Raw genomic sequence first — 230,686 nt, 5'->3', positions numbered from 1 at the left:
GCACCGGAGCCTGGGTATACAAGCGCGACTACGCGATGGGCGCCAAGCTCGGCCTTGCCGACGCGATCAAGCGCATCGCCGTGCCGGCCATGCGCGAACTGACGACCGTCGATTGGCGCGATGGGCAACTGCATATCCAGAACAGCCCGATCTGCTCGCCTGGCGGTCATTCGGGCTGCCGCTTCTTCAGCGGCTATCTCGAAGGCGTGCTCGGCGGTTCGGTGGCGCCGCAGACTGTATTCGTGCGCAGCCTCTACTGCCGCAGCACCGGCGCAGGGAGCTGCATTCTGGAAATCTCGCACTAAGCATCGATCTGCGTGAACGGTTTACGCCCGTTGCGGAGTTCGAACTTAAGAGCCTGTACCCGGCCAGGCTTGCACGAGGGCACGACCGGCGCTCGCGCCGGCAACAAGACGTTCGTCCGACTTACTCACTAGTGATTCCTTGAGGAGGAGTGCCATGCCTGAGCATCAGAGCTACAACCTGTTGCTGGTCGTCCTTTCGTACGTAATTTCCGTGCTCGGCTCGTTTACCGCGCTGCAGTTGGCCGTGGTCATTCCGCTGGCGCAAAACAGCCGCCAGCGCACGGCGGCGGTGCTGGCCGCCGGCGCGGCGATGGGTGTGGGCGCCATCTGGGCCATGCATTTCATCGCCATGCTGGCTTGCGACATGGGCATGCCGGTGACCTATGACGTGACGCTTACCGCGTTATCAGCCGTACTCGCCTTCGGCGCCTGTTCGCTCGGTCTGGCCATCGCCAGCAGCGGCACCTTCGCCTGGTCCAAGCTGGTGCTCGCCGGCATCTGCATGGGCCTGGGGGTGACCGGCATGCATTACCTCGGCATGGCCGCGGTGATGATGGGCGCCTTCATCAGCTACAACATGAACCTGGTGGTGGCATCGTTGGCGATCGCCATTGTCGCGTCCATCGTCGCGCTGTGGCTGGCCTTCAACCTGCGCGGCCCGCTGCAGATGATCGGCAGCGCGCTGGTTATGGGTGTGGCCGTATGCGGCATGCACTACACCGGCATGGCCGCGGTGAGCATCGACGACAACGGCGGCCAGCTACCGGCGAACTACGCCAACGGCATGCGTGGCGACAACCTGGGCATGAGCATCTTCGTGGTGGCCCTGGTACTGCTGGTGGTGGTGCTGGTGCTCAACCATCTGCGCCAGCGCCGGCGCGCGATGATCAGCATCTGACCGCCCTGCCTCTCCCCGCATCCGGCAGGGGAGAGGCGCAACGGTTGGCGCTATGCTGCGGCTCTCACACTAGGAACCGCGCTCGATGAAGCCACTTACCCGATGCAGTTGGGCCAACAGCAGCGACATCGAACGCGACTACCACGACACCGAGTGGGGTGTGCCGCTACACGATGACCGCGGCCTGTTCGAATTTCTTGTGCTGGAAGGCGCGCAGGCGGGACTATCCTGGCGCACTGTGCTGGCCAAGCGCGAACGCTATCGCGACGTGTTCCATCAGTTCGACATCGCCCGCGTTGCCGCGATGAAGGACCGCGAGCTGGCAAAGCTGCTGCTGGACCCCGGCATCATCCGCAACCGGCTCAAGATCAGCGCCGCGCGCGACAACGCACTCGCCTCGCTCAAGGTCATCGAGGAATTCGGAAGCCTCGATGCCTACCTGTGGTCCTTCGTCGACGGCAAGCCGGTGATCAACCACTGGCGTGACCGTGGCAGGGTGCCGGCCAGTACGCCCGTGTCCGATCGCATGAGCAAGGATCTGCGGAAGCGCGGGTTCCGCTTCGTCGGCAGCACCATCTGCTACGCCTTCATGCAGGCCACTGGCATGGTCGACGACCACGTCGTCACCTGTTTCCGTCACCAGGCCGGTGCGGGCAAGTAACGACGGGAACTAATTCGGCGCCGTTTGCAGCACCCGCAGCCGCTCTTTGGCGTGCTCGTTCGAAGGTTTGAGCTGCAGCGAATGCTGGTAGTTGGCTATGGCCTGCCGCTTGTCACCAAGCGCTTCATAACTCTCGGCCAGACTGTCGTAGACATTGGCGCTCGCAGGGTGCAGCTCGACGCTGAGTTTGAAAACATCGATGGCGCGCTGCTTCTCTCCTCGCGCCATCAACTGGTAGCCCCAGTCGTTCAAGTCGTCTTCCGAGTGGCGATACTCGGCCTGTTGTTTCCTGGCCTGATTGGCAGCGTCGAGGTTGTACCCAAGCGCGCGATCGAGCAGGGCAAGCCGTTCGCGATCCGGTAGCGTGGCGGCGTAGATCTTGGCGATGGCGTTGATGACCAACGCGGGATTGGCCTTGTAGACGTAGTGCCCCGCATCGTTGGCGACGATGCCTTGCCGGTTGTTGGCCTCATCGGCGAACTGCCGATGGCAGCTCTTCCAGAGCTGGATGTCGGCGTCGTTCCGGAAGGGCGTTTTGTCCGAAACGATATCGATCAGCGGAATGCGCGTGGGGAATGGCGTTTGTCGCATCAGCGCGACGGTCGACGTGATTTCGCCATACAGATAGGAGAGGCCAGGGCGGCTGTCTTTGAATTTCATCCGTAGCGCCTCGTTCGGTTGCTCGTTGGCGGCCACGTGCTCCGGTGTGAAGAAGCAGACGAGATTGGCATCGACCAGCACCGCACCCTGTACCGCATCCGGATGCCGGGCGGCATACAGCGTGGCGTAGAAGCCGCCCAGCGAATGCGCGACCAGGATCAACTTGCCGTCATAGCCCAGCGCCTTGAGCCCCTTTTCCAGATCGTCGAGATTGTCTTTGATGCTATGCCGGTTCGTATCCAGACCGCTCTTGCCGAAGCCCGGTCGGTCATAGGCGATCAGGGTGGTTTGCGTGAGGTCCGCCAGTGGCGGCAGCAGGTCGTGCCATACCGTCTCGTCATCGCCGCCGCCGGATTCGAACAGGATCGGCGTGCCATGGCCCTTGATCACGTGGAAGTGCAGCTTGTAACTGCCGACATCCACCATCGTGTCGGTGGCCGGTTCCGCCGCGAAAGCCGCGCCTAGCCAGGGCAGCATCAGGATGACCTGGAACAGCTTCTTCATGAGCATATGCCCCCCACGACGATCAGCCGGACAAAGGTGATGGCTTGGATGCAGCGGGGGCGCCAAGGGTTTAACCGGGGTCGCATCGGCGCAGCCGCGGCGAGTGCGCGGAGAATGAATGCTTAGCGCTTGCTCGGCCCGCAATAGGCGTCGTGCAGCGCTTGCAGCACACCGATAGCCGGGCCGGGCTGCAAGGAGTAAAACACCGCCAGGGCCTGGCGCCGTGCAGTGACCAGCCCGGCTTCGCGGAGTACGGCGAGGTGCTGGGACAGCGCCGACATCGACAGCGCCGACAAGGTTTGCAGTTCGGATACCGGGGCTTCGCCCTCAACGAGGCGGCAAAGCACTAGCAGGCGCGCGGGGTGGGCCAATGACTTCAGCAGGCCGGCGGCGTCATCCGCATGCTTGGCCATCGCCGTCATGTCCCCGCGAAGGGCGGTCATGCGTGTCCGGGAACGGGTAGCCACAGGATTGACTTCTAGTTTAGATAAAACTAATTTAGCAATATCTAAAATACGATGCAAGGGCTGGCCCATGTCACTGCCAAACCGTTCGCACCCTGAGGTCAAGGCGTTCTTTCACGCCGACACGAGCACCTTTACCTACGTCGTCCACGAAGGGCGAGCCGCCGTGGTGATCGATCCGGTGCTGGACTACGACGCCACCACCGCGCGTACCGCGACTACCTCGGCGGATGCGGTCATCGCCTATGTGCACGAGCATCGCCTGACGGTGGAATGGATTCTGGAAACCCATGCACACGCGGACCACCTGAGTGCCGGCGATCATCTGCGCGACGTGTTCCGCGCGCGGCTGGCCATCGGCAAGGGCATTACCCAGGTGCAGGCGCGCTTCAAGGCGCTGTTCGGTCTGGGCGAGGATTTCGTACCCGATGGCCGCCAGTTCGACCAACTGCTGCAAGACGGCGATGAACTGCATGCGGGCGTGCTGGACATCCGCGTGATGGCTACGCCGGGTCACACCGATGACGGCCTGACCTATCTGATCGGCGACACCGCCTTCGTCGGCGATACCGTGTTCGCACCGGAGACCGGCACAGCGCGTTGCGATTTCCCCGGTGGCGATGCGGCGCGCTTATACAGCTCTATCCAGAAGATTCTGGCGCTTCCCGCCGATACCCGCCTGTTTCTCTGCCACGACTATCCGCCCGCGATACGCACACCGGCCGCCGAAAGCAGCATCGAGACGCAACTTAGGGACAACGTGCACGTAAAGCGGGGCGGCAGCGAAGCATCGTTCGTCGCCATGCGCACCGCGCGCGATGCCACACTGGCGCCGCCTCGGCTGTTGCTGCCAGCGCTGCAGGTAAATATCCGCGCAGGCCGCCTGCCGCCGGTGGAGGAGGATGGGGTGCGCTATCTGCGTTTGCCGCTCAACCGTTTCGGCGGCAAGCCGTGACCGCCATGCTTTATGGCCTGCTCGGAGGCGGCATGATCGGCCTGGCGGCCACCTTGCTGCTGTGGTTGAACGGCCGCATCGCAGGCATCAGCGGCATCGCTTTTGGTCTTGCCGATCGAGCGCGAAGCGACACAGCTTGGCGCGTCGCTTTTCTTCTGGGTCTTATCGCGGCGGGTGGGCTTGCGCTGCAGCTGTGGCCGCATGCGCCGCCGCGAGAGGAGTTTCCGCGGCTGCTGCTGATCGTGGCCGGCTGCCTGGTGGGCGTGGGCACCAGCATGGGTGCTGGTTGCACCAGCGGGCATGGCGTCTGCGGCCTGGGGCGACTTTCGCGGCGTTCGCTGGCGGCGGTGGTGACCTTCATGATCACGGCTTTCATCACCGTGTTCGTGGTGCGCCATCTGGTGGGGGCGTCCGCATGATGTCCCGCTTGCTTGCCGCGCTGGTTGCAGGCGCCCTATTTGGTTTCGGCTTGGTCGTGTCGCAGATGAGCGATCCACGTGTCGTGCTCGGTTTTCTCGATCTGGCCGGCGCGTGGAATCCGGCCCTGATTTTCGTGCTCTGTGGTGCGGTGGGCGTTACCGTGATCGCATTCCGTTTTGTGCTCCGGCGATCAAGGCCAGTGCTGGACGACACTTTTCATCTGCCGCGCACGCAACACATCGATCGCCGGCTGATCCTGGGCGCAGCGATTTTCGGTGTGGGCTGGGGCCTGGCCGGTTATTGCCCAGGCCCCGCGCTGGTCACGCTCGGTGCCGGCCTGCGCGAAGCGTGGTATTTCGTGCCGGCCATGCTGGTCGGCGGTATCGGTTATCGCCTTCTGGCGCGCCGTTGGAGCTGATCAATAGGCCAGCTTCGGCCGCCAGTCCGCGCCGCGCCCTTCCGGCGTGTAGTCGAGCAAGTTCCATAGCGGCCAAGCCATATCCACATGGCGGGGATCCTGCCCCGGATCCGCCGGCACGAACATCAGCTCGGTAGCGTAGGTGTGATACACGCGCCCATCGCGGCGCGTAAACACATTGAGTATCGGCATCTGGCCGCCATCCGGGCGCTCGCCGTGATAGTCGGTGTTGTAGCTGTTGTTGGCGGACGAAAGCAGCGGCAGATTCACCCAGCCGCGTCCGCGCGCGAACTCCTGGATGCGTGCGACAGGCGACTTGGCGACCACCGCCAGATTGACGCGCTGAAGCGCATGATGCGCCGCGCCGTTCCAGCCTTCGAGAATAGAGGTACAGGACGGGCAGGCGTTCTGCATCGCCGGCCCATACATGAAGCTGTAAACCACCAGGCTGTCCTTGCCATCGCGGAATAGCTCCGACAAACGCACCGTCGGCGCGGCATCCTGATCCTGCGGACCGATGCCGGCCCGCTCGAATACATAGTCCTCTTTCACCTCGCCGCCCAAGGGTAGATGGCGCCGCATCGCTGCGACGGCTTCGATCTGGCGACGCAGGTCGATCTCGGCTTGCAGCAATTGGTCGCGGGCAGTGCGGTAGGCGGCGCTTTCTTGCGGAAAGCGGGTGGCATGCAGTGGCTGGTTCATGGGTGCCTCCGGCAGTTCGACGAAGGTGAAGTGGCGACACGATAGTCGCCCGACCATGAAAAACCCGTATCGGAAAACGCGTCAGCGCCGCCGCGAGCCGCGCAGGCTCTCCACCGAGAAACTGGCGATTTCGCCACCGTCTTTGGCGCGGCGAGATTGCCCCGGCGGCGGACCCCAGGCGTGCGCGGTCACCACTTCCCAGGTTGCGGGAATGCGTCCATCGAGGCGCATGGTTTCGTAGGCCGCAAGCATCTGCTGGTAGTGGCGCTTGCCGGTGAGGCCGCGTTCGCGGGTGGTGTCGGCGTTGGTCGCACCCAGGCCCTGCAGCTCCTTCAACAGCATTCGCGGTTCGCTGTAGGTCAGCGTGTAGCGATCTACGTCGAGCACCGGATCGCGCAGGCCCGCGGCAATCATCGCGTCGCCCAGATCGTGCATGTCCAGAAAGCGGCTGACGTGCGGCTGCTGATCCGCGCTGGCCCAGGCCGCGCGCAATTCCTTCAGCGTATCGGGACCGAAGGTGGAGAAAGTGAGCAGACCACCTGGCTTGAGCACGCGCGCGCATTCGCCGAACAAGGCTTGCAAGTCGTCGACCCACTGAAAGCACAAATTGGAGTGCAGCACGTCGACACTGTGATCGGGCAGCGGCAGCGCGGTGGCTTCGGCGCACACGCGCTGGAACGGCTTCAGCCAGCTGGCGTGCTGTTTCGCGGCGCGCAGCATGGGCAGCGCCAGATCCATCGCGATCACCTGTGCCTTGGCGTAGCGTTTCTTCAGCAGCGCGCTACCGCGGCCAGTGCCGGCGCCGACGTCCACCACGCGCTCTGGAGTTTCCAGATAGAAGTCCAGACGCTCCAGCAGCACGTTCTGCACCTCGCGCTGCAACGCGTCGTGCTGTTCGTAGGTGCGCGCGGCGCGACTGAAATTGCGCCGCACTTGCCGGCGGTCGACGTGAAACTCGCTCATCGGTAAGCGTCCAGCAATGGGGTGAGCGCCTGCACCACGGCATCGACATGGCCAAAGAAGGGCGCATGTCCGGCGCGATCAATCTCATGATAGGCACCACCGCATTGCGAGGCCGACCATTGCATGGCCTGCGGCGGCACGAGCCGATCGCGGTGTCCGGCGATCCAGGTGCTGGGCACGGCCAGATCGGGCAGTGCTGCGCGACGGTCGCTGGTTTCCAGGATGCGGATACCTTCCTGCAACACGCGCAGATCCGGCTCGCCGCGAGCGAACACCAGGGTGCGCAGATGGCGCAGCTCGGCGCGCGGATCGACGCTGCCCATCGCTTCCAAGGTCAGGAAACGCTCCAGCGTGGCGTGATAGTCCGTTTCCAGATCGGTCGCGAGTTCATGCACCAGGTCGGCGCTGTTGCCATAAGGCCAGCCGGCATCGCGTACGAACTTCGGCGTTGCGCACAACATGGCCAGCCCGCGCGCATGCGCGGGACGTTCCAGCGCTGCGGTCAGTGCAATCAGTCCGCCGAGGGACCAGCCCAGCCATAGCGCCGGCGGCGTGGCTTTGGCAATGGCGGCGGCGCAAGCGGAAGGCTCCAGCGGCAAGCCGCAGTCGCGGGAATAGCCATGCCCCGGCAGATCGACCACATACATCGTGCAGCGATCTTTCAGCGCCTGTACCAGCGGCTCCAGCACGCCACCGTGCATCGCCCACCCGTGAAGCATCACCAACGGCACCGCACCGGTGCCGTGAACGTCGACATGCAAGCTCATGCGTCCGTTTCCTTCTTCTTGTCGGAGAGGACGCTGTCCGCCGGAGCAAGTTGCCTGTCCACTGCGCCGCGGTCGTCGAACACGAAACAGTCGCCGCGCCAGTGCGCGCCATCCGTTTCCTCGAAATACTTCAGGATGCCGCCTTCGAGCTGGAACACGCATGTCATGCCGATGTCCTGCATGTGCAGCACGGCCTTTTCGCAGCGGATGCCGCCGGTGCAGTACGACACTACCGTCTTGCCATCGTATCGCTCGCGATCAGCGGCAATGGCGGCGGGGAACTCAGTGAAGCTCGCGATGCGATAGTCCACGGCCTGTTCGAACAGGCCCACATCGGTTTCGTAATCGTTGCGCGTATCCAGCAGCACCACTTCGCGGCCGTCGTCATCGCGGCCCTGGTCCAGCCAGCGACGCAAGGTGGCTGGCGTCACGGAAGGGGCGCGCGCGCCTTCCGGACGGATCGCCGGCATGCGCATGGTGATGATTTCTTTCTTGAGGCGTACCCGCATGCGGCCGAACGGTGCGTCGTCGGAGATCGATTCTTTCGGCACGATGTCCGCAAAGCGCGTGTCTTCATGCAGCCATGCCATGAACGCATCGGTCGCTTCGCGCGGCCCGGCCAGAAACAGGTTGATGCCTTCCGGCGCAAGCAGGATGGTGCCCTTCAGCGCCAGCGCGTGGCAGCGTTCGAGCACGCGCTCGCGCAGCGCTGGCAGGTCATCCAGGCTGACAAATTTATAGGCGGAGAGATTGACGGTCGGCATGGGAGGGTACGGCAGCAAGCCCCGTATTATACGGGCGCGGCCAAAGCGAGGCCGGACAAGGCCTCCAGCAGCCGGTCGATGTGCTCTTCCTCATGCGCGGCAGACAGGGTGATGCGCAGCCGCGCCTTGCCCTGCGGTATCGTCGGCGGGCGGATGGCACCGACCAGGAAACCCTGTGCTTCCAGTGCCTGCGCCGCATCGAGCGCGGCTTGCGCCTCGCCCAGCAATAGCGGCTGGATCGCGGTGGGTGAAGGCATCAGCGGCAGGCTGAGTTGTCTTGCGCCATCGCGAAAACGGGCGATCGACGCCGCCAGTTTCTCGCGCCGCCAGTCTTCCTCGCGTGCCACGCGCACCGCGGTGAGTGCGGCGGCGGCCAGGGCCGGCGGCATCGCCGTGGTGTAGATATAGGTACGCGCGGACTGCAGCAGGCCATCGATCAACGCCGACGAGCCGGCGATAAACGCGCCATGGCAACCCAGCGCCTTGCCTAGCGTCGCCATTAGCACCGGCACTTCGCGTTGACCCAGTGCCAGTGCGCTGAGGCTGCCGGCGCCGTCGTCGCCCAGCACGCCCAGACCATGCGCGTCATCGACCATGAAGGTGGCGCCTTCGCGGCGGCATAGCGACGCTAGCTCGCGCAGCGGTGCGATATCGCCATCCATACTGAATACGCCATCGGTCGCCAGCAGGGCGGCGGCCTCGCTGCGGCTGGCGAGCTGGCGCGCGGCGCCGGCCACGTCGGCGTGGGGGTAGCGCTTCAGTTCCGCACCCGCGAGTTGCGTGCCGTCGAGCAGGCAGGCGTGGTTGAGCTTGTCCTGCACGCACACATCGCCATCCTGCAGCAGCGCCTGCATCACGCCGAGGTTGGCCATGTAGCCGGTGGAGAACAGCAGCGCGCGTTCGCGCCCGGTCCATTCGGCCAGCGCTTCTTCCAGCGCGGCGTGTTCGGCGCGATGGCCGCAAATCAAATGTGCCGAACCGCTGCCTACGCCTTCGTCGTCCGCAACACGCTTGAGCGCGGCGATCAGCTGCGGATGTTGGGCAAGGCCGAGATAGTCGTTGCTGCAGAACGACAGCAGCCGGCGTCCATCGCTCTCCAGCCACGGCCCTTCCGCATGCTCGACCGTGCGCAGGCGGCGCAGCAGTTGAGCCTGTGCGCGTTCGGCGGTGCGCTGGGCGAGGCGGTCAATGAGTGCCGGACGATGGCTCATGCGGTTTCCCTGTAGGAGCGCACCCTGTGCGCGATAGCTTTTGGCAGCGACCTGCAAGAGCATCGCGCACAGGGTGCGCTCCTACATCGATCATCAGGCGTGGCAGGTTTCCAGAATGTCGGCATGCACGGTGCCGGCCTCTTCCACGACCTGCAACGGATGCAGATCCAGTCGCTCAAACAGGCGGCGATCGTGCTCCACGTCCGGGTTGCCGGTGGTCAGCAGCTTCTCGCCGTAGAAAATCGAGTTGGCGCCAGCGAAGAAGCACAGCGCCTGCACGGCGTCGTCCATCTGCTGGCGGCCGGCCGACAAACGCACCATGGAAGCCGGCATCAACAGGCGCGCGACCGCAATCGTGCGCACGAACTCGAACGGATCGAGTGCGTCAGTACCCGCCAGCGGCGTGCCTTCCACCTGCACCAATTGATTGATCGGCACCGACTGCGGATGCTCGGGCAGATTGGCCAGCGTCTGCAGCAGGCCGGCGCGCTGCGCGCGTGACTCGCCCATGCCGACAATGCCGCCGCAGCAGGTTTTCAGGCCGGCTTCGCGCACGTGTTCCAGCGTATCCAGGCGATCCTGGTACTGGCGCGTGTGGATGATCTCGCCGTAGAACTCTGGCGCGGTGTCCAGGTTGTGGTTGTAGTAGTCCAGGCCGGCGCTCTTCAGTGTCTGCGCCTGTTCGCCATTGAGCATGCCCAGTGTGGCGCAGGTTTCCAGGCCCAGTGCTTTCACCGCGGAAACGATCTCGGCGACCTTGACCACGTCGCGGTCCTTCGGGCTGCGCCAAGCCGCGCCCATGCAGAAACGGCTGGCGCCGGCAGCCTTGGCCGCCTGTGCGCGTGCCACCACCGCGTCCACGCTCATCAGCTTCTGCGCCTGCACGCCGGTGTCGTAACGCGCGGCCTGCGGGCAGTATGCGCAATCCTCCGGGCAGCCACCGGTTTTGATCGACAGCAGAGTGGATACCTGCACGGCGTTCGGATCGTGATGTTCGCGGTGCACCGAGTGCGCGCGATGCAGCAGTTCGTTGAACGGCAGCGCAAACAGCGCGGCGACTTCGTCGCGGGTCCAGTCGTGGCGGATGGCGTGGGCCATGGGGCTAGCTCTGGGGTGTGGGGAGCCGACAGTGTGGCAGCGGCTTTTTGTCTGTCAACTTCCAAAGGTCATTTCTTGTTGACGATGCGCCGGGGTATGGCTGCGTTACCATCGGCCCCAATCCTTTCGGAGTGATTGATATGAGTGCAGGACAAGGCAGCAGCGGCAACGTACTCGCAGCGATCTGCAGCTTCTTCATCCCCGGCCTCGGCCAGCTGGTGCAGGGACGCCTGCTGATCGCCATCGTGATGTTCGTGCTGGCCGGCATCCTGTGGATCGTATGGCTGGGCTGGATCATCCATCTGTGGTCGATCCTCGACGCCGCGATGTTCAAGCCGCGCGGCTGAGCCGCCCGCCATGCGCACGGATGCGCTGACCCAAACGTTTCGAGCCGGCCTCGCCAGGCTACAGGCCGCCTTGCTGCCGTGGCGCTGCCAGCTCTGCGGCGCGCCCGGCCAGGACGGCTTCGACCTCTGTCACGCCTGCGATGCGGAGCTACCGCGCAACCGCAGTTGCTGCGCCCGTTGCGCCCTGCCGCTGCCGCATGCTGCCGAGCTTTGTGGTGAATGCCAGCGCCGCATGCCGCCATGGGATGCGGCCTGGGCTCCGTTTCGTTATGGCTGGCCACTGGATCGATTGGAGTCGCGCTTCAAGTTTGGCGCAGACCTCGCGGCGGGGCGCACGCTCGCCATGCTGTGGCAGCGCGAATCGATGCCGGTCGGGAGGCCCGAGCTGATCGTGCCCGTGCCGCTGCACCGTGGGCGGTTGCGCCAGCGTGGATACAACCAAGCTCTGGAGCTGGCGCGTCCGCTGGCCGTCGCATTCGGTATCCCCATGGGCCACGATGTTCTGCACCGCGGGCGGGATACCGCTGCGCAGACCGAGCTCGATCGCCTGGCACGCCGCCGTAATGTGCGCAATGCCTTCAGCGTGCGTAAAAACGCCGTCCTGCCCGCGCATGTCGTCCTGCTCGACGATGTGATGACGACAGGCGCCACGCTTTCAGCGTGCACGCGCGAGCTCAGGCGAGCCGGCGTGCAACAAGTAGACGTATGGGCGCTGGCTCGCGCGCCATCCCGTTAACGCGCCGGATTCAGATAGACCGGATTACCGATCAGCAGCGGCTTGCCGGATGCATCGCGTACTTCAACACGCAGCCAGTGAGGCTTGCCATCACTGGTCCATTCAAAGCGATGACGCAGGTCATCGCTATCGATCGCCATGCCAGCGGTTGCGGCGAAAGGCTTGCCATCCAGCAGCACGACCAGCGTCGCGCCCTTGCCGTGAGCAACATGCGCTCCGAAAGCTACCTTCTCGCCGGCCGCGGCACGCAGCGCGTCGCCCATCTCAGCCTGCCGGTCGCTGGCTTCGGCACTCAGCTCCAACAGCCGATCGCGACTGCCTTCCGTATCGATAAACACGTGTCCCGCGCGGATGCCTTCGAGAATCGCCGGCATCGACAGTTCGTCCGCATGCACCACGGTGGTGGGCACGCCGGTGGGATTGGAGCCGATGCGCGGCTCGTTCTGGAACGCCTCGTGGTTGTCGCTGCCACCGATGGCGGTGAGGCGATAGCCCTTGGCCAGTTGCTGCTCCCAGAACGGGACACCGGAGATGGGCGTGCCGGCATCGCTGCCGTTGACCACTTCGATGGCCTGTACCAGCGCCATGTCGGCCGGCGGTTGAGCCGTCCAGCCGCAACCCATGCAGGCTTCGCCGCTGGGGCGGATGGCGTGGTTGATCGAGATCACGCCGTGCAGCGGCGCGATGGCGCGTAACAAGGCGTTCCAGTCCGGCACGTCTTTGCTGCCCACGCGAAAATCCACCGGTGCCGTGGTGCCGAACAAGTTCGCGTGACCAGTGAAAGTGGTGACCTCGCGACCCGGAATCAGCAACAGGCGATCGAAGTACGGTTGCAGTTCGCGCATGGCGTTGGCATGCGACACCGTGTTGTGGTCGGTGATCGCGATGAAATCGAGTCCGCGTTGCGCCGCGCCCTGCACCGTGAAGAACAGCGGGCACGGTATGCGCTGGCCGCTCTGGCTTTTGCAGCTGCCGTCGCTGTGCGCGGTGTGCATGTGCAGATCGCCGCGATACCAGCCGGCCTCTTTGCGCAGCGGCGGGTTTAGTATCGCTGGCTCCCACGCGGGATCGCCGGGACGGCCGAACCAGATGTTGGCGGTATAGCTGGAGTGACTGTCTTTGCGGATGTTCGGAATGCCCAGCAACAGCTGCCAGCGTCCCGCGCGGATCGGTCCTGGCAGATAGGACGGCGTAGCATCCGTGGCGGCAACGGTGAACAGCTTCTTGCTGCCGCCGCTCCAGCCGCGAAAACCATCCTGCCCACGGAAACCGTCCGGTCCAAGCAGGCCGAGATCGATGGTGGTGTGTTCTTCGCGTCCGCTGTAGTCGAACTGCACGGTAATGCGACTCACCCCGGCCGGTACGTCGAAGGGCAGACTGCGGTAGGTCTGGTTGTCCTTGCCGCTCAGTTCGCCGCGCAACACCAGATCGGGTGCCGTTTCCACGGCTCGCGCGGTGGCGACGGCGCCGAGCAGCAGCACGAGGCAGGCGAGCGTGTTGATGAGCAGATGACGAAAGCGAAGATTCATGGCGTAGCGCCGGATTCGGTTGAGGGGCAGTGGGAGGCGCGCACCGGATTGCAGCGCGCCGCCGCTGCTCGCGGCAGCTGCACGCGGTAATCGCTGAAACGCGGGTCGGCTTGCAGGTAATCGGTGGAAACGTACTGGGCACCGCTGGCGAAGGCGGCTTCGCGCCGGCGCGTATCGTTGCGGCGCGCCTCGGCAGTGTCGGCGTCAGCGCGTGTGCGCACCATGAAGCCGGCGGCGACATCGCGCGCGATGCGCTCGCCTTCACGGACCGGATCGTTCAAGGTCAGATAGGCTGCGGCGGGCGAGCGCTCGTCCGTGTTGACGAACATCGCGCGTCCTTCCAGCGACGATCGGTGCCCGCGATAAGCGGCTACTTTGCGCGCATCCTCGTCCAGCACGAAGAAGACTTTGCCGCGCGCCTCGCCGAGAGCTGGCCATTGTCCGGCCAGCACCGCATCGCGAAGGGTGGGGTAGTGGCCCCGTACGTCGTCGGGCGTGACCAGCTCGCCGCGCCGGAATACGGACAGCACTTCAGCATCCAGCGCATCGAAAGCCTTCTCATCGAAACGCAGCGGCGCGACGGCACCTGGTCCGCCTCCGCCGTCCTTGGCATTGAGCAGAAGCATGATCGGTACATGCCGTGGATGCGCGCGCGACCAGTCACGGATCAGCGTGAGGCAGGCCACGAAAGTTTGGCAGTTGCTGCGAAAATCGATATCGGCCAGATGCATCACCTTGAAACCGGGGCGCAGCATCTGCGCCGCCGCTTCCGGCGTCCAGGGCGAGGTTGCGTAGCCCTTGCGCAGTGCGCCGGGCGGATGCGCATAGCGTCCGCCGGCGGGGTCGTAGTACACGTCGATCTCGATGGTGCGCGCACCGCGATCCAGTTGCTGCGGAATCGGCGGATGACCGTAGTCGATGCCATCGGCACCTTTCGGATCGCGCGCGCGATGCGCCGCCAATTCTTCCGGCGGCATGGCCTGCTTGTAGCTGTTGTGGGTGCCGACGGTCTGCAGATCATTCATTCGCAGCTGCCGGTCGAAGGTTGCGAGATCGCAATGAGGGCTCGCGGTTTCAAGATCGCAGGCAACCACGGCATGACTCCAAGCAAGCAGCAGCGATACGAGCGAGAGCTTCGCCACTGCCCTAGCTCCTCCCCCTGCTAGCAGGGGGAGGCTGGGAGGGGGTAAGCCCTTGAGACGGCGTCGTGGACCTGGAGGCTTGACCCCACCCCAGCCCTCCCCTGCTGCACGCAGGGGAGGGAGCCGGTTGTCCCGGTGCAAGCCGCGAATGGATGTCGAAGCGGTTTTCTTTTTCATCGGCAAAGAGCCGGCAAGCTCCTCAGAACCGATACATGATCGCCGCGCGATAGGCGCGACCAAGGATCGGGCGGGCGATAAAGGTATTCGCACCCGCGTCCGCACTCTGCAACTCACCGGCACGCGGATTGCCCTCGGTCAGACCCAGCGAGTTGGTGATGTTGTCGGCGTAGAAGAACAGCGAACACATCTGAGAGATGTCGTAGCGCGCGCTGGCGTTCCACACGTCATAGGCCGGCAGCTTCACCGAATTGGCCGTGTCGACATAGCGCTTGCCTTCATGCTCGTAAGCCACCTGCAGGCGGAGCTTGCCGCCCAGCAAATTCAGGCCCGGCACCACGCGATAGCTTTCCTTCGGCACGCGGATCAACTGATTGCCTTCGTAGTCGCGCAGCACCGGCGCACCGGCGACCAGCTCGGTATAGCGCAGGCCCTTGTACTGCGGGTCTTGCCAAGTGGCGGTGATCTGCACGTCGAACCAGTTCACCGGGAACCAGGTGCCTTCCAGTTCCAGGCCCTTGGTCTTGGTATCGGCATAGCCCTGCTGCACGGTGGAGCTATTGCCCTGGGCGTTGAACACGTAGTTGCTGAAGCCGACGTTGTTGTACTTGGTGTAGAACGCGGTGGCGTACAGATCGACCTGGCGGTCGGTGTATTTGTAGCCGACCTCGCCCAGCTTCATGGTCTGGATCACCGGCGTCGCGGAGGGGTTGGTGATGTAACTGCTCAGGTTGGGCAGGCGGAAAGTCGGTGTCCAGCGCGCGAACACACCGGAGCGGTCCGAGAACTGCCAGTTGGCGCCCAGGGTCCAGCCCAGTTTGCTGAAGGTGTGATCGAACGGCACGAACTGGCCGGTGCCGGTCCAGATCTGTGATGTCGCCAGGGTGCCCAGATTGAGCTGCTGCTTCAGTTCGGTCTTGCCAGTGGTGTTCACCTGTTCCCAGCGTGCGCCTGCATCGATGCGCAGCTGGTCAGTTACCTGCCACTCGTCGGAGAGATACACCGCATTGGTGGTGGACGTGCCAGTAGCGTTCTCCCACTCGTAACCGTAGCGGTAGATGCCGTGGTCCGTCAGCGAACTGATCGGCTGGCCCGCGGCACTCACCGCCACCAGGTCGAGCAGACGGGCGTTGTCCTGTACGTCGAGCAGCGCCGTGGACGAGTAGCGGCTGAAATCCTGGTCGAAGCGCGCGTAGTAATAGCCCAGCGTCACGTCATGGGTCTGGCCACCCAGCTCGAACTTGCGCATCAGGCGCGTGTCGTTGATGAACTCCTTCACTGGCATCGTTACGCCGCGCAGGCCGCCGACCACCACCAGGCCGTTGCCGTTTTGCCCGGCGGTGTCGAACACCTGCGACGGGTTATCCACGTAGCGCAGCTGCAGGCCAGCCGCACCCGCTGGCAGATACTTTTTGTTCTGCGAGAGGAATGAAGTGGCGCTCTGCAAGGTATTCGGGAACATGCCGTTGCGCTGCGTATGCGTGTCGTCATAACGCATCGACTCCGCCAGCTTCCAGTCGGCGCCCAGGTCGTAGTCGAACTTCAAGGTCAGCTGATCGCGCTTGACGTGCGTCCCCTCGCTGTTGTCGAAGTTGTACAAGCCGCCGTTGGCCTGCTTCATCAACACATGCTCAGTTTCAGGGCCGGCCAGCGTGCCGTAGTTGCCGTCGAAACCCGGCACTGCCTTGATATCGCCGTTGGGGTAGGTGCGCATGGGAATGCCCAGGTACAACGCCACCTTATCGTCCAGGTGCTTCACGTCAGCGCTGAAGCTGCCGTGCTCGAACTCGCGCGACAGGTTCAGGCGGATCTGGCCGCCATCGTTGGCATTGAAGCCGGGGTCGCGGATGCCGCTGTCGGTGCGATAGAAACCGCCAATACCCAGCTTCCAGCCGCCGCCCACTGGCGTGCCCAGCCAGAAGTCGCCGCGGGTCAGGCCGTAGTCGCCCACGGTGAACTTGGCGATGCCTTCCGCCTTATCGCCGACCTTGCGCGGAATGAAGTTGATCGCACCTGCCGGCGCGTTGGAATAGAACACCGACGACGGACCGCCGCGTACCACCTCAATGCGCTCGATGGTTTCATCCAGACGGAACGCCTGGTCGGCATTGAGGTAACCCAGCGCTGGGTCGTGCTGCACCGGCACGCCGTCTTCCAGCAAATTGACCGAGCCGAAGCCATCCACCGGAATGCCACGCGCGCGGATGTTGCCGCTGGCTTCGCCACCCGAGGCCTCCACCCAGAAACCCGGCACCGATTTCATCGCCTCGGTCACTGAGGTCGGCGCCTGCATGCGCAGTCGGTCTTCATCGATGGTGGTGATGGAGTAGCTGGTCTCGGCCTTGGTGCGGGTCTCCACACCGGAGCGCGCGGTGACCACGATGCCATCGAGGTTCTTCGCTTTGTCGGCGGCCGGTTTGCTGGCGTCGCTTGCGTTATTGGAGGTGTTGTCCTGTGCGAAGGCGTGCGGCGCGAAGGTGGAAAGCAGGCCGCCCAGCAGGGCCAGGCCGATAGCGTGGCTGATCGGTGAGGTACGCAAGGTTGTGACTCCGGGGAAGAGGGAATGACGGAGCCATGCGTTCAGTGCAACCAAAACACAGCTGACACCGTGCGCAGTGATTCCCGAGGAATCGCGCTAGTGTCCGCGTAGAGGCTTCCCTGGCCCTGACACAGGCTCTGACCCGCGCAGACTAGGTCAGAGCTGTGACGGTGGCGTGCAGGAAGCATGACGGCTTATCGACAATCTCGATTTAGACGTCTAAATCTGTCACATGAATCGCAACTTCCCGGCAGCGGAGCGTTGCGCTTCCGCTGCCGGAGAGTGCTTCACGTCGCCGGGCAGGAGCGGGATGGCTCGGGCGTTGTTCGGAGTGCGGGAGTGGTCTGCGGATGCGGTTTGCGCAGCAGCACAAACGAAAGTACCGCCAGTCCAGCGGTGAGCCAGGCGAGGCCAATGAGCAGGCTGCCGAATGCGTCGACGTAGGTATGCAGCAAGGTGGCACGACCGATGGCTGGCGCCTGTGACGCGGCGCGCAGCAAGTTGCCTGTCGCCAGATTGCTGGCCGCGGCCGCTGCTTGCGCAACAGGTTGTCCGGTCAGGCGCAGCTCGATCACGGTGGCAAGCGCGGCACCCGTCGCCGCCATCGCCAATGCTTCACCTGCCACGCGCGTGGTGGTGAAGAAACCGGTGGCCATGCCCGCGCGCTCCTTCGGCACTACGCTCACGGCGAGATCGTCCATCAGGCCCCAGGGCAGGCCTGCGCCGGTGCCGATCACCAGCAGCGGCCATGCAAGGGTGCCCCACGTCGCGGCAGGGTCGGCCATCGCCACGCGCAACCAGGCCAGGCCGATCGCGGCGACCACGAGGCCTATCGCGGTAAGCGTGGCGGGACTCAGCCAGCGGGTGAGCAGGGCGCCGGCCAGTGGCACCACCAGCATGGGTGCCGAGAGCGGAATCATCAGCAGGCCGGCCGTCACTTCCCCGCGGCCTTCTACGCCCACGAAGCGTAATGGCAGGAAGATCAGCAGCACCACATAGCAAAGCGCCGTGGCGATCGGCAGCACCTGCGCACCCAGGAAGCGTGGGTTGCGGAACAGCGAGAGGTCGAGCATCGGACGCCGTACGCGCTGCTCCACCAGCACGAACAACACAAACATCGCGAGCGACGCGGCGAACAGTGTGATGGTCATGCCGCTGGCCCAGCCGCGCTGCGGTGCCTCGATGATCGCGAAGGTAAGCAAGGCCAGCGCGCCGGTGAAACTCAACGTACCCGGCAGGTCCAGCCCTTGCGCCTCCGGGTCACGGGTTTCGCGCATGCGAGGTACGCCGAGCACCAGCACCGATACACCCATGCCCGCAATCGCGACGAAGACCGAGCGCCAACCGAACGCATCGATCAGATAAGCCGACAATAACGGGCCGAAGGCGAGGCCCAGTCCAAACGTGGTGCCCAGCAGACTATAGGCGCGCGTGCGCGCACGCCCTTCGAACTCCTGCGCCAGCGAAGCCGCGCCAGACGACATGGTGAGCGCGGCGGCCACGCCCTGCAGCGCCCGCAATACATCGAGCGCGAGCAGGTTGGGCGATAGCGCGAGCAGCAGCGAGACGGCGGTAAACAGCGCGATGCCCAGTGTGAAGATGCGCTTGCGGCCGTATTGATCGGCCAGCGTGCCGCTCGCCATGACGAAACCGCCGAAGGCGAGAATGAAGGCGTTCACCACCCACGACAGCATGATCGGCTCCGAACCCAGCGCACGGCCGATGGCCGGCAGCGCGATGGCCGGCCCCGTGAAACAGAGCGGCATCGCCAATCCCGCCAGGCAGACCGATGCGAGTACCAGCAGCCGGTCGGCCAGCGTGTGAGGTTTGTCGATGGGGAGAGCGTCAGGCATTGGCGCCACCGTCCACGGTGAATGCCGCGCCGTTGGCGAAGCGGCCTTCCTCGCTGGCCAGCCAGGCCACGATGCTGGCGATGTTGGAGGCGTCGCCGTAGCGCTGGATCGCCATGCGGGCGCGTTGACCTTCGGCGCGCGAGCCGTCGGCGGGATTCATGTCAGTGTCGGTGGAACCCGGCTGAACCAGATTTACCGTGATGCCGCGCGCACCGAGATCGCGGGCCAGACCCTGGGTGAAGGCGGTGAGCGCCGATTTGCTCATCGCGTACAGCGTCATGCCCGGCGCCGGCACGCGCTCGCCCAGGTTGCTGCCGATGCTGATGATGCGGCTGCCTTCGCCCATATGCCGCGCGGCCGCCTGCGACGCCACGAACACCGCACGCACATTGATCGCCATGGTGCGGTCGTAGTCTTCCAGCGTGACCTCCTCGAACGGCCCGCCGACGTAGATGCCAGCGTTGTTGACCAGGATGTCGAGCCGCCCGAGGTCCACGGCCGCCTGATCGATCGCGGCGCGCAAGGCGGCAGGGTCGGCGCCGTCCGCGCGATAGGCGCGCGCGTTGCCGCCTCCGGTCACGATGTCCGCCGCCAGCGCCTCGGCCTTGTCGGGTGCGCTGACATAGGTGAAGGCCACGGCCGCACCTTCCTTTGCCAGCCGTCGCACGATCGCCGCGCCGATGCCGCGCGAACCACCCGTCACCAGCGCCACCTTGCCTGTCAGGTTACCCATGTCGTTCATCCTTTATGTAGTGATCGATACATAATTAAGGACGGACTTGACGCGGGCTGTCAAGGACTTTATGTATTGACCACTACAGAAAGGTGCGCCGATGACGGCTACAGCGAAGGAGCGGGGACGCCCGCGCAAATTCGACCGCGACCATGCCCTGCATCAGGCCATGGAGGTATTTCTCGACCGCGGTTACGACGGCGCGTCGCTGGGTGACCTCACCACGGCGATGGGCATCAACGCGCCCAGCCTGTATGCCGCCTTCGGCTGCAAGGAGGCGCTGTTCCGCGAGGCGCTCGATCTTTACGTGGATACCGCCGGTCCGCGGACGCTCGATGCGCTGGGCGTGCGGGATGTCACCGCCCGCGCCGCGGTGGAGGCCATGCTGCGCGAGGCGGCGCGCCGTTTCGGCAACGGGCGCGGCTGTCTGGTGGTATTGGGCGCCACGCATCGCACGGCCGACAACGAGGCGGTGTTCCACGATCTCACCGAACGCCGTGGGCAGACCCAGGTGCTGATCCGGCAGCGCCTCAAGCAGGGCATCGCCGCCGGCGACCTTCCCGCGGGAACGGACATCGGCGCCGTGGCGGCCTTCTACACCACCGTATTGCATGGCCTCTCGCTGCAGGCGCGCGACGGCGCGCCGCGCAAGCAGCTCATGGGCATCGTGGATTGCGCGATGAAAGCATGGGATGGCCTGGTGCCGGCGTAGGCTCCGCGGGAATCACGCGCAGGCGTTCCGATTTACTTGACCGCTAGGGCCAGCACGATACCTACCCAGAGCACCATACCCAGCCAGTTGTTGTTGCGGAATGCCCACAGGCAGGCGGCGCGCTCGCGATTGCGGATGCGCCAGAGCTGCCAGCCGAACAGGCCTGCGGCGCCGACCAGACTCAGCCAGTAAGGCCAGCCGAGCGTGGCGCGCTGGCCCACGAACAGCATGGCCAGCAGGAAGGTGGCAATCAGAATGCCGAGGATCGGCAGATCGGCATCGCCGAACAGAATGGCGGTGGACTTGGCGCCGGCCTTGATGTCGTCGTCACGATCCACCATGGCGTACTGCGTGTCGTAGATCACCGACCACAAAATATTGCCGATGAACAGCAGCCAGCCCACTGGCGGCACGGTGTTGCTCACCGCAGCGAACGCCATCGGGATCGACCAGCCGAACGCTGCGCCCAGCACCACCTGCGGCATATAGGTATAGCGCTTGGTGAACGGGTAGATCGCCGCCAGCGCCGCACCGGCGAACGAGAGCTTGATGGTCAGCGCATTGGTGAACAGCACCAGGATGAACGCGAACGCCAGCAAGGTACCAAACACGATCAGCGCTTCGCGCGGCGTAACGCGGCCGGCGGCGATGGGACGCCCCGCCGTGCGTTCCACTTGCGGATCCAGCTTGCGATCGGCGTAGTCGTTGATAGCGCAACCGGCCGCGCGCATCGCGAACACGCCGAGCGTAAAGATCACCAACGGCTTCGCTGGCGGGAAATCGCCCGCGGCCAGCCACAACGCCCACCAGGTCGGCCACAGCAGCAGTAGCGCGCCAATCGGGCGATCCATGCGGGTCAGTACCAGATAGTCGCGCGCCTTCTCCTGGATATGCGGCGGCAACTTCTGCAGCAGGAAGTCAAGCACGCGCATGGCGCGCGTCGAACTATCTGCAGGTCGTACCGCTGCCTTGGGCGCGGCCGGCCGCGGTCGCGGGGTGCCGATGGAAGAGGGAACGCGCCGCTGGCGCTTGCGGGAAGGAGAGGCCATGCACCGAAGTTTAGCGTGGGACAGCCCCGTAAGCGGCGTGACCCAGCGCCGCAAACCGCGACGCCCGTGTTGTTGCCGCATTGTTACGACGGCGCATTCGATGGAACGGAGACTTGCATGAAGAAGGATCGATGGCCTGCCGCCACCCTGTGCCTCGTAGCGGACAGCTTCTCCGCCGGCGCGCCGAACTCCAGCGCGCCGGCGGTCGCCGCTAGAACTTGAAGTCGAGCCGCGCGTAGTAATAGCCGCCGTTCACACCGAACGGCAGGGTCTCCCAGCCATAGGTGAAACCCAATTGCGGAAAGGGAGCGCCGGTCTTCGGATCCCACTTGTCCGGATAGGTATCGAACACGTTGTCCGCTCCCACCGTCAGCTTCACGTTGTTGGAGAAGCGGTAACCCACGGCCACGTCCGCTAGCCATTTGCCGCTCCAGGTCTGCTTGATCCCCGGTGTGAAGCCCTGTCCGGTGACCGGGCCGAAGTAGTTGCCGCGCAGGGTGAAGTCCCATGGGCCGGTGCGATAAATGCCCTGCAGCACGTCATGCACGCGGGGCTGGCCTTGTTCGATCAGGGTCACCTGGGTGTCGTCGAACAGTTTGTCCGGCGGCAGAATCGCGGACTGCGACTTGCGCTTGGTGACCTTGGTCTTGTTGTAGTTGAGCAGCGCGGTGAGATCGAGCGTGGAACTGTCGGCGAAGCGGAAGCCCTTCTCGGCCACTACATCGACACCCTGCGTCTTGGTGTTGATTGCGTTGGTGAAGAACAGCACCTGACCCACGCCGAACGGCGCCAGGATCGCGCGGATCGGACAGTTGGCGTTGTTCGCAGCGCACGGATTGCCGTCGGTACCCACACTCTCCGGCACGATGTTGCTGGAGAAGATGATGCGGTTCCTGATGTCGATGCGGAACACGTCGACGGTCAAGGTGAAATCATTGCCCGGTTTGTAGACGATGCCCGCGGTACCGCTTTGTGAGGTTTCCTGTTTCAGCGGCTGAATGCCGAAGGCGCGGGTTACCGCGCTGTCCTGTCGGGCGGTCAGCGTATCGGTGAGCTTGCCGCTGGGGTCGAGATTGGTGGAGCGCTGGCTGTAGAACAACTGCTGCACACCCGGTGCGCGGAAGCCCGTAGCGAGTGTGCCACGCACGGCGAATTCGTCGCTGGCGTCGAAGCGCGCCGACAGTTTGCCGGTGGTGGTGCCACCGAAGTCGGAGTAGTGCTCGTAGCGCACCGCCGCGCCCAGCAGCAGGCGCTGGGTCATCTGCGATTCGGCGTCGACATACAAGGCGTAGTTGTGGCGCCCCATGTTGACTGCCTCGGTGGGCGAGAAGCCCGGGAAACCCTGGATGCCGGGCTGTGCGATATCGCCCGTCTGGCCGACGATCGGAATGTTTCGGTTATTGGTGCGACCGTAGGCGTAGGACACCGGGTCGCCTGGCAGGATCTGGTAATTGTCTCGGCGCCATTCGACGCCGGTGGCGAAGTTCAGCGCATCATGGCCCACGCCCCAGTCGATCGGGCCACGCACGTCGACGTTGAAGGTGGTTTCGTTGAGGCGCAGGGTGCCGGTGTTCGCCGAGGTTGGCGAGGAACCATAGATACCGGCCGCCGGATTGGCCGGGTCGCGCGGCTCATACCACCAGCTCACGTTGGCGGACTGGTGCTCGTTGAAACCGAACTGGCTGCGGCCGTGGATCAGCGAGATGTCGTAGTCCCACTTGTCGCCCAGCGGCCCGCGATAACCGACCGCCAGCGAAGCATCTTTGACGTTGGTGGAAATGTTCGGCAGGAAGCCATTCGGATACAGCGCGGGAATCGTGCGGTTGTCGCCGGCCGAGCGGAAGAAGCCGAACGAGTCGCCCTTGCGCTGCGAGATACCGCCGAACCAGTACAGTTCACCGCGCGCGATCGGTAGGCCGCCGTTGAGCCAAAAGTATGCGTCCTTGGTATCGGAGTCGCCGAGCCTCTGGGTAACGCGCGGCGGATTGACGCGCAGCATGTCGGGGCCGGCGCGATTGGTGGGATCGCGATGCCGGTACTCCGCCGTCAGATCGAGATAGCCGTCGTGGCCGAGACGCAGGCCGGTGTTGATGCCGCCTTGCCGCGTGAAACCGTCGCCCTTGTAAGTCTTGCCGCCGGTCAGCGAGACATTGGTGTCGCCCACCTGCTTCTTCAGCACGATATTGATCACGCCAGAGATCGCGTCCGAGCCGTACTGCGCGGCGGCGCCATCGCGCAGTACTTCAATGCGTTCGATCGCCGAAATCGGGATCGCGTTGATGTCGGTACCCGCGGAGCCGCGGCCGATGGTCTGCTGCACATTGACCAGCGCCTGCTGATGCCGGCGCTTGCCGTTGACCAGCACCAGCACCTGGTCGGGTCCCAATCCGCGCAAGGTCGCCGGGCGGATGGTGTCGGTGCCGTCGCTGACAAAGGTGCGCGAGAAATTGAAGCTGGGCTCGAGCATCTGCAGCGCCTGGCCCACTTCGACTACACCGGCGCTTTCCAGCTGCTCCCGTCCAATCACGTCGACCGGTGCCGGCGTCTCCGCCGCCGTGCGGTCTTTGGCGCGCGAACCGACCACCTGCACGCCTTCGAGCGTCTTTGCCTTCTGTTGATCGGATGGCGCGGTGTCCTGCGCCCAGACGGTAAGGGTCATCGACAAACCCAGGGTGGCCGCCCCCCAGCGGCACGCACGAGCCAACACGCGTCCTCGCGGACGCGACACAAACCGACATGACATGAGCTTCTCCCGTCCAGCCGTACAAAAACGACGACCCGGGACGCTGCAAATTTCGCAACGTCCGCCTCCCGCGCTGGAAGCTGCGCCGCAGGGAAAGTCATGTCAACACGAATATCGGAAAAGCGCGAACGCGTTCATCAAATGAGCACGGCGTTCACAAGAACATCGCGTTATCTGCAGCAACGTTGTTACGAAAAACTTGCTTCAGCCTGTCGTGCTTTCGTGTCGAACAGAGGTATGCGCGCTAGCTCTGCGCCATCTCGCGCAATTTTTGTGCTGTGGCTTCGTCCGCCGGCACAAAGGATTCCAGCGCGAGTTCGGCGAGGGTGATATCCACCGGTGTGCCGAACACGGTGGTGGTGCTGATCATCGACAGCACGCTGCCGCCGACTTCCAGCAACATGGGCACGGCGATATCCGTGCCGGGACCTTCGATAGCATCGGCTTCATCGAGTGCCGGCGGACTCAGCGCACGCAGTTCGCGCAAAAGCTCGATGAGCTGTGGGTCGTGGCTGGCGTCGATCTGCCGCCGCAGACGATCGAGCAGATGCGCGCGCCACTGTGCCAGGTTGCGGATGCGCGGTGCGAGGCCGGCAGGATGCAGGCTGAGTCGCAGCACATTGATGGGCGGCGTCAGCAACGCTTCGGGAATGCCGGCCATCAGGCGCAGGGTGGCCTGATTGCAGGTGACCAGGTTCCAGTGTCTATCGATCGCCAGCGCGGGATAGGGCTCAAATCCCTTCAACAATAGATCGATCATGCGGCGCGCTGCGTTCAGCGCGGGATCGTCCATGGGGCGCTCGCGAAACGCGGGTGCGAAGCCGGCGGCAACCAGCAGGGCATTGCGCTCGCGAAGAGGTACATCGAGATATTCGGCGAGATGCAGAATCATGTCGCGGCTCGGTTGTGAGCGCCCGGATTCCACGAAGCTCAGGTGCCGTGTGGAGATCTCCGCCTCGGCGGCGAGTTCGAGCTGGCTGAGGCGGCGATGCCGCCGCCATTCGCGGAGCAGGTCGCCAACGGGACGGTGGGAGTGTGGGAGCGCTGCGTTCATTGAGTGATCTTAGCGATTGGCGAAGTGTTGCTCCTCCCCCTGCGAGCAGGGGGAGGAGCAGGTCGTTTCATCCTGGACACTCAGGCCGCCATCGGCACCTTGTCCAGAAAGCCATACACCTGGCGGATGCGGCCGTTGTCCAGCGCCGCGACATCGAAGCCGATCACCAGCGGCTCGTCTGCGCCCGGCGCGGTGAGATGCCAGTGGAAGCGCAGCGTGTCGTGATGCGCATCCACCTGGCCACCCAGCTTAAACACATGGCCGGGGAACATGCCCTGCACCGCGGCGATGGTGGCGTCGATGGCTTCCCAACCTTTGGCCTGGATCATCGGATCGGTATAGCCGGCCTGTTCGGCGTAGATGTCTTCGATCAGTACGCGGCGACGCAGCGGATCGGTCTCGTTCCAGCTCTGGATGTAACGGTCAACGAGTTGATGAGCGTGAGTCATGGCGGTTCTCCTTGGTGGTCGTTGTGTGCGACCAGAGTGCGCGACCAGGCGCAGCCAGGCGATTACCTCGGAGGTAATGAGATGCCGGCCTGCATCGCGCGCGCCCATGACTGGTGGGACTGCATGTCCCGATGCGGGCCAGCTAGGCTGCGTCGTGAACTCGACGACCTGTCGGGAACCCGGAGGCCAGGTATGCGTTGGCGGTTCCTTGTGGTTCTGTTCGCTGCCACGTTTCCGCTGGGAGGCGCGGTGGCCGCGTCACCGTCGGATGCAGCTATTTCCCGCCAGGTAGAGGCCGTACTGGAACAGGCGGCGATGCCGGATGGCCCGGGCGTGGCGATACTGGTCGCAAGAGGCGACATCGTGCTGTTCCGCGGGGCGCGAGGACGTGCCGACATTGAACTCGGCGTTCCGCTTTCGCCGGACCAGGTGTTCCGGATTGCTTCCGTCACCAAGATGTTCACGGCGGCGACCGTCGTGAAACTTGCCGGACAAGGCAAGCTGTCGCTCGACGATCCGTTGGCGAAGTACTTTCCCGCCATTCCCGGAGCGGCGCAGATCACCTTGCGGCAGTTGTTGAATCACACGGCGGGCATCTCCGATAAGAGCGTCATGCCCCAGCCCGGTGTATTCCGACGCGAGGTGAATACTGCCAGCCATCTCGCCGAGATCGGCAAACGCCAGCCCGACTTTCCGTCCGGCACACGCTGGGCTTACTCCAATGCCGGCTACATAGTGCTTGGCGCTGTCATCGAGAAGGTGACGGGCGAAGCCTGGTACGCCACGCTGCAAAAGCAGCTGCTCGATCCGCTCGGCCTGCAACACACCCGTTATGGCGACACCGCTGCGCTCATTGCCGGGAGGGTGCACGGCTATACCACCGACAATCCCGGGCGCCAGGTCAACCATGCCGCGTTCATCAGCGCCAGCGTGCCGGCCGCGGCGGGCGCGCTGGTATCCACCCTGGACGATCTGCGACTCTGGATGCGTGCGCTGGCCAGTGGCCGCGCCATCGGTCGTGACGGTTTTCAGAGCATGATCGCGATGACATCCGATTTGCCCGGCGCATCACCGGCTCGTCGCTATGGCCTGGGCATGTATCTGTGGCGCGTAAGGGGCAGCGCCATGGTCGGCCACACGGGTCAGATCGATGGCTTCGCGTCGGCCGTGGGCTATCTGCCGAAAGAAGACCTCACCGTGGTGGTTCTCGCCAACGACGATGACTTCGACGCGCGCACCATGAGCCGCCGTCTTGCCGCCATCGCGCTGGGCAAGCCGTACCCCGATGTCGTCGCCGTGGTTTCGCCGGAGGAGACATTGCAGGCGCTGGCGGGCAAGTATCAGGACAACGAGACGACCCTTTTCACACTATCTGTCAAAGAGCACGCACTCTACTTCCAACGCGGCGAGCGGACGCCCATCCGTCTGCAGGTGACCGCCGATCAGCGGCTGTATTTCATCCCCGACGAGCTCAGCTATTTTCAGCCGGTACGCGATGCTTCGGGCAAGATCGTTCGGCTGGATTACTTTGAAGGCGGTGACGATCCGCCCAAGGCGATGCCGCGCATGGCGGGGTCGTAGTCGCAGCGTTGCCGTAGCGGTTACGCGCCGAGCAGCAAGCGATAGGCGGGACTCTCGCTCTCGTCCCAATGCGGATAACCCAGCGTGCGCAGGAAGGATTGGAACATCGCGCGTTCGTCGGAGGGCACCTGGATGCCGACCAGGATGCGGCCGTAGTCGGCGCCGTGGTTGCGGTAGTGGAACAGGCTGATGTTCCAGTCCGGGTGCATGTGGCCGAGGAAGCGGGTGAGGGCGCCGGGGCGCTCGGGGAATTCGAAGCGATAGAGCAGTTCGTCATGCGCCAGCGGCGAGCGGCCGCCAATCATGTGGCGCAGGTGCAGCTTGGCCAGTTCGTCGTCGGTGAGATCGAGCACGCCGAAGCCTTGCGCGTGAAACGCGGCGGTCAGCGCTTCGCGTTCGTCGCGGCTGCGGATCTGGATGCCGACGAAGATATGCGCTTGCGCGGCATCGCCGATGCGGTAGTTGAATTCGGTGATGGCACGTTGGCCGAGTGCGGTGCAGAAGCGCAGGAAGCTGCCGCGTTCTTCCGGGATGGTGACGGCGAACACGGCTTCGCGCTGCTCGCCCACTTCCGCGCGCTCGGCGACGAAGCGCAGGCGGTCGAAATTCATGTTGGCGCCGGAGACGATGGCCACGAGCGTTTCGTCGCGCAGGCCATGTTCGGCTGCGTACTGCTTGAGGCCGGCGAGGGCCAGTGCGCCGGAAGGTTCGGGGACGCTGCGGGTGTCCTGGAACACATCGCGGATCGCGGCGCAGATCGCATCGGTGTCAACACGCAGCATCGCGTCCACATGACGCTGGCATAGCGCGAAGGTCTCCGTGCCAACTTGCTTGACTGCCGTGCCGTCGGCGAACAGGCCGACCTCGTCCAGCGTGACACGCGTGCCGGTTTCCAGCGAGCGTGCCATCGCGTCCGAATCGACGGTCTGTACGCCGATGACCTTGATCTCCGGCCGCAAGGCTTTGACATAGGCGGCGACACCCGCAAGCAGGCCGCCGCCGCCGACCGGCACGAAGATCGCGTGCAGCGGGCCCGGATGCTGGCGCAGGATTTCCATGCCTACCGTGGCCTGGCCGGCGATCACGTCCGGATCGTCGAACGGATGCACGAAGCTGTAGCCATGCTCCGCCTGCAAGCGCGCGGCTTCTGCCTGGGCGTCACTGTAGGAGTCGCCGGCGAGCACCACCTCGACCCAGGCACCACCGAGGCGTCGCACGGCGTCGATCTTCACTTGTGGCGCGGTCACCGGCATCACGATGACGGCGCGCATGCCGAGTTTCGCGGCCGCCAGCGCCACGCCCTGCGCATGATTGCCGGCGGATGCGGCGATCACGCCACGCGCACGCTGGGCCGCATCGAGACTCACCATCTTGTTGTAGGCGCCGCGCAGCTTGAATGAGAACACCGGCTGCTGGTCTTCGCGCTTGAGCAGTACCTGTTGGCCCAGGCGGGCGGACAGCAACGGCGCGGGTTCCAGCGGCGATTCGCGCGCTACGTCATAGACGCGTGCGCCCAGTGTGCGGCGCAGAAGGTCGTGGTCCGCGTTGTCGGCACTCTCCGGCCGGCTGGTGACTACAGCGCTCACCGCATCTCGTCCGCAGCCGGATGGTTCACCTCGATCACATCGACCAGTTTGCGGGTCTGCTTGATGAGCTGGTCGACGGAGGCATCGGCACCATGCATCACCAGCGTAAGCTGCGAGACTGCCGGATCTTCCGTCGCCGCGACGGTCAGCGAATCGATGTTGTAGCCGCGGGCCGAGAACAGGCCCGCGACCCGGACCAGCGCGCCGGCTTCGTTCTGCAGAAGAATGGAAAGCGTGTGTTTCATGGCGGTCTCGGGTGTCAAAACATGTCGCTCGCGGTGTCGCCCGTCTTCGCCGGCGCTTGCCGTGAAGCGATGTGGTCGCCCGTGATCATCTGTGCGTAGGTCGCGCCGGGACCCACCATGGGATACACGCCCGCGTCGGGATCGATCATCACTTCAAGGAAGGCGGGGCCAGGGTGTGCGAGGAAGGCGGCAATGGTGTGTGCCAGGTCTTCGTTGCGCTCGAGCCGCTCGGCCCACTCGAAACCGTCGGCCTGCGCGGCCTTGATGAAGTCTTTCCGGTGCAGGCTCTTGTCGGAGGAAGCGAAGCGGCCGCGGAAGAACAGCTTCTGCCACTGCCGCACCATGCCGTCGCCGATGTTGTTGAGCACGACCACCTTTACCGGCAGGCCGTAAGTGGTGACGGTTTCCAGCTCGCCCAGGTTCATGCGGATGCTGGCATCGCCGTCGATGTCGATCACCACCGCGTCACGGCGTGCGAACTGCGCGCCGATCGCCGCCGGCAGGCCGAAGCCCATCGTGCCCATCGAGCCGGAGCTCAACCAATGGCGTGGCTCGCGGAAATCGAAATACTGCGCTGCCCACATCTGATGCTGACCCACGCCGGTGCTGATGATGGCGCGGCCCTGGGTGTGGCGGTTGATCTCCTGGATCACTGCATAGGGCTGGATCAGCGAACTGGTGCGGTCGTAATCCAAGGCATGCGTGCGCTTGAGTGCTGCGATGTGCTGGTGCCATGCCGTGTACTGCTGCGCCAGCTTTTGACGAAAGCCATGGCGCTCGCCCCAGTGGCGCAACTGCTCGAGCGTGCGCGTGAGGTCGCCGGTATGGTGCCAATTCACCGCCTTCACCTTGCCGATCTCGGCCGGATCGATGTCGACCTGTGCGATGAATTTGGCTCCGGGCGCAAACTTGTCCGGCACACCTGCGACGCGGTCGTCGAAGCGCGCGCCGAGTGCGAACATGAAATCGCAATCTTCAACGGCATAGTTGGCATACGCCGTGCCGTGCATGCCCAGCATGTGCAGCGCCAGGGGCTCGGTGGTGTCGTAGGCGCCCAAGCCCATCAGCGTCGTGGTGACTGGCAAGCCAAAATCGGCGACGAAGGCGCGCAGCTGATCCGCCGCACCGGAAGCGATCACGCCGCCGCCCGCGTAGATCAACGGCCGGCGTGATTGCGCCAGGGCTTCGAAGAACGCTGCGCAATCGCCTTCGGCCAACGTGGCCTGTTCCAGTTTTTGCAGACGCGCACGGTAGCCCGGCATCGGCAGCAGGCCTTCGCCGCGGAATTCCAGCGGCGTGTTCTGCACATCCTTGGGAATATCAACCACCACCGGACCGGGACGACCGCTGCGCGCGATTTCGAATGCGGTGCGTAAGGTGTCTTCCAGCTTTTCGGCATCGGTGACCAGGAACACATGCTTGGCGCAGGCGCTCATGATGTTGCTGATCGGCGCTTCCTGGAATGCATCGCTGCCGATCGCCGTGGTGGGCACCTGGCCGCAGATCACCACCATCGGAATGGAGTCGGCCATCGAATCGCGTACCGGCGTCACCATGTTGGTGGCGCCTGGGCCGGAGGTGACGATGGCGACGCCGACCTTGCCCGATGCGCGCGCATAACCCGCCGCCATGAAACCTGCGCCCTGCTCGTTGGCCGGCACGATCAGTGGCATCGGCTCGCCGCCGTTCGGCGCGAGGTGCGTGGCGTTGTAGCGGAACACCGCGTCGTACACCGGCAGGATGGCGCCGCCCGAATAGCCGAACAGTACGTCGACGCCTTCATCGGCAAGCACCTGCACCACCACCTCGGCACCGCTCATGCGCAGCGCGTTGAGGGGGTGGGTGGCGTCGCTTTCCGTGGCGGCGTCGATGATGTCCGGCAGAAGCGCATTCATGGTGGAGCGGGTCCTTTGATTAGTCGTTTCGTGCGGTGAGAGAGGGATGGGTTGTCGCAAGGGCTTTACCCCTCCCCAAACCCTCCCCTGCATGCAGGGGAGGGAGCACGGTGTCGCAAGCTTTAAGCTCCTCCCCCCTGCTTGCGACGCGAAGCTAGTCCCGTGGGACAGGGGGAGGCTGGGAGGGGGTAAGCCCTTGCGATAACACCGCAAGGCTCGCGAGCTTCACCCCACCTTCTTCAACGGCTCTGCAGCCGGCTTCGCGGCGCCCGCCTGCAACCACGGCATGCGCGCACGCAGCTTCGCGCCGACCTGCTCGATCGGATGCTCAAGATCCGCCTGCTTGAAGCGCTTGTAGTTCGGCAGACCGGCCTTGTGCTCGGCGATCCAGTTGCGCGCGAAGGTGCCGTCCTGGATATCGGTGAGCACGGCCTTCATGCGCTCCTTGGTGCCGGCGTCGATCACACGCGGGCCGCTCACGTAGTCGCCGTACTGCGCGGTCTCGGAGACGAACTCCAGCATGCGGGCGATGCCGCCTTCGTAGAACAGGTCCACGATCAGCTTCAGTTCGTGCAGCACTTCGTAATAGGCGATTTCCGGCTGGTAACCCGCTTCCACCAGCGTCTCGAAACCGGCTTGCACCAGCGAGCTGGCGCCACCGCACAGCACGGCCTGTTCGCCGAACAGATCGGTCTCGGTCTCCTCCTTGAAGTCGGTCTTGATCAGCAGCGCGCGACCGCCGCCGATGCCGTCGGCATACGCCTTGGCCTTGGCTTCGGCGTGGCCGCTGACGTCCTGATGCACCGCCCAGATGCACGGCACGCCGCGGCCGATTTCATACTCGCGGCGCACCAGCGCGCCCGGGCCCTTCGGCGCGACCAGGATCACGTCGATGTCGGCGCGCGGCTCGATCTGCTTGAAATGCACATTGAAGCCATGCGCAAACAGCAACGCGGCACCCGGCTTGATGTTGGGTTCGATCGACTCGTGATACAGCGCCGGCTGCACCATGTCGGGCGTGAGCACGGCGACCAGGTCGGCGCCGCGCACCGCTTCGGCCGGCTCGGCCACGTTGAAGCCTTCGGCGCGAGCTTTCTCCCACGACGGGCCGCCCTTGCGCAGGCCGACCACGACATCCAGGCCGGAGTCGCGCAGGTTGAGAGCGTGGGCGCGGCCCTGGCTGCCAAAGCCCAGTACAGCGATGCGGGCCTGAGCCAGAGTGTTGTTGGAAGTGGTGCTCATGCGGTGACTCCTTCGGTAGCGGTGACTTGGACGTGTTTGGGTGTAGAGACAGCAGTGTCGGGATGCGTGGTGGCGCCGTCGGAGGCGGAGCCGACCAGGCGCGCGTATTTGGCGAGCGCGCCGGTAGTGACCTTGGGTGCGGGTGGTTTCCAGTGCTTGCGGCGCTCGATCAGGTCGGCGTCCGTTTCGATCTCGCGCAGGCCCGCGTCGATGCGGATGAGGTCGCCGTCATGCAGCAAGGCGATGGGACCGCCGCGCGCCGCTTCCGGAGCGATGTGGCCGACCATGAAACCGTGCGTGGCGCCGGAGAAGCGGCCGTCAGTGATCAGCGCGACGTCGTCGCCCAAGCCACGACCGATCAGCGCGGCGGTGACGCCGAGCATCTCGCGCATGCCGGGGCCGCCGGCCGGACCTTCGTTGCGGATGACGATCACGTCGCCCTTGGCGATGCCGCCCGACTGCACGGCGGCGAAAGCCTGCTCTTCGCTTTCGAACACGCGTGCGGTGCCTTCGAAATGACTGGCGCCCTTGCCGGCGAGCTTCAGGATGCAGCCTTCCGGCGCGAGGTTGCCGTACAGAATCGAGTAACCGCCGCGCGGCTTCAGCGGCTGGCTAACCGGATGCACGACATCCTGTTGTTCCGCACGTGGCGCAGCGGCCGCTTCTTCGAACAGGCTGCGGCCGGTGACGGTGGGTGCGTCGTCGAGCATGTCGGCGGCGATCAGTTCCTGCGCCACGCGCGCGCTGCCACCAGCGCCGAACATCTCGACCGCGGTGTAGCGGCCGCCCGGAAGCAGGTCGGCGATCACCGGCGTGTGCTTCGATGCGGGTTCGAAATCCTCCAGCGTCCACGGCGCGCCGGCTTCGCGCGCGATGGCCAGCAGATGCAGCACCGCATTGGTGGAGCCGGCCGTGGAGGCGACCATGCGGGCGGCATTGCGCAGCGAGGTGCGGTTGATCAGGGCGCGCGGCGTGCGCTGCTCGCGCAGGCAATCCATCACCAGCTCGCCGCAGCGGCGAGCAGCGGCGGCCTTGGCCGGATGCGTGGCCGGAATGTCGTTGAAGCCCATTGGCGACAGGCCCAGCGTGGTCAGCACCATCGCCATGGTGTTGGCGGTGAACTGGCCACCGCAGGCGCCGGCGCCGGGGCAGGCGTCGCGTTCCACCGAAGCGAGTTCGGCATCGTCGATCTTGCCCGCGCCGTGCGCACCGACCGCTTCGAACACCTGCTGGATGGTGATCGGATGGTTGTCGTGCGTGCCGTGCGCGATGGTGCCGCCGTAGAGCGCGACAGCGGGAATATCCAGGCGCGCCATCGCCATCGCGGCGGCAGGAATCGTTTTGTCGCAGCCACACAGCACCACCATCGCGTCGAGGCAATGGCCATCCACGGCGAGTTCGATTGAATCGGTGATCACCTCGCGGCTGATCAGCGAGGCGCGCATGCCCGGCGTGCCCATGGCGATGCCGTCGGTGACGGCGATGGTGTTGAACTCGATCGGCGTGCCGCCCGCGGCGCGGATGCCTTCGGCCACGTGTTCGGCCAGTTCGCGCAGGTTGAGGTTGCACGGGCTGACGTTGGACCAGGTGTGCACCACGGCCACCAGCGGTTTGCCGATGGCGTCGTCGTCCAGCCCGGTGGCGCGCAGCATCGCGCGCGCGGGCGCACGGTCGGCGCCGGTCTTGATGAGATCACTGCGCATGAAAAGTCTCGTTGGCGGAACAGTGGAAGGTGCTCTCCCTGCGTGCAGGGGTTTCGCGGGACAGGGCGCGGGGAGTGGCGGACACCCGGGGCAAGGTGTGCGGCGCCCTCGTTGCCTGCTGCACGCAGGGAGAAGCAGAGGTTGCGAAGGCCGTATGGCCTTCGCGTGGATTCATGGCGGCCGAACTTAGCCGCATGCGCGCGCTCCGGCGAAGAAGGCTTCGGAGGCGGCGGCATGCACTTCGAACGCCACCAGCACGGCGTCGCGGACGGCATCGGTGCCGGCCTGGCCGCCGATGTCGCGCGTGTGCGGGCCGCGTTCCAGCACGTCCGCCACCGCGGCTTCGATAGCGACGGCTTCATGTTCGAGGCCCAGCGAATGACGCAGCAACATGGCGGCCGACAGGATCGCGCCCACCGGATTGGCGACGCCCTTGCCGGCGATATCCGGCGCGGAACCATGGATCGGCTCGTACAGGCCGGCTTTGCCTTCACCCAGTGAAGCGGAGGGCAGCAGGCCCAGCGAACCGGCCAGCGCAGCGGCTTCGTCGGTGAGGATGTCGCCGAACAGGTTCTCGGTGACCACCACGTCGTAGTGCGACGGCTGGGTCAGCAGCAGCATCGCCATCGAATCGACCAGCTGATGTTCCAGCTTCACGTCCGGATAGTCGGCAGCGACGCGCTGCACGGTGCTGCGCCACAGGCGCGAGGTTTCCAGCACGTTCGCCTTGTCCACCGAGGTGACCTTGTGGCGGCGGCCGCGCGCAAGCTCGAAGGCGCGACGGGTCACGCGCTCCACTTCGGCGACGGTGTACTTGCACTCGTCGGTGGCGGTGTCGGTGGTGCGCGTCTTCGCGCCGAAGTAGGCGCCGCCGGTCAATTCGCGTACGAAAAGCACGTCGACGTGCTTCAGCTTCTCGTTCTTCAGTGGCGACAACGCAGCCAGCGCGGGATGCACCTGCAGCGGGCGCAGATTGGCGTACACACCCAACGCCGCACGCAAGGCGAGCAGGCCCTGTTCCGGGCGCACCGGTGCGTGCGGATCGGACCACTTCGGGCCGCCCACGGCACCCAGCAGCACCGCATCGGCGCTCTTGCAGGCTTCCAGCGATGCGGCCGGCAGCGGTTCGCCGGTGGCATCGATGGCGCAGCCACCGATCAGATGTTCCTCGTAGCTGAACTCGTGGCCGAAGTGTTCGGCGACGGCGTCGAGTACGGCAACAGCGGCGGCGGTGACTTCCGGGCCAACGCCGTCGCCGGGCAGGGTGACGATGCGAGCTTTCATGCGGCGTGCTCCAGTTTCTTCTCGTAGGTGGTGATGGCGTCGGCGTGTTGCAGCAGGTAGCCAAGCTGGTCGACGCCGTTGAGCAGACAGTGGCGGGCGAAGGCTTCGAGCTTGAACGGCACATGGCCGCCGTCGGCCAGCGCGATGAATTGCCCGCGCACGTCGATGGTCAGCTCGATACCAGGATGCGAAAGCAGCCAGTTGTGCTCCGCCTCGGAAATCACGATGGCGAGCAGGCCGTTCTTCAGCGCGTTGTTGCGGAAGATGTCTGCGATCTCGCTGCAGATAACGGCCTTGATGCCGTAATCCAGCAATGCCCAAGGCGCGTGTTCACGCGAGGAGCCGCAGCCGAAATTGCGGCCGGCGACGAGGATCGAGCAACCCTTGGCCTCCGGCTTGTTCAGCGGGAACGCCGGGTTGTCGCTGCCGTCCGGCTGATAACGCCAGTCGTGGAAGCACAGCTTGCCCAGGCCAGCGCGCTCAGTGGTGGTGAGGAAGCGCGCGGGGATGATGCGGTCGGTGTCGATGTTCTCGTCCGCCAGCACGGCGGTGCGCGAGTGGATGCGGGTTACCGGATTCATGCTGCGGCCTCCGTCAGGTATTCGCGCGGATCGGCGATCACGCCGGCCAGCGCGGAAGCAGCAGCGGTGGCCGGGCTTGCCAGCACCGTGCGTGCGCCCTTGCCCTGGCGGCCTTCGAAGTTGCGATTGGAAGTGCTCACCACCAGTTGACCCGGCTGTGCCAGGTCGCCGTTCATGGCGATGCACATTGAGCAACCTGGCACGCGCCACTCGGCGCCGGCTTCGGTGAATACCTGGTGCAGGCCTTCGCGTTCCGCATCGCGGCGCACCGCTTCGGAACCCGGCACCACCAGCATGCGCACGCCGTTGGCAACGCGACGGCCGCGCAGGATGTTGGCCGCCTCGCGCAGATCGGACAGGCGCGAGTTGGTGCAGCTGCCGACGAACACCACGTCCACCGGCGTGCCCTGCATCGGTTTGCCCGGCTCGCTGTGCATATAGGCGAGTGCGCGGGTTTCCTGCGCGGAGCGCGCGGCGGGCACGGGCTTGTCCATCGCGATGGCCATGCCCGGATGGGTACCGTAGGTGACGGTGGGTTTGACCTTGCTGGCGTCGATGCGCACTTCGCGGTCGTACTGGGCGCCGGCATCGGTGCGCAGTGCGCGCCACTTCGCCACGGCGGCATCCCAGGCGGCGCCCTGCGGCACGCGCGGACGGCCTTTCAGCCAGTTGAAGGTGGTGTCGTCCGGTGCGATCAGGCCGGCGCGCGCGCCGGCTTCGATCGACATGTTGCAGACGGTCATACGCTCGTCCATCGACAGCGCTTCGATGGCGTCGCCGCGGTATTCGATGACGTAGCCGGTGCCTCCGTCCACGCCGATCTCGCCGATGATGTGCAGGATCAGGTCTTTCGCGCCGACGCCTTTCGGCAGATGGCCGTCCACATGGATCGCCAGTGTCTTTGGCTTGCGTTGCAGCAGGCATTGCGTGGCCATCACGTGACCGACTTCGGTAGTGCCGATGCCGAAGGCCAGCGCGCCGAACGCACCGTGGGTGGATGTGTGACTGTCGCCGCAGACGATGGTCATGCCGGGCTGGGTGGCACCCAGTTCGGGGCCGATCACATGCACGATGCCGCGGTCGTCGCTATCCCAACCATGCAGCTCCACACCGAACTCGCGGCAGTTCGCTTCCAGTTGGGCGACCTGCGCTTTCGCTTCGTCGTTCGCGTAGGGACGCTCGCCATTCGCGGCGGCGGGCAGGGTGGGTGTGGAGTGATCCAGCGTAGCCAGCATGCGATCCGGACGGCGCAGTTTCAGGCCGCGCTCGCGCAGTTCGGTGAAGGCCTGTGGCGAGGTGACTTCATGCACCAGATGCAGGTCGACGTAGAGGATGGCCGGTGTGTCGTCCGTTTCCGCTGCGACGACGTGCGTGTCCCACACCTTCTCGAAAAGGGTCCGCGGACTCATGCAGAAGCCTCCATCGGAGAGTGCTGTTGGTGAGAAGTGCGGCCATGGATGGCCGCTTTTTGATCTTCGCGGTCAGGGACGACCGCATCAGATACCGGTGTGAGCCAACCCCAGCGGTCTTCCGTGCTGCCGTCGAACAGCCCGAAGAAGGCCTTCTGGAGGGCGCGCGTGACCTGACCTGGTTTGCCGGTGCCGACCGGCTTGCGATCGACCGAACGCACCGGCGTGATCTCGGCGGCGGTGCCGGTCATGAACACTTCGTCGGCGGTGTACAGCGCTTCGCGCGGCAGGTCGCGTTCTTCGACCTTGATGCCCAGGTCTTCGGCCAAGGTCATCACCGTGTCGCGGGTGATGCCGGCGAGGATGCCGGCGCTGGTCGGCGGGGTGAGCAGCTTGCCGTTCTTCACCACGAACACGTTCTCGCCCGCACCTTCGCTCAGCAGGCCGTTGTGGCCCAGCGCGATGCCTTCGGCGTAACCGCCGCGGCGCGCTTCCAGGCCGATCAGCTGGCTGCTCAGGTAATTGCCGCCGGCCTTGGCCCAGCTCGGCACGGTGTTCGGCGCGGGACGCTGCCATGAAGACACGCACACATCGGCACCGTTCTCGCGCGCATCGCCGAGATAGGCGCCCCATTCCAGCGCCATGATCGCCACGTCCACCGGTGCGCCGTCCTTCGGCAGCACGCCCAGGCCACCGGCGCCACGGAACACGATCGGGCGCACATAGGCCGAGCCCATGCGGTTCGCGCGGATCACTTCCATGCAGGCGGCGTTGATCTGGTCTTCGGTGTAGCCGATCTCGATCTCGTACACGCGAGCCGACTCAAACAAACGGCGCGTGTGATCGGCGAGGCGGAAATAAGCCGGCCCTTGCGGCGTGGCATACACGCGTTCGCCCTCGAACACCGAGGAACCGTAGTGCAGCGCGTGGGTGCTGACGTGGACGGTGGCTTCCGTCCACGGCTTGATGTGGCCGTTGTGCCAGAGAAATGGCGTGGTCATGCGGAGGCTCCTTGGACTTGCGGTGCGGCGACAGTGGCTTGCGGCGCCTGTCGCTCGATGCGGTTGACGATGGCGAGCGCGGCCAGCGCGGTCGCTTCGACGATGTCGGTGCTGACGCCGTTGCCGCGCCAGTCGCGCGCGGCGTGGCGCGCGGTTAGCTGGGCCTGGCCCTGGGCATCGCCGCCTTCGCTCACGGCGCGCACCTGGAACTGGGTGAGTTCGAGTGCGGTACCGGTAGCGCGCTGGAAGGCGCGCAGCACGGCGTCGACCGGGCCGTCGCCGATGGCGGCTTCGCCGATCTCGCGGCCGTCGTCATGGGACAGCCGCACCGAGGCCGACGCGCTGCCGCCCAGATGCGAGGCGGTGTTGAGGTGCACCAGATGCCATGGGCCGGCAGCGTCCGGATCCTGGCCCAGGGCCAGCGCTTCCAGATCCTCGTCGTGGATTTCCTGCTTCTTGTCGGCCAGTGCCTTGAAGCGGGCGAACACGCCGTCCATCAAGCTGTCGTCCAGCTCATGGCCCAGTGCCTGCAGGCGCTGACGCAGCGCGTGGCGGCCGGAGTGCTTGCCCAGCACCAGTTTGGTTTCGGCGATGCCGACGTCCTGCGGGCGCATGATTTCGTAGGTGCCGCGGTGCTTGAGCATGCCGTGCTGGTGGATGCCCGATTCGTGCGCGAATGCGTTATCGCCCACGATGGCCTTGTTGCGCGGCACAGCCTGGCCGGTCAGCTGCGTCAGCAGGCGCGAAGTGGGATACAGCTTGCGGCTGTCGATGCGCGTGCCCACGCCGAAGTGCGGTGCGCGTACGCGCAGCGCCATCACGATTTCTTCCAGTGACGCATTGCCGGCGCGTTCGCCGATGCCGTTGATGGTGCATTCCACCTGACGTGCACCGGCGCTCACCGCGGCCAGGCTGTTGGCGACCGCCATGCCCAGGTCGTCGTGGCAATGCGTGGAGAACACCACGCGCTCGGCGCCTTTCACGTGCTGGCGCAGGTAAGCGAACAGCTCGGCCATCTCGGCCGGCGTGGTATAGCCGACGGTGTCGGGAGCGTTGAGCGTGGTGGCGCCGGCGGCGATGGCGGCGCTGAAGACTTCGGCCAGGTATTCGGGTTCGGTGCGCAGCGCGTCTTCGGCGGAGAATTCGACTTCGTGGCACAGCCCGCGTGCGCGTTCGATGGCGGCGACGGCGGTATCGATCACTTGCGACTTGCTCATACCCAGCTTGTGTTCGCGATGCAGTGGGCTGGTGGAGAGGAACACGTGGATGCGGGAGTGGTGTGCCGCTTCCAGCGCGCGGCCGGTGGTGTCGATATCGCCGGGCTGGCATCGCGCCAGGCCGCAGATGGTGGAGTTGCGCACGACCCTGGCGATCTCCGCGACAGCGGCGAAATCGTCCGGCGACGCCTGCGGAAAGCCCGCTTCGATGATGTCCACGCCAAGCGCTTCGAGCGCATGCGCCATGCGCAATTTGGCGCGCCGATCCATGGCGAAACCAGGCGCCTGCTCGCCATCGCGCAAGGTGGTATCGAAGATACGCACGCGGTCGGCAGCTACGTCACTCACGTCGCTGCTCTCGCTGTTGGGTTGATCCTGGGTCTTCATCATTGGCTCCGCTGAGGCGTCGCGGAGGGCAATAAAAAACCCCGCATCCGTTTCCGGGTGCGGGGTTCTTCGGGGTATCTAGGTCAGTTTTGCTTTACCTGGACACAAGCCCTCAGCCCGCACCTCCGTTGGTAATAAGGAGTACGAGTACGAGGGTAAGAAGGAGGTTGCCGCGCAGTCGCAGCAGGCCGTAGAGCGTCGGAGGACGACTCTTTTCGGCGGTGCTGAGGTGGTTGTTGCGCTGCGACATGTGATCGAACGTAACGGCCCCCGCCGGGGCTGTCAACAGTTTCTTGTGAAATAGTTTGAAAAAGTTTGCTCGATCACATTTAGACGTCCAGATGGCTGGATGGAAATGCGCATATGTGGCGCATGGCCCGCTGTGGCGTACGTCGGCGTATTGAAAAGCGGCGTTGGTTGCTTCTGAAACCAGGGCCGGCCGTTGCCGGGTTGCCGGCAACGGCCGAAGACTCAGGCGGTCTTTCGCGCGTCGGTGCGGGTATTCGATGCAAGCAGCCACTGCTTCAACGCTTCGTCGCTGGCCTCCAGCGGCTCCGCCTGCGCCGACCGGTCCAGCATCGCCGCCAGAGCCGGTGGCACCGGCACGGCACGGCCGATCAGTGGCTCGACCACGCTTTCGAACTTGGCCGGATGCGCGGTGGCGACGACGGCCCAGCCTTCCTGTTCGCTACGCTGGTCGAGTCGGTGCATTGCGGTGGCGGTGTGCGGGCAGAACACGTCGTCATGTTCCGCGGCGTGGCGAAGCACGGTATCGCGGATGGTGGCGTCGCTGACACTGTGTGCGTTGATCAGGCCACGCAATTCGTCGTCGTGCGGGAAGGTCCAGCGCAACCGCTCGAAATTGCTGGGGGCGCCCACGTCCATGGCGTTGGCCAGGGTGGCGACGGCTGGGCGCGCTGTGTACGGCGCACCGGCGAAGAAGTCGCTGAGTGTCTCGTTGGCATTGCAGGCCAGTTCGACCTCGCCGATGGGTAGACCCATCTCGCGCGCCCAGAGGCAGGCGAGCGCATTGCCTAGGTTGCCGGTGGGTACGATGAAGTTGAGCGGGCGGCCATGCTCGTGATGCCAGCGCAGCGCGGCGTGCGCGTAGTAAGCCATCTGCGGCAGCAGGCGGCCGAGGCTGATGCTGTTGGCAGAAGACAGCGGGCGCTGCGCCTGCAGCGACGCGTCGTTGAGCGCGGCCTTCACCATGCGCTGGCAGTCGTCAAAGCGGCCGGCTACGCGCAACGCCTGCACGTTATTGCCGAAGCAGCCGAGCTGGTGTGCCTGGCGCGGCGAGACCAGGCCGTCGGGGTAGAGGATTACTACCTGTACGCCGGGCTGCCGATGGAACGCCGCTGCCACGGCGGCGCCGGTGTCGCCGGAGGTCGCGACCAGGATAGTCAGCGGCGGCTCGCCCGCCTTGCGCAGACGGCGGAAACAGCTGGCGAGGAACCGTGCCCCGAAGTCCTTGAACGCCGCGCTGGGTCCGTGGAACAGCTCCAGCATCGAGGCGCCGGGATGGGATCGCAGCGGCCGCAGCGGCGCCTCGAAATCAAATGCCTCGGCGCAGATCGCCGGCAAGGCATCGGCCAGTGCGTGGCCCGCGAAGAACGGCATCAACAGGCGTGTGGCGGTATCGGCCAGGCTGCCATCGGGATCGAACGCAGCGGGATCGAGCCGCGGCAAAGCCTCCGGCACATACAGGCCACCATCCGGCGCGAGGCCGGCGGCGATCACTTCGTCGATGCGTGCGCCGGACCGGGCACCGCGCGTGCTGTGATAAAGCAGGGGCTCGCTCATGCCTTCCTCGTGGCGTCGATAAGCGTGGCGGCGGGGCCGTTGATGGGCGAGACGAGCACGTCGCTGTCGAGGCCGGCTTCCGCGAACGCGGCGGACATCGCCGCGGATGCTTTCAGGGCGTCGTCGCGCTGTTCGAACCAGCCAAACACGCTGGGGCCGGCGCCGGAGATGCTGGCGCCGAGTGCGCGGTGGTCCATCGCCGCCTGCTTTACGCGGTTGAAGCCGGGGATCAGTGGCGCGCGGCGCGGTTCGACCAGCACGTCTTTGAGACCGTCGCGCACCAGCGCCGCTTCGCCGCGATAGCAGCCGGCCAGCACCAGCGCGAGGTTGGCGCTTTGCGCGACGAATTCGCCGAGTTGGTAATCGCCGGCCAGGGCCGCGCGTGCCTTGCGTGTCTCGAGCACCATGTGGGGATGGACCAGCGCGCAGTGCCAATGTTCCGGCACCGGTACGCGCACCAGGCGATCACGCGTGGCGAGCACCAGGCCACCCAGCAGCATCGGGCCCACGTTGTCGCCGTGACGGCCGCCGCTGGCGACCGCTTCGCCTTCCAGCGCGAAACCGTAGAGCGATTCGGCGGGAAGCGGGCGTTCCAGCAAGGCGTTGGCGGCGACCAGCGCGGCCACGCAGGAAGCGGCCGAGCCGCCCATGCCGGAGCCGAGCGCGATGCCCTTGTGCAGCACGATCTCGAAACCGTGCCGCAGACCCAGCGCCTTGCGCAGTGCCATCAGCGCCATGCCGGCGGTGTTTTTCGCGGCGTCCATCGGCAGCGCATCGACGCAGCCATGGATGGCCGCAATGCGCACGACGGGTTCGTCGATGCGGCGCACTTCGGCGCGATCGCCGGCGCCGGCCACGCTATGGCCGAGGATGTCGAAACCGATACCGACATTGCCGACGCTGGCAGGCGATTCGGCGTGAGCGGAGAGGGCGCGTTGCGGCAAGACAGACATCGATTCCACCAGTTGAGCGTTCATGCGCGGGCCTCCAGCGACTCGGCGATGCGCAGCAAATCGCCGAACACCCCGGCCGCCGTCACTTCCGGCCCGGCGCCCGGTCCCTGCACCAACAGCGGATTGTCGTGGTAACGACGCGTGGTGAATTGGACCACGTTGTCGGTCAATCGCGTATGGGCGAACGCATGAGATGAGGGCAGTGCGGCCAATTTCACGCTGGCGCGGCCATCGCGATCGAGGCTGGCTACATGGCGCAGCACACCGTTCTGCGCACGGGCCATCGCGAGTTGCGCGGCCATCGGGGCATCAAGTTCATCGAGCCGCGCCATGAAGTCGTCAACTGAAAGCGCGGCGAGTTCGGCCGGTACCAGGCTTTGCACTTCCACGTCGTCCAGCGAAAGCGCCCAGCCGGCCTCGCGGGCCAGGATCACCAGCTTGCGCGCCACGTCCATGCCGGAGAGGTCGTCGCGCGGATCGGGTTCGGTATAGCCCAGCGCATGCGCCTCGCGCACCAGCGCGGAGAATGGCTGGCTTCCGTCGTGGCGATTGCATAGCCAGGCCAGCGTGCCGGAGAACATGCCATCGACGGCGAGCAGTTCGTCACCGGTATCGAGCAGGTCGCGCAGCGTCTGCACCACTGGCAGACCCGCACACACCGTGGCTTCATAACGGAAACGCATGCCGGCGCGACAGGCGGCGCGAATGGCTTCCCAGCGCGACAGCGGACCGCTGCCGGCGAGCTTGTTCGGGGTGACTACATGGACGCCTTCGGCCAGCCAGTCGGCGTAGTGCGAGGCGACGAAGTCATTGGCGCTGCAGTCGATCAGCAAGGCATGGCGGTTGTCGTCACCGCGGATATGTGCCGCGAACTGATGCAGATCGGTGGGGCGCCAGATCTGGGCGCGGTCGCAGCGATAGTTGAGGTCCGGGTCGTCGCAGTCCAGCCACATGCGCTTGCTGGCGGCCACGCCGCAGAGTTTCAGCTCGAGTCCCGCTTCGGACAAACGTCCCTGCGCCGCACGCAGTTGGGTGAGCAGGGCGCTGCCGACACGACCGGGGCCGATCAGACCCACGGCCAGCGTGCGGCGTCGTGGAGTGGTCGTCGGCAGCGCACGTTGGAGCAGCGGTTGTTTAGGTGGCTCTTGATGAGCCTGGTCGAGTTGCGGTGCGAGGGCGTTCACGGTGGTCTCCTGGGTGGAGCCCCGTCTCGCTGGCGGTTCGGTGTGTGCCGGCCCGCCTCATCGAGGGCGGGGCCGTTGCGTGTGAGAGATTACTCGCGCGCTGACACCCACCCGTAGCCGGTGGTACCGGTACCGGTGGTAATAGTCGTGGCGGAGATAGCTGCTGCGATGACGCCGCTGCACAACGGCATGCGCCCGGCGGAAACCGGGTTGAGGTGCATGCGTGCTGGCGCGGATAGCGGCGACATGGCGTTGACCATACGAGCCATGCTGCACCGCAGTCAACAGGTTCATCTGAAACTTTAGGGCGCGGGATCCCCGGCCCCGGCCGCCTGTGGCGGGCTTCGACGGCGGCATGGAAATAAGGGCGAATTCCGTCCTGTTACACGCCTAGCTTGATGCGGGTGGCGTCCTTGATGCGGCGCCGGCACCCCATCCACCCAGGAACCCGCCATGACCATCAAGCCAGGATTCGCTGTTGCCGTTGCCATGCTTCTGCTGTCCACCGCGGCTCCGCAAGCGAGCCACGCGGCCCAGACCGGTATGCCGGCGACGCGCGACGGCTCCCACGATCTGGACTTCCTCCGCGGCGGCCCCTGGCAGGTGCACAACCGGCAGTTGCCCAAGCGCCTGGTGGGTTCGCATGACTGGATCGAATTCGATGCCACCGACGAGTTCATCGCGCTGCCCGGCAATCTCGGCAACGAGGAGCACTACCGCACCGACCATTGGAAGGATTTCGTCAGCGTCGCGCTCCAGCTCTACAACCCGAAGACCCAGCAATGGAATGAGTACTTCGTGGAAAACCGCAGCGCGCCCGGCGTGCTGCAGCCGCCGGTCACGGGTGGCTTCACCGGCGATGTCGGCCATTTCGAAGGGCAGGACACCTATGCCGGCAAGCCGATCACCGTGCGCACCACCTGGAAGCGGCTCGGCCAGAACCACGTGACCTGGGAGCAGGCGTTCTCGCCGGACGGCGGCAAGTCCTGGGAAACCAACTGGATCATGGACTTCACCCGCTGATCCATCGCGCTATTTACTCAAGGACCATCCATGAATCGCTTCGAACGTCTTCTGGCCGGCACGTTGGCCTCCGTCATCACTTGCGCCGCCGCTGCGCAGGCAGCACCGGCCCATAACGCATCGGCACAGGCCGAAAGCGTGAAACACCTGTCCAGCTTCCAGACCATTGAGCTGCGCCGCTACACCACGACCGATGGTGCACGCGAGCGCTTCGCCAAATACTTCGACACTTACTTTCCGGAAGCCTTCGAGCAACTTGGTGCGATGGTGTTCGGGCAGTTTCTCGAGCGCGGCAACCCCAATCACTTCACCTGGCTGCGCGGCTACAAAGATCTGTCGGCGCGTCCGGTGGTTTGCGCGGAGTTTTATTACGGCCCGCTATGGAAGGAGCACCGCAGCAAGGTCAACGCCATTCTGCCCGACAGCGACAACGTGATCCTGCTGCAGCCACTGCATCCCGAACACGGCCTGCTGGTACTGCCCGCCGTCGATCCCGTCGAGGAAACCAAGGGTGCGCAGGGTGTGGTGGTGATGCAGATTTTCCCGGTGAAGAAAGGCAGCGAAGAGGCCTTCGCGAAACAGAGCGAAGCGGCGTTTGCGCACTATCGCATCGACGGCGTGCACGAAGCGGGCGTGCTTATCTCGCTCGATGTACCCAACAACTTTCCGCAGTTGCCGATACGCACGGACGGTCCGTGGTTGGTCTGGGTTGGCGTAGTGAAAGACAACGCGATGCTGGACGCGAAAGTTGCCCCGGCGATGAAGGCCGCCGAGCAATCGCTCGCCGCTACTGGCCTGCTGCGTGGCGAGATCGAACGTGTAGTGATGGACCCGACGCCGCGCTCACGACTGCGCTGGCTGGAAGGTGGCCATCCGTCGCCGTGAATTGATGGCGTTCGATGGGCGCTATGCGTGGAGTGGCGAAGCGCCTACTTGCCCCAGCGCCAATGAGGCGGCTCGCCTTTCCACCAGCAGACGGCGACCAGGAGAGCGGTCCACAGGGCCACGCTCCCAAGGAAGGCGGCGTGGCGTAGGGGAAGCAACCTGGCGGCCGACACCGCTATCAGCCCGGCATACCCCAGCAGTACGACCCAGCCCTGCCAGGTGACAGGCAGTCCCCATCCCCACCCGTAGCGCTTGGCGGGAAACCAGTAATTTGGTTGTCGCGACATGGCTCGGCTTCCTTGAGGTGGCTGAGCGGTGAGCCCGGAAACCGAGCATCGCAGAAGGCTCAGGTGTTGGAACCCCCGGCCCCGGAATCCATATCCATTCACACAGGATGGCCCAAAGTAATCTGGCTGGGCCGCCTTCGTACGGTGACGCCGGCATAACCAGGCGCAGTGTTGAATGCGCTCACCTGACGGACGGAGGGACGCACATGAAGAAGCGTATCGGCGGTATCGCAACAACCGGCCTGGCCATCGTGCTTGGCCTCGCATGCAGCACCAGTGGCGCGCAGGATCTGGGCAAGCTTGGCGGCCTGCTTTCCGGTGGCGGTGGCTCGATGAGCTCGGGCAGCATGGGTAATGTGGCCGGCCTGCTGCAGTACTGCGTGAAGAACAATTACCTGGGCGGCGATTCGGGCGCGTCCGGCATCAAAGATCAGTTGCTCGGCAAGCTGGGTGGTGGTTCCTCCGGCTCAAGCAGCAGCAGCGACAAATCATCGGGCACCAGCGACATGCTGGGCGGCTTGCTGGGCGGCAAGAAAAAGAAGGCCGCCGCAACCAGCGGCGACCCGACCAGCGATCCGGGCTACCTGAGCGGCGCCAAGGGCATCCTGCAGACCGGCAGCGGCAAGAGCATGGATCTGTCCAGCCTCGGTGGCGGTAGCAGTGGCGGCGCGGGCGACCTCAAGTCGCAGCTCACCCACAAGGTTTGCGACACCGTGCTGAAGCAGGGCAAATCCTTCATCGGCATGTAACCGGCGAAGGGGCGGGGCATCGCCGTGAGCGATGCCCCGCGCGCGACATTCATCGCGACAGATCGATGGCGTAAGTCGCCGTGCCGTCGCCATGATCTTTCACCTGGCGCACGTTCTTGACACCCGCCGCCTGCGCCACCGCCTGCTTGCCGGCCGCGCCCTTGAAGACCACCGGGCCGCGCGTTTTCAGCGGTGCGAAATGCCATGACGTCGCCGGCAGATCCTTCGCGGCGATGTTGCGATGGCGTTCGATCCAACTGGCGAGAATCTCGCGCGTGCCATCGGGTGCGCTAAGCACAATGTTGCTGCCGTCGAGGCCGGGGAAGTTACCGCCGCCGCTGGCGCGGTAGTTGTTGGTGACCACGATGAAAGCCTGCTTCGCATCCACCGGTTTGCCCTTCCAGCGCAGGCTGGTGATGCGTTCGCCCACGGGCTTTGAGATATCGATGACGTAGGCGATATCGCCCTGGATCTGGTCGAAATTGAAGCCGGGCTGGCGCTCGTTGATCAGCGGCTGTTCCGTGGTCTGCGCCGGATCGATGCGATTGAAGCGCTCGGCGGACTTTTCCAGCCAGGCCTTGAGGCCCGCGCCATCGATCTTCACCGCGGTCAGCGTGTTCGGATAGATGTAGAGATCGGCGGCGCTACGCAGGCTCAGCGAGCCGGCGGCAACGTCGGTGTAGTCGTCCGGGCCGCCGAAGCCGGTGCGGAACGCGGCGGCGGAGGCGAGCACCGGCACGTTCGCCAGCTCCGGGTGCGTCTTGGGCAGTTCCGTCATCACATAGTCGAGCTGCGCGGCGTTCACCGCGGCCAGTGCGGTCATGTTGCCGACGTCGGCGAAGTAGCTGCTCATATGCACGCGGCTCTCGCTGATCGGCGTGTTCACATGCGCGAGCGCGGCCTGGTGCGCCTTCGCCACCAGTGGCGCAATGGCCGAATCGGCGGGCACGCAATCGTTTTTCTGCGGGCAGATCGGGCGCACTTCGCTATGCGTCTGCTGCTTGTCGATCACCCACTTGCCGTCCTTGCGGGTCAGCGCCAGCTTGACCACGCCAAGGTCCTTGCCGAAGAAGCCGCCCATCACGGCGGGTGTGCCGCGCACAAAGCCGCGTTCGGCATCCACTTCATTCATGCCTTTGTAGTGCGGGCCGGGGAACTCGGTGTGCGAGTGGCCGAGCAACAGCACATCGACGCCCGGCACGGCGGCGAGATACCAGCCACCGTTCTCCATCTCGTGGGTATAGGTGTTGGTGTCGAGGCCGCCATGCAGCACGGCGACGATGAGGTCGGGGTGCTGCGCCTGCAGTTCCGGCAGGTATTTCTTTGCCGCCTCGATCACGCCGGTGACGGTGACCTTGCCTTCCAGGTTCTGCTTGTCCCACTCCATGATCGGCGGCGGGGTGAAACCGATGATGCCGACCTTGAGCGGCACACTCATCTTGCTGCCGTCCGGTGTATAGGCCTCGACGTTTTTCTCCACCACGGTCCATGGCTTGAAGATCGGCGCACCGTCGCGCGCGCTGAACACGTTGGCCAGCACCAGCGGGAAGTGCGGGCCGGCGCAACGGTCGCTGCGGCCGCCTTCCACGTTCATCGGCGTGCCGGTGACCTGCGACAGGAAGGACAGGCCGTAATTGAATTCGTGGTTGCCGGCGGTACCGCCGTCGTAGCCGAGGGCATCCATGGCGGTGTAGATCGCCAGCTCCTCATCGCAGGCCACCGGCTTCACCTGGGCCTGGTAGTCGGCCAGCACGCTGCCCTGGATGGTGTCGCCACTGTCGAACAGGAAGCTGTTGGGAAACTCCTGCCGGGCGCGGCGGATCAGGGTGGCGGTGCGCTCGTAGCCCAGCGAGCTGTCGGGCTTGAGCTTGTAGTAGTCGTAGCTCAGCACGTTGGCGTGGATGTCGGTGGTTTCCAGGATCGCCACATCGGCGCGCGCCCCCTCGGGCAGCTTGCCGGGCTTGAAGCTCTGGCTGGCGCAACCGGCCAGCAGTGCGGCGGTAAGGGCGGCGAAGGGGAGCAGGCGAGGTGTCATGGGATTCCCTAAGAACTTGCGAGCCATAAAAGCTAGCAGATCGCCGTGACGCTTCGCGGGAAGAAAACGGGCCAACGCCGGCTGAATCCTTTTCTGGCGCCATTTGGCCGTTACCTCCGGTTCTGTCTGTGACCGTGGCAAGACCGTAAGATGGCGCCCCGATGACACACCGGCCGGACAGGGGGCCTTGCGCAACATGCAGGAAAAACCGTTTCGCATTACGCGGAACAGCGGCGTGTGGCTGTGTGCCCTGCTTTTCTTCGTCGGTTGCGTGCGCGCCACCGCCGGACAGGAGCCAGTGCTGCAGCAACAAGGTTTCGTACTGGCCCTGATGCTGTGCACCTTCGGGGTGCTGCTGTTCGCCTTTGCCCGTGTGGCCACCGCCCTGGTGGTTACCGGTGCGCTGTTCCTCGGCCTCAGCTTTCTGTCCGTGCTTAAGCAGCGCTATCTCGATTCGCCGCTGATGCCGTCGGACTTCGTGTACTACATGCGTTCCAGCTTGCTGGAGACGCTGGGGCATTACCCGCATCTGTGGGAGCTGAGCCTGGGCGTGGTGGTGCTGGTGCCGCTGGGTCTGTGGCTGGTGTGGCGCGGCGACCGCCGTCTGCTGTCCAGGCTGGCGCCAGCCAAGGCGCTCGCCGTGCGCGTGGGTGGTGCTGTCCTGTGCGCGCTGGCGTTCTGGTGGTGCCTGTTGCCGGTGGGGCCGTTCGCCCAGGTACATGCCAAGGATGTGTGGCAGAAGCTGTCGGATGACGCGCAGCTCACCAACTTCTTCATCAACTTCCGCGACTCCGACGTCACCCTGCCGGCGATGACCAGCGACACGCTGGCCGAGCAGGAATGGAGCGCCACTGCGCAAGGCGGCCCTGGCTCGGTGCAGCCGCCGTATCCCGACATCGTGCAGGTGCTGGAAGAAAGCACCTTCGACCCCTCCAACTTCACCGCGTGCAACATTCCGCAGTGCAAGGTGCAGATGTTCAAGCCGGACGAGCACACGCTCTCCCACGGCCCGCTGCGCGTGCACACGTTCGGCGGCGGCACCTGGGTGAGCGAGTTCGCTGTGCTCACCGGCATGCCGCAGGACATCTTCGGCCCCGGCGGCATGTACGCGCCCTATGTGCTGGCGCCGCACGTGCGCGATTCACTGCCGCAACAGTTGCAGCGCCTGGGCTATCTGACGATCGCGATCTATCCGACCAATGGCGCCTTCCTCAATGGCCGCAATGCCTACAAGGCCTACGGTTTTGACCATCTCTACGACGCCAAAGAACTGGGGCTGGACGAGTGGGAAGAGACCGACGCGCAGATGTTCGATGCGGCCAAGCGCGTCTACGACAAGGTGAAGAAACCGGGCCAGCCCGTCTTCATGATGATCCTGACCCTGGCGCAGCACGGCCCGCACGATATGGATCCGCTGTCCACGCTGCCGGCACCGTTCAACCGCGGCCTGATCAAGGGCGTGCCGGAAAAGCAGGCACTGAACCTCAACACCTATCTATCCAACCTGCACAACTCCGACGTGGCGATGAGTGGGCTGGAGAAAGACTTCCTGGATCGCCCGGAGCCGACGGTGATCGTGCATTTCGGCGACCACCAGCCCTCGTTCGGCGGCCTGATCCGCGATATGCCGCGCACTTGGCCGGCCGCCCTGCAGCCGTACAAGCACTACCTGACCTACTACATGATCAAGAGCAACGTGCCCGGCCGCAGCATGCCGAGCTATCCGATGCTCGACATCGCGCACCTGCCCAACATGGTGCTGCAGGCGGCGGGCGTACCGGTGGACCCGTACTTCTCCGCCGCCACCGTGTTACGCACGCGCTGCAATGGTCTGTACAGCGACTGCATCGACCAGGATCTGGTGAAGTCCTACCACGCGTGGACCTTCAACCATCTGCACGTCTACGAGGAATGATCACTTCCGCTCGGGGCGTGCCAGATCGAAATAGGTATACGTCTTGCCGTCGGTCTGCAGCTGCTTGAGCTGCACCACGAAGCTGTAGCTGCTGCCTCGTGACGCGCTGCCGTCCACACGCTGCATGGTCAGGCCGCTGGCCGGCTGTGCGGGGCGAAGCTCGGCTGGCTTGAGCTGGTAGGCGTCGAGCGGACGCGTGAGCGTGCCACTCAGCGCTTCGTGCAGCACGCGGCCTTGCGCCTGCGGCAACTTCAGATCGAGCAAGGCGGCGATAGTCGGCGCCACATCCACATTGCCGCTGGGCAGCGCGTCGCGGAAGCCGTTGCGGAAGTTGGGACCGGCCGCGAGCAAGGTGTTATGCACATCGATCGGGCTGAAGCTGCCGTGCTCACCGCGTTCGCTGGGGAGATCGGGGAAGACGGTGGAGTACTCGGTGCCGCGGAAACCCTGGATCACCGCATCGGCATCCCAGGCGTAGCTGACGATGATGTCCGGGCCACGCTTGGCGTTTTCCAGATGCACATTCTCTGCCGGCAACGTACCCGGCAGGTTGCCGTAACGCTTCGCCACGAACACCGCCGCCACGTACTCGCGCGATTGCAGGAATCGCACGGCGCGCTTCACCACGTCCGCATTGTGTTCCGGCTGATAGAAGTATTCGGTGCCGCCGTTGGGCGCCGTGACCAGCGCGCCCTTGGGCAGCTGCTCCGGCACCACATAGCTGGGCGTGGTGTACGCGCCGGGCTTGCCGCACAGGTGACCATCGTCGTCGTAGCGCGTCGGCATCAACTGCGTTCCGTCGGCGCGGAGGCCGCTCATCACCGGTGCGTAGACGCAGCCAAGACCATCGAAGGTGGGAATGTGGGCGCGGGTAGTCAACTCATGCGCCATGCGGATGCCGCCGGAGACGGAGTAACCCCAGTCGTTGTCGATACCGGCCACGCGACCGTCATTGATCTGGCGCAGCGGAAACAGGTCGCGCGCACCGGCGATATTGCTGTGGCCGTGATCGGAGACCACGATGACGTCCGTGTCCTGCGCCATGCCCAGCTCCTGCAGCTTCGCTTCGAGCTGGCCAAGCAACGCATCCTGCGCCTGCAGCGCGAGATGGAATTCCGGTGAGCCGACGCCGTAGATGTGCTGCGTGGTGTCCGGATTACGCATCCACACCACGCTCAAGTCGGGGCGATGCTTGGGCAGCACTTCTTCCAGATACACCTTCATCATCCACGCGTTCGCCGCAGTGGGTGGCGTGTCGTTGCCGGCGGTGGCATCGCTGGTGGCGCCATCCTTGAGTAGGGCCGCCTTGCCGCGGTCGGTGGGGCTGTCGTTGTCTTCGCGCAGCGCCAGTTCGCCGTCGCCATAGGTGTTGGGAGTGGTCTTGGGCAGCGGATAGCCGGCCTTCTGCAGTTCCTGCGCGAAAGACAGCGGCAACGCGGTCTTCTCATCCAGCAGCAGGCCGACGCGGTCCGGATCGCCGTGATTGGGCAGACGGTAGTTCTGCAGAAAGGCCGCGCCGGATTTGCCGATGGCGGCCGTTTTCAAACCGGCCTTTTGTGCGGCGGCGAACAGCGTGGGCAACTCAAGCAAGCCATCGCCATCGCTGGCCTTGTCGATGCCGCGCAGGACCAGATCGTCCTCGACATAAACCGCATTGCGGAAATTCACATCCTCGCCGCTGGTGCTGCGCGCCTTGGGCAGCGTTTTCAGTCCCGCCTGCGGGGTGGCCCAGAAGCGGTTGCCGTAAAAGCCGATCGTGCCCGGGAACGCGCCGGTGGCGAAGCTCGACGCATTCGCCATGGTGAAGGTGGGATAGGTCGAGTGGTTGTCCTCGAAGAAGCTGCCGCGCTGAGCCAGCGCCAGCAGATTCGGTGTGTCCTCCGCGCTGATCGCATCGGGGCGCATGCCGTCCCACACAAACAGGATTACGCGGTGCGGTGCCGCCAGAGCGGGGCTCACGGAAACGGCGGCCAACAGGGCAGCGGCCACGGCCTTCAGGGCGCAGCGATGGAGCGGGGACATCGGAACCTCGGCGAATGGGGTGAACCAAACCGGTCATGCTGGGTGAGGCGTGTTGCAGTTTGGTGTCGGCGCAAGAAGTCCTCACTTGACGCCGGTCGGGTGCGGCAACTACCAATGGCCCTGGCCCGATGGATTGCCACGGCTCGCCCTGGACCGATCCAGGCACACTCACGGAAATGGATACCAAGACCATGACGCGGACATGCGGTTATCGATATGCGTGGTTGTTCATCGGATGCCTGCTGGCTTCCGTGGCGCAGGCGGCGGAGCCCGCGGCAACGCTTCGCGTCGTGGTGGATGGCAAGCCGGTCGTGTTCGACCAGGCTGCGCTGGCGGGTCTGCCGCATACCCGCGTGACGGCCGCGGCGCACGACGACAAGCCCGCGCTCTGGAGCGGCGTCGGTCTCGATGAGCTGCTTCGCCGTGCCGGCGCGCCGCTCGACAAGCCGCTGCGTGGGCGCGGCCTGGCGCGGTTCGTGCGCGTCACGGCTGGGGATCACTATCAGGCGGTGTTCGGGTTGGCTGAGCTGGATCCTTCCATATCGCGCACGACGGTGCTGTTGGCCGATGCACGCGATGGCCAGCCGCTGACGAGTGATGGTCCGTTCCGGCTGGTGGTGCCGGGCGATAAGCGTCCTGCACGCTGGGTGCGTGGCGTCATCGCGATTGAGGTGGTGGATGCGGGTACTTCAGGCGGGCCCTGAGAGCCTGTTCTGCTCCATCCCTTTGCGCGCGGGGTGGGCCTTTAATGTTGGGCTATCGCGACCTGGCCGCTTACGCAGCGGGCGTTCCGACTCGCTGCCGCGAGCCGGGTCACTTTCTCTTTGCTGGCCCAACCCCCCGAGGGGGGGCCTAGAGAGAAAGTAACCAAAGAGAAATGGCCTGAAGAGCAGGCGGTGGGCTTTTAGCTGCGCATCTTCCAGTGCCAGACATCCGGATGGCTTCGTTTCTTGCTCCGCTCTCCTCTGGAACTGATTGGCGTCGTCAGACCCGCGCTTTTCTCCTCCCCCTGCTCGCAGGGGGAGGCCGGGAGGGGGTAAGCACTTGAGAAAACCTATCCCGAAACGCTTTCTCAAGTACTCACCCCTCCCCAACCCTCCCCTGCGAGCAGGGGAGGGGGCAGGAGCAAACCCGACGTCTGATACTGGGATAAGTGTTGCTACGAAGCTCGCCGCGCTCTTCTAGACCATTTCTCTTTGGTTACTTTCTCTTTGGGTCAGCAAAGAGAAAGTGACTCGGGCGCCGGCAGGCGTCCGAAATGCCCGCTGCATAAGCGGCCAGGTCGCGATAGCGCAACGATTGTCGCAACCACAAAGGACAAGGCATCTGCTTAATCAGGCAGCGTAATGGACGCCGCCGACCCAGGTCTCTCGCACATAAAGATCATCATCGAGCACAGCGAAGTCCGCACGCTGCCCGGCAACGATGCGCCCCTGCTCGCGATCCAGCCCCAGCCACGCGGCGGGATAGCTGCTCGCCATGCGCGACGCCTCGGCCAACGGCAGCCCCACCATGTTCACCAGGTTGCGCACACCGGTCGCCATATCCAGCGCGGAGCCGGCGAGTACGCCCTCATCGCTCTGGCAGATGCCGTCGCGCGCAACGATGGTCTGACCGTTGAGCACATAGCTGGGATCATCGGAGCCCACCGGCGGCATCGCGTCGGTGACCAGTACGCTCTTGCCGCGTGCCTTCGCCGCGATGGCGATGCGCAGGCTGACGGGATTCACGTGATGGCCATCGACGATCAGCCCGCACCAGCTGTGCGGATCGTCCAGCGCTGCGCCGACGACGCCAGGGTCGCGGCTGCCGAGCGGTGTCATCGCGTTATAGAGATGGGTGAAGCCGCGCACGCCGGCGTCGAGTGCGGCGCGCGTGGTGTCGTAGTCGGCAGCGGTGTGGCCGGCGACGACGATCACACCGGCTTCGGCGAGCTGGCTGATGGTTTCCAGTTCGACGCGCTCGGGTGCCAGGGTCATCATCACCACGCCGCGATGTTTGGCGGCGAGCGCAGCGATGTCGCGGGCATCGGGTGCGCGGAACAGGTTCATGTCGTGGATGCCCTTGCGCGCGGGTGCGAGGAAGGGGCCTTCCAGGTGGATGCCGAGGATGCCGGGCACGCCTTCGGCGATGGCCGCATCGACAGCGGCGAGCGCGGCGTACATCACGTCGGCGGTGTCGGTGATCAGCGTGGGCAACAGGCCGGTCGTGCCGAACTTGCGATGCGCGGCGGCGATGCCGCGCAGGGTATCGACGGTAGGTGCGGCGTTGAACAGCAAGCCGCCGCCACCGTTGACCTGTACATCGATAAAGCCCGGCAGCAGCAGCTTGCCTTGCAGGTCGTGCTGCTGCGCTGTGGCGACGCGCTTGTCGGCGGCGAGGGCGACGGCTTCGATGCGCTCGCCGCGCACCAGCACCGCCAGGTCGTCCAGTACACCGTGATCGGTGAGGACGCGGCCGTTGACCAGGGCAAGCAAGGGCTGTTCGGCATTCATCACATGGTCTCCGTCACCTTGCGCAGATGCGGCGGTACGTCCGGATCGTAGCCGCGTGCGAGCGCGAGCGCACTGGCGGCACGATAGAAACTTTGCACAGCAAGCAGCGGCGTCACGATCGGATCGATACCCGCCGGCAGCGGCAAGGTATCCGGTACGTCGACGCCCGGTGCCGCCACGAATACGCGTGCGCCGCGAGCGCGAAATTCATTGGCGACGGCGATGGTGTTGTCGAGGGTGCCGTCGTCCTGGGCGAAGAACAGCACCGGGAAACCGTCGCCGACCAGCGCCATCGGACCGTGCTTCACTTCCGCCGCGCTGAACGCTTCGGCGTGCAGGCCGCAGGTTTCCTTGAGCTTGAGCGCGACTTCCAGCGCCGCGCCGAAACCGTAGCCACGGCCCACCACAAACAGGTTCTGCGTGTCGTAGAGACCGTCGACCAAGGCGCTCCAGTCACCGCTCCAGCTCTTGCGCAGATCGGCTGGCAGGCGCGCCACGATGGCGTGCAGCGAGGCGTCATTGCTCCAGTGCGCAGTGAGCTGCAGGATCGCCGCGAGCGTAGCGAGGTAGCTCTTGGTGGCGGCCACGCTCATTTCCGGGCCGGCCTTCAGCGGGATCACCGTATCGGCCAGTGCGGCCAGCGGCGAGTCCTCCACATTGACCATCGCCAGCACCAGTGCGCCGGCATCCTTCGCGGCCTGCGCGCTGCGCAACAGGTCGGGGCTCTTGCCGGATTGCGAGATGGCGATGAACAGCGCGCCGTCGAGCTTGAGGTCGGCGTCGTAGATCGACGAGATCGACGGCGAGGCCGATGCGGTGATCAAACCCAGCCGGGTTTCAAACACATACTTGGCGTAGGCCGCCGCATGATCGGAACTGCCGCGCGCACAAGTGACGATGAACCGCGGCGGGTTGGCGCGTAGCCGTTCGCCGAGCGCTTTCAGCACGGCGTCATTGTCGCGGAGCTGGCGTTCGATGACGTCGGCGGCCTCGTGGGCCTCGCGGAACATCAGGGTGTCACTGGCTTGCTTCATGTGTAGCGTTCTCGATGCATGTGTGCCGCGGGGCGTATGCCCTCAAGTTTTGCGCGGCGGGGTGTTGTTTTGCGGTGGGGCGGTGGAACCGCGTACCACCAGTTCGGGGATGAAACATTCATTGGACGGCGCGCCATTCGACTCGCCGGTCTCGCGCTGCAGGTCGGCCATCAGATGCAGAGCGGCATGGCGGCCGATCTCGCTGGTGGACTGGCGCGCAGTGGTCAGCGCCGGCCAGGCCTGCTTGGAGAACGGGCTGTCCTCGAAGCCGGCGATGGACAGATCCCACGGCACGTCCAGTCCGCTGGAGCGCGCCGCGGCAAGCACGCCGGCGGCAATCTCGTCGTTGCTGCCGAAGATCGCGGTGGGCGGATCCTTCAGCGCGAGCAGTTTGCGCGCGCCGCGGAAGCCGTCGTCGAAGGCATAGCGGCCCGGCAACACCAGCTTCTTGTCGAGCGCGATGCCGTAATCCTTCAGCGCATTGGCATAACCCTGATAGCGCTCGGGACTCGAACGGTGATGCGGTTCGCCCCACAGGAAACCGATGCGCTTGTGGCCGAGCTGGATCAGGTGTTCGGTGATCGCATAGGCCGCGCTGCGGTCGTCCACGTAGACGCAGGGCGAACCGTCATGCGGATCCTCGCGCGAGGAAATGATGCGCACGAAGCTGATGCCCTGTTCCATCAAGGTGGCGACCAAGTCGGCCTGCTCCGACATCGGCGGCGCCAGCACGAGACCGGCGAGCCGGTTGCGTTCCACCAGCGAGCACAACTCGTCGGCGAGGCCGGGCGAAGTGGAATCGCATGGGTGGATCTGCAGGCCGAAGCCGCGCTCGCGGCACGCCGACAGCACGCCGTCCTGCATGCTGATCACGTAGTGCGCGTTCGGGTTGTCGTAGACCAGGCCGATGGCATAGGCGTGCGTGCTGCGCAGGCCGCGTGCGGAGGGGTTGGGCTGATAGCCCAGCGCCTCGATCGCACGCTCCACTTTTTCGCGCGTGTCGGTACGCACCGAGGCTTCCCGGTTGATCACGCGGGAGACCGTTTTCAGCGAGACGCCGGACCACTTGGCGACGTCCTTGATGGTGGGGTTGCGCAACGCGGGAAACTCCGGAGAAACGGTAGACCATCGTAGCCCAGCGGATCGGGCGGGTGGTTGCGGGGCCATGACGCGGGGCCATGACGATCAGGCCCCGCCAAAGCGTCTATCAGTGGGCGTGCTGGCCCACCCGATGGCCGCGCAGTCCGTAAAAGAGGATGTACAGGTAACAAGGCACCATCAGCGCCATGAAGACCAGCTGGAAATCGAAGTACTGCTTCAGGTGCACGAAGGCTTGCGGAATCAGCGCACCGCCGGCGATACCCATGATCAGCAAAGCCGAGCCGGCTTCGGTGTGACGGCCCAGGCCCTTGATCGCGAGCGGGAAGATCGCCGGCCACATCATGGCGTTGGCGAAACCGAGCGCCGCCACAAAGGCCACCGAGGCGTAGCCGTGGGTGAGATAGGCGCCGAGCGTAAACAGCACACCGAGCACCGCCGACACCGCCAGGTAAGCCTGCTGCGAAACGATTTTCGGGATCAGCACCAGGCCGGCCACATAACCGGCGAGCATGGCGATCAGCGTGTACGAGGTGAAGTGTTTGGTCGCGTCCAGCGGCAGGTCGAAGCCGCGGCCGTAAGTGCCGATCGCATCGCCCGCCATCACTTCGACGCCGACGTAAACGAACAGGCACACCACGCCCAGCCACAGATGCGGAAAGCTGAAGATGCTGCCTTCGCCATGACCGATCTCGGCCTCGGCATTGGCGCCGGACGGTTTCACTTCCGGCAGCGCGGAGCGCACGACCCACACGGCCAACAGCACCAGCAGGCCGGCCATCACCATGTATGGCATGTGCACCTTGGCGGCGAAGGTATTGAGCAGCGCTTCGCGCGCTTCAGGACTTGGCGCTGCCTTCACCTGTTGGTCGAAGGTGTCGATGCCGTTCAACACCAGCCAGCCGAACACCACCGGAGCCAGCGCACCGGCCACCTTGTTGCAGATGCCCATGAAAGCGATGCGCTGCGCCGCGCTGTCGATCGGGCCAAGAATGCTGATGTACGGATTCGATGCGGTCTGCAGCAGCGAAAGGCCGGCGCCGATCACGAACAGCCCGGTGAGCGCGCCCGGATACACGCGCATGGTCACGAACTGCCCGAACAGCACCGCGCCCAGCGCCATCACGAACAACCCGAGCGCCATGCCCTTCTTCATGCCAGTGCGGCGCAGCACCCATGACGAGGGCAGGGCCAGGAAGAAATAGGAGAGATAGAACGCCATCGGCACCAGGAAGGCGTTGACGTCGTCCAGGTCGAAAGCCAGCTTGACGAAGGTGATCAGCGGCCCGTTGAGCCAGGTGACAAAACCGAAAATGAAAAACAGCACGCCGATGATCAGCATCGGCAGCATGCTGCTCGACGTTGGTTGCTCGCCGGCGGCAAGCGTTGTGGACGACATACCTAAACTCCCCGAGTGTTCTGTGGGCTGCCACGAAGGGCCATTCTGGCGCTGTTTTCGTGTTGCCTGTTGTCGACGGACGGCTCGCTGGCCGCGTCGCCCCCGGATCGATTTATCCGCGCTAACTAGCAACGTTGTCAATTGCCATGACCCATTGGACATTCCGGGGGCCATGCTTTTCGGCACAGTCCGGCCCGTCCCGCCAGCACCCGTGGCGCAGCGCGGCAAACCCGCATCGAAGCTGGCAAAAACCGTGCTAACCGGCTTTCCTGCTGGCTTTGACGGGCTTTTCACAAACGCAGTTTCTTGCCCTTCCAAGGGGCTTTGCTGCGTCGCGAAAAGTCCGGGCGGTGACTAGGAAATTTGACCAGTTGACAACGTTGTCATCCGTTACCAGACTCCGGCCGAAATCGGGGGCTGTTTGACAACAGCATGACGTCCGCATGACGGCGTCCACATTGAGAGGGGAGAGGTTGTGGCGGAACTGGCCAACCACGGCAGCGTGCAGAGGGGCGCATTAGAGCCTGTTCATGGTCTCCCCGTGGCCCGCGCCGGGATCTGTTTGCGCGCAGGGCAAGGAAGAGTGAGGGAGTGTACGTCCGTACACGACCGAGCGATGACGCCGCCATGCGGGCAAACAGACCCGGCCCTTCGGGTTGTCGTTGAATGGCCGCCATGCGGCAGCGCGCGGCTTGGCCTGGCAGCCAGCCAGGCGCTGCGCCACGCGCTACCACCTGACAGCCATTCAACGACAACGCGGGCTACGGGGAGACCATGAACAGGCTCTTTCAGGGCATGCCTTTCCTGGCGGCGGACGTCGGCGGCACGCACGCGCGCATCGGTCTGGTAAGCCAGCACCCGGACGGTACGCGTCCGGTCACGGTGCTGCAGTACCACCGCTATGCCTGCGCGGAATGGCCCAGCCTGACCGCTGTCCTCAAGGATTTCGTCAGCCATCTCGGCAACTCGGTGCACGTGGATCGCTGCGCCGTCGCCAGCGCCGGTTACGTGCTGGGCGACGCCATCGTCAACGACAACCTGCCCTGGCCGGTGTCGATCCGCGATATCCGCGACAGCCTCGGCATCCGCCAGCTCGCGGTGATCAACGACTTTGAAGCGGTGGCTTACGCCACCCAGTTCCTGGCCCAGGCCGACACCACGCCGGTGATCGAAGCCGAAGGCCCACCCGCGAACGGTCCGGTGCTGGTGATGGGTCCTGGCACCGGCCTTGGTTCGGCGGTGCTGTTGCCGGGCAAGCCGCACGCCACCGTGCTGGCGACCGAAGCAGGGCAGATCGCGCTGTCGCCGGGCAACGAGCGCGAGATCGCAATCCTGCGCGAGCTGGCGAAAGAGCGTCCCTATGTCTCCTTCGAGCACGCGCTGTCCGGCCCGGGCCTGCTCAATCTCTATCGCGCCATCAGCACGCTGCGCAATAGCGCGGCGACGCTGGTGCGCCCGAGCGACGTGACGCGCGCCGCGCTGGAGCGCAGCGACGAGGCCGCGGTCGAGGCGCTCGATGTCTTCTGCGGTCTGCTCGGCAGTTTCGTCGGCGATCTCACGCTGCTCTACGGCGCGCGCGGCGGCGTGTTTCTCGCCGGCGGCATCCTGCCGCAGATCCGCGACGTGCTGGCCACCAGTTCGTTCAAGCAGCGCTTCTTCAACAAGGGGGTGATGCGTGCCTTCTTGCAGCAGGTTCCCGTTCGCCTGATGGAACACGGCCAGCTCGGCGTGATCGGCGCGGCCGGCATGTACCTGGATGGGTACAGCACCCAGCCAGGAGACAGCACCACGCAGTAGTCATCGCAGCATCCAGGAGCAGGGCTCCCCGCCCCGCCAGTCACACCGTCATGGATACCCCACAAGGATCTCCGGCGGTCAAGCCTTTGAGGGAGTAAGCACATGTCACACCGCAGAACTTTGCTCGCCGCGAGCATCATCGCCAGCCTCTGTATGGCCGGGGCATTGCACGCGCAGGACAGCACACAGACCAGCACCAAGCCGAAGAGCGCGGAAGAGGCCAAGGCCACCGAGCTGCAGGCCGTCACCGTTACCGGCATCCGTGCCAGCCTGCAGCAGTCGCTGGATACCAAGCGCAATGCAGACGCGGTGATCGAAGCGGTCACCGCCGAAGACATCGGCAAGTTTCCGAACACCAACGTCGCCGAAGCGATGGCGCTGATCCCGGGCGTGACCATCGACCGTCAGTTCGGCCAGGGTGACCGCGTCAGCATCGACGGCACCGATCCCAGCCTCAACCTGACCTTCCTCAACGGCCAGCCGATTTCGCAGACGCCGTGGCAGTACGGCGCACAGCCGAACCGTGGCTTCGACTTCACCATGCTGGCGCCGGAAGTGGTCGGCCGCCTCGAGGTGTACAAGAGCCCCGAAGCCCGCCTGCCGGAAGGCAGCCTGGGCGGCACCATCCTGCTGCATACCCTGCAGCCGCTCGACCTGCCGGCCAACACGCTGCGCGGTTCGTTCGGCGTGAACTACAACGACCAGGCCAGCAAGCAGCGGCCGTCCGCCTCGGTGCTGTACAGCTGGAAGAACGACGCCAAGACCTTCGGCATCATCGCTTCGGCGCAGCACTTCGAAGAGAAGATCGACCGCCAGGGCATCGAGATCTTCGGTTACCACCCGGTCTCCGACTACGCCAGCAGCCCGGCTGTCGCCGCCGGCATCGCCAACGGTTCGCTCAACCCGAACGCGAAGGTGCCGGACGAAATCAACTCGGCCTTCTTCCAGCAGACCCGCAAGCGCGACACCGTCACGCTGGGCGCGCAGTTCAAGCCGAACGAGCACTGGGACATCGACTTCAACAGCCTGTTCGTTCGCGAGAACTTCAACAACTGGAATCAGTCGCTGTATCCGTTCACCCACGCCACACCGGGCCAGATCACCGGCTTCAACCAGGGTGGCAACGGCGTGGTGACCAGCGGCCATGTCTGCGGCAAGTTCGATGACCCGACCTGCCCCGACATCGCCCAGGGCACGCTCGACAGCAACATCCGCAAGTCAGTGGTGAAGACCACCGCGTTCGATCTCAAGTCCACCTATCACGGTGACGGCTGGAGCATCGGCGGTGCGGCCGGCTACAGCAAGGCCGACAACAACGACATGTCGCAGGTGGCGATGGAGCCGGTGTACGGCGGTGGCTACACCTGGGATATCCGCAAGGGCTTCTCGTTCGATAGCCCGGCGGCAGCCGCCAATCCGGCCAACTGGCACATGGGCGACGCTCCGGGACTCGGCGGCTGGCCGGGCAACTACGGTGTGTTCAAGGCCAGTGCGAAGGATCAGTACGCGCAGCTTGATTTCACCAAGGACTTCGACGGTTTCGTCAATACCTTGCTCGTCGGCGCGCGTTACAACCGCCACGAAGAGAGCATGGAACAGCATGTCTACGGACCCAATGGCGCCATCTCGCTCGCCAATCTCGGCACGCTGGGCCTCTCCGATACGCTGAGCGACTTCTCCGGCATGATGGATGGCGCCAAGCACCACGTGCAGCCCGATCCGGCCAAGGAGTGGGCATGGGTGCGTGCCACCAACGGCGGCAACAACGACCCGGGTTCGTTCGTCAACGGCACCTGGAAGATCGTCGAGAAGACCTGGGCGGGCTACGCGCAGATCGATTTCGGTTCCGGCCCGTTCCGCGGCAACCTCGGCGGCCGTTACGTGCACACCGTGGACGACGCCAGCGGCTACAACTACAGCGGCGTGCCGATCTACCCGCCGCCGTCCAGCTGGTACCAGACGGTGTCCACCACGCACAACGACTTCCTGCCGTCGCTGAACCTGTCGTATGACGTGACGGATTCGATCGTGCTGCGCTTCGCCGCCGCCAAGGTCATCGCCCGCGCGCCGTACAACATGCAGGTGAACAACCTGTTCCTCAACGACTCGGTGCTGACGGGTTCGGGCGGCAACGCCAAGCTCAATCCGTACAAGTCGAACAACTACTCGGTGTCCGCGGAGTGGTACTTCGCGCCGCAGTCGGTGCTGGCCCTGACCGGCTTCTACAAGGACATCAGCAACTACATCTTCATCAACTCCGCGATCGAGCAGCACTACAACTCGGCCAAGGACAACGATCCGGCCACCTTCGCCAAGCAGGTCACGCAGGGTCTGTGCACGGCCGACGGTTTCTGCGGCTACTCGGTGAGCCGCCCGCGCGACACCGGTGCGGGCAAGGTGAAGGGCTTCAGCGTCAGCTATCAGCAGCCGCTGTTCGATACCGGTTTCGGCCTGGTGGCCAACTACACCTACGCCGATGCCACGCTCGCCAGCGGCGGCGCGCTGCCGTACAGCTCGAAGAATTCGTACTCGCTGAGTCCGTACTACGAGAAGGGTCCGTTCAGCGCACGCCTCACCTACAACTGGCGCAGCAGCTACCTCGCGGGTGGCTACATCGCCGGTGCGCCGCCGGCCACCACCGGCAGCTACAAGGATCTGGGCGCGTCGCTCGGCTACAAGATCACCGACAACATCTCGCTCTCGCTGGATGCGATGAACCTGCTCAATTCCAAGTACACCCAGTACCTGGCGACCAAGGATCTGCCGGTTGCCGAGTACACGACGGGCCGCCGCTACATGGCCACCGTCCACGTGAATCTGTAAGCGCAGGTGATGAAAAACGCGCGAGGCCAGGGATGGCCTTGCGTGATTCGAACGGGGCGGGCGGTAAGGCTTCCGACGAGTCTGGAGCTATTGCACGGAAGGTTCGGCTAAGCACCACCGCGTTCCGTCGTGCGTCCTTGGGAGGGGAGCGGCGGCAATGCAAAACCCGCCATCGGAACGCGAAGGCGGGCGGCAACACGGTCAGAGCACATCAGGCAGGACGCCCAACCATCCGCCATTCCAAGCGCCTCTGAGGGGGGGACACCATGTCGTATCGCAGAACACTACTTGCAGCCAGCATCATCGCCAGTCTCTGTATCACCGGCACGGCCTATGGCCAGGATGCCGGCACGACCAGTACGACGCAGCAGCAGACCAAGGCGGATCGCGCCAAGGCCAAAGAACTCGGTCAGGTCACCGTCGTCGGCATCCGCGACAGCGAAGCCGAATCGCTGAACCTGAAGAAAGAAGCCAATTCACACGTCGAAGTGATCACGGCCGAAGACATCGGCAAGCTGCCCGCCAAGAACGTGGCCGACACGCTGCAGCGCCTGCCGGGCGTCAACATCAGCTCGTCCAGCGCCACCGAAGGCGGCTTTGACGAAAGCGACCGCGTGAGTCTGCGCGGCACCAACCCCAGCATGACGCAAACCCTGGTCAACGGTCACACCGTGGGCACCGGCGACTGGTTCGTGTTGAGCCAGGTGCAGACCGTGGGCCGCAGCGTGAGCTACAGCCTGCTGCCGTCGGAGATCGTCAGCGAAGTGGTCGTGCACAAATCGTCCGAAGCCAAGCTGCAGGAAGGCGGCAGCGCGGGCACGGTCGACATCATTACCCGCAAGCCGCTGGAGTTCGCCAAGCCGCTGACGGCTGAAGCATCGATCGGCGGCGTCTATGCGGATCTGCCGGGTGACACCAAGCCGCAGTTCAGCGGTCTGGTCAACTGGAAGAACAACGACAACACCTTCGGTGTGATGGCCCAGGCGTTCTACGAGAAGCGCAGCCTGCAGCGCAACGGCCAGGAAATCGTCGGTGGCTACAACCAGATCGGCGCCAAGGATCCGATCGCTGTCGCGCATCCGGACCTCGCCGGCGTCTACTACCCGAACGAAACCGGCCAGACCTTCTTCACCCAGACGCGTGAGCGCAAAGGTGGCGCGATCGATCTGCAGTGGAAACCGCTCGACAACCTGACCCTGAACCTCAACAGCTTCTACTCCAAGCTCAAGGCCGACAACTACAACCGCAACTACATGATGTGGGCGAGCAAGTTCGTGCCGAGCGGTGCCGGTCTGCAATCGGGTTATCAGGTCAAGAATAACGTTCTTACCAATGCGAACTTCGCGGCGCCTGGCCCGACCGATGTTTGCGATGCTGCCAGCGGCACGTTGTGCAAGGACACGCCCTACGGTGTGTACGACATGATCTCGCGTCCGAAAGCCTCTTCATCATCCGCGTACACCACATTGGATGCCGACTGGCGCGCTACTGACCACCTGACCTTCACCGGCCAGATAGGCACCACTCAAGGTAAGGGTGACAGTCCGACTCAGGATGTAAGCGAGCTCGGCTTTGGCGCCGGTGCAGGCGCCAACTGGGCTATGCGTGGTACCGGCTCGCCGACCAACTGGGGCATGGGCGGTGACAACAGTTCCCCATCCGGCATCCTGCCTTCCCAGGGCTGGATCTTCGGTGGCCAGGACATCCACGTGAAGGACAAGGAGAACTTCTACCAGGCCGATGGCTCGTTGGCCTTCGACGATTCCAAGTTCTTTCTGTCGTCGCTGGATTTCGGCGTGCGCTATTCCGACCACACGCGCGAGAGCAAGAGTGAAATCGCCCAGGGTCCGAAGGGAGATTGGACGAATCCGGCCAACTATCCGCAATCGTTCCAGCACTATCCCAGCAGCTTCAACAGCGATCTTGGCGTCAATGCCCCGGGTCCGGTGTGGTTCTACAGCCCGGGTGCGCTGGCCGCATTCAACGCCAAGTATGCCAACCGCGACCCGGTAGCGCGGTTCTACTGGCCGGATCTGTACAAGGTCAACGAGAAAGACACGGCACTGTATCTGCAGGCCAACTTCAGTGGCGATCGCTGGAGCGGCAACTTTGGCGTGCGTTACGTCGACACCAAGGAAAACATCACCTACAACACCCCGGTTGCGACGCAGTACAGCTCGTCGGTTCCGATCACCGGTTCGGCGTTCGGCGACTACTACAAGAACGTGTACAAGCACAGCTACGGCAAAGTGCTGCCCAGCGTGAACTTCAAGTTCAACCTTACCGACGATTTGCTGGCGCGCTTCGCCGCGTCGCAGACGATGACCCGTCCGGATTATTCAGCCCTGGCTGGCTCGGTCTCGTTGGATGACCTGACCCACACCGGCAGCGGCGGCAACCCGCAGTTGAAGCCGCTGATCGCCACCAACTTCGATGCGGGGATGGAGTGGTATTTCGCACCGCGCGGCCTGGTATCGGCCGGCGTGTACACCATGCAGTTGAGCGACTACGTAACCTTCGCCAACCAGAACATCCTGTTCAAGGATCAGCAGGCCAGCAACAACGCCGGGCATGATGTTTTCTCCAACTACCAGGTCAGCGTTCCGTCCAATACCAACGGCAACGTCAAGGGCGTGGAGCTGAACTACATCCAGCCGATCGGCGAGAACTTCGGTGTGCAGACCAACTACACCTACGCCAGCGGCCATGCTGACGGCAACAAGCCGCTGCAGGGCACCTCGAAGCACACCTACAACGTGTCGGGTTACTTCGAGAACAGCCTGTTCAACGCCCGTCTGAGTTACACCTACCGTTCGTCGTTCTTCGATGGCGTGAGCCGTACCGATACCTTCTACCAGGCAGGTATCGGCAACCTCGCATTCTCGCTGGGCTACAACATCAACGAGTGGATGGCGCTCTCGTTCGACGCCATGAACCTCAACAACCCGAAGTTGAAGTACTACACGGTCAATCCGGCATATGGCCGCCAGCCGTCGGCGTTCTACGTCAATGGCCGCCAGTACTACGTGAACCTGCGCTTCAAGCTGTAAGTGGCAAACTGAGCAACAAACCTCCCCAATTGGGCCCGGACTTTGTCCGGGCCCCTCTTTAAGATGGGGCGGTGATTCGATCAAAGGAAGGATGTCCGGTGACTCTTGCAAACCGTTTCAGCAGAACACTGCTGCTCGCCACTCTGGCACTCCTTTCCACCACGGCCCTCGCGGCCGGCGACGGCGCCCAACCGGCGCCACCATCGGCTTCGCTGTCACTCATCCCGATGCCAGCCAAGCTGACAAGGTCGGCGGGATCGCTGACTATCGATGCCGATACCGTCATCGTGGTCGACCGCAACGATGCCGCGGCCAAAAGCATCGCGACCTACCTGGCGGCACAACTCAAACAGAGCCGCGGACTCGATCTGCGTATCGCCGACAGCGCCGGTACGGCGAAAGCGATCGTGCTCAAGCGCGACAGCAAAGCGGGCACGCCGGCCGAAGGCTACACACTCGATGTCAATGCCAAGGGCGTGCGCATTCACGCAGGCGATGACGCGGGACTTTTCCACGGCGCCGTGACGCTGTGGCAGCTGCTGACGCAGAACGAAGCGCACGGTCCGGTCGAACTGACCGCCTTGCATATCGAAGACGCGCCGCGTTTTCGTTGGCGCGGCCTGATGCTGGATTCCGCGCGCCATTTCCAGAGCGTCGACGAGATCCGCGCGCTGCTCGATCAGATGGCGCTGCACAAACTCAACGTGCTGCACTGGCATCTCACCGACGATCAGGGCTGGCGCATCGAGATCAAGCGCTATCCCGAACTCACTCGCATCGGCGCGTGGCGCACGCCACCCGATGCCAGCCGCGACGGCGAGCCGTCACGCTACGGTGGCTATTACACGCAGGACGACATCCGCGCCATCGTGGCCTATGCCGCCGAGCGCCACATCACCGTGGTGCCCGAGCTGGACATGCCCGGCCATGCGCAGGCCGCCGTGGCGGCGTATCCGGAGCTGGGCGTTACCGGCAAGCGTCCGCCTGTCTCGCCGGACTGGGGCGTCAACACCTATCTCTACAACGTCGACGATGCCACGTTCGCCTTCATCGACCATGTGCTCGATGAAGTGATGGCGTTGTTCCCGTCGTGCTACATCCACCTCGGTGGCGACGAAGCAGTGAAGGACCAGTGGCAGGCCTCGCCAGCGGTGCAGGCGAAGATGCACGCGCTGGGGCTGAAGGACGAGAACGCGTTGCAAGGCTGGTTCATCGCCCGCGTCGGCCGCTATCTGCAGGCGCACGGCCGCCGCCTGATCGGCTGGGACGAAATTCTCGAAGGCGGTGTGCCGGCGAGTGCTACGGTGATGTCATGGCGTGGCGTCAAGGGCGCCATCGAGGCAGCGCAGAAGGACCATGACGTGGTCTCCTCGCCCGCGCCGGATCTGTATTTCGATCAGTTGCAGAGCGACCGCGCCGACGAAACCACTGGCCGCATTCCGGTGCGCGATCTCGCCAGCGTCTACGCCTTCGAGCCCGTGCCCAAGGAACTCACCGCGCAGCAGGCCGCGCACGTACTCGGTGCGCAGGCCAATGTGTGGACCGAACACATGCCGAGCGCCACACATGTGCAGCACGCGGTATTCCCGCGCCTTGATGCGTTGTCGGAGGTACTGTGGTCGCCAGCGTCCGCACGCGACTGGTCCGGCTTCCTCACGCGCATGCCGACACAGCTGGCCCGCTACCGTGCGCAAGGCATCGTTTATGCGGATAGCGCATTCGCGCCGTCGATCGAGGTGGACCGCAACGCGGCGCTCGTCAGCGGCAAGGCTAGGGTGACGCTGGCCAACCAGGCCGCTTACGGTGAGCTGCACTACACGCTCGACAACAGCACGCCGACGGCACAATCCCCGCTTTATCAGGGGCCGTTCGAAACCAGCCTGCCGGCGACCGTGCGCGCGGTAGCGCTGGATGGGCAAGGCCGGCCGCTCGCCGCGCCGCGCAGCCGCGTACTCGACGCTGTCAGCCTGCTCAGTCGCGAAAGCGCAGAGTTGCCGAACTGCCCCGGCAGCGATTTCCGCCTCCGCGTGCAGCCCACGCCGGACGCGACCACCCTTGCGCCTGCCTACAGCATCAACGTATTCGATACCTGCCAGTTCTTCCCGCAGGCGCGTCTGGATGGCGTGACCTCGATTCACGTGGAAGCGGCACGTCTGGAGCGCAACTATCAACTGGCCCACGAAGCCAGGCTGGTCGTGTCGCGCCCGGCGAAGACCGAGTTCGGCGAGCTGGTGGTGCATCTCGATACGTGTGACGGGCCGGCCCTCGCCAGCATGCCGCTGCCCGACCCCGCGACCAACCCGCGCCGCTTCACGCTGGCGGCGGGATTGCCGGATCACATCGGTACGCATGATCTCTGCCTGATCTTCACCGCGCCCATCACCGGTCCGCTCTACGGACTGGAGCGTGTCAGCCTGACTCCGAGCACGGTGAAATGAGCGCGACAGGGCGGCTCGCTTCGGTCGACGCTCTGCGCGGCTGCACCGTGGCCGCGATGTTGCTGGTGAACGACCCGGGCGATTGGGGGCACGTCTTCGCACCACTCGAGCATTCGGCATGGAACGGCTGCACACCGACCGATCTGGTGTTTCCGTTCTTTCTGTTTGTGGTCGGTGTGTCGGTGGCGCTGGCGATCGGGCCGCGGTTGGAGCAGGGCGCGGATCGCCCATCGCTGATGCGCGCGGCATGGGTGCGCGCGCTGCGCATCGTGGCGCTCGGCCTGCTGATCAATGTGCTGGCGTGGCTGATCATGCCCGGCACGCATCTGCGCTTCCCCGGCGTACTGCAGCGGATCGGCGTGTGCTTCGCGGCGGTGGCCGCGTTCGAGATCTATACGAGCCCACGTGCGCAATGGGCTTCATTCGCCGCGCTCCTGCTGGGTTACTGGGGATTGTTGGTGCTGGGTGGCTCGCTGGAGCCGTGGAGCAATGTGGTCAGCCGCTTTGATAGCGCGGTGTTCGGTCCCTTTGTGTATCAGATCGATGCGGCGAGCGGGCGTGGCCACGATCCGGAGGGCTTGCTCGGCGTACTGCCTTCCATCGCAACCTGCCTGTTGGGTCTGCGGGCCGGGGACTGGCTGCGCCGGGGGCAGATCAAGGCATTGCTGTTCGGCGGCGTGATGGCTTTGGCGCTGGGTGCGCTGTGGTCGCTGGTGTTTCCGCTCAACAAGAATCTTTGGACGTCGTCGTTCGTGTTGTGGACCGGTGGGTGGGCCATGTTGGCGCTGGTGCTGTTCCATGTGCTGGTTGATCAGCGTGGGTGGCCTGCGTGGGGGCGGCGGTTCGGGGTGAATGCGGTGGCGGCGTATGCGGGGTCGGAGTTGATGCAGATTCTGTTGCCTGGGTTGGGTTTGCAGGAGCCGCTTTATCGGGTGGGGTTTGCTTCGTGGATGGTGCCGGTGGCGGGGCCGTATGTGGCTTCGCTGGCGTTTGCGGTGGTGTTTGTTTTTGTGTGGTGGGTGATTGTTTGGGTGATGGATAGGCGGCGCTGGTACTTGAAGCTCTGACTTCCTCTCTCCTCGGGAGAACGCTCGATCCTTGCGACATCTCTCCCTACTCCGTCATTCCGGCGCAGGCCGGAGGCGCTTTACAACAGCGAAGCTGGTCATCCAGTAGTGGTGCGCTTCGACTTTCGCGTCTGCGTGCCCTGGCTCGTCTGCCGCGGGCTTCCGAACCGCTGCCGCGGTCCGGGTCACTTTCTCTTTGCTGGCCCAAAGAGAAAGTAACCAAAGAGAAATGGCCTGAAGAGCAGGCGGTGCGCTTCGTAGCGGCGCCTTCTCCAGTGTCAGACGTCGGGATGGTTTTCTTCGAGGCCTTCACTGCTCCACTGCGGACTCGAAGATCCAGAACGATGTTGCTCCTGCCCCCTCCCCTGCTCGCAGGGGAGGGTTGGGGAGGGGTGAGTACTTGAGATAGCGTTTCCCCGCTTCCCGCATGAAGTCACGAAGTGACATTTGCCTGGGCTATCATCGCCCGCTTGCTGACATCAAGCTGACGAAAGGGGCTCTCTGATGAATCATCTTCCACGGCTCGCGCGTTGCGGGCTGATGCTCGCTGTGACGGCTTTGCTGAGTGCTTGTGCGAGTCAGGCGGTGACGCCGCCGCAGGGTTCGCGTGCTGCGGCGATCGATGTGCCTGCGATCCAGCGGCCGGATGGCGAAACGCCGCAGTGGTGGTTCCGCAATGGCGCGGCGCAGGCGGTGCAGGCTTCGGCGCAGGCGAATGCGCGGGGGCAGAAGGCGAAGAATGTCATTGTGTTTCTGGGCGATGGCATGAGCATTCCCACGATTGCGGCGGCGCATGTGTATGCGGGGCAGCGCAAGGGTGTGGATGGCGAGAGTTACCGCTTGAGTTTCGAGCAGTTTCCGTTTAGTGCGTTGAGCCGTACGTATGAGACGGATCAGCAGACGCCGGATTCGGCGGGCACGATGACGGCGATCATGACGGGCGTGAAGACGCGCGGCGGTTTCATCGGTGTGTCGCAGGTACCGCGCCGCCAGGATTGCGCGGCGAGCAAGGGACAGGAGCTGGTGACCACGCTGGAGCTGGCGGCGGCGGCGGGCATGAGTACCGGCGCGATCACCACCACGCGTATCACGCACGCTACGCCGGCGGCGACTTACGGCCATCTGCCGGAGCGCAACTGGGAAGTGGATGCGGAGCTGACGCCGGAAGCGAAGGCGCAGGGCTGCAAGGATTTCGCCGCACAGCTGGTGGATTTCCCCGCCATCGACGGCCTCACCGTCGCCATGGGCGGCGGCCGCACCGAGTTCATGCCGGCGGGTGAGACCGATCCGGAATATGCCAACAAGGTGGGTCAGCGCCTCGACGGCCGCGATCTGATCGCGGAGTGGAGGGCGAAGCATCCGGGCGGTGCGTATGTGTGGAACGACAAGCAGCTGAAGGCGCTGGATCTCGCGCATACGCCGCGCCTGCTTGGCCTGTTCGAGCCGTCGCATATGAACTTTGAGCACGAGCGCGCCAAGGACAAGGCCGGCGAGCCGAGCCTGGCGGAGATGACCGCCAGCGCCATCGAAGTGCTGAAGCAGAATCCGAACGGTTTCTTCCTGATGGTGGAAGGCGGCCGCATCGATCACGCCCTGCACGCGGGCAATGCGTATCGTGCGCTGGACGAAACGGCGGCGTTCGCCGATGCCGTGTCGGCGGCGCTGGCACATACCGACCCCGCCGATACGCTGATCGTCGTCACCGCCGATCACTCGCATACGATGACCTTCGCCGGCTATCCCAAGCGTGGCAACGGCATTCTCGATGTGGTCAAGGGCCACACCGACAGCTACGACGAAGAAGGTGGCGCAGGCATGGCGCGCGATGCGGCCGGCAAGCCGTACACCACGCTCGGCTTCGCCAACGGCCCGGGCTACACCGGCGCCAGCAACCGCCAGCCGGAAGGCAGCAAGCGCTATCCGCACAATCCCAGCGAATACGAGCACATCAGCAAGGGACGCCCGGATCTGAGTAAGGTCGATACCACCGATCCTGACTACATGCAGGAATCCATCGTGCCGCTGAAGGCGGAAACGCATGGCGGCGAAGATGTGGCGGTCTTCGCCAATGGCCCGGGTGCTCAGGCCTTCCACGGCGAGATCGAGCAGAACGCGATCTTCCACGTGATCGTGCAGCACTCGCCGCTGATCCGTGCCGAGTTGTGCAAGCTCGGTAGCTGCAATGCCGATGGTGTGCCGGTGGATCGGCCGGCCTATCAGGCATGGCTGAAGCAGGTAAATACGCCTGCGGTGAAGCAGTAGAAGCTCGCGAGGCGCCATGGCGGCCCATCGCTGGCCGTCATGGTGTCTTTAGCAATGTTCTATACCGCGCCGAGCTATCCCAGCAGCAGTTCGGGGTGCGGATTGGCGCCGAAGGGCGCGCGTTCGCCGAGACGCAAGGCCGCGGCGACATATGCCCAGAGTCCATCTGGCGTGGCCGCATCCTCGGGCGGTGAGCCGTCAGGCTGCTGACGTCCCGCGCTACCGGTTTTGACGTACTTGCCGATGACCGTTGCTGTCCCGCCTTTCGCGTGATCCGATCCGGGCAGGGTGCGGCTGAACTCGCCTGTCAGCAGCGTCACCACATTACGCCCGGGCATGGCCATGACGCGGCTGAGGAAGGTGACGAGTGATGGCGTAACCGGAGCCATGATCTCGCGCGCGGCCTTCCCCACGTCATCCTTGTGCGTATCGAACTGGCGATCCTGTCGTCCGGTGTAGGCGGGCTGCGCAAAAATGACGCCGGTCCCCGCGTGGATCAGCGCTTCGACGCTGGCAAAGGTCGAACGTTGGTCGTTGATAGCGATGCTGCCGGCAGGAACGCCGTAGACATGACGAATAGCGTCGAACTCCGGCATGGGAAAGGATCGGCGCGCGTCATTGAGCTTCTCGATGCGTTCGAAGGCGATGGAGCCCTCGGCCGCGGGATTCGCAGAGACGCCCACGGGCAGGCCGAGATTGTTGACGATGGCGCAGGGGGTCGCGCTATCCGGCATGGCTGCCGCCATGCGCAACAGCTGGCTGCGCGAACCTGTCTGCAGTACCGCGGCGCGCGAGTCATTGTGGGAATAGAGCCCGTGCCGGAACGGGATTGCTGCCATATGCGCCAGCGCTGGCGAGGGCAGCATGCCCATTGAGCCGGCGTCGACATAAAGGCCATTGCCCAGGGCGCGAACATTGTTGGGCGTGACGCCGAACGCGCCGTTGGCAAGAAAGGAATCCGCGCTGTTGAACAGGCCGGCCGGCCCGCCATTCAACCAGAACACCACCAGGGTCGGCCGTTCGCCGGCGCGAGATTTCGCCTGGAGACCAAGATCGCCGAGCGCCAGCGCTCCGGCCAGGGCAACGCCGGCCTTGAGTACGGTGCGCCGCGTGATGATGGGTGTGCTCATGGGTGTCTTCGCCGACCGTTGTTGCGGTGACTCCGCAGGTTCAGACTTAGCCTAGCCCTGTCCGTATACAGAGATGGAGTCATCCGATGTCGCGTTTCAGACAGTACGTGCGGCGTGTGTCTTCATGGCCGATGACGGCGCTCGCCAAGGATTACCCGCGGGGCTGCCATATCCCGAAGCATCGGCATCGGCGCGGGCAACTTATCTATGCCGCGTCGGGCGTGATGCAGGTGACGACGCGCGAAGGCATCTGGATCGTGCCGCCGCAGCGCTCGCTATGGGTACCGATCGGCATGGCGCACGAGATCCATATGGAAGGCCAGGTGGCCGTACGCATGCTGTATCTCGATCGTGATACCAGCGCGTTGTTTGGAACGCATTGCAGGGTGCTCGCTGTGTCCGCCCTGCTCAGGGAGCTCATCCTTGCGGCCGTCCAGGCGCATGGGGAGAAAGACGGCGAGCGCATGGAGGTGATGGCACCGCTGTTGCTGCACGAGCTGCAAGAGGCGGACGAAACGGCTTTCCATATTCCCGTGCCGTCCGACCCGCGCCTGAAGAAAGTCTGCCAGCGGCTGCTGGATGAAACATCGCGCGTGGAATCGCTGGAACAACTGGCCCAGCGCGTTGGTGCAAGCAGCCGGACACTGGCGCGGCTATTCGAAAGTGAGTTGAAGATGTCATTCGTGCGCTGGCGGCAGCATGTCCGCCTTGCCCGGGCACTCAGCCAGATGAGCCTGGGCCACCCCATCAAGACGGTCGCACGCGATGCGGGCTATGCGAGCAGCAGTGCGTTCTGCAGCATGTTCCATCGCATCATGGGTGCTACGCCTACCGACTATCTGAGTCAATCGGCCGTCTCTCGCGGAGCGCACTCTGCCTCGTAGTGCGCGGCGCGTCATCGCAGTGTCAAAGAACGTACACGTAACAACTCCACGATAAGCGGTCCCCGCGCTCCACCGGCGCCGCTTCAACTGGAGTCTCCCTACATGCAGAAGAATCTGCTGGCTGCGGCTGTAGCCATCGTCCTTGCCAGTGTCGTTCCCGCTGCTTTTGCGAACGATGTCGATCAGCCCGCCGCTGACGCGGCCACCGCGAAGCCGGATACCGCCAAGAACCTCGAAGGCGTCTCCGTGATCGGCCAGGGCGAAACGCGCCAGGTGCAGCGCGTGACGCCGGCGGATACCACCGTGTTGCCGGCCGGTACCAGCATCCAGAAGGTGCTGAACCGCATGCCGGGTGTGAACGTGCAGTCCAACGATGCGTTCGGCGCGAACGAGGAATCGCAGACCATCAGCCTGCGCGGCTTCAACGGCCAGCGCCTGGGCTACACGCTGGATGGCGTGCCGCTCGGCGACAACGCCTACGGCAACTACAACGGCCTCAACATCAGCCGCGCACTGATCTCCGAGAACGCCGTGGGCGCCGAACTGGCGGAAGGCATCGGTAGTCTCGGCATCGCCTCCACCAGCAATCTCGGCGGTGCGATCCAGTACTTCTCGGCCGATCCGGAAGCCAAGTTCGGTGGCCGCTTCGGGCAGACCTTCGGCAGCGACCAGAACCGCCGCACCTATCTGCGTCTGGATACCGGCGACTATCACGGCTTCTCGATGTACCTCTCCGGCATTCGCGCCACCGCCGACATGTGGGCGCCGCCGAGTTCGCCGACCACCACCAAGCAGTTCAATGCCAAGGCGGTGTATCAGTTCGACGGCGGCCGCATCACTGCATTCGCGGATACCTCGCGCACCTCGCAGGCCGATTACGCCTATCTCTCCAAGAGCGGCATGGGGCGTGGCCTCGGCTGGGACTGGAATCTCTACGCGCCGGACTGGAAGCGTGCGCTGGCCGCGGCGTACTGCTCGCCGGCTTACACCATCAAGGGTGCGAAGGACGCGCGCTGCGGATTTTCCGGTGGCGTCGACAATATCGATGACGCTTACTACCAGAGCCGTGCGCTGCGTCGCGACGATCTGTACTACCTCGCCGGCGACTTCAATCCCAGCGAAAGCGTGACCCTGCATGGCCAGGTCTATCACCATGAGAACGCCGGTCAGGGCCACTGGTGGTCGCCGGGCCAGAAGTCGAATCCGGGTACGGCGCAGGAGCTGCCGATCTCGATCCGCAGCACCAACTACAAGATCAACCGTACCGGCGCCATCGCCTCGCTGGGCTGGGACATCGGCGGGCATCACCTGGAAGGCGGCGTGTGGTACGAGCAGAACCATCACAACGTCGAGCGCAACTTCTACTACATCCCTTATACGATCAGCACCAGTCCGATCAACGACGACACTTACCTCAGCAACCCGAACCGCCGCCTGTTCAGCCAGGCCTACGTGATCACCACGCGACAGGCGTATGTGCAGGACAGCTTCAAGCTGTTTGACGACAAGCTCAGCGTGGATGTGGGCGTAAAGAGCCCGCACACCACCATGACCGCGAAGCAAGCCACCGGCAACTTCGAGGCGCCGGTCGCCAATGGCACCCTGAAGGCGGACAAGAATCTACTGCCCCAGATCGGCCTGGGCTACAAGATCGACGCGAACCAGGAGCTGTTCCTCTCCTACGCGAAGAACATCGCCGCGTTTCAGGGCGGCGGCGCCAGCGGCCCGCTGCTGGTGACGCAGTCCTCGTTCAATGCCACGCAGGGCAACCTCAAGCCGGAGCAGTCGCGCACCATCGAAGGCGGCTACCGCTACGTGGAGCGCGAATTCGAAGCATCGGCGGCGCTGTACGACGTGAAGTTCGACAACCGCCTGCTCTCGCTCAACCCCTGCCCGAGCATCCAGCAGGGCACCACGCCAGCGTGTACCACGCGTTTCTATAACGTGGGCTCGGTAAGCAGCAAGGGCGCGGAGTTCACCTTCATCTGGAAACCGTTCGAGCATTTCCAGTGGTACAACTCGGCGTCCTTCAACCGCTCCACCTACGACAACGACTATGTGCAGAACGGCATCACCGTGCCGACCAAGGGCAAGGTCACGGTCGACACGCCCAAGCGCATGTTCGCCAGCGAAATCAGCTGGGTCTACGGCCCGTGGAACGTGAGCCTGCGCGGCAAGTACACCGGCACGCGCTACTACACCTATACCAATGACCAGGGCTTTGGCGGCTACACCTCGTTCGACTTCGGTGCGGGCTACGACTTCGGCGCGGCATGGTTTGCGCAGGACATTCGCCTGTCCTTGAACGTCACCAACCTCACGGACAAGCGCTACGCTTCCAACCTTACGGCGTTCGCCAACACCGATCCGAACGGGCGGCAGCTGGCATTCCACGCGAGTGCGCCGCGGCAGAGTTTCCTGACGTTGGATGTGAAGTTCTGATCGGGCGTCGCAAGGATTCACCCCCTCCCAACCCCCCCCTGCAAGCAGGGGGAGGAGCTAAAGCTTGCGATGGCCAGCTCCCTCCCCTGCTCGCAGGGGAGGGTTGGGGAGGGGTAAGCCCTAGCGATACCGCCGCATTCCTTGCGCTAACCAATCACCTCGGATCCGCCCATGAAACCGCTATGCTGGATCGCTCTCGCTACCTTGGGCTTGGCCTTGCCTTACGCCGCTCACGCTGTTGAAAAGCCCATCGCCGCCAAAGTCCTGGTGATCGGCCATCGCGGTGCCAGTGCGCTGCGTCCGGAGCACACGCTGGCTTCCTACGGCAAAGCCATCGCCGACGGCGCCGATTTCATCGAGCCGGATCTGGTGATGACCAAGGACGGCGTGCCGGTGGCGCGTCACGAGAACGAGATCAGCGGCACCACCGATGTCGCCAGCCATCCGGAATTCGCCGGGCGCAAGACCACCAAGACCATCGATGGCCATGCGGTCACCGGCTGGTTCACGGAAGACTTCACGCTGGCCGAACTGAAAACCCTGCGTGCGCGCGAACGTCTGCCGGAACTGCGCAGCACCAAGTACGACGGCCAGTTCCAGATTCCCACGCTGGACGAGATCATCGATTTCGTCGCGACGGAATCGGCCACGCGCGAGCGTGTGATCGGCATCATTCCCGAAATCAAGCACGGCACCTACTTCCAGAAGGCCAAGCTGCCGATGGAAGACCGCGTGCTGGCGATTCTCGCCGCGCATGCGTACACGCGCACGGCGCCGGTGGAAATCCAGTCGTTCGAGATCGCCAACTTGCGCTATCTGCGCGACAAGCTCGGCAAGAGCCATCCGAACATCCACCTGCTGCAGTTGCTCGACGACGCCAAAGAGCAGCCCTACGACGTGGTCGCGGCCGGCGGCAAGCTGACCTACGGCGAGATGATGACGCCAGCCGGCCTGCGCGACATCGCTGGCTATGCCGATGCGATCGGTCCCAATATCCGCGCCATCATTCCGCTGGCGAAGGACGGCACGCTCGGGCAGCCGACGTCGCTGGCGCACGATGCGCATGCGGTGAAGCTGGAGCTGCATCCATACACGTTCCGCCCGGAGAACCACTTCCAGGCGAAGAACTTCTGGCAAGGCAGCGATCCGAAGGCGTTCAACGAGGCCGGCTCCATCGCGGAGATCCGTGCTTATCTCGATGCCGGCGTGGATGCGTTCTTCACCGACGATCCGGCCATCGGTCGCAAAGCCGTCGACGGCAGGTAATGGTTTTTGGCGGCGCGGCCGATGCGGGCGGGGCTTGTGTCGGTCCTTGCGATGACGGCACGGGGCTTTTGTCATAGTCATGAAGACGCCGCCCCTTTCTTATCCAAACGGACTGGCGTCCTTTGCGTTGCGCTGACGATTTTCTGTATGGCAGGTACGAGAGCTCTCTGATTGCGCGCGAAGCTTGTTGCTGGACAATCGCGCAGGCGCCAACTATCCAGACAGAATCAGATCGACTACTTGTCACCGCCAATGGTATTCACGTACACGTGAGAGGGCGGCTGCCGCGCTGTTTGAAGTGCGGTACTTTCCGGCAGTCGGGTGCGTTCTTTTCTTCGCTTAGCTTGATTCCTCAGGGTTATGATCAGGTCCGCAATTGGATGCCCTGATAAAAATCATTGAGGAGAAGGAATTGAAAAGACGCGAAATATTAGGATTGCTTCCGGCGGCCATGGCGGCGCCATTCATTGCGCCCTCAACCGCTCATGCTCAATCCGCGGCAAGTACATTCGTCAGTGTAACGACATTCGGTGCCGTGGGTGACGGTGTTGCAGACGATACCCAAGCCATACAAAAGGCGATAGATAATTCCTCTGGATGCACACTTCTCTTTCCCAAAGGTGAATATAAAATCACCTCGCCGATAAAAATAATGCGTCCGATTACCCTCTACTGCACGAGGGGTGCCGCAGAAATTGTGATTTCGTCCCCTGGCATAGATGCTTTTGTCGTTGGTGATGGAACAGCTTCAGGAGCAGCGAGTTCCGCAAATACCGTTATCGACGGCTTCAACTTCGTTCCCGGGTCAGGGGTGGCGCCGTTCACTACGGGATCGTGCATTAACCTGAAATACACCTACTACATCACGATTCAGAACTGCGATTTCTATGGAGAGTCTGTGGGTGGGGCGCCCTTGCTTTTCAACGGCATCACCGTCTCCAACACTACCACTTTTTACATCAAGCGCTCTTGGTTCAATTTCTTGAACGGTGCGGGAGTCTCTTTGTCGGGAGACCCCACAAATATTGCCCTCCGCACCGTGGATGGATACTTGGATGAGCTCGAATTTACGAGTATTGCCGGTCATTGCGTTGACATGGGCTCCGGTTGCGCCGGAATCGTAATTAACAGAGTGACGGCACAGTCGTACAGTCAGTTCGGGATTCACATCAAAACGAACCCGGTTGGCGGTTCAGGGCAAAATATTTTCATAGTACAGCCCGACCTAGAGGCGGATGGAACGTCTGGCGGGATATGGCTCGAATACGCGGAGCGAGTGCAGATCATAGGCGGCTGGATCGGTGTTGCGAACCCGAGTTCCCAGGCGATCATGTTCGATGCGAATGCTGATAGTTGTGTCGCTCATGGGGTTGCCATCGCGTACGGATCGGTGGTGATCAATGGTCCAGCCAATTCTTTGCTTGATTGTGAAATCAGCGGATCTCCAACGGGTACCTTTGCATACGGGGTAACCGTAAACGGGACCGCATCAGATACGAAAATATCGGATTGCCGGATACGGCAGTTTGGGGTCGGCGGAATTAACTTTGTCAACAATCCACCTCGTTGCATGGTGAGCGATTGCCATTTTCGGCAGGTTCACAATGAAATCTCTGGGCAATCGTTTACACCACAGGCGCTGCCACCCGTAATTACCGGTGGGCAGACGGATGCGCCGTTCGATAGGACTGCCGCTGCAAGCATGCAGTTGAGCTCGGGACGCAACTACTACCAGTTTTCCGGTGCCACGGTGATGATTGCTAACCTGTCGAACCTGGGGCAAGGCCAGCGTGTCACCGTGCAAGCAGGTGCCGGCGGCATAACATTTGTTTCAGCGTCTGGTGGGAATTTGCAGCTGAAACATTCGCCACGAGTCGTACCACAGTACGCGACCATCTCCTTCGTGAATGATGGACAGACTTGGTTTGAAGACGGTTCCAGTTTTTTTGACGCATCAGTCGGGTAGCCGATCTCAGCCAACATTAACGACCAGGGGGGCGACCATGTATGTCTATATGGCCGCCCATTCGGGACGATCGAAACAGAGCGTAGTGGTGCACTATTAAGACGGAGACGGGATGGCATTCTGGTCCCGGCTTTGATTCTGCCGCGCCGACTGCGCGGCGCTCGGTCGCCTTTGAGTGCTTCCAGTCGATTGCTTAGCGGAACGCGGAGAAAGTCGGTGTCGCGGTAACGTGCAATTGCGTCAGTTCACCAATCGCAGAATCGACGCGTCATGGGCCAGGGCACTTCAGCACCCAATGCGCAAAAGAAGGCCGAGACGTTACGCGCTCCTGTCATCAGCCTGAAACCGCCGCCTCTTTCACTCGGCAGTTCTTCATCTGCCGGTAAACCCATGCGCACCTTCACTCGCTGCTTCGCCGCCGGTCTGCTCGGCCTGGCCTCCATCGCCACGGCACATGCCGTGCCTGTCCTGCTGATCTCCATCGACGGCCTACGTCCAGCCGATGTGCTCGAAGCGCAGAAGCACGGTCTCAAATTGCCCAATCTGCAGCGCTTCATGAAGCAGGGCAGCTATGCCAGCGAGGTACGCGGCGTGCTGCCTACGCTGACCTATCCCAGCCACACCACCTTGCTCACCGGGGTGTCGCCGGATGTGCATGGCATCGGCGGCAATCTCACCTTCGACCCCAGCAACAAGAACCAGCAGGGCTGGGCCTGGTATGCCAGCGATATCCGCGTGCCGACTTTGTGGGATGCCGCGCATGCGGCGGGTCTCAGCACGGGCAATGTGCACTGGCCGGTGAGCGTCGGTGCGACGGTGGACTGGAATCTGCCGCAGATCTGGCGCACCGGATTGCCGGACGACCGCAAGCTGCTCGCGGCGCTGGCGACACCGGGTCTGTTGCCCGCGCTGGAAAAAGACCTCGGGCCGTATGCCGATGGCATCGACGAAAGCCTGGCTGGCGATGAGAACCGCACACGCTTCGCGGTGAAGCTGCTGGAAGAGCGCAAGCCGGCTTTCATGACGGCCTATCTCGCCTCGCTCGACCACGAGCAGCACGCCAGCGGTCCGGACACGCCGGAAGCGAAGCGCACGCTGGAGCGCATCGATGGTCTTGTCGGCGAGCTGATGAGCGTGGCGCAGCGGGTGCATCCCGATGGCGTGGTCGCGGTGGTTTCCGACCATGGTTTCCTGCCGGTGCAGCAGGATGTGAATCTCTACGCGCCCTTTATCCAGGCCGGACTGATCACGATCAAGGATGGCGCGGTGACGGAGTGGCAGGCGATGCCGTGGAACGACGGCGGCAGTGCGGCGATTGTGTTGCGCGAGCCGGGCAATGCTACGACGTCGGCGAAAGTATCCACCCTGTTGACGCAGCTGCAGGGCAATCCCGCCTACGGCATCGACCGCGTGCTCGACCATGCGCAGTTGGTGAAGCAGGGTGGTACGGCGCAGGCCAACTGGTTCGTGCTGTTCAAGCCGGGCTATGAAATGGCCATCAAGCCCGATGCGCCACTACCCACGTCGAGCCACTATCGCGGCATGCATGGCTACGATCCGTCGCTGTCGGCGATGCGCTCCACCTTTCTCATCGAGGGCAAGGGCGTGCCGGCAGGAACGAATCTTGGCGCGATCGACATGCGCGATATCGCACCGACGCTGGCGCGACTGCTTGGCGTCAGTTTGCCGAAAGCTGAAGGCAAGGCATTGCTCACGCGTTGAGCAACTGCCGGGAACGGCGCACGTATCTGCGAAGTTGTTGCATTTATATGGACGTCCATAGACCGCGTGACTTGAGAATGTAAATTCGCTTTAACAATCACGCTCCATGCTTGTGAGTACGGCTGCTGGGGGTGTGTCGCGCACGGCGCACACCGCTAGGGGGGCAGCTCCCAGTTCCATCCATTCACTCATTTGATGACGTGGCTTCCCGCCAAGGGGGACGGCTGCGCAAAGGAAATGTACGCATGTCAGTTCGCAAGGGTTCCATCCGTATGACCGGCCTCGCGCTTGCGTTGTTCGCGGCGCTGCATGGTGTGGCCGTTGCCGCCGACAACGATGCGACGCCCGCGGCGGCGGATGCCGCTGCCGACAAGGCCAAGACGCTGGATTCGGTGTCGGTGATCGGCCAGGGCGAATCGCGCCAGGTGCAGCGCATTACCGTCGAAGACGTGAAAGTGCTGCCGCCGGGTACCAGCCCGCTGAAGGTGCTGGCGAGCAAGCCGGGCGTGCATTTCGAATCGGCCGATCCGTTCGGTGCGTATGAATGGTCGACGCGCTTCAGCTTGCGCGGCTTCAATCAGAGCCGCCTCGGCTTCACGCTGGACGGCATCCCGCTCGGCGACATGAGCTACGGCAACAACAACGGCCTGCACATCAGCCGCGCGCTGATCGCCGAGAACCTGGGCAGCGCGGAGCTGGCCGAAGGCATCGGCTCACTCGGCACGGCATCGACCAGCGATCTGGGTGGTGCGGTGCAGTTCTATTCTTCCGATCCCACGCCGAACTACGGCCTGACCTTTGCGCAGGGCATCGGCACGGACAGCGCGCGCCGCACCTATGTGCGCCTGGATACGGGCAACAAGGACGGCTTCGCCATGTATCTGTCCGGTGCGTACTCCAATGTGGACAAGTGGAAGGGCGACGGCTCGCAGGAGCAGATGCAGTTCAACGTCAAGGCGACCTATGACTTCGGCGACAGCCGTATCGGTGCGTTGCTGACCACCTCGGATCGCGACGAGACCGACTATCAGGATCTGTCGCTGGACATGCTGCATCGCCTGGGCTGGAACTGGGACAACTACGCGCCGGACTGGAGCCGCGCGGTGAACGCGGCCAAGGGCATCTACACCGGTGGCGTCAACAATCCGGACGATGCGTATTACGCGGGCCGCGGCGTGCGCAAGGACCGCATCGCCAGCGTGTTCGGCGATTTCGCGCTGGCCGAAGGCCTGCGCCTGAAGGCCACCGGTTACTACCATTACGATCGTGGCCAGGGCCACTGGTTCACGCCGTACCAGGCGTCGTTCCCGGGCACGCCGCAGGCGACGCCGATCTCGATCCGCACCACTGAGTACGGCATCGATCGCGCTGGCGCGACCGCCGCGTTGAACTGGGACATCGGCTCGCATCACCTCGAAGCCGGCGTGTGGTACGAGGACAGCAACCACAACGTGCAGCGCAACTTCTACTACATCACCGGCCCGGTGGACGACCGCAAGTTCCTCAAGAACCCGGACCTGCGCCTGTTCTACCAGCACTACGAAACCACCACGCGCCAGTACTACATCCAGGACAGCATGCATCTGCTCGACGACCGCCTGTCGATCGATGTGGGCTTCAAGGCGCCGGACACCAAGGTGGAAGCGCGCAACATGCCGGGCACCATCAAGACCTACGCGACCGGTGACCTGACCGCCAAGAAGAACTTCCTGCCGCAGGTGGGCGCCAGCTACAAGCTGGGCGACGGCTACGAAGTGTTCGCCTCTTACGCGAAGAACATCGCAGCGTTCCAGGCCGGTGTGACCGGCCCGCTGGCGACGACCCAGGTGGCATTCGACACCTTCGGCAAGAAGCTGAAGCCGGAACAGTCGCGCACCATCGAAGGCGGCGTGCGCAGCGTGACGGATTTCTACGAAGCCTCGCTGGCCCTGTATGACGTGAAGTTCGACAACCGCCTGCTGGTGATCTCGCAGTGCAGCGGCATCGTGGGCTGCCCCAGCGGCTATGCCAACGTAGGTTCGGCCACCAGCCGCGGCGCCGAGCTGGCGTTCAACCTCAAGCTGACGCCGGAACTGCGCTGGAACAACTCGCTGTCGTACAACCGCTCGCGTTACGACGACAACTATATGGACGGCAACACGGTGGTGCCGACCAAGGGCAAGACCGTCGTCGACAGCCCCAAGCAGCTGTTCTTCAGCGAACTGGCCTGGGTCCACGGCCCGTGGGACCTGCGCGTGTCGGCCAACTACACCGGCAAGCGCTACTACACCTATACCAATGACGCCTCGGTGCCGTCGTACTGGCTGTTCAACCTGGGCGCCGCGTATGACGTGGGCAAGGTCGGTGTGGTGCAGGACCTGAAGTTCGCCCTCAACGTGACCAACCTGGCCGACAAGAAGTACTTCGGCTCCATCGGCACCAACGGTTTCATTGCCAACGATCCGCAGGGCCAGTTCGCCACCCTGCAGGTGGGCGCCCCGCGCGCCGCCATGCTTACGGCAACCTTGCGCTTCTGAGCGGAAGAGGCCGCCTTCCGGGTTCTGTGAACCCGAAAGGCGGCAGTTTGCTCGCCACTGCAGCCATGCGGTGGCGCCTTGGCTATGATCCGCCGGACCACCTACCGGTTGCATGCATGGCCGTCCTATCTACCGCCGTACCGTCGTACGCAGCACTTCGTTGGCTTAAGGCCACGCTGATGAAGTATCGCCATCGTCACCCGCCCTGTCTGTTCGCAGGCCGCAGGGCCGTCGGCGAAGGCAGACTGGCTGTCTGTCGAGACGGCGGACCGAAGGCATGCGGACAGACAGGGCGGGCCCCACGTATAAAATTTAAGGATGGGGTGATGCCTGGAAGGCTCGCAGGCACCGCCGCGCGGCTTGCCAAGACGGCCAGTCTTCCCTGCGCCACGCAGCGGTGCCTACGAGCCTTCCAGGCATCATGACGATGGCGATACTTCATCAGCGTGGCCTTAATTTCGCCACCCTCTGCCTTGCCCTGGGTGCCATCGCTGGCGGCCTGCTGGCGGAGGACACTTCGGACTGGTTGTGGCTGCATTGGGTATGTAAGCCCTTGGCCACCGCCGTGGTGTTCTGGATCGCATGGCGTGCGCCGGCTCCTATCTCTTCGCGCTATCGCCAATGGGTGCTGGGTGGCATCGGCCTGTCGCTGGTGGGCGACGTGCTTCTGATGCTGCCGCAGGATCTGTTCGTGGAAGGCCTGGTGGCCTTTCTGTTTGCGCACCTGTGTTTCCTGGTGGCGCTGAGCACCGATGTGCGTTTCGGTGTGCGGCCGCTTGCCTTGCTGGGCAGTCTCGCCTATGGCGCGCTCACGCTGTGGTCGCTGTGGCCATCCGTGCCGGAAGAATTGCAGCTGCCCGTAGTGGTCTACACCGTAGTGCTGGCCACCATGGGCGGGCAGGCGATGGGGCGAGCATGGCAGCACGCCTTGCAGCGCGATGCGCTGGCGAACCCGGCATGGCTCGCAGCCTGTGGCGCCGTGCTGTTCATGGCCAGCGATACGCTGCTGGCGTGGAACCGTTTCCGTATCAGCCTGCCGTGGGCGGTGCTGTGGGTGCTGGCGGCCTACTATGGTGCGCTGTGGCTGCTGGCGCGTTCCATCGCCAGCGCTGAACCGGATGAGTTGAACTCGCCTCCTTGAACATGCCGAATTCGAGTACTCAGGAAGTCATCATCACCTGGGCGACGCCGGTGTTCTTCGCCCTGATCGCGCTGGAGCTGCTGGTGGCGCGCTGGCGCGGACGTCGCGTGTATCACGCCAGCGATGCGATCAACAGCCTGGGCCTGGGTGTGATCTCGCAGATCGTGGCGGTGTTTTCCAAGCTGTTGACTCTGGGCATCTACGCCTGGTGCGTGGCCCATCTGGCGCTGTTCGCGCTGCCCGCCGATGCGTGGTGGGTGTGGGTGAGCGCGTTGCTGCTGTACGACTTCTTCTATTACTGGCTGCACCGTGCCGGGCACGAGGTGAACATCCTGTGGGCCGCGCATGTGGTGCATCACCAGAGCGAGGACTACAACCTGAGCACCGCGCTGCGCCAGACCGGCAGTGGCGTGCTGCTGGGCTGGATCTTCTACCTGCCGATGGCGCTGCTCGGTTATCCCTTGCAGGTGTTCGTGGTGGTGGCGCTGATCGATCTGCTTTACCAGTTCTGGGTGCATACCGAACTGGTGGGCCGGCTGGGCTGGTTCGACCGCGTGTTCTGCTCGCCTTCCAACCATCGCGCGCACCACGCCGTGAACGATCGCTACCTGGACAAGAACTACGGCGGCATCCTGATCTTGTGGGATCGCCTGTTCGGCAGTTTCGTGGAAGAGAACGACGACGATCCGCCGATCTACGGCACGCGCGCGCCGCTGCGCAGCTGGAATCCGCTATGGGCGAACGCCGAGGTGTACTGGGCGACGCTGAAGGATGCGTGGCATGCGCGGCGCTGGCGCGACAAGCTGCTGGTGTGGATCAAGCCGCCCGGCTGGCGTCCGGCCGATGTGGCTGCACGCTTTCCCAAGCCGGCTTTCGATATCCAGCGCGAGCGCTACAGCCCGCCGCTGCCTGCCGCCCTCGTTGTCTATGGCGTAGTGCAGTTCGCGCTGCTGCTGGGGATGGGAGTGCATTTCCTGGATCTGGCCAAGCGGTTGCCGGCGTCGGGGTTGCTGGCCTACGCGGGATTCTTGCTGTTGAGCCTCGCCGCGCTCGGCGTGTTGATGGAAGGACGGCGTACCGGGTTCTGGCTGGAGCTGGCGCGCCTGGCGGCCACGGCCATGTTGGCTTTGGCCATGGACGGTTGGTTTGCCATGACGCAACCGACGGTTAGTTTTGCGATAGCGGCAGTTTACGTATTGGGTGCTGCGGTACTGGTAGCTCTTGACCGCTGGCCTGTGCGCAGCACGGACAGTGAGCTCCGAACACTCTAGCTCGTCATTCCGGCGCAGGCCGGAATCCAGTAGAGACAGCGCCCGGGCAGGTGAGAGCGCATAGGTTGCGCTTCACCACTGGATTCCGGCCTGCGCCGGAATGACGGAGTAGGAAGGCCGCTACCGACTGGCCACTTCCGCGCAACCGCAGCATGGCGCCAGTGGACGCATTCGCTATGATCGCCGCTTCGTTGTCCGGGATCTCTGCGATGAGCGTTGCTAGCAAGCTGTTGCGTCACAAGTCGGTCGAACAACTCCAGGCGGAGGCCGGCAAACGCGGGGATTTCCGCCGCGTGCTGGGCTTGTGGCAACTCACCGCGATCGGTATCGGCGGCATTATCGGCGTCGGCGTGTTCGTACTGGCAGGCCAGCAGGCGGCGTTGAACGCCGGTCCGGCCGTGGCGCTTTCGTTCCTGATCGCCGGCATCGCCAGCGCAGCGGCCGCGCTGTGCTACGCCGAGTTCGCCGGCATGATCCCTGTCACCGGCAGCGCCTATACCTACGGCTATGCCGTGCTAGGTGAGCTGGCGGCCTGGTTGATCGGCTGGGATCTGCTGCTGGAATACGCACTGATCGTCGCGGTGGTGGCGATTGGCTGGTCGGGCTATGTGCAATCGGCGCTGGCCAGCATGGGCATGGATCTGCCGGTATGGGCCAAAGGAGCCATCGGCACCGGCGAAGGCCATGTCTTCAATGTGGTCGCCGCCCTGGTGACGCTGGGGGTATCGGCGTTGCTGATCTTCCGCACGGAATGGGGTGCGCGTTTCAACACGCTGGTAGTAGCGATCAAGGTTGCGGCCGTGGCGCTGGTGATTGGCATCGGTGCCTTCTACGTTAATCCGTCCAACTGGGTGCCGTTTATTCCCGCGCGCGTCGTCGGCCCCGACGGCATTGGCCATTTCGGCTTCCAGGGCGTGGCTTCCGCGGCGGCGGTCGTGTTCTTCGCCGTCTTCGGCTACGACACGCTCACCACGGCCGCCGAGGAGTCGAAGAATCCTCAGCGCGACTTGCCGCGAGCGGTGCTGTTGTCGCTGGGCATTTCGATGGCGATGTACCTGGCGGTATCGCTGGTGCTCACCGGCATTGCTCACTACAGCACGCTAAAGACCGACGCACCGGTAGCCGATGCCTTCAAGGGATTGGGTCTGCATTGGGTGGCGCTGACCGTTTCGGTATCGGCGGTGTTCGGACTGATCAGCGTGCTGTTCGCTTTCATGTTGGGCGCGACGCGCATCTGGTTCGCGCTGGCTCGTGATGGCTTGCTGCCGGGCTGGTTCGCCAAGGTGCATCCTCGCTACGGCACGCCGCACCGGCCCACCATTGTGCTGGGTGTGTTCACTGCGCTGGTGGCTGGGCTTCTACCCATCGAGGAAGTGGCGAAGCTGGTGAATATCGGTGTGCTGTCTGCCTTCATTGTGATCTGTTCGTCGGTGCTGCTTCTGCGCAAGCGCAAGCCGGATCTGCATCGCTCGTTCCGCACGCCGCTGGTGCCGTTGATTCCGCTGATCGGTATCGGGTTTTCGATTTGGCTGTTGGCGGAGTTGCCGCTGATCACGTGGAAGGTGTTTTTGATCTGGGTGAGCTTGGGGCTGGTGGTTTACTTTGCTTATGGCATTCGCCATAGCAAGTTGGAGAAGGGCGCTTAAGCGCGCGCTTTAGCCCTCTCCCGCCGGGAGAGGGTTCGGTCTTACGATGTCTTACCTGCTTCGTCATTCCGGCGTAGGCCGGAATCCAGAGTGGTGCGCTTCGGTTGTCGCGTCTGCGTGCCCTGGCTCGCCTGCCGCGGGCTTCCGACTCGCTGCCGCGAGCCGGGTCACTTTCTCTTTGCTGGCCCAAAGAGAAAGTAACCAAAGAGAAATGGCCTCAGAGCAGGCGGCGTGCTCTGTAGCTGCGCCTTTTCCAGTGTCAGACGTCGGGATGGGTTTTCTTCGGGGCTTATCGTCCAACCCTCACCGCTTCGAGATCAAGAGCAAAAGCTGCCTTGGCACATCCGTGTGTGTCGGAGTGATGCGGGTCACGGAAAATTTCTTTGATGCGGACTGACGAGTACATGCTCTTTGCATGCGTGACGAATGGCATGCGGTGTGGCTTGTGCATCGGCCTAGGATCGGGCCGTTGTGTCCACTTGGGAGTTGCCTGTTATGTTCGCTAGGGCTTTGCTGAGTTGGTCGGTGGTGGCGGCGTTGGGTGCTGCGAGTGTGCAGGCGGCGCCTGCGGAAACCGAGGCGATGGATCAGCCTTATCCGGGGACGTTGACGCTCAAGCTGGATCTGACGGACGCGCCGAAGAAGATTTTCCGCGTCACCGAGAGCATTCCGGTGAGGCCGGGGCCGCTCACGCTGTATTACCCGAAATGGATTCCGGGCGAGCATATTCCTTCGGGGCCGGTCAACAACGTCAGTGGGTTGATCATCACCGCCAACGGCAAGCAGCTGCCGTGGCGTCGTGATCTGCGTGATATGTACACGCTGCATCTGGAGGTGCCGGAAGGTACGGATGCTTTGCAGGTCCAGTTCCAGTTCCTGTCGCCGGGCGAGCAGGGTGGCGGTCTCTATGGCGCGGGTGCTTCGGCGACGCCCAAGCTAGCGGACGTGGAATTCAACCAGGTCGTGTTTTATCCGGCCGGTTTCTACGCCAGTCGCATCGAAGTGCAGCCGACCGTCACGTTGCCGAAGGACTGGAAGTTCGCCAGCGCACTGGAGGTGCAGAACCAGGCTGGCGCCGAAGTGGCGTTCAAGCCGGTTAGCCTGGAGAAACTGGTCGATTCGCCGTTGGTGACCGGCGAGTACTTCAAGCGTGTGCAGCTGGGCGCGGACAGCAAGGGGCCGGTCTATCTGGACATGGTGGCCGACGATCCAGCCAGCCTGAAGTTGAGTGACAAGCAGGAAGCGCAGCACAAGGCGCTCGCAACGCAGACCGTCAAACTGTTCGGTGCACGCCACTACGCGCACTACGATTTTCTGCTGACCCTGTCGGACCACAACGGCTCGTTCGGCCTAGAGCACACGCAATCCAGTGACGATCGCCTGCCGGCCAACTTCCTCACCGACGACAACGTTTATCAGTGGGCGGCGTTCGTGTTGCCACACGAGTTCGTGCATTCCTGGAATGGCAAGTTCCGGCGCCCGCACGATCTGTGGACCCCGAACTACAATGTACCGATGCAGAGCGATCTGCTTTGGGTGTATGAGGGTCTCACCAACTATTACGGCGAAGTGCTCACGGCGCGCTCGGGGATGTGGACGCCGGAGCAGTATCGCGAGTGGATCGCCGAAACCCAGGCGGGCATGACCTATCGCACCGGCCGCCAGTGGCGTTCGATGCAGGACACGGCCGACGCTGTGCAGCTCACCGCGTTCCAGGGTTCCAACTGGCTGAATCGTCAGCGCGGCACCGATTACTACCCCGAAGGCACGTTGCTATGGCTGGACGTGGATACGCGCATCCGCGAGCTCAGCCACGATAAGCGTTCGCTCGATGATTTCGTACGCGCTTTCCACGGCATCGAAGACGGCAGCCAGGTGCCGCACACCTACACCTTCGACGATCTGGTGGCGACCTTGAACAAGGTGCAGCCCGACGATTGGGCTGCGTTCCTTCACGAACGCCTGGATTACACCGGCGACCAGCTACCCGAGCATGGCGTCGAGCACGCCGGCTGGAAACTCGGTTTCGAGGAGCAACCCTCGTCGTTGCAGAAGGCGATCGAGGCGGTGCGGCACTCGCTCAACCTGGCCTACTCGATCGGCTTTTCGGTGAACGGCGAAGGCAAGCTCACCGACGTGCAGTGGGGCGGCCCGGCATTCAAGGCGGGGCTGGTGCCAGGTGTGAAGCTGGTGGCGGTGAATGGCCGCGACTATTCAGCCGATGCGCTCAAGGACGCGATCAAGGCGGCCAAGGGCAAGGGCGGGCCGATCCAGTTGCTGGTGAAGAACAACGAGTTCTACAGCACCGTATCGGTCGACTACCACGACGGCATGCGCTATCCGCATCTCGTGCGAGCGACCGGGCAGGATCGCCTGGGACAAATCGCGGCACCGCTGAAGTAGGCCCCGCAGCTACTGCAAAAAAAGAAAGAGGGCGCCGCGAGGCGCCCTCTTTGCTTTGCACTTCACCGCTTGCGCGGCACGCGATGTTCCATGGGAACGGTTCGCGCTTAGAAGCGGTACTCGACCGAAGCGGAGTACGCAGCCACGTTGGCGTTGGTCTGCGACTGGTTGCTGCCGCCGCGGCCGTACTTGACGTGGTAGTTGTCGTAGTTGATCGCTAGGGCGACGTTCTGGGTCACGTTGTAGCCCACGCCCACGCCGCCATACCAGCCGTTATTCCAGCTGCGCTCGGTCTGGCGCACGTCGCCGACGGTGACGCTGCCGACGCTGCGCGAACGCAGGTAGCCGGCGTGGCCGCTGACGAACCACGGGCCGTAGAAGTCGTACTTGGCGTTCACGCCGAGCAGGACGGCCTTCGGCTGCACGCCGATGGTGGCATTGCCGATCTTGTCCTTGGCCTGGCCGAGCGAGGTGAAGCCGGCTTCGGCGCCGACGATGTTGTTCCAGCGCCAGCCGAAGCGAACGCTCTGGAACACGTCCGACTTGTCGGAGATGCCGCCAACGCGGTAGTTGCTCTGACCGAGGTTGCCGGTCACGAAGAAGTTGTTGAGCTGGTTGCTGCTGGCGTCATCGGCCTTGGCAGCAAACGGGGACAGGGCAGCGACGGCCAGCACGGCCGAAAGCAGAGTCTTGTTCATGGAGAACTCCATCTTCTTTTTTGTGGTTGCCCGGCGCGACGCATAGGGGGAGTCGTCGCGGCGGCCCGCGCGGGGTTCGCGGGGACCGGAAGGATAAGGGCGTTTTTACATTTCAAAACCCCTCAGAGGGTTCCGAGATAGGCGAGGTTCAGTCTTGTGAATCCGGCTCCCGGGCCCGAAAAGCCCGCGCCACAGGGGCTAAAGCGGGGTACTTCATGACCTCTGGCATGGGGTGCGGCACGCCGTCGCGGTCTAGCATCGGCCAGTCATATGCCGTTCAACGTCCGGTCACGGACGCGCGGGTTCTGCCACAGGAGATCGTTTTGAAAGCTTCACGCCTCGCTTCCGCCATTGTCGCCACGGCCCTCGGCCTGGGCAGTTTCGCCGCGCTCGCCGACGTTCCGGCACCGCAGGACGTCCCGTTCAACGGCATGCTGAAGATCAGCGTGGACGCCACCGATCTCGCGCGCCGCATTTTCCGCGTGCATGAGGTGATTCCGGCACAGGCGGGCCCGCTGACCCTGCTGTACCCGCAGTGGCTGCCGGGCAATCACTCGCCGACGGGCCCGATCGACAAGCTGGCCGGCCTCAAGATCACGGCCAACGGTAAGACGCTGAAGTGGACGCGCGATCCGCTCAATGTGTACGCCTTCCACGTTGACGTGCCGGAAGGCGCGAGCGATGTGGAGGTGGAGTTCCAGTTCCTCTCCGCGCAGGACCGCAGCCAGGGTCGCGTCACCATGACCCAGGAGATGCTCAACCTGCAGTGGAACACGGTGAGCATGTACCCGGCCGGCTACTACGCCAGCCGCATCAAGGCCGAGGCCAGCGTGAAGTTTCCCGCCGGCTGGCAGTACGGCAGTGCGCTGGAGCTGGCTTCGCGCAATGGCGACACGGTGAACTTCAAGCCGATCGACTACGACGACCTGGTCGACTCGCCGATCTACGCCGGCAAGTACTTCAAGCGCGTGGATCTGGACCCGGGCGCGAAGACGCCGGTGTTCCTCAACATCGTGGCCGACGATCCGAAGTACCTGGAGATCAAGCCGGAGCAGTTGAAGCTGCACCAGAACCTGGTGCAGCAGATGTACAAGATGTACGGCGCGCACCACTACGACCACTACGATTTCCTGTTCTCGCTCAGCGACAAGATGAGCGGCAACGGTCTGGAGCACCACCGCTCCAGCGAGAACGGCTTGCCGCCGGCCTACTTCACCGAGTGGGACAAGGGTGTGCTCGGCCGCGACCTGCTGCCGCATGAGTTCAACCATTCGTGGGACGGCAAGTACCGCCGCGGCGCCGACCTCGCCACGCCGAACTTCAACGTACCGATGCAGGACAGCCTGCTGTGGGTGTACGAAGGCCAGACCCAGTTCTGGGGCTACGTGATGGCCGCGCGCTCGGGCCTGTGGAAGGAAGACGAGGCACGCGACATGCTCGCCATGGTCGCCGCCAACTACGACAAGGGCCGTCCGGGCCTGCAGCAGTGGCGCAACATCCAGGACACCACCAACGACCCGATCATCGCCCAGCGCCGTCCGTTGCCCTACCGCAACTATCAGATGAGCGAGGACTATTACTCGGGCGGCCAGATGATCTGGCTGGACGTGGACGGCAAGCTGCGCGAGCTGTCGGACAACAAGAAGTCCATCGACGATTTCGGCAAATCCTTCTTCGGCATGAAGAACGGCGAGTGGGACGTCAACACCTACACCTTCGAAGATGTGGTGAAGACGCTCAACGACATCCAGCCTTACGACTGGGCCCCGTATCTGCGTGAGCGCCTGGATGGCCACGGTCCGCTGATCGGCGGCATCGAGGCCAGCGGCTGGAAGCTGGTCTACAACGACAAGCCTTCCGCGGCGGCCAAGGCCGCCGAAGCGCGCTTCGGCGGCGCCAATCTGGTGTATTCGCTGGGCATCTCGCTGGGCAAGGGCGGCGACATCTCCGACGTGCTGTGGGACGGCCCCGCCTTCAAGGCTGGCCTGTCGCCGGGCATGAAGCTGATCGCCGTCAATGGCAAGGAGTTCTCCAGCGATGCCATCAAGGACGCCGTGACGGCGGCCGCGAAGGACAAGAACCAGCCGATCGAACTGCTGGTGAAGAACTTCGACCAGTACCAGACCCTGCGCATCGACTACCACGATGGCCTGAAGTACCCGCATCTGGAACGCGTCGCCGGCAAGCCGGATCGCCTGGCGGAGCTGCTCAAGGCGCGTTGATTTACCTGGGCGCCTTCCCTGCGAGGGAAGGCGCCCGTGCGTCCGGGCCCGCTGCATCCGCAGCGGGCTTTTCTTTTGGATGGCGGCCATTTGGGCGCGCGGCGGGGGCCGTCCCATCGGCGTAGCCAAGTCCGCTATACTTCGCGTTCGCCGCGCAACTGCCCAGCATTGCAGCGGTCCTGCCGCATCACGCGCCCGTAGCTCAGCCGGATAGAGTAGTGGCTTCCGAAGCCATTGGTCGGGGGTTCGAATCCCTCCGGGCGCGCCATTTCCCTTGTTCCGATCATGCTTCGCGCGGTCAGTTCGCATCAGCCCATCGTTTAGCGCTGGCCGATTTCCTCGCTGAGCGCCGGCTTCATATCGATGATGGGCGTGCCATCGAGCGCTTCCAGATGGTTAACCCGCACTCGCGTGCCATCGATGGCCATCACCGACGTCTGATGCAGGCCGATCGGGTTCGGGCGATGCGGTGCCCGCGTGCTGAAAACGCCTTCGGGCGCTCTCGTCCGGTCTCCGCGCGGATGCACACTCAACACGTCGCGGTGTGCGCGGTCGAGCCAGGTGATAACGATGACCGAATCGCCGGGCTGGATGTTGCGCAGGCCTTCGAGCATTTCCGGCTCGAACACGAGCCAGGCTTCGGGCGCGCCTTCGTCGGGCTGGCGCGGGGCCGATGCAAGATCGGTGAGTGGCGATTCGACGATGCCGATAGGCTTCATTTCGAAACGCGGCATGCAGCTCTCCCGATCAGTGCAAGGTGCGGATATCGATGAGGCATGCGGTTCCTAGCCACCGGCACCTGCCCGCTGCGCGGCTTCATGCGTAAAGCGTCCGGCGCCATCGTCCATGCGCACTGACACCACGCGATTGCGTCCGTCGCTCTTGGCGCGATAGAGCGCGTGATCGGCGTTGATCAGCAGATCGCGCACTTCGTAGCCGCAGCGAAGGGTGGTGGCCACGCCCAGGCTGGCGGAGATCACGACGTCGCTCTCTTCGTCGATCAACGGCGTGGCGGCGATCGCGGCACGGATTAGTTCGGCGCGTGCCAGCGCCTGGTCGGCGCCGCAGTCATGTAGCAGTACGCCAAATTCCTCGCCGCCGAGCCGGCCGAAAATATCGCGCGGTCGCAGATGCGGCTGGCAGGCTGCCACAGCGCGCCTGAGCACCTGGTCGCCCACGGCATGGCCGTAAGTGTCGTTGACCAGTTTGAAATGATCGAGATCGATAATGATCAGCGCCGCCTTCTGCCCGCTCTTCTGCGCGTGATGCAGTGCATGCTCGGCTTCCTCGAGGAAGTGCTTGCGGTTGCAAATGCCAGTGAGGCTGTCCAGCCGCGATAGCCACATGAAGCGCAGCTGCGAACGCTTCAGGCGATAGATCCACAGCGCAATGAAGGCAAGCACCGTCAACAGAAGAATGATGTAGAGCCGGCTGTTCTCCACCGCCTTGCGGTCGAGCGCCTGCTCCAGATGCAGGATCTGGTTCTGCTTGTTGAGCGTGTCGAACTGCAGCTTGCTCGCCTGCACCTGCTGCTTGACCACCTGATAGGCCAGCGCCTCGGCACTGACGTTGTTCAAGTAGCCCTTGTCAGCGGCCAGGTACTTTTCGTGATACGCGAGCGCGGCGCGGTAATTGCCCTGCTGATTCTCGATCCGGTAGAGCAGATCGTAGGCAATGCTCAGGGGCTCGGTGTACTCGCCCTTGATGGAACTATCGATCGCCGCCAGCGCGAAATTGCGCGACTGCACGGGTTCGTCCACCTGCCAGAAAGCCTGTGCCAGCAGCGCTTCGAACTGGGAAATGAGGCTGGGGTACTGATCGCGTTTGACGCTCGCGTAATTGTTCTGCAGCAAGGCGATGGCATGCGCCGTCTGCCCATGCTGGATCTCGAAGCTGGCGATGTCGGCGCGGATGGCGTTGGCGAACAGCGTCTCGCCAGTGTTGACGCACAGCTCGACGCCTTCCTGGAACGCTTTGTCCAGCGTCTGCATGCCGCCACGGCGGAATTGCGCGTGAAGCTTGTAGGAGGTGGCCTTGCAGGCAGTGTCGCCGGGAGGAATGTTCTCCAGCATCTGCTCGGCATAATTGACCGCGAGATCGTACTGGCCTGCGGAGATCAGCATTTGCGAGGCTTCGCCCAGGCCCTGGAAGCGCGCCCTCTTGTCGCTGATGTTCGGCAGGTCGTCGATCAGATGGCTCAGATGCGTGAAAGCTTCTTCGTAGCGATGTCCGATGCCGAGGATATTGATCAGCGTGGCGGTCGCGCGGAAGCGCAGGACCGGATCGGTGACTTCCCTGATGATGGCGTTGAGCTGCAGTCCGGCGCCTTCATAGCTGCCCTCGTAGGCCACCTGCCATGCATCCAGATAGCGCAGGTACGAACGTTGGTCGGCCGGCAGGCTTGCCGCGCGAGCGTCCAACTGTTTCAGCAGCGACAGGAATTCAACATGGTTGGAGGTCTTGATGCTGTCCGCACGACGGAGCATGTCCAGCGCATCACTGGCTTCGGGCACGGCGGCAGCAGCCGTGCCCGCGAACAGGCCAACAAGCAGGACAAGTCCCGCCAGAGCCGCTCGATGTATGCCGCTGGCCATCGGTCGCCGGTGTTTACGGCGCAGCGGCCGCAAAACGCGAACTGACTTTCTGCGAAGGAGCGTCTTCCTCTTCCCTGCCGGGTTCTTCTTCCTTGCCAGGTGCTTCCTCTTCCTCGCCGGGTTCCATCTGGGTGGCGAACATGGGCTGCAGCTTGAGCAGGTCGTACAGATCCGACATGTCCTGGGCAAGGATGGCCGAACTCAGCGGCGCGTCGATCCGCGCATCCTCCAGCGCAAGCTCCATATCTTCGGGCGAGGCGTGGCGCAGCTGCGCGTCCCGGCCCATCTTTTCCAGAAACTCAATGACGTCCGACATGTTTTCCCCCTAGTTGGTCAGCTGTTCTCAAAATCATTCCGGACCATTGCGATGCGTGGTTTCCCCCTCGGAAACCACATATCGCAAGTGTCCCTGTTTCATCGGTCCGGGCGTTCCCGAGCAGGGAACCTGGAATGCTTCATCCGCCGAACCTACTCGCCCCTCTGCAACGACTCAATCTATCGGCCGGCTGACGCCATGGACTATGCCGAAACGGATACCACGGCCTGGGCCGTCGCCTATGCTCCGAAGAAACCTGCGCCAGAAGGCGCGGTGGCAAGATGGAGCGCGGCGGTTTTCAAGCTGCTGTGGCGAGAGGTTTCGCCGCGCTCCTTTCCGCAGTTTGTTCTACGACTCAATAGCGCCGGGCATCATCAGTGTGGCGAACAGCGGTCCGTCACCGAGCAGGGTACGCAATCGCTCCGGATCGCTGGTGAGCACTGCGGAGCATTGCTGCGGCTCGATCTGTGTGTCTGCCAGGGCCGTCCCGATCGTGTCCTGCGATGCATAACGCAGTTGCGCGTCCTGGCCCATCCTTTCGAGAAAATCGATGACATCCGACATGGGATTTCCCTCCCGAGCTGGTTGTTTCGCCGAAGTATCCGGTTATCCGCACCGCCAGCCCTGAAAAAAGGGCCGACGCTGCGACCGGAATCATAGCCCCCTTCGTCCCGTCAAATCCCGCTGCGTCAAGGAGAGAGCCCCTTAGTAGCAATGCAGCTCACGTGCCAACGGCATCGGCCCGGACCATGTCCAGCGCCGCCAGCCGGGCCCGGGTCACGGGATCGGGTTCCATCGGGGTGGCAGGTGGAATCGCCAGCGTATCCGCCGCATCGAGTGTCAGGTGCGGCATTCGCGCCAGGGTTGTCCGCTCGATGCGGGGCGGATGGATGGGCAGGGTCGCTGCGCGGTAGGCGATCACCTCGTGCTCCAGTGGATAGTCGCGGGCTAGTACATCGACCAGCACCTGCAGGTAAGCCGTATTGGTGGAAAAACGGTTCTGGCCGTGGTCGCCGGTGATCCCGATCTGCCACAGCACCAGCCACGCGCTGGGATCGAGGCGGCGGCGGTAATACATCAGCTGGCTCGCCTCGAAATGCTGGCAGCCCCGCGTGCCGGGGTCGATGCCCAGATCCGCGTAAAGGCAGTCCTCCGCCGAGATGCCCGGTTCCATATGCGCGCGATATCCCTCGGCGCGTGCGGTTTCGATGGCTTTGTGCGGGGCCCAGGCAAAGACGCCGGGGTGGCCGTAGAACACGCCGCAGACACGTTTGCCCGCGCGCACTTCGGTCAGCATGGCGTCCACCATCTGCCGATAGGTCTGCATGCGCGGCTTGCCGGTCTGATAGAACGGCTGCAGGCTGCGCACGTCCGGATGCATGCGCTGCACCCATAGTTCCACCAGACCGTCGGACACGGCGACAAACACCACATCCGCCGTTTCGATGTGGCTGCGCGCCAGCGGGCTGATATGCGAGCCGAGCGTGATGCCGATGCCGACGCACACCAGGCTGCCCGCGGGTGGTTGGGTATTCATGCGGACTCTCTCGGCTGGCCGGGCGCTGTGACCGCCGAGTATCGAACCGGTTTTGACGCGCGGCAACCGCGCGCAACGAAAACGGGGCCGCTTGCGCGGCCCCGTTCTGTTTTGCACGGTTCCGGGCTAGGCCCGGGCTCCGCTGCTTAGTGCACGATCGGATGTGCGATATCGCAACGAACGGTGTCGTTGGACCAGGTGCTCTGCATCGCGTAAGTGCCATTGCCCATCACGACATTGGCGCTGGCGCCCTGGCCGCTGCTGAGCCACGCACACTCGTCGCCATTCTCCTGACCCTTGTAGGTAGAACGGGTGTGGTTGGTCCAGCCGCCGGCCGGGTTCTGGTCGGTGACGGTCTCGGCGTACTCATGGCCTTCCACGATGGAGAAGCCGTCGAGGTTGCCGGCGGCGCCGCTGTTGACGAAATTCTGCCCGCAGCTGGTGCCCATGTCCTTCACGTACGGCATGTTGGTGAAGGCGATATCGCCATACGGCGAGGTCACGCCCGCATCCTTGTTGTAGTCATGCCATGCGCAGAACTGGCCGGTGGAGGTGTTGAAACCATCCGGGTGCGTGCCGGTCGGCGACAGGATCACGTACTGCACGTAGCGGTTGGAGGCGGCCGTGGTGTTGCCGAAATGCGCGGCGGCGTTGATCGCTTCCTGAGCGAGCTGCGCAGCGGTGGCATTGGACGGGGAGGCGACGGAGTTGTCGTACCAGATGCCGGCGAAGGCGCCGCCGGTCGGATAGCCGATGTGCGTCACACCGCTGGTCGGGCAGCTCGTAGCGAGCTTGGCCACGGCGCCATCGCAATACTGGGTCATGACACCCGACCACAGCTCACCGCCGGTGCCCAGGCCCTTGAACAGCTGCTGCAGGTAAGGCACGGCGCCGAAGGCATCGCCCGAAAGCGTCATGTTGCCGTTGGCATCGGTACCGGACGTACCCCACTGGCTGCCGTACACCACCAGATACACCTTGGGCGTGCCGCTGGTGACACCGATACCGTCGATGCCGCCGCCGTAGCTGAGCGTCTTGGTGCTGGTGGTGCCTGCGTGCATGGCGGCGTACTGCTTCATGCGCTCATGCGCCTCGCGCGACGGCACGGCGCCGTGGCGATACGAGTGTGCATAAGACGGAGCAAACGGATTATCCGAACCGGTGTCATCCGACGCGATAGCGGAGCTGGCGCCCAGACCAGTCAGAGCCAGGGCGGTGACAGCTGCAAAAAGACGAACATTCATGCATTAACTCCCCGTTGAGTTATTCCAGAGCGCACGACACCGATGCGGCAGCGTGGCCCCATGCAAAGAACCGCACTCGCGTGCGGCATTGGATTGACGTGCGTAATGCGGATTCCCACTGATCCAGCGCGGAAAGCCTCCCGGGCATTCCCTGTCAGGCCGCGCGGATCAAAAGAAAGGCGATGCATCCTCCCCAGCACACATCGCCCCGGAACCGTCCGTTATGCCCCCCGGTTGATAACGGACGCGCAGACGCTAGGCACTTTCCATTCGTCGGTCAACTGGAAAAAACCTAATTTCGGACACGGGAAATAAAAATAGGAAGCTTGAATCGATTAAACGCAAATTGATGCGGAAAATCGCAAGAAATAAGCCCTAATAAAGGCAAATGAGAATCGATTTTCACGGGATTTAGTCGTGTGGAGCTGACGCGTAACTTGCGTATTTGTTCTGGTAATGAAAAACGTATTGCGGCCGCGCTGCTAAACCGTAGGGCCGAATGCCTACACACCTGCCAAGTAGCAACGCGCTCCCGAGCACCCACCCCTCACCCCAACCCTCTCCCCGGAGGGGAGAGGGAGCTGTTGCTCCGAAAGGCGATGCGTCAGCGAGCCCGTAACGGGTCCCCTGTGGAGCGGTGAGGGTTGGACGAAAAGGCCCGTAGGGGAACCGGCATGGATGCCGGTTCCTTTTCGACAGGACATGGATGTCCCGTCGAAAAGCCCGGCCAACCCTCACGGACCCGTAGGCGAAGCCGGAGGGCGCGCAAGAGGGGTGCCCTTCTCTTTGGTTACTTTCTCTTGGGCAAGCAAGAGAAAGTAACTCGGCTCGCGGCAGCGAGACGAAAGCCCGCGGCAGGCGAGCCCGGTCGCGATAGCGCGAACATCGAAGCGCATCACTACTGGATCCCTGCCTACGCAGGGATGACGAAGTAGAAAAGGGTGTCACTAGACCAAACCCGCACTCCAACCACCCGTCGGCCATCCAGCTACCACCAATGGCCGCGTACAACCCCCACAACAACATCCCCCCACAACCACGCACTTCCCAGCACCACCACAAGCATTCACAGCAAAAAAAACCAACGCGATGTACCGCTCGATATAGGCCTTATGGTCTCGTCAGCCGCGAAAGCCCCCGGTGTATTGTGATTTCGCTCACATTTTCCACGCACCGGATATCCATCCATGAAGATCCACCGCCATCTTCTCGTGTTGTGTTCCGTCCTGTGGCTGACCGCATGCGCCACCGGCGGCGGCGTCTCCACGCCGCCCTCGATCAACCCGCAGGCGCAAGCAGTCAACACCTATCGCATCGGTGTCGACGACCAGCTGCAGATCACCGTCTGGCAGAACCCTGATCTCAGCGTCAGCGTGCCGGTGCGGCCCGACGGCAAGATCACCGTGCCGCTGATCGGCGATGTGATCGCCGGCGGCAAGACACCGGAGGAAGTGGCCGGTGATATCAAGGGCAAGCTCACCGCCTATGTGCGCGATCCGCAGGTGGCAGTGATCCTCACCGCGTTGCGCAGCCATGAATACCTGTCCCGCGTGCGCGTAACTGGCGCGGTGCGCACACCAGTATCCATTCCGTATCGCCAGGGCATGACCGTGCTCGACGCCGTACTCGCGGCCGGCGGCACTACCGAATTCGCCGCACCCGATCGCACCGAGCTGTATCGCGCGGACGCCGGCGTTACCACGCCTTATGCGATCCGCCTGGACAAGGTGCTGCAACAGGGCGATCTGGCGACCAACTATCCGGTACAGCCGGGCGACGTGATCACGGTGCCGCTGCGCGTTTTCTGACGCGGAAGCACGGGAGAAGGGGGGCAAGGGACATCATGAACGGGGAACTCACACCTCTAGGCAGCTTGCTGCCTGCATTGGCCAGCGAAGCACGCCGGCGACGGCTCGCGATGGGCCTGGTGTTCGCCGCCATCGCGCTGGCCGCGCTGGTCACCGGCATGTTGTGGCCGAAGAAGTACGAGGCGTCGACCACCATCCTCGCGCAGGAAAGCATCATCACGCCGCTGATGGAGGGCGTGGCCGCGCCGACCGGCAACAAGAATCGCGCCGGCATTGCGCGCGACGTGATCTTCGGCCGCAAGGTGCTGGACCAGATCCTGGTCGGCGGTGGATGGATGGCCAAAAACCCCACGCCGCTGGAACAGGACCGCATCATCGAGGGGATCAAGGGCCGCACCATCGTCAAGACCGGCAACGGCAACCTGATCACCATCAGCTACTTCGATTCCGATCCGCATCGCGCCTACGACGTCACGCGGCAGTTCGCCCAGCTTTTCATCAGCGAAAGCCTGGCCTCCAAGCAGCGCGAAAGCCGCGAGGCGTACGAGTTCATCAATAGCCAGGTGGAGACGTATCGCAAGAAGCTCACCGACGCCGAGTCCAAGCTCAAGGCGTATCGGGACAGCAATGCCGACGCGCGTCCGGGCAGCGAGGCCGACACCAACGCACGCATCAGCCAGCTGCGCACCCAGATCGAAACCGCGCGCATGGACATGATGGACCGCCGCTCGCAGGCCTCGTCGCTGGCCTCGCAGCTTTCCGGCGAATCCGAAGTCAACGCGGTACAGACCGCCGACGGCATCTACCAGACCCAGCTGGCCGAACTGCAATCGCATCTCGACAAGCTGCTGCTGAGCTACACCGAGGACTACCCCGACGTCGTGCGCACGCGCCACCAGATGCAGGATCTGAAACAGCAACTCGCACAGTCCGAGCAACGCAAGCTGCAAGCGCGCTCGGTCGGCGCGCCGGCAACGGAAAGCGTGGTGAGCTTCAACCCGGTCTATCAGCAGATGCGGAGCCAGCTTGCCACCGTGCGTGGCGATTCCGCCGCCGCCGCGGCACGGCTTGGCGCGAGCGAATCGATGCTGCAGGCCGAGCTGGAGCGCAGCAAGCGCATCGCCAACTCGGAAAACGTCACCGCCGAGCTGACGCGTGACTACAACGTCAATCGCGATGTCTATCAGGACCTGCTCAAGCGCCGCGAGAACGCGCGCGTGTCGATGAACCTCGACGCCGAGCAGCGCGGCCTGACCTTCTTGATCCAGAACCCCGCGATGCTGCCGCTCACACCGTCGGGCCTGCGCTTCATGCACTTCGGCCTGGCTGGCCTGACGCTTGCTGTGGCGATACCGCTCGGCCTGCTGTTCGCCCTGGTGCGTTTCGACCCGCGCGTGCGTTCAGTGCAGCGGCTCGAGCACGACACCGGGCTCGCGGTACTGGCGACCATTCCGTTCTATCCCACGCCACGCGACCGCCGGCGTGAGCGTCTGCACAACAGCATGCTGGCGCTGACCATCACCGGTGTAGCGGTGGTGTATCTGGCGATCCTCTGGCTGCGCTTGAAGGGGTAAGCGATGAACGCCAAAAACAACGAAAAGCTGCTTCCCGACCATGTCGAAGACGTACTTGAGGCAGCGGCCCGGACACTGGAAAAGCGACCTTCGGCCAGCCACGCCATGATCGCGCGCATGCACGATCACGCCGGCATGCTGGCGCCGCTGCAGCTCGAACAGAAGCGGCTGATCCATCGCGATGAATCGGTACGCCGTCAGTCTGATGCTTTCCGCGAAATCCGCACACGCCTGCTTGGCATGGGCGGCCAGCAGAATTTCGTGACGCTGGTGGTGTCGGTGAGTCCGCGCTCGGGCAGCAGCTTCGTCGCGCGCAACCTGGCCGCCGCCTTCGCGTTCGACGAAGCCAAAACCAGCCTGCTGATCGACTGCAACCTGCGCTACCCGGACCAGCATCGCGCGCTGGGCGTGGATCCGGTCACCGGCGGGTTGATCGATTTGCTGGAGCATCCGGCGCTCGGTATCGAACGCATTCTGTATCCCACCGGCATTCCGCGCATGCGCCTGATTCCGGCCGGCCGTGCGCACGAGAACATCGGCGAGTACTACTCCTCGTACCGCATGAGTGCCGTGCTCGACGCACTGCGTTGCCGCTATCCGGACCGCTACCTGTTTCTCGATGGCCCGGCGATCAAGGGTTCGCCGGATGCGCGCATCCTTTCCGATCTGGCCGACTTCGTGGTGGTGGTCGCTGGCTACGGTCGCGACACGCCGGCGGCGATCAGCCAGGCGGTGACGAACTTCGATCCGGCGAAGCTGGCCGGCGTCGTCTTCAACCAGGTCCCATAGCCATGAGCGCGTACCGGGAAAGGAACAAGCCGGCGCACTCGACACTCGCCCGAGCGATCGCGCTGGCACTGCTGGTCACCACCGGTGCTGCTTCGGCCGCGCAGTTCGACTACGCGCTGTACGCCGGCATCGAGCACAGCGACAACATCACGCTGAGCACGAACAACCCGGTGAGCCAGAACGTATTTATTCCGGGCGTCAACTTTACTTATTCGCAGCTCGGTTCGACGGTGCAGGCCAAAGTCGCGGGCAGCCTGGAATACCGCGACTACCTGGGCAACACGTTCGACAACCAGACACAGGGCCAGCTCGCCGCGCAGGCCAATTGGACGGTGATGCCGCAGCGGCTGGACTTGTCCGTCGAAGACTATGCCGGCATCCAGCCCGTTGACTCGCTGGCCAGCAACGCGCCGAACAATCAGCAGCAGACCAACGTGCTGTCGGTGGGCCCGATCCTGCATTTTCGCATGGGCGACGCCATGCGCGGGCAGGCCGAGGTGCGCTACGTGAACAGCTATGCGTCGAAGGTAAAGGACTTCAATTCCTCCCGTGGCGTGGGCGCATTCCGGCTATTCCGCGATCTCAGTCCGACCGCGCAGATATCGGCCAACCTTGAGTACCAGCACGTCGACTTCAATCAGAGCCTGAGCGGACCCAACTACGACCGTATTGAAGGCTATGCGCGCTACACCAGCAAGCTCGCGCACTTCACTACCGATGTCTCGCTGGGTTACTCGCGGCTCAAATTCAAGCAGGGTGCGGGCAGCGATTCCGCGCCGCTGGTGCGGCTGGCCCTGGGTTGGCAGCCGAACCTGCACAATGAAGTGATCCTGTCGGGCTCCTATCAATATGCCGACGCGGCGCAGGACATCGCGCAACAGCCGTACCAGCCGTTCCTCGACCAGAACCAGCCGGTGGCGGCAACCCTGCAGGGTGTGAGCGTGGGTAATGTGGTGGTGAGTTCCCAGGTGTACCTGGAGCGCCGCCTGGATCTGTCGTACGCCTATCGCGGTGAGCGTTTCTCGGCGGGCGTGACACCCGGCTATCGCCGCCTCGGTTACATCAACAACCGCACCTTGAACCAGGCGGGCCGCAGCCTTGGCTTCAACGCCGAATACCGGTTGCGTCCGACACTGACTTTGTCCGGTTTCGCTTATGGCGAGAAGCTGGACTACAGCACGCTCAACCGTACCGACAAAACCTATCGCTACGGTCTCGACCTGGCGCATCAGTGGACGCCGCACTGGAGCTGGCATGCCTCAGTAACGTACCAGCGTCGCAACAGCGACGCGGTGAACCAGAGCTACCACGAGACCGCGTTCTTCCTCGGTGTGGTGTACCGGCGATGAGCGCGCGCATGGATAGCGAGTATCCCTTCTTCTTCGGGCCGGGCAGCGAATTGTTCGGGCTGTATCACCCGGCGTCCGGCCGCGCGAACAAGGCGGCGCTGCTGTGCCCGCCGTGGGGACAGGACCATATCCGTTGTCACCGCCTGTATCGGCAGCTCGCCAACGCGCTGGCCGCCGAAGGCTGCGCGGTGCTGCGTTTCGATTACTACGGCACCGGCGATTCCGCCGGCACCAGCGCGGAAGTGGACTGGGACCGTTGCATCGCCGACACCTGCGCCGCCGCCGATGAGTTGCGCGCGCGTAGCGGCGCCCAACATGTCGTCGCTTTCGGTGCGCGGCTTGGCGGCAGCATCGCGCTGGCCGCGACAACGCGTGCGCGGCTCGCCGACGTGGTGGTGTGGGATCCCGTGGTGGACGGCTGCGCCTATATCAAGCAACTCGATGCGATGCAGGCCGCCTTGCGCCAGGACCCGCACCGCTTTGTAGAGCCGCGCGCGGTGGACGAAACAGCGGCGCAATGGCTCGGCTTCGCGATCAGCCCGCGCTTGCGCCATCAGTTGGCTGATCTGCGGCCCGATACCGCGGGCTCCCCGTCGCTGGTGCTCGACTCGCTGCCGCCGACCCCTGCGCATCGCTGGAAAGGTCTGGTCGCCGCGCATGCCAAGGTGAAGGAGTTGCATCCATTCACGCCGTGGGACGACCTGCGCCGGCTCGAACAGGCGATCCTCTCGCACCCCTTGATCCAGGCCGTCACCCACCACTGGCAGGGAGGCCGCTGATGCAGGAGCAAGCCTTCCGTTTTGGACGTGCACGGCATCTGATCGGCGTCGCCGGCCTGCCGCCGGCGCCGCAGGGCGCGGTAGGTGCCAGCACCATAGGCGTGATCGTGCTCAATGCCGGGCTGGTGCATCGCGTCGGTCCGTTCCGCCTGCATGTAGAGCTGACCCGGCGCCTCAACGCCAGCGGTTATCCCACCCTGCGTTTCGATTTCTCCACTGTGGGTGACAGCGGCGCGAGCGGTGAATCGCAATCGCGCGAGCAACAGATCATTGCCGATGCAAACGACGCGATGACCTTGCTGCGCCGGCAGGCGGGCTGCACGCGCTTTGTATTGATCGGCCTGTGTTCCGGCGCGCAGAACGCGCACACCGTGGCCTGCGTCGATGACAAGGTGGCCGGCGCAGTCTTTCTCGACGGCTATGCGTATCGCACGTTCGGCTATCGCCTTCGCCATTACCTGCCCAGGCTTATCGATCTGGCGCGCTGGCGCCGCCTGTTGAGCCTGCATCGCCGGTCCGCGGAAAAAGTCCGCGGAGAACCTGTCTTCAGCACCGTGCCTTCGCCACAGACCGTGGTGCGCGCCGATCTGGCCGGCATGGTCGAGCGCGGCATGCATCTGTGCCTGATCTACAGCGGCGGCATCAACATGTTCTTCAACCATGCGCGCCAGTTCCGCGAATGCTTCGGTGAGGTCATGGTGCATCCGCGGGTCAGCACCCGCTTCGTGCGCGAAACCGATCACACCTATGTACTGGTCGACGATCGCAAGCGATTGATCGACCAGATCGACGGTTGGCTACTCAGCAACTTTCCCCTTGCACAAGCCGCCGCCGCGCCCGTAATGCGCGCCGAGCTGGAGACGTTGCCATGAATGCTGTACTCGTTACCGGAGGCGCGGGCTATATCGGTAGTCACGTGGTCCAGCAACTCGCCGAGCGCGGCGAGCATGTGGTGGTGATCGACAATCTCTCCACCGGCTTCCGCGAATCCGTGAAGGGTGCCGAACTGATAGTAGGCAATGTGGGCGACCCCGCGCTGGTCTCACGCGTGCTGGCCAAGCATCGTGTCGGCGCCGTGCTGCACTTCGCGGCGCACACGGTAGTACCGGAATCGGTGCGCGATCCGCTCAAGTACTACGGCAACAATACCTGCAGCACGGAGAATCTGCTGGCCTGTTGCGCGGATGCGGGCGTGGACAAGTTCATTTTCTCCTCCACCGCCGCGGTCTATGGCATGACCGACAACGGCGTGGCCGACGAGGAGACGCCGACGCACCCGATCAACCCCTACGGCACCTCCAAACTGATGTCGGAAACCATGCTGCGCGACTACTGCGCCACCGGCGCGATGCGGCATGTGATCCTGCGCTACTTCAACGTCGCCGGCTGCGACCCGGAGGGGCGCATCGGCCATTCCACGCCGCACGCCACGCTGCTGATCAAGGTGGCCTGCGAGCATGCGGTGGGCAAACACCCAAGTCTGTCGATCTACGGCACCGATTACGACACGCCCGATGGCACCGGCATCCGCGACTACATCCATGTGGAAGACCTGGCCGCCGCCCACCTGCGCGCGCTGGATCATCTACGCGACGATGGCGAATCGCTCACCCTCAACTGCGGCTACGGCCACGGTTACAGCGTGCGCCAGGTGATCGACTCAGTGACGCGCGTCAGCGGCCGACACCTCAATGTGATCGAGCAGCCGCGCCGCGCGGGCGATACGCCGATGCTGATCGCGCGCTGCGGTCGCCTGCAGCATCTGCTCGGCTGGCAGCCGCGCTACGACGATCTCGACTTCATCGTGCGCACCGCTTTTCTGTGGGAGCAGAAACTGGCGCAACGCGCCGAGCATGTCTGAGCACATGAAGGTCCGGCAGACATTGCGACTGCTCTGCCACGCCGCCGTCTGGCTCGTCGTTTGCTCCGCATGCCCCGCTCAGGCTTTCAGGCATCACGCCGCGCGCACTGGTGCGAGCGCGGCGGACCGCGAGAAGACCTTGTCGCCAGAGCTGCTGCCCGACCAGCGCATTGTGGTGCACCGTAATGCCGGCCACGGCAACAACGTTGTCGTTTCTGTCGGTATTCCGCTGCCACCAGGCGCGTTGCGCGACGCGCGTCAGTTGCGCGTGCTCGACGAACACGACGAGGAAGTACCGGCCGCCGTGCAGACCCTGCTGCGCTGGCACTTCAAGGACGGCAGCCTGCGCGCGGTGCGTGTGCAGTTCCGCACGGCGCTGAGCGGCGATACGCAGACCTATTACTTTGCATTGGGCAAGCCGCGCCAGCGCGATCTGCCCGGCTGGCCTTACGCGGAAGGCTTGGTCGACGGCGAGCAAGGCCTGCGCGTACCGGCCGCGCTGGCGACATTGAGCCCCGCGTGGCTATGCGCCTCGCTAATTGCCGGGCCGCAGCAGCCGGCCGTGCCCGGCGAACCCTACGCCGAATACGTCGCCGCTCAATTCCAGTGGGCGCGCAAGTTGCCGGTGGATGACGCCTCGGCCTGGCTGTTCGATCGTCCGTCCACACTGTTCAAGGCTTATGTGCGCACCGGCCGTGTCGATTACTTGCAGGCGGCCGACCTGAGCTATCGCTTCTATATGAAGTACATCCGCCGCGATGGTTTCCCGATCAGCCCGTCGTGCGCCGGTGGCTGGCTGCTTGGTGACAAGCCTTGCGACGTGAAATACGTCTACGTGGAACCGATCCTGCTCGCCGTAGCGCTTACCGGCAACGATGGCGATCACGACAAGGCCACCGTGCTCAACATGATGACCTTGTGGGGCAATGGCGGCTGGAACACACGGCCCGGTCCCTACACCAAGCCCTCGCAATACTTCACCGAACGCCTTGCCGGGCTGGGTCTGCTGGAAACCGTGAGCGCCTACGAACTCACTGGCAATCCGGATGATCTGGCGCGCATCAAGGAGCGCATCGGGTGGCTGGACGAGCACCAGCGCAACAACCCCGACCAGCTCGGCAACGACGGCTCCTGGCGCAACAGCTGGAATCTGCACGAGAACGACTCGTGGAATCCCGAGACCGACGTACGCGGTAGCTCACCATGGATGAGCGAAAACATCGTCGATGGCTTGTGGCATGCGTGGCTGGTTACCGGCGACGCACGCATCCCGCCGATGCTCACCGCGTTCGGGCGCTACCTGGAACGCTACGGCTGGATCGATGCCAATTTGTTGGTGTCCCCGCACGACTGGCGCAACTCCTGTTCGGGGCCTGACGGGCAGATCGCCTGGTACTGGTCGTCGGCGCATGCAGGCACCAAGGCATTGAGCGCGATCCAGGAATCCGAGGGCTGGTACAGCGACGCGCATAACGTGGAGCTGACCCTGCCGGTGGCCGCTGCCTGGTACTTCGAGCGTGATCCACAGCAGAGCGCAGCCTTGAAGCGACGCCTGGAGAAACTCACCAACTCCTATAACGTCGCCTGCGCTACAGCGAGCGACACGCTGCGCCGCTTCAACTGGAACAACCGCGGCAGTGGCGTGGTGCAGTGGCTGATTCGCCAGCCGGCCGGCAGCGGCCTGCTGCACGGCCCACCGCAACTGGCCGCGCGGAGCATGCCATGAACCGCCGCCTCGCCGTGTTGCGCAGTGTCACTATCGTCTCGGTATCGAGTTACATCGAGTACGCGCTCGGCCTCGTCGTCAGCATCTGGATCGCACGCGCGCTGGGGCCGGCGGACTTCGGGCGCTATGCCTTCACGGTGTGGCTGTGCAGTTGGTTGATCACCTGCAGCAACCACGCGCTGACGACATCGTCCACCAAGTTCATCGCCGAAGCCGATGGTGCCGGCACGCCGACAGTGTCCTCGCATATCGCGCAGCATCTCAATCGTGTGCAGCACCTCAGCTCGCTCTTCGTTGTTGTGTTGTTCCTGCTGGGCGTGGCGATCCTGCGGCCCGACGAATGGCGCGACTACCTGCTGCCGGTGACGGCATTGGTACTTGTCGCCACGGTGGCCAAAGCCAACTACGGCATGCTGGTGGCGATCGAGAAAGGGCAGGAGCATTTCGAGCCGGAAGCCATCGCCACGGTGCTGGCGGGTGCCATCGGCATCCTTCTGGTGATCGGCGCGACGTTGCTGCACGCCGGGCTACTCGCCTTCGTCGCGATCTTTGCGGTGTCGCAGTTGCTGCTCAATCTGCTCAACCGCCTGGCTTATCGCCGCTACTGCCAGCCGTTCACCGCCGGTGTGATTCCCATCGATATTCGTGCTCGTCTGAACCGCCATCTGCGCTTCACCGCTGTGCTGGTCCTGCTCGGCGCGTTCAAGGCCGGTACCTTCGAAGTATTTCTGCTCAATACGTTCGCCACATCCACCGCGGTCGGCTTCTTCGCCATCGCCGTCACCCTCACGCGTGGCGCGGTGCAGTTGTTCTCGGTGGGGCTTACCAGCACCTTGCTGCCGTACATGGCGAAATCCTTCGGCGAGCATGGACAGGAGCGCACCGCGCATTTCCTTGGTGAAGCAACGCGCTTCTACTGGGCCGTCGGCCTGATGATCGCCGGGCTCGGTCTGGTCACCACACCGCAGATCGTCGCGCTGCTCTACGGCAACCGCTATACCGCCGCGATTCCCGCCATCGAAGCCTTCCTTGTGCTGGCCGGCCTGCTGCTGATCGTCAACGGCATCGTCGCCTTCCAGACGGTGGTGGACCGCCAGGACGACCGCGTGCGCATCAGCGTCACCGCCCTGATCGCCAACGCCACGCTCGGGTTGCTGCTGGTGCCGACGCTGGGTCTGCCCGGCGCCGTGCTCGCTTATGCCGGCACACGCCTGACCGAACTCGCGCTGGCCGTGTTCTACCTGCGACGCGCGACGCGCCAAGGTCTGCCGATTGCGCCGATGGCGCGCTTGTTCGGCGTAGCCGCTATAGCCACGGCGCTGGCGTGGCTGGTCACTGCATGGCTGCCAAGCCACTACGGCTTTATCGCCGGCAGCGCCCTGTTTGTCGCCGTGTTCCTGCCCGCTAGTGTGTGGGTGCGCTACTGGAGCGGCGACGACTATCGCCTGATGGGCAGCATCGCTAACCGCCTCGGCCCACCTGGCCGCGTGCTGATGCGTGGCCTGAATCTGTTGCATCCCCCGAGCGCGCGGAGCCTGTCATGACCCTGCCGCGACCCGCTTGCGTGGTTCTCGACACCGCCGATGCCGTGCGCCATTTGCGCGACGAACTTGCGCGTGTGGCCGAACGGCCCGGCGCAGCTTCAAGCATCGTGCAGCATCCCGACTGGCTGTTGTTCGAACTGGAAAGCCGTAACGGCGCTGCAACGCCGTACGTCGTCGTTGCCAGCGGCGACAACGGCAAGCCCATCGGCTATGCGCCGTTCGTGGTCGAACACCATCACGCGCGCATCGCCGTCGGTGACCGGCGCGTGCCGATCTACCAGGGCCGCGCGCTGCGCCTGCTCGGCGCCGGCGTGGTGGCGTCACTCCATGACAGGCCTGCAGCCGAAGCCGCCATCGCCGAAGCACTCAAGCGCGACCGCAGCATCCATGTCCTGCGCATCCGCGAAACCGAATTGCCCAACACGCTTGCTCATGCCGTATCGACGGGACCGGCGCACTTCACCACCGTGCAGGCGAACCTGCTCGACCAGATCAACTGGACCATCGAGCCACAGGAATCGCTGTCGGCCTATTTAGCGGGCCTCGGCTCCAAACGCCGCAACGACCTCACTCGTCGCCTGCGCAATGTCTACAAGAAACTCGGCGAGCAAGCCCAGCTGCGCATCGTCGATACACCGGAGCAAGTCGACGACTACTGTGCACTGATGAACCAGGTCTACGCACGTAGCTGGCATGCGGACGCCGTAGCGATCGACTGGGCACTGCCCGCACGCCGCGCCCTGTTTCGCCAGCTCGCCAGCGAACGCCGCCTGATCGGCCACCTGCTGATGCTCGGCGAGCAACCCATCGCCTATGTCCACGGCTACCGCCTCGGCGGCCGCTACCTGCTCGACGACACCGGCTACGACGAAGCCTTCGCCGCGCACGGCGTGGGCTCGGCCTTGGTATTCCAGGCCATACAGGATCTGCTGGAGCGTTACCCCGGCGAAGTCATCGACTTCGGCTACGGCGACAACCAGTACAAGCGCGTGCTGGCGAACCGGCACGTGCCGTGCGGGGCTTTATATATGGTGCGCGGGGCAGAGGCGCGGTTGCGGTTTGGGATGATTGCGCCGTTGCGGTGGGTGTATCGCGGGATGCGGCGGGCGATGCGTCGGGAATAGTTTGCTGAGAGACGGAGCGTGGGAGCAGCTCCCTTTGCGATAGCCACTTCGTCGTGGCTGTGTTCCTTTCGCCTTCTAGTATTTCCTGACCTCTGTACGCATTCGCTGACAGGGATTGTCAGCGACAGCTGAACTTCACCTTCATCCCCCAACTTTCCGATTTTTCATCGTACCTCCGTGTGTGTGCATATTCCCATTCTTTCCCAATGGCGCTTCTTCATGTAGCGGCATCACTGGCTGCGCCGCATCGACAAGACATCGCTCGATGATTGGCGGTGGTGCACCGCAAGCCGTACGGGCGGGGTGGCTCCCCGCCCGTACGCGTCGATCAGTGCAGCTCTTCCAGCGAGGGATCGCGAAGAATCTTGAAGACCTGCGCTGGCGGTGTATTGGACTTCATCAGCTTCAGTCTCAGGTTCTTTGCCTGCTGGCAGGCATTGGGGCTGTCGAGGAACACGCCGCCCTGTTCACACTTCCACTCGTAGAAGTTGGCGATGCCGCCGGCGAGCTGCAGGCTGTAGTCCGTACTCTGCGCTCCCGGGCTGAACGGCACGCCGGCCTCCTCGTTCTGGAACCAGCGCATCCATTCCTTCGAGCCTACGGGTGGCACTTTGTCCGGTGCCTGGAAGGTGGGATTCATCGGTGCCAATTGCGGGCTTTCCGCGGTCATGTGGCAGCTCATGCAGGCGCTGATGGGGTTATCCACCGGGCCGTCGAGGCGTCCGTTCCAGCCAAGATGGGTGGGCGGCAACTCTTTGGTGTTGGCGTTGATGGCCGTCTGTTTGAGGTTGGGGTTGATCTTGGTGACGGTGGGTTGCTTGTTGGTATAGCTGTCACCGGTGTCTTCCGGATCGTTGCCCCATTGCACGCCGACCGGCACCAGATTGTCCCAGCCCGATTTGCCGGTTACCGCGCCGTTGTACTGGAAGGTGCCGAAAACCCAGCCGGTGCCAGGAACACGCGAGTCACGCACCGCGAAATCCATCTGGATCAGCGCGACGTTCTTGATCGTGCGGTTGGCGGAGGCGAAGGTGTCGGTGATGTACGCCTGCCACAACACCGGATTCACCAGGAACGGCACCTGCTTGAGATCGACGTCAGCAAACAACGGTTTGCAGACCACCGTGCCGTCATGAAAGCTGTTGGGCTTGGACGTGAACGAGGGATCGGGGTCCTGCGGATTCTTCCAGACCTCACCGAAGGTAAAGCCGCCCACGTCGTTGTAGATGCCGACGGCATACGTCTGGCCAGTGCTGGTCTGCGTCGGCGCCAACTGTTTGACCTGAATCTGCGCTTCCTTGGTAAGGCCGTGAATGCCTTCGCGGCCTAATGGCCCGTAGTGTTGCCACGGCGCGTGATACCAATGGCGAACGGTGTTCTTCTGTACTACCCAATCATTATCGACGTTGCCTTCCAGGCAGTATTTCCTGGCTGCCTCGGTGTAGGGACGCCATTTCTCGAAGTCGTTGCTGAGCGGACTTGGCAACAGCTTGAAGAAGGCCGGCAATGGCGCCTTGGGCAGTTGCTTCGGATAGTCCTGACTAAGCCGGAATAGCGTGCCCTTGTAGCTGGACGGCGGCGCGTAGCCGAAATCCGGAAACGTGCCCGCATTGGCCGCGCCAGTACACAGCATGAGCACCGCGACGGCACCCACGGTCTTCCCTCGTAAGAAACGCATGATCAACCCCCTGTTGAGTACGTTGATTCCCTCACGCTGGCGCGATACCAGCGTGTAACGTGCCGACTGCAGATGCCCCCCTGGGCCAACCGCGCGCTAATCAACCGGCGACATAAGTCGCCAGGATGCATGGCTGATTGACTTGGCTTGCCCCCTTGGTTGCCACTGACGCGGCCGCGGTAAGGTCTCGCGGAGGTCGTGCATGGAATGTGACGGGAGGGTGCAAGCAGAGCTTCACGGCATTTCCGCGAGTTTTTGCGGGTCTTGCCCGCTCCCGAATCGAAGCAAGCCCTGCCTGCGTGTACCGGTTCCACCCTGTCTGTCAGGTCTTGGTGACGTCCGGCAACAACTGTCTGACGGCGTCGTGCACCGATTTCCTGAGGCTCATCGTCCCTCCCAGATTGCTCCACAGGCGAAGCTCCTGGAGGCTCGGATGACCGGCCAGGCAACGGAACGCGTCGACGTCGAGTTGCGGCATGCCCGCGATGGTGAGCTGCCGCAAAGCGGGCGCCGCCGCCAAGGCGGATAGCTCGGTAAGACCCTTCATGGTCTCGAGGGTGACTTCTTCGAGACGCGTCAGTGCGTCGAGGCTCGGCAGGCAGGTGATGTTACGCATCGCATCGAGATCGAGCGTCTTGAGGGAGGTGAGCTTCGCCAGAATGGAGAGCTCGTCGAGCTTGTTGACCCGCAGCACGCTGAGCGCCTCCAGCTTGGGCAGCTCCACGAGATGAGCGAGATCCCGCGTGCCTCCGAACGAGAGGCTGAAGCGGGTGAGCTCGCGTAGCGAGCCCAGCAGGGAGAGATCAGGCAGCGTGATGCGCTTCAGCCCCAGCGAACCCAGCCGCGAGAGGCGACTGACGCTGGCGATGTCTTTGGTGTGGCCTTCCAGGAAAAGCGTCTCAAGCGCAGGCATGTCCTGCAGGAACTTCAACGAGAACCGCTTTTGGGTGCAGCCGAAACTGAGGAGTTCAAGGCTGTTGTGCAGATACGAGAATCCACGGATGTCCTCAATGTTCCACAGATGCACACTCAAGCGCCGCACGAAGGGGAAATGCTTGAGGAACTCCAAGTCCGGGCGAGACGAGGAGTGACAATGCAACGTGACGTAAGGACGCCCATGGAGCAGGCCGGCTACTTTTTCCAGCTCGGCGGGCACCATCGATGGCTTAATTGCGACCCGCGTGCATTCAGGGCCAAGGGGTTCAAATGAATCCCTGCCGTGACCGAAGGAGCGATTGCGTTCGGGTCTTTCAGCTGCCCTGCGGGTGTCGTCCATCAGCGCACCGTCTTGCGGACCATCAGAAGGGTTACGTAGGCCTGTGCTGGGAAAGACGCCACGCGTACCGATCGATACTACAGAATCCCACGTGACAGAAAGTAGCGGCGCGCCTACGACCGCGGCATGGCAGGCAATTTGCCTGCCATATGCTGAGAGATCGGCACTGTCCCATGGCCAGGGATCGAAAGACAGCGCCGAACGGGGCGGTCAGGCCGTCCGTTCGGCGGACGCGGGCGCCATGCGCGATTACTTGAGCCGTGTCAGATAAGCCTTGAACGCGGTTACCCAGGTTTGGCCGCCGTCGCGGGAGTAGAAAATCTCAAAGCGATGGGAATCGGGCTTGATATCCGACCAGACGCCGCGCACCAGAACCGAGCGCCCCTTGTACGTGGTCGTGCCGAACAGCTCGCCGCGACCGTCCTTGAAGCTGCCGATGGTCGGGGCCTCGATCTCGCCCGAGTCGCTGTCGATATAGGTTTGGCTCCATTGCCCGGCCTTGGCGTTATAGACGAAAAGCGTCGCGCCTTCCCAATGCCCATTCGGGCCATCGGCCTCGATTTCCTCGAGCCAGGCCCGGCCGTTCCATATCGGCCGCGCTGTCTTCGTACCATCCATGGTCACCGTATGAGCCCCGCCATCGAACGGGTCCTGTACTTGCGTGGCATGCGTATGCCAGGTCCCTCGAGCGAAGTCGAAATCATGCGAGCCATCCCGGGACGGCTGGGCGCTCGCATTCAACGACACGCATGCAAGAGCACCGGTAATCATGACTCCACGTAACAGCTGCTTCCACATCATTGCGCTCTCCGTATCTCCAGACCCATGGCCAGACTTTAGAGAAAACCTGCTGCGCCAGAGGGGGCAGTCGGAGCAAATTCAGGTGGTCCACTTCGCCGGGCGCGAAACCCGGCCATCTATGACGACACGACCGCAAGCCGCGTCGAAGTGGCGCGCATGTTTTCCCGGAAAGTGGCCTCTATAACCCGGCGTGCAATGGAAATAATGCGGCCCATGATCGATTCACTCACGGCAATACCGCCTGGTTCATTCAACACTTAGGTGCTCCCTATGATTAAGCATGCAAGGACATGGACAATCTCAGTGTTATCCGCGGCGATCTTCTTCGCGGCAGGGCCGATAAAGGCGGCGGAGCGCGATGGCCAGCACGACTTCGACTTCCATTTCGGCACCTGGAAAACCCACGTATCGCGGCTTGTGCATCCACTGACGGGCTCGACAACCTGGACCGAATACGACGGCATGTCGGTGGTTCGCAAAGTCTGGGACGGTCGTGCCAGTCTTTTTGAACTCGAGATAGAGGGGCCGGCCGGGCATATCGAAGGCGTCGGGCTTCGCCTGTACAACCCGCAGTCACGTCAGTGGAATTTGAACTGGACCAATAGCAGCGTCGGCATGCTGGATGGGGCAATGGTCGGTGAGTTCAAGGACGGGCGCGGAGACTTTTATAGCCAGGAGACTTTCAATGGACGACGTATCATGGTGCGAAACGGCTTCTCCGACATCAAGCCAGACTCATCCCGCTTCGAGCAAGCGTTCTCCGCCGACGGAGGCAAAACCTGGGAGACGAACTGGATCATGACGTTCAAGCGCTAGAGCGCGCGCCGTAACGCCTTCAGACCCTGCTCGATATCCTTGAGGTCGACGGCGCCGTAGCCGAAAACCAGGCCTTCTGATGTCGGCGCACCCAAGAAATAGCGCTCGAAGGAATGCAAATGCACGTTTGACTCCAACAACCGTGCGGTGACGCGTTCGAGGTGTCTAGTCAGGGTCGAGAACGCCGCCACATGCATGCCGTAGTGCGACGGTATCGGCGCCAGCTCGCCTGAGAAGTCCGATCGAAGTATCTCATTGATGAGATTTCGTCGCTCCCTATAGATGTCACGGAGCTTCCGCACGTGCCGCGCCAGGTACCCGTCCGCGATGTAACGGGCGACCGCCATTTGCGTCAACGTCGGACAATGCCAATCGAGACAGTTCTTCGCCGTCGTCAGTGTCGGCATGGCCCATTGGGGTGCCACCACGAATCCCAGCCGCAGTGCGGGGAGCATGCACTTGGAGAAGGTGCCGACGTAGAACACGCTATCCGCGGTCGCGGTGGATCGCAGCGCCTGCAGTGGCGTGCCGTCGTAGCGGAACTCGCCGTCGTAATCGTCCTCGACGATGACGGCGCCATGTTTGCGGGCAAAGCTGAGTAGCGCTGTCCGGCGCTGCGCGGACATGGATACGCCAAGCGGGAACTGGTGTGAAGGACATACGCAGATGATCTGCACCGAGGTTGGCAGGGCGTCGACCACCAACCCTTCTGCGTCCACCGGAACAGGCACGACCTTGGCCCCGGCAGCGAGAAAGGCAGCGCGCATCGGCGGGTAGCCCGGATCTTCGATGGCGACCGTCGTCACGCCAGGGGTGACCAATACACGAGCGAGAATGTCGAAAGCCTGCTGCGCACCTGCGGTCACCAGCACGTCCTCGGGCTCGCACACAACGGCGCGTGAGATGCCGATGTGCGTCGCGATAGCGGCCCTCAACGGGTAATGCCCTTGATTGCCTTGCGGACTCTTGAAGGCGGGAGGTTTCAATTCCATCCGCCGGAGTTGCTTGGCACTGATCCGGCGAAAGATGTCGAACGGAAACAATCGTGGATCGACCAGCGCCGGTCGAAAATCCAGGAATGCAGCCGCCCCTGGCGCACTCGTCCGCCGATTGTCGTGCCAGAAATTCAGTGTCTGGGCGAGATCCGGCCGACACCACAACGCATTAAGACGTGGGTCGGGGGTTTGCTGTGCCGGAAAGCGCTCGCGCCGCGGGCGGCTTTGCTTCGGCGCCACATACGTTCCCGACCCTTGCCGGGAAAGCACGAATCCTTCGATCGCCAACTTCGCATAAACCCGGGCGACCGTATTTCTCGATACACCGAAAAAGACCGCCGACTGCCGCTCCCCTGGAAGTTTGGACCCAGAAACCAACCGGCCATCAAGGATCGCGGCGCGCAACTGTGCGTAGACGGATTCCGCGGATCGGCGGCTCCCTTTGGGCGGAGGGGCAAAAGCAATTTCGAAGAGACTACTCACACCCTCCCCATCACTTGCCACAAGCTTTTCCTCCGAAGTGGCTCAATAGCGCGAGGCCGTGAAGAAGCTACCTGCAGTTTCATGCCATGGATCGTACGCGAGCATGACATGCACTCGTGAATTTCCAAGGGCATCTTAACCACCCTCGCTCCTGGCTGCTCAGCGGCCAGGGGTGGGATACCTCATCCTCCACGCCCGGGATGTCCTGCCTGGGGTTCGGAGCCGCAATGCGACGGCCGATCCGATGGAGGCTGCAGCGGCTGTGGTCAACGGTCCGCTTTCAAGTATTCTCCGCCGACTAGCAGAGGCATCTTGGCGTGGAGGTTGGCGCCCAGGCAAAGTCTTTAGTTATTCCTTGGGGGAGGAATGTCATGGCGTTTTCGCCCGGTCCAAACGACTACTACTATCTCGTCGCCCGCCACAGCGGCAAAGTGCTCAGTGTCGCGAACGCTTCGAGTGCGTCCGGTGCGCGTATCCAGCAGGCGGAGCCCGCGGACGAGAAGCACCAGCATTTCAAGTTCGACGCGGTCAGTACGCGGCTGTTCGCGATACGTGTGAAGCACTCGGATCTGGTGATCGACATCGATGGCGCCCATACGGTGGATGGCGCAAACGTGATCCAGGCCGGGTGGCACAACGGTGCCAACCAGCGGTTCCGTCTGGTCGATGCGGGCGATGGGTACTACTTCATCGAAGCCGAGCACAGCGGCAAATGCCTGGATGTCTACGGAGCGACCGCGACGTCCGGCGCGAGCGTGGTGCAACATCAGAATCGCTACGCTGGCGATGCGCATAACCAGCAGTTCAAGCCGGTGCTGGCCACCAGCGAGATCGGCCTGGCCATGCTGCCGACCTTCAAGCGCCCGCTCGACTACCTGCGCGAAATCACCATAGGCGGCATAGGCCTTATTCCCACGGCGGGCGGCGCGATCAAGTTCGTCACCGCCGCACTGTGGCCCGACAACTCGTTGCAGATGGTCTGGGACCAGATCACGGCGTATATCGACAAGCTCGTCGAATCAAAGCTTTCGGCAGAACGCATCACAGCGCTGAAGCTTGCGCTGGATGGCGCCAAAAAGAATCTGGACGAGTACAACGGCCTGCAGCCCGGCACGGAGAAGGCCGGCTACATGAACTCGGTCATCGCCACGCTCAATACGAGCGACCGCGCCTTTTTCCGCAAAGAGGAGCCGGAGAAGACGGCGACCTATCTGATGACGATGGGCACGCTCAAGCTCACCCTATTGCGCGAGCGCGCACTCAACTACGCAACGATCGCCAAGGTGGACAAGGATCCCAATCCCGACGGCCATCTGGCGTCGCTCAAATCCGCCGTCGCGGAGTACACCAAGGCCGCACTGACATTCCGCGCCGGCCTGATGGAGCGCCGGCTGAAATTTCTCTCCGGCGTCACACGCCATGAAGCGACCCGGGCGCAATTCATCGACTATGTGGTGAAAGACGCGGCCGACGAGAGAGAGGGGCGTGCCGCGACCATGTATGTATGGCGGGTCTTTCCGCCCTTCGACAGGGAGCAGCAGCGGACGGCGGAGACCAAGCTGTTGCCGGCCTGCAAGGCGTTGGTTACCGCGCAATACGGTGCGCAGCTCGATGCGATGTTCGCTTCGGCGCGAATCTGGAACTCGTATATCCCTGGCCAGGCTGCACCGACGTCCAGGACGGTGCGCGCCTCCGTCGGACCGTTTGGCGGCGGCATCGGTACGGCGACCGATCTCACCCAGGACAAGCCGATCGAGGGCGTGCGCATTTACTTCGATCGGCGCATTCGTGGCATCCAGGCAAAGCATGCCTCCGGCTGGGGACCGCTGGTCGGCCGCGCGGAAGGCGCCTGCCGCGAACTCCTGCTCAAGAAGGATGAGCGCATCGTGTCCGCGTACGGACAGGCCGATGGCCAGCTTGCCTCCGCCAGCTTCGAAACCAGCTTCGGCGCAAGCATCCGCACGTCCGTCCCTTCTGCCGATGGCAAGGTGTGGAACGCGGACTTGCCGCCGGAACTCAATGCGACGCTGGTACGCATCAGCGCCTCACCCGGAGAGCAGGGCGTCGAAGGAATCACGCTGCATTGGGAGTACGCGGTGCTGGGCGATTATCCGGTGGCTCTGCGTGGCAGCGCGAAGTCGGAAGGCGCAGCGGCAAAGATGGCACGTAAAAAGGGCGGAACACGATCAGTAGGCGACAAGACGAGTCGTTAGTTCGTCTTTAGCCAGATTTTATCTCGCTAGCGTGCGTCTGATTGTCCAGCGCTTCGTGGGTGCACTTGGAGCCTTCCTGATTGTTCGCTTTTGAAGAGGCTTTAACGCAGCGGCGTACCAACGATGCTGCAAACACGTCTTGATTGGCTATGCACACTGAAAGCATTGAATCCTGCTCAACCACAGAAAACCAGACCTGTTGCGCAGGCTGAATAAGGCGCTACCAGGTGACCTCACTCTGAAGGAGCTCTCATGTCAACGTCGACCCAGGTTAATCCTCAAGTTACCGATGCCGTAGTGCAAACCAACCCCTCCACCCCGGGCGGTGCGCCAACGATTTCCCTCAACCAAATCTATATGGCCACGGCGCAGGCCTTGATGAATGCCGCGCACAATGCCGTCAATAGCCAGCAGCAGAGTTTCGTCCTGATGCAAGCGGCGACAACGCAAGCCGTGATGCAACTGTTGTCGATCGATGGCGCAGGCAAAGCCGCGCCACTCGATGCAAGCAATGCTTCTGGCGTGACGGCGGCACAAGTGGCCACAGCCTCGCCTGATGCCTCGGCGCATATCGAGCGGGTGAGCGAGTTGCCGAACAAGCTCGGACTCGACAACGCGGGTCCATGGTCCCATGCGGTGCGGGAGATCATGAACACGCTAGCCAGCGCCTTACGCGAACTGCAGAGCGCGGCACAGGAAACCGATATGGCCATGGTGAAGCAGGCGGCGATAGCAGCTGTGTTGACACGCATGATCAAGGCCCCCGATCAACGGGAGCCATATCAGAAGATCCTGGAGTTGATCGAGGGACTCTAGCGCAGCCGCGCGGAGGCGCTTCTTCAAGAGCAGCGCCCTCCCTGCGAGAGGGGAGGGCGTTGGCAGCTCGGCTGTTCAAATAGCCCGCCTACTTTTCCACGGCGACGACCGAGGCAGGGTGCTCCAGCAACTGTTCCTTAGCGCGAACGAGAAGACATCGATGTGTCGATTGGTGGTCGTGTGGGGACTTGGTATCGCAGCTGCGCTGAGCCCTTTCATTTCCGGGTACGCCGCGTGCTTGCCTGATGATCTTGTCGGCGTTTTGAGCCAGCAGCATCCGGGATGGAAGGTAGTCGGACTCGGTGACCTGAGGGTTGACGATCAGGCGATCCTCAGGCGATTCCGCCTGGACGAATGCCCCGGTGTTGCAAAGGGAAGATTCAATGGCCGGGACGATGCCTATGCAGTGACGCTATTCGATAGGAGGGGTGGCCTGAAACAGGTTCTGCTCGTCTTAACGCCGTCGACTGCCTCGGGAGTGACGCACGTCGATCTAATTTCGCCTCCCGAACGCGTGGATGTTTTATCGGTGGTGTCACGCGCACCGCCGGGAAATTTTTCTGGCGTCGATGGATCGCAAGTACGCATACGTAACGACAGTATTAAATTTGAAACGCTAGAGGCGGGCTCACTGGTCTATTACTTTGATGGACGAAGCTACCGTTCCATGCAGATCAGTGAGTAGCGCTTGGGTCATTCGCAGATCGGTGATTACGGCGCAATGTCTTCTTCCAACCCATAGATGACATCCCGATTGGCTAGTAGCTCCATCCAGGAGAAAAAATGCAAAGCGCCGTCGGTGAGTTCCTCGATGATTGGCTCGTTGTGAACGAGGTGATGGCGGTAAGGGATGGCGATCTTGTCACCGCACGCCTTCTTTCGACCAAGAACGGACATTTTGAGGATAGGGATATGCTTCGAATCGGCGTTTCTTTTTGCCTGGCCTGTTGTGCTGGAGCTGTAGCGGCTTCCACGCCCCCGCCCGCGCCGCCCATTAGCGAGATGACGTGGCCGTCGACGTCTCGCGGCGCACCGGTGGATGGACTCATGCTTGGCCCAATTGCCGTGCATTTTGAGAAGACGACGCTCGGTGACGTCGTTGCTGCCAACCACCTTGGCGTGATTGATCATCGGGGCGATGCGGGTGAGAGCGAGTACTGGCTCTGCTACAGCCTGCCTCAGAAGGGACAGCGGATCTGGATTGTTTCGAGCGGGGAAATGGGTGGGAGGGAACATCTCGTGACGAGCTTGGTCGGCGAACAAACGGATACAGTCAGCGCCAGTAATGACTGCCCAGCGCTACCAGCGACAACAACGGTGGCACTGCTCGACCGCCAGGGGTGGCTTGGAATGACGTCGACCGACGTAAAAAAACAGTTTGGGGCGCCTTCTCACCGATCAGGCGCGTGGCAAGCCTTCAATTTCGACGGAAAGGTCAAGAGTGTCTGCTCCGGAGGAGCCGACAGGAGCAACTGGCTCTGGGTCGAGCTGCTTAATCAGCACGCGAACGTGATCATTGCGGGCCAGGTGACATCCTGCTGATGGACTGCATCACATAACGTAGTGTCCGCTTTCAACTGCGACTTCAGGCCAGGATGACTATGAAGAAGAGGTCTCGCGTATCAGGCATGGTGAAAGCCGGTTGCCTACTTGCGGTGGCGGTTGCTGTTTTCGAGGCTGCGGCGACTAGTGGGCCAGATGAAGTCGCGATTACCTTGGAGCGGTCGGCTTGTTTTGGTTCCTGCCCGGTTTATAAGGTCACGATCCATGGCGATGGGCACGTGCAGTTCACGACAAACACTTCACCTGTTGATGAAGTTGATGGCGTTCATAGGCAATTTTCCCCCTCAGGTGGAGTGCTGCTGCCAGGAGCGCATGAAGATCGCGTTCGACCCGAAGCTGTGAAGGCATTGGTCGCGCAGTTTGAAGCTGCCGATTTCTGGCATCTCAAGGATGAGTATCGAGCTCAGGTAACCGATGTGCCTACCCAAGTCATCACCTTGGTGGTTGGTGGCCGGAAAAAAGCCGTTGTGGACTATATGGGAACGAAGGCCGGGATGCCTCAAGAGGTGAAGGACCTGGAGGTGGCGATCGATCGCGCTGCGGGCACTGATCGCTGGGTATCGGGTGCTCCCGGCCTTGTTTCCTGGCTCGAGCAGACCGGGTTCGATTTTCGATCGGCCCATGCAACTGAACTGGCGGTTTCTGGCGAAGTCGGTGAAGCAGACGAAGTCACCATCCTTTCGCTCATCGACCATGGTGCGCCTTTGGACCAGTCAGTGGCGCCCTCAAGAAGGTTTCCCGGTAAGGTGAATATCGCCGGCATGACCCTGCTCGAGGGCTCGATCTGGCGGGGGCATGCGCGCGTGTTCGAGCGTCTCGTGACATATGGATGGCTCGATCGACTGGGCAAGGCGAAGGCAGCTGAAGTCTTTGCCGAGCACGCGGCGGGTTGCTCGCCTGCAATGGTCGACGCTGCGGCCAATGCCGGCGTGGACATCGATCTTGCCGTCTTTCATAGGGACGATGCCGATGAGGAGTCACAAGGAAAGACAGCGCTTGCGGAACTTGGAGCGTCGTACGCCTGCTACCGCGATGAGGCGGCACGTGTCCTGACGGCCAAAAGCCTGCTTGCGCGGGGGGCAGATCCCAATCATCGGGACCGGCTGGGGAGAACGCCATTGTATGGCGTGGAAAACCTGGAGCTTCTGAACGTTCTTCTAGCGCACGGCGCCGACCCATCCGTAAAGTCCAAGGACGGGAGAAGCATGCTGTTTGGTAGCTGGACCGATGCCATCGTGCTGCGGCTGCTGGAGGCCGGCGCGAGCCCCGTCGGGCGATATGACTACGATGGCAAGACGCTTGCCCAGCAAGCCAAAGCTAGGGACATGCCATTGGTGGCGCAGTGGTTGGTTGCCCATCCGGAGGCGTTTCGTCGCTGATGGGCGTTGCGCCTAACCGTCTGGCCACGGAGTGGCCGGACCTTGCCGTATGGCAAGGTCGATATGTCTGCTTCCGACCCAAAGCGGACACCCTCGGCGAATGTATTTCGCACCCCGCATGTCCAATTCACTTCTATCGATCCGCACCCCAAATTACCCTTCCCGCTCGGATCGTGTCGCGCACACGGGCGAAGGCGGTCGGATCTTTGGCGGGGTCGCCGTTCAACAATACAAGATCGGCATCCATACCCTTTGCAATCCGACCTTTGCGGGAGATGTAGCCGAATCGCTTGGCCGGCGCGGTGGTGAGCGAGGTCAGGACAGCCCGCCAGTCGAGGGCGCCCGACATCAGCTTGTATTCCTCCGTGGGGTCGAAGACATCGATGTAACCCACGTCGGTGCCGAACAATATCTGGCCGCCCGCGCCAGCGTAGTTTTTGACCTCTGCTGTGATGACCGAAATAGCGTTCGCCAGATCGCTCGGGCTTTCGTGGAATTTCTTCGCCTCGACCTCGAACAGCATCATGGTTGGAATGAGAGCCATATCATGTGCGCGCAGTCGGGCGATCAACTCTGGCGACCACCCGCCCGAGTCTCCCCCATCCATGGCTGTGGTATGAGCAAGGATATCGACCCCTGACTCAATCGCCACGTTTATCCCAGCGAGGCTGGCTGGATGAGCGAACGCGGGTTTCTTCCGACGATGTGCCTCGTCGACGATCGCCTTGGCGATGTCAATCGGCATAGGAAGAACGCCGATCTTCCCGCCCACGACCGCACCGGCGAAGATCTTCACGCCATCGGTGCCGTTATCAAGTTGGCGAGCCACGCGAGCAGCAGCTTCTTCGGGTGTTGAAACTTCTTCATCGGGCGCGCCATGTGCCCGCAGATATTCGCGAACATAGATTGGCGTTCCGCCTTTTGGATAGAAGGGGTCGCCAACTGTCAAAATCATGGGGCCCGTGATCTCACCCGTTTCCACGCGGCGCCGAAGTGCGATCGCGTTCTCGGTCGATGAGGCGATGTCAAAAATGGTGGTGAAGCCCCAGCGAGTGAGCATGGTCTCCAAGCCACCTTGCAAGGTTTCGGCTTTCGCTGCAGTTGCGCCGAGAAGGTTCGGTGTCATCAGGTGGACATGGCTGTTCCAGAAACCTGCCGTCAGCACTGAGCCGCGCGCGTCTATTTGACGAACCCCACGGGGAACGGTGATCTGCCGGCGTGAGCCAACACCGACGATCTTCCCTCCACGCACGAGAACGACACCATCGTTGATGGGTTCACTATCGGGTGCTGGGTAGATTCTTGCCCCCACAATGGCAAGATCAGCTGTGTTAGGAGTCGACTCATGCGCGCTCCCATCAGCAATGAGAGGCAGCCCGACGATCAGTCCGATCAACGTGCTGAGAAACAATGCGCCAATTCGATATCGAGGGCTTGATGCTCTTGCCAATAAGCGGGTCATCTTTCTCTCCGAAGCGGTCAGACTGAATAAGATTCAATGCAGTGCCGTAGCGCCGTGCGATAGATCGTTTTGAACTGCGCCTCACTCGAAAACCGGTTGGCGCGATGCATGGAGACCAGGCCTTGGGCGAGAGCCGCGAGTGACAGTGCAACGTCAAGCGCAGGCTTGTTGCCAAACCATCCGTTGGACTTAGCCTGATCAATTCGCAAGATGACCATCGCCATGACGGGTGAGCGCCCGACTGCGAAGTCATCCGGAAATTGGCGTGCGCTGGGCGCTGGGAGCATGAAAGCCGCATCGAAACGGTGCGGCTTGGTCAGTGCGAAATTTAAGTACGCCTCGATCAGCTCCTCCAGCCACGCCATGGGATCCTCGGCTGATATGGACGACACGATCTTGCCCCACGTTGCCAGACCGTCATCCATAAGGGCATCGAGCAAGGCGCTTTTGTCCGCAAAATGCCGATACATGGCCATCGGCGACAACTTGGCTCGCGCGGCGACCTTGCGAACGGTGAGTCCGGGGACGCCCTCGCGATCGAGGACAGCTCTTGCGGCGGTGAGGATGGTGTCTCTTGTCATATGTGTACACTGTACGCGCATAAGTGTACTATGTAAACAGCTTCGCTTTCGAAGCATGTTTGAAGTTGACTCACTCTAGGAATGAGTTTCGGGATGCCATCCCGAGCTAATCGTGTTACCCCGGTTAGAGACACATTGAGATGTCCGCTTCCGACCCGAAGCGGGCATTTTCATCGGCGCGGCAATCAATAAAAGGAGCCGGAGGTAGTTAAGGGTCTCAAGGCGGGCGTATAACTACCTCCGGTCCCTTAAGGCCTGCCCAGAGCGGACACTCAAAATTAGGAAGATAGGCTGATAAGCCTCTCGTTCGTCGTGGTCTCTTATCATGGTGGAAGCAAGGATGAGTACCGATCGAGATACCGTGAGGTCCTATGACATGGTCGCGGCGGAGTACGCTGCCGAGGCCGCGGTCATGCCCAAATGGGTCGCGATAGAGATTGACGCGTTTGTGACCGCGCTGCATGGCTCGGGAAGAGTCCTGGAGATCGGAAGCGGCGGCGGGCGTGATGCGCTTGAGCTTGAGCTGAGAGGCATTAACGTCCGTCGGACCGATGTTTCGAAGGGTTTCGTCGAACTGCTTCGCCAGAATGGCTTTGAAGCCGACCAGTTGGATCCACTGACTGAAGACATGGTCGACCCACAGCGTCCCGACTCGCCGTACGACGGGATCTGGGCCTGCGCCTGCCTGATTCATGTCGCGCGCAAGGATTTCGGCACTGTGCTTGGACGACTTGCAGGCGCAACGCGAGCCGGTGGCCAACTACACGTCTCGGTTAGAGAGGGCGATGGCGAGTGTGTGTCCGCACGCGGCAGCGCTGCGGCAACTCGGCGTTACGTCGAGACCTACTGGCGCGAGCCTGACTTACGATCCGCGATCACAGACGCTGGCTGGATAGTCAGCGAGGTACGTCGTTGCATGGGGAGGCCCGATGATTGGTGGCTGAGCGTTCGGGCGAGTCGGGCATAACGCGTACAGAGTCGTTTGCTACTACTGCTTTGGCGAGTTTGCACCTGATGCCATCAGCGCGTGTGGCCGATAGCGGACACTGAGAGCGGAGTGGGCAACCCATAGTGCTAATGTCCGCTTGCGACCCAAAGCGGACACCCAGGGCGGAATTGCCTGCGTAGCCTTAGTGACAGCGAAGACCGGTTGCCTCCCAAATTGTCAGGGACCTGCGGTAGCCGCCTGATTGGGACGCAAACGTGGTCACCGACTCGTTTGGCGCCTGAATTCAGGGACAATGCGCTGCGCATCGCCCTTTACCTGCCCTTACCAGCTCGATATTTTCACCGGATGATAAATAACGCCAACATTCCGGCCCGGCGCATTCCCAGACAGCACCGTTCACGACAAACTGTGGAGGCTGTCCTTGCTGCCGTCCCCTTGGTGATGAAACGCCACGGGGCCGCATCAATCACGACGAACCGCATTGCCGAGGTTGCGGGAGTCAGTATCGGCTCCCTTTACCAATATTTCCCGGACAAGAGGTCGGTTTTCAATGCTTTGCATGAGCGCCATGTCGGGGACGTTCGAAATATGCTGGAGCGCAGTATTGCAGCCCACAAATCATCGTCTTTCAGCGAATTTGTGGTCGATCTCGTGGAAGATCTTGTCGATCTTCATTCCGTCGAGACAGAATTGCACCAACTAATTTCCACATCGGTCAATGAGGGCCCGGAGCACTTTCGCCACGCCCTGCGAGCGGTATTTGAGAAGGCCATCGCCCAGTATGGTTCGGAAAAAGCGAACCGCATCCTGTTCGTCTTGCCAAGTCTGGTCGAAGGCGTCGTCCACGGGGTGTCATTGTCGCCATTCGCAAACCGCGAGGCCAAGGGCGAGGCAGTGAAGGCGATCCTCGCCTACCTGTCCGCTCATCCCGAACTGGGACGATAACTCGCCTTGAGCAATGTTGAAGCAAGGTGCAAGGTCATCAGGATCGGCCCTTTCTTTTGGCAAAGTAGCTGACGTTCTCGCCAATCCAATCGCCAAAGTTCTTGGGCGTGCGCCCGAGCAGTTGCTGCAGGCCATCACTGACGGTGGCGAGTCGACCCTCGCGAATGGTCCGCCAGATATCGACCAGCGCCTCGGCATAGGCGTGATCGGTCCACGTGAACGCGCCCGCCATTGCATCGGCATCAGACAGGGTTTCATAGCGGACAGATTTGCCTATCGCTTCACCGATAGCCGTGGCCATCTCTCTGTAGCTCAGAGCTTTGGGGCCCGTAATGACTAGCGCGTCATTTGCGGCTGCCCCATGAGACAAAACTGACACTACGACGTCGGCGATGTCGTCAGGGTGTATAAAAGCGATCTTCCCTTCGCCGGTCGATGAAGAAAGCACTCCATCCGTGCGGATCGAATCCGCCCAACTCAACGCGTTTGACATAAACGCTGATGTCTGGATGAACGTGTGGCGCACACCACTCTCTCGAATGGCATCCTCGCCGCGCGCGTGCCAGGGACCGGTTCCCACGCCGGTTTTGACGTCAAGCGTTGAGAGTTTGGTGAGATGGTGGACACCTGCATCGCGCGCCGCCAGCGCGCAGGTGCGGTCCCGCTCTCCCAAGTCGGGACCAGTGTTGACCAGGAAAAGAGCGTCACACCCTTGGAACGCGACCGTCAAATCATTGCGGGAGCTTGCGAGGTCGCCCACCCGGATTTCTACACGGTCGCCAAATAGCTTCCGCGCTTTCTTGGCATCGCGGACAAGCACGCAAGGCGTCTCGCCTGCGTCGAGAAGACGCTGTGTGACCAGTGATCCAATATTCCCAGTCGCCCCAGTGACGAGGTGTTTCATCACGACTCACACCAAGCCCGAACTATCTCGAAAGCGACTCTCTGATGCCCCGCTAGCGTGAAGTGAAGCCCGTCCTCCATCAGCAATTCATTCAACGATGAAGCACCAATCCGTTGAAACAAATCGACAACCGGATCACCGAAGCCGTGCATGGCTGTCGCAACCTGCGCGATGTCTTCGTTGCGAAAGCTCACGCCGAAGCGAGACAACGCCCAATGTTTGGACACCTGGTTCTCATTCACCGCAACTGGTGTGACCCACAAACATCGCGCCCCCGTCTCACTTGTGACACGGGACCGGAGTTCGGCAAGATTTCGGGCAGTCTCTTCGTGATTAACAATCGTCTTGGTGGGTTTTGGGCCCTGCATCCTTGCGTCGTTCAGTCCGAGGAAGAACAAGACCCAATCCGGGCCGCCGGCGAGCACTTCACTGATTCGGACCAGACCGTGCGTAGTCGTATCGCCGCTGACGGCACTTGCCACCACCGAGATGTTGTCGTCAGGCCGCCGCGCCGAGATCAACTCTTGCAAGATGACCGCCCAAGACTGTGGATCCGACGTCCGGCTGTCGCCAAAAGCGAAGACTCGAGCATCTTTGCGCAAGGGGAGCCGATCAATCATTGCTCCAATAGCGGGTTCCGCGAGGAGCGTTCGCGCCGACGCTTTCGCGCCCGCAGTGAGTTTGGCAAGCTCTGCTGAATAGTAGTCCGGGTCAAGCCCCAGCAAAGCGGCACGGGCCTGCACAGTGAGCGATGCCGCTCCCGGAAGAGACGCCACGGTCCTCTCGGGTTGAAAAACTTTCATCATCCAGTGCATTTGTTCTTCTGACATTTTCATCAGGATGGCTCCCCAGGTTTTGACGAGATTCCAGTAGGTTATCGATCAAGCGACCGATGGTCAGCTCGCGTTTGGGTGCCGAAAAAAGCCGTTGAAACAGATGCAGGAAGGAAGCGCTACTCAGATTTTCCTGCGCCGAGCGTCCCGACGAGAATGATGTTGAGCGGTATGGCTGTATGTTCGGCGTGCGGTGAGGGACGAGGCAATCTGTCGACGCTGGATGGTCACGGCGTTCGGTCACTACGTTCTGGCACGTTTGCTCGCAGCAGATGACCTGCTACGGTCGGAACCGTAAGGTCCGCTTGCGACCCATAGCGGACATAACCGGAGCCAGTGTGGTCGGACAGGGGGATTTGATGATCGGTCGGTATGTGCGAGCCGGCCTCCATTGACGAAGCAATCGTCCTTGAGGGCATGGCGGGGACATTCCTCATTTTCTTTGCTGTATCCCCAACTGGGGCAGACCTCGGTGTCGCTGTGTTGGAGTGCGTCGGTTGTTCGGCAACCCGGTTTGGTTTTCCGAACGACGAAGGACGACCGGAGCACGATCTATGGAACGACGGTCTCGGGGCGCTGGATTATCCGGTAGCCGAAGTGTCCGACTCCAACTGGGCGCTTCAGCTATCTAAGCAGGCACTTGCGTCCCGGAGTCGAATTTGGGGAGACCAAAGCGAGGCGGCCTTTCCGAAGCCGCCTCAGCCGAGGCGGCACTTCATCGTTTTGTTGAAAGAACAAACTTTTGAGTGCGTTGCACGGGAGTTGAAGGTGCTTAGCTTCCACTCATCGTTTCCTGCGGCGTGCGGCGTTGCGTTGTCACGTCTGGGAGCGGCAGAGTAGTCGGTGGCGACCGTGGCCTCCTCAGTCTGGCCGAGCTTACGCCAAGAACGGTCGCGAAGATTGCCATCTCAGGATGGCCGCGAGGAGATCGGCCAAGTTATGGGTCAACCGGGTGGCCAGGTTATGGGTAAGTGCACAGCGTACGTGGTGCTACCGGCGATTAGCGGCAGCTTTGACGCTTCTTGCTGGTAGCGGTATTGACAGCTTTTGCTGGTAGCCGTGGTGCATTACACCTCTCTCCTCGACTTCTGATCTTGTCGGGAGTAGCCCCTTTCTTTGGCCGCTCACTGGACCAGTATCGAGCTTGGTCAATTTGGTGCCCTAGCGGAGTTTCGCTCTTAAACGTTTGAAGTAGGGATTATTGTGGCTGTTGACGTCATTGACGAAGAAGATCGGCACCTCAGTGCTTTGGCTTCTTATCCGATCCAGCTTGTTGCGCCACCGCTGCGCGCGCCAGCTCAAGCGCCTTATCTAGAGCAAGTTCCGGCGCCGTAGGTACATCCGGCTTGACTCCCGCACCCTGCCAATCCGTGCCAGTGATGGGATTGATCGAACGCATTTCCGGCAGCTTGATCAGAAAATGATCGGAGAGGCGTCGACGTTCATAGGGATGTGCGCCACCGCCACTTGCTTCGCCCACGACGGTGATGCGCTTCATGGCCTGCAGGTCGTAAGCGAAGGCCTCGGCTGCGGAGAAAGTCTTGTGTGAGATCAGCACATAGACGGGCTTGCTGCCGCCGAAGCGACGGCCGGGCACCCACACTGGCGACATGGTGCGCGTGAGTCGATTGCTGGGGCGGTCGTAGATGGCGCTCATTTCCGCCGGCTGGTCCAGCAGATAGGCGGCCATCAGCAGATCCATGCTGCTGTCGCCGCCGCCGTTATTGCGCAAGTCGATGATCAGGGCCTTGGACTGCGCCAGCAAAGTCATGGCCGACTGCAGCATATCGGCGGCGATGCGTGGCGGTGCGAATACGCGCAGGTCCAGGTAGCCGATATCGCCATCCAGGCGCCGCACACTTTCGAAGCCGTGATTGATCGCCGGGCCGGCCCAGCTGTCGTCGTCTTCTTCGTACTGGGCGGATGCATTTGCATCCGGCAGCGGGATGAGCTGTGCGCTGTAATTGATGCGGAAATGCCCGTCGTCGGAAACGCGGCGCAGCTCGGCGGTCAGCGCCTGGGCGAATGTCTCGGGATCGTGATCATGGGCGAACGCATCGGTACTAGCCTGCCGCCGAATCGCCTGGGCGATTTTGCGTCCCATCGCAGAATCCACGTAGCGATCCTGAATCACCTTGGCGGCCTGTTCGATCACCTCGTGCTGAGTTCCTGCGGTTACCACGGCAGTGTCGAGATCGGCGGCACTGGCGCAGCAGGAGGCGAATGCCAACGCTACGGTCAGCAGGATGCGTTTCATAGTTGGCGTCTTTCCAGAAGTGGCTATGAGGCTTGCGGCAAGTACTTCTTCTCGCTGCTACGCATCGCCGGTCCGTTTCTTCTTGGCGGCGTTCTTGCCTGATTCGGCACGTCGTTTTCCTGCAGCGCTTTTAGCCGAACGAGTTCCCGCACCGGACAGGCTGGCGCGCGCTTTCGTCACCCGGCTACCGAACGATTCCTCGCTCAAGGCCTTGATCGCTTCATCGAGGGATTGCGATAAAGGCCGCGGCAGCGAGGCGTCGAGGCTGTCGGCGGCCATCTGGGTAGCTTTCCAGCAATCGCGCAGCTTGGACAGCATGGCGCGACCGCGTGGCGACAGGCGTATCTGTCGCTGACGACTGTCGTCCGTCCCGGGTTCGGAGACAATCAGTCCTTCCTTGACCATCAACGCGACCGTCTGGGTGGCCGCGGGCTGGCTGATCTTCGCGGACTCCGCAATCTGTCCGATCGTGCTTGGCTCGCACGCCATCAGCGCGCGCATCACCGGTGTGAATCGCGGTCGATAGCGCAGGCCCGCCGAGGCGTAGGCCTCTTCCACGGCTCCGTCGAGCAGTTCGAGCAGATGGCGGAGTTGTGTACCTAGGCCTGGCGTCATGTGGACATATATATAAGCGCTTATGTAACGTGTCAAGCGCAGTGGATGAGAGGTCCGCTGTGAAGAGCATTCTGTCGGCGAAAAGGCTGCATGCCCGGGCGGTTGTCGCCCGGCGCAGGCCCCCACTTTCCATTCCCCAGGAGCAGAACATCATGCATGACACCACATTCATCACCGCCGGCGACGGATGCCGCATCGCTTACCGTCTCGATGGCGCAGACGACAATCCCGTGCTCGTGCTGTCCAATTCCATCGGCACGACGCTGCATATGTGGGATGCCCAGATAGCGGCGCTGACCGAGCACTTCTGCGTGCTGCGCTACGACTTCCGCGGGCATGGTAAGTCGGATGTTCCACCAGGTGCCTACTCGATGGATCGGTTGGGTCGCGACGTCGTCGAGCTGCTCGATGCGCTCAACATCGGCCGTGCGCATTTCCTTGGCTTGTCCCTTGGCGGTTTCGTGGGCCAGTGGCTTGGCATCCACGCCTCGGACCGGATCGATCAGCTTATCCTGAGCAATACGTCGTCCCGCCTGGGGCCGGTCAGCGAGTTCGATGCGCGCATCAAGGCATTGAAGACTTCGCCCGATATGGCCGCCGTGGCGGAGGGCTTCCTGGCCGCCTGGTTCCCGCGGCCCATGCTCGAAGTCATGCACCCGGAGGTGCAGCCATTCCGTGACATGCTGCTCTCTACTCCGCCCCAAGGGTTGGCCGGCCTCTACGCCGCGGTGCGCGACGCCGACATGCGCCGAACGATCGCCCTCATCGACCGGCCCACGCTGGTAATCGCCGGCACGGACGACACCGTCACGCTTGCAAGCCACGGCGAGCACATCGCATCGACGGTGCCGGGTGCGCGACTGGTGATGATGCCGGCTGTCCATCTGCCCAACATCGAACATCCGAAGATGTATGCACGTACGGTGCTGGACTTCCTGCGGGAAACCGAGGTTGCCTGACCGATGGAAATGAAGTCAGATTCACTCCGCGGTATCGCCGGGTGGATCTGGCTTTTGTTCGGAACAGTGAGCTGGGGTTTTGCCATCAACCCATGGCGGGATCTGGTGTCAGTTCGTGAAGGGGCCTGTGGATCTAGAGCAGTTCAAATAATGTCCGCTGTCGACCCAGAGCGGACACGGCTCGCCCATCGCTTTTGTCGAATTTTCGAATCTAAGGATCTCCGCCATCATGCGCAAACCTCTTCTGCCACGATCAGCATTCCTGCCCCGAAGGGACTCACTTTCCTTAAGGGGCGTGACGTGCCTAGATTGATCGCGGTCGCGGTGACTTTCATCGCCTTCGCCGCTGCAGCCGACGAGGTAAAGATCAGTAAAGAGCTTCAGGCTGCCATGAAAGATATAGCCGTCCATTCTCAGGTCGTCACCGTAGATGGAACAGGAGCCACAGTTGACAACTTCCATCAAGACTCCAACCCGACAACACTTCAAATTGTGATGTTGACTAAGCCTTCTGATGGGGTCGCACAAGTTTCCAGTGATGGAGAGGTCATCTTTTTGCAAAAGGATACTTCGGACAAAGAGATGCAATCTTTGTTTGCGACAGCCTTCTATCTGAAAGCAAAAGCGCGCGAGGCCGCTCAGCGGTCGGCTGCCGTGACCGAACCTTCTAGGCACAAGGACCTGTAGGCATCGGCATTTAAGGTCCGCTTTCAACCCGAGGCGGGCATTGCAACAGAGAGGGAAATCTATGGCTGCCCGCGTTACGGTCTGGACATACTGCTTTCTTGCGCTCGTTTGCTTTGGCATCTTCCCCACGAGTGCTCATAGCGAGCAACCTGTTCGAGTCACGGTCTGCCAACTACTCGCAGACCCGGGACGCTACAACCATGCCTTGGTCGAGGTCTCCGGTGACGTGGGGCATGGCTTCGAAGACTTCACCCTAACCTCCGGGCATTGCGATGAATCAAGCCTCGCCATGGGTGTATGGCTCGAGTACGGCGGAAAACAGGCTTCGGGCACTATGTATTGTTGCGGTGTCCAAGCGAACCGCACCAGGCCGGAGGTGCTCGTTGTTGACGGGGTCACGACGCAACTGAGAGACGATGCGGTCTTCCGGGACTTCGACCAAATCATCCAACGTAGACCCTACGCCAAGGCTAATGCCACCTTGGTCGGCCGCTTTTTCTCTGGAGAGCCGCAACAGCTCTGGAAAGGCAAGTGGGCTGGCTATGGGCATATGGGCATGTTCACCTTGTTGGTTATTGAGCAGGTTCTATCCGTCACGGGACAGCACAGTGAGAATTGAGTGCGCTCGCGCCTGATGTCCGCTTCCGACCCAAAGCGGACTTGAGCGAAATCGTAGTTGAGTCAAACGGCATAGGGGAATCAATGGATACGTTCGACCCGGCGGCGCACATAAACGACGCCATGCGAGAGGAAGCGAAGCGCAACCCGAATGGCTGGGTATACGTGATCACCGGATCCTATGGGCCGAGCGACGGCGTGCCACCGGAGGCGATCATGGGGGCGTGGAAAGTCGATGGCGCAGGGGCGATCATCGATGGCAGCTTCGTGAAGAATCCGAAGTACAAGGGCTGATGAAACTGTCCGCTTCCGACCCGAAGCGGACATTTCCAAGAATCGGATTTCGAGAGGTGTTATGGACCTGGTGCGGACGATCACAGGGGACGAACTCTCTTTTATCGCTGGGCTCGACTACGGTCAGGACCAGGATAGGCATGAGTCGGCGCTACACCTGGTCATTGACCAGCAGGGTGGCCAGTTCAATGAAAGCCAGCGCTGGTTTCCCTATGAAGTAGTGGAGCTAGGGGCTCACCACCTACAGATTGGCCACGAAAGGGAGTTTGTAATCTGCACCCTTCTAGTGATCCGCTCAGTCATTGCTGGCTTCGACAAGGCAACCGACCTCGCCGAGAAGAAGATCACAATGGAGTCCCGGTATCGGATGCTACCGGTGGGGCTCCGTGAGGTAGTTGATGCGGAATATGCTGTTGCGGGTCAGGGCTAGACAGTCCGCTTTCGACCCGAAGCGGCCCCTCCGATACCCCATGTGGAGTCTAGGTATGTTCGAGCACCCCTAGAGCAATGGTCACCCGGCCTTCGCCCTGAGGTCTGGAATTTCCCGGCGCACGCGAACCCGGGTTCTGGCCCCTTCCGAAAGCCATTTGGCTATTGCCGCTTGAGTCAATCCACACTCAACGCGGACACCGTTAAATTTTCCCCCCATGCCTTGTCGAATTCCGGTTCGCCCGTTCGTCGACACCGTGAAGGCAGCCAATCAGCGCCTGTCACGGGCTGACTGAAACGTACCCATCGTCAGGAGGAATCCCATGCAAAAAGCAAAGCGCGTCATCGAAGTCATGAGCGTTGTACTGCTTGCGATGTTTGGCGCATCGCAGCAAGCGGTGGCGCAGGATGCGCCGAAACCCGGGGTAGCGCCGTCTTATCCGAAGATGGCCCCGGTTGACCAATACCTCATGGCGAACCGGGAAGACGAAATAGCGCTGGCGCGCAGTGCGGCGCCGGAGTCCATTTCCCGTGACGCTACGGTCCTGGTTCTGGGGCGCAAGGGTTACGAGAAGGCGGTCGAAGGCAAGAACGGGTTTGTCTGCGTGGTGGGTCGAAGCTGGGGAGGGCCGTTCGACTGGCCCGAATTCTGGAACCCGAAAATCAGGGCTGCCGATTGCCTGAATCCCCAAGCCGCACGTTCGATCATCCCCATCTTCAATCTGCGCGCAAAGATGGCGATGGCGGGTAGTTCCAAGGCGGAGATGCTGTCCGCACTCCACGCCGCGTACAAAAACAAACAACTGCCGGAACTGGAAAGCGGCGCCATGGATTACATGCTGTCGAAATCGTCGTATCTGACCGACGAGGGAGACCACAACATGCCTCACCTCATGTTCGACACCCTGGTCAAGGACGGTAAGGATTGGGGCTCCGGCGCAGAGGGCTCACCGGTGATGTCCAGCCCCTATTGGTTCTTCTATCCGGACAAACAACCCCAGATGAAAGGTTTGCCGCCCATTCTCGTGTTCCTGGTCGGGGTCGGAAGCTGGTCCGACGGAACGCCCGCGGGCATGCATAGTCACTGATGCCGGGCGGTTGGCGTCGGGGACATTCTCGCGCGTTAGCGACCTTCTGCAGCCATCTCTGTGCGAAAGCTGCGGAAGGCCGATCGAGCGATATCTAAAAGAGGGACATCACGATGAGCATCACCATTACCGCGTTTGAACGGTCGCCCGACGGCGGCAAGGGGTTGGCGCGCGATACGCGTGTTCGCTGGGCACTGGAAGAGGTGGGCCAGCCCTACGACGTCCGGTATGTGTCGTTCCAGGCGATGAAGGAACCCGCGCATCTGGCGCTTCATCCATTCGGCCAGATTCCAACCTATGAGGAAGGCGATCTGGCCTTGTTTGAAACCGGCGCGATCGTCTTCCATCTCGCCGATCAACATCCGGGCCTGTTGCCGAAGGATGCCCATGCGCGCGCGCGCGCGATCACATGGATGTTTGCCGCGCTGAACTCGGTGGAGCCCAGCATTCTGGAGCTCGTGATCGCCAAGTTCCAGGAAGGCGATAAACCGTGGAGCAAGGAGCGCCTGCCGCTGGTCGTGGACCGTATCCGCCAGCGTTTTGGCCAGCTGTCCACTCGCCTTGGCGATGCCGAGTGGCTGGATGGCGCCTTCAGCGCAGGTGACCTGATGATGGTGTCGGTGCTGCTCAGGACGAGGCCATCAGGCATCCTGGACGAATTTCCAAACCTTGCGGCGTATGTCGCCCGCGGCGAGGCGCGGCCAGCCTATCAGCGCGCTTTTGCGGCGCAGTTGGCGGCTAACACCGGCAAGCCAGCTGCCTGATCGAGCCAGGCGCCGGGCTCAGTACCGCCGTCAGAACCTTGGTTCGCTTTAGTAGGTCTGGCCTGCGACGGCCAGTTCCGAACCCTTGCCCATGACTGAGACGCCGTTCTCTTGCAGCCTAGCGCCGAATCATTAGATTCGGCCCATGGGGAAGGGGCACATGGCTATGCGCAGCATCGCTTCGCGGCTCGCTCTTTGGGTTCTGATCGGTGCCACGCTGGTTGTCGTCGCCGGCGGCACGCTGCTTTTCCAGCTGGTCAGCCGGCAGATTCTCGAGCATGCCCATCGTGAATCCGGAGCGCTGGCGAACGATGTCGGCAACCGCATCCAGGGACGCCTCGACAAAGTCACCGATATCGCTCAGATGCTTGCCGCGCTCATCGGGCCGCGGCCGGACGATGCGCAGTCGCTGATTCACGATGCCATACAGCACAACCCTGACCTGGCGGGTCTGGCGGCGGCATACATTCCCCAATCGAAGGCCGCTCGGGCCTCCGGTCAATCGCCTTTCGTCAGCCGGCTCGACGATGGCTCGCTGGTCAGCCGCGACATGCTGCAGGACCCATCGCCCTATTGGGAGCGCCCCTGGTTCCGCACGGGACTGACCTGCATCGACGGCTGTTGGCAGCCGCCGTTCGTCTCCCAGTCCAGGCATCGCAAGCTGGTCAATTACTCGTCGGCCATTGTGGTCGATGGCCAGGCCATCGGCGTGATCAATGCGGACGTCACGCTCGAATGGCTTCAAGGGGTGCTGAAAGGGTTGAACAAGCCTCCCGGCATGGAGGCTTTCGTCATCGATCAGCAGGGTATCTATCTGGCGGATGACGAACCTGCCCGGGTCGGCCGGCAGGCGACGCCCCGCTTGCTCGATGCGTTGAAACGCGGCGACGTCGAACCTGTGCGCCTGACATCACGGGCCGAAGGGCCGGTGTGGGTCTATCACGCGCCCATCCAAGGCACGCACTGGCAATTCGGACTCGTGGTGCCGGAAGTCCGGATCTATGCCGGCGTCAGACAGGCCTTTCTAGGCGCGCTCGGCGTGGGTGCGTTGGCGCTGCTGATACTGGCGATACTTATGTTTGCGATCACCCGGCGCATCATGAAACCGTTGGGTGTGCTGACGGAGCGGGCCGAGCACGTGGCTCGCGGCGCACTCGGATTCGCCTTGCCTGCCGTGCGCCAGCGTGACGAGATCGGCCGGCTCACGCATGCCTTCGATCGCATGCGCCGCGAACTGGCCGGGCACTTGGCCGAGCTCACGCGGACGGCGCGCGAACAGCAGCGTCTCGCCAGCGAGCTGGAGATCGCCCATCAGATCCAGACCGCGCTGCTTCCCGGCGCGCACTATCTGGACGCGCGCTGCAGCAACTTCGAACTGCATGCGGTGCTGCAGCCGGCGCGAAGCGTCGGCGGCGACCTGTACAGCTATTTCATGCTGGATGACCGGCACTTCTACATCATGGTCGGCGACGTTTCGGACAAGGGCATCCCGGCAGCCTTGTTTATGGCGCGTGCCATCACGCTCGCCAAAGCGTTGGCACCGCGTGCGCGGTCGCCGGAGCGGCTGCTGCAGCTGCTCAACCAGGAGCTTTGCCGCAACAATGACGGCTGTATGTTTGTCAGCCTGCTATGCGGTTTGCTGGATACGGGCAGCGGCAACCTCATCATGGCGAGCGCCGGTCACGAACCTCCCGTTCTGTGGGGAAGCGACGCGCCGCACTTGCTGGAGTTCGATACCGGTCCGGCCCTTGGCCTGGACGATGAAGCGGTCTATCCGGTCCACCGCCTGCAGCTTCGTCCCGGGGAAACTTTGCTGATGTACACCGATGGCATCACCGAGGCGATGGATAGCGCTTTGCAGATGTACGGACAGGAAAGGATGCTCGCCTGTCTGGCCGATCAAGATAAGGCTGGGGATGGAGATCCCGCGAGCCTTCTGCTGGCCGACGTCGAGCGCTTCGCAGCCGGTCATGGCCAGGCCGACGACATCACGGTGCTTGCACTACGCTGGCATCATGCCGGACTGGAAAGGAGCGCGTCCATGCTGGATCTGACCATCACCGCCTCCATCGAGAGCGTGTTCGACACGCTTTCGCGCTGCGATGACGCATTGCGCTCGGCTGGCATCGAGTCCGGTGTCCGCGAGGATGTGCGACTGGTACTCGAAGAATTGATGGTCAATATGGTGCAGCACGGTTACCGCGAACCGAGCGATGGAAAGATCACGCTGCGCCTGACCATGACGGAGGACGCCATCCTGGTCGAACTGCATCATGACGGCCAGCTGTTCGATCCGCTGCAATCGCCGGAACCCCTGCTGTCCGGAGACATCGCGGACTATGACAAGGAAGGCGGCCTCGGCATCCATCTGGTGCGCGTCATGGCCAGCGATTTCAACTACGCACACGATGAGCAGGGCAATCACCTCCAACTTCGCTTCATCTATCCCCCAGCGGCCGGAGCAAGATCATGACGTTCAGCCTGCACATTGATAGCACGTCGCCCCAACGATCCACGCTGCATCTGCACGGCCGGCTCGATGCCATGACCTTCGGTGAATTCGACGAAGCGGCCGCTCCGGTGCTGCACGGCATGGCCGAAGGGGGCACGGTGGTGCTCGACCTCTCCGCGCTCGTATACATAAGCAGTGCCGGGCTAAGGAGTATCGCCAAGATCCGCAAATCGATGCGGGCGCGCCATGGCCATACCCTGCTTCTCCATCCACAACCTCAAGTGCGCAAGGTGTTTGATATCGTGAAGGCCGTGCCGGTCAGCGAAGTCTTCTCCAGCACGGAGGAGCTGGATCAGTATCTGGATCGGATCCAGCGGAAGATCGTGGAGGGGGATGAAGACGGCGATTGAACGGAATGCGCTGTCAGTCGGGCTTTGAGAGAGAACAAGATGATCAGGACGATTTTCTTTGACTACGATGGTGTGCTCACGACGGATAAGAGCGGCTTGCTCACGACGTTCCGATATCTGAGCGAAGCCAGCGGCATCGCGTTATCAACGATCAACGATGCCTTCAACCCACACATCGGTGGCCTGCTCTTGGGTAGAGCGAGTCACGCCGAGATCTGGCGCCATGCCATGGGCGGGGAAATGGATATGGGCCTGCTCGCCAGAGCATTCGAAAGCACGCCGCTGAACAGGCGCATGTTTTCGTTGGCTCAAAAGCTGAAGGTCAACTATTCGATCGGGATCATCACGGACAACAGTAAAGACCGGATGGATCACCTCAGGAAGTACCAGGAACTGGATTCGTTGTTCAGTCCCATTGTTGTCTCTGCGGAAGTGGGTGGCGGGAAGCGCGAAAACGGCATCTTTCTGCACGCGGCATCCTGCGCGGGTGTGGCGCCCGATGAAAGCATCTTCATCGACAACAGCGAAGCCAACCTCGTGGTGGCGCGTGCTGTGGGCATGCATACCGTCTTCCACGATGATGACAGGAACGACATCGGCGCATTGATGAAAGAGCTGGCGCTGCTGGGCGCTCACGTCGGTGACGACATGGACATTCATCCATCGGGTGACGGAAAAGACGTGTTGAGCGGACGGATGCCGGCATCAGCGTGATTCGTCCGTCAGCAGCCATGTGAACCCGACAAGCTGGTCGCGTACGTCACACCGCTTCTCCCGTGTCGAGCAGGATGCATCGCCCGTCTGTCAGGCTTTTTCTCGCATCGATGTGGCAAGGATGTCGGCGCGATGCCATTTGCTTTCCCAACTACGGGGTGCGGGTGGACATCCCGTCCGACCGATTTCAGGTTGGAAGCGCCGTTTGCGGCCCTTGTCGATTTTCCTCATGCTCGCTCGTCGGTAAGGTGCCGCGGTAATCCCGCCGCGGCTACACATCTATAGGTCAAATAATGAGCAAGATGATTTTCGTTAACCTGCCGGTGACCGACCTGAAGCGATCGATGGCGTTCTACGAGGCCGTTGGCGCGGTCAACAATCCCGCATTCACCGACGATACCGCGGCGTGCATGGTGCTCTCCGACACGATCTACGCGATGCTTCTCACCCACGACAAGTGGCGCCAGTTCACGAGCAAGCGGATCGTCGATGCGCACGTGGACGCGCAGGTGCTGCTGTGTCTGTCCGCGGATAATCGCGATGAGGTGTCCAGCCTGGTCGATAAGGCGAGTGGCGCCGGCGGCAAGGCGGACCCCACGCCCGTGCAGGACTTAGGCTTCATGTATGGCCGCAGCTTCGAGGATCCCGATGGCCATATCTGGGAAGTGATGTGGATGGACCCCAGCGCCATCCCGCCGCATGGCTGAGTATGCTTTCAGCGAGCGGGCGTCTCGCGTTTAGTCGCGTCGGCCGGAAAGTCCGCTTCCAACCCGAAGCGGACACGCGCGACCCTGGATTTGAAGGTTGGAGAAGGCATGGTGAAAGTCACGAAGCAGACATCCACGACCCACGCTGATCGCTTGCAGCGGTCCGCCCCGTGAAGCCTGAGGACCTGCAGCGACTGGTCACCATGACCATGCCCTATGGCAAGTACCAGGGTCGCCTCATTGCCGACCTGCCTGGCGCCTACCTGGCATGGTACGCACGCAAAGGCTTCCCGCCTGGCGACCTCGGCAACCTGCTCGCACTGGCGCTCGAACTCGATCACAACGGCTTGAAGCGTCTGCTCGATCCGCTGAGGAAGGGTTAGTGGGCGGACTGGCGCATGCGGGCTTGAGCGATCCGCGAGCAACTCAAGTGTGGTTGCGTCGTGCTCGCGACCCTACACAAACTTACATGGATGTAAGCATGGCGATCAGCGCGCGCAGGCCGCTCGAAACGTGGCGGTGACCCGAGTAGTACAGGCATAACCCTGGAAACGACGGACACCAATCGTCCAGCACGCGCTCGAGACGACCATCATGCAGTGCCTCTGCGGCGAGATGATCGGGTACGAACGCAATGCCGATGCCATCCATGGCGGCGTCGACCATCAAGGGCTGGTCAGTCAGGGTGAGGGGGCCAGACACATCGATTCTCTCGGTATGGCCACGGCGCTCGAACTCCCAGCGATAGAGCGCTCCGCTTTCAAACCGGAAGCGGATGCAGTCGTGCTTGTACAAATCCTGCGGCGCAATCGGCCGACCGCGTCTGCCGAAATAGTCCGGCGATGCGACGGCGGCGAAGCGCACGGACCCATGTAGCGGAACGGCAATCATGTCCTGTGGCACGGCCTCGGCCAGTCGGATGCCCGCATCGAATCCGTCCGCGACAATGTCGCCTAGCCGGCCATCGCTGACGATATCGAGATGAACCCGCGGGTAGGTGCGTAGAAAGCGCGCCAGCACCGGCTGCAGGACCAAGCGGATCGCACCTTCGCTGGCATTGATCCGCACGGTGCCGCTCGGCTCTTGACGGAAGTCGTCGACCTCTTGCATCGCTTCCATGATGGACGTCATGGCGGGCCGGAGCTTCGCGGCGAGTCGCTCGCCAGCATCGGTCAGTGACACGCTGCGCGTCGTTCTATTGAACAGGCGAACAGCAAGACGTTGCTCGAGGCTCTTGATGGAGTGGCTGATGGCTGAGGGCGTCACTTCAAGTTCGACGGCCGCCGCGCGAAAGCTGCGGTGTCTCGCGACCGCCAAAAACAGGGTGAGCGTGAACAAGTCGCCGCTCTGAGATTGGTGAGTAATATTCATCGTGGCATCAAGAATTAGCGAGATTGTTTGAACAGTCAACGATTCCTAGACTGGGACGCGTCGTCCACTGTGGAGATTCAACGTGTCCAAGCACGGTAACTACACCTCAGAGAAGATCACTTTTCCGTCCCATGGGGACGATGTCGTTGGCGTGCTCTATCGCCCCCGGGGCGAAGGCCCGTTTCCCGTGGTCATCGTGCTGGGGCCGTACTCTTTCACGAAAGAACAGGCTCCAACCCAATACGCCACGCGGCTGGCCGATGAGGGATTCCTGGCACTGGCTTTCGATCCACGCACCGTAGGTGAAAGCGGCGGCATGCCGCGTCGGCTCGAAAATCCCAAAATGAAGAATGAGGATGTGGTCTCGGCGCTCGACCATCTCCTGACGCGCGCCGATGTCGATCCTGCCCGGGTCTTTCTGCTTGGCATTTGCCAGGGTGGTCCGGAAATGCTCGACATCGCCTCCTACGAAGATCGCGTCAAAGGAGTGGCCTGCGTGACCGGGTATTACCGCGACCGGGAAACCGATCTGTTTATGATTTCCGCCGGTGTGACCGAGAATCCGTTCGACACGGCAACCGCACCGTCGGCCGAACAACTCGAGGAGCTGCTGCAAGCGCGCCTGGAACGCGCACGCGATGCGAAGGTACGTTATGAATCAACTGGCGAGGTCGTGTACCAGCCTTTGGTTTCGCCCAGCCTCGGCGATCCCATCAAGGGGTCTGACGCAGGCCTGCCCGGCCCGCTGGTGTGGAGCTGGTACGGTCCCTGGACACTCAAGGGCTGGGATAACCGCTACGCGATCATGAGCGACCTGGACCATTTCGATTACACGACCGTGCCCGGTGTCGCCAACCTGAAGAAGCCTGCGCTGATTGTCCATTCGGACATGTGCATGAACCCGGCTGCCGCACGGCGGCACTTCGAGTCGATCCCTACTTCCGACAAGAAGCTGATCTGGGAAAATGGTACGAACCACTTTCAGTATTACGAACAACCGGATGTCGTCGATCGCACAGTAGGCCATGCGACAAGCTGGTTCCGTGATCACATGGCTTGATAGTGCAGTTCAGGGCAGGGCGCGTCAGTAAGCGTCTCGCATGCGCGGCTCGTGCGGCACGCATGGGTGGCCGCCGTGATGGGATGGGCGATGTGCGCCCACCCCAATGCTTTCCTTGGTCTTGCCGATGGGCTTTTGCGTTAGGGATTCACATAGCTCTGGCAACTAACGGGGCCGCCGCCGACGCTCGTGCATGCCATGGTTGCCGATGAGGACGATATGACTGCGGTGCCGCCTGTCAGTATGCCCATTCGCTGAGTCCAGTTCGTCTGATCGCTAGCACTGGTAGCCCATGACTTCGGTCGAAAATCGTAGATATGGATGCCATTGGGTGGAGCAATCTGATCCGCGGTGATCGGAACAGAGTTGCCATTGGAGTCCCTGGTCTGGCCGAACCTTGGGTCGGTTACCCAGCCATTCTGGGTGTACACCAGGCTGAGCCTGCTGCCGTCCATGAATTGGACGACCACATAGAAGCCGGCTTTGAAGCTAGGCGTGACAGACACACTGCCATTCTGGCCTTCGATCGATACCTTGGCGCTAAACAGGTTGCTGAGGCGCGATCCGATGCTCTGGGTATTGCCAACGGTACTGTTTTGCACATAGTTGACGATGGTGTTATGCATCGGCGAGCCATCATCCACGGTGTTCCAGACATTAAGTCCGGGATCGGGGTAGGGTGGGAGCGTAGGACCACTTGCCATGGGTTTGGCGATCCCCATCGGATTCACGATTCTTGCGGAGAGCGAATCCGGGCCAGGCCCAATCGTTTTCTCCCATCCCACGGGGGCCAGGTTGTAGAACTCGATAAGCGGCTGCGTTATGCCATTGGCGCGGCCATCGTCGGCGAAGGGTTCCAGGTAGAACCACTGGTTGCCGCGACGCTGCGTCGGAGTCAGGCTGCCGGGGTCCTCCGGGAAATAATTGACATTGAAGGCAAGGACTTTCTGGTTGATGCCGTCGATGGAGAACCATTTCTGGTCAAGGCCCACTCCGTTCTCATCGAGGATCTTTTGTTTCGCCTGCCTTGCGGTGCATCCATCGCATTGGGACAGATAGACGTTCTTTGTATCGGGCGTTGCGTGGGACGTGCCGGGCACTGAAATCAGTGCGATGAGACCAAGCGCCGCGATGCCATCTGTAAATTTCATGTCCATTCCTTTTTAGACATTCCACGACTACTTCCTCCAACGACACGAGCTGGCAAGGCGCGCGCCTATAGGCTGCGGGAGGTCCATGTACGCCGGACGGGCACAATCCGGGCAACGTTGCTCACGCGCGTTTTCTGCACGGTGCATCGGCTGGCGGACAGCCATCGGATTCGCCGTACGCCAACATTCTTTCTTCTAATGCTTTCCGTATCTATTGGATGGCGTCGCTACGACGTGCGGGCGATCCCTGACAGCACGGAAGCGTTCTACACGGCGTGGCATATGCAGGTCATGCGAGTCGCGGAATTGGAGATGGTTGCCGGTCGTAGCGGCTTCGGGTCGGATCCGCTGATGCAAGTGGATGCAGCCAGGTTCTGTCTACAGTTCACCCTTGACTTACCCACGCCGACGGCGACACTGAGGTGGCGAGACGCTTCAAGGCACAAATGATTGGCTGACACGGGGACACCACCGCGCGGTCAGCGCATTACCGTTGCCACGGCGAGACTTCACCCAGGGCGTGCCAACCCTAAGCAAACGTTCCCGAAAGGTGCCGCCACGTGCCTTGGGCCGGGTGCCTGGAAGCGCGAAAGTAAAACGACCACTGCTGCTTGAGTTCGATATGGATAACGCTAGTCCAGCTTTCTGTGCCATCTACCGTTGGCGCCTGCATCCAGGATCCGAAGCGTCCTTTGTCCGGGCTTGGTCGCGCATAACGGAGCTGCTCCTGACCGAGCGGGGATCGCTGGGCTCACGCTTGCACCGCGGCCCCGACGATATCTGGTACAGCTATACGCAGTGGCCATCCGCGGCGGCGAAAGCGGAAGGTCTCGCTCGTCCGTCGGTTGATCCGGAAGCCTGGCAACAACTGCGGGATGCCATCGCCGAGAGTCTGCCGGAGTTGATCCTCGAGCCCGTATCCGACTTCCTGGCGCCACTTCCACAAGACGGCCTGTCAGGTAGACCGGCGAACTAAGTCCTTCCAGAGCGTGTTCTCGTGTCGCGGGTAGGGTAGAGGCAAGGCTCAGCGATTCGGTGGACATCCGAAACACTCGTGGGCGGCATGGCCATGCGCCTGCAAACAGGTCCCGCTACTGGATCCTTTTCAACCACCAGATAGCGCGCCGCACCCAGGCAACGGCACGGTCCGGGCTCCATACGAAAGTCGCCACGCTTTGCGGCGGCATCGTGTATTCAAAACGGGCCTGACCCTCCGCCACCGAGACGCGGCGCGCCTCCGCATTGGTGTTGACCATCACCAGAACGATCGATCCGTCAGCGGCATTCTGGAAGGCCACATTGGCGATGCCCTTGTCGGCATCGGTGTCGGTGGATGTCACCCGGACGGCACCAGGCAGGACGAATCTACTGAAGTGCGCCAATGCGTAGTATTCGTCGTTGCGAGTCACCGTCCCCGTCTGCGAGTCGATCGTGACCACGCCCTTGCAGGCATCGCAGCCGCCGAAGTGCGGGCCGTGATTCTCGTCGAGCGCCAGGTTCCAGTACACGACGCCGCGAGCCCACTGCCGGGTCCCCGTAACCAGCAGGTTTCGCGTGAACCAGAGCAGCTCGCCGTTGATGCTCGACGCCCAGTCGCCCCCGCTGCACTCGGTGATATAGGTGTCCTTCTGGGGATACGCGCGATGCACGCGGCTCTGCGCGTAGGGGCTGCCTGCGTAGCAATGCCAGGCAACGCCATCGATATAACGCGCCGTATCGGGGTCGGCCAGCACGCTTGATGGCTGCTCCGGGTGGTTCCAGTTGTGGTCCCATTCCAGAATGCCGACTTTGGGTCGACGGCTCGCCAGTTTCGGGCCGAGATATTGCGTGACGATGCGTGCCCGCGTCGTCGCCGTCATTTCCATGCCTGGATAGGTGATCGGTACGAAGTTGGGCTCGTTCTGCAGGGTCAACGCGAAGATGGGGATGCCATAGCTGCGGTACGTATCGAGGTACTTGACGAGATAGTCCACGTACGTGCTTTCGTACTGCTCCAGCAACGCACCGCCAATCAGGTTCTGGCTGCTTTTCATCCACGCGGGCGCGCTCCATGGCGACGCGATGATCTGCAGCCCCGGGTTGATGGACAGGGCCTCGCGCACCATCGGTATCACATCTTGCACATTGGACGCGACGTTGAAATGCAGCAGCTGCGGATCGCTCTCGCCGAAGGCAACATCATCCAGGGTATAGGGCTTCAACGAGAAATCGGAGGCGCCGATGGTCAGGCGCATCATGTTCAAGTTGAGGTTGGGCGGTGGGCCATACAGCTCATGCAGCAAGGCATCGCGCTGCGACTCATTGAGTTTGTTCTGGAGCAGCCACGCCGACGAATCCGTCATCGCCGCTCCGAAACCGACCATGGTTTGGTACTTGCTGTGGACGTCGATAACCACATCGGCGGGCAACGAACCGTCGGCGCTCATTTCAATGTCAGGCTGCGGCGCCAGCTTCAGCCGGCGATCCGCCGTGCTCAGCCATAGTTCGACGATAGGCATCACCGGCCGCGTCGAAGGAACGAACTTGGGCACCGTCGTGGGTGGCTTGAAGCGCGGTGCGTAAAGGGCGGCTAGCGTGAGCAGGGCAATCAAAGCGATGAAGACGGGGACCGCCCGATTGGAATCCGGCCCTCGCTCATCCATGGCGCGCACACAGTCCATTGCTTACGTTGTCGTTCACTTGGATCACGAAGCTCCCGGGTTTCCGCATCAAAACAGGGGGCGGGATCGATTTTCGACACACGATGGGATTCTTTTCCTTCAAACCCCGGAGTAACCCGACACCATGGTTGCAGCATAGCGAAACTGGCGCCGTTTTGACTGAAAGGGGCGCGGTTGCGGCATCTCCCTTGGTCTGTGCTGGGGAGGCCATCCGTTACGGCCCCGATGCGCAACTGGCCGCCGTCCAAGTTCGTCCGGCAACACACATGGTTGTTAGCTGGAACCGGTACCCATAAGCTTCTCGCAAGTAAGGGGCGGCGACGTTGAGCGCAGCAAGGCATGTCAACCGGATCCAGCAATCCGTCTATTCAGCGGATAGATGCGCATGACCGATGAGTTCATCGAGCCGACGTCTCGTGGGCGACGCAATCTGGTCGTGCTCCTGGTGATGGGCGGCATGCTCGCCATCGTGTATCGGCTGTGGCTGCAACCAGCGCTTCTTGGTCATATCCATTCGCTGCCCCTTTGTGACCAGCTCCCCTGGTGGCGCGGTTTACTGATCAGCGTCCTGGCATCGCTTCTCTTCGTGGCGCTTCTCTTGGCCTGGCATGCTCGCCAGCTTCTGCGGCACGGCCAACTGCCTCCGCCCGGCACGTGGGTATTCCGCCGCACCAAAATTCAACGTGGCGTTGCCGTGCGAAGGAGGGCCTACTTACTTCTCGTCTTTTCCACGTTGGCTGTTCTCATGACCTGGTATGGCTGGCAGAACCTCTCCGCCACCCCCTTATTTCACCCGCTGGAAAAATGCGCAACGCGTCAGGCGATTCCGTCGGCGGAAGCGTCTGCGGCGCGCCATCACTGAAGGAGCATTCTCGATGCCTGACTCACCACCTGATGGTCTTCCGTCCTATCGATTGTTGACGGGTAAGGATGATGCAGCGTTTTGCCACCGCGTTTCGGAAGCGTTGAGCCTCGGCTACAGGCTGTACGGCTCTCCAGCGGCGACGTTCAACGGTGAGCATGTGATAGTCGCTCAGGCGCTACTCTGGCCGGAAGAGGACTAGCTTTTCTTGCTGTCGGTGGGCGTTGTGCCTGGGTTGGACCATGGGATATCCCGGATGTCCGCTCTTGATCCCGGTTGACGTTCCGTCCTCGTCTCGCATCGACTTGCTGTGCCGCGTTAGATCACACGCAATGCGAGTGCCTGGCCGGAATGCCGCGCATCGTCGGTAACCTCGTCGCCCACGAAGTCAGGCGGTACATAGCCGGCCGCTTCGCCTTCGGACTCAAACTCGATCTCAAAGATCGCAATGCCTGGGAGCTTCGGGTAGACGTCGATGCTTCCGCCAGCGATGGCGTAGCGGTGCTTGCTGATGCTCTTTCCCTTCAGCACGGAGAGCGTTCGATATTCAACTTCCGAGAGGTAGATATTGGTCATCGGGTTTGCCAACGACGCAACGCGTCCGTATTTCTTGCAGAACTTATAGATCACTTCGCCGCGCGAACTGCTCATCTTGCGCAAGCGAAGCTGCGTCCCTTCGACGTATAGATCCTCCACAACCCAGTGGGGCAGGTTTTCGAGCTCAGTCAGGAAGCCCGGAGAAACGAGCCATCGGCGCTCTATTTCCGCGAGCGAGTACTTGGGATGTGCCATGGCCGGCCGTCCGAATAGAAGGGGTGCCATTTTGACCATCGAAAGCATCCATGAATACCCGAAGCACAGGAATGTCCGCTTTCGACCTGGACCGAACATCTCCGGCTGGCGTTAGACCAACCCTGAGACATGTAGCCATGAGTCCATGAAGCATGGTTGATCCGTCAGTGACGAACGGCCTATGACCTTCGTTCGAACATCGTAAGTCATGTTTTTTGCTTGCATGAGCAGCGGTAGATTCATCCCTCCACTACAGCATACGTGAGCCGGATAGCGCCTCAATTCAGGGCTTGGCGCTCTGCGACGCGTCGACCCTGGAGGACTTATGCAGCACACCCAAAATGCTACTCGCGCAACACCCACCGACAGTCCCGCGCAAGCGGACGCGCTCACGCCAGATCGACTGCTTCAGCTCGGCATGGGTTTCTGGGGCTCCAAGACGATGCTTTCCGCCGTTGAGCTTGGTGTGTTTACGCACCTGGCCGGAGCGGGCCGAACCGCGAAGGAGCTCGAAGCGCTGACGGGTTTGCACCCGAGATCATCGCGCGATTTTCTCGACGCCCTGGTTGCATTGGGTGCCCTGGAGCGGGATGGCGATATCTATCGAAATGCGCCGGATGCCGATCTGTTCCTCGACAAGGCGAAACCGAGCTACGTGGGTGGCCTTCTCGAGATGATGAATTCCCGCCTCTATGCCAACTGGGGTTTGCTTACCGAAGCGCTTCGCACCGGCGAACCGCAAAATGAAGCAAAGCATGGAGCTTCGCCATTCGACGAGCTCTATCGTGATGAAGCCTCGCTACGCAATTTCCTTCACGCAATGACCGGCGTGAGTCTGGGGGCCGCGAAGGCCATCGCACAAAAATTTCCCTGGCAGAACTACCGCACGTTCATCGATATCGGCGCGGCGCAGGGGGCTTGCCCGGCGCAGATCGCCCTTGCGCATCCGCACCTGCGCGGTGGCGGTTTCGACCTGCCGGTGGTCGCCCCCATCTTTGAAGATTACGTGGCGTCGCATGGCCTGCAGGATCGGCTGCGTTTCTATCCGGGCGACTTCTTCAAGGACCCGTGTCCTACCGCGGATGTGCTCGTCATGGGACATATCCTTCATGACTGGGATCTTGAGCAGAAGAAAGCACTTCTCGCGAAATGCTATGAGGCGCTGCCACCCGGCGGCTGCCTGATCGTCTATGACGCGATCATCGACGACGAGCGCAAGAAAAACGCCTTCGGCCTTCTGATGAGCCTGAACATGCTCATCGAAACCCCGGGTGGCTTTGACTATACCGGCGCAGAGTGCCGCGAATGGATGAAGGACGCCGGCTTCCGCGAGACACGCGTGGAGCCGTTGCTTGGTCCCGACTCCATGGTCATCGGCATCAAGTAAGGCTTGGTCGTGCCTCGCCAGAAGGCACATCGGCCCATGTCTATTTCTGTGAGCAGGGATTTTGATCAACAGGCGAAAGGAGCCCGTGTGAACGCCATTCCAAAAGAACAGTTCGATCACATGATCGACCGCCACTTCCGTTTCGAGGCGGAGAACGATGTCGACGGCGTGCTGAGCACGATGGTCGATGATGTGGAGCACGAGGTGGTGGGGTCTCCCGCCGGTCCGCTATGCGGACAAAAGGCAGCGCGTGGCTTCTATGACGCACTGTTCGCCGACCTGTCCGGCGAGAAAGTGACTACGTTGCATCGGTACTACGGGCCGGACTTCGTCGTCGACGAGAGCCTGTGGGAAGGTATGGCGCCAGGCACGCCATTCGGTATCCCCGGCGGCGGCCGGCGACTCGTATTTCGCCTGCTGCATGTGTTCAACATGGCGCCCGACGGCAAGATCAAGCGCGAGAACGTGTGGATCGACCTCGCTTCGATCCTGCAGCAGTTGCAGTCGCCCCCGTCCGCGACGGCTGCCTGACCCCCTTTCCACCGAGGAGAGCGAGATGACCGACAACACCCTTAGCCGCGCGTGGTTCCGCGTGGCCGCCATCTACTTCGTCATTGCCGTCGCACTGGGCATCATCATGGGGGCTTCCGGCGACCACTCGCTATTGGCCGTGCATGCACACATCAACCTGCTCGGTTGGGTGTCGATGTCGCTGTTCGGCCTGATCGGCCTGGCCTACCCGGCCATCACCCAGGGACGCCTGGCCGTGTGGCAGTTCTGGCTGCACAACATCGGCGTACCCGTGATGCTCGCCGCACTGTCCGCACAGCTCAAGGGAGTGGCGGGGATCGAGCCGCTGATCGGCATCGCGTCGATCGTCGTGGGCATCGCCGTCGCCCTGTTCGCCTGGCTGGTGCTCACTCGCATCGCTGCGCGCTCAAACACCGCTGTAGGGCGACGCGTGCCGTAGATGGCACGCGCTTCATTCAGAGCAGGGCGCGGCAGAAGGCGCCCTTGCTGCTCACGGTCGGCAGGGGAAAGCTGAAAAGCGTCCGCTTCCGATCCACGCGATGAGATGGACTCCTCCCCGCCCTCGGCATCGATGATGGCCAGACTGGAGTGGTGAATCACCAGCCAACGGCGAAGAGGCGTCCATCTATGAAGCGTATGCGCATCGGGATCGGAGGCAGATCTATCGATGCGTCGCTCTGTATCCACTACGGGATACAGCCGCCAACTTGATCAAGTGGGTCACCTTGATGCGGCATGGCGGCCACAAGATCTGACCTCGGTCCGCCAACCAACTTGCCCGCGATGTCTTTGCCGCTACTTCAACGTATAAGTCAGCGTGCCATATCCAAGCTGGTCGAATCCGCCGCTATTGGGGCCGTAGTTGCCGCCACCACCCTCGGGGCGCACTTTCTCGGCGGCCGTGCGGAGATAAGGCGCATCCAGTCCCTTGAGCACCACGTAGTGGTTGTAGAACAGCTCCCACACCGGGCGTGTATTGCCGCGCCCGTTACTTGAGATGGTTGGCTGCGTTACATCGCTGTTGCTGTAGCTTGTGTAGGGAACGTCTTGCCCGAGGTTGTATTTGGCGATGTATTCGACGCCCTTGAGTGCGCGATTTTCGTCATAGCCGAACAGGTCGTCGTGTTGATTCCAGGCCATTTGGCAGAACGCACCCAATAGCGCCACGTTGAGGGTGTTGTGCCCCTGGTCGCGCCCGCTTTCCTGGGTCTGCCCAAGGCCATCGGGATAGATCTTCCACACCACGTGTTCGATGGAACCATTGCCTGCGCCGTGCTTGAAGTATTCGACGGCCTCGTCGTAGATATCGTGACGATCCGCCAGAATGCCGATGGCCAGCATGGATGACATGTTGGCGAGATCCCAGTTGGCCCAGTAGTGATCGATCTTCGCGCCGTTGTGATGCACCAGGAACTCGTGGTTCATCGGGTAGAAGACGTTGAGCATCATGGTCTTGAAGCGAGCGAGATCTTGCGCCGGCCAGCGCTTGTAGCTGCGCATGATCTCTGCGGCGTTGGCGAGCTGGTAGCCGTAAATACCTGACGCCAGAAACTTGTCGGATGTACCGTCGATCCCGGTCAACGTCTTGGACCACGCGTCCAGAATGGCGACGGCCTTGTCGGCATAGGCGTCGTCACCACTCACCTTCCAGCGCAGGGCAAGCGCATACGCCGCGGCGGCGTCGTTGAACAGCACCGCATAGTTCTCCCGGTGAGTGCCGTCATAGCCACGGTAGATCATGGCCTGAGGGCGCGGTGTCCAATTCAGTGACGCATGGGAATTCTTGATCAGCACATCCCAGCCATCCGTCCAAGGCTGTGCGTGTTGCGCCACCTGCGTCTTCATGCGATCGAAATCGGTCTGCGTATGCAAGGCACCCGGGTGAACGAAAGAACTTGCCATCACCGACGGCGCCATCAGTGCCAGCGCGACCGATAGGCCGATGGAACGGCCCAGGTTTTTGAATGAAATGCTCAACGTCTTCAACTCCGAACGAAGGGGCTTGTCTCTACAGAACGCACGTCATCAAGGTTCAGCCGACCTTGCGCCGCGGCGATCGCTGCAAGCGTAAATTGAAGCGCGTTTCGGCGCGGAGTCAACGCGATGACATCGTGGCTGACGCCGATGCAGTGTGGCGCGAGTCATGCCTTGGGAAAACATGAAGCGGGTGCGCGATTTCATAATGGCCCGGCATGGCGCGAGATCAGGAGACGCGGCTCACTCACTACAAGCACTTCGTGGCGCCACCATGACCTCGACGCATTGGCATGGTGTCAATGCGCAATAGCGGAGGAGGTCTTGTATGACGCCGGAGGAATTCGAGAGTTCAGTGGGACGCCGAGTGATGAGAGCGTCATTTCATACGTTCCACTATAAGCAGTACGAAATTCGTTCAGTAACCCAAGAGGGAAGTAGCTGGTTTGCAGCGACTGACGTACATGCAGCGGTGGCGCCAAGGACGGGGACAACGCTGGAGATGGACCTGGGTGACATCCCTGATTCGCTAAAAGCGCAGCATTGCTTCCAGGGGTTGGGGGGATCGGAGTGGGTCTGCGCGCTTACCGAGAATGGCGTGCATTTTTTACTCGGTCTCTATTACGGCCACAGTGCTTCGGTTCGAGTGTTTCACCGTTGGTTTGTTCAAGATGTCGCGCCAGTGATTCGCAGGCTTGGCCTGCAGGGACTGCTGGCACGAGCTCATCTCGCCCGGGCACTGGCATGCCATGCCGGTGAACAAGTATCCAGCGATCTATTCCGGGCAGTTCTAGCCGACGAGGCACCACTCCAATCGGCGGGCTATCTCGTGAATCTGGGGCACGATGGCTTACCCATGACGACATTCGTTCCTGATGGCGCACGCCTGATAGAGCCTGGGCGATTACTGGACGCTTTGAAAACAGGATTCATTGATCGCAGGCTTCTTAAAGAACTGGTCGCCGCAGGGAAGCGCGTGTTGGTCAGGCGAAATGACTGGCCCAAGCGGCATCCTGGTTCCGATGTTGCACCAGGAGCTACGCCTGACTGATGGAGTAAAGGAACGGATTCATCTTCTTCCATTTCAAGAACAAAACGGGCGCGATGGTGTGCTCTCCATCGCGCCCGTTGCTTGTCGCTTTACCGAAAACTCAGAGTCCAATAGCCGATATACGTGTCGCCCAGTTGCCTAGGGCACCGCGTGTACCGCCGCATTGGAATAGCGGAGGGGTCAAGTACTGGGCCAGAGTGCACGTGTGTGCGATGTACTCGGATGCGAGCCAGATCGTGTTGCCGTCAGCCGCCGCCGCACCATAGTCGCCCCAGCGCGGCCGGCCACCGCCGAGGTAGGGGATGCCGGTAAAGCCGTCCCAGGGACCTGCGCCTGCCGCGGCAATATGGACGTCGCCCGCACCAACCTTGGCATCCAGGCCGGCGTAGCCAGCGCTTGGATAGTCGTTGGGTCCAACCACGGTGAATGCGATGACGCCGCGTCCACTTTGCGTGACGGCCGCGGCACCGTAGGTCAGATTCGCGTCGGGCAAGGACAGCGTGCCGTTGGCAAAGATGCCGCCGGAGTTCGGATTGATGACGAAGTAGTTGATGCCCGAGCCATGGCTGCCGTCGCCCAGCAGGACGTCGGTATCCAGTGTTCCCCAGAGCTTGCCGTTGGCGTAGCTCACCTGCTGCATGCGCGAATCATTCACCGCCAGGTCGCGCGGTGCGGGGTAGACGATGCTCGGGTAGCCGAGATAAACCGGCGCGCAGCTGGGCAGGGCAAAGCAGTCACGCAAAGGCGTGCTACCCGGCTTCTGGTGCGCCAGGCTGCTCGGCACCGCATAGGGCTGCACGGTCAATGGCGCAACGTTCAGCGCCAAGGCCGACGGCATGGTGTCGATCGCCTGCGTGTTCGACACTGACCAGAGCCAGATGGTGTTCGACGTACCCGAGTCGTAGAACACGGCGTCCGAACTGAGAAGGTATTCGGTACCGCCATGCGCGCCGGCATACTGCCCGCCGGACGAGATGGCCGGCCACACCGTAAACGCGGGCGCCGGGATGCTCGGATCGCCACCATTGAACAGCACGACATTCGCCGTGCCGCCCGACGCCAGTCCCTGCTTGGAGATGGCGTAAATCTGCGCGCCATAGAAGCCAGGGCCGAACAGTGCGAACTCGTTGGTGGTCAGGAAGATCGCGTTCGCGTCAGCGCCGATGTGGGGATAGTCACCCAGGCAGAACCCGCCCGCACAGCCGTGATCCGGGGTGCCCTGCGTACCGTTGTTCTGCACCGGCAAGTGATAGATGTTCCATGCACCGGTGGGGTCGGCGGTCTGACTGACCGCGATGTCGAGGTGATTGGTGCCCGCCAGCGCCGACGTCGTGCCAATACGGTCGAGCGTCAACACCACCTGGAACCAACGCTGCGTGCTCGCATCGTAGTAGCAGGACGGGTCGGTGATGCTGGGGCCGTATGCGCCGGTGCTGCGATTGATCGCTGCGGGGTAGCCGTAGAACGTGTTGAGATCGACCGGTCCGACGAGTTTGTTGCCGGCGCTGCCATAGATCGCCAATACGTCGTTGACGCTTTCCATGACGAATCCATTGCCGGCGCACAGCCCTTGATCGGGCGGCTCCACCGAGAACTGATTGCCGCCATTGGAGTAGCGCTGGTCGTGGAAATTGAGGCCGTCGAAGCCGCCAAGGAGTTCGGGGCTCGACTTGGCGCGCTTGGCATTCCCTATGCTGTTGCTGCCGGCGTGCCCATGGGCAATGCTGCGATTCACTACCGGTGGCGCGCCGAGGTCGCCGCCGTCGCCCGAATCGGCATCGCCGGCCGCCATCGCCGGGTCCAGTTCCAGGCTTGCCAGCGGGGCTCCCCCAACGGGTGTGGTCGTGGGTACTGTGGTGCCCCCTCGTTGCAGTTTGAGGGTCGTTGGAGATGCGCCTAAGGCGCAGGTAGCGAACGCCATGACCGCCACTGCGATGAGCAGTCGAGTCTTCATAACACTGGTCTCCTGTTCGTTTCGTTAGGTGACCGCGCCCCCGGTGGAACGCCGATACCGGTCGTGCCGATAAGCGTCCGCGCAAGTACGCATATGGAATATGCGTTGGAGGACGATAGGCGCATTCGTAAGAGGTCGCCATCGTCCATAAGACCAGGGTCGCCCCTGGCCTGGAGAGGGGGTTATTCCCAGGCTTTCCGGACCCGGATGGCTCGCCACGCTCGACTGGAAATCCGGCGAAACCCGCCGTAAACCGCCATCACCCCGCCCTGATGAAATCGACGAATGCCCGCAGCGGCGCGGGCAGGTGGCGGCGCCCGGAGTAGTAGAGGAACGGACCGGTGAACGTTTGCCACCATGGTTCCAGCACCGGTTCGAGTGCGCCGCTGTCGAGGTGAGGGCGCAGCCATTCCTCAAACAGGTGGATCACACCCAGGCCACCCACAGCGGCTTCAATGGCCAGATCCACCGCGGCGCCCAGGCGGACCATCAGCGGACCGGTGGGATCGACGCGCACGATCTCTCCACGGCGTTCGAATTCCCACGTGGGAATCGCGCCGCTGGCGAATTGCCCGCGCAGGCAGGCATGACTCAGTAGATCGCGCGGGTGTTCGGGGCGGCCCCTTGCACGGAGATAGTCCGGTGACGCCGCGGTGGCGAAGCGCTGAACGCGCGGGCCGATGGGTACGGCGATCATGTCCTGCTCCAGCCGCTCGTCGTAGCGGATGCCGGCGTCGCAGCCCGCCGCCAGCACGTCGACGAAGCTGTCCTCCACGATCACTTCCAGCTTGATCTCGGGGTAGGTCTTGAGAAACGGCGTGACGATCGAAGGAAGCACGAGACGCGCAACAGTGGCGGGCACGTTGAGCCGCAGCGTTCCCTTGGGGCGGTCGCGGAAGCTGTTGACCACATCCAGCGCGGCTTCGACCTCGCCGAACGCGGGCACGAGCCGTTCGGCCAGGCGAGCGCCGGCTTCGGTCGGCAGGACACTGCGGGTGGTGCGATTGAGCAGGCGGACGCCAAGACGCGTTTCCAGGCGCCGCACCGCCTCGCTCAGTCCCGAGGCGGAGGTGCCGCTGATACGGGCCCCTTCGCGGAAGCCCCCCGCCCGCACCACCGCCAGGAACGCAAAGAGATCCTGGTGATCTGTCGCCATTGTTCGCCACCTCGCACAGCCCGTGCCGATTTGACCGGATTATCGCGCAGTCAGTCCATGCCTATAGTCGCCCCCGGCCACATTCCGACCGCACTTTTCCTGGAGGCCATATGAGCAACGTAATGAAATCGGGGACGTTTTCGCTGGGCGACCGCAAGGTGACCCGGCTGGGCTACGGCGCCATGCAACTGGCGGGCCCCGGCGTGTTCGGGCCGCCGAAAGACCGCACTGCCGCGCTTGCGGTGCTGCGCGAAGCGGTGGCTTCCGGCGTGGATCACATCGACACCAGCGACTTCTATGGGCCGCACATCACCAATCAGCTGATCCGCGAAGCGTTGCATCCCTACGCACAGAACCTGGTAATCGTGACCAAGGTCGGCGCGACGCGCGGCGCCGACGCGTCATGGCATGCGGCGCAGAGTCCCGCCGAGCTGACGCGTGCAGTGCACGACAATCTGCGCAACCTCGGTCTCGATGTGCTGGACGTGGTGAACCTGCGCATCATGGGTAATGTTCACGAACCCAGCGAAGGCTCGATCGAGGAGCAGTTCACTACGCTGGCGGAGCTGCAGCGGCAGGGACTGATACGCCACCTTGGCCTGAGCAACGCGACCTCCGCGCAGGTGGCACAGGCGCATCGCATCGCTCCCGTGGTTTGTGTGCAAAACCACTACAACCTCGTGCATCGCCATGATGACGCGCTGATCGATGAGCTCGGCCAGAAGGGCATTGCCTACGTTCCCTTTTTTCCGCTCGGCGGTTTCACGCCACTGCAATCCGAGACTTTGTCGGCTGTCGCCCAACGCCTCGGTGCGACGCCGATGCAGGTGGCGCTCGCGTGGCTGCTCGCACGCGCGCCCAACATGCTGTTGATTCCGGGCACGTCGTCAACGAAGCATCTTAAGGAAAACTTGGCTGCCGCCGATCTGGTGCTTGCCGATGATGTGCTTGGCGAACTGGAAGCGATCGGACAGAAGCGCGGGTAAGGCACAAGCTTGCGAAAATCTTCACTAGTAGTGCTCTTCCCCTCCCCCTGCTAGCAGGGGGAGGTTGGGAGGGGGTGAGCCCTTGAGAAAACCTTTCCCGGAGCGCTTTCTCAAGTACCCACCCCTCCCCAGCCCTCCCCTGTCCCACGGGACTAGCTTTGCATCGCGAGCAGGGGAGGGACTCAAGCTGAGCTTCGACGCTAATCAGGTCTGAGCCAAGGAAGGCCAGGCGGCCGTAAAGACTTCCCGATCATCCGGGTTTTATTACACCGCCCCCGGGTGAAACCACTTTCACGCCCTGGCGCACAGTTCGCAGTGCTGCTCCACCCCGGCACCGCCACTGCGCTAACATGCCGGGTCACGGTGCGTGCTTCATTGGGGATGGACGCACCCATCGACGATCCACAATCCAAGCTGGTCTGGCGTCAGGGATTCCATGAGGGGTGGAGTGATGCAGAGTAGACCGTGGGCAGGGGCCCTTTTTCGAAACATAGCGATTGCCGCCTCGTATGGCGCTGCGCTGGTTTTGTTTCGGCAACTGTCGATCCCGCACTGGATCATCCTGACAGGCTTTCATCTCAGCGTTCTGTTGCTCACCCGATACAAGTATTGGCCCGCGCTGATCGTCGGCGGCATGGCGCGCATGGCGTACATAAGCATCACTTGTTATCCGCAGTTCGGGCTGGTCTGGTCGCTGGTCAACCTTATTCCTTCGATCTGCTATTTCATCCCGGTGGTGTGGTTGTTCCGCCAGCGCTGGGATCTGTTCCCGAAGAGCAGCGCAGTGAACATGCCGGCGCTGCTGTTGTGTTCGCTTATCGTTGCGGGCATCGCAACCCTGGTGACCATCGGCCAGGTTCTCCTTACGCCGCTACCGCCAGGATATGTATTGCATTACGGCGAGGTCGGCGCACGGCTGGTCTTGGGTAATTTCCTCGGCATCCTGACCATCACGCCGATCAGCCTCGTATTCCGTCAGCTGTTCATCGACGCGCAGGGCCGGTGGCGGGAGTGGGCGCACGAGGTCGTCGAAAGCCGCCTGATGGTCGAAGGAGTTTTGCTGACCGTCCCCATGCTCGCCTTCCTGGTGTGGTTGGGGCTTCATGATCCGCGTGTTCGCGAAATCGCGCAGATGGCGATGTTCCTGCCTGTTATCTGGCTCGCCTTGCGCCACGGTTGGCGGGGCGCTGCGATGGGCGGCACCTGGGCCAGCTTTGCGATAATGGCGCTGATGCCGGCGCGCAACGACTACGCGACGCTCCAGGCCGAAACGCTGATCGCCATGGCGATCAGCACCATGTTGCTGGTGGGCGCCCGCATCGCCGTGCTGGACCGGCGCGCGGAGCAGGGGCATGCCGACATGCGCCGCGCGCACGCGCTGGCGCAACGCAATGTCCATCTGGGCGAAGCGCAAATGCGCGTCACCGCGCAGGCGCTGGATCAGATCCGCGAGTCCATCGACAACGTGTTCTTCAGGATGCTCGGCCGGCTGCGTCATCTGCAGCCGGTGATCGAGGATGCGGGTTATCACCGGCAGGCGCTGAGCACACAGGACCAACTGTTCCGCGTGGCCGATAGCCTCTACCCCTTGGCACTGCGCGAGCGCGGCCTGATCAGCGCGCTGCGGGAAGGCGCCCTGGCCCGGACCCTGGCCGAGGCCGGCATCTATTTCTGGTGCGATGTGCGCGGACCCCTGAGTCTCTTCACGCAGTCGACCCACGTGGCGATCTATCGCGTCATCGGCGAAGCCATTGCGGAGGCCTGCGCCCAGCGCGACATCTCCGACATCCTCGTCAAAGTCCGGTGCGGGACGCGAGGAAGGCTATGGGTCGTAGTCCAGGTGGACGCGCGCGCGAATCCTGTTCATTTGCCCCACATTCAATGGGACGAACTACTGCCCCGGCTGCGTCGCAGCACCAGCGGACTCGGTCGCAAAGCCATCGTCGATCGTGCGGCCACGTTCGAGGGCCAAGTGCGTGAGCGACCGTTGCGCAAGGGGCGACGGCTTGTCGTCCAGTTGCTCAACCCGCCCCATCCCGACGACTGACGCCGCCGGGATGGAGGCGCAGATCACTGTGCCTTGATGTTGCAGTCAACCGGGTCGCATACCGCCTGAGTGACGGCCTGGGTCTTCATCTTGATGTTGCAATCGACCGGATCGCATACCGCCTGGGTCTGTGCCTTGATGTTGCAGTCGATCGGATCGCATGCCGTCTGACTCGCCGTCAGAGTCTTCGCCTTGATATTGCAATCGACCGGATCACACGCCGTCAGGGCCTGCGCCTTGATGTTGCAGTCGACTGGATCGCACGCCACCGCAGTCTGCGCCTTGATGTTGCAATCAATCGGATCGCATATCGTCTGTGACGGCGCCGCGCGAAGCAGAACGGTGCCATCGGTCATCGGCGTTGCCGTCATCGCCGTCGCGCCATCGTTGTAAACCATGGCCGATGCGGCGGTGGGTTTGGCACGCGTGGCCACGGCAGCAGGCTGTTGCGGCGTAGCGACCAACTGTGCAAACCGGCCCATGGGCAGCGTGATGAACTGTCCGCCCGCCGTGCCGACGGCACCCAGAACGTTGCCGTTCGCGTCGTTGACCTGAAGGTAGCGAATGCCACCCAGCGTGAACGCGTACACATGGTAATTCGGATGCGCACTGACATCCGTGGTGTTGGGCCACGCCTTACCCAGATCGGTGGATGGAGTAGCAGCCATACCCGCCCCCGAGACAAATACAGCCAGGGCGGCGAACACGGCACGAGCGAATGACTTCTTCATAGGTGAATCCCCTCGGTTGATGGTGGGTGTAACTCGCTGTTGCGGGAGTCAATCTAGCATCGGACTTCGAGTTGAAACGGTGATGGCACCGCGTCTGGAATGCCCTCTATGCGAAGAACCATGCGCCGTTGGGTGGCGATAGTGAAAGCACGGGATATCATTTCCCGCGACACGCTCGTTCAGAGACAGTCAGGGCAGTGCGGCCTGGACTTCAAGGTCCGCCCCCGGGACCATGGCGGATGTCTGTCTCTGATAACTCTAAAATCACCTGTCGCTTCACGGCATCCGAAGGGCGATGCGTCGCGTTTGACCCCAACGTTGCTGCACAAAAATCAGCACTCGCTCATCCCAGGAGATTACCCATCGTCCCGCATTACTCCGGCCCTCTTCTCACTCGTTCTCTCGCCGAGACTCTGCTGGCCGTACGCGATGCCGGCACGGGCGAGTGGACCGGGTCATTGGATCTCGGCCGCTCGAACGGCAGCGCGCTGCTGCACGCGGAGTCCTGGCAATGGAAGGGCCAGCACTACCCATATCCCAACAAACTGAAAGACCGCACGATCTATTACTGGGACGGCGATGAGTTCGTGCCGGTGTCACGCTTCTCCGGCTCGCTGATCAAGCTGGTGCCCACCGAGTGGGGCGCGCCTACCTTCGAGATCGACGGCATCAAGATGCTGCCCACCGCGAAGGAATCGCCGTTCGAGGATGCGCGCCGCAAAGTGGCGCTGGTCGAGCCGCGCGGCAAAGTGCTGCTCGATACCTGCGGTGGCCTCGGCTACTTCGCGGCGTGTTGTCTGGAAGCGGGCGTGGCGCGCATCCACTCGTTCGAGAAAAACCCCGACGTGTTGTGGTTGCGCACACTCAATCCGTGGTCACCGGACCCGGATGAGCCAGCCAACGGCGGACGCCTTCAGCTCACGCATGCCGATGTATCGCAGGCCATTGCGCAACTCGCCGACGCTTCGGTGGATGCATTGCTGCACGACCCGCCGCGTTTCGGTATCGCCGGCGAACTCTACTCACAGGTGTTCTACGACCAGCTTGCGCGCGTGCTCCGCCGCAACGGACGCCTGTTTCACTACACCGGCAGCCCCAACAAACTCACCAGTGACCGTGACGTGCCGCGCGAAGTGGCGAAGCGTCTGGAGAAGGCGGGTTTCAAGGCGCAGCTGGCGCTGGATGGGGTGCTGGCGACGCGGCGCTAAGGCCGCGCTCAATCGAAGTAGTGCGACTTGTCCGCAAAGGCTTTCACGGCCTGCTTGTCGGCAAAGTCCAGTTCGATCATCTGCTTGATCGCGGCCTGCTTGTCGGGTGCTTTCTGGTAATACGCTTGGCAAATGGCATACCCCACGTAGTAGCCGAGGTCGCGCACACCGAACGGGTTGTTGGTGTTGTTGTAGAGCCAGCCGCTGGTGTCTTCATCGGCCATGTCCTTGACGAATGCGGTCTTGATAGCCTCGCCGTGTTTCGGGCCGTAGTCGATGTAGGGCAGCTGTGGCTTGCGGCCGGTGACCTGTTCCGCGACGAAGTCGGCTACGCCCTCGTAGATTGCCTGGCCGAGCAGGTTCTGGCCTGGTCCGCGTTCCTGCGTGTGCACAAACTCATGCACGGTCAGCAGCACCATGTTGTCGAAAGGGCGGCTGTGGAAGTAGGTGGTCAACCATGCCTGCATCTTCGGTGTCATCTCGGAGATGTCGACGGTTTCGTCACCCGTAGCCAGCTCGGCGCCGATGAGGACTTTGTCGCCCTGTGTCGTACCGCCGGATTTCAATGCGCCCACAGCGAAGTAGATGCTGCCGGGCCGTAGCTCCGGGTAAAGCGCCTGGAACTTGCGCAGCTCCGGCTCCAGCGCGGCGATGGCCGACGGCGCGCGCAGGGTATGTGACCGGATGGATGCCCAGTAACGCGGATAGCTGCGAATGGCGTCCACATAGGACTGGGCGGTATAGCCCTTGGCCTGCATAAAGGCCTGTAGTCCGGGCGTGCCGCGATCGATATACAGGCGCTGCAGGATGGCACGCTGTTGGTCCGGGTCGTCCGCCTTGATGGCGGCGTCATACGCCTCCCAGAAATGCCCGATGTCCACGGAGGACACCGTTGGACGATAAGTCGCCTCCGTCGCGGAGGCGGTCGTCACTCCAAGCGAAAGCAGGCAAAAAGCCGCCAACCTGGCAAGCATGCGCGTCAATGTCATATCGAATCCCCCATCCCAGTGGACATGCCGTAGCGTGATCAATCCGACCTTGGATGCGCTGGATGAGGATTGGGTTTAATGGGTTGCAAGGCGAGGCACTGGATGCCGCCGCGGGATGCCAAAGGGTTCGCAGTGATTGCCAATCCTCGGGCTGATCCAAAGACCAGGCCGGACTGGAAACGCGGGCTTGCGGACGGCAGCCTCTTAGGCGGCGGCGCCAAAGTGCTTGACCTAACCCTCAGTTGACTGACGGCGCGGGCCGCTGCACGCTCAACGCCGTACCGGCGGCAGCCACGATGATCGCCACAATGGCCAGCCACTGCAGCAGGGTGAGCCGTTCGCCCAGCAGCGCCACGCCGGCCATCGCCGCGACGGCCGGCTCCAGGCTCAGTAGTGTGCTGAAGGTGCGCGCCGGCAATCGGGTCAGCGCGATCATCTCCAGCGTGTACGGCAGGGCGGAACTGAGCACGGCCACGCCCAGCGCATACGGCAGCAGTGCCGGCGACAGCAGCGCGCTGCCCGCATGCGCGGCACCGAACGGAATCGCCAGCAACGCACCGATCGACGTACCCAGCGTTACCGCATCCCCGCCGTAGGCCGCGCCCGCTTTCTTCCCCAGCACGATATACAGCGCCCAGCCCACGCCGGCGGCGAGTGCGTACATCACGCCCACCGGATCGAGCGCCTGCGCCTGTGCATGCAGCGGTAGCAGCAAGGCCAGTCCGGCAATCACCAGCGCAATCCACACAAAGTCGATCAGCCGGCGCGACCCGAACAGCGCGAGCGCGAGTGGCCCGGTGAATTCCAACGCCACCGCGATGCCCAGGGGGATCGTGCGCAGCGACATATAGAACACCAGGTTCATCGCCCCGATCGAAAGGCCATAGCCCCATAGCGAGCGCCAGTCGCGCTGGCTGCCCAGCCGCCGCCACGGCCGCCGCCACAACAGCAGGATCAGCGCGCTGAGACCCAATCGATAGGCCGTCGCGCCCTGGGCACCGACCTGCGGGAACAGGTGCTTGGCCAGCGATGCGCCGCACTGGTACGAAACCATGGCGATCACCAGCACGCCAACCGCAAGCGCGACGGGAGCAACGGCAGAACGTGACGACATGAGCGGGGAGCCTGGGGAAGCAGTCCATCCATGATGCCCGCAGGGGCGGAGGAAACCTACTGGGTAGACCGCCTCGGCGTGGCCATTGCTGACAGTAGGTGGCAGTAATCAGTGGCGCGTCGCGTGGGTGTCTGGATTCAAAGCCTTGGACCAGCGATCGGGTATGTCACTTGGCGAGTTCGTTATACGGCACAGATCAACGTTGAATCTCAGTCGGCGCATTTCTCCTCCCCCTGCTCGCAGGGGGAGGGAGCAACGCGCAACTAGCTACCCCTTGATCCCATGCGCCCGCAGCACATCACCAATATCCACACGCCAGATATTGCGCGAACCATTGAGTGGCCCGTTTAGCCGTTTCTGTAACGACGCCGCGTCGTCGCGCGCTTTTGGAAAATGCACTTCTTCCTGCCGATTGCTGGATACATACAGCTCCCCGAAGCCCGGCCCCAGCGTGGGCGCATTTTCCAGACTTGCGGTGTTCACGTCGCCGCCCAGGTGTTCGGGTTTGCCCCAGCTGCCGTCGCCCTGGCGGAAGGCGATATAGATGTCCGCGCTGCCGAGCGAGTCGCCTTCATTGCCGGCGAATAGAAGAAAGCGACCCTGCGGGTCGACGCAGGGGTCCATGCGGTTGTGCGTGAGGTCGCCCAGCTCTACGCGCTGCGGCGCGGAGTAGCCGTTGCCGGTGGGGTGCACGACGTAGATCTGGTAGAGCTTGCCGGCGTCGGGACGGTGCGCGGAGAAATAGATATCGCCATTGGCCGCGACCGAAGGGTTGTAGAGCATGGCGCCTTCGTTGAGCGCGCCTTCCACGTGCACCGGCTCGCCCCAGCGGCCATCGGCCTGGCGCTCGACGTACCAAAGGTTGGTTCCGGCGAAGGTCTGGCCGCCCATCTCGGCGGTCACGGGCGCCTCGCCCGTATGCGGCGGACGGTTGGAGACGAAGTACAGGCGCTTGCCGTCCGGCGCGTAGGCCGGTTCGGAGTCGTGCCACTGGCCGGAGAACGAAGCGACCTCCGGCGTGGACCAGCTATCGCCGCGGCGGTGCGCGACCAGGATGGTGTCGTCTTTCTCGGCAAAGTCGGAGCGCAGGAAATACAGCGTCTTGCCATCCGGCGACAACGCCGCAGTGGTCTCCTGCAAGCCGGTGGAGATAACACCGGCACCGAGCAGCTCGGCGGCTTTCACCGGCCCGCTGCAAGCCAGCGCAAAAGCCGTGGCCCAGGCAAAGGTCTTCAATGTCATGCGTGCTCCCTGTCAGTTGACGGATCGATACGACCTGCCGTCATGATCGGAGAGGCGAGCGTCGCGCGCTGCTGTTTTGTGACGAGCGGTGCCCGTGGTGTGGCGAGCGGTCGCGTGTGTGCGTGGCCGGCTCAGGCCATGCCGAGCGCACGCCGCGCGTGTGTGCGAAAGCGCCGGCTCAAACTCAGGCGCGTGCCATCGCGCAGCACCACGTCGGCATTGCCCTGGAACAGCGGATGGATTTCGCGGATGCGCTCCACGTTGACCAGCGTGCCGCGATGGATACGCAGGAAGCGCGCCGGGTCCAGCGTATCCAGCAAGTGCCGTAGCGTTTCGCGATGCAGATAGCTGGTGCCGCTGACGTGGATCTGCACGTAGTTGCCGTCCGCGCGGATCCAGTCGATGTCGTCGGTGGCGATCACGCGGATGCTCTCGCCGATGCGCACACTGATGCGTTGTGCATGGCCCGGGGCAGGTGGCGCCTGCAGTGCTTCCGGTCTGGCGGTGGCATGTACCTGCATACCCAGCCACTGCTGACGCACGCGCGCCATCGCCTGGTCGAAACGCGCCTGGTCGATAGGCTTGAGTATGTAGTCCAGCGCATTCGCGTCGAAGGCGCGCAGCGCGTGCTGGCCGTAAGCGGTGGCGAACACCACCATGGGCAGCGTCTCCGGTTTCAGCCGATGCAGCAGCTTGAAACCATCCATGCCGGGCATGCGGATATCCAGAAACAACAGCGTTGGCTCCAGTGCAGCGATAGCCTGCATGGCTTCGGCAGCGTTGCCGCATTCGCCCACGATCTCGACATCCGGATGCGCGGCCAAAGCCTGGCGCAAAGCCAGCCGCGCCAGCACTTCGTCGTCCACCAGCAGGGTGCGGATCGGCGGTGGGTTCATGCGGCGGGTTCCGTGATGTATTCGCGGAACGGGAAACGCAGTTCCACGCGCGTGCCGCCTTCCGCCTTGCGTGCCAGCGCCACGCTGGCGTCGCTGCCGAACAGCACTTGCAGGCGTGCGCGTGTATTGCCCAGGCCCAGCCCTTCGGACATCCCTTCCGGCAGACCCAGGCCGTCATCGTCCACGCGCAGATAGAGCTGATCGCCTTCGCGACGGCTCACGACCTGCAGCTCGCCGCGCTCGGGTTTGTCCAGCAGGCCGTGGCGCAGCGCGTTCTCCACCAGCGGTTGCAGGATCATGCTGGGCACCGCCGCGTGCACGGTATCCATCGCCACATCCAGGTGGGTGCTCAGCCGGTCCTGAAAGCGCACCTGCTGGATGTCCAGATAACAGCGCAGCAATTCCAGCTCGCGCGACAGCGGCACTTCCAGCGCGTGGCGTTCCTCCAGCGTCAGGCGCAACAGGTCGCTGAGGCGGGCGATCATCAGGCGCGCCTGGATCGGGTCAGCCAGCGCGAGCGCGGAAATCGCATTGAGCGTGTTGAACAGGAAGTGCGGCTGCAATTGCACCCGCAGCGTGCGCAATTGCGACTGCGCCAGTTGCGATGCCAGCTGCGCATTGCGCAGGCGTTCGTCGCGCAGGCGGCGCTGCGAATCCAGGCCGCGCAGCACTACCAGAATCACCCAGTAGATCAGCAGGGCGAAGTGATAACTGAAGGCGAGTTGCATGCGCAGGAAACCGCCGAACGTGCTTACCGGCGCGCGCCCCGGGCCACACACGGTCCAGTAGATCGTCAGGTGCACCAGCACTTGCGCCAGCGCCACGAGCAAGCTGGCCGGCACATGCACCGCGGCGAAGCGCTGCCAGCCCCGGCCGGCACTCGCGCGCCCCAGCCAGGCCACCAGCGGTACCAGCGCCATCCACAGATAGAAATCGGCGAAGTTCCACACCAGCAAGCGCGACCAGTTCGCCACCTGGCCTTCGCTGATCGAAGACAGCCCTCCGCTGAGCGCGTACGACAGCGCAATCAGGGTCCAGAACCCCAGCATCAGGGCCGGCATACCCAGCCGGTGTGACTTCAAGCGTGTGAACACTTCACCCTCAATGACGGCCGCGACAGGTCTGCGTCGGGGCAGTGTGTGACGGCGAACGTGCGCGGGAAAGTGCCTCACGGCCTGGTCGGGTGCTGTTCCAGCCATGGCGCCAGCGATACCTGCCAGATATTGTCGCCCTGCCGGTTCCAGTCGGCGGTTTCGCCGGGAACGCGACGGTCGCTGTAGAAATAGAGCGTGCGGTGGTCCGGGCCGAGTTGCGCGCCCATCGCATGCGTGCCCTCATTCACGGCGTCGCCGAGATCCTGTGGCGTACTCCAGCCCTGCGGCGTGGCGAAAGCGATCGCCAATCGATGCCCCTGCTTCGGTGCGCGCTGGATGCTGACCACCATGAAGGATTGATCAGGCGCAACGGCGGGATCGCGGATCTGCGCATCGGTGTCGCCCAGCGCGACCAGCTCGGGTGTCTGGTAGCGGCCATCGCGGAACGTGGCGTGTTTCAGATGCAGGCTATCGTCCGGCGCGCAGCCGATGTAGTACAGGCTGCCGTCGGCGGCGATGCTCGGCGCAAAGCTCATGGAGCAGCTGTTCACCGCATCCGGCAGCCGCACCGGCGTACCCCAGCCGCTGCCTTGCCGCGCCACCCGCCACAGATTCATGCCATGGCCGGGCGTGCGGCGCGTGCCGCGCACCGCGTCGATCGGTGCGCCATGGCCTGCGGCGGGGCGATTGGAAACGAACACCAGATACGAACCATCCGGTGCCATCGCCGGATCGAGATCGCGCCAGTGGCCGGAGAACGGTGCCGTGCGCGGCGTCGACCAGCGCGTGCCGATGCGGTGCGATTCGAGGATGTCCCCGCCATCGCCCACGCTGTGCATGAAATACACCGCGCTGCCATCCGGCGCGAAAGCGGCCGCGCCTTCATCGTCGGGGCCGGAGACGACGCCCGGCGCGAACACCGTAGGCGCGGCCACCTGCGCGGCGGCAACGGCGCCGCTCATGGTGAGCAGGAGCGCGAGCATCGGCAAACAGTGCATGGGCTTTCCTCGTCGACGGATCGCCGCGAGGCTAGACCAGGTTTATGCCGCCGTCGCGTTCGGTGTGACAACCGGTGTGTTTGTGGTGATGAGTGGTGCTGTGCTCGGCTTGTGTGAGCCTGGTCGAGATTTTTAGGGGGTAGGTGTGTGGGTTCCTATTTTGATGGTGTTGGGTTGTTGCGACCTGGCCGCTTACGCAGCGGGCGTTTCGGACGCCTGCCGGCGCCCGAGTCACTTTCTCTTTGCTGACCCAACCCCCCGAGGGGGCCTAGAGAGAAAGTAACCAAAGAGAAATGGTCGGAAGAGCGCGGTGTGCTTCGTAGCCACGCTTCGTCCAGTGTCAGACGTCGGGTTTGCTCCTGCCCCCTCCCCTGCTTGCAGGGGAGGGTTGGGGAGGGGTGAGTACTTGAGAAAGCGTCTCGGGAGAGGTTGTCGCAAGGGCTTACCCCCTCCCGGCCTCCCCCTGTCCCACGGGACTAGCTTCGCGTCGCAAGCAGGGGGAGGGGAAGAGTGCGTGTGGCTCTGACAACGCCAACTCGTCCCGGAAGAGAGCGGAGCAAGAAGCGAAGCCATCCCGATGTCTGGCACTGGACGATGCGCAGCTACAAAGCCCACCGCCTGCTCTCAGGCCATTTCTCTTTGGTTACTTTCTCTCTAGGCCCCCTCGGGGGGTTGGGCCAACAAAGAGAAAGTGACCCGGCTCGCGGCAGCGAGGCGGAACGCCCGCTGCGTAAGCGGCCAGGCCACAACACCCTACCCTGGAGAGCACAAACCAAGAGCTACCCCCAGCCCCCTTGCGACTGAAGGGGGGGGGCGAGACAAGCATAGGAGGCAATGCAACGCCAGAAACTTCGAAGACGCGCCAAGACACCGTCGTCAGCATTAACCGCTGTCTGGACACACTAGCCGATGATCAAAGAGAAGCACCAAGCCTGGCGACGATAGCCGCATAGATTTCGCTGAACTCCCGCCCAAGCTCGATCAAACCATCCACGCCGTATTTCGAGAACAACGCTTCCGGATCGTGCCAGCGCAACATGACCTTGCCCGACGCATCGGCCATCACAACGATCTTCAGCGGTGCTTCCAGCAAGGCCGAGGGATCGAGGCCGAGCAGGCGGACCATGTAGCGCGGATGGAAGAACAGAATCTGCCGGGTCTGGTGGATCGCGTAGCCGCCTTTCTTCAGCAGCATCTGCGGATCGATCTCGTGGACGATCCACAGATCAGCATCCAGCAGTGTCTCGCGTACGAGCTGCAGCGTTTTCTCGAAGTCGTGGCCGGTGGTTGCCGATCGCTGGAAGGTGTGATGCTGGATCTGGCCGTAATCAACACGGCGCACGGTATCTGTCGTGGTATTCACGTTGTACCTCGGTGAGTCGAATTCACGGGGTTCCACTGGTAAAAGGCTTCACGGTACCGAACCGCCCGGCGTGATAATCGGTCGTTACCTGCTCGATCTCCTCGAGACTGTTCATCACGAAGGGACCTTTCTGCACGATAGGCTCGTTGATCGCAGGCCCCGCGATGGCAACAAACCTGACGCCGAGCTTCACTTCGCTCGCCGAGGCGCGCACCTGCACGGTCCCGGCGGCCTCGGCCGAGATGGCGGCGGCAGCGCCGGAGGGCAGTTCGACGCTCTTGTTGTCTTCCGCTGCGCCGAGTCCCAGCGCGCTCAGGTCGCCGTCCCTGGCATAAAGCCAAAGATTCCAGCCGGCCGGCAGCGGAAGATTGGCGCAGGCATCGGCATCGAGCCGGCCATCCACGATCAGGATCGGTTCGGGCGTCGGAAGCGGAGACGTCTTGCCGCCAAGGGAGCCGGCCAGCACGCGCAAACGCACTCCCGGCTCCTCGATCACCGGTACGTCGTTTGCCTGTATCAGCATCGTGGCGGGTTCGGTGCGCTTGAGCCGCTTCGGCAGGTTGACGAACAACTGCAAGCCATCGAGCCGGGCGTGCGTGCCTTCCGGCTGCTGTGTATGCACGATGCCCTTGCCGGCCAGGGTCCAGTGCAGATCACCGGGTTCGATCCGGTGATCGTTATGCACACTGTCATGGCTGCTCATCCAGCCAACGGTCTCCTCGAACAGCACGGTCACCGCCGACATGCCCGCATGCGGATGCAATTCAAATGTCGGGCCGGTCATTACGAAGTGGTCAGCCAGTACCAGCGGGCTCATCGCCTGCTCGAAGTCGGTGTGACGAAACTGGCGGATATGGCAGTGCGTGCCAACGGCATGCGGCTCGCGCGTCACTGCGCAAGAGAAACGCAGGCCGCTTGGCGTGAGGATGGAAGTCGACATGCATTTTCCGTGGGGATGGTGATGCGGGTGGGTGGGGTGCGCAAGGTATACGGAACGCCGCGCGCCGCGCACCCAACTAAAGGCAGGGTGATGTGCGGTCCATGTCGATCAACAGGAAATAGGGCGTCGCGTATCGGCTCTCGGAACGAGCGGAACCACCACATTTGAATGGTCGCGACTGTTTTCGACAGGTTGAAGCAAGTTAGCGAGAGTGTGAGAGGTGCCGCAAAAAGACCTACGCCACGTCCGCGTTGTGGCACGTGATCGTCGCGTTACTTCCTGCTTGCGATCGAGTTGTCGGATACACCACAACGCGAAGGCTTTCAGCGCCGCCAGTCAACTGGCGACGCTGGCGCGGATCACTCGGGTCCGCCCAAGGTACGCAGGAAGAACAGCCTCACATCGTCGTAGTAGTAGCGGCGCGCCTGATCCTCGGGCGAATGGGTTTCGCCGGGCATTACCAGCAGCTCAAAGCGTTTGCCGGCCTTGATCAGCGCATCGATCATGCGCAGCGTGGTGGAGAATGGTGCATTGACGTCGGCGGTGCCGTGCATCAGCCGCAGGGTACCGCGCAGGTTGGCGGCGATCAGCATGTTGGAGCCGTCGCGATAGCTGGCGGGGTGCTGGCCGGGAAGGCCAAGATAAGGCTCGTTGATGATGGCCTCTTCTTCGAACGCGCCAGGCGCGCCCGCATAGCCGGCCTTGAAAAAGTCCGGCGCAGTGAGCATGCCGCGCAGCGCAAAGTAGCCGCCCCAGGAATGGCCGACGATGCCGGCGCGGTTCAAATCCATATAAGGGCGGCGGACCGCGATCTGCTTCAGGGCCGCGACGTGGTCGGGGATTTCGGTCTGGCCGATGCGGCCGTAGTTGGCGTCCTGAAATGCTTTGCCGCGCCCCGGAGAGCCGCGTGCATCCAGCACCACCGTGATGAAGCCCATCTGCGCAAGCGCGCCGGCGACGAGCGATTCCACCGAACCGACCGAACTCCATGGCACCACCGTGGTAAAGGGGCCGCCGTAGATGCAATCGATCACGGCGTAGTGCTTGTTGGAATCGAAGTCCCACGGTTTGTAGATCACGCCATACAGGCGGGTGGTGCCGTCGGCGGCCAGTGCGGTGAAGGGCTCGGGCGGCTGGTAATGAATGCCGGCAAGTGCGCTGGCATCGGCCTGTGCGTAACGGAACGTGCTGCTGCCGTCGATGGCTGCGACTGCCCATATGCGCGGCTGCGTGCGGCTGGAGTATCCATCCACGAAGTAGCGCCCGGATGGCGAGGGAAACAAACGATGTATGCCGGGTGAGGACGCCAAGCGCACCATGGGGTTGTCGCTGAGCGAGACACGATAGGGAAAGCGCTCATAAGGCGTATCGGGCTCGGCCGAAGCCTGGATCAGCAGGCCATCGTGCTCGGGCGTTTCCGCCAGCACCTGATGCACCGGAAAGTTTCCGCGCGTGATCTGGCGAAGCAGCTTGCCCGTGTAGTCATACAGATAGGCGTGTCGCCAGCCATCGCGTTCCGACATCCACACGAATCGCTTGCCATCGGCAAGCGGAAGCAGTTGCTGCTTCCAGCCGTCCATGGCGAAGTCGAGTCCGCCGACAAAGCTGCGCGGGCGTTCCTCGCGCAGAACCAGGCGTGATTTCCAGTCCCCGTTAACGGCAAGCAGATCGAGCCGCTTGCCGTCGCGCGATAACTGCAACACCAGCATCTCGCTGCCGTCCGGACGCCATGCGGCCAGCCAGCCGTAGGTGTCGGCGGGCAGTGTCATCGCCAGCTTCATAGTGCCGCCAGCGGGATCGGCCACATACAGTTCGCGCCGTGGCAGCGGTGTGCCGCTCTTGGCGTACGGAACCATCGTTACCTTTTCCAGCGCATCGCTGGTATCGACGATCGGGATGGTGTGTACGTTGCGGTTATCGACCCGCCATACCGCGAATTTCCGCCCCTCCGGCGACCAACCCTTGCCGGGAAGTTCCCAGGTTTCGTCCTTGCCTGCCTCGCGCGCAAGTCGCACTTTGCCATCGCGATCGATCAGGGCGAAGCCGTCGCCACGCGGTGTAGCGAGGATGCGCGCTTCGGGCGACCAGGCGCTGTCGCGCGAAAGGCCGAGGGCCATCGCATCGTTGGCGGCGACGGTCTCGACGCGCCTGTCGGCCAGGCCAAGCGCGGCGACTTTGTTGCCATTGCGGAAAACGATGCGTCGCTGATCTGGCGTCAACGCGAAGAGCGGCTGCATCGGCGGTGGATCCGCCTTGCCGGCTGATCCGGCCAGTTCGTTGCGCAGCGTGTCGGGCATGGGCACGGGTGTGGATTCGCCGGTGCGCGCATTCACCATCACCCAGCCGCCGTGGTGCGGTCCGGTGGCGGCCCAGGTCACGAAGCGCTCGCCGTCGCGCAGCCACTGCGGCGGCAGCCAGGTATCACGGATGCGTTCTGGATAGTGGAGGTACGCGTCGGCTGCATCCAGTTTCGCGCGCAGTGCAGTGTCTGCCTGCAAGTTCCAGTCGCGGTCACTCAACCCGACGTCGGCGGCGCGGGCGAGGGGTGACAGCCACAGCGATATCGCCAGCAACACGCTGGCACGGACACGGATGTTCATACGGTAGACCCGGGCGAGTGGAGTCAGCGCGGGCGGTGGCCGCGGCATGCCTTCATGCTAGGTGGCCGCATTGTGTATATCCAATATATCTTTGCTACTCCATCGATATGCATAAGGTCTCGATCATGGAGTTCCGGCAATTGCAGCTATTTGTCGCGGTGGCCGAGGAACTGCACTTCGGCCGTGCGGCCGCGCGCGTGCGCATGGCGCAACCACCCTTCAGTCAGCAAATCCGCAAGCTGGAAGACGAGCTGGGCGTGCAACTGCTCGCGCGTTCCAGTCGCCGCGTAGCGCTGACCCCGGCCGGCTCGCAGTTGCTGGAGCATGCGCGCGGCATGCTCGCCAAACGCGCCGAAGCGGTTACTTCTGTGCAGCGCGTGGCCGAAGGGGAGACGGGCGCATTGCGCATTGGTTTCGGCGCGTCGTCCGCGTTTGGTGTGTTGCCCGGGCTGATCCGCCGTTTTCGCGAAAAATACCCCGGCATTGCATTGCGCATGGAGGATCGGGAATCGCTGGATATCGGCCATGCGCTGGCAAGCGGCGAACTCGATGTCGCTATCGTGCGTGCGCCGTTCCGCTACACAGGCGTCAAGACCGAATCGCTGTTGCGTGAGCGTTTCATGCTTGCCATGCCGGAGGGACATCCGATGGCGCAACGCCGGCGCATCGCCCTGGCGAGCTTTGCGAACGAGCCGTTCGTCCTGTTTCCGCGCGATACCGCGCCCGGGCTGCACGACACCATTGTGAGCATCTGTATCGAGGTGGGTTTCTCGCCAACGGTGACGCACCAGGCCGGCTCATGGCCGGCGGTGATCAGCCTGGTCAAGGCCGGCCTGGGCGTGACCATCGCGCCCGCATCGGCGCAGGCCGTGCTGCCGGGTGGCGTGGTTTTCAGGCATTTGCCGGGTGTGACGACCCAGGCCGAACTGCTGCTGGCTCATGCGCCGCACGCGCATTCCGCGGCGACTGAGCGTTTTCGCGCCATCGCTTTGGGTATCAGGATTTAGTTCCAGGCTTTAGATGCCGATGCGCCGGCAAGCCATCACCCGATCGCCGGCTCCAGCACTGCCACGCTCGAGCGCTCCGACTTCGGCCTCGGCACGTTCGTGCCCAGGTCAGCGACGAAACCACCCGCCACATCACCTGTCAGGCCAATGAAGCCAAGGGCTACACCGCGTATCTGAAGGCGGATGCCGAGGAAGCGGCGGCGGAAGCCAGCAAGGCGGCCAGAAATAACTACGGATTCCCTTGCGGTGATATGTGGCGCCCGGCAAGCTAGAACACTTTTAGCCAAATGGGTGTGCCATGTCGGACCAGGAAACCATCATTCAAATCATGCCCGCCACCGGTTGGGTGGCTGTATACGACATGGACGGCGAGGAAACCGCCGAAGCCATCGTCTGCTTCGCGCTGGTCGAAACCATCGAGAACGGCGTGAAGCGCCGCGATGTCCGTCCCATGTGCGCCGACGACAAAGTCATCGACTTCGCCGATGACGCCGAAAACTTCCTGCGTGTGGAAGAGCTTTCGGAGTTCGAGGAAGAAGACGAAGAGGATGAGGAAGAAGTCGAGGCGTAAGTAGAAGAAGGGCAGCGTCGTTCGCCGGTCGCCGGAAACGGCGCTGCTCCCGCTGAACTATGCTTCGCAAGTGTCTCCGTGACCCGGTGCCTTGTCCGATGCTACCCAGCGAACCTTTGCGTTACCCGGATCACTATCCGCCCACGGATCGATGGAAGAAGTTCTTCATCGGAGTGAGATGGCTTGGTCCCGACCTTTCGTTCTTTGAGCATCTCCGGCAGCAACAGGCGAGTCGGACGGCAGAGCTGATGGACATCTGGGGCGGCGGCGAACGCCAGTCGCTCGCGCTTGCCGCGGGCGGGATTTTCTCCCGCTATCTTCACTGGACAAGTCCTTACTTCATTCCCGATGACCCGCTGTCAGTGGTGGCAGGTGGGCCGAGGTTTGGAGTGATCGATAGCGACATCGATATAGGCGATGCGCTCGGCGAAATAGAGGAAATGCTGGGTGCCCCGTTGGGCTCTGCGTTCTGGCGCGATGCCGCTACGTGCACGATGGGCGAGCTGGTGGATCGGTTGTTGGAGGCGGCGGCCCACAGGCAGTAACAAAGTCAGGGCGCCCGCCCGTGCGACCTCAAGCCTCCCCAAGCCACCGCCTCCGCACCAGCCGGTAAAGCGGCCGCGCCCCGCGCTTCAACGGCTTCTTGAGATTCCACGTCAGCCACTGCCGCTGGCGCAATGCATCGGTGCCCAGGGCCAGCGCGAGTGCGTTGGCGGATGGCATGTCGCGCCATAGCGTGTAGCGGCCGAATACCAGGCAATCGTCCACGCGATGGGTGCGGATCGTAGGTTCGGAAGTGAAGAGATGGCGGATGCCGGCGCGAGCGGCGGCCTGCACCACGCTGCGCGAATAGAAGCCGCCGGGAATGGAGGCGACGGTGACCGGTTCGCCGAGGATCTGTTGCAGGCGGTCGACGCTCTCTCGCCATTCGCGATCCAGTGCCGCTGTGTCGAGGCGGGAGATTTCGGCGGGATGGGTGTGAGAGTGGCTGCCGATGAGGTGACCTTCGGCGCGTAGCGCACGCAAATCGTCAGCGCTGACGAAGCCTGGGGTGCCGATGCGTGCGGTGGTGATCAGGAAGTGGCCGGTCATGTGGCGCGCGCTGAGCTCCACGCCGACGGATAGCGCGCTGGCGCCACCATCGTCGAAGGTAAGCAGGCAACTGCGTGCGTCCAGCCGCGGCGCGGCGGTGACGGGCACGAAGCGCAGACCGCTGTTGGCGAGTTCGCCCAGATGGCGGAAGAACTCGCCGGTTTCCAGTTTGTAGTGCGCGGCGGCGGCGCCGGGAAAACCGCTGTCGTCGTCGCGGCCTGGCGCGACCACGTCGTGGTACATCAGTGCGGCGATGTTCATGGCACGGCCATGCGCGCGGCGGCGTGTTGCCAGCGCAGGTAACGGGTGAACCACGGCTGGCCCCAGGTGGCGCTGGCGCGGTCGCGGGTGTCGAGCGGCTGCGCGCTGCCGGCGGCGATCTCGGCGAAGCGTGTGGCGAGGGCCCCGAGGTTTTCCATCACCACGCGGTACTGGATCACCACGTGGGATTCGTTAAGCTCGTCGAAGGCGTAGCGGTAGTAACCGTAGACGGGGCCGGTGTCGACACCGGCGTCGACTTTCAGCAGGGTCATGCCGACGCGGTCCAGATCGCGTTGCGCCAGCGCCCAGAAGCAGCCGTGCGCATTGCGGTATTCCGGACAGATGCCCGGATGCAGCACAAAGCAACCCAGCTTCGGCACCGCGATCAGCTTCTTCTTGAGCAGTTGCTTGCAGCGCGCCAGCACCAGGTCGGGCTTAGCCTGGCGCAGGAAGGTAAGTACCTTAGCGTCGTTGACGTCGGCGGCCATGATCTGCGGCACGTCGGGAGCCGGGCCGTAGCGCCGCCGCAAGGTGGCCAGCGCTTGCTTCAACCAGGCCCGGTCGCGTCCTGCGAGTGCGACGCGTTGATAGACACGCATGGCGACGACGTCGACGAACCGCAGCAGACCGACGCGGCGCAGTTCCCTCCGCACCCGCGCACGCCGTTGCGCGCGGGTTTCATCCAGCACCACCACGCCGGCGAGTTCGGTGAACGACGCCAGCCACGCGGCCAGCCCTTCGCGGTCGAATGCGTCGCTGGCGTGGCAGATCAGCACACTGCGCATGATCGTTCCCGAGAGCCTGCCTCATATCTCCGCGTAGCCCGCGTTGATGAGCCATGGGCGCCAGGTGGTGGGGCGTGGCGCAGTGCCTGGCTGGCCGCCAGGTCAAGCCGCGCACCGCCGCCTGGCGCCCATGGCTCATCAACCCTTCGGGCCAGGTCTGTTTGCGCGCAGGCCTGCGTCATCGCTCGGTTGTGTATTGACATACACGCCCTCCCTCTTCCTTGTCCTGCGCGCAAACAGATCCCGGCGCGGGCCACGCGGAGATATGAGGCAGGCTCTGGGCCAGGCAGGGCGGTGGCTGGATCTCGAAATCGCGCCATTCGCCAGGGTTGCCGCGCTTACCCGCCTCGGCGGCCTTGGCGATGTTGTACATCTCGCGCGCGGTCACGTAGTGCAGCACGTAGCGATCGCCATCGTTGTAGGCGCGTTCGAGATGGTCGTGCATCGCGTGCATGGCCGGACCCAGCAGGGTATCCATGTCGCGTTCTTGCGTGCCGTGCGTATGCACTTTGACGAACACCCATTCAGGGCGTCCTTCGACATGAATGCCGGTGCGCACCCAGGCATCCACGCGCGCCGGCGTGGGTGGGCATGCGCGGCGCACATCGGCGTTCTCGATACGCGGAATCAAGCCATAGCGCCGCTCGCGCCAGTTCAGGCCGAGCGGGCCCTGGATGATCATCAGGTCACCGCTGGGCTGGCCGCCGACGCGCACCGGCACGCCGCTGTCGTGCGAGCGTGGCTGGCCCGGTTTGTCGGTGGCGTAGTAGATCGCGTTGACCATGCTTGTCTGTGTGTCGCTGGGCGCGGAGGGCAGGGTGAAGTCGGCGTAGCAGCCGAGCTCGCGCAACAGCACCAACTCGTTGTTGATGCCGCACCAGCGGCCGTCCGCGCGCGAATTGCACAGGCTCCAGTTGCCGTGAATGAAACCGAAGCGCAGCAGGCCGGTGCGTGGATCGCGTGGCAGCGCGCCGTGTTTCGCGTGAAGCAGTTCGTTGAAGCGCTTCAGGGTGGCGACAAAGTTCTCGGCGTGGTCGTTATCGTGGTGCAGGTGGATCTCGACCTCGCCGTAGCCATCCGCACACAGCGCGGCTACCTTGTCGAGATGTTCCTCGAGGTATTCCTCCTCGGGATAGAAAAAGGTGTGCTGCGGCGGGCAGCCATCCGCATCGCGATGCACCGCGGCCAGTGCGCGGTAGTCGTGGCACCAGCGGTCCACGCGCCGGCGCTGCGTGGCCAGATCCACCCGGCCCCAGGCCGGCTCGAAGTGATCGACGAAGCAGAACATCACATGCACCGGGCCATTCACTTCTGGCGGCCGACGCCGGCGCAGATAACTGCCCAGCCAGATCTGCATATGGCGCGCGCGGATGGCCCAGGCGAGCAGGGCGATGGCGGCACCCATCAGCAGCAGGAACGCCAGGGCGAGGTAGAGCATCACGACTGGCCTCCTGCCGGCACCAGGGTCAGCAGTTGCTCGGCGTTATTGCGCCACTGTCGCTCGCGCACGATGTAGTCGCGCGCGGCACGGCCGATGCGGCGACGTTCGTCCTCGTGCGCGGCGAGATCGAGCACACGCTGCACGCAGAGCGCGGTCTCGCCGCGCGGGAACAGCCAGCCGGTGTTGCCGTCTTCGATCACCTCGGCCACCGGCGCGTAGTCGGGCGCCACCACGGCCACGCCCATCGCCATCAGCTCGAACAGCTTCATCGGCGAGCCGTACTGATTGGAGTCGGGCAGCACGGCGTAATCCATGCAGGCGATCCAGCCGGCGATCTCGTCGTGCGGCACGCGGCCCGGCAGCAGCACGCGATCCGACAGGCCGCGCTGCGCCACCAGTTCGCGCACGGCAGGCAGCGTGCGGCCATCGCCGACGAAGACCAGGGCCAGCTCCGGCGCTTCCGAGAGCCGCGCCGCGATGGCTTCGACAAAACCGTCCACACCATGCCAGTGCGCGAATACGCCGATATGTCCGCACACCACGCGCCCTTCCAGTCCGTGCTCGGCGCGCAGGCGGGTACGGTCGAACTTGTCCGGGTCGAAGCGCGAGAGATTCGCGGCGTTGGGCGAAATCACCGACGGCGCCAGCGCGCCGTAGGCGACCTCCGCGTGGTCGCGGAAATAGTTGGAGATAAACACCAGTCCCGTGGCGTGGCGCAGGCACCAGCTTTCGATACGCCGTGCCAGTTTCTTCAGGCGCAGTGGGCGCACGCGTTGCACCAGCGCGGAATCGTTGATCTCCAGCACCAGCGGAATGCCGTGCCGCCGCGCCAGCCACACGGTGGCGAACAGGAACAGCGAATAGCGCTCGTAGATCAGCTGGGGTCGAAGGCGACGGATCGCCGCGCTCAGGCGCAGCAGCGTCACCAGGTTGTAACCGAGCTCTAGAATTTCAAAAAGCACGCCAGGCAATCGCGCGATGGCGCTGCCGAGCCGCCCGCGCTTCGCGTTGACCTGCACCGCCGGCTCGTGTTCCGGATCGGCGCCGGGGAACGAGATCACCGTCACCTGGTGGCCGAGCTCGCGCAGCGCGTGCACGATGCCGCGGATGTGCACGCCTTCCACATGCCGTCCTTGCGTGCGGTGGTGATAGATGATGTTCATGGCATCACCTCGGGCAAGACGCGGAATCGATGGCCCGCCGTGAGCCATTCCGGCAAAACGATGCGCAAGGCGTTGGCCGCCTTGTCGCTGTCGTCGTGCATCAGCACGATGTCGCCAGGCTGCGGCGGCATGGTGCGCAGGCGCGCCAGCAAGGCTTCTTCGGAGGCTTCCTGATAATCCAGGCTGTCGTACGACCAATGCACCAGCAGGCGCCGGTGCATGGCGAAGTACCACAGCAGCGACGGTGCCATGTCCCCGCGTGGCGGGCGCATCGGGTGATGACGCAGGCCGTCGAAGGGATAGAGCAGTTCGTCGGTGTGGTTGATCTCGTACAGCTTCTTCTCCAGCGACATCGGCCGGAACGAGTAATGGCTGTACGAGTGATTGCCCAGTCGATGCCCCTCATCCACGATGCGCTCGACCAGTCGCGGATGCCTCTCCACTTTTTCGCCAATCAGGAAAAAGGTGGCATGGACATGGTGCGCGGCGAGCAGATCGAGCAGGCGCGGTGTGTGGTCCGGCTCGGGGCCATCGTCGAAGGTGAGATAGCGCGCATTGCCCGCGCGCGGGCCACGCACCATCACCAGTGACTCCGGCAGCAGGCCCAGTAACTGTTGCTTCTTTGGCCTCATGTTCATGCGGGTGCACCGATAGAGGCAGCGGCTGGCGCGATGGCCTGTTGCAGGATCGCGGCCAGCCGGTTGACGTTGTCTTCCCAGCGGAAGTTCGCGGCATGCGCGGCGATCGCGGCGCCGTCCCACGACCGTTCGCTCGCCTCCAGCAAGGCAGCCGACAAGGCGACGCGGTCTTTCACGGGTACCAGGATGCCGGCCTGCGCTGGAACCACTTCCGGAATGCCGCCCACGCGCGTCGCCACCACCGGCGTGCCGCAAGCCATCGCTTCTAACACTACATTCGGCACGCCTTCGTTGTGGCTGGGGAGGCACAGCAGGTCGGCTGCGCGGAACCAATCGCCCAGCGCGTCGTGTTTGATCGCGCCCTTGAGCTCCACGCGTTCAGCGCAACCCAGCGCGGTGGCGCGTTGCATCAGCTCCGCGCGGCAAGGGCCTTCGCCGATGTAGAGCAGGCGCGCCTGTGGTTTCGCCGCGAGCAGGGCGGGAAACGCTTCGAGCAGATCGATACAGCCTTTGCTCGCCTTCAGGTTGCCGACATAGAGCAGCAGAGGCGCATCCGCGGAAAGTTGCAGGCGTTGCCGCGCTTCGCTTCGCGGGCCGGGCGCGAACCGATGACTGTCGACGCCGTTGTAGAGCACATGGACATGCGCCGGATCCGCGCCCAGCGCGATCGCCTTGTCCGCCAGTGCACGACTCACTGTGACGACGCCATTCGCGTGACGCAGCGCCGAACGGATTTGCATCCGGCGCAGTGCGTAGCCGGCCTGCACGTTGATGTCGCTGCCATGCAGTTTCACTACATAGGGCACGCCCAAACGGCGCGCGAGCCAGCTGGTGGCGACAGCGTCCGGGTAGGCCCAGCTGGCGAGCAGGCAGTCGTAGTGGGTGGTGCGAAGTTGACGGCCGCGCTGCCATAGCAGGGAGAGCAGCCAGCAGATGGCGTGCAGGCTGCGGCCGATCAGCGGCGGGTAGAGGTAGATGAAGTGGTCGGTGTGGAGATGGGCGATGTTGAGGTCGCTGCGCGGGTTGGTGAGTCGTTCGCGGAAGTCGACGGCGGTGAGTACATCGACGTCGTGGTCGCGGGCCAGGCGTTCGAATTGTTGGCGGTTGAAGGGGGCGCGGTGGGGGGCCCAGGGGGTGGGGAAGAGGTTGGTGAGGGCGAGGATTTTCATGGGCGCCTCGCTTGGGTGTTGCTTTGCTCCCTCTCCCTTCGGGAAAGGGTTCGGCTCTTGCGACATTCCCTCCTACTCGTCATCCCTGCGTAGGCAGGGATCCAGTAGTGGTGCGCTACGGTTGTCGCGTCTGCGTGCGCTGGCTCGCCTGCCGCGGGCTTCCGAACCGCTGCCGCGGTCCGGGTCACTTTTCTTTGCTTGCCCAAAGAAAAGTAACCAAAAGAAAAGGCACCCCTCTTGCGCGCTCTCCGGGCTTCGCCCTCCGAGTCCGTGAGGGTTGGCCGGGCTTTTCGACACGACATCCCTGTCGTGTCGAAAAGGAACCGGCATCCATGCCGGTTCCCCTGCGGGCCTTTTCGTCCAACCCTCACCGCTCCACAGGGGACCCGGTTACGGGCTCGCTTCGCATCGCCTAGCTGAGAAAAAGAAAGAGCAGCTCCCTCTCCCCTCCGGGGAGAGGGTTGGGGTGAGGGGTGGGTGTTCGGGATCGCGCTGCTATTTCGCGGGCTTTGGTGAGCGCCTGCACATTCGAGCATCGCTGCATGGGCCAGCCACCTATCCATGCTGCCCCCTCGCCACGCCGCCTTCATAAAGCTGCGCATAGCGCTTCGCCATTGCTTCCAGCGAACCGTGCTGTTCCACCCATGCGCGCGCGGCATGTCCCCACGCTGTCGCTTGTCCCAGTTCGTGGAGCATGCCGAGGATGGCGTCGGCTAAGGCTTGCGGGTTGTTGGGGGGGACGATGCGGCCGGTGCGGTGGTCGTGGACGATTTCGGCGTTGCCGCCGACGTCGGTGGCGATGATGGGGAGGGCGACGGCGCAGGCTTCGAGCAGCGCCATGGAGTAGCCCTCGGTGATGGAGGAGAGCACGAACAGGTCGAGGCCTTGCAGCAGGTCGTGGACGTCGTTGCGGTCGCCGAGGAAGTAGACGCTGTCGGCGACGCCTTCGTCGCGGGCGCATTGCTGGAGTTCGGCGCGCAGTTCGCCGTCGCCGATCAAGACCAGAGCGGTGTCGGGCCGCTGGGCGTGGACGTGACGGAAGGCGCGGATCAGGCCGCTCTGGTCTTTGGTCCAGTTGAGGCGGCCGACGTTGCCGATCAGGCGGCGCTGCGGCGGCAGGCCGAGAATTTGCAGCAGGCGGTGGCGCATGTCGTCGGTGGCGGGCTGGAAGCGGTCGACGCGGATGCCGTTGGGTACTACGCGGGTTTTCTCGCGCGGCAGGATGCCGCGTGCGATGGCGTCGCGGCGCGAGGCTTCGCAGACGGCGACCACGGTGTGCGTGCCGGCGAGCGCGCGGCGATACAGCCATTCGCGCCGGCCGGAGCGGCGGTTGCCGCCACCCATGCCGTGGCGGGTGTTGAGTATGTGTTTGATGCCGAGGCCGATGCTGGCCAGCACCGCCTGGTAATGCGCCACCGCGTTGTGGGTGTGCAGTACCTCGGTGTGGTGCTGACGGATGCTGTGCCGCAGCCGTAGTAGCACGCCCATATCCAGGCCGTCACGCTTGCCGCAGGCGATCACCGGGATGCCCAGCGACTGCAGTTCGCCGGCCTGCGCACCAGCGTCGAACAGGCACACCACCAGGCAGCGATGGCCTTGGCGCTGCTGCAGCTTGACCAGCTCCAGCACCATGCGCTCGAGACCGCCGCGGTCCAGGTTCTCCACCACGTGAGTGATGTTCATGACGACAGCTCGGAGACGGTGACACGCAGCTTGCCGCTCGGCGTCAGCGGAATGTCGTCGACGAAATGGCAATGCAGTTCCACTCGCCCGCCCAGTACTTTGCCGGCCTCGCGGTGGATATAGGCCAGCGAGTCGTCGTTGAAGGCGCTGCCGCGCACGATGGACAGATCAAGCCTTTCCAGCCGCCGCTGCACCAGCTGGAAACGCTCGACACCGGCGACGTCCTTCAGCATGTGCGGGAAAAACTCGCCCGGAAGGTAATGACCGTCCGGTGTGCGGATGGCATCGAGCACGCGCCCATCCACCCGCTCCAGCAGCGGCAAGCCGCGGCCGCAATCGCAATGGTGCGAAGCCGCCGTCGCCATGTCGCCATTGAGATAGCGCAGCAGCGGCATGCCGTAATTGAACAGGTCGGTGAGCACTACTTCGCCCGGAAGCGTACTCCCAGCATCCGGCTTGAGCAGTTCCACTACCAGATGATCCGCATTGATATGCAGACCCTGCCGATGCTCACATTCCGCCGCGATCAACATCACCTCGCGGCAGCCATAGGTGTTGTACGCCGGGCAGCCAAAGGCCTCCTCTACGATGCGTCGCTGAAATTCATGCAACGCTTCCGCACCGCCGATGATCGCGCGCGGCCGATGGATCTTCCGCCCACTATCGATCAGCCACTGCGCTAGCCGTACCAGCGGGCCCACATAAGCGACGATGATCTCCGGCCGATAGCGATCGATGGCATCCGCATACTCCGCCATGTTCGTATCGGTCATATGGAAACTGTTGAGCACACGCCGCGCAAACGCCGCGTTGAACACCCGCTCCTTGAACTGATGCGCCCGCGTTGGCTCCCCCACCGCACCGCCCCACAGATACAGCGTGCGCCGCCCCATCCGCGAACCCGCCCACTCATAACCACGCCACATCACCGCCGTGCGCCGGTCATTACTTTCACGCGTATACCCGAACCGTACCGGTTCGCCGGTAGAACCTCCCGTCGCCTTGTACAACAGACGATCGCGCAGAGACTCCGCCTTCAACGCCTCAAAGTTTTGGCGGATATCCGCTTTCGTCAGCAACGGCAGCCGTGCGTAATCATCGAGACTGCGGATATCGGCCGCGGTGACGCCGAGCTCGCGCCAGCGATGGCGATAGAACGGAACCTCGCGTTCGCAATGTTCAAGCAACCGCTTCAGCCGCTGCCATTGCAAAGCCGCGATCCGCTCCGGCGACAGCCATTGATCGTGCTGGTAGTCGGCGAGGTACGAGAGAGTATGGCGGCGGCGAAGGCCGCTCTCGTATGCGGGATAGAGCACACGCTGGAAAGCCGTCTCGTACCAGCCGCTCATGGCACATAACTCCCGGCAAAGCTGCGTAGCTGCGCTTTTTCGAGGACCTGCATTTCACCTTGCGCTTCCCGATCGCCCCACGTGCGTGGATCGCGCACAGGGTGCGCTCCTACAGGCGTTCCGTAGCAGCGTTGTTCCGAGCACCCGCCCCTCACCCCAACCCTCTCCCCGAAGGGGAGAGGGAGCTGTTGCTCTGAAAGGCGATGCGAAGCGAGCCCGTAACCGGGTCCCCTGTGGAGCGGTGAGGGTTGGACGATCAGGCCCCGAAGGGGGCGGCGGCATGGATGCCGACGCCTTTTCGACAGGACATGGATGTCCTGTCGAAAAGCCCGGCCAAGCCTCACGGACCCGCCCCACGGGACTAGCTTCGCGTCGCAGGCGAAGCCGGAGGGCGCGTAAGAGGGGTGCCTTTTCTTTTGGTTACTTTTCTTTGGGCAAGCAAAGAAAAGTAACTCGGCCTCCGGCAGGAGGACGAAAGCCCGCCGCAGGCGAACCAAGGCACGCAGACGCGAAAACCGAAGCGCACCACTCTGGATTCCGGCCTGCGCCGGAATGACGAAGCATGAGAGCGCGTCACGACCACTCACTTCGCCGTCCTCAACAAAATCGCCGCCAACACATACAACGCCGTAATACTCCCCATCGACGCCGGCACCCACCTCCACCACCCCTCCGCCAGACTGAAAGCCGGCAACGCAGGCTCCCGCTGCCGCGCCCCCACGTAGTAACCGGTGACCATCGCCGCAATCAGATAAAGCACGATCATGTAACTGCGGCTAAGGAAGAACGCCGCAGAAAACAGACCGCACAAAGACAGCAGCAAGGTAAGCGCCATACGCTTTTCGGTTTGGGTTTCCAGAGTGGACACGGGCGGCTGATAACGCAGCACACTCAGCATCATCCAGAAGCTGTAACCCACGAAAGCTAGCCAAAGGAAGTAGCCGACAAAGCCAGTCTCGGCCAGCACCAGCACGAAGGAGTTGTGCGCGGTGAGTTCGTTGTAGTCGGTGAAATTGCCCGCCCCCACGCCAAACACCGGGTTGGACAGGAACATGTGCATGCCTTCGTACCAGGCTTCGACGCGGCCATTGGCGGATTCCTCGCCGGCATCCAGCTCTTGCATGCGCGACGACAGGAACTGCATCGCGACCAGGCCGACCGCACCCAGGCTGGCGGCAGTGAACAGGCCACGGCGATACCAGATGTACCCGCCGGCGACGACCAGCACCGCGAGCAGGGCGCCGCGCGAGTTGGTCAGGTACACGCCATAGAGCAACAGCGCGGCGCCCGCATACCACAGCAGTTTGCCGATGAAGTGGCTGCGGTTGGCCAGGAAGCAGGCCATAGGGAGGGTGGCTACGAACAGCAGGCCGAGGTCGTTGGGGTCGTTGAAGATGCCGACGTACTGGATGCGTCCTTCGTCGCCCAGTGGCGTGCCGGTCCAGCCCACGCCGGTCTGTGCCTGGCCGACGCCGTGCAGTGCCAGCAGCACTGCGCACAGCACGAACACTTTCATCGCGGTCACCACATGGCGCTGGGTGGTGCAGCCGGCGGCGAACACGAAGAAGGCGATGACGGCCGGGCCGAAGCGCTCCAATTCATCCAGCGCACCGCCGCTCCAGCCATTGGTTACCTGCGAGATCATCAAGGTGACCAAAAAGGCGGGCAGCAGCAGGAACTGCGGCGCGGCATACGTCTTGGCGCTGGAGAACAGCCAGCTCAGGAAAGCGAGCCCGAGCACCGCCGGCAACAGCGGCACACCGGTCAGCCCTGGCAGGTAGTCCTGCGGGCGCACGATGGTGAGCACCACATAGAGCAGGATCAGGGGAAACATGAAGGCGCCTCGTTCATCGCGTGCGTGCGGTGGACTGTCGGATAGCTCATCAGGTGCGGCATGGTCAGCATCGCGGCGAACCAGCCCAGGCCCATGTTGCGTTCCACCGGCAGACGGTTGAGTGCGTAGCGGTTGTTCTCCGGATGGGGGTTGGTGCCGGAGATATACGCGCAGGCCAGCTCGTAGCCGGCGGCGCGCGTGGTCTCGATCACCCGCGCATTGAAGGCGCGATCGCCGCCCACCGGGTACGACATCAGCATCGGCGACGGGCCCAGTTCGCGGTCGAGCGTGGCTTTCGAGTGGCGCACTTCGTAGGCCATCTCGGTCGGTGGCAGCTTGGACAGCATGCGGTGATGCACGCCGTGCGAACCGATCTCGAAACCCGCCGCATGCATCTCGCGCACCTGCGCCCAGCTCATTGGCAGGCAATCGGCCGGCGCGCTGTCGGAGGGCATCTGCCAGGCCTCTTCCATCCGCGCGATCAGCGCCGACTGGGTGATGGCATCGAGCTCCTTCATATGCGTCAGCACGCTGCCGGCCAGCGCGCGGCGTTCCGCGCGCGACGCCGGCAGCGGCATGTCGATGCCCAGCTCCGGCAGTTGCAGCCGATCGGCGCGGGTGCGCAGGATCATGTGCACCACCCAGTCGTAGGCATACGGCCGGCCGCTGTCGATATGGCCGGTGGAGACGAAGAACGTGGCCGGCACGCCGAGTTCGCGCAGGATGGGAAAGGCGATGCGGTAGTTGTCGATATAGCCGTCGTCGAATGTCACCACCACGGCATCGGCGGGCACTTCCTTGCCAGCATTGATCAGTGCGGCCACATCGCTGAGCCGCATCGGCAGGAAGCGCTGTTTCAGTAGCTGCATCTGCTGGCGGAACTGCTGCGGCGTCGCACTGATCAGTTCCAGGTCGAAATCGAAATGCTCCGGGTCGGGCAATTCCATCACGCGGTGATAGGCCAGGATGCGCAGATCCCGGCGCCACCACGAGCGCATGCGCTGCAACGTATGCAGCAGGCCACTGCTGTAGCACAGCTCGCCCACTCGCCCGCGCAGACCGGCCGGACGCCCACTGTCTTGCGCCTGGATCATCACCATAGGTGCAGTCCCCGGTTACGCGCGAAGGCGATCAGCGCCTGCGCAGCGAAAAGGTTGAGGTAATAGAACGCCACCGCGAGACGCACTGGCAGCCAGCGCCCCAGCATCGGCAGCAGGCGGCCGGCGATCACCAGCAAGGCACCGGCGGTCAGTGCCGCCAGTGTCAGCGCGCACACCAGATGACGTGTGGCCAGCAGCGCGGAGGTCGCGGCCAGGCCCAGCAACAGCCACGGCGCCAACAGGCGCAACAGCTTGTGGCTGACGAAGCGGAACCACAGCGGATTGCGCCATGGCGACAGCAGCCAAGGCGCGAGTTGGATCAACTGACAATTGCCGGCGAGTGTGCGGATCTTGCGGCGGCGCTCTTCCACCGGTTGCTGCGACATGCGATCCCACGCCAGCGCGCGCGGCTCGAACACCACGCGGCTGCCGCTCGCCACCACATGCATTGGAATCAGCACGTCGTCCAGCACTGTGCCGTGCGGAATCGGCCAGTACAGTTCGCGCCGCAGCGCATACAGCGCGCCGCTGACGCCCACGGTGGAACCGGATTGGCTTTCCGCGTAGCGGATCAGTTTTTCGTAGCGCCAGTACGCATCCACGCTATGCGCGAAACCGGTCCGCGCATCGGCCAGCAACAACTCGCCGCTGACCGCGCCCACCTCGGGATCGCCCAGGTTGGCGACCAGCTCGCGCAAGGCGATCGGCGCGAGCTTCTGGCGCACATCGGTGAACAACAGCACTTCACCTTGCGCGGTGGCGATGGCGTCGTTGAGGCAGGCGGCCTTGCCGCGCCGCGCCACGTACTTCAGCACGCGCACGCGCGGGTCGCCGAAGCGTTCGGCCAATCGCGCGGTGGCGTCGCGGCAGCCATCGCAGGCGACGATGATTTCGATGCGGTCGCGCGGGTAGGCGAGGGTGCCGAGGTTGGCGAGTTTGGCCTGGATGTAGTGAGCGCCGTCGTGGACGGCGATGATGATGGAGACGGTGGGAGTGATGGCTTGCCGGTGGATGGGTTGGGGGCGCAGGCGGGCTTGCAGCCAGATCCATGCGGGGTAGCCGATGAAGATGTGAATTAGGAGGAGGGTGCAGGTCCAGTAGGTGGCGTAGATAAGGGTGCTCATGAGTAGCGCCTCTCTGCCTTGAGATGCGCCTTCCTACTCGTCATCCCTGCGCAGGCAGGGATCCAGTGGCGTTGTCGCTTGGTTGTCGCGTTATCGCGACCGGGCTCGCCTGCGGCGGGCTTCCGCCTCGCTGCCGCGAGTCGGGTCACTTTTCTTTGCTTGCCCAAAGAAAAGTAACCAAAAGAAAAGGCACCCCTCTTGCGCGCTCTCCGGGCTTCGCCCTCCGAGTCCGTGAGGCTTGGCCGGGCTTTTCGACACGACATCCCTGTCGTGTCGAAAAGGCGCAGGCATCCCTGCCTGCACCCCCTTCGGGGCCTGATCGTCCAACCCTCACCGCTCCACAGGGGGCCCATTACGGGCTCGCTTCGCATCGCCTGTAGGAGCGCACCCTGTGCGCGATCCCCGCGCGCTGGGCGATCGGGGAATGTGAGGGATGATGAGTGGGTGCTCGGGATCGCGTGGCTACTGTGCAACTTGAAGTTGGCAAGCCAACTTCCGCGTGTATCTGCCACCCCCCATGGCATCGGGTTGGTCATGTCACCGCCTCCCGAACAACCCGCGTAATTTCTGTCCCAGTGATTCGCCTTTGTCCGTTTTCGCCGGTGCGTGATCGAGTTCGGCGGCGAGGGTGGCGAGGGTGCCGTTGGCGATGTCGAGGAGGTTGAGGCGGATGCCGGTGTCGCGTTGGACGCGGGTGGCCATTTCGACGGCGAGAAGAGAGTGGCCACCGATGTCGAAGAAGTTGTCGCTGGTGCGGATGGTGTCGACGTCGAGCAGGGTTTGCCAGATGGCGGCGAGGCGTTGTTCGCCGGGGGTTTTGGGAGCGGCGTCGATGAGTGGCGCGGATGTGGCGGATGGCGCGCTGTCGTCGTCGGCGATGAGGCGTTCGCGCAGGGTGCGGATGCCGTCGAGGGTGTGCAGGGCGTGGATGGTTTGTTGTGGGTTCTCGCCGATGCGTGTCATCAGGCTGAGGTAGTTGTCGCGCAGGAGGCGGGCGGTGTCGGCTTCTAGGATGTCGGCGTTGTAGGTGACGCCGCCGAGCATGCCCTTGGTGTTTTCCAGGAACCACAGGCCGAGGTCTTCGGTGGCGCCGCTCTGGAACAGCAGGATCTGCTCGTGGCGCAGGCCGCCCCAGTCGACGATGCGCTGGCGTGCGTCCTGGAAGGAGAACAAGGCCTGGTACAGCACGGCGCCGTTGCCATGCTCGCTGCGCAGTTCGCGTTGCAGGTATTCGAGCGGCACGTCGGGATAGCCGAAGCTTTCGATGGCGGCGGCTTTGACCTGGCGCACGAAGTCGATGAAGGGCAAGGACGGGTCGACGCTCATGTGCAGCGGCAGCAGGTTGTTGAAGTAGCCCATCACGGACTCGACTTCGGTCTGGTTGCGCGCGCGCACGGGTGTGCCCACCACCAGGTGTTCCTGGTCGGCGATGCCGCTGAGCAGCACGTAGTACAGCGCCAGCAGGGTCATGTTGAGGGTGGCGTCGGCCTGGCGCGCGACTTCGTGCAGGGTGTCGGTGACGGCCTTGTCTACGCGGATCCATTCGGTGCGGCCGACGCCGGACATGCCGGGGCGGCGCGGATGGTCGGTGGGTAGCGCACGGGTGGTGGCGACCTGGGTCAGGCGTTCGCGCCAGAACGCGAGCTGTTCCTTGAACTGCGGACCTTGCAGCCACTGCGCATGCCATGCCGCAAAGTCGCCGTAGCTCACCGGCAGCGGCGCCAGCGGCGAAGGCTCGCCCCTGGCGAAGGCGCGATAGATCTGCGACAGCTCGGCGTACAGGATGTCGAACGACCAGCCATCCCAGATGATGTGGTGCGGCATGAAGAAGAACACGTGCTCATCGGCCGCCATGCGGAACATGTGCGCGCTGAACAGCGGTGCGCGGGTGAGATCGAACGGGGTATCGGTGAGTGTGCGCAGGCGCTGCATCAGCACCGTCTCGCGTTCGCTCTCCGGCAGCGCGGAAAGGTCTTCGGCCGGGAACAGTGGCAGATCGATCTGCTCATGCACCACCTGCACCGCTTCGTCGCCGTGACGCTGGATCGCGGTGCGCATGCTGGGCTGGCGCCGCATCAGTTCCTGCATGGCGCGTTCGAACGCGGCTTCGTCCATCGGGCCGCTCAGGCGGTGCGCGGAAGGTGCGTTGTAGGTGACGCGGCCGGGTTGCAGTTCTTCCAGCGCCCACAGGCGCTGCTGCATCAGCGACAGCGGCGCGCGGTCCTGTACGGCGCGGCGCAGGATCGGCGCGGCGGCGCTGGCCTTGCCGCTGGCGCGCTGCTGGTCGATGGCGGCGGCGAGGGCTTCGATGGTGGGCGCGTCGAACAAGGTGCGGAACGACAGGGTGATTTCGAATTCGCGGTTGAGCCGCGCGGTGAGTTGCGCGGCGAGCAGCGAGTGGCCGCCCAGCGCGAAGAAGTTGTCGCGCACATCCAGCTCGGGCAGGGCCAGCACGGTTTCCATCGCCGTCGCGACGCGGCGCTCGGTGTCGTTGCGCGGCGCCACACGCTCGCCGCGCGCGGCGAGCGACTGCACCGGCGGTGCAGGCAGCGCCTTGCGGTCGATCTTGCCGTTGGGCAGCAGCGGGATCGCCTCCAGCATCATCAGGTGCTGGGGCAGCATGTATTCGGGCAGGCGCTGTTTGAGGCGTGCCTGGAGTTCGTTCTCGTCGAGGCTGGCGCCGGCACGCGGCACCACGTAGGCAACCAGGCGCACATCGTCAGGGCGATCCTCGCGCGCCAGGACGACGGCGCGCGCCACGCCGGGGACATCGGCGAGCACGGCTTCGATCTCGCCGAGTTCGATGCGGTAGCCGCGCACCTTCACCTGGAAATCCAGCCGGCCCAGGTGTTCGAGCTGGCCGTTGGCGAGCCAGCGACCGCGGTCGCCAGTGCGGTACATGCGTGCGCCGGATGTCGCCGCGAACGGATCGGGCAGGAAGCGTTCGGCGGTGAGTTCGGGACGGTTGAGATAGCCCAGCGTGACGCCGGCGCCGCCGATCACGATCTCGCCCGGCATGCCGAGCGGGCATGGCGCCTGCCGCTCGTCGAGGATATGCACGGTGGTATTGGCGACCGGCTTGCCGATAAAGATGCCCGCGCGCGGTTCGGCCACGCGCCAGTAGGTTGAATACACCGTGGTCTCGGTGGGGCCGTAGCCGTTCCACACTTCGCCGCAGCGCTGCAGCAGCGCTTCGGCCAGATCCACCGGCAGCGGTTCGCCACCGGACACGGCGCGGAAACCGGCACGGCCGTTCCAGCCGGATTCGACCAGGATGCGCCAGCCTGCGGGCGTGGCCTGCATCATCGTGGCGTCGCTGTTTTCCACCAGCGTGCGCAAGGCCGCGCCATCGCGCACGTCGTCGTGATCCGCCACCACGATGGCGGCGCCCACGCTCAGCGGCAGCATCAGTTCCATAAAGGCGATGTCGAAGGACAATGTGGTCACCGCCACCAGCCGATCATCGGCGCCGATGCCCGGCACGCGCTGCATGCTGGTGAGGAAGTTCGAGGTACTGCGGTGCGGCACGCGCACGCCCTTGGGACGGCCGGTGGAGCCGGAGGTGAAGATCACATAGGCGACGGAGTCGGGCGTGGCTTCCGCTTCATCGCGCGGCAGGCGCGCGTCGCTCGCGCTGGCGATCTCGGCGTCGTCGCGTTGCAGCGACAGCACCTGCGAGGCCGGATAGTCGAAGGCCGTGGGTACGGCGTCGTCGACCACCAGCGCGGCGAGCGCCGCGTCCTGCGCCATAAAGGCGAGACGATCCGCGGGGAAACAGGGATCGAGCGGCACATAGCCGGCACCGGCTTTCAGCACGGCGAGCACGGCGGCGACCATATCGGTGCCGCGCTTCAGCGACAGTCCGACCAGCGCACCGCGCCCCACGCCACGTGCGCGCAGCACGCGGGCGATGCGATTGGCGCGCGCTTCCAGCGCCGCATAACTCAACGGCAGGCCGCGATGGATCACCGCGGTGCGCGCGGGGGCCAGATCGGCCTGCTGCTCGAAATACTCATGCGCGAGCTGCCGATCGGGATACGGCGTGGGCGCGGCCTGCAGCGATTGCAGTGCGCTGCGTGCATCCGCGGACATCAGGCCGAGGGCGTAGGCCGTGTCGTCCGGCGTCGCGATGGCGCTGCGCAGCAGAGTCTCGTACGCATCCAGCCAGCCGCGGATGGTTTCCGCGCGGAACAGGTCGCTGTTGTACTGGCACTCCAGCCGCACGCCGCCGTCCACCTGCACAGCGTTGACGAACAACTCGAAGTTTTCGAACGCGCGCGGATTGCCGGCGAACTCGAAGCTCAGTCCGGGGAAGCTCACCGTGCGCTCGTCCAGCGCCTGGTCCAGATTGAACAGCACGCTGACCAGCGGCAGCCGGCTCGGATCGCGCGGCAGTGCCAGGCGCGCCAGCAGACTGCCGAGCGTGTATTGCTGATGCTCGAAGGCATCGAGCAGATCGCCGCGCACCTGTTTGAGCGCGTCGGCGAAGGGTGCCTGCGCATCGATCGATACGCGCAACGGCAACACGTTAACGCAATGGCCAATCAGCGCGTCATGACCGCCCGCGGCCTGGCCGGCGGAAGGAATGCCGATCACCACATCGTCCTGTCCGCTCAGGCGCTGCAGCAGCAGGCCGAAGCCGGTAAGCAGGCTCGCGTAGAGGCTGGCGCCGCGCGTCGCGCCCATGCGCTTGAGCTCGCCGATCAGGGCGGCATCCAGGGTGCGGTCTTCGCGCTGGGACGCGAAGCTGCGCTGGCGCGGGCGGACACGGTCGGTAGGCAGATCCAGCGACGGGCTGCCGCCGCCGAAGCGCTGCAGCCAGTACTGCTCGGCAGCGCGGCCGTCGGCGCTCTGCGCATGCGCAGCCTGCTCCAAGGCGAACTGTGAGAACGGATCGGCTGACGCAGGTGCGCCGCCACGGCCGCTGTGCTGCGCATAGAGCGCGGCGAGATCGCGCACGATCACGCCGAACGACCAGCCGTCGCAGATGATGTGGTGCGCGGTGAGTACCAGCAGATGATCCTGCGCGCCCAGGCGCAACAGTTCGGCGCGCAGCAGCGGGCCGGCTTCCAGATCGAACGGTTCGGTCACCGCGCGTTGCAGCGTGGCGGCGATTTCGATATCGCGGCCCGCTTCATGAAGTGCGCTCAGGTCGCGCAGCGGGCAGGGCAGGTCGAGCTGGGCGGCGATATAGAGTTCGTCGCCGTCCGTGCTCAGAGTGGAGCGCAGCGCTTCGTGGCGGTCGGCCAGCCCTTGCACCGCGGCTTGCAGGGCGGCGACATCCAGCGGGCCGTGCAGCCGCAGCGATACCGACTCGTTGTAGGCCAGCGACGCCTCGCGTTCGAGCTTGGCAGCCAGCCAGATCTCGCGCTGCGGCGCCATCGCTGGCACCACGCGGGCCAGCGTGGTGCCGGCGAACGGGTCGTAGTCCACCGCCACTGAAGACGGCGCGGTCGCGCCCGACATCTCATGCGCGCTCATGCACTCTCCCTCCGTGCTTCCACCTTCATGTATTTGCCCGGCGCTTCCGGATTCGGCACAAACCAGGCCGGATGGCCCTCGGCATCCTTGCCGAGGCGCGCACCGGTAACCGGCGGACGGCTGGCGTCGAATGCCAGCGCTTCAACGTTCTTGTGGCGCGGCAGGAATTCGGCCTCCTGCAGTTCCAGCACGGATTCGCGGAACGCGTTGGTGATCGCGGCGAAGTCCTGCTCGCTGTGCGACGTGGTGAAGAAGCAGGGGAAGTTGTCCAGCACGTGGATGCCGCGGCTGCGCATCATGGCGAACAACAGCTCTTGCAGCGGATGGTCTTCGGTAAAGTTGACCTTCCACACCGACGCAAAATGCACCAGCTTGATCGGCGCGCCCACGCTGGCGCAGAACGCATTGAGCCCGTCGATGAACGCGCCAGTGCGCGTATTGAGCCGCTCCTGCAAGGCCGAGCCGTTGGCCTTGAGATGCGTGAGCACGGCATGCGCCGCGGCCAACGCCAGCGGGTGGCGCACGAAGGTGCCGGCGAAGTAGGTGACGCCGACGGTGGGGATGGAGGCGTCGCCGTACTGCCAGCCGCCGCCGTCCAGTGCATCCATGTATTTGCGTTTGCCGGCGATCACGCCGATCGGGAAACCGCCGCCGACCACTTTGCCGTAGGAGGCGAGGTCGGCGTCGATACCCAATACCTGCTGCGCGCCGCGCGGATGTGAGCGGAAGCCGGTGACCACTTCGTCGAAGATCAGCAGCGCACCCGCGTCGCTGGTGATCGCGCGCAGCTCCTTGAGGAATTCGCGTGGCTGGAAGTCCGGCCGGCGGCTCTGCACCGGCTCCACCAGTACGGCGGCGATGGTGTGGGCGCGCTCGCGGATGATCGCCAGCGATTCCGGCGTGCCGTAATCCAGTACCAGCACGTTCTCGGACGTGTTGCGCAGGATGCCCGGCGCGGCCGGCACCGAGTGCAGCTTCTTGGTGCCGCGCACGATCACTTCGTCGAAGATGCCGTGGTACGAGCCGGTGAAGATCACCAGCGTGTCGCGGCCGGTGACGGTGCGCGCGATGCGCACGGTGCCCATCACCGCTTCGGAGCCGGTATTGCACAGCGCGGCGCGGTCGAAGCCAGTGAGCTCGCAGATCTGCTCGGCCACTTCGCCGGCCAGCGGATGCTGCGGGCCGATCTCGTAGCCGGCGTCCAGCTGCTGGCGCACCGCATCGAGCACGAAGTCCGGCTGCCAGCCGAACAGGTTCATGCCGAAACCGTTGAGTGCGTCGACGTATTCGTTGCCGTCCAGATCCCATACGCGGGAACCCTTCGAGCGCTCCACCACGATCTGGTAAATCATTTCCTTCAGCAGCGGACGGAAGCCGTTGACTACGCGCGGGTCGGCCAGATGTCCGCGATGCTTCTCGGTGTACGCCTTGGAGCGCTTGGTGCGCTCGATATAGCGGCGCATGAAGGCATCCAGCCGCGCGCGCTGGCGCTCGCTCAGTTCGGTCTGGGTGGAGTGGATGCGCGCGATGGCGCCGAAGGCTTTCTTGACGTCGTAGGTGGTGTGCGCGAGCGCGGCTTCCTCGTCCTGCGCAGGGACTTCCGCGGTTACGGCGGCGGGCGCTGGAGCAGCGACGGGGGTGGGATTCGCTGGCGCGGCGACAGGCACGGCGGGTGCCGATGGCATCTGCATCTGCATGCCGGCGCCGGCAAGCAGGGCGAGTTGTTGCTGCATGATCAGCATCTGCTGCTGGATCACCTGCTGCATCGCGCTGCCGGCGGGCATCGTCATCATCGGCATCGTCGCGGCCATCGGCGGCGTGGCCTGGGCCGGCATGGCGGGCGCGGCCGGTGCGCTGGTTTCCGGCGGCAACAATTGGTCGATATGCATGGCGAGTCGCTCGAAGGAAGAGAAGGACTCCATCAGTTCGCGAAAGGTGATCTTCAGCGCGAAGGTTTTCTGCAACTGCAGGGCCACCTGGGTCAGGGCCAGCGAGTCGAGGCCGAGTTCGACGAAATGGGCGGCGGGATCGGCATCGGCGAATTCGGAGCCGGCGACGTCCTCGAACAGTTCGGTGAGTTGGGCGATCAGGCGCCCGCGACGGTTATTGCCGGCGCTGGCGCCGGAGAGGTTGGCTTCCATGGGGCTCTCCGCAGGAGGTGCAGGTGGTGCGAGGTAGGTGACGGTGGCGAGTGGTGCCGCCGCGACGGCTGATCCAGCGCATCCTGCGCCCGCGGCACTAGCGCATCCATGCGCGTCGGTCGCCGGTTCGATGGGTAGTGATTCGACCGCGGCGCTCACGCCGGGCCGCGCATCGATCCAGTAGCGCTTGCGTTCAAACGGGTAGGTGGGCAGCCGCACGCGCAGCTTGCGCTGGCGATGGTCGAGCTCGGCTACCTCCAGCGAGGCGCCGAAACTCCACAACTGGCCGGCCGCATCCAGCCACGCGGCGCGCTCGCTCTCCGGCGCGTCGGCCAGCGAGGGAAGCACCATGCGACCGCGGCTCAGCGGGTGCTGGCGCAGCAAGGTGGTGAGTGCGGTGCGCGGGCCGACTTCGAGGAAGGCATGTGTGCTGTCGTCGAGCAATAACGTGACAGCGGACGAGAAACGCACCGTACCGCGCAGGTGACTGGTCCAGTAGTCGACCGAGGTCGCTTCGCCGTCGCTGAGCGGCTGGCCGGTAAGCGTCGAGACGATGGGGATTGACGGTGTGATCAGCGCGATGTTCGCGACTTCGCGGTGGAACGGTTCCAGCGCGGGGTCCATCATCGCGGAGTGGAACGCATGCGAGGTGTGCAGCAGGCGGCTGGCAATGCCGGCGCCTTCGAGTTCGGCGCGGAAGGCTTCGACCAGCGAGGTTTCACCGCTGACCACACAGGCGTTGGGTGCGTTCTCGGCGGCCAGCTGCAGGTTGGACGGAAGGCGTTCGGCAAGCTGCTTCGCATCCATGCGCACCGACAGCATCGAACCGCCCGGCAGCGCCTGCATCAGGCGTCCGCGCCGCGCGACCAGGCGTGCGCCGTCGGCGAGGCTCATCACGCCGGCGATCACCGCGGCCACGAATTCGCCGACGCTGTGGCCGACCATCGCCACCGGGCGGATGCCCAGGCTCATCCACAGCCGCGCCATCGCGTATTCGATGGCGAAGGTGGCGGGTTGGGTCAGCGAGGTTTCGCGCAGCGCATCGGTGTCATCAGCAAACAACCGTTCGCGCAGGTCGAAGCCCAGTTCACCGGCCAGGATCGCCGCGACGTCGTCCAGGGCGGCGCGGAACGCGGGTTCGTTGGCGTACAGTGCGCGGCCCATGCCGGCGTACTGCGAACCTTGGCCGGGGAACAGGAACACGATGCCGGGCGCGGGTTGCGCCGCGGTGCGCGCGGCGGATGCCGCGCCAAGTTTCTCGATGGCTTCCTCGACGTTGCCCGCCACCACATGCAGGCGTTGAGCGAAAGCCTTGCGACCTACGGCGAGGGTATGTGCCACATCGGCGAGATTCGCCGTGGGTTCGTCGATGAGGTGTTGGCGCAGCCGTGCAGCAGCATGCGCCACGGCTTCCGGCGAGCGTGCCGAAAGCAGCAGCACAGACGCGCCGGCTGCTTCATCGGCGGCGGCGCGGCACGGCGCTTCTTCCAGGATCACATGCGCATTGGTGCCGCCCACGCCGAACGAACTGACACCGGCGCGCAGCGGACCTTCTTCGCTTTGCCACGCGCTCAGTGTGTCGTTGACCACGAATGGCGAGTGCGCGAAATCGATCTTGGGGTTATGCGCGGTGAAATGCAGCGACGGCGGCAACTGGCGCTCGCGCAGCGACAGCGCAGTCTTGATCACACCCGCCACGCCCGCGGCCATCACGGTATGGCCGACATTGCTCTTCACCGAACCGACCGCGCAGAAGCTGCAATCGTCGGTGTGCTGGCGGAAGGCCTGGGTGAGGCCTTCGATCTCGATCGGGTCGCCCAGCGGCGTCGCGGTGCCGTGGGTTTCGACATAGGAGATCGAACGCGCGTCGACGCCGGCATTGTCCAGCGCCATGGTGATTACCGCTGCCTGGCCCGCGCTGCTCGGCGCGGTGAAGCTGGCCTTGACGCCACCGTCGTTGTTCACCGCCACACCGCGGATCACGGCGATGATGGCGTCGTCGTCACGTTGCGCGTCGCTCAGCCGCTTCAGCAGCACCGCGGCGGCGCCATCGCTGAACACGGTGCCACGCGCCTCGGCATCGAAGGTGCGTGTGTGGCCATCCGGCGACAGCATCGAGCCTTCCTGCGACAGGTAACCGCTGCGTGGCGGGCAACTCACCGACGAACCGCCGGCGAGCGCCATGTCGCAAAGGCCCGCGCGCAATGCCGCCACCGCCTGGCAGATCGCCACCAATGAGGTGGAGCAGGCGGTGTTCATGCTGATCGCCGGCCCGGTGAGGTTGAGCTTGTGCGCCACGCGAGTGGCGAGATAGTCCTTCTCGTTGGCCAGCATCACCTGGAAGGCGCCGAACTTTTCGATCAGGTCCGGCCGCGTGCTGAGATGGCGCTGGAAGTAGGTGGCGTTGTGCATGCCGCCGAATACGCCGACCGGCTGCTGCTGCGCATCCGGCACATAACCGCCGCGCTCCAGGCATTCCCAGCACAGCTCCATGAAGATGCGCTGCTGCGGATCGGTCAACTCGGCTTCGCGCGGCGACATGCCGAAGAAGGCGGCGTCGAACATATCGACGTCGTCGATCACACCGCGTGCGGCGACGTAGTCGGTGTCGTTGCGCTCGGCCAGCGGAATCGACGGATCGAGCCCGTCGTTGCCGAAGAAGGTGATCGACTCGCGGCCTTCGCACAGGTTGCGCCAGAACGTTTCGACATCGCCCGCACCCGGCAGGCGCGCGGCGGCGGCGATGATCGCGATGGGTTCGGCCTGGTCGGCGCCTTTGCCGCGCCCGATGCGCGCGGCCAGCGCGGCGCGACGATCGGCCTTGCCGTCGATGGCGGCGGCGAGTGCGGCCGGCGTGGGATCGCCGAAGAACATCGGGATGGTGGGGATCGTCGACAGTTCGGCATGGATGCGTGCGACCGTCTTCACCGCGAGCAGTGAATGGCCGCCGAGGTCAAAGAACTGATCGTGGCGGCCGACCTGATCCAGCCCCAGCATGTCGGCGAACAACGCGCACAGGCGCTGTTCGAGCGGGCCTTCCGGCGGCACGTAGGCATCGGCGAGTTCGGGGCGGCGACGGTCCGGTGCTGGCAGCGCGCGGCGATCCAGTTTGCCGTTCGCCGTCACCGGCAGTGCGTCGAGGCGCAGGTAGATGGCCGGCACCATGAATTCCGGCAGCGCCTGCGCCAGCTGTTCGCGCAGGCCGCGTGCGGTGACGTTGTCGTGTTCAGCGACGTAGTAAGCAACAAGGCGCTTCTGGTCTGGCCGGTCCTGACGCGCCAGTACCGCGCAGGCGCGTACGCCATCCAGGCGCTGCAGGGCTGCCTCGATTTCGCCCAGCTCGATGCGATAGCCGCGGATCTTTACCTGATGGTCGGCGCGGCCGATGAACTCGATCACGCCTTCCGGCAGCCAGCGCACCAGATCGCCGGTGCGGTACAGGCGTTCGCCGTGCGCATCGAACGGCGCCGACACGAAACGTTCGCCGGTCAGCTCGGGGCGGCCGAGATAGCCGCGCGCCAGACCCGCACCGCCGATATACAGCTCGCCCGCCACACCGACCGGTACATGTTCGCTGCGCGTGTTCAGCACATGCAGCGTGGTGTCGGCGATGGGACGGCCGATCGGCACCGAGTGCAGCCCCTCATCCAGCACACGCGGAATGGGATACGTGGTGGAGAACGTGGTGCACTCTGTCGGGCCGTAGCCGTTGAAGATGGTCACGTCAGGCAGCGCGACATAGGCCTTGCGCACGTGCGCCACCGATAGCGCCTCGCCACCGATCAGCAACTGGCGCAGGCCGCGCAGCTTGCTGGCGTCGTCGTCGACGATGGCGTTGAACAGTGCGGCGGTGAGCCAGGCGATGCGCGCATCGTGCTCGCCGATGGTGCGCGCCAGGCCGCAGCCGCTGGGAATCTTTTCGTGATGGATGATGCAGGTGCCGCCGTTGAGCAGCGCGCCCCAGATCTCCAGGGTCGATGCATCGAAACCGAGCGGCGCCGCATGCAGCAGGCGCGGGTGGTCGCCGAGATCGACATAGTCGACATCGCACACCAGGCGGATGATTGCGCGATGCGGGATCTCGGCGCCCTTCGGCGTGCCGGTGGAGCCGGAGGTGTACATCACATAGGCCAGCGCGCCGCCGTCGAGCGTGGGCATCGAGGCCAGCGGCGCGCCGGATTCCAGTTGCGACATCGCCAGCGTGGGTACGTCGATGCCTTGCAGCGCAGCGGCGCCTTCGGGGGCGATCACCAGCGCGGCGTGCGCATCGTTGATGGCGAAGGCGAGGCGCTCGGCGGGATGGCTGGCATCTAGCGGCAGGTACGCCGCGCCGGCCTTGAGGATGCCTAGGATGGCGACAATCGCTTCCGCGGAACGATCCAGCAGCAAAGCCACTGGCGTACCGACGCCGACGCCCGCGGCGATCAGTGCCGCAGCGACGCGATTCGCGCGTGTGTCCAGTTCGGCGTAGGAGAGCGAGCCCCCGTGCCATGTCACCGCGGGTAGCGACGGATGCTGTTGCGCTACAGCGGCGAATAGCCCATGCACGGTGTCGCCGGCATGGCGCGGTACGGCGGTGGCGTTCCAGTCGTGCAGCAGCTGACGCTCGCGCGGTTCGATGATGTCGATGGCGGCAAGCGGCTGGTCGTTCGCCAGCACGAGTGCGCAAAGGGCGCGCTGCACGCAGGCCGCGAACAGGTCGATCGATGCGTCGTCGAACGGTGCGTGGAAAACGACGTGCAACGCGCCGTCATGCAGATGCCAGTGACTGAAGCTGGTGTCGTCAGCGTCGCGCTCGGAAACGGTCCAGGCACTGCGAAGGCGCGGCGCGGTTTGCGCGACGTCGCGTAGCGCGGCCTGCCATGCATGGCTCCTCGCATCGCGTGGCGCATCGACCCATGCCTGGGTGGCCATCGCGCCAGCGCCGCGTGTGGCGATCACGCCATCGGCGCCGGTGAGCAGCGCTTCGGTGAGCGCGAGTGCGGCGTACAACCGTTCGGTATCCGCTGCCTTCGACGCCAGCGCATAGCTGCGCTGGCGCCAGCCGGCATCTGTGCTGCCGCCGCGGCCCGGCAATACGTCGAACAGTCGCATGGCGACGGTTTCGACATCCTGTATTTCGGCCATGCTCGTGTTCATCACGGTTCCGCGTTGGTGAGGAGGTTCAATGCATGCAAAGCGTCTGCATGCGGTCACGGCGGGCGAGCGCGATGCTGTACACAGGGCCCAGGAAATACCTGCCGGGAGCAATCCATCCGCTGAGCGGACGCGATGAGGCCTGCAGGCGGCGCGCGACCTGGACGCGCCACGGAGCGGCGGGTTTACGGAAGAAATAGATGAGTGCGACCGTGCTGGCGTTCATGGCTTCCACCCTCCCCTTTGCGGCGGAATCGACCGGTGTCGGAATCGGTGACGCTGTTGTTACGGTGCGAATCGATGGATGTCGGTGGAGCCGATATGTCAGGGATTCGGCTTGGATTGTGGGGTATCCGGGGTGGGATTCCTTTACGTCATCCCGGCTATGCCCGGACCTATTTCTTTCTGCCTATGGGGTGTGTTTTTCGCCCTTTTCCCTCGGGTAAGGGTGCGCACTTGAGATACGTCTTCCTGCTCGTCACCCCTGCGCAGGCAGGGGTCCAGTGGCGTTGTCGCCTGGTTTTAGCGTCTGCGTGCTCTGGCCGCTTATGCAGCGGGCATTTCGGACGCCTGCCGGCGCCCGAGTTACTTTCTCTTTGCTGGCCCACGCACCCGCAGGAGCGGGTGCGAACAGCGCAGCTGGCCCGAAGGGCGGAGGGCATGGATGCCCGGAGTCAAGAGAAAGTAACCAAAGAGAAATGGCCTGAAGAGCGGGCGGTGTGCTTCGTAGCTGCGCATCTTCCAGTGCCAGACGTCTGGATGGTTTTCTTCTGGGCGGATCGCCGCGCTTCGCCTTTGCTCCCTCCCCTGCTTGCAGGGGAGGGCTGGGGAGGGGTGTGGGTGCTCGGGAAAGCGCTGCTATGGAGCGGCTGTAGGAGCGCACCCTGTGCGCGATTCACGCGCGTGGGCGATGGGAAAGAGCGGTCGCCCACAGGGTGGGCTCCTACCCATTCGCGTTTTCAGGCATCGGCTTCCACTGGCGCCAGCATGCGATGCACGCGTTGGCCCAGGCGTGCGAGGTTGCATTTGGTTTGGTCGATGAGGGCGCTTTTGCCGATGGGGCGGGGGTGGAGGCCAAGCTTGCGCAGTCTTGCGTTAAAGCGGTGGGCGTCGGTCCACATGTCGGATTGACGGGTGCGGAAGGTGAGGGCGAGGGAGATGGAGAGTTGGGGGCCGGTGTGGACGCGGTGGGGGGCGATGAAGGGGTGGTGGACGCCGAGGCCGGGGCTTAGCTGGTAGGTCATGGCTTTGGCTTCGAAGTCGGGACGGTAGCGGGGACGGCTGCCGATGCGGGAGAGGAGCAGGTCTTTCTGCTCGGGACTCATGATGTCGTCGTCGTCCTGGTCCCACAGGTGCACGGTTTTGGCGCCGCGGATCTGCAGCAGGAAGTTCATTTCGCGATCCATGTGGTAGGGCGTCACGGCGTCGCGGGTGGAGATGAAGATGTAGGTGGAGTACCAGCTGATCCATGGGTCCATGGCATCGGTCTGCGCGGCGACTTCGCCGAGCAGGCCTTCGATGATGGGTTGGTATTCGGGATCGCGCTCGGGGTTGTTGATGCAGATGTAGGCCTGGCGTTCCTCGAAATGATCGAGGGTGTCGGCGAGGGTGAGGTCGCGCTTGTAGCGGTCGTAGGAGGTTTCGAGCTCGGCGTCGCCGGGGATATTGCCGAGGCGGAACAGGATCTGTTCCTGCGGCATGCGGCGGCACAGGGTGAATAGCGAATCCAGCGAGAACAGCGGATGGGCGGTGAGCTGGTGCTGCACTGTGAACGGTCTGCGGTTGTAGCTGCTGCGCATCACGTCGGGTTCGAAGTGCAGCAGCGAGGCGCTGCGGTGCTGGCCGCGCGCGAGCAGTTCGGTGTAGTTCTCGGCGGAAAGGAATCGGCCCAGCATGGTTGCTCTCCCTGTAAGGCGGATAGGCGGATCAGGTCATTTGGCCTGGAAAGCGAAGAGCCAGAGGATGGCGCCCTGGATCGGGGAGCCCACCCAGCTGACGTGATAGGTGCCGGCGGCCGTGACTTGCCTGGAGGCGATGGCGACCTGCACGCCGCTGTTGTCGGGTAGCAGCAGGTAGCTGTCGATCACGGTGAAATCGTTGTCGGGGCGCGCGGTCATGTGCTTCACACCGCCATCGCCCCACCACACTGCGACCAGGGTTGCCGGGCCGGTGGTGGTGACGTTGCCGCTGGTGAGCACCAGGCCAGGCTCGGGATAGTTCTGCGCGACATCCTGCAATACACCGGCCTGCTTCACCTCGATGAAGGGTACGGAGATCTCGCCGCCCGCATTGCCGGGTTTGTCGATGCGCACCGTGTGTTGCGCGCCGCCCTTGGCATTCAGTGCGACGTAGGCGCTGACATTGAAGCTGCCGCCGTAGCCGTTGTAGTAGACGCTGCGCCCCAGTTGCTTCCAGCGGTTGGCGTAGCTGTCGACCGGGCGTGCGTCATTGCTGGCGTAGCCGCCGTTGAACACGATCAGCGAGCTGCCGCTGGGCTGGGTGTCGAGCGGCTCGGTCACGGCCGGGCTCTTGCCCATGCCTTCGGAATGGGTAAGCAAGGTGTGCGCGCCGAGCGCCGGCGCATCCGTCGCCTGCGCGGCGGCGGAGCCGACGAGCAGCAGGGCGACGATGGCGCGACGGCGAATCAGCATGCAGGGTTCTCCTTTTGCTTCTTCTCCCTCTCCTGCGTGCAGCAGGGGGAGGGGCAAGGCGGGAAGAGCGAGAGGCGAGTAGCGAGGGCGCCGGAATTCATGCTCGGCCGGTTAACCGACAAGAGCCTCGCCACGCGCCATGGGCTGACTGTGCACGCACAGGCTTGTGCCCTCGTTACTCGCATCTCGCTCCTCTTCACTCGTTTCTCATCTCGCTCCACGTCCAAACAGAACAACCTCCACCGTCTGGATAAGGATCAGCAGATCGAACAGAAGATTGTGGTTCTTCACGTAGAACAGGTCGTACTTGAGTTTCTCGGCCGCCTCTTCCACCGAGGCGCCGTAGGGGTAGCTGATCTGCGCCCAGCCGGCGAGGCCGGGCTTGAGGCAGTGACGCACGCTGTAGTAGCGGATCTTGTCGGTGAGATCGGCCACCAGCTGCGGACGTTCCGGGCGCGGACCGACGATGCTCATGTCGCCCTTGAATACATTCCACAGCTGCGGCAGTTCGTCGATGCGCAGCTTGCGGCTGATGCGGCCGACGCGGGTCACCCGATCGTCGTTCTTGCAGGCCCAGCGCACGATGCCATCGCATTCGGCGTCGGTACGCATACTGCGGAACTTAAGCAAAGAGAACGTCTTGCCACGCTCGCCGACGCGTTCCTGCCGATACAGGATGGGTTGGCCGGGACCGGACTCGATGCGTATCGCCAGCGCTTCGATGAGCATCAGCGGCCAGCACAGCAGCAACAGCATCAGCACCATGGTGAGATCGAAGCAGCGCTTGCTGAAGCGGCGCAGCAACGTGGCGTTGAAGCCGCCGGAAAACACCAGCCACGACGGGTCCAGTAACGTCAGCTGTACGCGGCCGGATTCACGCTCGAAGAAGGTGGTGAGGTCGGTGATGGTCACGCCGATCTGACGGCATTCGAGCAGCTCGTCCATCGGCAGATGGCCGCGACGGTCGTCCACGCTCACGACGACTTCATCGACTTCCTCGCGCAACACCAGCTGGCACAGCGATTCGTCGTGCGAGAGCACGCGTTCGCCCTCGACAGCGATGGGTTCGCCCCGGTGCGGCAGATAGCCCACCACGTAGAAGCCGCGACGATCCGAGCGGCGGCGCATCACGTTGTGGAAATGCGCGGCGCGCGTGCCGGCGCCGAGAATGAGGACCCGGCGCTTCAGCGCATCGAGCTCGACCAGACGCATGAAGATCAGGCGGAACGCCGCCACCGCGATGAAAGCGAGCACCAGCGCGATGCTAAGCACACCGCGCCCGACATAGGCCTGCGGTACGACGTAGTAGGCCACGACCAGGCCAGTGCCACCCAGTACGAAGGCCACGGCCTGCCGCGCCAGGAGGTCGAAGCGGGTCATGCGCATGTGCGCCTGGTATTGGCCCAGTGCGACCATGGCGAGCACGATGATCACCGCAAACACCAGCGAGCGCTCGGGCATATGCACCGAGAACTCGGCCAATTGGTCCGCCGAACGGTAGTAGCGCAGATACATCGCTAGATTCAGTGAACCGGCCAACAGGACCAGCTCACAGGCTCCCAGCAGCAGGAGCCAGCGCGAAGCTTGGCGTCGCAGGAAATGGAGCATCCGACTTCCCCTTGTACTAAACCCGGATGCGGTGCGGGATCCGTCCGGCGGATGCTCAGGCTATGTCGGGGCATGGGGGGTGTCGATGTAACTTAGGTAAGAGTTGGGTAGGCCGTAGGTGGGTTGCCATGTGGGTGTTGCGGGGGTGATACATGTGCTCTCGCTTTTGCTCTCTCCCTCTCTCTTCGGGAGAGGGGCGGGGTGGGGGTTGGCTCTCGCGATATCTCTTCCTACTCGTCACCCCTGCGTAGGCAGGGGTACAGTGGCGTTGTCGCTTGGTTGTCGCGTTATCGCGACCTGGCTCGCCTGCCGCGGGCTTCCGAACCGCTGCCGCGGTCCGGGTCACTTTCTCTTTGCTGGCCCAACCCCCCGAGGGGGCCTAGAGAGAAAGTAACCAAAGAGAAATGGCCTCAGAGCAGGCGGCGTGCTTCGTAGCCTCGCCCTTTCCAGTGCCGGGCGTCGGGAAAGTTTTCTTCAGTGTCAGAGCGCAGCGCCTCACCTTGCTCCCTCCCCTGCTCGCAGGGGAGGGCTGGGGAGGGGTGATGGGTGCTCGGGACAGCGTTGCTATGGGACGCCCGTAGGAGCGCACCCTGTGCGCGATTCACGCGCGCAAGACGATGAGAAGAGTGGTCGCCCACAGGCGGTGATGTTTTGCCGTTCTCAAATCTCCTCCAGCACATGCACTGCAAAACGCTGCACAGAGATCGGCAACGCCACGGCGCCTACCAATTCTGTCGGCAGTATCAGATCGGACACGCGGCAGGGTGGTTGGGCGGCGGCGCTGAGTGGTGGGTTGATGGGGGTGTTGGTGGTGATGGGGAAGGTGGAGGGGGCCAGGGTGAGGCCGATGCCGAAGGCTTTGAGGGCGGCTTCTTTGCGGGTCCACAATTGCAGTAGCGCGTGTTCGCGGTCGCTGCGGGGCAGGTCGTGGAGTTGGTTGGCTTCCGCGGGGGTGCAGACGCTGGCGAGGAGGTCGTCGAGGGCGACGGGTGAAGGAGTGCGTTCGATGTCGACGCCAACGCTGCGCGCGCCAGCGATGGCAACGGCGACCCAGCGGCCGCTATGGCTGAGGCTGGTGGCGAAGCGGGTGCCGGGCAGCAAGGGCTGACCGATGGGCGTGCTGGTGAGGGGGACATCGGCGGGATCGACGTCGAGGCAAATGCTGAGCAGCAGGCGCCACATCGCATGCGCGAGGATGTAGGCGGCCTGGTCGTGGCCATGGCGGAAGCGCGCGGCGCGCATGCGCTCGCGACTGTCGAGCAGGGCGTGCGCGGCGGCGCTGTGGGGGCGCCAGCGGATACTGTCGAAGATCAGTATGCAGGCTTCGCCTTCGGCGGGCGTGGTGAAGGTGGTGCCGGCGATGGCGCGGTCGGTGGCATGTTCGAAATGCCAGTGCGCCAGGTCGTCATCGCTCTGTGTGGGTATGACGAGCCCATCGACGAGTGAAATCGCATCGTGAAAGGGCGAGGGGGGTTTGTACTCATCCATGGCAGGCGGCCTACAACATGCCCGTGCTTGCGCAGGTCATCAGCGCACCGCGCAGATGTTCGGCCAGGCGCAGGCTCAGGGCGACGATGGTGAAGGTGGGGAAAGCCCAGCCGCCGGTCGGAAACACCGAGCTGCCAGCGATGTGCAGGTTGTCGATGCCGTGCACGCGGCAATGGCGATCCACCACACCGGTGCGCGGATCGTCGGACATGCGTGTGGTGCCGATATGGTGCGCGGTGCCGCGCACCAGTGGCATGGTGTCTTCGGTAACCCACGGCTCGGGCTCGAAGCGCCCGTTGCAGGCTTGCGCGAGTTCATTGCCGAATAGCGTGGCGGCGGTGCGGTAGGTGCGCAGGTCGAGCGGGGTGAGCCGCCAGTCGACGCAGACTTTGCGCTGGCCCAGCGCATCCCGCTCGTGACTGAGGGTGATGCGGCTGTGGGGATTGGGCGCCTGTTCGAAGTAGCCGACCAGGTCGACGTGGGTCGCGCGTACCGTGGGCTTGTCGGTGACTTTGTGAAGAAAGGCCTTGACGATGTCGCCGGCGCCAAGGCCGAGGCGCAACGCAAGCACGCCGATGCTTTCCTCCGGCATGGCCGCGGCGCCGTCGAGGCGCGTGGAGCCGTTCTTCATCGCGGCACACAGGCGCGCCTCCAGCAGCGCGCCCTCGTCACGCACGGGCGGGCGCAGTGCGGCGCGCAGGTCGCGCAGTGCACGGATGCCTTTCGGTGTCGGTCCTTCGACGGCGAAGGGATGCACGCGTCCGTTCAACAGCCGGTGCGTTTTCTGCGCTTCATGCGCCAGGCCGATCTCGGGGAAGGTGGGCCTGGGGCCTTTGCCGAGCTCGCGATCGTAGGGGCGGGTGAGGCGGTGCGGCTGGTCGGTATGCACCGTGCCCAGCTTGCCGCTGGGATGATCCATGAAGAAGCGCCCGACCAGGTCGTGCTGGTTGCCCAGCCCTTGCGGCACGGTGCTGTCGGAAAGCAGCAGCAGCCGCGCGTTCTCGATACCGCCGCAGGCGAGCACGTAGTGGCGTGCTCGCACCACGCCGCGGTGCCCGTCGAGCGTGGCGATGTGCGCTTCGCGTACGCAGGAGCCGCCCGGCGATGCGTGCAGTTCGAGCAAATTGGTGTGCAGCAGTATCTTGATGTTGGGCGCGTGTTCCAGCTGCTCGCGGTAAGCCTCGCCGAACAGGATCGGGCTGCGCGCAAAGATCTGATTGACCAGTTTGTCGTCGTCGAACGGCAGCGGCGGACGCGCCAGCGGCGTGAGAAAGGAACCGTCCTCGAAGTCGTGGCTGTCGATCTGGCAGAACGAGCGCGCGCGTGTGTAGTAGGGCTTGAGTTCGCTGTACGACAGCGGCCAGCCGCTGTGCGGCACCCATTCGCGTTCGCTCAGGTCCTGTCGGCTGAGCGGAATGCAGCCGCCGCCCCACAGGTTGCAGCTGCCGCCAAACACGCGCATGCGCGAGGTGCCGGGATCGAACGGCGGCGAGCCGACCGATGCGCCTTCGTAGAGTGCCTGGTTACGCTGCTCGCCGGACAGGCCACCACTTTCGATCATGCACACGTTGACCGGCGTGCCGATGAAGCTGTGCGCGATGGCAATGCCGGCGGCTCCCGCGCCTATGATGCAAAGATCAGTCTCGATGTCACCCGGATGGCTTGCGCTCTGATAGTCGATGATCACGCCATCCCATCCTTTGCTGACTTGAGTGGTTTCGCGTCGCCCGCCCTGACCGCGCAGGTCACGTGCCGTAGTAGTCCAGATACCAGCGTACGAAGTTATCTATGCCGGTTTCTATGGAGACTTGCGGCCTATACCCAACGGTCTGTATCAGGCTCGTTACATCCGCTTCGGTATCCGGTACGTCGCCCGCCTGCAGCGGCAGCATTTCCATGGTGGCCTTGCGGCCGAGGCATTGCTCCAGCACGTCGATGTACTGCATCAGCTCCACCGGCCGTTCGTTGCCGATGTTGAAGAGCCGGTACGGCGCCACGCCGCTGCATGCGGGATCCGGCGCCAGGCTGTCCCAGCGCGGATCCTTGGCCGGGACTGCATCGAGCGTGCGTAGCACGCCCTCTACGATGTCGTCGATGTAGGTGAAGCTGCGCTTGTGCCGTCCGTGGTTGAAGACCTTGATCGGCTCGCCTTTCAGGATCGCCTCGGTGAACAGGAACAGCGCCATGTCCGGCCGGCCCCATGGACCATAGACGGTAAAGAAGCGCAGCCCCGTGCATGGAATGCCGTACAGATGCGCATAGCTGTGCGCCATCTGCTCGTTGGCTTTCTTGGTCGCGGCGTAGAGCGTGAGCGGATGTTCGGCGGAGCGATGTTCCGAAAACGGCATATCGGTGTTGGCGCCGTAGACCGAGCTGGTGGAGGCGAACACCAGATGCTCCACCAGATGCTGGCGGCAGCCTTCCAGTATGTGCAGGAAGCCGGTGACATTGCTGCTTACGTAGACATGCGGGTTCTGCGCCGCATAGCGCACGCCGGCCTGCGCGGCGAGGTGCGCCACGCGCTGTGGCCGGTATGTGGCGAAGGCGTGTTCCATCGCCGCGCGATCGGCCAGGTCGATCTGCAAGTGCGTGTAATGCGGATGCTCGATGAAGCGCGCCAGCCGTGCGCGTTTCAGTGCGACGTCGTAGTAGTCGTTGAGGTTGTCCAGGCCGATCACGCGCTCGCCGCGCGCCAGCAGACGCTGCGCGACATGGGAACCGATGAAACCGGCGGTGCCGGTGACCAGGACGCTCATGGCTATAGTCTCCCGTCCACCTCGCTGCGCGGCAGCACGTACTTCACGTCGTAGATCACTGCGCCCGGCTTGCCGTAGGCACGGATGCCGGCCGCGCCAAGCGCGACAAATTCGCGATGGCCGACGGCGACGATCACGGCGTCATAACTGCCGGCCTGCGGCTGCTCGACCGGCGTGATGGCGTACTCGTGTTCCGCCTCGGCGTGATTGACCCAGGGATCGTGTACGTCGATGTCGGCGTTGTAGCCGCGCAGTGCCTGCACGATGTCGACCACGCGCGTATTGCGCAGGTCCGGGCAGTTTTCCTTGAAGGTGAGGCCGAGCAACAGCACGCGGGCACGCACCGGGTTGATGCCCTTGCGCACCATCAGCCGGATCACTTCGCCCGCGATGTACGGACCCATGCCGTCATTGGTGCGGCGCCCGGCGAGGATCACGTCCGGGTGATGGCCGACTTCCTGCGCCTTGTGCGTGAGGTAGTACGGATCGACGCTGATGCAGTGGCCGCCGACCAGGCCGGGGCGGAACGGCAGGAAGTTCCACTTGGTGCCCGCCGCCTGGAGTACTTCCAGCGTATCGATGCCGAGCTTGTTGAACAGGATGGACAGATCGTTGACCAGGGCGATATTGAGATCGCGCTGAGTGTTCTCGATCACCTTGGCGGCTTCCGCCACCTTGATGCAGCTGGCCTTGTGCGTGCCGGCGGTGATGATCGAACCGTACAGGCGATCGACGAAGTCAGCGGTTTCCGGCGTAGAACCCGACGTGACCTTGAGAATGCTGGTGACGCGGTGTTCCTTATCGCCCGGGTTGATGCGCTCCGGGCTGTAACCCGCGAAGAAATCGCGGTTGAACACCAGGCCGGAGCCTTGTTCGAGGATGGGCACGCACACTTCTTCGGTGCAGCCGGGATAGACCGTGGATTCGTACACCACGATGTCGCCGCGCTTGAGTACCTTGCTCAGCGATTCGCTGGCGCGGATCAGCGGGCGCAAGTCCGGCCGCTTGGCGGCGTCGATCGGCGTGGGCACGGTGACGATGTAGACATTGCGGTCGCGCAGATCGTCCAGCGCGGCGCTGAAACGCAGTTGTCTGGCGCCGGCGAGTTCGGCGGCATCGACTTCAAGTGTGCTGTCGCGCCCGGCGCGCAGCTCGTCGATGCGCGCCTGGTTGATGTCGAAACCGACGGTGTCGTAGTGCTTGCCGAATTCCACGGCCAAGGGCAGACCGACGTAGCCCAGGCCGACGATGGCGAGCTTGGTGTCTTCCAGATTCCGCATGCAAACCCCTGTATGTGCGGGTCGAGTTTCGGCGAAGGCTAGCAGGTCGCGTGCGCGTTCCCTGCTAGGCCTTAGGGCGTTGGCCGGATGGCCGATGTGTGCGGCGGAGGAAGGCTGGTAAGTCTCACCGAAGCGTGGAACTGAGGGCGGTTTGTAAGTTTCGCGTCAGCAAAACGACGCCGGGAACACGCATTCGTCACGAAAAATTGGCATAACTAACCAAATTTTGATCCCCTGTTGGATCGATTCGCTAGACTCGATGCGGCCAGCGATACCCGGTGCGTGACTCCCGGGCGTGCGGTCCGGTTTTGTCCAGGAAGGGACGGAATCGAACGAGTTTACGGTGGTTTCGTAACTTGCTTCGGTCATCCACGCGGTATTCGCCGTTCTTCGCTGGTTACCCCAAACGGTTGCTCCACCCGCCCCCCTTCGTCCTCGCACGAAGGGTTAGGGGAACCGTTGTATGGACGATCTTCATCAGTGCTCGGACGAGCACGACTAAGCCCGGTACCGCCGACTTTCTACGCGGTGCCGTCGTCATGTCGTGGCAAACCTTCATGCGTCACCGCCACTACTCCTAATCGGGGAATGGATCGCCCAAGTACGTGAAAACCAATCAATGAATAAACTCACTACCGCAGCAAAGACGTTTATTGCACCTGTCGCACTATCGCTCGCTCTCTACGCCGCATCGGCACCATTGTCGACCAACGCGAACGCACAAGCGGCCACCACCATCAAGGCACCGATCTACGGTGTCACGCTCGACGATCTCTCCAACATCAACGCGATCATCACGTCGCTGACCAAGCTGCCTTACAAGCCCACCGTTCGCGTGGTGTTCGATCCGGGCACCAGCGCCGCCGAGTACTACCCCGCCCTGGTCAAGCTGCATACCGTTGCTTACGTGATGGGCGAGATCATGGACTCGTACTATTTCCCGACCGACATCAATACCTACACGGCACGCACCAAGGAACTGGTCAACGGTCTGAATGGCACCGTCGACGTGTGGGAGATCGCCAACGAGATCAATGGCGAATGGCTGCGTCCGAACCCGAGCGGCAGCAACACCACGGTGAATGCACAGGAGACCGCCATCGGACAGATGGTGGCCGCGGCCAACTCGATCGTGAAAGGCGTCGGTGGCAAGACCGCGATCACGCTGTACTACAACGATGACAGCAAGGGCACCAATTGCTGGGAGAAGCCGCAGGATTACTGGAAGACCTGGCCGATGAACTTCCTGCCGGCCAGCGTGCGCCAGAGTACCGACTACGCGCTTTTCAGCTACTACCCGTACCAGGACTGCCCGGGACTGTCGCCTTCGTGGGGAGCGGACTTTGCCGCGCTCGAGACCATCTTCCCGAACGCCAGGGTCGGTTTCGGCGAGATCGGCACATCGAGCCTCAGCGCGCCCACATCGGTGCAGACGAACCTGATCAAGACGTACTACCCGATGGTGAATACCTTCAACGATCCGCGGTTCATCGGCGGCTTCTTCTGGTGGAACTATGCCGAGCAGATGGTGCCGTATACCAAGACCTACTGGTCGACGCTCAACCAGACCATCGCGCCGCTGAAGGTGCCGCAGTAACGCTGTAGCAAGCATCGGACCGATCGCTCTGCGCGACCGGTTCGGTAGGGAAGCAAAACGCCTCCTGATGGAGGCGTTTTGTTTTTGTGCCTACGGATGCCCAAACACATCCGCCACGCCAGGGAGATAGCGCAGTTCGAAGAATGCGCTGTCCCCTTCGCACGGCGCGCGCTGCGCCAGCGCCGTACCGGCTTCGGCGGCGGGCAGGGCGGCGGCGGTGAATGCCTTGTCCTCGCCGGTCTGGCGGAAGATTTCATAGACCACACCGTGGGCATGCGAGCCCGCGCATTGGTTTGCCGCGTCGAGATACAGCGCGCGTTCGCCGCCACCCAGGCGGCCGGTGCCCGCACCGTCCTGCACCCAGGCGCGTACGCCGGCGTGCTCGATATCGGCCACCAGTTCCGCGTAGCGCGAGGGCGTCATGTTGCCGGCGAAGAACGAGGTGACGTAAACCGGCCGAGGCAGGATGCCATCCAGCTGCCGGCGTTCGGTGGCGAGGTAGTCCTGCAGTTGCTTGCGTGCGGCCGGATCGCGCCAGCGGCGGTCGTCGACCTCGATCGGCAGGTACCAGCCGGCGACGGTGTCGCTTCCCAGCTCGCCGGCCCAGCGTTTCGCGATGGCGGCGTTGTGCCGCGACAAGGTGAGCAGGTAATCGTCCAATGCCGACGGCGCCGCTTCCTGGCGCTGGAAGAACGCGGGATCGCTGCCCAGTCCCAGCACGATGCGCAAGCCCGCGGCACGCGCATCGCGTACGCGCTGCAGCAACCATGCATGCCCGGCCGGGTCGGCGAAGGCGTCGCCGTATTCCGTCCATTGCACCACCAGCGTGTCGAAACCCTGTGCGCGTACTTGCGCGAACAGGGCAGGCCATTGCGCCTGCGGCACCGCGCGGTCGCGCAGTTGCGGCTGATAGAAAATCGCGGTCGTCGCACCGGCCAGCAGCGGTGCCAGCAGAAGCGCCAAACCCGACAGCCAGCGCAGGACCTTCTTCACCATTGCGTCCTCGCGATCAGGAACACGGCATTGTTTTCGTGCAGGTAACTGGTGAACGCATGCTGTCCTTCCACTGCGATGCTGAAGCGGTGCGGATAGGCGTCGTAGCGGGTTTCGCCGTACCACAGGTTCCATTGCAGGCCGAAACCGATGCGCGCATCCCGCGCGTAACCCGCGCCGTGCGAGCGATCGATGCCGGTGTATTGCAGATGGACGTACGGCTCGACGGTCTGTCCGCCGAAGATCTTGCGGTGCCAGCCGAGCTGGTAGTCGGCGGTGAAGACGGTCTGCTTCGCGCGCAGGTAGCGTGCGATGTCGACGTAGAAGTTCTGGCTGAACCAGCCCGTGCCGGTGGCATGCCAGTCGTCGCTGAGCTTTGGTCCGAACGACCACGAACCCGCGGCGCGCAGCATGGTGTCATTGCGGGTATTGCGGTTGTTGCTCATCGGCGTCTGCTGCTCCACCGACAACACGATGTTCTGCGAGAGCAGCGGCTTCCAGTGCATGCCCACGCCGAGCATTGGCGCATGCACGGGCCATACCGCGCCGCTGGCGCCGCTGCCGGCGAAGATGCGTGCGTAGGCGGCGAGCGTATTGATGTCGCCGCCGGTGAGGTGCGGATCGAGGCGGTATTGCGCCTCCAGTTGCATGTAGCTGCGATAGGAAACGCCGGGCGCGGCCGTGTTGGCGGCCGACGACACGGTGTCACCCAGTGTCATGTCGGCATTGAAGCGCCACTTGCGGCCGAGATCCTCATGCAGGCGCCGCAGGGTGTAGCGCTGTTCGTCTTCGTCTTCCTGCGCCTTGCCGCCGGTGGCGGTGCTGTTGTCGGACGGACCGAGCTGATCGATCGCCTGGGCGGCGTAGGTCCGCGCCTCGGCGTTGTCGCCGAGCTGCTGATGCACGTAGAGCAGTTGCCGGGTCAGTGCCGGATCGTCGGGATTGGCCTGGTGCGCGCGTTCGAACTGGACCGCCGCTTTGTCGGGTGCGCCCGCCTGCAAATAAGCGTAGCCCAGCGAGGCGGCCAGCTTGCTGTCCTCTGGCGCGAGCACGCTGGCGCGCTGAAGCGACGCCAGCGACTGCTGCGTCTCGCCGGCGTGGCTCTGCAGTGTCGCGAGGCGTGCGTAGTAGCGCGGATCGGGATGCGTGGCGACGGCATTTTCCAGATCGGCTCGCGCGAGCGCCGGATCGTGCGCCTCGTCGGCTTGCGCGCGCAGCCACCAGTAGGTGTGGTCCTGTCGTCCGCCCTGTGCGACGTACGTGTCCAGCCACGCGCGGGCGACGGAGGGTTGGTCGACCGTGAGCGCGGTGGTGGCGGCGGCGATCAGGTCGGTGGTCTTCATGTGCGCCACGGGTACCGAGCGCCAGGCCTGCATGGCCGTCGCGTAGTCCTGCGCGCTGTAGGCCTGATATGCCAGTGCGCGTGTCACGTCGCTGTCGGGTTTGCGTTTGTTGGCTTCGGCATAGGCGTACTCGGCGAGGCCGGGATGGTCGTTGCCATAGCAGTCGCCGAGTTGCCGCCACAAATCGGCGGGATAGTCCGGCGAGAGATCGGCCATGACCTGCCGTATGCCATCGCAATCGCGCAGCGCGCTCAGGATCGGGATCTGCGCCATGCGCAGCGGCGCGCTTTCCAGCGGGCGCCGCAGGCGAGTGCGGTCATCCGCCGAAAACAGCGCTGGCTGCTCGCCGGCCAGCACGGCCAGGCGCGAGAACAGCGCGGCCGAGCCGGAGTTGCCGGCGAAGGGATAGGCCGCCAGCAGCAGTTGCTTCGCCTCGCCGCGCGCGCCGGCTTCCATCAGGCGATAGCTGAGCGGATCGAGCAGGCGATGTCCCTCCGGCTGGGCGATCAGTGCCTCGGCCTGCTGCCGGGCTTCGGTATAGCGGCCTTGCTGCAGGTCCAGGCTGAAACGGTCTTCGCGGAAGCTTTCTTTCGGCAGGCGCGACAGCATGTGCCCGGCCGTCGCGCTGTCGCCTCGCGCCATCGCCAGCGGTAGCGCCAATCGTGCTTGCAGTGCCGCGTTGGCGGGGTAGTGCGGGGCATATCGGGTCAACAGCTCGGGGTGGTCGCGCGCCGTTGCTGCCAGCAGGTTCAACCATTGCGCCTCGTCTCTTTCGTTAGCGAACGGCGGCTGGCGCGATACCATGTAAGACGCCAGCGCCTTGCGATCGCCGCTGTTGCTCAGGGTCTGGGCGATCGCCAGATCCTGCGCGGGCGCATCCAGGCCGCCGCGCGCCTGCAACTGACGCGCCGCGTCCACTCTGCCGAGTTTGAGCAACAGGTTGAACCATTGCGTGCGTTCGTCCGCACTGAGTTTGCCGGCGGCATCCAGTGCGGCCAGTTGTGCCTCGGCACGCGCGTCGTCGCCGAGATAGATCGCGCGTTGAACCAGCGCGTGACGCAGCGCGAGGCCTTCCGGGCTGCGCGCGAAATCCGGTGCGTCGAGTTCGGCCTGGGCCTTGGCCAGCTCGCTCGATTGCAAATCGGCGAAGCCGCGCTGGGCGCGGCATACGGGCCGGTTGTCGCGGCTGCAATCGACCGCCGCCGCGATCGGTTTGAGCGCGAGCAGGCGCGGATCGCCGGGCGTGTAGCGCCGCTGATCGTCCAGCACCTTCTGCGCCTGGGCCGCGTGGCCGAAATGACGGTAAGCCTCGGCCAGGTCCAGTGCCGTATCGATGCTTTGCGGCGCCAATGCGCGCGCGCGTTCGAACTCCGCTATCGCCGTGCGCTCGTCGCCGGCGCGCAAGGCGGCGTAGCCCGCCTGCCGATGCGGGTACACCATGAATTGCTGGTAGCGCGTGGCACCGCCGGCCTGTTCCTGGGCCACCGCGCACAGCGGCCAGGCGGGAGCCATCGCAAACAGTGCCAGTGCGAATCGGGTTGGCCATGGTCGTTTCATGCGGCACGCTCCGCGGGTGTGGTTCGCGGTGCCGGCCAGGCCCCCTCGCGCTCGAGGAGCGCGGCGATGCTCGGCTGCAGCGCGGCCTGTAAGGTCAGCATGCGATCCAGGGTTTCGCGGCTGATCACGCCTTGGGCGACGAGGAATTCACCCAGCGGTTGTCCGCTGCGCGCGTGGCTCAGCAGCAAGGCCTTGAAGGCGACTTCGTCCAGGTGACCTTGCGCGACCAGAATCTCGCCCAGCATGACCTGCTGCGATACGTAGTCGCGCCACAGCGCGGGCACGCGCTCGCCGTCGATGCGGCCGCAGTGCGCGGCGATGTCGAGCAAATGGCGCGGGTCGTGCTCGCGCACATGCGCATACCAGTGGCGCAAGCCCACCGTGACCTGCCCCTTGTGCGCGATCACATAACGTACGGGACGCTCGAGCCTGCGCGCGATGGCGGCCAGCGACACCGGATCGACATAAGCCTCACTGGCCAGCACCAGCGTGCCGCCATCGACGCGCAGCGGCATTACCGCGTAGTGCAGGGCGACGTCCGCCGGCACCGCCTCGATCAACTCGTGCGGAAGCTTGGCGGAGTCCACCGATTCGCACGCCACGCCGATCTGCTCGGCGATCGGGCGCGCCAGTTGTTCGGCGGTGATCAAGCCGCGATGGATCATCGAGCTGCCGAGTTGCAGGCCGTCGATACGGTGCTGCTCCGCCTCGTGCAATTGCGTCGCCGACACGGAGCCGTTCGCCACCAGCATTTCGTCCAGTGAGCGTTTGGCGTGATTCTCGCCGCCCAGGCTGGGAAAGTCGTGCGTGGTCTTGTCCCAGGCCACGCGATGCGGATCGCCGTACTGGATGATCTGGCGGATCGCGCGCCAGTTGGCCAGGAAGTTGACCAGGTTGCCCCAGAGCAGTCGCGGTATCGACAACAGCCCCTGCTTCAGGCCGTAGTAGCCGGATACGAAGATGATCCGCTGCAGCATGCGGTTGCCCATCAGGGCGACGTTCGCGGCCAGGATGCTGTCGAACCACGGTTGCCCTTCGAAGATCGACACGAAGCGCGGGGCCGCGGGCCATGCCAGTTGCAGCAGCCAGATCATGATCAGATGGAGCAGTACGAGCATGGCGGCGAAGCTGACGAAGTTGTTGATCGCCCCCTTGCGGTCGCGCCACAGGAAGTAGTTGAGCACCAGCCCATGCTTCCAGCCGTGCGTGCGGTAGCCCTGGTAGACGATGCCGATAATCCAGCGCGACTTCTGGCGCACCGCCGTCGTCAGGCGGTCAGGGAAATACTCGCGCACGCAGATCACGTTGGACTCGCGCCAGCTTTGTCCCACATGGCTTTCATGGATGGGGTGGCGGCGATAGCGCAGCACCGGGAAGCGCACGAAGATCTCGGCCATGCCGCGCGTCTTCAGGCGCAGGCCGATGTCGTAGTCCTCGGTAAGGCTTTGCACGTCGAATGCGATGCCGTTGCCATCCTCGATCAGCGCGAGCACGGCGCGCCGGCTGAAACAGGTGCCCACGCCGGCGCTGGGCACTTGCCCCGCCAGCGCCTCGCGTACCGGCACGTCCTTGCCGTGCAGTTCGGCGAACTCGTCCAGGTAGTGCAGGCTGGTGAAGTTGTTCCACTGCCGCTCGAACGGGTACACCGGGATCTGGATCAGATCCTTGCGGCCCACCAGAAAGTTGAACAGCCGAAGTTCGAGCTCGCAGACCACATCTTCGGCGTCATGCAGGATGAAGCCCTCGAACGTGATGTGCGCGCGCCGCTCGAATTGGAGGATGGCGTCCAGCACGTTGTTGAGGCAGTCAGCCTTGCTGGTCGGTCCGGGGCGTGCGCACACCACTTTATGGACGTTGGGAAAACGCACGCACACTTCGTCGACGTCGTGCTGGGTGTCGGCATCGTTCGGATAGGTGCCCACGAAGATGTGATAGTTCTCATAGTCCAGCGTGGTGGCGGCCAGCTCGGCCATATGTCCGATTACGCCGGTTTCGTGCCAGGCGGGCACCATGATCGCCAGCGGTTTTTCGGCTGGACGGTAGAGCTCGTGGTAGTACGTGTGCTCGTGCTTGCGGTAGACCACCAGCGATTTCCATAGCCGGCGCGACCAGTACACGATGTCGATGAACAGATCGTCCAGTCCGCTGAGCAGCATCAACAGGGCGATGACAGTAACGACGACGCCGAGACCGTAGAGATACGTCGAGAATGCGTCCAGCCACCACATGGTTCTGGCCTCTGTCGCGCTAACTCGCCTCGCGCTGGCGCTCTTCGTGCGCCAACTCCTTCTGCAGCAGGTCGACAATCCGGATGCAGGCCCGGCCGTCACCGAAGGGATTGCCCGCGCGCGCCATCGAGGCGTAGGCGTCCGAGTCCGTCCATAACTCTTCGATCTGCTTGACGATGGATGCACGTCGCGTGCCAGCGAGACGGGCGCAGCCGGCTTCGATCGCTTCCGGTCGCTCGGTTTCCGTACGCAGTACCAGCAGGGGCACGCCGAACGTAGGGGCTTCCTCCTGCAGACCGCCGGAGTCCGTGAGTACCAGCCAGGCGTCGAGCAGCGCGCGTTGCATCTCCAGGTAGTCGAACGGCGGGCACAGCCGCACGTTGGGCAACTGGCCGAGGATGGCGTGCACCGGCTGCTTCACCACAGGGTTCAGATGCACCGGGAACAGCACCTGCAGTTCCGGGTGGCGGGTGGCGGTGTCGGCGATGGCGTAGCAGATCTCGCGCAGGTCGCTGCCCCAGTTCTCGCGGCGATGCGCGGTTACCAGCAGGTGGCCGCGTCCTTCCGCGGCGCGATGCATATGGTGCTGCCGCACCACCCAGTGTTGTGCGTCGATGACCGTGTTGCCGGTGACGAAGACGCGGTCCTGGGGGATGCCTTCCGAGCGCAGAGCCACGGCCGCGCGCCGGGTCGGCGCGAAGTGGTAGCTGGCGATGCGGCTGACCATCTGGCGCAGTCCTTCCTCCGGGAATGGACGCTCCAGGTCATAAGTGCGCAGGCCCGCTTCGACGTGGGCGACCGGCACATGGCGATAGAAACCGCTCAGGGCGCCGAGAAAGGTGCTTTCGGTATCGCCTTGCACCACGACGAGCGACCAGGGATGGCTCGACATGACGCCGTCGAGCAGGGTGCGGCAGCGGGTGCTGAATTCGCCCAGGCCGTCGCCGCCCCGCTCAAGCACGATATCGGGAACGATGTCGAAGCACGCCAGCATCTGGCGCGCCATTTCGTCATGCTGTCCGGTGTGCAGCCATCGCGGGCATGCCCATCCGCTGGCGCGCAGGCTGTGATACACGGGCGCCAGCTTGATGATTTCCGGACGCGTGCCGCAGATGATCAGGATGTCCTGCATAGCCCCTCCCTCCGCAGGATGGCGACGCGACCCTGCTACCCGGGCATCCTGGCCTTGCCTCTATGTGCTCCTTCGGGAGCAGCGAACCGCGGATGCCCCGGTCGGGGCGCCCGCGATCAGGCCGGCTTCAGCAGCTGAGAGACTCAGCGCAATGTTCATTTTTGAGAACTAGGCGTTAAGTTTGGGGGAATTATTGACGCTATACCCCTCTAACGACACTTGACTGAAAGTACTATATCTAGTAGCCACTGACCATTCAGGTTCTTTGGACGTATGCTCGCCTCGGAAGGCGAGGCTTTCCCTTTCACGGCAACAGGGGCCTGAGCATTCGGGACGTAATCGCACTCCGGCAGCGCGCGAGCTGCCCGGCAGCCATGCGCGTCGATTCCATCACTGTGTGTGAGGAATTCCCCATGGTCAGGTCAACGCACCTCGAACCTTTCGCCTTCAGGTCGATTCTTGTCAGTGCTCTGCTGGTATTCGCCGCGGCATCCGGTTTCATGTCGGCCGCCCATGCCACGCAGCTTTCCTCTACGGCCAGGTCCGGCATGCTGCCGTCGCCGCCACCACCCTCGGGTGCGGCACTGCCGACCCGGATCGCGCTGGCCGCGCCGTCGACGACAACCACCACAACGACAAGTCGCAACTTGCTGGCGTCCGCGCTGCTCTCGGCCCCAAACGCGTTCGCCGGCGCGCCAGGCGCTAACGCCAACCAGAACACCCTGGTGCTGTACGACAGCACAGGGCAGTGGGGCTGGCTCGGCGAGGCCTATGCCGTGATGGCCGGCAACCTCGTTACGCATGGCAGCAAGTACACCATGCATGCCGCGGTGAACTATGTCGCGGGCGAACTCAACGGCTATACCGGGCTGGTCTACGTCGGGTCGACCTATGGCGAGCCCTTGCCGACGCCGATGCTCGACGACGTACTGGCGACGACCAAGCCGGTGCTCTGGATGAACGACAACATCTGGCAGCTCTCCGCGCGCGCGACGGACTTCGCCGGGCAGTATGGCTTCACGCCGATGTTCTTCGACTTCAGCAATGCGCTGACCGTGACTTACAAAGGCGTGGCATTGCAACGCAACGCGCTGACGGTTCCATCCGGCTTGTTGCAGACGGTGATCAACGACCCGACCAAGGCCCAGGTACTGGCGGCGGCCACCAATGACGTGGGCGGCACCATCAACTGGGCGACACGCGGCGGCAACCTGACTTATATCGGTGAGATTCCCTTCGCCTATACCGGGCCGAACGATCGCTATCTGGCCGCCGCCGATCTGATCGGCAAGGTATCCAACCCGGCCATGCTGTCGCGCAAGCGGGCTCTGGTGCGCATCGAAGACGTCGGGCCGGACGCGGATCCTGCCGAACTGCGCGCGATCGCCGATTACCTGTTCAGCAAGAACGTGCCTTTCAGTGTGGCGGTGATCCCGTTCTACGTGGATCCGAATGGCGTCTACAACAATGGCGTGCCGGTATCGCGGCACCTCTACCAGGCACGGGGAGTGGTCAACGCGCTGCACTATATGCAGTCCAGGGGTGGCACGCTGCTGATGCACGGGTACACGCATCAGTACTCGAATATCCCCAATCCTTATAGCGCGGTCAGCGGCGACGATTTCGAGTTCTTCCGCGCGCATATCGATGCCTCCAACTTCGTGATCTTCGATACGCCAGTCGCGGAAGACTCTGCGATGTGGGCACAAGGCCGCATCACCAAAGGTCAGCTGGAGTTCGCGGCTGCGGGTTTCCTGGCGCCGACGATCTTCGTGCCGCCGCACTATGCGGCGTCGGCGATCGACTATCAGGTCTTCAAGGCCTCCTTCGCCTCGCGCTATGACCGCGGCCTGTACGCGAGCGGCTGGTGCCCGAACGGCGCCTGCGGCACCGGCACGCCGGACTACACCCGGATTTACGGTCAGTTCTTCCCCTACCTGGTGCGCGACATCTATGGCTCCACGGTCGTGCCGGAAGAGCTCGGCAACGTCGAGCTGGTGGCGTTCAACAATAATCCACCGCGATTCCCCGCCGACATCCTGTACAGCGCCAACTGCAATACGGTGATTCAGGACGGCGTGCAGAGTTTCTTCTTCCACCCTTACCTGGACATCAGCTATCTGAAGCAGATCGTCCAGGGATTGCAGGCGATGGGCTACACCTTCGTTCCTGCGAACACCGTCAAGCAAGGCTGACCTTGACGGTAAACGGCTGGCAGGCCGCCGCGGGAGGCGACGGTCTGCCCAGGGCGGCGCCACGGCAGCGCCGACCCGGCATGCCGCCGTCCTGTGTCTATCGGCACGGGCCAACTTTCGACACTTGAGCGCCTTTCTTTCTTGCTGCTAGGTTCCACGACCATCCGCGGGCCGATCGATGACGGCCTCGGAGTGGGGGATCGGTGCGGGTGGCCGATCGAGGGGGACAAGGTAGTCAGTTCCGGGGCCATGACCTCGGCGCACAGGGAAGGTGGGGACTTTATGCACGGCCGTAAACACCACAGTCGCTGGATATCGCCGGTCACATGGACGGCTAAACCGTCGATGGAGCCGGCGGGTTTGTATTTTCTTTGATGAAATCGGGGGGATTCCATGAAGGGTTTTGAACGCTTCAAGATGGGCGGCCGTGCGCGCCACGCTGGCATTTCTGCGGCAGTGGCTGCGGTTCTCTGTGGCGCGGCTGCATTGACGGCGGCGCATGCGCAGGGCACCACGGCATCCATTTTTGGCCAGGCACCCGCGGGAGCCACGGTCACGGTGAGCAGCGTGACGGGGCTCCATCGTCATGTCACGGTGGATGCCAAGGGCCGTTACAAGCTCGCGCTGCCGGTCAGTGTTTATACGGTGATGCTGGAGAAGGACGGCAAGGCCGTCGACACGCGCGCGAATATCCCGCTGACGGTAGGCAGGGGCATGGAAGTCGATTTCGCTTGCCCGAATGATCAGTGCGCGGCATCTGAAGGCGGTTGAGCTCGTCGGGTCCGTTTCGCTCGCGATACAGCATGCCCGGCACGGAAACGTGCCGGGCATGTGAGTTTCGAGGCAGGTGCGCTATGCCACGGCAGGCGGTCCGAACCAGGTGGTCAGCGCGTCGGCGAGTCCAAGATCTGTGCCTTCTCCCACCCATGCCACGTAGCCATCGGGCCGGATCAACACGGCGGTGGGAGCCGTGACTGTCCCCAGTGCCGGAAGCTCCCACGTGCCTGTGTATTCGGCGTCGATCGACTGAACCCGATCGGCCCAGGGCGTAATATCGAAGTGGCCGGGCTCGCCAAAGTTGAGTAGTACCGGACGGGCAGTGTGCAGCAGGGCGAAGACGCGCAGCGGGCCGTTGGCCGTGGCCAGGTCGAGATCGGGCATGCGGCGTCCGAGCAGCGGGTGCCCCTCGCCGAAGTCGTAGTGGATGCCCAGGCCGGACATCATCGCGGCGAACTGTTGGCGTGGCTCGTCCATCCCGAGGAGCTCGGCGATGGTCTCGCGCACTGCCTTGGTCCGTTCGTCCGGACGGCGAAGCGCGACGGCCGCCATGGTGTTGCGCAGGACGCGGGCCGCCACCGGATGGCGCTCGGCATGGTAAGTATCCAAGAGGCTTTCGGGCGAGGTTTGCTTGATCACCTGCGCCAGTTTCCAACCCAGATTCACCGCATCCTGCACACCGGTGTTGAGGCCATGTCCGCCATCCGGCGCATGCACGTGTGCGGCGTCGCCGGCCAGCAGGACTCGTCTGTCGCGGTAGGCCGCGGCCTGCCGGCTCATATCGGTGAACCGGGAAATCCAGGTGGGGTTGTGGACGCCGTAATCGGTGCCGCATGCGGCGATGAGTGCTTCACTGAGATCGCGCAGGGTGGGTTCGGTTGTGGGGCCGACGTGTGCTTCGGTCACCATGACGCCCACCGGTCCCTTATCGATGTAGATCACCTCGCCATCGCGGATTTCGTACTCCAGCCTGCCGAAGGAGTGGATGCCAAAAGCGTTGCGATGGATACCCCATGCCGGTTTCTCGGTCATCTCGACCTGGGCGATCAGCGCGCTCGTCGTCGGATCCCATCCCGGAAAATCGATGCCCGCGGCCTTGCGGATCAGGCTGCGCCCGCCATCGCATCCGACGAGATAGGCGGCGCGCAGCGACTGGCCGTCGGACAGCGCGACATCGACGCTGGTGTCGTCCTGCGCGAAGCCCGTCACCTCACATCCGCGATAGATCGTTACCGCGAGTTCGCCGACCCAGCCAGCGAGAATGCGCTCGATGTGGTTTTGCCAAAGCCCCAGTCCGTAGTTGTGTCGGGTGGGAAACCCGCTGATGTCCAGCGACACACCAGCGAACCCCGCGACCTGCGCCGTCTTCCCCTCCGCCAGGAACCGATCGGCGATGCCGCGCTGGTCGAGAACTTCGATCGTGCGCGAGTGCAGGCCACCGGCGCGCGAGCCCGCGAGATCCTGGCTGGCGCGGCGCTCGACCATCGCAACGTCGATGCCGGCCAACGCCAGCTCGCCCGCCAACATCAGCCCGGTCGGACCGCCTCCGACGATCACCACCGCATGCGCGCTCATCGCCATGCTCCGGCCGGTGACACGATGCTCGACGTCAATGCATCACATCGCTTGATACCGAATGTCTGCAACAACACGTTCATATCGCCACTCCTGATTTCGCAGGTTTATTTCGGCTGGCGATTGAGCGCCACGACCGGGGGCTTGCCGCAAGCCCCCGGTGGACTAAGATATTGATAGTGGCAAGAGCGGATTTTCCTCATGCCGGTTTCGTCCGCCACGGACGAACAGCCTTCCGGCGCAGCCGCGGAGCGCAAAGCACCCCACTCACTTCATCGGTTTGCCGGAGCAAATGTCTTCGGCACGTTGGCGTCGATCCAGTCGGTGATGAACACCTCGAGCGTCACGCGCGGCGGCACGTCGATACCGGCTTCCCGCACGAACGCAGCGGCTGCCTTTAGAAACGACTGCTTCGACACATTGGAAGCCTGCCGCGCCGCGGCCTGTTTCTGGCGGAGCTGGACGATATGCGCTGAAGGTCGGCCCGGTTTGGCGAATTTCTGATAGCGGCGCAACTCATCGGCCGCCAGTTCCGTGTCGAACGCCGCCTGCAGTCGTGCCTGCTGTGCTTTGAGCAGCTGGATCAGCCAGCCGGCGGCTTCCGTCAGCGAGCGGGTTCCATCCGGCGTCAAAAGTATCCCGGCCAATGACGAAGGCAATGAGGTCTCCGCAGTAGCAGGCGTTGCATCGGCGAGAAGCTCAAGCTGGCGCAGGAAAGCGGCGTGAGGGAAGGGCGTCTGCGTTGCCATGGGGAGCCTGATGCTGGGGAAGGTGGACGATAGATCTTGCTGGCGCGCGTCGCCAGCCATCGTGTGCAGTACCCTCGGCGCGACAAGCCATCCGCAACGGAGGTTAGTGATATGCGCGCACCAGCCGGTTCGATCGTGGGACTTTGTGCAGCCTCCGCCACCATGTGCGCGATAGGCATGGCGTTCCTGGGCTACTGGGGGGTGCACGAACCCACACCATGGCACTGGAACGAGGTGTTGGTGGTCATCCTGGCTTTCGCGGGTTTTGCGGTGCTGGCAGCGACGCCTTGGATCGTCACTACGCCGGTCGAGGATGAGAGCGCTGAGCGTGTCGTTGCCGCCAGGCGCACGTTTGCCATCGGTACTGCCTTGATCTGGCTGGCTGCGCTGGTTGCCGTTTTTGGGTAGGCGTGGGTGTCAGGTGGTTGGGGATGGCTTACGTCTGGTGTCGTAAACACCCCTCTGTTTAGCCGAACTGACGGTGAGTTTCGAGCCGGCTTTCAGCGCAAGGCGTGTGCGAGTTTGGAAGGTCAGCCTTGGGTTGCGACTGCGTATTAGATGCCGGCATACCATTCGTAGCCTTGATCCTCCCAATAACCGCCCTGACCGTCGCCGATATCCTCGAACGAACTGACCAGTTCGATGCGGGCCAGGTATTTCGCCTGTTTGTAGCCGAGCTGACGCCCAATTCGCAGGCGAAGTGGAGCGCCATTCGGCACAGGCAGCGGCTTGTCGTTCAATGCGAAGGCCAAGAGGGTTTGCGGATGTCTGGCCTCGGCGATGTCGATGCTCTCGTAGTAAGGCGTGTCTTCTTCCATGTCGTCAAAGCAGTGGAACACCACAAAGCGTGCCCGCGGATCGACGCCAACGTGATCGAGCACGGCGGAAAGCAGCGTTCCCTGCCATTTCCCGATGGCGCTCCAGCCCTCCACGCAATCGTGCCGGGTGATTTGCGTGCACATGTTGAGGCGCTTGAGGTCGTCAATCGAAAGCATGGCCGGCCGGCTCACCAACCCGTCCACCTGTAATTTGTAATCGCGAAAATGGTTGGCCATCAGAGCCTGATAAGCAGGCGTGGTCGGCATGGTGGTGCCATTGGGATGGAACACCGCCGATATGTCGGCTTCGGTGTATTCCTTTGCCATGCTGCTGGATGGCGATAGCAAGGCTTGCACGCGGCGATTCAGGCCCTCCGCTTTGCCGAGCACTTTAGGGCCCCACACGGTTCGTGAAATGCGGTCGCAGCCGGCAACGAGGATGCCAGCCGCGCCCACGATGGCCATACGCAGGAACGATCGGCGGTCAGTCATGGGGGCGTTCCTCCGGCGGTGCGGATTCACTGGGAGTGTCCTGACTCGGAGCACTCGTCTCGACGTGCGTGGTGCTGATCGCGAAGTAGCCGGTGATCATGCCCCTCAGCTGGTTGAATACGCCGCTGATCAACACTTCGAAAAGATGGATCAGTACAAAAACGACGAAGCCCCAGGCGATGATGAAATGGATGGTCCGGGCTGATTGCCGACCGCCGACGGCTTCGACCATGGGCGAGAGCACAGCATCCATGCGTGGTGACATGGCCAGACCCATCAGCACGATGCCCACACCGAATACGAAGATCACGATCAGGTAGGCAAGCCGCTGCAGAATGTTGTAGCGCAGCGCCTCTTCACCGTGCGGGTGTTTAAAGCGCAGATGATCGACAATGGAGCGCCCTATGCCGCGCCAGTCTGCCCCGGTGGGCCACAAGTCTCGTTGCAAGTGTCGCGTCGCCATGGCGTAGCCGACGTAGCACAGCCCGTTCAGCACAAACACCCAGGCAAAGAAGAAATGCCAGCGGCGCCCCATCGCCAGCCACTGCGGGCCGGGTACGGTGAGCCAGGATGGAAACCCGCGCACTTGAGGGTTGCCATCCTTCCCGCTCGAGACGCCAAGCACGCCGGTAGTGACGAACTCATGCCGCCCGATACGCGTCACACCCACCAGGTTTCCCGCCGCATCGTGGCGGGCGTCCAGGGCCAGAATTTCGGTCCCTTCGTCGGATCGATTGCCCCAGTACAGGCTCGGGTGCGCGTTGAAGATCTGCAGTCCGCTGAAGAGCATCAACGTCAGTGCAACAACATTGATCCAGTGCATGATCCGAATCGGCAGCGAGTGCCGATAGATGACCTTGCGCGATTCCGAAACCGCGAGGGGAATCGGAGGAGATACACCAGCATCAAGGCCTTCCGCACTCATAGCCATACTCCAAGGAAGCAGGGCAAACCGAACGGCACGCGGATGAGTTTACTCGCGCCTCGGGCCTGGCGCGCCGATTTCGTCAGGGTCTTTGGAAAGGCCGGACTGCGCCCCGGCTTATTGGCGCAGACATGCCACTGCCGAACCTCGACATCCTGGATGCTCCCCGAGCATGGTTTGATGGGTGCCGGTCCCCCAAATTTTCCGGACGACTTGTCGAATTCGGTTTCCGTCGTTCGACGTGATAGCGAAGGCCGGCAATGGCTCGGAGCCGGCATGATCGTGATTCGCTGCGTTTGGCGAAAACGAGTGGCCGGAACCGATGGATTTGGCCCGCTCCTGGGTCGGACTGGCGCGAGGAGAAAGCAATGAGGAAGTTGATCCTGTCCATGGCTATGTCGCTCGATGGCTTCGTAAGCAGTGCCGATGGCAACAACCAATGGGTATTCAGCGGTGACCAGGATGCCATAGCCTGGAAGGTGGAGAACATGTGGAACGCCAGCCTGATCATCATGGGCAGCCGTTCCTTTCAGGACATGGCCCCGTTTTGGCCAACGTCCACCATGGTGTTCGCGCCGCCGATGAACCAGATCCCCAAGGCGGTCTTTTCAAAACGGGGGCCGGCGATTCTGGAGACGGCTGCCAAGGGAATCAGGGACGCCCAGGCCGGGCAACTTCAACCCGGCGCGGAAAGCTGGGCGGAGGCTTACGTGGCCAGCGGCGACCTGGCCGAGGAAATCGCCAGGTTGAAGGCTAAGGACGGCAAGCCGATCATCGCCCTTGGTGGCGCCAGCTTCGCGCGTAGCCTCGTCGCCCAGAACCTGGTCGATGAGTACATGCTGATGGTCTATCCGATCGTGTTGGGCAAAGGCCTGCCGATCTTCTCCGACCTGCCTGCGCCGAGGCCGCTCAAACTGGTCAGCTCGAAGGTCTTTCCGCTCGGCTCGATGGCACAGATTTATCGGCCAGCCTGACCGTGTCTGAAAGCGAGCGCTCAGTACGGGGCGCGGCATGGCCACCATTCTGCACTCAGAGGTCGTGCCGTACCGTTTCAATGTGATGAAACGTAATCCGACGCCGCTTGCTCAGGAGGTATCGCAAAGGCCTCCCTCATGCGCCTCACTTCCGCCAGGGGTGGCAGACCGAAGAGCCGTTTGAACTCTCGATTGAATTGCGACGCGCTGGCATACCCCACGGCATAGCCAGCTGCCTCCGCCGTCATGCCTTGGCGAACCATCAACAGGCGGGCCTGATGCAGGCGCGTCGACTTCAAGTACTGCATCGGCGAGGTTCGGGTTACCGACCTGAAATGGCTGTGGAACGTGGGCACGCTCATGTCAGCCTCTCTGGCCAGTTGCGCCAGATGGATCGGCTGGGCATAGGCAACGTGGATGTGGCGAAGTGCCTTTCCTATCTTGCCGAATGGCCCCTGCATTCCCAGGGCTGAGCGAAGCGCCGCGCCCTGGGCACCGGTGAGCACGCGGAAATAAAGTTCGCGCAAGAGACCTGGCCCGAGAATCGCTGCGTCCAATGGTTGGCTCATGGCCTCCAGGAATCGCAGAACGGATCTCCGCAGCGCCGAGTCCATCGGGCTGGACATCATGCTGAGCGGCGCATCCTGAGCAAGGGGCGATGGATGATGAGCGATCTGGATCATCAGATCGGCGGCCATCCGAAAGTCCAGATGCATATAGATGGCCAACAAGGGGCGCCCAGGAGTGCCATCGGATTCCATGGTGAACGGGACTGGCACGGCGACAGCCAGGTAATGCTGCTCGTCGTAAACAAAAACCTGGTCGCCAAAATATCCGCGCTTGCGACCCTGGCACACGATCACGATGCCGGGGTCGTACAAGACCGGCGTCCGGGACAGGGCGCGATCCGAGCGCAGGATGCGCACGCCAGGCAGCGCCGTAAGGTTGTATCCCTCCTGCGGTGCGAGCAGGAGGGCAAGGTCCGCCATGCGCCGGCTTTCGTCTATCGGCTCAAGACCCTTCGCGGGGATGCGGCGGCTCATAGGAATGGGCAAGAAGTCCAGAAGATCTGGCGTAAAAGATGCCTCCGCCAATGGTTATTGTGCAAGCCACATTCGCGAGCCAGAGGACCATCGCCATGTCGGCAACCCAAACTTTGCTAATTACCGGGGTCACTAGTGGCTTCGGCAGAGCCTTGGCACAGGAAGCGCTGACGATGGGTCATCGCGTGGTTGGCACCGTGCGAAGTGAGCAGGCGCGTCATGAGTTTGAAGCGCTTGCGGCAGGAGATGCCATCGGGCGTGTTCTCGATGTCACTCACTTCGATGCGATCGATGGCGTTGTTGCCGACATCGAGAAGACCGCTGGGCCCGTCGACGTGTTGGTCAACAACGCTGGGTATGGACACGAAGGCATTCTGGAGGAGTCATCGTTGGAAGAGATGCGGCGACAGTTCGATGTGAATGTCTTTGGCGCCGTGGCCATGATGAAGGCCGTGTTGCCCTACATGCGTCGTCGACGCAGGGGACATATCCTCAACATCACGTCGATGGGTGGCCACAACACGCTGCCTGGCATTGCCTACTACTGCGGCAGCAAGTTCGCGCTGGAAGGTATTTCCGAAGCCGTCGGCAACGAAGTGAAGTCGCTTGGCATTGCGGTGACGGCGGTGGCTCCTGGCTCGTTCCGCACCGACTGGGCCGGACGTTCGATGGTCCGGGCGCCTCGTTCCATTCCTGATTACGACGGACTGTTCGATCCGATCCGTGAGGCGCGCAAGCAAAAGAGCGGCAAGCAGCTTGGAGATCCCGCAAAAGCAGCGCGAGTAATGCTCGATGTGATCGCCAGCGACTCGCCACCAGCGCATCTATTG

At 63.4% G+C, this 230,686-nt stretch carries 185 protein-coding genes and 1 tRNA gene (2 of these 186 only partly in view); 83 read left to right on the top strand and 103 right to left on the bottom strand.

The annotated features are described in order from the left end of the window. The 3 genes from ISS97_RS09630 to ISS97_RS09620 form a co-directional block, all read left to right on the top strand. Nucleotides 1–305, top strand: the 3' portion of a protein-coding gene (locus ISS97_RS09630; protein WP_379985033.1) for a hypothetical protein. It extends 451 nt beyond the left edge of the window; 305 of the gene's 756 nt are visible here — the last part of the coding sequence; the start codon falls outside the window, past its left edge; its stop codon occupies nucleotides 303–305. A 154-nt stretch (nucleotides 306–459) separates the two neighbouring features. Beyond that, nucleotides 460–1,203: an MHYT domain-containing protein gene (locus tag ISS97_RS09625; RefSeq protein WP_379985034.1), complete on the top strand. Its 744-nt coding sequence runs from the start codon at nucleotides 460–462 to the stop codon at nucleotides 1,201–1,203. An 85-nt stretch (nucleotides 1,204–1,288) separates the two neighbouring features. Further along, the gene (locus ISS97_RS09620; protein ID WP_379985035.1) at nucleotides 1,289–1,864 is read left to right on the top strand and encodes a DNA-3-methyladenine glycosylase I; all 576 of its coding nucleotides are present in this window, start codon (nucleotides 1,289–1,291) and stop codon (nucleotides 1,862–1,864) included. A 9-nt stretch (nucleotides 1,865–1,873) separates the two neighbouring features. Here the strand turns inward: ISS97_RS09620 and ISS97_RS09615 are convergent, their stop codons facing one another. Both ISS97_RS09615 and ISS97_RS09610 read right to left on the bottom strand, forming a co-directional pair. Further along, the gene (locus ISS97_RS09615) at nucleotides 1,874–3,028 is read right to left on the bottom strand and encodes an alpha/beta fold hydrolase (RefSeq protein WP_379985036.1); all 1,155 of its coding nucleotides are present in this window, start codon (nucleotides 3,026–3,028) and stop codon (nucleotides 1,874–1,876) included. 122 nt (nucleotides 3,029–3,150) lie between these two features. Further along, complete coding sequence (locus ISS97_RS09610) at nucleotides 3,151–3,471, bottom strand: ArsR/SmtB family transcription factor (protein ID WP_379985037.1); 321 nt, start codon at nucleotides 3,469–3,471, stop codon at nucleotides 3,151–3,153. Between the two features lie 91 nt (nucleotides 3,472–3,562). On the opposite strand from ISS97_RS09610, the gene ISS97_RS09605 reads away from it, so the two are divergent. The 3 genes from ISS97_RS09605 to ISS97_RS09595 are packed head-to-tail and all read left to right on the top strand — an operon-like array spanning nucleotide 3,563 to nucleotide 5,285. Further along, nucleotides 3,563–4,447 (top strand): MBL fold metallo-hydrolase, encoded by an 885-nt coding sequence (locus ISS97_RS09605; RefSeq protein WP_379985038.1) that lies wholly within the window; start codon nucleotides 3,563–3,565, stop codon nucleotides 4,445–4,447. A 5-nt stretch (nucleotides 4,448–4,452) separates the two neighbouring features. Further along, entirely contained in the window at nucleotides 4,453–4,866 is a 414-nt protein-coding gene (locus tag ISS97_RS09600) for a YeeE/YedE family protein (protein ID WP_379985524.1), read from the top strand. Further along, on the top strand, nucleotides 4,866–5,285 hold the full coding sequence (locus ISS97_RS09595) for a DUF6691 family protein (RefSeq protein WP_379985525.1): 420 nt from the start codon (nucleotides 4,866–4,868) through the stop codon (nucleotides 5,283–5,285). The genes ISS97_RS09600 and ISS97_RS09595 overlap by 1 nt, the downstream gene beginning before the upstream one ends. Here the strand turns inward: ISS97_RS09595 and ISS97_RS09590 are convergent, their stop codons facing one another. From ISS97_RS09590 to bioB, 6 genes are all read right to left on the bottom strand, one after another. After that, entirely contained in the window at nucleotides 5,286–5,987 is a 702-nt protein-coding gene (locus ISS97_RS09590) for a DUF899 family protein (protein WP_379985039.1), read from the bottom strand. A gap of 81 nt (nucleotides 5,988–6,068) precedes the next feature. After that, nucleotides 6,069–6,950: a malonyl-ACP O-methyltransferase BioC gene (bioC, locus tag ISS97_RS09585; RefSeq protein WP_379985040.1), complete on the bottom strand. Its 882-nt coding sequence runs from the start codon at nucleotides 6,948–6,950 to the stop codon at nucleotides 6,069–6,071. Continuing rightward, nucleotides 6,947–7,717: a pimeloyl-ACP methyl ester esterase BioH gene (bioH, locus tag ISS97_RS09580; RefSeq protein WP_379985041.1), complete on the bottom strand. Its 771-nt coding sequence runs from the start codon at nucleotides 7,715–7,717 to the stop codon at nucleotides 6,947–6,949. The genes bioC and bioH overlap by 4 nt, the downstream gene beginning before the upstream one ends. Then, the gene (locus tag ISS97_RS09575) at nucleotides 7,714–8,481 is read right to left on the bottom strand and encodes a sulfurtransferase (protein WP_379985042.1); all 768 of its coding nucleotides are present in this window, start codon (nucleotides 8,479–8,481) and stop codon (nucleotides 7,714–7,716) included. Before ISS97_RS09575 ends, bioH begins: the two co-directional genes overlap by 4 nt. A gap of 26 nt (nucleotides 8,482–8,507) precedes the next feature. Continuing rightward, nucleotides 8,508–9,692 carry an 8-amino-7-oxononanoate synthase gene (gene bioF / locus ISS97_RS09570; RefSeq protein WP_379985043.1) on the bottom strand — a complete coding sequence of 395 codons (1,185 nt, stop codon included), beginning with the start codon at nucleotides 9,690–9,692 and terminating at the stop codon, nucleotides 8,508–8,510. 93 nt (nucleotides 9,693–9,785) lie between these two features. Next, the gene (gene bioB / locus ISS97_RS09565; protein ID WP_379985044.1) at nucleotides 9,786–10,790 is read right to left on the bottom strand and encodes a biotin synthase BioB; all 1,005 of its coding nucleotides are present in this window, start codon (nucleotides 10,788–10,790) and stop codon (nucleotides 9,786–9,788) included. A gap of 140 nt (nucleotides 10,791–10,930) precedes the next feature. Between bioB and ISS97_RS09560 the strand changes: the two genes are divergently transcribed. After that, on the top strand, nucleotides 10,931–11,137 hold the full coding sequence (locus ISS97_RS09560) for a hypothetical protein (RefSeq protein ID WP_379985045.1): 207 nt from the start codon (nucleotides 10,931–10,933) through the stop codon (nucleotides 11,135–11,137). Between the two features lie 10 nt (nucleotides 11,138–11,147). Then, nucleotides 11,148–11,873, top strand: coding sequence for a ComF family protein (locus ISS97_RS09555; protein WP_379985046.1), 726 nt, complete (start codon nucleotides 11,148–11,150; stop codon nucleotides 11,871–11,873). Here the strand turns inward: ISS97_RS09555 and ISS97_RS09550 are convergent. The 5 genes from ISS97_RS09550 to ISS97_RS09530 form a co-directional block, all read right to left on the bottom strand. Next, entirely contained in the window at nucleotides 11,870–13,402 is a 1,533-nt protein-coding gene (locus tag ISS97_RS09550; RefSeq protein ID WP_379985047.1) for a CehA/McbA family metallohydrolase, read from the bottom strand. The genes ISS97_RS09555 and ISS97_RS09550 overlap by 4 nt on opposite strands. Then, nucleotides 13,399–14,427, bottom strand: coding sequence for a phosphatidylinositol-specific phospholipase C1-like protein (locus ISS97_RS09545; RefSeq protein WP_379985048.1), 1,029 nt, complete (start codon nucleotides 14,425–14,427; stop codon nucleotides 13,399–13,401). Before ISS97_RS09545 ends, ISS97_RS09550 begins: the two co-directional genes overlap by 4 nt. A gap of 316 nt (nucleotides 14,428–14,743) precedes the next feature. Further along, the gene (locus tag ISS97_RS09540; protein WP_379985049.1) at nucleotides 14,744–17,260 is read right to left on the bottom strand and encodes a TonB-dependent receptor; all 2,517 of its coding nucleotides are present in this window, start codon (nucleotides 17,258–17,260) and stop codon (nucleotides 14,744–14,746) included. A gap of 287 nt (nucleotides 17,261–17,547) precedes the next feature. Then, nucleotides 17,548–19,113 carry an MFS transporter gene (locus ISS97_RS09535; protein ID WP_379985050.1) on the bottom strand — a complete coding sequence of 522 codons (1,566 nt, stop codon included), beginning with the start codon at nucleotides 19,111–19,113 and terminating at the stop codon, nucleotides 17,548–17,550. After that, nucleotides 19,106–19,846, bottom strand: coding sequence for a 3-oxoacyl-ACP reductase family protein (locus ISS97_RS09530; RefSeq protein ID WP_379985051.1), 741 nt, complete (start codon nucleotides 19,844–19,846; stop codon nucleotides 19,106–19,108). The genes ISS97_RS09535 and ISS97_RS09530 overlap by 8 nt, the downstream gene beginning before the upstream one ends. Before the next feature lie 100 nt (nucleotides 19,847–19,946). On the opposite strand from ISS97_RS09530, the gene ISS97_RS09525 reads away from it, so the two are divergent. Beyond that, nucleotides 19,947–20,558 carry a TetR/AcrR family transcriptional regulator gene (locus ISS97_RS09525; protein WP_379985052.1) on the top strand — a complete coding sequence of 204 codons (612 nt, stop codon included), beginning with the start codon at nucleotides 19,947–19,949 and terminating at the stop codon, nucleotides 20,556–20,558. 32 nt (nucleotides 20,559–20,590) lie between these two features. Here ISS97_RS09525 and ubiA read toward each other — a convergent pair whose 3' ends face one another. The 4 genes from ubiA to ISS97_RS09505 all read right to left on the bottom strand — a co-directional run bounded on the left by ubiA (nucleotide 20,591) and on the right by ISS97_RS09505 (nucleotide 25,853). Continuing rightward, nucleotides 20,591–21,490, bottom strand: coding sequence for a 4-hydroxybenzoate octaprenyltransferase (ubiA, locus tag ISS97_RS09520; RefSeq protein ID WP_379985053.1), 900 nt, complete (start codon nucleotides 21,488–21,490; stop codon nucleotides 20,591–20,593). Nucleotides 21,491–21,818: 328 nt separating this feature from the next. Next, nucleotides 21,819–24,350, bottom strand: a complete 2,532-nt coding sequence (locus ISS97_RS09515; protein ID WP_379985054.1) for a TonB-dependent receptor plug domain-containing protein — start codon at nucleotides 24,348–24,350, stop codon at nucleotides 21,819–21,821. A gap of 244 nt (nucleotides 24,351–24,594) precedes the next feature. Continuing rightward, nucleotides 24,595–25,404, bottom strand: coding sequence for a helix-turn-helix domain-containing protein (locus tag ISS97_RS09510; RefSeq protein WP_379985055.1), 810 nt, complete (start codon nucleotides 25,402–25,404; stop codon nucleotides 24,595–24,597). Between the two features lie 80 nt (nucleotides 25,405–25,484). Next, entirely contained in the window at nucleotides 25,485–25,853 is a 369-nt protein-coding gene (locus ISS97_RS09505; RefSeq protein ID WP_379985057.1) for a nuclear transport factor 2 family protein, read from the bottom strand. A 192-nt stretch (nucleotides 25,854–26,045) separates the two neighbouring features. Between ISS97_RS09505 and ISS97_RS09500 the strand changes: the two genes are divergently transcribed. Next, nucleotides 26,046–27,434 (top strand): serine hydrolase domain-containing protein, encoded by a 1,389-nt coding sequence (locus ISS97_RS09500; protein WP_379985058.1) that lies wholly within the window; start codon nucleotides 26,046–26,048, stop codon nucleotides 27,432–27,434. 20 nt (nucleotides 27,435–27,454) lie between these two features. Here ISS97_RS09500 and ilvA read toward each other — a convergent pair whose 3' ends face one another. From ilvA to ISS97_RS09430, 14 genes are all read right to left on the bottom strand, one after another. After that, nucleotides 27,455–29,020 (bottom strand): threonine ammonia-lyase, biosynthetic, encoded by a 1,566-nt coding sequence (gene ilvA / locus ISS97_RS09495; protein ID WP_379985059.1) that lies wholly within the window; start codon nucleotides 29,018–29,020, stop codon nucleotides 27,455–27,457. Beyond that, nucleotides 29,017–29,265 carry an acetolactate synthase small subunit gene (gene ilvN / locus ISS97_RS09490; protein ID WP_379985060.1) on the bottom strand — a complete coding sequence of 83 codons (249 nt, stop codon included), beginning with the start codon at nucleotides 29,263–29,265 and terminating at the stop codon, nucleotides 29,017–29,019. Before ilvN ends, ilvA begins: the two co-directional genes overlap by 4 nt. 14 nt (nucleotides 29,266–29,279) lie before the next feature. Continuing rightward, nucleotides 29,280–31,160 (bottom strand): biosynthetic-type acetolactate synthase large subunit, encoded by a 1,881-nt coding sequence (gene ilvB, locus ISS97_RS09485; protein ID WP_379985061.1) that lies wholly within the window; start codon nucleotides 31,158–31,160, stop codon nucleotides 29,280–29,282. A 225-nt stretch (nucleotides 31,161–31,385) separates the two neighbouring features. Then, complete coding sequence (ilvC, locus tag ISS97_RS09480; RefSeq protein WP_379985063.1) at nucleotides 31,386–32,402, bottom strand: ketol-acid reductoisomerase; 1,017 nt, start codon at nucleotides 32,400–32,402, stop codon at nucleotides 31,386–31,388. Then, a complete protein-coding gene (ilvD, locus tag ISS97_RS09475; RefSeq protein ID WP_379985064.1) occupies nucleotides 32,399–34,105 on the bottom strand; it encodes a dihydroxy-acid dehydratase in 1,707 nt (568 codons plus the stop codon). Before ilvD ends, ilvC begins: the two co-directional genes overlap by 4 nt. 186 nt (nucleotides 34,106–34,291) lie before the next feature. Further along, nucleotides 34,292–35,389, bottom strand: a complete 1,098-nt coding sequence (gene leuB, locus ISS97_RS09470) for a 3-isopropylmalate dehydrogenase (RefSeq protein ID WP_379985065.1) — start codon at nucleotides 35,387–35,389, stop codon at nucleotides 34,292–34,294. Continuing rightward, a complete protein-coding gene (leuD, locus tag ISS97_RS09465; protein WP_379985066.1) occupies nucleotides 35,386–35,970 on the bottom strand; it encodes a 3-isopropylmalate dehydratase small subunit in 585 nt (194 codons plus the stop codon). The genes leuB and leuD overlap by 4 nt, the downstream gene beginning before the upstream one ends. Next, on the bottom strand, nucleotides 35,967–37,379 hold the full coding sequence (gene leuC, locus ISS97_RS09460) for a 3-isopropylmalate dehydratase large subunit (protein ID WP_379985067.1): 1,413 nt from the start codon (nucleotides 37,377–37,379) through the stop codon (nucleotides 35,967–35,969). Before leuC ends, leuD begins: the two co-directional genes overlap by 4 nt. Then, entirely contained in the window at nucleotides 37,376–38,380 is a 1,005-nt protein-coding gene (locus ISS97_RS09455) for a branched-chain amino acid transaminase (protein ID WP_379985068.1), read from the bottom strand. The genes leuC and ISS97_RS09455 overlap by 4 nt, the downstream gene beginning before the upstream one ends. Beyond that, nucleotides 38,377–39,984 carry a 2-isopropylmalate synthase gene (locus tag ISS97_RS09450; RefSeq protein WP_379985069.1) on the bottom strand — a complete coding sequence of 536 codons (1,608 nt, stop codon included), beginning with the start codon at nucleotides 39,982–39,984 and terminating at the stop codon, nucleotides 38,377–38,379. Before ISS97_RS09450 ends, ISS97_RS09455 begins: the two co-directional genes overlap by 4 nt. Before the next feature lie 471 nt (nucleotides 39,985–40,455). Beyond that, the gene (gene thrC / locus ISS97_RS09445; protein ID WP_379985070.1) at nucleotides 40,456–41,787 is read right to left on the bottom strand and encodes a threonine synthase; all 1,332 of its coding nucleotides are present in this window, start codon (nucleotides 41,785–41,787) and stop codon (nucleotides 40,456–40,458) included. Next, nucleotides 41,784–42,764, bottom strand: a complete 981-nt coding sequence (locus ISS97_RS09440; protein ID WP_379985071.1) for a homoserine kinase — start codon at nucleotides 42,762–42,764, stop codon at nucleotides 41,784–41,786. Before ISS97_RS09440 ends, thrC begins: the two co-directional genes overlap by 4 nt. Further along, entirely contained in the window at nucleotides 42,761–43,867 is a 1,107-nt protein-coding gene (locus ISS97_RS09435) for a homoserine dehydrogenase family protein (RefSeq protein WP_379985526.1), read from the bottom strand. The genes ISS97_RS09440 and ISS97_RS09435 overlap by 4 nt, the downstream gene beginning before the upstream one ends. A gap of 146 nt (nucleotides 43,868–44,013) precedes the next feature. After that, nucleotides 44,014–44,193, bottom strand: coding sequence for a hypothetical protein (locus ISS97_RS09430; RefSeq protein WP_379985072.1), 180 nt, complete (start codon nucleotides 44,191–44,193; stop codon nucleotides 44,014–44,016). A gap of 184 nt (nucleotides 44,194–44,377) precedes the next feature. On the opposite strand from ISS97_RS09430, the gene ISS97_RS09425 reads away from it, so the two are divergent. Together ISS97_RS09425 and ISS97_RS09420 are read left to right on the top strand one after the other, a co-directional pair. Beyond that, nucleotides 44,378–44,947 (top strand): hypothetical protein, encoded by a 570-nt coding sequence (locus ISS97_RS09425; protein WP_379985073.1) that lies wholly within the window; start codon nucleotides 44,378–44,380, stop codon nucleotides 44,945–44,947. 30 nt (nucleotides 44,948–44,977) lie between these two features. After that, complete coding sequence (locus tag ISS97_RS09420) at nucleotides 44,978–45,832, top strand: NIPSNAP family protein (protein ID WP_379985074.1); 855 nt, start codon at nucleotides 44,978–44,980, stop codon at nucleotides 45,830–45,832. A 44-nt stretch (nucleotides 45,833–45,876) separates the two neighbouring features. Here the strand turns inward: ISS97_RS09420 and ISS97_RS09415 are convergent, their stop codons facing one another. Beyond that, entirely contained in the window at nucleotides 45,877–46,119 is a 243-nt protein-coding gene (locus tag ISS97_RS09415; protein WP_379985075.1) for a hypothetical protein, read from the bottom strand. Nucleotides 46,120–46,325: 206 nt separating this feature from the next. Between ISS97_RS09415 and ISS97_RS09410 the strand changes: the two genes are divergently transcribed. Continuing rightward, a complete protein-coding gene (locus ISS97_RS09410) occupies nucleotides 46,326–46,868 on the top strand; it encodes a DUF2501 domain-containing protein (protein WP_379985076.1) in 543 nt (180 codons plus the stop codon). Between the two features lie 49 nt (nucleotides 46,869–46,917). Here ISS97_RS09410 and ISS97_RS09405 read toward each other — a convergent pair whose 3' ends face one another. Next, on the bottom strand, nucleotides 46,918–48,903 hold the full coding sequence (locus tag ISS97_RS09405) for a bifunctional 2',3'-cyclic-nucleotide 2'-phosphodiesterase/3'-nucleotidase (protein WP_379985077.1): 1,986 nt from the start codon (nucleotides 48,901–48,903) through the stop codon (nucleotides 46,918–46,920). Between the two features lie 235 nt (nucleotides 48,904–49,138). Between ISS97_RS09405 and ISS97_RS09400 the strand changes: the two genes are divergently transcribed. Then, on the top strand, nucleotides 49,139–50,818 hold the full coding sequence (locus ISS97_RS09400; RefSeq protein ID WP_379985078.1) for an LTA synthase family protein: 1,680 nt from the start codon (nucleotides 49,139–49,141) through the stop codon (nucleotides 50,816–50,818). On the opposite strand, the gene ISS97_RS09395 is transcribed toward ISS97_RS09400, so the two are convergent. Then, nucleotides 50,819–52,840 carry an alkaline phosphatase family protein gene (locus ISS97_RS09395; RefSeq protein ID WP_379985079.1) on the bottom strand — a complete coding sequence of 674 codons (2,022 nt, stop codon included), beginning with the start codon at nucleotides 52,838–52,840 and terminating at the stop codon, nucleotides 50,819–50,821. A gap of 191 nt (nucleotides 52,841–53,031) precedes the next feature. Between ISS97_RS09395 and ISS97_RS09390 the strand changes: the two genes are divergently transcribed. Next, nucleotides 53,032–53,544, top strand: a complete 513-nt coding sequence (locus ISS97_RS09390; RefSeq protein WP_379985080.1) for a molybdopterin-dependent oxidoreductase — start codon at nucleotides 53,032–53,034, stop codon at nucleotides 53,542–53,544. Between the two features lie 630 nt (nucleotides 53,545–54,174). Here the strand turns inward: ISS97_RS09390 and nagA are convergent. The 4 genes from nagA to ISS97_RS09370 all read right to left on the bottom strand — a co-directional run bounded on the left by nagA (nucleotide 54,175) and on the right by ISS97_RS09370 (nucleotide 58,818). Further along, a complete protein-coding gene (nagA, locus tag ISS97_RS09385) occupies nucleotides 54,175–55,335 on the bottom strand; it encodes an N-acetylglucosamine-6-phosphate deacetylase (RefSeq protein ID WP_379985081.1) in 1,161 nt (386 codons plus the stop codon). After that, nucleotides 55,335–56,369 (bottom strand): SIS domain-containing protein, encoded by a 1,035-nt coding sequence (locus tag ISS97_RS09380; protein WP_379985082.1) that lies wholly within the window; start codon nucleotides 56,367–56,369, stop codon nucleotides 55,335–55,337. Before ISS97_RS09380 ends, nagA begins: the two co-directional genes overlap by 1 nt. Nucleotides 56,370–56,411: 42 nt before the next feature. Then, the gene (locus ISS97_RS09375; RefSeq protein WP_379985083.1) at nucleotides 56,412–57,467 is read right to left on the bottom strand and encodes a LacI family DNA-binding transcriptional regulator; all 1,056 of its coding nucleotides are present in this window, start codon (nucleotides 57,465–57,467) and stop codon (nucleotides 56,412–56,414) included. 109 nt (nucleotides 57,468–57,576) lie between these two features. Continuing rightward, nucleotides 57,577–58,818 carry a sugar MFS transporter gene (locus tag ISS97_RS09370; protein WP_379985527.1) on the bottom strand — a complete coding sequence of 414 codons (1,242 nt, stop codon included), beginning with the start codon at nucleotides 58,816–58,818 and terminating at the stop codon, nucleotides 57,577–57,579. Nucleotides 58,819–59,640: 822 nt separating this feature from the next. Between ISS97_RS09370 and glk the strand changes: the two genes are divergently transcribed. The 6 genes from glk (at nucleotide 59,641) to ISS97_RS09340 (ending at nucleotide 72,303) form a co-directional block, all read left to right on the top strand. Beyond that, nucleotides 59,641–60,663, top strand: coding sequence for a glucokinase (gene glk / locus ISS97_RS09365; RefSeq protein ID WP_379985084.1), 1,023 nt, complete (start codon nucleotides 59,641–59,643; stop codon nucleotides 60,661–60,663). 102 nt (nucleotides 60,664–60,765) lie between these two features. Next, nucleotides 60,766–63,486, top strand: a complete 2,721-nt coding sequence (locus tag ISS97_RS09360) for a TonB-dependent receptor (protein WP_379985085.1) — start codon at nucleotides 60,766–60,768, stop codon at nucleotides 63,484–63,486. 266 nt (nucleotides 63,487–63,752) lie between these two features. Then, nucleotides 63,753–66,536: a TonB-dependent receptor gene (locus ISS97_RS09355; protein WP_379985086.1), complete on the top strand. Its 2,784-nt coding sequence runs from the start codon at nucleotides 63,753–63,755 to the stop codon at nucleotides 66,534–66,536. Between the two features lie 98 nt (nucleotides 66,537–66,634). After that, the gene (locus ISS97_RS09350) at nucleotides 66,635–68,974 is read left to right on the top strand and encodes a beta-N-acetylhexosaminidase (RefSeq protein ID WP_379985087.1); all 2,340 of its coding nucleotides are present in this window, start codon (nucleotides 66,635–66,637) and stop codon (nucleotides 68,972–68,974) included. Beyond that, nucleotides 68,971–70,041, top strand: a complete 1,071-nt coding sequence (locus ISS97_RS09345; RefSeq protein WP_379985088.1) for an acyltransferase family protein — start codon at nucleotides 68,971–68,973, stop codon at nucleotides 70,039–70,041. The genes ISS97_RS09350 and ISS97_RS09345 overlap by 4 nt, the downstream gene beginning before the upstream one ends. A gap of 504 nt (nucleotides 70,042–70,545) precedes the next feature. Next, nucleotides 70,546–72,303: an alkaline phosphatase gene (locus ISS97_RS09340; RefSeq protein WP_379985089.1), complete on the top strand. Its 1,758-nt coding sequence runs from the start codon at nucleotides 70,546–70,548 to the stop codon at nucleotides 72,301–72,303. Between the two features lie 74 nt (nucleotides 72,304–72,377). Here ISS97_RS09340 and ISS97_RS09335 read toward each other — a convergent pair whose 3' ends face one another. Beyond that, entirely contained in the window at nucleotides 72,378–73,433 is a 1,056-nt protein-coding gene (locus tag ISS97_RS09335; protein ID WP_379985090.1) for a hypothetical protein, read from the bottom strand. 86 nt (nucleotides 73,434–73,519) lie between these two features. Here ISS97_RS09335 and ISS97_RS09330 point away from each other — a divergent pair, with 86 nt between their 5' ends. The 10 genes from ISS97_RS09330 to ISS97_RS09285 all read left to right on the top strand — a co-directional run bounded on the left by ISS97_RS09330 (nucleotide 73,520) and on the right by ISS97_RS09285 (nucleotide 90,690). Then, nucleotides 73,520–74,317 carry an AraC family transcriptional regulator gene (locus ISS97_RS09330; protein WP_379985091.1) on the top strand — a complete coding sequence of 266 codons (798 nt, stop codon included), beginning with the start codon at nucleotides 73,520–73,522 and terminating at the stop codon, nucleotides 74,315–74,317. A 102-nt stretch (nucleotides 74,318–74,419) separates the two neighbouring features. After that, nucleotides 74,420–76,759 (top strand): TonB-dependent receptor, encoded by a 2,340-nt coding sequence (locus tag ISS97_RS09325; RefSeq protein ID WP_379985092.1) that lies wholly within the window; start codon nucleotides 74,420–74,422, stop codon nucleotides 76,757–76,759. Nucleotides 76,760–76,930: 171 nt separating this feature from the next. Beyond that, nucleotides 76,931–78,025 carry a glycerophosphodiester phosphodiesterase gene (locus ISS97_RS09320; protein WP_379985093.1) on the top strand — a complete coding sequence of 365 codons (1,095 nt, stop codon included), beginning with the start codon at nucleotides 76,931–76,933 and terminating at the stop codon, nucleotides 78,023–78,025. 376 nt (nucleotides 78,026–78,401) lie between these two features. Then, nucleotides 78,402–79,991, top strand: a complete 1,590-nt coding sequence (locus tag ISS97_RS09315; RefSeq protein ID WP_379985095.1) for a glycosyl hydrolase family 28-related protein — start codon at nucleotides 78,402–78,404, stop codon at nucleotides 79,989–79,991. Between the two features lie 390 nt (nucleotides 79,992–80,381). Continuing rightward, complete coding sequence (locus tag ISS97_RS09310) at nucleotides 80,382–81,713, top strand: alkaline phosphatase family protein (protein WP_379985096.1); 1,332 nt, start codon at nucleotides 80,382–80,384, stop codon at nucleotides 81,711–81,713. A gap of 245 nt (nucleotides 81,714–81,958) precedes the next feature. After that, nucleotides 81,959–84,229, top strand: coding sequence for a TonB-dependent receptor (locus tag ISS97_RS09305; protein WP_379985097.1), 2,271 nt, complete (start codon nucleotides 81,959–81,961; stop codon nucleotides 84,227–84,229). A 427-nt stretch (nucleotides 84,230–84,656) separates the two neighbouring features. Continuing rightward, nucleotides 84,657–85,370 carry a lysoplasmalogenase gene (locus ISS97_RS09300; RefSeq protein WP_379985098.1) on the top strand — a complete coding sequence of 238 codons (714 nt, stop codon included), beginning with the start codon at nucleotides 84,657–84,659 and terminating at the stop codon, nucleotides 85,368–85,370. 2 nt (nucleotides 85,371–85,372) lie between these two features. Continuing rightward, complete coding sequence (locus ISS97_RS09295) at nucleotides 85,373–86,641, top strand: sterol desaturase family protein (protein WP_379985528.1); 1,269 nt, start codon at nucleotides 85,373–85,375, stop codon at nucleotides 86,639–86,641. 209 nt (nucleotides 86,642–86,850) lie between these two features. Next, nucleotides 86,851–88,287, top strand: a complete 1,437-nt coding sequence (locus ISS97_RS09290) for an amino acid permease (RefSeq protein WP_379985099.1) — start codon at nucleotides 86,851–86,853, stop codon at nucleotides 88,285–88,287. Nucleotides 88,288–88,782: 495 nt separating this feature from the next. After that, the gene (locus ISS97_RS09285) at nucleotides 88,783–90,690 is read left to right on the top strand and encodes a M61 family metallopeptidase (RefSeq protein ID WP_379985100.1); all 1,908 of its coding nucleotides are present in this window, start codon (nucleotides 88,783–88,785) and stop codon (nucleotides 90,688–90,690) included. 107 nt (nucleotides 90,691–90,797) lie between these two features. On the opposite strand, the gene ISS97_RS09280 is transcribed toward ISS97_RS09285, so the two are convergent. Further along, entirely contained in the window at nucleotides 90,798–91,388 is a 591-nt protein-coding gene (locus ISS97_RS09280) for an outer membrane beta-barrel protein (protein WP_379985101.1), read from the bottom strand. Between the two features lie 323 nt (nucleotides 91,389–91,711). Between ISS97_RS09280 and ISS97_RS09275 the strand changes: the two genes are divergently transcribed. Then, nucleotides 91,712–93,610 carry a M61 family metallopeptidase gene (locus ISS97_RS09275; protein WP_379985102.1) on the top strand — a complete coding sequence of 633 codons (1,899 nt, stop codon included), beginning with the start codon at nucleotides 91,712–91,714 and terminating at the stop codon, nucleotides 93,608–93,610. A gap of 191 nt (nucleotides 93,611–93,801) precedes the next feature. Next, nucleotides 93,802–93,878: transfer RNA gene (locus ISS97_RS09270), tRNA-Arg, on the top strand. 52 nt (nucleotides 93,879–93,930) lie between these two features. Here ISS97_RS09270 and tsaA read toward each other — a convergent pair. The 6 genes from tsaA to ISS97_RS09240 form a co-directional block, all read right to left on the bottom strand. Further along, nucleotides 93,931–94,344, bottom strand: a complete 414-nt coding sequence (gene tsaA, locus ISS97_RS09265) for a tRNA (N6-threonylcarbamoyladenosine(37)-N6)-methyltransferase TrmO (RefSeq protein WP_379985103.1) — start codon at nucleotides 94,342–94,344, stop codon at nucleotides 93,931–93,933. A 51-nt stretch (nucleotides 94,345–94,395) separates the two neighbouring features. After that, nucleotides 94,396–96,123: a diguanylate cyclase gene (locus tag ISS97_RS09260; protein WP_379985104.1), complete on the bottom strand. Its 1,728-nt coding sequence runs from the start codon at nucleotides 96,121–96,123 to the stop codon at nucleotides 94,396–94,398. A gap of 94 nt (nucleotides 96,124–96,217) precedes the next feature. Then, on the bottom strand, nucleotides 96,218–96,520 hold the full coding sequence (locus ISS97_RS09255; RefSeq protein WP_379985105.1) for a hypothetical protein: 303 nt from the start codon (nucleotides 96,518–96,520) through the stop codon (nucleotides 96,218–96,220). 348 nt (nucleotides 96,521–96,868) lie between these two features. Further along, nucleotides 96,869–97,084, bottom strand: a complete 216-nt coding sequence (locus ISS97_RS09250; RefSeq protein WP_379985106.1) for a hypothetical protein — start codon at nucleotides 97,082–97,084, stop codon at nucleotides 96,869–96,871. 157 nt (nucleotides 97,085–97,241) lie between these two features. Further along, the gene (locus ISS97_RS09245; RefSeq protein ID WP_379985107.1) at nucleotides 97,242–98,057 is read right to left on the bottom strand and encodes an SAM-dependent methyltransferase; all 816 of its coding nucleotides are present in this window, start codon (nucleotides 98,055–98,057) and stop codon (nucleotides 97,242–97,244) included. A 146-nt stretch (nucleotides 98,058–98,203) separates the two neighbouring features. Continuing rightward, on the bottom strand, nucleotides 98,204–99,301 hold the full coding sequence (locus ISS97_RS09240; RefSeq protein ID WP_379985108.1) for a hypothetical protein: 1,098 nt from the start codon (nucleotides 99,299–99,301) through the stop codon (nucleotides 98,204–98,206). Between the two features lie 1,187 nt (nucleotides 99,302–100,488). On the opposite strand from ISS97_RS09240, the gene ISS97_RS09235 reads away from it, so the two are divergent. From ISS97_RS09235 to ISS97_RS09190, 10 genes are read left to right on the top strand one after another with little or no spacing between them, the layout of a single operon-like run. Next, nucleotides 100,489–101,109: an XrtA/PEP-CTERM system exopolysaccharide export protein gene (locus tag ISS97_RS09235; RefSeq protein WP_379985109.1), complete on the top strand. Its 621-nt coding sequence runs from the start codon at nucleotides 100,489–100,491 to the stop codon at nucleotides 101,107–101,109. 35 nt (nucleotides 101,110–101,144) lie between these two features. Next, nucleotides 101,145–102,683 carry an XrtA system polysaccharide chain length determinant gene (locus ISS97_RS09230; RefSeq protein WP_379985110.1) on the top strand — a complete coding sequence of 513 codons (1,539 nt, stop codon included), beginning with the start codon at nucleotides 101,145–101,147 and terminating at the stop codon, nucleotides 102,681–102,683. Between the two features lie 3 nt (nucleotides 102,684–102,686). Next, a complete protein-coding gene (locus tag ISS97_RS09225) occupies nucleotides 102,687–103,472 on the top strand; it encodes a P-loop NTPase family protein (protein ID WP_379985111.1) in 786 nt (261 codons plus the stop codon). Between the two features lie 2 nt (nucleotides 103,473–103,474). Beyond that, nucleotides 103,475–104,821: an outer membrane beta-barrel protein gene (locus tag ISS97_RS09220; RefSeq protein ID WP_379985112.1), complete on the top strand. Its 1,347-nt coding sequence runs from the start codon at nucleotides 103,475–103,477 to the stop codon at nucleotides 104,819–104,821. Further along, entirely contained in the window at nucleotides 104,818–105,600 is a 783-nt protein-coding gene (locus ISS97_RS09215) for an alpha/beta fold hydrolase (RefSeq protein WP_379985113.1), read from the top strand. The genes ISS97_RS09220 and ISS97_RS09215 overlap by 4 nt, the downstream gene beginning before the upstream one ends. After that, nucleotides 105,600–106,472 (top strand): alpha/beta fold hydrolase, encoded by an 873-nt coding sequence (locus tag ISS97_RS09210; protein WP_379985114.1) that lies wholly within the window; start codon nucleotides 105,600–105,602, stop codon nucleotides 106,470–106,472. The genes ISS97_RS09215 and ISS97_RS09210 overlap by 1 nt, the downstream gene beginning before the upstream one ends. Then, nucleotides 106,469–107,461 carry a UDP-glucose 4-epimerase GalE gene (gene galE, locus ISS97_RS09205; RefSeq protein ID WP_379985115.1) on the top strand — a complete coding sequence of 331 codons (993 nt, stop codon included), beginning with the start codon at nucleotides 106,469–106,471 and terminating at the stop codon, nucleotides 107,459–107,461. The genes ISS97_RS09210 and galE overlap by 4 nt, the downstream gene beginning before the upstream one ends. Beyond that, nucleotides 107,454–109,187, top strand: coding sequence for a hypothetical protein (locus tag ISS97_RS09200; RefSeq protein WP_379985116.1), 1,734 nt, complete (start codon nucleotides 107,454–107,456; stop codon nucleotides 109,185–109,187). The genes galE and ISS97_RS09200 overlap by 8 nt, the downstream gene beginning before the upstream one ends. After that, entirely contained in the window at nucleotides 109,184–110,731 is a 1,548-nt protein-coding gene (locus ISS97_RS09195; protein ID WP_379985117.1) for an oligosaccharide flippase family protein, read from the top strand. Before ISS97_RS09200 ends, ISS97_RS09195 begins: the two co-directional genes overlap by 4 nt. Then, nucleotides 110,728–111,855, top strand: coding sequence for a GNAT family N-acetyltransferase (locus ISS97_RS09190; RefSeq protein ID WP_379985118.1), 1,128 nt, complete (start codon nucleotides 110,728–110,730; stop codon nucleotides 111,853–111,855). The genes ISS97_RS09195 and ISS97_RS09190 overlap by 4 nt, the downstream gene beginning before the upstream one ends. A 328-nt stretch (nucleotides 111,856–112,183) precedes the next feature. Here ISS97_RS09190 and ISS97_RS09185 read toward each other — a convergent pair whose 3' ends face one another. The 3 genes from ISS97_RS09185 to ISS97_RS09175 all read right to left on the bottom strand — a co-directional run bounded on the left by ISS97_RS09185 (nucleotide 112,184) and on the right by ISS97_RS09175 (nucleotide 115,607). Next, the gene (locus tag ISS97_RS09185) at nucleotides 112,184–113,533 is read right to left on the bottom strand and encodes a hypothetical protein (RefSeq protein WP_379985120.1); all 1,350 of its coding nucleotides are present in this window, start codon (nucleotides 113,531–113,533) and stop codon (nucleotides 112,184–112,186) included. 322 nt (nucleotides 113,534–113,855) lie between these two features. Beyond that, the gene (locus ISS97_RS09180) at nucleotides 113,856–114,809 is read right to left on the bottom strand and encodes a leucine-rich repeat domain-containing protein (protein ID WP_379985121.1); all 954 of its coding nucleotides are present in this window, start codon (nucleotides 114,807–114,809) and stop codon (nucleotides 113,856–113,858) included. Nucleotides 114,810–115,058: 249 nt separating this feature from the next. Continuing rightward, nucleotides 115,059–115,607: a hypothetical protein gene (locus ISS97_RS09175; protein WP_379985122.1), complete on the bottom strand. Its 549-nt coding sequence runs from the start codon at nucleotides 115,605–115,607 to the stop codon at nucleotides 115,059–115,061. 273 nt (nucleotides 115,608–115,880) lie between these two features. Here ISS97_RS09175 and ISS97_RS09170 point away from each other — a divergent pair, with 273 nt between their 5' ends. Next, the gene (locus ISS97_RS09170) at nucleotides 115,881–116,426 is read left to right on the top strand and encodes a hypothetical protein (RefSeq protein ID WP_379985123.1); all 546 of its coding nucleotides are present in this window, start codon (nucleotides 115,881–115,883) and stop codon (nucleotides 116,424–116,426) included. On the opposite strand, the gene pdxR is transcribed toward ISS97_RS09170, so the two are convergent. Continuing rightward, nucleotides 116,423–117,904 (bottom strand): MocR-like pyridoxine biosynthesis transcription factor PdxR, encoded by a 1,482-nt coding sequence (pdxR, locus tag ISS97_RS09165; RefSeq protein WP_379985124.1) that lies wholly within the window; start codon nucleotides 117,902–117,904, stop codon nucleotides 116,423–116,425. The genes ISS97_RS09170 and pdxR overlap by 4 nt on opposite strands. 371 nt (nucleotides 117,905–118,275) lie before the next feature. On the opposite strand from pdxR, the gene ISS97_RS09160 reads away from it, so the two are divergent. The 5 genes from ISS97_RS09160 (at nucleotide 118,276) to ISS97_RS09140 (ending at nucleotide 123,875) form a co-directional block, all read left to right on the top strand. Next, nucleotides 118,276–120,117 carry an RICIN domain-containing protein gene (locus tag ISS97_RS09160; RefSeq protein ID WP_379985125.1) on the top strand — a complete coding sequence of 614 codons (1,842 nt, stop codon included), beginning with the start codon at nucleotides 118,276–118,278 and terminating at the stop codon, nucleotides 120,115–120,117. Nucleotides 120,118–120,369: 252 nt separating this feature from the next. Beyond that, a complete protein-coding gene (locus ISS97_RS09155) occupies nucleotides 120,370–120,933 on the top strand; it encodes a RebB family R body protein (RefSeq protein WP_379985126.1) in 564 nt (187 codons plus the stop codon). Between the two features lie 118 nt (nucleotides 120,934–121,051). After that, nucleotides 121,052–121,618, top strand: coding sequence for a hypothetical protein (locus ISS97_RS09150; RefSeq protein ID WP_379985127.1), 567 nt, complete (start codon nucleotides 121,052–121,054; stop codon nucleotides 121,616–121,618). Between the two features lie 98 nt (nucleotides 121,619–121,716). Beyond that, nucleotides 121,717–122,475 (top strand): hypothetical protein, encoded by a 759-nt coding sequence (locus ISS97_RS09145; RefSeq protein WP_379985128.1) that lies wholly within the window; start codon nucleotides 121,717–121,719, stop codon nucleotides 122,473–122,475. Nucleotides 122,476–122,534: 59 nt separating this feature from the next. Then, nucleotides 122,535–123,875, top strand: coding sequence for a DUF6438 domain-containing protein (locus tag ISS97_RS09140; protein ID WP_379985129.1), 1,341 nt, complete (start codon nucleotides 122,535–122,537; stop codon nucleotides 123,873–123,875). A gap of 133 nt (nucleotides 123,876–124,008) precedes the next feature. Here ISS97_RS09140 and ISS97_RS09135 read toward each other — a convergent pair whose 3' ends face one another. Both ISS97_RS09135 and ISS97_RS09130 read right to left on the bottom strand, forming a co-directional pair. Continuing rightward, complete coding sequence (locus ISS97_RS09135) at nucleotides 124,009–125,337, bottom strand: amidohydrolase family protein (RefSeq protein WP_379985130.1); 1,329 nt, start codon at nucleotides 125,335–125,337, stop codon at nucleotides 124,009–124,011. Between the two features lie 17 nt (nucleotides 125,338–125,354). Then, entirely contained in the window at nucleotides 125,355–125,918 is a 564-nt protein-coding gene (locus ISS97_RS09130) for a TetR/AcrR family transcriptional regulator (protein ID WP_379985132.1), read from the bottom strand. Nucleotides 125,919–126,258: 340 nt separating this feature from the next. On the opposite strand from ISS97_RS09130, the gene ISS97_RS09125 reads away from it, so the two are divergent. Next, on the top strand, nucleotides 126,259–126,885 hold the full coding sequence (locus ISS97_RS09125; RefSeq protein ID WP_379985133.1) for a class I SAM-dependent methyltransferase: 627 nt from the start codon (nucleotides 126,259–126,261) through the stop codon (nucleotides 126,883–126,885). Between the two features lie 252 nt (nucleotides 126,886–127,137). After that, entirely contained in the window at nucleotides 127,138–127,812 is a 675-nt protein-coding gene (locus ISS97_RS09120) for a TetR/AcrR family transcriptional regulator (protein ID WP_379985134.1), read from the top strand. 37 nt (nucleotides 127,813–127,849) lie between these two features. On the opposite strand, the gene ISS97_RS09115 is transcribed toward ISS97_RS09120, so the two are convergent. From ISS97_RS09115 to ISS97_RS09100, 4 genes are all read right to left on the bottom strand, one after another. Beyond that, nucleotides 127,850–128,716 carry an NAD(P)H-binding protein gene (locus tag ISS97_RS09115; RefSeq protein ID WP_379985135.1) on the bottom strand — a complete coding sequence of 289 codons (867 nt, stop codon included), beginning with the start codon at nucleotides 128,714–128,716 and terminating at the stop codon, nucleotides 127,850–127,852. After that, complete coding sequence (locus ISS97_RS09110) at nucleotides 128,716–129,552, bottom strand: SGNH/GDSL hydrolase family protein (protein ID WP_379985136.1); 837 nt, start codon at nucleotides 129,550–129,552, stop codon at nucleotides 128,716–128,718. The genes ISS97_RS09115 and ISS97_RS09110 overlap by 1 nt, the downstream gene beginning before the upstream one ends. A gap of 1,237 nt (nucleotides 129,553–130,789) precedes the next feature. Next, on the bottom strand, nucleotides 130,790–131,806 hold the full coding sequence (locus ISS97_RS09105; protein ID WP_379985137.1) for a S41 family peptidase: 1,017 nt from the start codon (nucleotides 131,804–131,806) through the stop codon (nucleotides 130,790–130,792). A gap of 57 nt (nucleotides 131,807–131,863) precedes the next feature. Further along, entirely contained in the window at nucleotides 131,864–132,364 is a 501-nt protein-coding gene (locus tag ISS97_RS09100) for a MarR family winged helix-turn-helix transcriptional regulator (RefSeq protein WP_379985138.1), read from the bottom strand. Nucleotides 132,365–132,480: 116 nt separating this feature from the next. On the opposite strand from ISS97_RS09100, the gene pcaD reads away from it, so the two are divergent. From pcaD to ISS97_RS09040, 12 genes are all read left to right on the top strand, one after another. After that, a complete protein-coding gene (gene pcaD, locus ISS97_RS09095) occupies nucleotides 132,481–133,380 on the top strand; it encodes a 3-oxoadipate enol-lactonase (protein ID WP_379985139.1) in 900 nt (299 codons plus the stop codon). A gap of 150 nt (nucleotides 133,381–133,530) precedes the next feature. Beyond that, complete coding sequence (locus ISS97_RS09090; protein WP_379985140.1) at nucleotides 133,531–134,067, top strand: hypothetical protein; 537 nt, start codon at nucleotides 133,531–133,533, stop codon at nucleotides 134,065–134,067. A gap of 61 nt (nucleotides 134,068–134,128) precedes the next feature. Then, the gene (locus ISS97_RS09085) at nucleotides 134,129–134,686 is read left to right on the top strand and encodes a hypothetical protein (RefSeq protein WP_379985141.1); all 558 of its coding nucleotides are present in this window, start codon (nucleotides 134,129–134,131) and stop codon (nucleotides 134,684–134,686) included. 83 nt (nucleotides 134,687–134,769) lie between these two features. Further along, on the top strand, nucleotides 134,770–134,979 hold the full coding sequence (locus ISS97_RS09080) for a hypothetical protein (RefSeq protein WP_379985143.1): 210 nt from the start codon (nucleotides 134,770–134,772) through the stop codon (nucleotides 134,977–134,979). Between the two features lie 61 nt (nucleotides 134,980–135,040). Next, entirely contained in the window at nucleotides 135,041–135,409 is a 369-nt protein-coding gene (locus ISS97_RS09075) for a hypothetical protein (protein WP_379985144.1), read from the top strand. Nucleotides 135,410–135,731: 322 nt separating this feature from the next. Next, nucleotides 135,732–136,496: a hypothetical protein gene (locus tag ISS97_RS09070; protein ID WP_379985145.1), complete on the top strand. Its 765-nt coding sequence runs from the start codon at nucleotides 135,732–135,734 to the stop codon at nucleotides 136,494–136,496. Between the two features lie 113 nt (nucleotides 136,497–136,609). Further along, entirely contained in the window at nucleotides 136,610–137,260 is a 651-nt protein-coding gene (locus tag ISS97_RS09065) for a glutathione S-transferase family protein (protein WP_379985146.1), read from the top strand. Nucleotides 137,261–137,420: 160 nt separating this feature from the next. Next, nucleotides 137,421–139,733: a SpoIIE family protein phosphatase gene (locus ISS97_RS09060; RefSeq protein ID WP_379985147.1), complete on the top strand. Its 2,313-nt coding sequence runs from the start codon at nucleotides 137,421–137,423 to the stop codon at nucleotides 139,731–139,733. Continuing rightward, complete coding sequence (locus ISS97_RS09055; protein WP_379985529.1) at nucleotides 139,727–140,122, top strand: STAS domain-containing protein; 396 nt, start codon at nucleotides 139,727–139,729, stop codon at nucleotides 140,120–140,122. The genes ISS97_RS09060 and ISS97_RS09055 overlap by 7 nt, the downstream gene beginning before the upstream one ends. 39 nt (nucleotides 140,123–140,161) lie before the next feature. Beyond that, the gene (locus tag ISS97_RS09050; protein ID WP_379985149.1) at nucleotides 140,162–140,836 is read left to right on the top strand and encodes an HAD-IA family hydrolase; all 675 of its coding nucleotides are present in this window, start codon (nucleotides 140,162–140,164) and stop codon (nucleotides 140,834–140,836) included. A 293-nt stretch (nucleotides 140,837–141,129) separates the two neighbouring features. Beyond that, nucleotides 141,130–141,543 carry a VOC family protein gene (locus ISS97_RS09045; protein ID WP_379985150.1) on the top strand — a complete coding sequence of 138 codons (414 nt, stop codon included), beginning with the start codon at nucleotides 141,130–141,132 and terminating at the stop codon, nucleotides 141,541–141,543. 170 nt (nucleotides 141,544–141,713) lie between these two features. Further along, nucleotides 141,714–141,926 carry a DUF3820 family protein gene (locus tag ISS97_RS09040; protein ID WP_379985151.1) on the top strand — a complete coding sequence of 71 codons (213 nt, stop codon included), beginning with the start codon at nucleotides 141,714–141,716 and terminating at the stop codon, nucleotides 141,924–141,926. A gap of 82 nt (nucleotides 141,927–142,008) precedes the next feature. Here ISS97_RS09040 and ISS97_RS09035 read toward each other — a convergent pair whose 3' ends face one another. Beyond that, entirely contained in the window at nucleotides 142,009–142,914 is a 906-nt protein-coding gene (locus tag ISS97_RS09035; RefSeq protein WP_379985152.1) for a LysR family transcriptional regulator, read from the bottom strand. 82 nt (nucleotides 142,915–142,996) lie between these two features. Here ISS97_RS09035 and ISS97_RS09030 point away from each other — a divergent pair, with 82 nt between their 5' ends. Beyond that, entirely contained in the window at nucleotides 142,997–143,974 is a 978-nt protein-coding gene (locus ISS97_RS09030; RefSeq protein ID WP_379985153.1) for an alpha/beta hydrolase, read from the top strand. A gap of 140 nt (nucleotides 143,975–144,114) precedes the next feature. Here the strand turns inward: ISS97_RS09030 and ISS97_RS09025 are convergent, their stop codons facing one another. Further along, entirely contained in the window at nucleotides 144,115–145,125 is a 1,011-nt protein-coding gene (locus ISS97_RS09025; protein WP_379985154.1) for a hypothetical protein, read from the bottom strand. Between the two features lie 622 nt (nucleotides 145,126–145,747). Here ISS97_RS09025 and ISS97_RS09020 point away from each other — a divergent pair. Next, on the top strand, nucleotides 145,748–146,101 hold the full coding sequence (locus tag ISS97_RS09020; protein WP_379985155.1) for an antibiotic biosynthesis monooxygenase family protein: 354 nt from the start codon (nucleotides 145,748–145,750) through the stop codon (nucleotides 146,099–146,101). A 115-nt stretch (nucleotides 146,102–146,216) separates the two neighbouring features. Here ISS97_RS09020 and ISS97_RS09015 read toward each other — a convergent pair whose 3' ends face one another. Beyond that, nucleotides 146,217–147,767, bottom strand: coding sequence for a glycoside hydrolase family 30 protein (locus tag ISS97_RS09015; RefSeq protein WP_379985156.1), 1,551 nt, complete (start codon nucleotides 147,765–147,767; stop codon nucleotides 146,217–146,219). Between the two features lie 403 nt (nucleotides 147,768–148,170). Here ISS97_RS09015 and ISS97_RS09010 point away from each other — a divergent pair, with 403 nt between their 5' ends. Both ISS97_RS09010 and ISS97_RS09005 read left to right on the top strand, forming a co-directional pair. Continuing rightward, nucleotides 148,171–148,647: a hypothetical protein gene (locus ISS97_RS09010; protein WP_379985157.1), complete on the top strand. Its 477-nt coding sequence runs from the start codon at nucleotides 148,171–148,173 to the stop codon at nucleotides 148,645–148,647. Continuing rightward, a complete protein-coding gene (locus ISS97_RS09005) occupies nucleotides 148,541–148,849 on the top strand; it encodes a DUF1737 domain-containing protein (RefSeq protein ID WP_404580078.1) in 309 nt (102 codons plus the stop codon). Before ISS97_RS09010 ends, ISS97_RS09005 begins: the two co-directional genes overlap by 107 nt. Before the next feature lie 116 nt (nucleotides 148,850–148,965). On the opposite strand, the gene ISS97_RS09000 is transcribed toward ISS97_RS09005, so the two are convergent. Then, entirely contained in the window at nucleotides 148,966–149,439 is a 474-nt protein-coding gene (locus ISS97_RS09000) for a CYTH domain-containing protein (protein WP_379985159.1), read from the bottom strand. A 325-nt stretch (nucleotides 149,440–149,764) separates the two neighbouring features. Here ISS97_RS09000 and ISS97_RS08995 point away from each other — a divergent pair, with 325 nt between their 5' ends. The 3 genes from ISS97_RS08995 (at nucleotide 149,765) to ISS97_RS08985 (ending at nucleotide 151,796) form a co-directional block, all read left to right on the top strand. Next, nucleotides 149,765–150,826 (top strand): methyltransferase, encoded by a 1,062-nt coding sequence (locus ISS97_RS08995; RefSeq protein ID WP_379985160.1) that lies wholly within the window; start codon nucleotides 149,765–149,767, stop codon nucleotides 150,824–150,826. Nucleotides 150,827–150,913: 87 nt separating this feature from the next. Beyond that, nucleotides 150,914–151,357: an ester cyclase gene (locus ISS97_RS08990; protein WP_379985162.1), complete on the top strand. Its 444-nt coding sequence runs from the start codon at nucleotides 150,914–150,916 to the stop codon at nucleotides 151,355–151,357. 25 nt (nucleotides 151,358–151,382) lie between these two features. Then, the gene (locus ISS97_RS08985) at nucleotides 151,383–151,796 is read left to right on the top strand and encodes a TonB-dependent receptor (protein ID WP_379985163.1); all 414 of its coding nucleotides are present in this window, start codon (nucleotides 151,383–151,385) and stop codon (nucleotides 151,794–151,796) included. Nucleotides 151,797–152,152: 356 nt separating this feature from the next. Here the strand turns inward: ISS97_RS08985 and ISS97_RS08980 are convergent, their stop codons facing one another. After that, nucleotides 152,153–153,334 (bottom strand): alginate lyase family protein, encoded by a 1,182-nt coding sequence (locus ISS97_RS08980; RefSeq protein ID WP_379985164.1) that lies wholly within the window; start codon nucleotides 153,332–153,334, stop codon nucleotides 152,153–152,155. Between the two features lie 325 nt (nucleotides 153,335–153,659). On the opposite strand from ISS97_RS08980, the gene ISS97_RS08975 reads away from it, so the two are divergent. Beyond that, nucleotides 153,660–154,382, top strand: coding sequence for a BRO-N domain-containing protein (locus ISS97_RS08975; RefSeq protein ID WP_379985165.1), 723 nt, complete (start codon nucleotides 153,660–153,662; stop codon nucleotides 154,380–154,382). Nucleotides 154,383–154,482: 100 nt separating this feature from the next. Here ISS97_RS08975 and ISS97_RS08970 read toward each other — a convergent pair whose 3' ends face one another. Then, nucleotides 154,483–156,336 carry a hypothetical protein gene (locus ISS97_RS08970; protein WP_379985166.1) on the bottom strand — a complete coding sequence of 618 codons (1,854 nt, stop codon included), beginning with the start codon at nucleotides 156,334–156,336 and terminating at the stop codon, nucleotides 154,483–154,485. Nucleotides 156,337–156,595: 259 nt separating this feature from the next. Further along, complete coding sequence (locus tag ISS97_RS08965) at nucleotides 156,596–157,492, bottom strand: LysR family transcriptional regulator (protein ID WP_379985167.1); 897 nt, start codon at nucleotides 157,490–157,492, stop codon at nucleotides 156,596–156,598. A gap of 110 nt (nucleotides 157,493–157,602) precedes the next feature. On the opposite strand from ISS97_RS08965, the gene ISS97_RS08960 reads away from it, so the two are divergent. Then, entirely contained in the window at nucleotides 157,603–158,478 is an 876-nt protein-coding gene (locus tag ISS97_RS08960) for an aldo/keto reductase family oxidoreductase (protein ID WP_379985168.1), read from the top strand. 436 nt (nucleotides 158,479–158,914) lie between these two features. Next, a complete protein-coding gene (locus ISS97_RS08955) occupies nucleotides 158,915–160,525 on the top strand; it encodes an MASE1 domain-containing protein (protein WP_404580077.1) in 1,611 nt (536 codons plus the stop codon). 23 nt (nucleotides 160,526–160,548) lie between these two features. Here the strand turns inward: ISS97_RS08955 and ISS97_RS08950 are convergent, their stop codons facing one another. Continuing rightward, nucleotides 160,549–161,232 (bottom strand): hypothetical protein, encoded by a 684-nt coding sequence (locus ISS97_RS08950; protein WP_379985170.1) that lies wholly within the window; start codon nucleotides 161,230–161,232, stop codon nucleotides 160,549–160,551. 386 nt (nucleotides 161,233–161,618) lie between these two features. Between ISS97_RS08950 and ISS97_RS08945 the strand changes: the two genes are divergently transcribed. Further along, nucleotides 161,619–162,464: a class I SAM-dependent methyltransferase gene (locus tag ISS97_RS08945; protein WP_379985530.1), complete on the top strand. Its 846-nt coding sequence runs from the start codon at nucleotides 161,619–161,621 to the stop codon at nucleotides 162,462–162,464. 8 nt (nucleotides 162,465–162,472) lie between these two features. Here ISS97_RS08945 and ISS97_RS08940 read toward each other — a convergent pair whose 3' ends face one another. From ISS97_RS08940 to ISS97_RS08900, 9 genes are all read right to left on the bottom strand, one after another. Continuing rightward, complete coding sequence (locus ISS97_RS08940; RefSeq protein WP_379985171.1) at nucleotides 162,473–163,345, bottom strand: DUF2268 domain-containing putative Zn-dependent protease; 873 nt, start codon at nucleotides 163,343–163,345, stop codon at nucleotides 162,473–162,475. Nucleotides 163,346–163,691: 346 nt separating this feature from the next. Continuing rightward, nucleotides 163,692–164,567, bottom strand: a complete 876-nt coding sequence (locus ISS97_RS08935) for an EamA family transporter (protein WP_379985172.1) — start codon at nucleotides 164,565–164,567, stop codon at nucleotides 163,692–163,694. A gap of 267 nt (nucleotides 164,568–164,834) precedes the next feature. After that, nucleotides 164,835–165,809: a TolB-like translocation protein gene (locus ISS97_RS08930; protein ID WP_379985173.1), complete on the bottom strand. Its 975-nt coding sequence runs from the start codon at nucleotides 165,807–165,809 to the stop codon at nucleotides 164,835–164,837. 131 nt (nucleotides 165,810–165,940) lie between these two features. Beyond that, nucleotides 165,941–166,705: a LytR/AlgR family response regulator transcription factor gene (locus tag ISS97_RS08925; protein WP_379985174.1), complete on the bottom strand. Its 765-nt coding sequence runs from the start codon at nucleotides 166,703–166,705 to the stop codon at nucleotides 165,941–165,943. Beyond that, complete coding sequence (locus ISS97_RS08920; protein WP_379985175.1) at nucleotides 166,702–167,799, bottom strand: sensor histidine kinase; 1,098 nt, start codon at nucleotides 167,797–167,799, stop codon at nucleotides 166,702–166,704. The genes ISS97_RS08925 and ISS97_RS08920 overlap by 4 nt, the downstream gene beginning before the upstream one ends. A gap of 74 nt (nucleotides 167,800–167,873) precedes the next feature. Further along, nucleotides 167,874–168,797, bottom strand: coding sequence for a TolB family protein (locus ISS97_RS08915; RefSeq protein WP_379985176.1), 924 nt, complete (start codon nucleotides 168,795–168,797; stop codon nucleotides 167,874–167,876). Nucleotides 168,798–169,710: 913 nt separating this feature from the next. Next, nucleotides 169,711–170,160 carry a DUF302 domain-containing protein gene (locus ISS97_RS08910; protein ID WP_379985177.1) on the bottom strand — a complete coding sequence of 150 codons (450 nt, stop codon included), beginning with the start codon at nucleotides 170,158–170,160 and terminating at the stop codon, nucleotides 169,711–169,713. A gap of 22 nt (nucleotides 170,161–170,182) precedes the next feature. Continuing rightward, entirely contained in the window at nucleotides 170,183–171,100 is a 918-nt protein-coding gene (locus ISS97_RS08905) for a pirin family protein (RefSeq protein ID WP_379985178.1), read from the bottom strand. A 359-nt stretch (nucleotides 171,101–171,459) separates the two neighbouring features. Next, the gene (locus tag ISS97_RS08900) at nucleotides 171,460–173,700 is read right to left on the bottom strand and encodes a S9 family peptidase (protein ID WP_379985179.1); all 2,241 of its coding nucleotides are present in this window, start codon (nucleotides 173,698–173,700) and stop codon (nucleotides 171,460–171,462) included. Between the two features lie 125 nt (nucleotides 173,701–173,825). On the opposite strand from ISS97_RS08900, the gene ISS97_RS08895 reads away from it, so the two are divergent. From ISS97_RS08895 to ISS97_RS08885, 3 genes are all read left to right on the top strand, one after another. Beyond that, nucleotides 173,826–174,707 (top strand): LysR family transcriptional regulator, encoded by an 882-nt coding sequence (locus tag ISS97_RS08895; protein ID WP_379985180.1) that lies wholly within the window; start codon nucleotides 173,826–173,828, stop codon nucleotides 174,705–174,707. 298 nt (nucleotides 174,708–175,005) lie between these two features. Next, nucleotides 175,006–175,278, top strand: coding sequence for a hypothetical protein (locus ISS97_RS08890; RefSeq protein ID WP_379985181.1), 273 nt, complete (start codon nucleotides 175,006–175,008; stop codon nucleotides 175,276–175,278). Between the two features lie 98 nt (nucleotides 175,279–175,376). Beyond that, the gene (locus ISS97_RS08885) at nucleotides 175,377–175,823 is read left to right on the top strand and encodes a hypothetical protein (protein ID WP_379985182.1); all 447 of its coding nucleotides are present in this window, start codon (nucleotides 175,377–175,379) and stop codon (nucleotides 175,821–175,823) included. Nucleotides 175,824–175,851: 28 nt separating this feature from the next. Here ISS97_RS08885 and ISS97_RS08880 read toward each other — a convergent pair whose 3' ends face one another. From ISS97_RS08880 to tviB, 21 genes are all read right to left on the bottom strand, one after another. Continuing rightward, a complete protein-coding gene (locus tag ISS97_RS08880) occupies nucleotides 175,852–176,631 on the bottom strand; it encodes a polysaccharide deacetylase family protein (RefSeq protein ID WP_379985183.1) in 780 nt (259 codons plus the stop codon). Then, nucleotides 176,628–177,416 carry a formyltransferase family protein gene (locus ISS97_RS08875; RefSeq protein WP_379985184.1) on the bottom strand — a complete coding sequence of 263 codons (789 nt, stop codon included), beginning with the start codon at nucleotides 177,414–177,416 and terminating at the stop codon, nucleotides 176,628–176,630. Before ISS97_RS08875 ends, ISS97_RS08880 begins: the two co-directional genes overlap by 4 nt. Before the next feature lie 178 nt (nucleotides 177,417–177,594). Then, a complete protein-coding gene (locus ISS97_RS08870; protein ID WP_379985185.1) occupies nucleotides 177,595–178,854 on the bottom strand; it encodes a hypothetical protein in 1,260 nt (419 codons plus the stop codon). After that, on the bottom strand, nucleotides 178,854–180,020 hold the full coding sequence (locus ISS97_RS08865; RefSeq protein WP_379985186.1) for a glycosyltransferase family 4 protein: 1,167 nt from the start codon (nucleotides 180,018–180,020) through the stop codon (nucleotides 178,854–178,856). Before ISS97_RS08865 ends, ISS97_RS08870 begins: the two co-directional genes overlap by 1 nt. Further along, nucleotides 180,017–180,658, bottom strand: a complete 642-nt coding sequence (locus tag ISS97_RS08860) for a polysaccharide deacetylase family protein (RefSeq protein ID WP_379985187.1) — start codon at nucleotides 180,656–180,658, stop codon at nucleotides 180,017–180,019. Before ISS97_RS08860 ends, ISS97_RS08865 begins: the two co-directional genes overlap by 4 nt. Further along, nucleotides 180,655–181,827, bottom strand: coding sequence for a glycosyltransferase family 4 protein (locus ISS97_RS08855; RefSeq protein ID WP_379985188.1), 1,173 nt, complete (start codon nucleotides 181,825–181,827; stop codon nucleotides 180,655–180,657). Before ISS97_RS08855 ends, ISS97_RS08860 begins: the two co-directional genes overlap by 4 nt. Nucleotides 181,828–182,382: 555 nt before the next feature. After that, a complete protein-coding gene (gene pelF, locus ISS97_RS08850) occupies nucleotides 182,383–183,510 on the bottom strand; it encodes a GT4 family glycosyltransferase PelF (protein WP_379985189.1) in 1,128 nt (375 codons plus the stop codon). Continuing rightward, nucleotides 183,507–184,859 carry a phenylacetate--CoA ligase family protein gene (locus ISS97_RS08845; protein WP_379985190.1) on the bottom strand — a complete coding sequence of 451 codons (1,353 nt, stop codon included), beginning with the start codon at nucleotides 184,857–184,859 and terminating at the stop codon, nucleotides 183,507–183,509. Before ISS97_RS08845 ends, pelF begins: the two co-directional genes overlap by 4 nt. 583 nt (nucleotides 184,860–185,442) lie before the next feature. After that, nucleotides 185,443–186,693 (bottom strand): O-antigen ligase family protein, encoded by a 1,251-nt coding sequence (locus ISS97_RS08840; protein WP_379985191.1) that lies wholly within the window; start codon nucleotides 186,691–186,693, stop codon nucleotides 185,443–185,445. Next, entirely contained in the window at nucleotides 186,681–187,793 is a 1,113-nt protein-coding gene (locus ISS97_RS08835) for a polysaccharide deacetylase family protein (protein WP_379985192.1), read from the bottom strand. Before ISS97_RS08835 ends, ISS97_RS08840 begins: the two co-directional genes overlap by 13 nt. Further along, the gene (locus ISS97_RS08830; RefSeq protein ID WP_379985193.1) at nucleotides 187,787–188,917 is read right to left on the bottom strand and encodes a glycosyltransferase family 2 protein; all 1,131 of its coding nucleotides are present in this window, start codon (nucleotides 188,915–188,917) and stop codon (nucleotides 187,787–187,789) included. Before ISS97_RS08830 ends, ISS97_RS08835 begins: the two co-directional genes overlap by 7 nt. 537 nt (nucleotides 188,918–189,454) lie before the next feature. Further along, on the bottom strand, nucleotides 189,455–194,398 hold the full coding sequence (locus ISS97_RS08825) for an amino acid adenylation domain-containing protein (protein ID WP_379985194.1): 4,944 nt from the start codon (nucleotides 194,396–194,398) through the stop codon (nucleotides 189,455–189,457). After that, nucleotides 194,395–201,678 carry an amino acid adenylation domain-containing protein gene (locus ISS97_RS08820; protein WP_379985195.1) on the bottom strand — a complete coding sequence of 2,428 codons (7,284 nt, stop codon included), beginning with the start codon at nucleotides 201,676–201,678 and terminating at the stop codon, nucleotides 194,395–194,397. The genes ISS97_RS08825 and ISS97_RS08820 overlap by 4 nt, the downstream gene beginning before the upstream one ends. Nucleotides 201,679–201,703: 25 nt before the next feature. Further along, the gene (locus tag ISS97_RS08815) at nucleotides 201,704–201,901 is read right to left on the bottom strand and encodes a hypothetical protein (RefSeq protein ID WP_379985197.1); all 198 of its coding nucleotides are present in this window, start codon (nucleotides 201,899–201,901) and stop codon (nucleotides 201,704–201,706) included. A 733-nt stretch (nucleotides 201,902–202,634) separates the two neighbouring features. Continuing rightward, entirely contained in the window at nucleotides 202,635–203,570 is a 936-nt protein-coding gene (locus tag ISS97_RS08810) for a hypothetical protein (RefSeq protein WP_379985198.1), read from the bottom strand. A gap of 36 nt (nucleotides 203,571–203,606) precedes the next feature. Further along, nucleotides 203,607–204,326, bottom strand: coding sequence for a hypothetical protein (locus ISS97_RS08805; RefSeq protein WP_379985199.1), 720 nt, complete (start codon nucleotides 204,324–204,326; stop codon nucleotides 203,607–203,609). A 207-nt stretch (nucleotides 204,327–204,533) separates the two neighbouring features. Next, entirely contained in the window at nucleotides 204,534–205,934 is a 1,401-nt protein-coding gene (locus ISS97_RS08800) for a TIGR03013 family XrtA/PEP-CTERM system glycosyltransferase (protein ID WP_379985200.1), read from the bottom strand. 660 nt (nucleotides 205,935–206,594) lie between these two features. Then, the gene (locus ISS97_RS08795) at nucleotides 206,595–207,422 is read right to left on the bottom strand and encodes a 4'-phosphopantetheinyl transferase family protein (RefSeq protein ID WP_379985201.1); all 828 of its coding nucleotides are present in this window, start codon (nucleotides 207,420–207,422) and stop codon (nucleotides 206,595–206,597) included. Nucleotides 207,423–207,432: 10 nt separating this feature from the next. Further along, nucleotides 207,433–209,109, bottom strand: coding sequence for a GMC oxidoreductase (locus tag ISS97_RS08790; protein WP_379985202.1), 1,677 nt, complete (start codon nucleotides 209,107–209,109; stop codon nucleotides 207,433–207,435). Between the two features lie 58 nt (nucleotides 209,110–209,167). After that, nucleotides 209,168–210,178, bottom strand: coding sequence for an NAD-dependent epimerase (locus ISS97_RS08785; protein ID WP_379985203.1), 1,011 nt, complete (start codon nucleotides 210,176–210,178; stop codon nucleotides 209,168–209,170). Nucleotides 210,179–210,180: 2 nt separating this feature from the next. Beyond that, nucleotides 210,181–211,458: a Vi polysaccharide biosynthesis UDP-N-acetylglucosamine C-6 dehydrogenase TviB gene (tviB, locus tag ISS97_RS08780; RefSeq protein ID WP_379985204.1), complete on the bottom strand. Its 1,278-nt coding sequence runs from the start codon at nucleotides 211,456–211,458 to the stop codon at nucleotides 210,181–210,183. 619 nt (nucleotides 211,459–212,077) lie between these two features. Between tviB and ISS97_RS08775 the strand changes: the two genes are divergently transcribed. Then, nucleotides 212,078–213,055: a hypothetical protein gene (locus tag ISS97_RS08775; protein ID WP_379985205.1), complete on the top strand. Its 978-nt coding sequence runs from the start codon at nucleotides 212,078–212,080 to the stop codon at nucleotides 213,053–213,055. Between the two features lie 90 nt (nucleotides 213,056–213,145). Here the strand turns inward: ISS97_RS08775 and ISS97_RS08770 are convergent, their stop codons facing one another. Genes ISS97_RS08770 through wecB form a run of 4 tightly spaced genes read right to left on the bottom strand, consistent with a single transcriptional unit; the run spans nucleotide 213,146 to nucleotide 220,308 of the window. After that, on the bottom strand, nucleotides 213,146–214,051 hold the full coding sequence (locus tag ISS97_RS08770) for a DUF4434 domain-containing protein (RefSeq protein ID WP_379985206.1): 906 nt from the start codon (nucleotides 214,049–214,051) through the stop codon (nucleotides 213,146–213,148). Further along, on the bottom strand, nucleotides 214,045–216,948 hold the full coding sequence (locus ISS97_RS08765) for an NfrA family protein (protein WP_379985207.1): 2,904 nt from the start codon (nucleotides 216,946–216,948) through the stop codon (nucleotides 214,045–214,047). The genes ISS97_RS08770 and ISS97_RS08765 overlap by 7 nt, the downstream gene beginning before the upstream one ends. After that, nucleotides 216,945–219,176 (bottom strand): glycosyl transferase family protein, encoded by a 2,232-nt coding sequence (locus tag ISS97_RS08760; protein ID WP_379985208.1) that lies wholly within the window; start codon nucleotides 219,174–219,176, stop codon nucleotides 216,945–216,947. Before ISS97_RS08760 ends, ISS97_RS08765 begins: the two co-directional genes overlap by 4 nt. Before the next feature lie 19 nt (nucleotides 219,177–219,195). Continuing rightward, complete coding sequence (gene wecB, locus ISS97_RS08755) at nucleotides 219,196–220,308, bottom strand: non-hydrolyzing UDP-N-acetylglucosamine 2-epimerase (RefSeq protein WP_379985209.1); 1,113 nt, start codon at nucleotides 220,306–220,308, stop codon at nucleotides 219,196–219,198. A gap of 413 nt (nucleotides 220,309–220,721) precedes the next feature. On the opposite strand from wecB, the gene ISS97_RS08750 reads away from it, so the two are divergent. Further along, a complete protein-coding gene (locus ISS97_RS08750) occupies nucleotides 220,722–222,503 on the top strand; it encodes a DUF2334 domain-containing protein (RefSeq protein ID WP_379985211.1) in 1,782 nt (593 codons plus the stop codon). Nucleotides 222,504–222,896: 393 nt separating this feature from the next. Next, nucleotides 222,897–223,274, top strand: a complete 378-nt coding sequence (locus ISS97_RS08745) for a carboxypeptidase-like regulatory domain-containing protein (protein ID WP_379985212.1) — start codon at nucleotides 222,897–222,899, stop codon at nucleotides 223,272–223,274. Nucleotides 223,275–223,355: 81 nt separating this feature from the next. Here ISS97_RS08745 and ISS97_RS08740 read toward each other — a convergent pair whose 3' ends face one another. After that, nucleotides 223,356–224,855 carry an FAD-dependent monooxygenase gene (locus ISS97_RS08740; protein WP_379985213.1) on the bottom strand — a complete coding sequence of 500 codons (1,500 nt, stop codon included), beginning with the start codon at nucleotides 224,853–224,855 and terminating at the stop codon, nucleotides 223,356–223,358. A gap of 272 nt (nucleotides 224,856–225,127) precedes the next feature. Continuing rightward, on the bottom strand, nucleotides 225,128–225,604 hold the full coding sequence (locus ISS97_RS08735) for a hypothetical protein (RefSeq protein WP_379985214.1): 477 nt from the start codon (nucleotides 225,602–225,604) through the stop codon (nucleotides 225,128–225,130). A 111-nt stretch (nucleotides 225,605–225,715) separates the two neighbouring features. Between ISS97_RS08735 and ISS97_RS08730 the strand changes: the two genes are divergently transcribed. After that, nucleotides 225,716–226,012 carry a hypothetical protein gene (locus ISS97_RS08730; RefSeq protein ID WP_379985215.1) on the top strand — a complete coding sequence of 99 codons (297 nt, stop codon included), beginning with the start codon at nucleotides 225,716–225,718 and terminating at the stop codon, nucleotides 226,010–226,012. Nucleotides 226,013–226,158: 146 nt separating this feature from the next. Here ISS97_RS08730 and ISS97_RS08725 read toward each other — a convergent pair whose 3' ends face one another. Further along, nucleotides 226,159–226,887: a molybdopterin-dependent oxidoreductase gene (locus ISS97_RS08725; protein ID WP_404580076.1), complete on the bottom strand. Its 729-nt coding sequence runs from the start codon at nucleotides 226,885–226,887 to the stop codon at nucleotides 226,159–226,161. A gap of 19 nt (nucleotides 226,888–226,906) precedes the next feature. Further along, a complete protein-coding gene (locus ISS97_RS08720; RefSeq protein ID WP_379985217.1) occupies nucleotides 226,907–227,839 on the bottom strand; it encodes a cytochrome b/b6 domain-containing protein in 933 nt (310 codons plus the stop codon). Between the two features lie 368 nt (nucleotides 227,840–228,207). On the opposite strand from ISS97_RS08720, the gene ISS97_RS08715 reads away from it, so the two are divergent. After that, nucleotides 228,208–228,813, top strand: coding sequence for a dihydrofolate reductase family protein (locus ISS97_RS08715; protein WP_379985218.1), 606 nt, complete (start codon nucleotides 228,208–228,210; stop codon nucleotides 228,811–228,813). Nucleotides 228,814–228,890: 77 nt separating this feature from the next. On the opposite strand, the gene ISS97_RS08710 is transcribed toward ISS97_RS08715, so the two are convergent. Beyond that, nucleotides 228,891–229,856 (bottom strand): AraC family transcriptional regulator, encoded by a 966-nt coding sequence (locus ISS97_RS08710; protein WP_379985219.1) that lies wholly within the window; start codon nucleotides 229,854–229,856, stop codon nucleotides 228,891–228,893. A gap of 95 nt (nucleotides 229,857–229,951) precedes the next feature. On the opposite strand from ISS97_RS08710, the gene ISS97_RS08705 reads away from it, so the two are divergent. Continuing rightward, on the top strand, nucleotides 229,952–230,686 hold the 5' portion of the coding sequence (locus ISS97_RS08705) for an oxidoreductase (RefSeq protein ID WP_379985220.1). It continues 99 nt past the right edge of the window; 735 of the gene's 834 nt are visible here — the first part of the coding sequence; its start codon is at nucleotides 229,952–229,954; its stop codon lies off the right edge, out of view.

Origin of the sequence: Dyella koreensis (assembly GCF_044904565.1) — a bacterium.
In the GTDB taxonomy this organism is placed as follows: Bacteria; Pseudomonadota; Gammaproteobacteria; order Xanthomonadales; family Rhodanobacteraceae; genus Dyella_D; species Dyella_D koreensis.
This window is presented reverse-complemented; position numbering and strand designations above follow the sequence as displayed.

Coding starts and splice junctions, on each gene's coding strand:
- ISS97_RS09175 (WP_379985122.1), bottom strand. CDS start 115,607: ATGTGGAAGCAGCTGTTACGTGGAGTCATGATTACCGGTGCTCTTGCA.
- ISS97_RS08735 (WP_379985214.1), bottom strand. CDS start 225,604: ATGGCAACGCAGACGCCCTTCCCTCACGCCGCTTTCCTGCGCCAGCTT.
- ISS97_RS08835 (WP_379985192.1), bottom strand. CDS start 187,793: ATGGTGATGATCCAGGCGCAAGACAGTGGGCGTCCGGCCGGTCTGCGC.
- ISS97_RS09330 (WP_379985091.1), top strand. CDS start 73,520: ATGTCGCGTTTCAGACAGTACGTGCGGCGTGTGTCTTCATGGCCGATG.
- ISS97_RS09075 (WP_379985144.1), top strand. CDS start 135,041: ATGGACCTGGTGCGGACGATCACAGGGGACGAACTCTCTTTTATCGCT.
- ISS97_RS09080 (WP_379985143.1), top strand. CDS start 134,770: ATGGATACGTTCGACCCGGCGGCGCACATAAACGACGCCATGCGAGAG.
- ISS97_RS08840 (WP_379985191.1), bottom strand. CDS start 186,693: ATGTTTCCCCTGATCCTGCTCTATGTGGTGCTCACCATCGTGCGCCCG.
- ISS97_RS09025 (WP_379985154.1), bottom strand. CDS start 145,125: ATGAAATTTACAGATGGCATCGCGGCGCTTGGTCTCATCGCACTGATT.
- ISS97_RS09550 (WP_379985047.1), bottom strand. CDS start 13,402: ATGAATCTTCGCTTTCGTCATCTGCTCATCAACACGCTCGCCTGCCTC.
- ISS97_RS09360 (WP_379985085.1), top strand. CDS start 60,766: ATGTCACACCGCAGAACTTTGCTCGCCGCGAGCATCATCGCCAGCCTC.
- bioH (WP_379985041.1), bottom strand. CDS start 7,717: ATGAGCTTGCATGTCGACGTTCACGGCACCGGTGCGGTGCCGTTGGTG.
- ISS97_RS09420 (WP_379985074.1), top strand. CDS start 44,978: ATGAATCGCTTCGAACGTCTTCTGGCCGGCACGTTGGCCTCCGTCATC.
- pelF (WP_379985189.1), bottom strand. CDS start 183,510: ATGAACATCACTCACGTGGTGGAGAACCTGGACCGCGGCGGTCTCGAG.
- ISS97_RS09380 (WP_379985082.1), bottom strand. CDS start 56,369: ATGAAGCAAGCCAGTGACACCCTGATGTTCCGCGAGGCCCACGAGGCC.
- ISS97_RS08710 (WP_379985219.1), bottom strand. CDS start 229,856: ATGAGCCGCCGCATCCCCGCGAAGGGTCTTGAGCCGATAGACGAAAGC.
- ISS97_RS09060 (WP_379985147.1), top strand. CDS start 137,421: ATGGCTATGCGCAGCATCGCTTCGCGGCTCGCTCTTTGGGTTCTGATC.
- ISS97_RS08825 (WP_379985194.1), bottom strand. CDS start 194,398: ATGAGCGCGCATGAGATGTCGGGCGCGACCGCGCCGTCTTCAGTGGCG.
- ISS97_RS09440 (WP_379985071.1), bottom strand. CDS start 42,764: ATGAACGCTCAACTGGTGGAATCGATGTCTGTCTTGCCGCAACGCGCC.
- ISS97_RS09090 (WP_379985140.1), top strand. CDS start 133,531: ATGTCCGCTGTCGACCCAGAGCGGACACGGCTCGCCCATCGCTTTTGT.
- ISS97_RS08905 (WP_379985178.1), bottom strand. CDS start 171,100: ATGTCGACTTCCATCCTCACGCCAAGCGGCCTGCGTTTCTCTTGCGCA.
- ISS97_RS09000 (WP_379985159.1), bottom strand. CDS start 149,439: ATGGCACATCCCAAGTACTCGCTCGCGGAAATAGAGCGCCGATGGCTC.
- ISS97_RS09020 (WP_379985155.1), top strand. CDS start 145,748: ATGGATAACGCTAGTCCAGCTTTCTGTGCCATCTACCGTTGGCGCCTG.
- ISS97_RS09155 (WP_379985126.1), top strand. CDS start 120,370: ATGTCAACGTCGACCCAGGTTAATCCTCAAGTTACCGATGCCGTAGTG.
- ilvD (WP_379985064.1), bottom strand. CDS start 34,105: ATGCGCAGTGATCTCATCAAGACCGGCGCCGACCGTGCGCCCGCGCGC.
- ISS97_RS09370 (WP_379985527.1), bottom strand. CDS start 58,818: ATGCTGCCGATGCTGATCATCGGCGTGCTGTTTTTCATTTTCGGTTTT.
- ISS97_RS09230 (WP_379985110.1), top strand. CDS start 101,145: ATGAACGGGGAACTCACACCTCTAGGCAGCTTGCTGCCTGCATTGGCC.
- ISS97_RS08870 (WP_379985185.1), bottom strand. CDS start 178,854: ATGCTCTACCTCGCCCTGGCGTTCCTGCTGCTGATGGGTGCCGCCATC.
- ISS97_RS09160 (WP_379985125.1), top strand. CDS start 118,276: ATGGCGTTTTCGCCCGGTCCAAACGACTACTACTATCTCGTCGCCCGC.
- ISS97_RS08795 (WP_379985201.1), bottom strand. CDS start 207,422: ATGGATGAGTACAAACCCCCCTCGCCCTTTCACGATGCGATTTCACTC.
- ISS97_RS09200 (WP_379985116.1), top strand. CDS start 107,454: ATGTCTGAGCACATGAAGGTCCGGCAGACATTGCGACTGCTCTGCCAC.
- tsaA (WP_379985103.1), bottom strand. CDS start 94,344: ATGCCGCGTTTCGAAATGAAGCCTATCGGCATCGTCGAATCGCCACTC.
- ISS97_RS08885 (WP_379985182.1), top strand. CDS start 175,377: ATGCTACCCAGCGAACCTTTGCGTTACCCGGATCACTATCCGCCCACG.
- ubiA (WP_379985053.1), bottom strand. CDS start 21,490: ATGCGCGTGCTTGACTTCCTGCTGCAGAAGTTGCCGCCGCATATCCAG.
- ISS97_RS08975 (WP_379985165.1), top strand. CDS start 153,660: ATGACGCCGGAGGAATTCGAGAGTTCAGTGGGACGCCGAGTGATGAGA.
- ISS97_RS09210 (WP_379985114.1), top strand. CDS start 105,600: ATGCAGGAGCAAGCCTTCCGTTTTGGACGTGCACGGCATCTGATCGGC.
- galE (WP_379985115.1), top strand. CDS start 106,469: ATGAATGCTGTACTCGTTACCGGAGGCGCGGGCTATATCGGTAGTCAC.
- ilvC (WP_379985063.1), bottom strand. CDS start 32,402: ATGAGCACCACTTCCAACAACACTCTGGCTCAGGCCCGCATCGCTGTA.
- ISS97_RS09115 (WP_379985135.1), bottom strand. CDS start 128,716: ATGAAACACCTCGTCACTGGGGCGACTGGGAATATTGGATCACTGGTC.
- ISS97_RS09005 (WP_404580078.1), top strand. CDS start 148,541: ATGGCTGGCAGAACCTCTCCGCCACCCCCTTATTTCACCCGCTGGAAA.
- ISS97_RS08855 (WP_379985188.1), bottom strand. CDS start 181,827: ATGAAAATCCTCGCCCTCACCAACCTCTTCCCCACCCCCTGGGCCCCC.
- ISS97_RS09285 (WP_379985100.1), top strand. CDS start 88,783: ATGTTCGCTAGGGCTTTGCTGAGTTGGTCGGTGGTGGCGGCGTTGGGT.
- ISS97_RS09195 (WP_379985117.1), top strand. CDS start 109,184: ATGAACCGCCGCCTCGCCGTGTTGCGCAGTGTCACTATCGTCTCGGTA.
- wecB (WP_379985209.1), bottom strand. CDS start 220,308: ATGCAGGACATCCTGATCATCTGCGGCACGCGTCCGGAAATCATCAAG.
- ISS97_RS09325 (WP_379985092.1), top strand. CDS start 74,420: ATGCAGAAGAATCTGCTGGCTGCGGCTGTAGCCATCGTCCTTGCCAGT.
- ISS97_RS09010 (WP_379985157.1), top strand. CDS start 148,171: ATGACCGATGAGTTCATCGAGCCGACGTCTCGTGGGCGACGCAATCTG.
- ISS97_RS09610 (WP_379985037.1), bottom strand. CDS start 3,471: ATGACCGCCCTTCGCGGGGACATGACGGCGATGGCCAAGCATGCGGAT.
- ISS97_RS08800 (WP_379985200.1), bottom strand. CDS start 205,934: ATGCTCCATTTCCTGCGACGCCAAGCTTCGCGCTGGCTCCTGCTGCTG.
- ISS97_RS09590 (WP_379985039.1), bottom strand. CDS start 5,987: ATGAACCAGCCACTGCATGCCACCCGCTTTCCGCAAGAAAGCGCCGCC.
- ISS97_RS09140 (WP_379985129.1), top strand. CDS start 122,535: ATGAAGAAGAGGTCTCGCGTATCAGGCATGGTGAAAGCCGGTTGCCTA.
- ISS97_RS09180 (WP_379985121.1), bottom strand. CDS start 114,809: ATGGACGACACCCGCAGGGCAGCTGAAAGACCCGAACGCAATCGCTCC.
- ISS97_RS08960 (WP_379985168.1), top strand. CDS start 157,603: ATGAGCAACGTAATGAAATCGGGGACGTTTTCGCTGGGCGACCGCAAG.
- ISS97_RS09050 (WP_379985149.1), top strand. CDS start 140,162: ATGATCAGGACGATTTTCTTTGACTACGATGGTGTGCTCACGACGGAT.
- ISS97_RS08775 (WP_379985205.1), top strand. CDS start 212,078: ATGAATAAACTCACTACCGCAGCAAAGACGTTTATTGCACCTGTCGCA.
- ISS97_RS08830 (WP_379985193.1), bottom strand. CDS start 188,917: ATGAGCACCCTTATCTACGCCACCTACTGGACCTGCACCCTCCTCCTA.
- ISS97_RS09295 (WP_379985528.1), top strand. CDS start 85,373: ATGCCGAATTCGAGTACTCAGGAAGTCATCATCACCTGGGCGACGCCG.
- ISS97_RS08730 (WP_379985215.1), top strand. CDS start 225,716: ATGCGCGCACCAGCCGGTTCGATCGTGGGACTTTGTGCAGCCTCCGCC.
- ISS97_RS09595 (WP_379985525.1), top strand. CDS start 4,866: ATGTCCCGCTTGCTTGCCGCGCTGGTTGCAGGCGCCCTATTTGGTTTC.
- ISS97_RS08810 (WP_379985198.1), bottom strand. CDS start 203,570: ATGCTGGGCCGATTCCTTTCCGCCGAGAACTACACCGAACTGCTCGCG.
- ISS97_RS08890 (WP_379985181.1), top strand. CDS start 175,006: ATGTCGGACCAGGAAACCATCATTCAAATCATGCCCGCCACCGGTTGG.
- ISS97_RS08955 (WP_404580077.1), top strand. CDS start 158,915: ATGAGGGGTGGAGTGATGCAGAGTAGACCGTGGGCAGGGGCCCTTTTT.
- ISS97_RS09225 (WP_379985111.1), top strand. CDS start 102,687: ATGAACGCCAAAAACAACGAAAAGCTGCTTCCCGACCATGTCGAAGAC.
- ISS97_RS09280 (WP_379985101.1), bottom strand. CDS start 91,388: ATGAACAAGACTCTGCTTTCGGCCGTGCTGGCCGTCGCTGCCCTGTCC.
- ISS97_RS09250 (WP_379985106.1), bottom strand. CDS start 97,084: ATGTCGGATGTCATCGATTTTCTCGAAAGGATGGGCCAGGACGCGCAA.
- ISS97_RS09515 (WP_379985054.1), bottom strand. CDS start 24,350: ATGTCATGTCGGTTTGTGTCGCGTCCGCGAGGACGCGTGTTGGCTCGT.
- ISS97_RS09555 (WP_379985046.1), top strand. CDS start 11,148: ATGCGCACGGATGCGCTGACCCAAACGTTTCGAGCCGGCCTCGCCAGG.
- ISS97_RS09335 (WP_379985090.1), bottom strand. CDS start 73,433: ATGAGCACACCCATCATCACGCGGCGCACCGTACTCAAGGCCGGCGTT.
- ISS97_RS09290 (WP_379985099.1), top strand. CDS start 86,851: ATGAGCGTTGCTAGCAAGCTGTTGCGTCACAAGTCGGTCGAACAACTC.
- ISS97_RS09600 (WP_379985524.1), top strand. CDS start 4,453: ATGCTTTATGGCCTGCTCGGAGGCGGCATGATCGGCCTGGCGGCCACC.
- ISS97_RS08760 (WP_379985208.1), bottom strand. CDS start 219,176: ATGTGGTGGCTGGACGCATTCTCGACGTATCTCTACGGTCTCGGCGTC.
- ISS97_RS09255 (WP_379985105.1), bottom strand. CDS start 96,520: ATGTCGGACGTCATTGAGTTTCTGGAAAAGATGGGCCGGGACGCGCAG.
- tviB (WP_379985204.1), bottom strand. CDS start 211,458: ATGCGGAATCTGGAAGACACCAAGCTCGCCATCGTCGGCCTGGGCTAC.
- ISS97_RS09240 (WP_379985108.1), bottom strand. CDS start 99,301: ATGAATGTTCGTCTTTTTGCAGCTGTCACCGCCCTGGCTCTGACTGGT.
- ISS97_RS08935 (WP_379985172.1), bottom strand. CDS start 164,567: ATGTCGTCACGTTCTGCCGTTGCTCCCGTCGCGCTTGCGGTTGGCGTG.
- ISS97_RS09525 (WP_379985052.1), top strand. CDS start 19,947: ATGACGGCTACAGCGAAGGAGCGGGGACGCCCGCGCAAATTCGACCGC.
- ISS97_RS09235 (WP_379985109.1), top strand. CDS start 100,489: ATGAAGATCCACCGCCATCTTCTCGTGTTGTGTTCCGTCCTGTGGCTG.
- ISS97_RS09605 (WP_379985038.1), top strand. CDS start 3,563: ATGTCACTGCCAAACCGTTCGCACCCTGAGGTCAAGGCGTTCTTTCAC.
- ISS97_RS09185 (WP_379985120.1), bottom strand. CDS start 113,533: ATGCGTTTCTTACGAGGGAAGACCGTGGGTGCCGTCGCGGTGCTCATG.
- ISS97_RS08880 (WP_379985183.1), bottom strand. CDS start 176,631: ATGAACATCGCCGCACTGATGTACCACGACGTGGTCGCGCCAGGCCGC.
- ISS97_RS09430 (WP_379985072.1), bottom strand. CDS start 44,193: ATGGCTCGTATGGTCAACGCCATGTCGCCGCTATCCGCGCCAGCACGC.
- ISS97_RS09320 (WP_379985093.1), top strand. CDS start 76,931: ATGAAACCGCTATGCTGGATCGCTCTCGCTACCTTGGGCTTGGCCTTG.
- ISS97_RS08765 (WP_379985207.1), bottom strand. CDS start 216,948: ATGAAACGACCATGGCCAACCCGATTCGCACTGGCACTGTTTGCGATG.
- ISS97_RS09340 (WP_379985089.1), top strand. CDS start 70,546: ATGAATCATCTTCCACGGCTCGCGCGTTGCGGGCTGATGCTCGCTGTG.
- ISS97_RS09625 (WP_379985034.1), top strand. CDS start 460: ATGCCTGAGCATCAGAGCTACAACCTGTTGCTGGTCGTCCTTTCGTAC.
- ISS97_RS08875 (WP_379985184.1), bottom strand. CDS start 177,416: ATGCGCAGTGTGCTGATCTGCCACGCCAGCGACGCATTCGACCGCGAA.
- thrC (WP_379985070.1), bottom strand. CDS start 41,787: ATGAGCGAGCCCCTGCTTTATCACAGCACGCGCGGTGCCCGGTCCGGC.
- ISS97_RS09170 (WP_379985123.1), top strand. CDS start 115,881: ATGATTAAGCATGCAAGGACATGGACAATCTCAGTGTTATCCGCGGCG.
- bioF (WP_379985043.1), bottom strand. CDS start 9,692: ATGAGCCATCGTCCGGCACTCATTGACCGCCTCGCCCAGCGCACCGCC.
- ISS97_RS08930 (WP_379985173.1), bottom strand. CDS start 165,809: ATGACATTGAAGACCTTTGCCTGGGCCACGGCTTTTGCGCTGGCTTGC.
- ISS97_RS08965 (WP_379985167.1), bottom strand. CDS start 157,492: ATGGCGACAGATCACCAGGATCTCTTTGCGTTCCTGGCGGTGGTGCGG.
- ISS97_RS09130 (WP_379985132.1), bottom strand. CDS start 125,918: ATGACAAGAGACACCATCCTCACCGCCGCAAGAGCTGTCCTCGATCGC.
- ISS97_RS08720 (WP_379985217.1), bottom strand. CDS start 227,839: ATGAGTGCGGAAGGCCTTGATGCTGGTGTATCTCCTCCGATTCCCCTC.
- ISS97_RS08770 (WP_379985206.1), bottom strand. CDS start 214,051: ATGGTGAAGAAGGTCCTGCGCTGGCTGTCGGGTTTGGCGCTTCTGCTG.
- ISS97_RS08715 (WP_379985218.1), top strand. CDS start 228,208: ATGAGGAAGTTGATCCTGTCCATGGCTATGTCGCTCGATGGCTTCGTA.
- ISS97_RS09070 (WP_379985145.1), top strand. CDS start 135,732: ATGCAAAAAGCAAAGCGCGTCATCGAAGTCATGAGCGTTGTACTGCTT.
- ISS97_RS08985 (WP_379985163.1), top strand. CDS start 151,383: ATGACCGACAACACCCTTAGCCGCGCGTGGTTCCGCGTGGCCGCCATC.
- ISS97_RS09535 (WP_379985050.1), bottom strand. CDS start 19,113: ATGCCTGACGCTCTCCCCATCGACAAACCTCACACGCTGGCCGACCGG.
- ISS97_RS09425 (WP_379985073.1), top strand. CDS start 44,378: ATGACCATCAAGCCAGGATTCGCTGTTGCCGTTGCCATGCTTCTGCTG.
- ilvN (WP_379985060.1), bottom strand. CDS start 29,265: ATGAAACACACGCTTTCCATTCTTCTGCAGAACGAAGCCGGCGCGCTG.
- ISS97_RS08925 (WP_379985174.1), bottom strand. CDS start 166,705: ATGAACCCACCGCCGATCCGCACCCTGCTGGTGGACGACGAAGTGCTG.
- ISS97_RS08815 (WP_379985197.1), bottom strand. CDS start 201,901: ATGAACGCCAGCACGGTCGCACTCATCTATTTCTTCCGTAAACCCGCC.
- ISS97_RS09500 (WP_379985058.1), top strand. CDS start 26,046: ATGCGTTGGCGGTTCCTTGTGGTTCTGTTCGCTGCCACGTTTCCGCTG.
- ISS97_RS08900 (WP_379985179.1), bottom strand. CDS start 173,700: ATGAACATCCGTGTCCGTGCCAGCGTGTTGCTGGCGATATCGCTGTGG.
- ISS97_RS09300 (WP_379985098.1), top strand. CDS start 84,657: ATGGCGATACTTCATCAGCGTGGCCTTAATTTCGCCACCCTCTGCCTT.
- ISS97_RS08725 (WP_404580076.1), bottom strand. CDS start 226,887: ATGGCCATCGTGGGCGCGGCTGGCATCCTCGTTGCCGGCTGCGACCGC.
- ISS97_RS08745 (WP_379985212.1), top strand. CDS start 222,897: ATGAAGGGTTTTGAACGCTTCAAGATGGGCGGCCGTGCGCGCCACGCT.
- ISS97_RS09045 (WP_379985150.1), top strand. CDS start 141,130: ATGAGCAAGATGATTTTCGTTAACCTGCCGGTGACCGACCTGAAGCGA.
- ISS97_RS09085 (WP_379985141.1), top strand. CDS start 134,129: ATGGCTGCCCGCGTTACGGTCTGGACATACTGCTTTCTTGCGCTCGTT.
- ISS97_RS09110 (WP_379985136.1), bottom strand. CDS start 129,552: ATGAAAATGTCAGAAGAACAAATGCACTGGATGATGAAAGTTTTTCAA.
- leuC (WP_379985067.1), bottom strand. CDS start 37,379: ATGAGTCCGCGGACCCTTTTCGAGAAGGTGTGGGACACGCACGTCGTC.
- ISS97_RS08860 (WP_379985187.1), bottom strand. CDS start 180,658: ATGAACATGAGGCCAAAGAAGCAACAGTTACTGGGCCTGCTGCCGGAG.
- ISS97_RS08970 (WP_379985166.1), bottom strand. CDS start 156,336: ATGAAGACTCGACTGCTCATCGCAGTGGCGGTCATGGCGTTCGCTACC.
- ISS97_RS09575 (WP_379985042.1), bottom strand. CDS start 8,481: ATGCCGACCGTCAATCTCTCCGCCTATAAATTTGTCAGCCTGGATGAC.
- ISS97_RS08805 (WP_379985199.1), bottom strand. CDS start 204,326: ATGCTGATTCGCCGTCGCGCCATCGTCGCCCTGCTGCTCGTCGGCTCC.
- leuD (WP_379985066.1), bottom strand. CDS start 35,970: ATGAATCCGGTAACCCGCATCCACTCGCGCACCGCCGTGCTGGCGGAC.
- glk (WP_379985084.1), top strand. CDS start 59,641: ATGAACAGGCTCTTTCAGGGCATGCCTTTCCTGGCGGCGGACGTCGGC.
- ISS97_RS09220 (WP_379985112.1), top strand. CDS start 103,475: ATGAGCGCGTACCGGGAAAGGAACAAGCCGGCGCACTCGACACTCGCC.
- ISS97_RS08915 (WP_379985176.1), bottom strand. CDS start 168,797: ATGCACTGTTTGCCGATGCTCGCGCTCCTGCTCACCATGAGCGGCGCC.
- ISS97_RS09125 (WP_379985133.1), top strand. CDS start 126,259: ATGAGTACCGATCGAGATACCGTGAGGTCCTATGACATGGTCGCGGCG.
- ISS97_RS09355 (WP_379985086.1), top strand. CDS start 63,753: ATGTCGTATCGCAGAACACTACTTGCAGCCAGCATCATCGCCAGTCTC.
- ISS97_RS09215 (WP_379985113.1), top strand. CDS start 104,818: ATGAGCGCGCGCATGGATAGCGAGTATCCCTTCTTCTTCGGGCCGGGC.
- ISS97_RS09510 (WP_379985055.1), bottom strand. CDS start 25,404: ATGAACGCAGCGCTCCCACACTCCCACCGTCCCGTTGGCGACCTGCTC.
- ISS97_RS09035 (WP_379985152.1), bottom strand. CDS start 142,914: ATGAATATTACTCACCAATCTCAGAGCGGCGACTTGTTCACGCTCACC.
- ISS97_RS09450 (WP_379985069.1), bottom strand. CDS start 39,984: ATGAAGACCCAGGATCAACCCAACAGCGAGAGCAGCGACGTGAGTGAC.
- ISS97_RS08865 (WP_379985186.1), bottom strand. CDS start 180,020: ATGAACATCATCTATCACCACCGCACGCAAGGACGGCATGTGGAAGGC.
- ISS97_RS09190 (WP_379985118.1), top strand. CDS start 110,728: ATGACCCTGCCGCGACCCGCTTGCGTGGTTCTCGACACCGCCGATGCC.
- ISS97_RS08820 (WP_379985195.1), bottom strand. CDS start 201,678: ATGAACACGAGCATGGCCGAAATACAGGATGTCGAAACCGTCGCCATG.
- ISS97_RS09145 (WP_379985128.1), top strand. CDS start 121,717: ATGCAAAGCGCCGTCGGTGAGTTCCTCGATGATTGGCTCGTTGTGAAC.
- ISS97_RS09530 (WP_379985051.1), bottom strand. CDS start 19,846: ATGGGTAACCTGACAGGCAAGGTGGCGCTGGTGACGGGTGGTTCGCGC.
- ISS97_RS09395 (WP_379985079.1), bottom strand. CDS start 52,840: ATGTCCCCGCTCCATCGCTGCGCCCTGAAGGCCGTGGCCGCTGCCCTG.
- nagA (WP_379985081.1), bottom strand. CDS start 55,335: ATGAATGCCGAACAGCCCTTGCTTGCCCTGGTCAACGGCCGCGTCCTC.
- ISS97_RS09615 (WP_379985036.1), bottom strand. CDS start 3,028: ATGAAGAAGCTGTTCCAGGTCATCCTGATGCTGCCCTGGCTAGGCGCG.
- ISS97_RS09455 (WP_379985068.1), bottom strand. CDS start 38,380: ATGACCACGCCATTTCTCTGGCACAACGGCCACATCAAGCCGTGGACG.
- ISS97_RS08845 (WP_379985190.1), bottom strand. CDS start 184,859: ATGAGCGGCTGGTACGAGACGGCTTTCCAGCGTGTGCTCTATCCCGCA.
- ISS97_RS09505 (WP_379985057.1), bottom strand. CDS start 25,853: ATGACTCACGCTCATCAACTCGTTGACCGTTACATCCAGAGCTGGAAC.
- bioC (WP_379985040.1), bottom strand. CDS start 6,950: ATGAGCGAGTTTCACGTCGACCGCCGGCAAGTGCGGCGCAATTTCAGT.
- ISS97_RS09390 (WP_379985080.1), top strand. CDS start 53,032: ATGACGCGGACATGCGGTTATCGATATGCGTGGTTGTTCATCGGATGC.
- ilvB (WP_379985061.1), bottom strand. CDS start 31,160: ATGAATGCGCTTCTGCCGGACATCATCGACGCCGCCACGGAAAGCGAC.
- bioB (WP_379985044.1), bottom strand. CDS start 10,790: ATGGCCCACGCCATCCGCCACGACTGGACCCGCGACGAAGTCGCCGCG.
- ISS97_RS08995 (WP_379985160.1), top strand. CDS start 149,765: ATGCAGCACACCCAAAATGCTACTCGCGCAACACCCACCGACAGTCCC.
- ISS97_RS09105 (WP_379985137.1), bottom strand. CDS start 131,806: ATGAAACGCATCCTGCTGACCGTAGCGTTGGCATTCGCCTCCTGCTGC.
- ISS97_RS09405 (WP_379985077.1), bottom strand. CDS start 48,903: ATGACACCTCGCCTGCTCCCCTTCGCCGCCCTTACCGCCGCACTGCTG.
- ISS97_RS09410 (WP_379985076.1), top strand. CDS start 46,326: ATGAAGAAGCGTATCGGCGGTATCGCAACAACCGGCCTGGCCATCGTG.
- ISS97_RS09015 (WP_379985156.1), bottom strand. CDS start 147,767: ATGGATGAGCGAGGGCCGGATTCCAATCGGGCGGTCCCCGTCTTCATC.
- ISS97_RS09415 (WP_379985075.1), bottom strand. CDS start 46,119: ATGTCGCGACAACCAAATTACTGGTTTCCCGCCAAGCGCTACGGGTGG.
- ISS97_RS09620 (WP_379985035.1), top strand. CDS start 1,289: ATGAAGCCACTTACCCGATGCAGTTGGGCCAACAGCAGCGACATCGAA.
- ISS97_RS09135 (WP_379985130.1), bottom strand. CDS start 125,337: ATGACCCGCTTATTGGCAAGAGCATCAAGCCCTCGATATCGAATTGGC.
- leuB (WP_379985065.1), bottom strand. CDS start 35,389: ATGAAAGCTCGCATCGTCACCCTGCCCGGCGACGGCGTTGGCCCGGAA.
- ISS97_RS08785 (WP_379985203.1), bottom strand. CDS start 210,178: ATGAGCGTCCTGGTCACCGGCACCGCCGGTTTCATCGGTTCCCATGTC.
- ISS97_RS08740 (WP_379985213.1), bottom strand. CDS start 224,855: ATGAGCGCGCATGCGGTGGTGATCGTCGGAGGCGGTCCGACCGGGCTG.
- ISS97_RS09345 (WP_379985088.1), top strand. CDS start 68,971: ATGAGCGCGACAGGGCGGCTCGCTTCGGTCGACGCTCTGCGCGGCTGC.
- ISS97_RS08750 (WP_379985211.1), top strand. CDS start 220,722: ATGGTCAGGTCAACGCACCTCGAACCTTTCGCCTTCAGGTCGATTCTT.
- ISS97_RS09560 (WP_379985045.1), top strand. CDS start 10,931: ATGAGTGCAGGACAAGGCAGCAGCGGCAACGTACTCGCAGCGATCTGC.
- ISS97_RS09310 (WP_379985096.1), top strand. CDS start 80,382: ATGCGCACCTTCACTCGCTGCTTCGCCGCCGGTCTGCTCGGCCTGGCC.
- ISS97_RS09545 (WP_379985048.1), bottom strand. CDS start 14,427: ATGAATGATCTGCAGACCGTCGGCACCCACAACAGCTACAAGCAGGCC.
- ISS97_RS09245 (WP_379985107.1), bottom strand. CDS start 98,057: ATGAATACCCAACCACCCGCGGGCAGCCTGGTGTGCGTCGGCATCGGC.
- ISS97_RS09305 (WP_379985097.1), top strand. CDS start 81,959: ATGTCAGTTCGCAAGGGTTCCATCCGTATGACCGGCCTCGCGCTTGCG.
- ISS97_RS08895 (WP_379985180.1), top strand. CDS start 173,826: ATGGAGTTCCGGCAATTGCAGCTATTTGTCGCGGTGGCCGAGGAACTG.
- ISS97_RS09065 (WP_379985146.1), top strand. CDS start 136,610: ATGAGCATCACCATTACCGCGTTTGAACGGTCGCCCGACGGCGGCAAG.